Annotated in this window: 215 protein-coding genes and 4 tRNA genes (2 of these 219 cut by a window edge); 110 read left to right on the top strand and 109 right to left on the bottom strand. The window is 62.9% G+C overall.

Annotated elements, in window-relative coordinates:
* From trpC to GLX_RS03915, 9 genes are all read left to right on the top strand, one after another.
* A protein-coding gene (trpC, locus tag GLX_RS03960) for an indole-3-glycerol phosphate synthase TrpC (RefSeq protein ID WP_014104740.1) crosses the window boundary here: on the top strand, nt 1-684 show its 3' portion. Its footprint begins 204 nt before the window's first position; the window shows 684 of its 888 coding nt (coding positions 205-888); the start codon falls outside the window, past its left edge; its stop codon occupies nt 682-684.
* On the top strand, nt 681-1,166 hold the full coding sequence (gene moaC, locus GLX_RS03955; protein WP_014104739.1) for a cyclic pyranopterin monophosphate synthase MoaC: 486 nt from the start codon (nt 681-683) through the stop codon (nt 1,164-1,166). The genes trpC and moaC overlap by 4 nt, the downstream gene beginning before the upstream one ends.
* 150 nt (nt 1,167-1,316) lie before the next feature.
* Nucleotides 1,317-2,276, top strand: a complete 960-nt coding sequence (gene pdhA / locus GLX_RS03950; protein WP_228391502.1) for a pyruvate dehydrogenase (acetyl-transferring) E1 component subunit alpha — start codon at nt 1,317-1,319, stop codon at nt 2,274-2,276.
* 7 nt (nt 2,277-2,283) lie between these two features.
* A complete protein-coding gene (locus GLX_RS03945) occupies nt 2,284-3,642 on the top strand; it encodes a pyruvate dehydrogenase complex E1 component subunit beta (RefSeq protein ID WP_014104737.1) in 1,359 nt (452 codons plus the stop codon).
* Nucleotides 3,643-3,653: 11 nt separating this feature from the next.
* The gene (locus tag GLX_RS03940; protein ID WP_014104736.1) at nt 3,654-4,922 is read left to right on the top strand and encodes a pyruvate dehydrogenase complex dihydrolipoamide acetyltransferase; all 1,269 of its coding nucleotides are present in this window, start codon (nt 3,654-3,656) and stop codon (nt 4,920-4,922) included.
* 14 nt (nt 4,923-4,936) lie between these two features.
* Nucleotides 4,937-6,346 carry a dihydrolipoyl dehydrogenase gene (gene lpdA / locus GLX_RS03935; protein WP_014104735.1) on the top strand — a complete coding sequence of 470 codons (1,410 nt, stop codon included), beginning with the start codon at nt 4,937-4,939 and terminating at the stop codon, nt 6,344-6,346.
* A gap of 254 nt (nt 6,347-6,600) precedes the next feature.
* Nucleotides 6,601-7,593 (top strand): lipoyl synthase, encoded by a 993-nt coding sequence (gene lipA, locus GLX_RS03925; protein WP_014104734.1) that lies wholly within the window; start codon nt 6,601-6,603, stop codon nt 7,591-7,593.
* On the top strand, nt 7,593-8,087 hold the full coding sequence (locus GLX_RS03920) for a type II toxin-antitoxin system RatA family toxin (RefSeq protein ID WP_014104733.1): 495 nt from the start codon (nt 7,593-7,595) through the stop codon (nt 8,085-8,087). Before lipA ends, GLX_RS03920 begins: the two co-directional genes overlap by 1 nt.
* A gap of 33 nt (nt 8,088-8,120) precedes the next feature.
* Entirely contained in the window at nt 8,121-8,489 is a 369-nt protein-coding gene (locus tag GLX_RS03915; RefSeq protein WP_014104732.1) for a hypothetical protein, read from the top strand.
* 170 nt (nt 8,490-8,659) lie between these two features.
* On the opposite strand, the gene GLX_RS03910 is transcribed toward GLX_RS03915, so the two are convergent.
* From GLX_RS03910 to GLX_RS03895, 4 genes are read right to left on the bottom strand one after another with little or no spacing between them, the layout of a single operon-like run.
* Complete coding sequence (locus tag GLX_RS03910) at nt 8,660-9,163, bottom strand: CinA family protein (RefSeq protein ID WP_014104731.1); 504 nt, start codon at nt 9,161-9,163, stop codon at nt 8,660-8,662.
* A 34-nt stretch (nt 9,164-9,197) separates the two neighbouring features.
* The gene (locus GLX_RS03905; RefSeq protein WP_014104730.1) at nt 9,198-9,662 is read right to left on the bottom strand and encodes a phosphatidylglycerophosphatase A family protein; all 465 of its coding nucleotides are present in this window, start codon (nt 9,660-9,662) and stop codon (nt 9,198-9,200) included.
* Nucleotides 9,662-11,638, bottom strand: a complete 1,977-nt coding sequence (locus GLX_RS03900; protein ID WP_014104729.1) for a lytic transglycosylase domain-containing protein — start codon at nt 11,636-11,638, stop codon at nt 9,662-9,664. The genes GLX_RS03905 and GLX_RS03900 overlap by 1 nt, the downstream gene beginning before the upstream one ends.
* Nucleotides 11,638-12,243 carry a YjbE family putative metal transport protein gene (locus GLX_RS03895; protein ID WP_014104728.1) on the bottom strand — a complete coding sequence of 202 codons (606 nt, stop codon included), beginning with the start codon at nt 12,241-12,243 and terminating at the stop codon, nt 11,638-11,640. The genes GLX_RS03900 and GLX_RS03895 overlap by 1 nt, the downstream gene beginning before the upstream one ends.
* 223 nt (nt 12,244-12,466) lie before the next feature.
* Between GLX_RS03895 and purB the strand changes: the two genes are divergently transcribed.
* From purB to GLX_RS03845, 10 genes are all read left to right on the top strand, one after another.
* Nucleotides 12,467-13,819 carry an adenylosuccinate lyase gene (gene purB / locus GLX_RS03890; protein WP_014104727.1) on the top strand — a complete coding sequence of 451 codons (1,353 nt, stop codon included), beginning with the start codon at nt 12,467-12,469 and terminating at the stop codon, nt 13,817-13,819.
* 42 nt (nt 13,820-13,861) lie between these two features.
* Complete coding sequence (locus GLX_RS03885) at nt 13,862-14,605, top strand: NRDE family protein (RefSeq protein ID WP_014104726.1); 744 nt, start codon at nt 13,862-13,864, stop codon at nt 14,603-14,605.
* 130 nt (nt 14,606-14,735) lie between these two features.
* Entirely contained in the window at nt 14,736-15,500 is a 765-nt protein-coding gene (purC, locus tag GLX_RS03880; RefSeq protein WP_014104725.1) for a phosphoribosylaminoimidazolesuccinocarboxamide synthase, read from the top strand.
* Complete coding sequence (purS, locus tag GLX_RS03875; RefSeq protein ID WP_014104724.1) at nt 15,497-15,739, top strand: phosphoribosylformylglycinamidine synthase subunit PurS; 243 nt, start codon at nt 15,497-15,499, stop codon at nt 15,737-15,739. Before purC ends, purS begins: the two co-directional genes overlap by 4 nt.
* Entirely contained in the window at nt 15,736-16,119 is a 384-nt protein-coding gene (locus GLX_RS03870; RefSeq protein WP_014104723.1) for a Rap1a/Tai family immunity protein, read from the top strand. Before purS ends, GLX_RS03870 begins: the two co-directional genes overlap by 4 nt.
* On the top strand, nt 16,116-16,820 hold the full coding sequence (gene purQ / locus GLX_RS03865; RefSeq protein ID WP_014104722.1) for a phosphoribosylformylglycinamidine synthase subunit PurQ: 705 nt from the start codon (nt 16,116-16,118) through the stop codon (nt 16,818-16,820). The genes GLX_RS03870 and purQ overlap by 4 nt, the downstream gene beginning before the upstream one ends.
* The gene (gene purL / locus GLX_RS03860) at nt 16,817-19,027 is read left to right on the top strand and encodes a phosphoribosylformylglycinamidine synthase subunit PurL (protein ID WP_014104721.1); all 2,211 of its coding nucleotides are present in this window, start codon (nt 16,817-16,819) and stop codon (nt 19,025-19,027) included. The genes purQ and purL overlap by 4 nt, the downstream gene beginning before the upstream one ends.
* A 20-nt stretch (nt 19,028-19,047) precedes the next feature.
* Entirely contained in the window at nt 19,048-19,281 is a 234-nt protein-coding gene (locus tag GLX_RS03855) for a BolA family protein (protein ID WP_014104720.1), read from the top strand.
* Between the two features lie 47 nt (nt 19,282-19,328).
* Nucleotides 19,329-19,664, top strand: a complete 336-nt coding sequence (gene grxD / locus GLX_RS03850) for a Grx4 family monothiol glutaredoxin (protein ID WP_014104719.1) — start codon at nt 19,329-19,331, stop codon at nt 19,662-19,664.
* Between the two features lie 138 nt (nt 19,665-19,802).
* Entirely contained in the window at nt 19,803-20,144 is a 342-nt protein-coding gene (locus tag GLX_RS03845; RefSeq protein ID WP_014104718.1) for a hypothetical protein, read from the top strand.
* A 20-nt stretch (nt 20,145-20,164) separates the two neighbouring features.
* Here GLX_RS03845 and GLX_RS03840 read toward each other — a convergent pair whose 3' ends face one another.
* Nucleotides 20,165-20,548: a YraN family protein gene (locus tag GLX_RS03840; protein WP_231850401.1), complete on the bottom strand. Its 384-nt coding sequence runs from the start codon at nt 20,546-20,548 to the stop codon at nt 20,165-20,167.
* A gap of 269 nt (nt 20,549-20,817) precedes the next feature.
* Between GLX_RS03840 and cls the strand changes: the two genes are divergently transcribed.
* A complete protein-coding gene (gene cls, locus GLX_RS03835; protein ID WP_041247609.1) occupies nt 20,818-22,236 on the top strand; it encodes a cardiolipin synthase in 1,419 nt (472 codons plus the stop codon).
* Here the strand turns inward: cls and GLX_RS03830 are convergent.
* Nucleotides 22,227-22,949, bottom strand: coding sequence for an endonuclease/exonuclease/phosphatase family protein (locus tag GLX_RS03830; protein ID WP_014104715.1), 723 nt, complete (start codon nt 22,947-22,949; stop codon nt 22,227-22,229). The genes cls and GLX_RS03830 overlap by 10 nt on opposite strands.
* The gene (locus GLX_RS03825) at nt 22,946-24,022 is read right to left on the bottom strand and encodes an AI-2E family transporter (RefSeq protein WP_014104714.1); all 1,077 of its coding nucleotides are present in this window, start codon (nt 24,020-24,022) and stop codon (nt 22,946-22,948) included. Before GLX_RS03825 ends, GLX_RS03830 begins: the two co-directional genes overlap by 4 nt.
* 118 nt (nt 24,023-24,140) lie before the next feature.
* Here GLX_RS03825 and GLX_RS03820 point away from each other — a divergent pair, with 118 nt between their 5' ends.
* From GLX_RS03820 to GLX_RS03805, 4 genes are all read left to right on the top strand, one after another.
* A complete protein-coding gene (locus GLX_RS03820) occupies nt 24,141-24,992 on the top strand; it encodes a sulfurtransferase (protein ID WP_014104713.1) in 852 nt (283 codons plus the stop codon).
* A 10-nt stretch (nt 24,993-25,002) separates the two neighbouring features.
* Nucleotides 25,003-26,262 carry a cystathionine beta-lyase gene (metC, locus tag GLX_RS03815; RefSeq protein WP_014104712.1) on the top strand — a complete coding sequence of 420 codons (1,260 nt, stop codon included), beginning with the start codon at nt 25,003-25,005 and terminating at the stop codon, nt 26,260-26,262.
* Nucleotides 26,263-26,390: 128 nt separating this feature from the next.
* Entirely contained in the window at nt 26,391-27,425 is a 1,035-nt protein-coding gene (gene adhP / locus GLX_RS03810) for an alcohol dehydrogenase AdhP (RefSeq protein ID WP_014104711.1), read from the top strand.
* A 109-nt stretch (nt 27,426-27,534) separates the two neighbouring features.
* Nucleotides 27,535-27,864, top strand: coding sequence for a hypothetical protein (locus GLX_RS03805; protein WP_014104710.1), 330 nt, complete (start codon nt 27,535-27,537; stop codon nt 27,862-27,864).
* A gap of 144 nt (nt 27,865-28,008) precedes the next feature.
* Here the strand turns inward: GLX_RS03805 and GLX_RS18905 are convergent, their stop codons facing one another.
* Nucleotides 28,009-28,311 (bottom strand): hypothetical protein, encoded by a 303-nt coding sequence (locus tag GLX_RS18905; protein WP_014104709.1) that lies wholly within the window; start codon nt 28,309-28,311, stop codon nt 28,009-28,011.
* Nucleotides 28,312-28,376: 65 nt separating this feature from the next.
* Between GLX_RS18905 and GLX_RS03795 the strand changes: the two genes are divergently transcribed.
* From GLX_RS03795 to GLX_RS03790, 3 genes are all read left to right on the top strand, one after another.
* A complete protein-coding gene (locus GLX_RS03795; RefSeq protein WP_041247608.1) occupies nt 28,377-28,679 on the top strand; it encodes a hypothetical protein in 303 nt (100 codons plus the stop codon).
* A gap of 242 nt (nt 28,680-28,921) precedes the next feature.
* Entirely contained in the window at nt 28,922-29,086 is a 165-nt protein-coding gene (locus GLX_RS18395) for a hypothetical protein (RefSeq protein ID WP_231850400.1), read from the top strand.
* Between the two features lie 121 nt (nt 29,087-29,207).
* A complete protein-coding gene (locus tag GLX_RS03790; RefSeq protein WP_148268536.1) occupies nt 29,208-29,504 on the top strand; it encodes an MDR/zinc-dependent alcohol dehydrogenase-like family protein in 297 nt (98 codons plus the stop codon).
* A gap of 9 nt (nt 29,505-29,513) precedes the next feature.
* On the opposite strand, the gene GLX_RS03785 is transcribed toward GLX_RS03790, so the two are convergent.
* Entirely contained in the window at nt 29,514-30,890 is a 1,377-nt protein-coding gene (locus GLX_RS03785; protein WP_231850399.1) for a DUF6056 family protein, read from the bottom strand.
* Between the two features lie 239 nt (nt 30,891-31,129).
* Between GLX_RS03785 and GLX_RS03780 the strand changes: the two genes are divergently transcribed.
* Nucleotides 31,130-32,551, top strand: a complete 1,422-nt coding sequence (locus GLX_RS03780) for a sugar porter family MFS transporter (RefSeq protein WP_014104705.1) — start codon at nt 31,130-31,132, stop codon at nt 32,549-32,551.
* A 111-nt stretch (nt 32,552-32,662) separates the two neighbouring features.
* On the opposite strand, the gene trhA is transcribed toward GLX_RS03780, so the two are convergent.
* Nucleotides 32,663-33,343, bottom strand: a complete 681-nt coding sequence (trhA, locus tag GLX_RS03775; protein WP_231850398.1) for a PAQR family membrane homeostasis protein TrhA — start codon at nt 33,341-33,343, stop codon at nt 32,663-32,665.
* A gap of 66 nt (nt 33,344-33,409) precedes the next feature.
* On the bottom strand, nt 33,410-33,661 hold the full coding sequence (locus GLX_RS03770; protein ID WP_007400339.1) for a hypothetical protein: 252 nt from the start codon (nt 33,659-33,661) through the stop codon (nt 33,410-33,412).
* 158 nt (nt 33,662-33,819) lie between these two features.
* On the opposite strand from GLX_RS03770, the gene GLX_RS03765 reads away from it, so the two are divergent.
* The gene (locus GLX_RS03765; RefSeq protein ID WP_014104703.1) at nt 33,820-35,058 is read left to right on the top strand and encodes a DUF2075 domain-containing protein; all 1,239 of its coding nucleotides are present in this window, start codon (nt 33,820-33,822) and stop codon (nt 35,056-35,058) included.
* An 80-nt stretch (nt 35,059-35,138) separates the two neighbouring features.
* Here GLX_RS03765 and GLX_RS03760 read toward each other — a convergent pair whose 3' ends face one another.
* On the bottom strand, nt 35,139-35,378 hold the full coding sequence (locus GLX_RS03760; protein ID WP_193360658.1) for a hypothetical protein: 240 nt from the start codon (nt 35,376-35,378) through the stop codon (nt 35,139-35,141).
* 123 nt (nt 35,379-35,501) lie between these two features.
* A complete protein-coding gene (locus GLX_RS03755; protein WP_231850397.1) occupies nt 35,502-35,672 on the bottom strand; it encodes a CsbD family protein in 171 nt (56 codons plus the stop codon).
* Between the two features lie 377 nt (nt 35,673-36,049).
* Here GLX_RS03755 and GLX_RS03750 point away from each other — a divergent pair, with 377 nt between their 5' ends.
* On the top strand, nt 36,050-36,925 hold the full coding sequence (locus GLX_RS03750) for a sulfurtransferase (protein ID WP_231850396.1): 876 nt from the start codon (nt 36,050-36,052) through the stop codon (nt 36,923-36,925).
* Between the two features lie 108 nt (nt 36,926-37,033).
* Nucleotides 37,034-37,561, top strand: a complete 528-nt coding sequence (locus GLX_RS17000; protein WP_014104699.1) for a hypothetical protein — start codon at nt 37,034-37,036, stop codon at nt 37,559-37,561.
* Nucleotides 37,562-37,731: 170 nt separating this feature from the next.
* Here the strand turns inward: GLX_RS17000 and GLX_RS03745 are convergent, their stop codons facing one another.
* On the bottom strand, nt 37,732-38,361 hold the full coding sequence (locus tag GLX_RS03745; RefSeq protein ID WP_014104698.1) for an EcsC family protein: 630 nt from the start codon (nt 38,359-38,361) through the stop codon (nt 37,732-37,734).
* A 276-nt stretch (nt 38,362-38,637) separates the two neighbouring features.
* Nucleotides 38,638-38,712 (bottom strand) — tRNA-Met (locus GLX_RS03740).
* A gap of 176 nt (nt 38,713-38,888) precedes the next feature.
* Between GLX_RS03740 and GLX_RS03735 the strand changes: the two genes are divergently transcribed.
* A complete protein-coding gene (locus tag GLX_RS03735; RefSeq protein WP_014104697.1) occupies nt 38,889-40,118 on the top strand; it encodes a mechanosensitive ion channel family protein in 1,230 nt (409 codons plus the stop codon).
* Nucleotides 40,119-40,139: 21 nt separating this feature from the next.
* On the opposite strand, the gene GLX_RS03730 is transcribed toward GLX_RS03735, so the two are convergent.
* Nucleotides 40,140-40,982: an undecaprenyl-diphosphate phosphatase gene (locus tag GLX_RS03730; RefSeq protein WP_041247156.1), complete on the bottom strand. Its 843-nt coding sequence runs from the start codon at nt 40,980-40,982 to the stop codon at nt 40,140-40,142.
* A gap of 123 nt (nt 40,983-41,105) precedes the next feature.
* Between GLX_RS03730 and GLX_RS03725 the strand changes: the two genes are divergently transcribed.
* A complete protein-coding gene (locus tag GLX_RS03725; RefSeq protein ID WP_041247605.1) occupies nt 41,106-41,561 on the top strand; it encodes an MlaD family protein in 456 nt (151 codons plus the stop codon).
* Nucleotides 41,562-41,689: 128 nt separating this feature from the next.
* On the opposite strand, the gene GLX_RS03720 is transcribed toward GLX_RS03725, so the two are convergent.
* Both GLX_RS03720 and GLX_RS03715 read right to left on the bottom strand, forming a co-directional pair.
* Nucleotides 41,690-42,784 carry an ATP-grasp domain-containing protein gene (locus tag GLX_RS03720; RefSeq protein WP_014104694.1) on the bottom strand — a complete coding sequence of 365 codons (1,095 nt, stop codon included), beginning with the start codon at nt 42,782-42,784 and terminating at the stop codon, nt 41,690-41,692.
* Nucleotides 42,781-43,356, bottom strand: a complete 576-nt coding sequence (locus tag GLX_RS03715; protein ID WP_014104693.1) for a DedA family protein — start codon at nt 43,354-43,356, stop codon at nt 42,781-42,783. The genes GLX_RS03720 and GLX_RS03715 overlap by 4 nt, the downstream gene beginning before the upstream one ends.
* 270 nt (nt 43,357-43,626) lie before the next feature.
* On the opposite strand from GLX_RS03715, the gene GLX_RS03710 reads away from it, so the two are divergent.
* From GLX_RS03710 to GLX_RS03665, 10 genes are all read left to right on the top strand, one after another.
* On the top strand, nt 43,627-44,646 hold the full coding sequence (locus GLX_RS03710) for a lytic murein transglycosylase (RefSeq protein ID WP_041247604.1): 1,020 nt from the start codon (nt 43,627-43,629) through the stop codon (nt 44,644-44,646).
* The gene (locus tag GLX_RS03705; RefSeq protein WP_014104691.1) at nt 44,643-45,929 is read left to right on the top strand and encodes a D-alanyl-D-alanine carboxypeptidase family protein; all 1,287 of its coding nucleotides are present in this window, start codon (nt 44,643-44,645) and stop codon (nt 45,927-45,929) included. Before GLX_RS03710 ends, GLX_RS03705 begins: the two co-directional genes overlap by 4 nt.
* Before the next feature lie 4 nt (nt 45,930-45,933).
* Nucleotides 45,934-46,575 carry a dTMP kinase gene (gene tmk / locus GLX_RS03700; RefSeq protein ID WP_041247155.1) on the top strand — a complete coding sequence of 214 codons (642 nt, stop codon included), beginning with the start codon at nt 45,934-45,936 and terminating at the stop codon, nt 46,573-46,575.
* On the top strand, nt 46,575-47,579 hold the full coding sequence (locus tag GLX_RS03695; protein ID WP_014104689.1) for a DNA polymerase III subunit delta': 1,005 nt from the start codon (nt 46,575-46,577) through the stop codon (nt 47,577-47,579). The genes tmk and GLX_RS03695 overlap by 1 nt, the downstream gene beginning before the upstream one ends.
* Nucleotides 47,576-49,114: a methionine--tRNA ligase gene (metG, locus tag GLX_RS03690; protein WP_014104688.1), complete on the top strand. Its 1,539-nt coding sequence runs from the start codon at nt 47,576-47,578 to the stop codon at nt 49,112-49,114. Before GLX_RS03695 ends, metG begins: the two co-directional genes overlap by 4 nt.
* Nucleotides 49,111-49,908, top strand: a complete 798-nt coding sequence (locus GLX_RS03685) for a TatD family hydrolase (protein WP_014104687.1) — start codon at nt 49,111-49,113, stop codon at nt 49,906-49,908. The genes metG and GLX_RS03685 overlap by 4 nt, the downstream gene beginning before the upstream one ends.
* A gap of 3 nt (nt 49,909-49,911) precedes the next feature.
* On the top strand, nt 49,912-50,697 hold the full coding sequence (locus GLX_RS03680; RefSeq protein ID WP_014104686.1) for an MBL fold metallo-hydrolase: 786 nt from the start codon (nt 49,912-49,914) through the stop codon (nt 50,695-50,697).
* A gap of 423 nt (nt 50,698-51,120) precedes the next feature.
* Complete coding sequence (gene guaB / locus GLX_RS03675) at nt 51,121-52,623, top strand: IMP dehydrogenase (RefSeq protein WP_014104685.1); 1,503 nt, start codon at nt 51,121-51,123, stop codon at nt 52,621-52,623.
* Between the two features lie 37 nt (nt 52,624-52,660).
* Nucleotides 52,661-53,956, top strand: coding sequence for an RsmB/NOP family class I SAM-dependent RNA methyltransferase (locus GLX_RS03670; RefSeq protein ID WP_014104684.1), 1,296 nt, complete (start codon nt 52,661-52,663; stop codon nt 53,954-53,956).
* Nucleotides 53,957-54,059: 103 nt separating this feature from the next.
* Nucleotides 54,060-55,922: a cation:proton antiporter gene (locus GLX_RS03665; RefSeq protein WP_014104683.1), complete on the top strand. Its 1,863-nt coding sequence runs from the start codon at nt 54,060-54,062 to the stop codon at nt 55,920-55,922.
* Here the strand turns inward: GLX_RS03665 and GLX_RS03660 are convergent.
* Nucleotides 55,906-56,364 carry a L,D-transpeptidase family protein gene (locus GLX_RS03660; protein ID WP_041247154.1) on the bottom strand — a complete coding sequence of 153 codons (459 nt, stop codon included), beginning with the start codon at nt 56,362-56,364 and terminating at the stop codon, nt 55,906-55,908. The two genes, GLX_RS03665 and GLX_RS03660, sit on opposite strands and share 17 nt — an antisense overlap.
* Nucleotides 56,365-56,588: 224 nt before the next feature.
* On the opposite strand from GLX_RS03660, the gene GLX_RS03655 reads away from it, so the two are divergent.
* On the top strand, nt 56,589-57,308 hold the full coding sequence (locus tag GLX_RS03655) for a response regulator transcription factor (protein ID WP_014104681.1): 720 nt from the start codon (nt 56,589-56,591) through the stop codon (nt 57,306-57,308).
* A gap of 122 nt (nt 57,309-57,430) precedes the next feature.
* Here GLX_RS03655 and GLX_RS03650 read toward each other — a convergent pair whose 3' ends face one another.
* Nucleotides 57,431-58,225, bottom strand: coding sequence for an exodeoxyribonuclease III (locus GLX_RS03650; RefSeq protein ID WP_014104680.1), 795 nt, complete (start codon nt 58,223-58,225; stop codon nt 57,431-57,433).
* Between the two features lie 380 nt (nt 58,226-58,605).
* On the opposite strand from GLX_RS03650, the gene uvrC reads away from it, so the two are divergent.
* The 7 genes from uvrC to GLX_RS03615 all read left to right on the top strand — a co-directional run bounded on the left by uvrC (nt 58,606) and on the right by GLX_RS03615 (nt 65,860).
* Nucleotides 58,606-60,492, top strand: coding sequence for an excinuclease ABC subunit UvrC (uvrC, locus tag GLX_RS03645; protein WP_014104679.1), 1,887 nt, complete (start codon nt 58,606-58,608; stop codon nt 60,490-60,492).
* Nucleotides 60,493-60,584: 92 nt separating this feature from the next.
* On the top strand, nt 60,585-61,184 hold the full coding sequence (pgsA, locus tag GLX_RS03640) for a CDP-diacylglycerol--glycerol-3-phosphate 3-phosphatidyltransferase (protein ID WP_014104678.1): 600 nt from the start codon (nt 60,585-60,587) through the stop codon (nt 61,182-61,184).
* Nucleotides 61,185-61,278: 94 nt separating this feature from the next.
* Nucleotides 61,279-61,785, top strand: a complete 507-nt coding sequence (locus GLX_RS03635) for a hypothetical protein (RefSeq protein ID WP_231850395.1) — start codon at nt 61,279-61,281, stop codon at nt 61,783-61,785.
* A gap of 53 nt (nt 61,786-61,838) precedes the next feature.
* Entirely contained in the window at nt 61,839-62,093 is a 255-nt protein-coding gene (gene moaD, locus GLX_RS03630; RefSeq protein WP_014104676.1) for a molybdopterin converting factor subunit 1, read from the top strand.
* Between the two features lie 7 nt (nt 62,094-62,100).
* A complete protein-coding gene (locus GLX_RS03625; protein ID WP_014104675.1) occupies nt 62,101-62,565 on the top strand; it encodes a molybdenum cofactor biosynthesis protein MoaE in 465 nt (154 codons plus the stop codon).
* A gap of 330 nt (nt 62,566-62,895) precedes the next feature.
* Nucleotides 62,896-64,749, top strand: coding sequence for a ribonucleoside-diphosphate reductase subunit alpha (locus GLX_RS03620; RefSeq protein ID WP_407927262.1), 1,854 nt, complete (start codon nt 62,896-62,898; stop codon nt 64,747-64,749).
* Between the two features lie 109 nt (nt 64,750-64,858).
* Complete coding sequence (locus tag GLX_RS03615) at nt 64,859-65,860, top strand: ribonucleotide-diphosphate reductase subunit beta (RefSeq protein ID WP_014104673.1); 1,002 nt, start codon at nt 64,859-64,861, stop codon at nt 65,858-65,860.
* Between the two features lie 103 nt (nt 65,861-65,963).
* Here the strand turns inward: GLX_RS03615 and GLX_RS03610 are convergent, their stop codons facing one another.
* Complete coding sequence (locus GLX_RS03610; RefSeq protein WP_331396450.1) at nt 65,964-66,620, bottom strand: tRNA1(Val) (adenine(37)-N6)-methyltransferase; 657 nt, start codon at nt 66,618-66,620, stop codon at nt 65,964-65,966.
* A gap of 298 nt (nt 66,621-66,918) precedes the next feature.
* Between GLX_RS03610 and GLX_RS03605 the strand changes: the two genes are divergently transcribed.
* Nucleotides 66,919-67,923 (top strand): polyprenyl synthetase family protein, encoded by a 1,005-nt coding sequence (locus GLX_RS03605; protein WP_041247153.1) that lies wholly within the window; start codon nt 66,919-66,921, stop codon nt 67,921-67,923.
* Nucleotides 67,924-68,054: 131 nt separating this feature from the next.
* On the opposite strand, the gene murI is transcribed toward GLX_RS03605, so the two are convergent.
* Both murI and GLX_RS03595 read right to left on the bottom strand, forming a co-directional pair.
* Nucleotides 68,055-68,891: a glutamate racemase gene (murI, locus tag GLX_RS03600; RefSeq protein WP_014104670.1), complete on the bottom strand. Its 837-nt coding sequence runs from the start codon at nt 68,889-68,891 to the stop codon at nt 68,055-68,057.
* A 15-nt stretch (nt 68,892-68,906) separates the two neighbouring features.
* Nucleotides 68,907-69,668: an orotate phosphoribosyltransferase gene (locus tag GLX_RS03595; RefSeq protein ID WP_041247152.1), complete on the bottom strand. Its 762-nt coding sequence runs from the start codon at nt 69,666-69,668 to the stop codon at nt 68,907-68,909.
* Between the two features lie 225 nt (nt 69,669-69,893).
* On the opposite strand from GLX_RS03595, the gene GLX_RS03590 reads away from it, so the two are divergent.
* Nucleotides 69,894-70,148 (top strand): hypothetical protein, encoded by a 255-nt coding sequence (locus GLX_RS03590; RefSeq protein WP_014104668.1) that lies wholly within the window; start codon nt 69,894-69,896, stop codon nt 70,146-70,148.
* A 209-nt stretch (nt 70,149-70,357) separates the two neighbouring features.
* Here the strand turns inward: GLX_RS03590 and GLX_RS03585 are convergent, their stop codons facing one another.
* The 4 genes from GLX_RS03585 to GLX_RS03570 form a co-directional block, all read right to left on the bottom strand.
* Nucleotides 70,358-71,656 carry a citrate synthase gene (locus GLX_RS03585; protein WP_014104667.1) on the bottom strand — a complete coding sequence of 433 codons (1,299 nt, stop codon included), beginning with the start codon at nt 71,654-71,656 and terminating at the stop codon, nt 70,358-70,360.
* Between the two features lie 223 nt (nt 71,657-71,879).
* Nucleotides 71,880-72,428 (bottom strand): SixA phosphatase family protein, encoded by a 549-nt coding sequence (locus GLX_RS03580; protein WP_014104666.1) that lies wholly within the window; start codon nt 72,426-72,428, stop codon nt 71,880-71,882.
* 8 nt (nt 72,429-72,436) lie between these two features.
* A complete protein-coding gene (locus tag GLX_RS03575) occupies nt 72,437-72,754 on the bottom strand; it encodes a chorismate mutase (protein ID WP_014104665.1) in 318 nt (105 codons plus the stop codon).
* 45 nt (nt 72,755-72,799) lie between these two features.
* Nucleotides 72,800-73,564, bottom strand: a complete 765-nt coding sequence (locus GLX_RS03570; RefSeq protein WP_014104664.1) for a metallophosphoesterase — start codon at nt 73,562-73,564, stop codon at nt 72,800-72,802.
* A 566-nt stretch (nt 73,565-74,130) separates the two neighbouring features.
* On the opposite strand from GLX_RS03570, the gene GLX_RS03565 reads away from it, so the two are divergent.
* Nucleotides 74,131-75,648: an acetyl-CoA hydrolase/transferase family protein gene (locus GLX_RS03565; protein ID WP_014104663.1), complete on the top strand. Its 1,518-nt coding sequence runs from the start codon at nt 74,131-74,133 to the stop codon at nt 75,646-75,648.
* A gap of 129 nt (nt 75,649-75,777) precedes the next feature.
* Here the strand turns inward: GLX_RS03565 and GLX_RS03560 are convergent, their stop codons facing one another.
* The 6 genes from GLX_RS03560 to miaB all read right to left on the bottom strand — a co-directional run bounded on the left by GLX_RS03560 (nt 75,778) and on the right by miaB (nt 85,128).
* On the bottom strand, nt 75,778-80,313 hold the full coding sequence (locus GLX_RS03560; RefSeq protein WP_014104662.1) for an AAA family ATPase: 4,536 nt from the start codon (nt 80,311-80,313) through the stop codon (nt 75,778-75,780).
* A 16-nt stretch (nt 80,314-80,329) separates the two neighbouring features.
* Nucleotides 80,330-80,953, bottom strand: a complete 624-nt coding sequence (locus GLX_RS03555) for a thioredoxin domain-containing protein (RefSeq protein WP_014104661.1) — start codon at nt 80,951-80,953, stop codon at nt 80,330-80,332.
* Between the two features lie 114 nt (nt 80,954-81,067).
* A complete protein-coding gene (locus tag GLX_RS03550) occupies nt 81,068-82,012 on the bottom strand; it encodes a hemolysin family protein (protein WP_014104660.1) in 945 nt (314 codons plus the stop codon).
* Nucleotides 82,009-82,521, bottom strand: a complete 513-nt coding sequence (gene ybeY / locus GLX_RS03545; protein WP_041247151.1) for an rRNA maturation RNase YbeY — start codon at nt 82,519-82,521, stop codon at nt 82,009-82,011. Before ybeY ends, GLX_RS03550 begins: the two co-directional genes overlap by 4 nt.
* A 52-nt stretch (nt 82,522-82,573) precedes the next feature.
* On the bottom strand, nt 82,574-83,632 hold the full coding sequence (locus GLX_RS03540; RefSeq protein ID WP_041247150.1) for a PhoH family protein: 1,059 nt from the start codon (nt 83,630-83,632) through the stop codon (nt 82,574-82,576).
* Nucleotides 83,633-83,721: 89 nt separating this feature from the next.
* Nucleotides 83,722-85,128: a tRNA (N6-isopentenyl adenosine(37)-C2)-methylthiotransferase MiaB gene (miaB, locus tag GLX_RS03535; RefSeq protein ID WP_014104657.1), complete on the bottom strand. Its 1,407-nt coding sequence runs from the start codon at nt 85,126-85,128 to the stop codon at nt 83,722-83,724.
* A gap of 413 nt (nt 85,129-85,541) precedes the next feature.
* Between miaB and GLX_RS03525 the strand changes: the two genes are divergently transcribed.
* The 3 genes from GLX_RS03525 to GLX_RS03515 all read left to right on the top strand — a co-directional run bounded on the left by GLX_RS03525 (nt 85,542) and on the right by GLX_RS03515 (nt 93,092).
* Nucleotides 85,542-87,500, top strand: coding sequence for an autotransporter assembly complex protein TamA (locus GLX_RS03525; protein ID WP_041247148.1), 1,959 nt, complete (start codon nt 85,542-85,544; stop codon nt 87,498-87,500).
* Nucleotides 87,500-91,699 (top strand): translocation/assembly module TamB domain-containing protein, encoded by a 4,200-nt coding sequence (locus GLX_RS03520; protein ID WP_014104655.1) that lies wholly within the window; start codon nt 87,500-87,502, stop codon nt 91,697-91,699. Before GLX_RS03525 ends, GLX_RS03520 begins: the two co-directional genes overlap by 1 nt.
* A 196-nt stretch (nt 91,700-91,895) precedes the next feature.
* Nucleotides 91,896-93,092, top strand: a complete 1,197-nt coding sequence (locus tag GLX_RS03515; RefSeq protein ID WP_041247600.1) for an MFS transporter — start codon at nt 91,896-91,898, stop codon at nt 93,090-93,092.
* Nucleotides 93,093-93,151: 59 nt separating this feature from the next.
* Here GLX_RS03515 and GLX_RS03510 read toward each other — a convergent pair whose 3' ends face one another.
* Together GLX_RS03510 and GLX_RS03505 are read right to left on the bottom strand one after the other, a co-directional pair.
* Nucleotides 93,152-93,748 (bottom strand): CarD family transcriptional regulator, encoded by a 597-nt coding sequence (locus tag GLX_RS03510; protein WP_041247599.1) that lies wholly within the window; start codon nt 93,746-93,748, stop codon nt 93,152-93,154.
* Nucleotides 93,749-93,805: 57 nt separating this feature from the next.
* Nucleotides 93,806-94,681, bottom strand: a complete 876-nt coding sequence (locus tag GLX_RS03505) for a bestrophin family protein (RefSeq protein ID WP_014104652.1) — start codon at nt 94,679-94,681, stop codon at nt 93,806-93,808.
* Nucleotides 94,682-94,918: 237 nt separating this feature from the next.
* Between GLX_RS03505 and GLX_RS03500 the strand changes: the two genes are divergently transcribed.
* Together GLX_RS03500 and fghA are read left to right on the top strand one after the other, a co-directional pair.
* Entirely contained in the window at nt 94,919-96,034 is a 1,116-nt protein-coding gene (locus GLX_RS03500) for an S-(hydroxymethyl)glutathione dehydrogenase/class III alcohol dehydrogenase (RefSeq protein ID WP_014104651.1), read from the top strand.
* 3 nt (nt 96,035-96,037) lie between these two features.
* Entirely contained in the window at nt 96,038-96,892 is an 855-nt protein-coding gene (gene fghA / locus GLX_RS03495) for an S-formylglutathione hydrolase (protein WP_014104650.1), read from the top strand.
* 105 nt (nt 96,893-96,997) lie between these two features.
* Here the strand turns inward: fghA and GLX_RS03490 are convergent, their stop codons facing one another.
* The 11 genes from GLX_RS03490 to GLX_RS03440 all read right to left on the bottom strand — a co-directional run bounded on the left by GLX_RS03490 (nt 96,998) and on the right by GLX_RS03440 (nt 106,591).
* The gene (locus GLX_RS03490; RefSeq protein ID WP_014104649.1) at nt 96,998-97,417 is read right to left on the bottom strand and encodes a secondary thiamine-phosphate synthase enzyme YjbQ; all 420 of its coding nucleotides are present in this window, start codon (nt 97,415-97,417) and stop codon (nt 96,998-97,000) included.
* 19 nt (nt 97,418-97,436) lie between these two features.
* Nucleotides 97,437-98,432, bottom strand: coding sequence for a tryptophan--tRNA ligase (gene trpS / locus GLX_RS03485; RefSeq protein WP_014104648.1), 996 nt, complete (start codon nt 98,430-98,432; stop codon nt 97,437-97,439).
* A 48-nt stretch (nt 98,433-98,480) separates the two neighbouring features.
* A complete protein-coding gene (locus GLX_RS03480; protein WP_014104647.1) occupies nt 98,481-98,969 on the bottom strand; it encodes a c-type cytochrome in 489 nt (162 codons plus the stop codon).
* A gap of 77 nt (nt 98,970-99,046) precedes the next feature.
* Nucleotides 99,047-99,541 (bottom strand): FKBP-type peptidyl-prolyl cis-trans isomerase, encoded by a 495-nt coding sequence (locus GLX_RS03475; protein WP_041247147.1) that lies wholly within the window; start codon nt 99,539-99,541, stop codon nt 99,047-99,049.
* Nucleotides 99,542-99,590: 49 nt separating this feature from the next.
* Nucleotides 99,591-100,820 carry an argininosuccinate synthase gene (locus GLX_RS03470; protein WP_014104645.1) on the bottom strand — a complete coding sequence of 410 codons (1,230 nt, stop codon included), beginning with the start codon at nt 100,818-100,820 and terminating at the stop codon, nt 99,591-99,593.
* Between the two features lie 115 nt (nt 100,821-100,935).
* Nucleotides 100,936-102,174, bottom strand: a complete 1,239-nt coding sequence (gene rlmN / locus GLX_RS03465) for a 23S rRNA (adenine(2503)-C(2))-methyltransferase RlmN (RefSeq protein WP_014104644.1) — start codon at nt 102,172-102,174, stop codon at nt 100,936-100,938.
* Nucleotides 102,175-102,283: 109 nt separating this feature from the next.
* Entirely contained in the window at nt 102,284-103,027 is a 744-nt protein-coding gene (locus GLX_RS03460) for a TlyA family RNA methyltransferase (RefSeq protein WP_014104643.1), read from the bottom strand.
* Between the two features lie 24 nt (nt 103,028-103,051).
* The gene (dxs, locus tag GLX_RS03455; RefSeq protein ID WP_014104642.1) at nt 103,052-105,043 is read right to left on the bottom strand and encodes a 1-deoxy-D-xylulose-5-phosphate synthase; all 1,992 of its coding nucleotides are present in this window, start codon (nt 105,041-105,043) and stop codon (nt 103,052-103,054) included.
* Nucleotides 105,044-105,048: 5 nt separating this feature from the next.
* On the bottom strand, nt 105,049-105,936 hold the full coding sequence (locus GLX_RS03450) for a polyprenyl synthetase family protein (protein WP_014104641.1): 888 nt from the start codon (nt 105,934-105,936) through the stop codon (nt 105,049-105,051).
* A 56-nt stretch (nt 105,937-105,992) separates the two neighbouring features.
* Entirely contained in the window at nt 105,993-106,223 is a 231-nt protein-coding gene (locus tag GLX_RS03445; RefSeq protein ID WP_014104640.1) for an exodeoxyribonuclease VII small subunit, read from the bottom strand.
* A gap of 101 nt (nt 106,224-106,324) precedes the next feature.
* Nucleotides 106,325-106,591 carry a sulfurtransferase TusA family protein gene (locus GLX_RS03440; protein WP_041247146.1) on the bottom strand — a complete coding sequence of 89 codons (267 nt, stop codon included), beginning with the start codon at nt 106,589-106,591 and terminating at the stop codon, nt 106,325-106,327.
* A 123-nt stretch (nt 106,592-106,714) separates the two neighbouring features.
* Here GLX_RS03440 and GLX_RS03435 point away from each other — a divergent pair, with 123 nt between their 5' ends.
* A complete protein-coding gene (locus tag GLX_RS03435; protein WP_041247145.1) occupies nt 106,715-107,623 on the top strand; it encodes an ROK family protein in 909 nt (302 codons plus the stop codon).
* Between the two features lie 27 nt (nt 107,624-107,650).
* Here GLX_RS03435 and GLX_RS03430 read toward each other — a convergent pair whose 3' ends face one another.
* Nucleotides 107,651-108,415: an RlmE family RNA methyltransferase gene (locus GLX_RS03430; RefSeq protein ID WP_014104637.1), complete on the bottom strand. Its 765-nt coding sequence runs from the start codon at nt 108,413-108,415 to the stop codon at nt 107,651-107,653.
* A 12-nt stretch (nt 108,416-108,427) separates the two neighbouring features.
* Complete coding sequence (locus GLX_RS03425; RefSeq protein ID WP_014104636.1) at nt 108,428-109,552, bottom strand: Ppx/GppA phosphatase family protein; 1,125 nt, start codon at nt 109,550-109,552, stop codon at nt 108,428-108,430.
* A 173-nt stretch (nt 109,553-109,725) separates the two neighbouring features.
* Between GLX_RS03425 and GLX_RS03420 the strand changes: the two genes are divergently transcribed.
* A tRNA-Gln gene (locus GLX_RS03420) sits at nt 109,726-109,799 on the top strand.
* Between the two features lie 673 nt (nt 109,800-110,472).
* Nucleotides 110,473-110,619: a hypothetical protein gene (locus GLX_RS18390; RefSeq protein WP_158309219.1), complete on the top strand. Its 147-nt coding sequence runs from the start codon at nt 110,473-110,475 to the stop codon at nt 110,617-110,619.
* Between the two features lie 360 nt (nt 110,620-110,979).
* Here the strand turns inward: GLX_RS18390 and GLX_RS03415 are convergent, their stop codons facing one another.
* Nucleotides 110,980-111,708 carry an SDR family NAD(P)-dependent oxidoreductase gene (locus GLX_RS03415; protein WP_014104635.1) on the bottom strand — a complete coding sequence of 243 codons (729 nt, stop codon included), beginning with the start codon at nt 111,706-111,708 and terminating at the stop codon, nt 110,980-110,982.
* Nucleotides 111,709-111,932: 224 nt separating this feature from the next.
* Here GLX_RS03415 and rpmI point away from each other — a divergent pair, with 224 nt between their 5' ends.
* The 6 genes from rpmI to lpxB all read left to right on the top strand — a co-directional run bounded on the left by rpmI (nt 111,933) and on the right by lpxB (nt 118,651).
* The gene (gene rpmI / locus GLX_RS03410) at nt 111,933-112,136 is read left to right on the top strand and encodes a 50S ribosomal protein L35 (protein ID WP_007400447.1); all 204 of its coding nucleotides are present in this window, start codon (nt 111,933-111,935) and stop codon (nt 112,134-112,136) included.
* A gap of 14 nt (nt 112,137-112,150) precedes the next feature.
* Nucleotides 112,151-112,507, top strand: a complete 357-nt coding sequence (gene rplT / locus GLX_RS03405; protein WP_014104634.1) for a 50S ribosomal protein L20 — start codon at nt 112,151-112,153, stop codon at nt 112,505-112,507.
* A gap of 188 nt (nt 112,508-112,695) precedes the next feature.
* Nucleotides 112,696-113,766 carry a phenylalanine--tRNA ligase subunit alpha gene (pheS, locus tag GLX_RS03400; protein WP_041247144.1) on the top strand — a complete coding sequence of 357 codons (1,071 nt, stop codon included), beginning with the start codon at nt 112,696-112,698 and terminating at the stop codon, nt 113,764-113,766.
* A gap of 3 nt (nt 113,767-113,769) precedes the next feature.
* Nucleotides 113,770-116,232, top strand: a complete 2,463-nt coding sequence (gene pheT / locus GLX_RS03395; protein WP_014104632.1) for a phenylalanine--tRNA ligase subunit beta — start codon at nt 113,770-113,772, stop codon at nt 116,230-116,232.
* Nucleotides 116,213-117,262, top strand: coding sequence for a phosphate ABC transporter substrate-binding protein PstS (gene pstS / locus GLX_RS03390; protein WP_041247143.1), 1,050 nt, complete (start codon nt 116,213-116,215; stop codon nt 117,260-117,262). The genes pheT and pstS overlap by 20 nt, the downstream gene beginning before the upstream one ends.
* Before the next feature lie 168 nt (nt 117,263-117,430).
* On the top strand, nt 117,431-118,651 hold the full coding sequence (gene lpxB, locus GLX_RS03385) for a lipid-A-disaccharide synthase (RefSeq protein ID WP_193360656.1): 1,221 nt from the start codon (nt 117,431-117,433) through the stop codon (nt 118,649-118,651).
* Here lpxB and GLX_RS03380 read toward each other — a convergent pair.
* Genes GLX_RS03380 through ygfZ form a run of 3 tightly spaced genes read right to left on the bottom strand, consistent with a single transcriptional unit; the run spans nt 118,626 to nt 120,171 of the window.
* Nucleotides 118,626-118,883: a hypothetical protein gene (locus GLX_RS03380; RefSeq protein ID WP_041247142.1), complete on the bottom strand. Its 258-nt coding sequence runs from the start codon at nt 118,881-118,883 to the stop codon at nt 118,626-118,628. The two genes, lpxB and GLX_RS03380, sit on opposite strands and share 26 nt — an antisense overlap.
* A complete protein-coding gene (gene hisI / locus GLX_RS03375; RefSeq protein WP_014104629.1) occupies nt 118,870-119,286 on the bottom strand; it encodes a phosphoribosyl-AMP cyclohydrolase in 417 nt (138 codons plus the stop codon). The genes GLX_RS03380 and hisI overlap by 14 nt, the downstream gene beginning before the upstream one ends.
* 57 nt (nt 119,287-119,343) lie before the next feature.
* On the bottom strand, nt 119,344-120,171 hold the full coding sequence (ygfZ, locus tag GLX_RS03370; protein ID WP_014104628.1) for a CAF17-like 4Fe-4S cluster assembly/insertion protein YgfZ: 828 nt from the start codon (nt 120,169-120,171) through the stop codon (nt 119,344-119,346).
* An 84-nt stretch (nt 120,172-120,255) separates the two neighbouring features.
* Here ygfZ and GLX_RS03365 point away from each other — a divergent pair, with 84 nt between their 5' ends.
* From GLX_RS03365 to GLX_RS03345, 5 genes are all read left to right on the top strand, one after another.
* On the top strand, nt 120,256-121,170 hold the full coding sequence (locus tag GLX_RS03365; protein ID WP_014104627.1) for a glycosyltransferase family 9 protein: 915 nt from the start codon (nt 120,256-120,258) through the stop codon (nt 121,168-121,170).
* Nucleotides 121,171-121,380: 210 nt separating this feature from the next.
* Nucleotides 121,381-122,079, top strand: a complete 699-nt coding sequence (locus GLX_RS03360; protein ID WP_041247141.1) for a hypothetical protein — start codon at nt 121,381-121,383, stop codon at nt 122,077-122,079.
* A 40-nt stretch (nt 122,080-122,119) separates the two neighbouring features.
* Nucleotides 122,120-123,493: an outer membrane protein assembly factor BamB family protein gene (locus GLX_RS03355; protein WP_041247140.1), complete on the top strand. Its 1,374-nt coding sequence runs from the start codon at nt 122,120-122,122 to the stop codon at nt 123,491-123,493.
* 16 nt (nt 123,494-123,509) lie between these two features.
* Complete coding sequence (der, locus tag GLX_RS03350) at nt 123,510-124,940, top strand: ribosome biogenesis GTPase Der (protein ID WP_014104624.1); 1,431 nt, start codon at nt 123,510-123,512, stop codon at nt 124,938-124,940.
* A gap of 78 nt (nt 124,941-125,018) precedes the next feature.
* Nucleotides 125,019-125,612, top strand: coding sequence for a nicotinamidase (locus tag GLX_RS03345; RefSeq protein WP_148268535.1), 594 nt, complete (start codon nt 125,019-125,021; stop codon nt 125,610-125,612).
* Between the two features lie 101 nt (nt 125,613-125,713).
* On the opposite strand, the gene GLX_RS03340 is transcribed toward GLX_RS03345, so the two are convergent.
* Nucleotides 125,714-127,057, bottom strand: coding sequence for a GntT/GntP/DsdX family permease (locus GLX_RS03340; RefSeq protein WP_041247598.1), 1,344 nt, complete (start codon nt 127,055-127,057; stop codon nt 125,714-125,716).
* A gap of 205 nt (nt 127,058-127,262) precedes the next feature.
* On the opposite strand from GLX_RS03340, the gene GLX_RS03335 reads away from it, so the two are divergent.
* The gene (locus GLX_RS03335; RefSeq protein WP_014104621.1) at nt 127,263-128,012 is read left to right on the top strand and encodes a dienelactone hydrolase family protein; all 750 of its coding nucleotides are present in this window, start codon (nt 127,263-127,265) and stop codon (nt 128,010-128,012) included.
* Here GLX_RS03335 and ubiA read toward each other — a convergent pair.
* Nucleotides 128,002-128,919: a 4-hydroxybenzoate octaprenyltransferase gene (gene ubiA, locus GLX_RS03330; protein WP_014104620.1), complete on the bottom strand. Its 918-nt coding sequence runs from the start codon at nt 128,917-128,919 to the stop codon at nt 128,002-128,004. The genes GLX_RS03335 and ubiA overlap by 11 nt on opposite strands.
* Nucleotides 128,920-129,079: 160 nt before the next feature.
* Here ubiA and GLX_RS03325 point away from each other — a divergent pair, with 160 nt between their 5' ends.
* The 4 genes from GLX_RS03325 to GLX_RS03310 all read left to right on the top strand — a co-directional run bounded on the left by GLX_RS03325 (nt 129,080) and on the right by GLX_RS03310 (nt 133,165).
* On the top strand, nt 129,080-129,820 hold the full coding sequence (locus GLX_RS03325) for a 16S rRNA (uracil(1498)-N(3))-methyltransferase (RefSeq protein WP_014104619.1): 741 nt from the start codon (nt 129,080-129,082) through the stop codon (nt 129,818-129,820).
* Nucleotides 129,821-129,907: 87 nt separating this feature from the next.
* A complete protein-coding gene (locus tag GLX_RS03320) occupies nt 129,908-131,320 on the top strand; it encodes a glutamate--cysteine ligase (RefSeq protein WP_014104618.1) in 1,413 nt (470 codons plus the stop codon).
* Between the two features lie 171 nt (nt 131,321-131,491).
* Nucleotides 131,492-132,448: an iron exporter MbfA gene (mbfA, locus tag GLX_RS03315; RefSeq protein ID WP_014104617.1), complete on the top strand. Its 957-nt coding sequence runs from the start codon at nt 131,492-131,494 to the stop codon at nt 132,446-132,448.
* Between the two features lie 75 nt (nt 132,449-132,523).
* Nucleotides 132,524-133,165: a LolA family protein gene (locus tag GLX_RS03310; RefSeq protein WP_014104616.1), complete on the top strand. Its 642-nt coding sequence runs from the start codon at nt 132,524-132,526 to the stop codon at nt 133,163-133,165.
* A 158-nt stretch (nt 133,166-133,323) separates the two neighbouring features.
* Here GLX_RS03310 and rsmI read toward each other — a convergent pair whose 3' ends face one another.
* Complete coding sequence (rsmI, locus tag GLX_RS03305; RefSeq protein WP_014104615.1) at nt 133,324-134,316, bottom strand: 16S rRNA (cytidine(1402)-2'-O)-methyltransferase; 993 nt, start codon at nt 134,314-134,316, stop codon at nt 133,324-133,326.
* Here rsmI and GLX_RS03300 point away from each other — a divergent pair.
* Nucleotides 134,301-135,635, top strand: a complete 1,335-nt coding sequence (locus GLX_RS03300) for a penicillin-binding protein activator (protein ID WP_148268533.1) — start codon at nt 134,301-134,303, stop codon at nt 135,633-135,635. The two genes, rsmI and GLX_RS03300, sit on opposite strands and share 16 nt — an antisense overlap.
* Nucleotides 135,636-135,676: 41 nt before the next feature.
* Here GLX_RS03300 and GLX_RS03295 read toward each other — a convergent pair whose 3' ends face one another.
* The 12 genes from GLX_RS03295 to pdxH form a co-directional block, all read right to left on the bottom strand.
* Nucleotides 135,677-136,021, bottom strand: a complete 345-nt coding sequence (locus GLX_RS03295; protein ID WP_041247138.1) for a hypothetical protein — start codon at nt 136,019-136,021, stop codon at nt 135,677-135,679.
* Between the two features lie 160 nt (nt 136,022-136,181).
* The gene (locus GLX_RS03290; protein ID WP_014104612.1) at nt 136,182-137,117 is read right to left on the bottom strand and encodes an LpxL/LpxP family acyltransferase; all 936 of its coding nucleotides are present in this window, start codon (nt 137,115-137,117) and stop codon (nt 136,182-136,184) included.
* Nucleotides 137,114-138,100: a tetraacyldisaccharide 4'-kinase gene (gene lpxK / locus GLX_RS03285; RefSeq protein ID WP_041247596.1), complete on the bottom strand. Its 987-nt coding sequence runs from the start codon at nt 138,098-138,100 to the stop codon at nt 137,114-137,116. The genes GLX_RS03290 and lpxK overlap by 4 nt, the downstream gene beginning before the upstream one ends.
* Nucleotides 138,100-139,392: a 3-deoxy-D-manno-octulosonic acid transferase gene (locus tag GLX_RS03280; RefSeq protein WP_231850392.1), complete on the bottom strand. Its 1,293-nt coding sequence runs from the start codon at nt 139,390-139,392 to the stop codon at nt 138,100-138,102. The genes lpxK and GLX_RS03280 overlap by 1 nt, the downstream gene beginning before the upstream one ends.
* Nucleotides 139,393-139,505: 113 nt before the next feature.
* On the bottom strand, nt 139,506-139,994 hold the full coding sequence (locus GLX_RS03275; RefSeq protein ID WP_014104609.1) for a DUF934 domain-containing protein: 489 nt from the start codon (nt 139,992-139,994) through the stop codon (nt 139,506-139,508).
* The gene (locus GLX_RS03270; protein ID WP_014104608.1) at nt 139,981-141,669 is read right to left on the bottom strand and encodes a nitrite/sulfite reductase; all 1,689 of its coding nucleotides are present in this window, start codon (nt 141,667-141,669) and stop codon (nt 139,981-139,983) included. The genes GLX_RS03275 and GLX_RS03270 overlap by 14 nt, the downstream gene beginning before the upstream one ends.
* The gene (locus tag GLX_RS03265; protein ID WP_041247137.1) at nt 141,659-141,988 is read right to left on the bottom strand and encodes a DUF2849 domain-containing protein; all 330 of its coding nucleotides are present in this window, start codon (nt 141,986-141,988) and stop codon (nt 141,659-141,661) included. Before GLX_RS03265 ends, GLX_RS03270 begins: the two co-directional genes overlap by 11 nt.
* Before the next feature lie 237 nt (nt 141,989-142,225).
* The gene (gene cysC / locus GLX_RS03260) at nt 142,226-144,112 is read right to left on the bottom strand and encodes an adenylyl-sulfate kinase (protein ID WP_193360655.1); all 1,887 of its coding nucleotides are present in this window, start codon (nt 144,110-144,112) and stop codon (nt 142,226-142,228) included.
* A 25-nt stretch (nt 144,113-144,137) separates the two neighbouring features.
* A complete protein-coding gene (gene cysD, locus GLX_RS03255) occupies nt 144,138-144,932 on the bottom strand; it encodes a sulfate adenylyltransferase subunit CysD (RefSeq protein WP_014104605.1) in 795 nt (264 codons plus the stop codon).
* A 73-nt stretch (nt 144,933-145,005) separates the two neighbouring features.
* Nucleotides 145,006-145,698 carry a phosphoadenylyl-sulfate reductase gene (locus tag GLX_RS03250; RefSeq protein WP_041247595.1) on the bottom strand — a complete coding sequence of 231 codons (693 nt, stop codon included), beginning with the start codon at nt 145,696-145,698 and terminating at the stop codon, nt 145,006-145,008.
* Nucleotides 145,699-145,868: 170 nt separating this feature from the next.
* Nucleotides 145,869-146,714, bottom strand: a complete 846-nt coding sequence (locus tag GLX_RS03245; protein WP_050856089.1) for a universal stress protein — start codon at nt 146,712-146,714, stop codon at nt 145,869-145,871.
* A gap of 115 nt (nt 146,715-146,829) precedes the next feature.
* A complete protein-coding gene (gene pdxH / locus GLX_RS03240; protein WP_014104602.1) occupies nt 146,830-147,435 on the bottom strand; it encodes a pyridoxamine 5'-phosphate oxidase in 606 nt (201 codons plus the stop codon).
* A 213-nt stretch (nt 147,436-147,648) separates the two neighbouring features.
* On the opposite strand from pdxH, the gene fabI reads away from it, so the two are divergent.
* Both fabI and aroC read left to right on the top strand, forming a co-directional pair.
* Nucleotides 147,649-148,488: an enoyl-ACP reductase FabI gene (gene fabI, locus GLX_RS03235; protein ID WP_014104601.1), complete on the top strand. Its 840-nt coding sequence runs from the start codon at nt 147,649-147,651 to the stop codon at nt 148,486-148,488.
* Nucleotides 148,489-148,507: 19 nt separating this feature from the next.
* Nucleotides 148,508-149,599: a chorismate synthase gene (aroC, locus tag GLX_RS03230; protein ID WP_014104600.1), complete on the top strand. Its 1,092-nt coding sequence runs from the start codon at nt 148,508-148,510 to the stop codon at nt 149,597-149,599.
* 121 nt (nt 149,600-149,720) lie between these two features.
* Here the strand turns inward: aroC and GLX_RS03225 are convergent, their stop codons facing one another.
* Nucleotides 149,721-150,152, bottom strand: coding sequence for an OsmC family protein (locus GLX_RS03225; protein WP_014104599.1), 432 nt, complete (start codon nt 150,150-150,152; stop codon nt 149,721-149,723).
* Nucleotides 150,153-150,421: 269 nt separating this feature from the next.
* Here GLX_RS03225 and rpsB point away from each other — a divergent pair, with 269 nt between their 5' ends.
* The 4 genes from rpsB to parC all read left to right on the top strand — a co-directional run bounded on the left by rpsB (nt 150,422) and on the right by parC (nt 155,341).
* Nucleotides 150,422-151,207 (top strand): 30S ribosomal protein S2, encoded by a 786-nt coding sequence (rpsB, locus tag GLX_RS03220; protein ID WP_014104598.1) that lies wholly within the window; start codon nt 150,422-150,424, stop codon nt 151,205-151,207.
* 111 nt (nt 151,208-151,318) lie between these two features.
* Nucleotides 151,319-152,224: a translation elongation factor Ts gene (tsf, locus tag GLX_RS03215; protein ID WP_014104597.1), complete on the top strand. Its 906-nt coding sequence runs from the start codon at nt 151,319-151,321 to the stop codon at nt 152,222-152,224.
* Nucleotides 152,225-152,272: 48 nt separating this feature from the next.
* On the top strand, nt 152,273-153,064 hold the full coding sequence (recO, locus tag GLX_RS03210) for a DNA repair protein RecO (protein WP_014104596.1): 792 nt from the start codon (nt 152,273-152,275) through the stop codon (nt 153,062-153,064).
* 60 nt (nt 153,065-153,124) lie between these two features.
* On the top strand, nt 153,125-155,341 hold the full coding sequence (gene parC / locus GLX_RS03205) for a DNA topoisomerase IV subunit A (RefSeq protein ID WP_014104595.1): 2,217 nt from the start codon (nt 153,125-153,127) through the stop codon (nt 155,339-155,341).
* A gap of 275 nt (nt 155,342-155,616) precedes the next feature.
* Here parC and GLX_RS03200 read toward each other — a convergent pair whose 3' ends face one another.
* The 3 genes from GLX_RS03200 to GLX_RS03190 all read right to left on the bottom strand — a co-directional run bounded on the left by GLX_RS03200 (nt 155,617) and on the right by GLX_RS03190 (nt 159,116).
* On the bottom strand, nt 155,617-156,405 hold the full coding sequence (locus GLX_RS03200; RefSeq protein WP_014104594.1) for an arginyltransferase: 789 nt from the start codon (nt 156,403-156,405) through the stop codon (nt 155,617-155,619).
* Between the two features lie 139 nt (nt 156,406-156,544).
* Nucleotides 156,545-157,537: a porphobilinogen synthase gene (gene hemB, locus GLX_RS03195; RefSeq protein ID WP_041247136.1), complete on the bottom strand. Its 993-nt coding sequence runs from the start codon at nt 157,535-157,537 to the stop codon at nt 156,545-156,547.
* A gap of 85 nt (nt 157,538-157,622) precedes the next feature.
* A complete protein-coding gene (locus tag GLX_RS03190; RefSeq protein WP_014104592.1) occupies nt 157,623-159,116 on the bottom strand; it encodes an amino acid permease in 1,494 nt (497 codons plus the stop codon).
* Nucleotides 159,117-159,304: 188 nt separating this feature from the next.
* On the opposite strand from GLX_RS03190, the gene glyA reads away from it, so the two are divergent.
* Nucleotides 159,305-160,594, top strand: a complete 1,290-nt coding sequence (gene glyA, locus GLX_RS03185; RefSeq protein ID WP_269448820.1) for a serine hydroxymethyltransferase — start codon at nt 159,305-159,307, stop codon at nt 160,592-160,594.
* 148 nt (nt 160,595-160,742) lie between these two features.
* Here glyA and GLX_RS03180 read toward each other — a convergent pair whose 3' ends face one another.
* Together GLX_RS03180 and GLX_RS03175 are read right to left on the bottom strand one after the other, a co-directional pair.
* The gene (locus tag GLX_RS03180) at nt 160,743-161,780 is read right to left on the bottom strand and encodes a M14 family metallopeptidase (protein ID WP_014104590.1); all 1,038 of its coding nucleotides are present in this window, start codon (nt 161,778-161,780) and stop codon (nt 160,743-160,745) included.
* 168 nt (nt 161,781-161,948) lie between these two features.
* Nucleotides 161,949-163,079: a DEAD/DEAH box helicase gene (locus GLX_RS03175; protein WP_014104589.1), complete on the bottom strand. Its 1,131-nt coding sequence runs from the start codon at nt 163,077-163,079 to the stop codon at nt 161,949-161,951.
* An 81-nt stretch (nt 163,080-163,160) separates the two neighbouring features.
* On the opposite strand from GLX_RS03175, the gene GLX_RS03170 reads away from it, so the two are divergent.
* The 3 genes from GLX_RS03170 (at nt 163,161) to GLX_RS03160 (ending at nt 166,543) form a co-directional block, all read left to right on the top strand.
* Nucleotides 163,161-164,111, top strand: coding sequence for a mitochondrial fission ELM1 family protein (locus GLX_RS03170; protein ID WP_041247135.1), 951 nt, complete (start codon nt 163,161-163,163; stop codon nt 164,109-164,111).
* Nucleotides 164,112-164,155: 44 nt separating this feature from the next.
* A complete protein-coding gene (locus GLX_RS03165; protein WP_014104587.1) occupies nt 164,156-166,045 on the top strand; it encodes a hypothetical protein in 1,890 nt (629 codons plus the stop codon).
* Between the two features lie 117 nt (nt 166,046-166,162).
* The gene (locus tag GLX_RS03160) at nt 166,163-166,543 is read left to right on the top strand and encodes a hypothetical protein (protein WP_041247134.1); all 381 of its coding nucleotides are present in this window, start codon (nt 166,163-166,165) and stop codon (nt 166,541-166,543) included.
* A 177-nt stretch (nt 166,544-166,720) separates the two neighbouring features.
* Here the strand turns inward: GLX_RS03160 and GLX_RS03155 are convergent.
* From GLX_RS03155 to GLX_RS03140, 4 genes are all read right to left on the bottom strand, one after another.
* Nucleotides 166,721-166,795, bottom strand: a tRNA-Val gene (locus GLX_RS03155).
* A gap of 69 nt (nt 166,796-166,864) precedes the next feature.
* The gene (locus GLX_RS03150) at nt 166,865-168,376 is read right to left on the bottom strand and encodes a YifB family Mg chelatase-like AAA ATPase (RefSeq protein WP_014104585.1); all 1,512 of its coding nucleotides are present in this window, start codon (nt 168,374-168,376) and stop codon (nt 166,865-166,867) included.
* Between the two features lie 313 nt (nt 168,377-168,689).
* Nucleotides 168,690-170,207 (bottom strand): replicative DNA helicase, encoded by a 1,518-nt coding sequence (locus GLX_RS03145; protein ID WP_014104584.1) that lies wholly within the window; start codon nt 170,205-170,207, stop codon nt 168,690-168,692.
* 49 nt (nt 170,208-170,256) lie between these two features.
* Nucleotides 170,257-171,375 carry a glycosyltransferase family 4 protein gene (locus tag GLX_RS03140; RefSeq protein WP_014104583.1) on the bottom strand — a complete coding sequence of 373 codons (1,119 nt, stop codon included), beginning with the start codon at nt 171,373-171,375 and terminating at the stop codon, nt 170,257-170,259.
* A gap of 238 nt (nt 171,376-171,613) precedes the next feature.
* Here GLX_RS03140 and GLX_RS03135 point away from each other — a divergent pair, with 238 nt between their 5' ends.
* From GLX_RS03135 to GLX_RS03115, 5 genes are all read left to right on the top strand, one after another.
* Entirely contained in the window at nt 171,614-173,095 is a 1,482-nt protein-coding gene (locus GLX_RS03135; protein WP_148268532.1) for a mannitol dehydrogenase family protein, read from the top strand.
* A 140-nt stretch (nt 173,096-173,235) separates the two neighbouring features.
* Nucleotides 173,236-175,620, top strand: a complete 2,385-nt coding sequence (locus GLX_RS03130; RefSeq protein ID WP_014104581.1) for a glucose/quinate/shikimate family membrane-bound PQQ-dependent dehydrogenase — start codon at nt 173,236-173,238, stop codon at nt 175,618-175,620.
* 381 nt (nt 175,621-176,001) lie between these two features.
* Nucleotides 176,002-177,330, top strand: coding sequence for a cytochrome c (locus GLX_RS03125; RefSeq protein ID WP_014104580.1), 1,329 nt, complete (start codon nt 176,002-176,004; stop codon nt 177,328-177,330).
* 21 nt (nt 177,331-177,351) lie between these two features.
* Nucleotides 177,352-177,825, top strand: coding sequence for a (2Fe-2S)-binding protein (locus GLX_RS03120; RefSeq protein WP_014104579.1), 474 nt, complete (start codon nt 177,352-177,354; stop codon nt 177,823-177,825).
* Nucleotides 177,818-180,139, top strand: a complete 2,322-nt coding sequence (locus tag GLX_RS03115) for a xanthine dehydrogenase family protein molybdopterin-binding subunit (protein WP_014104578.1) — start codon at nt 177,818-177,820, stop codon at nt 180,137-180,139. Before GLX_RS03120 ends, GLX_RS03115 begins: the two co-directional genes overlap by 8 nt.
* Before the next feature lie 220 nt (nt 180,140-180,359).
* On the opposite strand, the gene GLX_RS03110 is transcribed toward GLX_RS03115, so the two are convergent.
* Nucleotides 180,360-180,845: a DUF3429 domain-containing protein gene (locus GLX_RS03110; RefSeq protein WP_041247133.1), complete on the bottom strand. Its 486-nt coding sequence runs from the start codon at nt 180,843-180,845 to the stop codon at nt 180,360-180,362.
* Between the two features lie 138 nt (nt 180,846-180,983).
* Between GLX_RS03110 and eno the strand changes: the two genes are divergently transcribed.
* Together eno and GLX_RS03100 are read left to right on the top strand one after the other, a co-directional pair.
* A complete protein-coding gene (gene eno / locus GLX_RS03105) occupies nt 180,984-182,264 on the top strand; it encodes a phosphopyruvate hydratase (RefSeq protein WP_014104576.1) in 1,281 nt (426 codons plus the stop codon).
* Nucleotides 182,265-182,322: 58 nt separating this feature from the next.
* A complete protein-coding gene (locus tag GLX_RS03100) occupies nt 182,323-182,652 on the top strand; it encodes an FtsB family cell division protein (protein WP_014104575.1) in 330 nt (109 codons plus the stop codon).
* Nucleotides 182,653-182,730: 78 nt separating this feature from the next.
* Here the strand turns inward: GLX_RS03100 and rpmG are convergent, their stop codons facing one another.
* A complete protein-coding gene (gene rpmG, locus GLX_RS03095) occupies nt 182,731-182,898 on the bottom strand; it encodes a 50S ribosomal protein L33 (RefSeq protein ID WP_007400522.1) in 168 nt (55 codons plus the stop codon).
* A gap of 159 nt (nt 182,899-183,057) precedes the next feature.
* On the opposite strand from rpmG, the gene GLX_RS03090 reads away from it, so the two are divergent.
* Both GLX_RS03090 and lexA read left to right on the top strand, forming a co-directional pair.
* On the top strand, nt 183,058-184,266 hold the full coding sequence (locus GLX_RS03090) for a molybdopterin molybdotransferase MoeA (RefSeq protein ID WP_014104574.1): 1,209 nt from the start codon (nt 183,058-183,060) through the stop codon (nt 184,264-184,266).
* 123 nt (nt 184,267-184,389) lie between these two features.
* Nucleotides 184,390-185,061 (top strand): transcriptional repressor LexA, encoded by a 672-nt coding sequence (gene lexA / locus GLX_RS03085; RefSeq protein ID WP_014104573.1) that lies wholly within the window; start codon nt 184,390-184,392, stop codon nt 185,059-185,061.
* Here lexA and bioD read toward each other — a convergent pair.
* From bioD to GLX_RS03070, 3 genes are read right to left on the bottom strand one after another with little or no spacing between them, the layout of a single operon-like run.
* On the bottom strand, nt 185,055-186,464 hold the full coding sequence (bioD, locus tag GLX_RS03080) for a dethiobiotin synthase (protein WP_014104572.1): 1,410 nt from the start codon (nt 186,462-186,464) through the stop codon (nt 185,055-185,057). The two genes, lexA and bioD, sit on opposite strands and share 7 nt — an antisense overlap.
* Complete coding sequence (locus tag GLX_RS03075) at nt 186,461-187,120, bottom strand: alpha/beta fold hydrolase (protein WP_014104571.1); 660 nt, start codon at nt 187,118-187,120, stop codon at nt 186,461-186,463. Before GLX_RS03075 ends, bioD begins: the two co-directional genes overlap by 4 nt.
* Nucleotides 187,121-188,317 (bottom strand): aminotransferase class I/II-fold pyridoxal phosphate-dependent enzyme, encoded by a 1,197-nt coding sequence (locus tag GLX_RS03070; RefSeq protein ID WP_041247132.1) that lies wholly within the window; start codon nt 188,315-188,317, stop codon nt 187,121-187,123.
* Nucleotides 188,318-188,380: 63 nt separating this feature from the next.
* Here GLX_RS03070 and GLX_RS03065 point away from each other — a divergent pair, with 63 nt between their 5' ends.
* Together GLX_RS03065 and GLX_RS03060 are read left to right on the top strand one after the other, a co-directional pair.
* Nucleotides 188,381-189,652, top strand: coding sequence for an adenosylmethionine--8-amino-7-oxononanoate transaminase (locus GLX_RS03065; RefSeq protein WP_014104569.1), 1,272 nt, complete (start codon nt 188,381-188,383; stop codon nt 189,650-189,652).
* Between the two features lie 47 nt (nt 189,653-189,699).
* Nucleotides 189,700-189,948 carry a hypothetical protein gene (locus GLX_RS03060; RefSeq protein WP_014104568.1) on the top strand — a complete coding sequence of 83 codons (249 nt, stop codon included), beginning with the start codon at nt 189,700-189,702 and terminating at the stop codon, nt 189,946-189,948.
* Between the two features lie 64 nt (nt 189,949-190,012).
* Here the strand turns inward: GLX_RS03060 and GLX_RS03055 are convergent, their stop codons facing one another.
* Nucleotides 190,013-190,570 (bottom strand): DUF4167 domain-containing protein, encoded by a 558-nt coding sequence (locus GLX_RS03055; RefSeq protein WP_014104567.1) that lies wholly within the window; start codon nt 190,568-190,570, stop codon nt 190,013-190,015.
* Between the two features lie 265 nt (nt 190,571-190,835).
* Nucleotides 190,836-191,699 (bottom strand): peptide chain release factor N(5)-glutamine methyltransferase, encoded by an 864-nt coding sequence (gene prmC, locus GLX_RS03050; RefSeq protein WP_081477917.1) that lies wholly within the window; start codon nt 191,697-191,699, stop codon nt 190,836-190,838.
* A gap of 30 nt (nt 191,700-191,729) precedes the next feature.
* On the opposite strand from prmC, the gene GLX_RS03045 reads away from it, so the two are divergent.
* Nucleotides 191,730-192,194, top strand: coding sequence for a hypothetical protein (locus tag GLX_RS03045; protein WP_014104565.1), 465 nt, complete (start codon nt 191,730-191,732; stop codon nt 192,192-192,194).
* A 12-nt stretch (nt 192,195-192,206) separates the two neighbouring features.
* Here the strand turns inward: GLX_RS03045 and prfA are convergent, their stop codons facing one another.
* The 6 genes from prfA to GLX_RS03015 all read right to left on the bottom strand — a co-directional run bounded on the left by prfA (nt 192,207) and on the right by GLX_RS03015 (nt 199,343).
* On the bottom strand, nt 192,207-193,268 hold the full coding sequence (gene prfA, locus GLX_RS03040; protein WP_014104564.1) for a peptide chain release factor 1: 1,062 nt from the start codon (nt 193,266-193,268) through the stop codon (nt 192,207-192,209).
* A 4-nt stretch (nt 193,269-193,272) separates the two neighbouring features.
* Nucleotides 193,273-194,529, bottom strand: coding sequence for a histidine--tRNA ligase (gene hisS / locus GLX_RS03035; RefSeq protein ID WP_041247594.1), 1,257 nt, complete (start codon nt 194,527-194,529; stop codon nt 193,273-193,275).
* Between the two features lie 82 nt (nt 194,530-194,611).
* Nucleotides 194,612-195,772: a flavodoxin-dependent (E)-4-hydroxy-3-methylbut-2-enyl-diphosphate synthase gene (gene ispG, locus GLX_RS03030; protein ID WP_014104562.1), complete on the bottom strand. Its 1,161-nt coding sequence runs from the start codon at nt 195,770-195,772 to the stop codon at nt 194,612-194,614.
* 132 nt (nt 195,773-195,904) lie between these two features.
* Nucleotides 195,905-197,008 (bottom strand): helix-turn-helix domain-containing protein, encoded by a 1,104-nt coding sequence (locus GLX_RS03025; RefSeq protein ID WP_014104561.1) that lies wholly within the window; start codon nt 197,006-197,008, stop codon nt 195,905-195,907.
* Nucleotides 197,005-198,078, bottom strand: coding sequence for an NAD(P)H-dependent flavin oxidoreductase (locus GLX_RS03020; protein WP_014104560.1), 1,074 nt, complete (start codon nt 198,076-198,078; stop codon nt 197,005-197,007). Before GLX_RS03020 ends, GLX_RS03025 begins: the two co-directional genes overlap by 4 nt.
* A gap of 11 nt (nt 198,079-198,089) precedes the next feature.
* On the bottom strand, nt 198,090-199,343 hold the full coding sequence (locus GLX_RS03015; protein WP_014104559.1) for an aspartate kinase: 1,254 nt from the start codon (nt 199,341-199,343) through the stop codon (nt 198,090-198,092).
* A gap of 160 nt (nt 199,344-199,503) precedes the next feature.
* On the opposite strand from GLX_RS03015, the gene ubiG reads away from it, so the two are divergent.
* Nucleotides 199,504-200,253, top strand: coding sequence for a bifunctional 2-polyprenyl-6-hydroxyphenol methylase/3-demethylubiquinol 3-O-methyltransferase UbiG (gene ubiG / locus GLX_RS03010; RefSeq protein ID WP_041247131.1), 750 nt, complete (start codon nt 199,504-199,506; stop codon nt 200,251-200,253).
* Nucleotides 200,254-200,277: 24 nt separating this feature from the next.
* Here the strand turns inward: ubiG and GLX_RS03005 are convergent, their stop codons facing one another.
* The 5 genes from GLX_RS03005 to GLX_RS02985 all read right to left on the bottom strand — a co-directional run bounded on the left by GLX_RS03005 (nt 200,278) and on the right by GLX_RS02985 (nt 203,716).
* Nucleotides 200,278-201,507, bottom strand: a complete 1,230-nt coding sequence (locus GLX_RS03005; RefSeq protein ID WP_014104557.1) for a lactonase family protein — start codon at nt 201,505-201,507, stop codon at nt 200,278-200,280.
* A gap of 46 nt (nt 201,508-201,553) precedes the next feature.
* Nucleotides 201,554-202,075, bottom strand: coding sequence for a DUF2147 domain-containing protein (locus tag GLX_RS03000; RefSeq protein WP_014104556.1), 522 nt, complete (start codon nt 202,073-202,075; stop codon nt 201,554-201,556).
* 65 nt (nt 202,076-202,140) lie between these two features.
* The gene (locus GLX_RS02995; protein ID WP_014104555.1) at nt 202,141-202,602 is read right to left on the bottom strand and encodes a DUF1178 family protein; all 462 of its coding nucleotides are present in this window, start codon (nt 202,600-202,602) and stop codon (nt 202,141-202,143) included.
* A gap of 28 nt (nt 202,603-202,630) precedes the next feature.
* Entirely contained in the window at nt 202,631-202,894 is a 264-nt protein-coding gene (gene grxC, locus GLX_RS02990) for a glutaredoxin 3 (protein WP_014104554.1), read from the bottom strand.
* 54 nt (nt 202,895-202,948) lie between these two features.
* Nucleotides 202,949-203,716: a ComF family protein gene (locus GLX_RS02985; RefSeq protein ID WP_014104553.1), complete on the bottom strand. Its 768-nt coding sequence runs from the start codon at nt 203,714-203,716 to the stop codon at nt 202,949-202,951.
* Between GLX_RS02985 and GLX_RS02980 the strand changes: the two genes are divergently transcribed.
* Nucleotides 203,715-204,635, top strand: coding sequence for a class I SAM-dependent methyltransferase (locus tag GLX_RS02980; protein ID WP_041247130.1), 921 nt, complete (start codon nt 203,715-203,717; stop codon nt 204,633-204,635). The two genes, GLX_RS02985 and GLX_RS02980, sit on opposite strands and share 2 nt — an antisense overlap.
* Before the next feature lie 14 nt (nt 204,636-204,649).
* On the opposite strand, the gene moaA is transcribed toward GLX_RS02980, so the two are convergent.
* The 5 genes from moaA to GLX_RS02955 all read right to left on the bottom strand — a co-directional run bounded on the left by moaA (nt 204,650) and on the right by GLX_RS02955 (nt 208,931).
* The gene (gene moaA / locus GLX_RS02975) at nt 204,650-205,669 is read right to left on the bottom strand and encodes a GTP 3',8-cyclase MoaA (protein WP_014104551.1); all 1,020 of its coding nucleotides are present in this window, start codon (nt 205,667-205,669) and stop codon (nt 204,650-204,652) included.
* Nucleotides 205,670-205,679: 10 nt separating this feature from the next.
* Entirely contained in the window at nt 205,680-205,862 is a 183-nt protein-coding gene (locus GLX_RS02970; protein WP_041247129.1) for a DUF3553 domain-containing protein, read from the bottom strand.
* A 284-nt stretch (nt 205,863-206,146) separates the two neighbouring features.
* On the bottom strand, nt 206,147-207,553 hold the full coding sequence (gene pgmG / locus GLX_RS02965; RefSeq protein ID WP_014104549.1) for a phosphoglucomutase/phosphomannomutase PgmG: 1,407 nt from the start codon (nt 207,551-207,553) through the stop codon (nt 206,147-206,149).
* Complete coding sequence (gene galU / locus GLX_RS02960; RefSeq protein WP_193360668.1) at nt 207,550-208,443, bottom strand: UTP--glucose-1-phosphate uridylyltransferase GalU; 894 nt, start codon at nt 208,441-208,443, stop codon at nt 207,550-207,552. The genes pgmG and galU overlap by 4 nt, the downstream gene beginning before the upstream one ends.
* Before the next feature lie 402 nt (nt 208,444-208,845).
* Nucleotides 208,846-208,931, bottom strand: a tRNA-Leu gene (locus GLX_RS02955).
* 60 nt (nt 208,932-208,991) lie between these two features.
* Here GLX_RS02955 and lipB point away from each other — a divergent pair.
* Nucleotides 208,992-209,684, top strand: a complete 693-nt coding sequence (gene lipB / locus GLX_RS02950) for a lipoyl(octanoyl) transferase LipB (RefSeq protein WP_014104547.1) — start codon at nt 208,992-208,994, stop codon at nt 209,682-209,684.
* 21 nt (nt 209,685-209,705) lie between these two features.
* On the opposite strand, the gene GLX_RS02945 is transcribed toward lipB, so the two are convergent.
* Both GLX_RS02945 and GLX_RS02940 read right to left on the bottom strand, forming a co-directional pair.
* Nucleotides 209,706-210,329, bottom strand: a complete 624-nt coding sequence (locus GLX_RS02945; RefSeq protein WP_014104546.1) for a LolA family protein — start codon at nt 210,327-210,329, stop codon at nt 209,706-209,708.
* The gene (locus GLX_RS02940; protein ID WP_041247128.1) at nt 210,326-210,640 is read right to left on the bottom strand and encodes a BolA family protein; all 315 of its coding nucleotides are present in this window, start codon (nt 210,638-210,640) and stop codon (nt 210,326-210,328) included. The genes GLX_RS02945 and GLX_RS02940 overlap by 4 nt, the downstream gene beginning before the upstream one ends.
* 79 nt (nt 210,641-210,719) lie before the next feature.
* Between GLX_RS02940 and GLX_RS02935 the strand changes: the two genes are divergently transcribed.
* The 3 genes from GLX_RS02935 to GLX_RS02925 all read left to right on the top strand — a co-directional run bounded on the left by GLX_RS02935 (nt 210,720) and on the right by GLX_RS02925 (nt 214,432).
* Entirely contained in the window at nt 210,720-211,346 is a 627-nt protein-coding gene (locus GLX_RS02935; RefSeq protein WP_014104544.1) for a J domain-containing protein, read from the top strand.
* Nucleotides 211,347-211,489: 143 nt separating this feature from the next.
* Complete coding sequence (gene cobS / locus GLX_RS02930; protein ID WP_014104543.1) at nt 211,490-212,515, top strand: cobaltochelatase subunit CobS; 1,026 nt, start codon at nt 211,490-211,492, stop codon at nt 212,513-212,515.
* A gap of 18 nt (nt 212,516-212,533) precedes the next feature.
* Nucleotides 212,534-214,432, top strand: coding sequence for a cobaltochelatase CobT-related protein (locus GLX_RS02925; protein WP_014104542.1), 1,899 nt, complete (start codon nt 212,534-212,536; stop codon nt 214,430-214,432).
* A gap of 59 nt (nt 214,433-214,491) precedes the next feature.
* Here GLX_RS02925 and GLX_RS02920 read toward each other — a convergent pair whose 3' ends face one another.
* Together GLX_RS02920 and GLX_RS02915 are read right to left on the bottom strand one after the other, a co-directional pair.
* Nucleotides 214,492-215,925, bottom strand: coding sequence for a pyridoxal phosphate-dependent decarboxylase family protein (locus GLX_RS02920; protein ID WP_014104541.1), 1,434 nt, complete (start codon nt 215,923-215,925; stop codon nt 214,492-214,494).
* 74 nt (nt 215,926-215,999) lie between these two features.
* Entirely contained in the window at nt 216,000-216,962 is a 963-nt protein-coding gene (locus GLX_RS02915) for a bile acid:sodium symporter family protein (RefSeq protein WP_041247592.1), read from the bottom strand.
* A gap of 89 nt (nt 216,963-217,051) precedes the next feature.
* Here GLX_RS02915 and GLX_RS02910 point away from each other — a divergent pair, with 89 nt between their 5' ends.
* Complete coding sequence (locus GLX_RS02910) at nt 217,052-217,984, top strand: hypothetical protein (protein WP_014104539.1); 933 nt, start codon at nt 217,052-217,054, stop codon at nt 217,982-217,984.
* 108 nt (nt 217,985-218,092) lie between these two features.
* Here the strand turns inward: GLX_RS02910 and mfd are convergent, their stop codons facing one another.
* Both mfd and GLX_RS02900 read right to left on the bottom strand, forming a co-directional pair.
* Nucleotides 218,093-221,575 (bottom strand): transcription-repair coupling factor, encoded by a 3,483-nt coding sequence (mfd, locus tag GLX_RS02905; RefSeq protein WP_014104538.1) that lies wholly within the window; start codon nt 221,573-221,575, stop codon nt 218,093-218,095.
* On the bottom strand, nt 221,572-221,883 hold the full coding sequence (locus GLX_RS02900; protein WP_041247127.1) for a succinate dehydrogenase assembly factor 2: 312 nt from the start codon (nt 221,881-221,883) through the stop codon (nt 221,572-221,574). Before GLX_RS02900 ends, mfd begins: the two co-directional genes overlap by 4 nt.
* 110 nt (nt 221,884-221,993) lie before the next feature.
* On the opposite strand from GLX_RS02900, the gene recG reads away from it, so the two are divergent.
* A complete protein-coding gene (gene recG, locus GLX_RS02895) occupies nt 221,994-224,141 on the top strand; it encodes an ATP-dependent DNA helicase RecG (protein ID WP_041247126.1) in 2,148 nt (715 codons plus the stop codon).
* Here recG and acuR read toward each other — a convergent pair.
* On the bottom strand, nt 224,080-224,811 hold the full coding sequence (gene acuR, locus GLX_RS02890) for an acrylate utilization transcriptional regulator AcuR (RefSeq protein WP_041247125.1): 732 nt from the start codon (nt 224,809-224,811) through the stop codon (nt 224,080-224,082). The two genes, recG and acuR, sit on opposite strands and share 62 nt — an antisense overlap.
* Before the next feature lie 382 nt (nt 224,812-225,193).
* On the opposite strand from acuR, the gene GLX_RS19185 reads away from it, so the two are divergent.
* On the top strand, nt 225,194-225,886 hold the full coding sequence (locus tag GLX_RS19185; RefSeq protein ID WP_014104534.1) for a cold-shock protein: 693 nt from the start codon (nt 225,194-225,196) through the stop codon (nt 225,884-225,886).
* A 372-nt stretch (nt 225,887-226,258) separates the two neighbouring features.
* Here the strand turns inward: GLX_RS19185 and smpB are convergent, their stop codons facing one another.
* Together smpB and dapA are read right to left on the bottom strand one after the other, a co-directional pair.
* Nucleotides 226,259-226,753 (bottom strand): SsrA-binding protein SmpB, encoded by a 495-nt coding sequence (smpB, locus tag GLX_RS02880; protein ID WP_014104533.1) that lies wholly within the window; start codon nt 226,751-226,753, stop codon nt 226,259-226,261.
* A gap of 4 nt (nt 226,754-226,757) precedes the next feature.
* On the bottom strand, nt 226,758-227,184 hold the 3' end of the coding sequence (gene dapA, locus GLX_RS02875; RefSeq protein ID WP_041247591.1) for a 4-hydroxy-tetrahydrodipicolinate synthase. It continues 452 nt past the right edge of the window; the window shows 427 of its 879 coding nt (coding positions 453-879); its start codon lies off the right edge, out of view; its stop codon occupies nt 226,758-226,760.

Genomic DNA, 227,184 nt, shown 5'->3' with positions numbered 1-227,184 from the left:
CAGAAGACGGCCGACCATCAGGTGGGCCTGATCGCGGAAATCAAGAAGGCGTCGCCTTCCGCCGGTATCCTGCGGCCCGATTACGAACCCACCGAGATCGCGCAGGAATACGAAAAGGCGGGGGCCGCGTGCCTGTCCGTCCTGACCGAGGGCTCGTGCTTCCATGGCTGCGCGGAAGACCTGACCCGCGTGCGTGAGGCCTGCCGCCTGCCGCTGTTGCGCAAGGACTTCATCATTGATCCGTGGCAGGTGCATGAAAGCCGCCTGATCGGCGCGGACTGCATCCTGCTCATCATGGCCATCCTGACCGATGCGGAAGCGGCCGAACTGCTGGATATTGCACGTGGGCTGGACATGGACGTGCTGGTGGAAGTGCATGACGAGACCGAACTCAACCGCGCGCTGGCGCTTGATACCTCGCTGATCGGTATCAACAACCGTAACCTGAAAACACTCCAGACCGATATCGAGACCACCTGCCGGCTGGCCCCTCTGGTGCCGCCGGACCGGATTATCGTGTCTGAAAGCGGCATCCGCACCCATGCCGACGTAATGAAGCTCAACGCTATTGGCGCTTCGGGCTTCCTGGTGGGGGAAAGTCTGCTGCGGCAGGAGGATGTGGGGGCAGCGGTACATGCGCTGCTGGGCACCACGCCGGGTGCCCCGGCTCCCGCCGCGCCATGACGGAGCCGCGTCTGTCACATCTGGATGGCGCGGGACATGCGGTGATGGTCGATGTCTCGGCCAAGCCCGATACGCGGCGCGAAGCAGTGGCGCACGGGCATATCAGCATGCGGGCCGAAACGCTGGCCCTGATCATGGCGGGGGAAATGCCCAAGGGCGACGTGCTGGCCACCGCCCGCATCGCGGGCATCATGGCGGCCAAGAAAACCGCTGACCTGATCCCGCTTTGCCACCCGCTGGCAATTTCATCGGTCAAGGTGGACCTGGTGCCCGATGCGGACCAGCGCGGCATCACCATTACCGCGCGCGTGCGCACCACCGGCCCCACGGGGGTGGAAATGGAGGCGCTGACCGCCGCATCGGTTGCGGCGCTGACGCTGTATGACATGTGCAAGGCGGTGGAGCGGGACATGGAAATCGGTCAGATTCATGTGATCCACAAATCCGGCGGGGCATCAGGCGCGTATAACCGTAATGCATGAACGTAATGGAAGGGTCATGAACCGGTCCTTCAAGCGTTAACGGTCGTGCCCGCCGCCCGGCACGGGGCAGGGTAAAGCAACATGAACCAAGGATGTTCGATGAGTAACGAGACAGATCCCGGCCTGTCCGGTGGCCATAACAGCCGGACCATGACCGAAGCCGACCTGAAGGAAGCCTATTACCAGATGGTCCTGATCCGCCGGTTCGAGGAACGCGCGGGCCAGCTTTACGGCATGGGGCTGATCGGTGGTTTCTGTCACCTGTATATCGGGCAGGAAGCGGTTGTGGTCGGGATCCAGATGGAACTCAAGCAGGGGGACAAGATCATCACCTCCTACCGTGACCATGGGCAGATGCTGGCCGCTGGCATGAGTGCCCGCGGTGTCATGGCCGAACTGACCGGGCGCGAGGGCGGGTATTCCCACGGCAAGGGGGGGTCGATGCACATGTTCTCCTCTGAAAAGCATTTCTATGGCGGGCACGGCATTGTAGGCGCGCAGGTCTCGCTGGGCATCGGGCTGGCATTCGCCAACAAATACCGTGGCACGGATGAGGTCTCGGTCACGTATTATGGCGAGGGCGCATCCAATCAGGGGCAGGTATACGAAAGCTTCAACCTGGCCGCCCTGCACAACCTACCCTGCCTGTTTGTGCTCGAAAACAACCGCTATGGCATGGGCACCAGCGTGGAGCGGGCCTCGGCTTCAAAGGCGCTGTGGCGCAATGGCGAGCCGTGGGGCATCCCCGGCCTGTATGTCGATGGCATGGATGTCGAGGCCGTGCGCGCCGCCGCAGCCGAAGCCGTGGCTCACTGCCGCGCGGGCAAGGGCCCGGTGCTGATGGAGGTGGACACCTACCGCTACCGTGGCCACTCCATGTCCGACCCGGCAAAATACCGCCAGCGCGCGGAAGTGGACGAGATCCGCAAGAACCATGACCCGATCGACCGCGTGCGTCGTGAACTGCTCGAACGCGGCGTGGCGGAAAGCGACCTGAAGGCGATGGATGACAAGGTGAAGGCTGTTGTCGTTGACGCGGCCGAGTTTGCCCAGACCAGTCCAGAGCCTGACCCTTCGGAGCTGTGGACGGACATTCTGGTAGAAAGCTGATTTAGAAATGGCAACAGAAATACTCATGCCTGCCCTGTCCCCCACCATGAAAGAGGGGAAGGTGGCGCACTGGCTGCGCAAGCCGGGTGATGCGATTGCAGCGGGCGACGTGATCGCGGAAATCGAGACCGACAAGGCCACGATGGAAGTCGAGGCCGTGGATGAAGGCATCATGGGTCGTATCCTGATCCCCGAGGGGACGGAGAACGTGGCGGTCAACACCCCCATTGCCGTGCTGCTGGCCGAAGGCGAGAGTGCGGATGCAGCCCCCGCAGCCCCCCCCACGGCCCCTGCGGCTGCCCCCCCGGTCGCCCCGCCATCGTGCGGGCCCACGCCCACGGCCCCCAGCACGCCAAAAGCCGCCGCGGCACCGGAAAAGGACTGGGGCGAGACCACCGAGATCACCGTGCGCGAAGCCCTGCGCGATGCCATGGCCGCCGAGCTTGCGCGTGATGAGGACGTGTTCCTGATTGGTGAGGAAGTGGCCGAATATCAGGGGGCCTACAAGGTCTCGCAGGGGTTGCTGGACCAGTTTGGCGCGAAGCGGGTGATTGATACCCCCATTACCGAACAGGGCTTTACCGGCATGGCCATCGGGGCCGCGCTGACCGGGCTTAAGCCGATTGTGGAGTTCATGACCATGAACTTCGCCATGCAGGCCATTGACCAGATCATCAATTCCGCCGCCAAGACGCGCTACATGTCGGGCGGGCAGATGTCGTGCCCCATCGTGTTCCGTGGCCCCAACGGTGCCGCCGCCCGCGTGGGGGCGCAGCATTCGCAGTGCTATGCCAGTTGGTACGGCCATGTGCCGGGGCTAAAGGTGGTGGCCCCATGGTCGGCAGCCGATGCCAAGGGCCTGCTGCGTGCCGCCATCCGTGACCCCAACCCGGTCATCTTCCTTGAAAACGAGATCCTGTACGGCCAGCGCTTTCCCTGCCCGGTGGATGAGGACTTCATCCTGCCGATTGGCAGGGCGAAAGTCGAGCGCGCGGGGGCGGACGTGACCATCGTCGCCTTCTCCATCATGGTGGGTGTAGCGCTGGAAGCGGCCAAGAAACTGGCGGAGCAGGGGGTTGATGTGGAAGTGATCAACCTGCGCACCATCCGCCCGCTGGATACCGAAACAGTGGTGGAAAGCGTGAAGAAGACCAGCCGCGTGGTGGTGGTGGAAGAAGGCTGGCCCTTTGCCGGTATTGGCGCGGAAGTGGCCATGCAGGTGATCGAGCACGCGTTTGACTACCTTGATGCCCCGCCGGTGCGTGTGGCGGGGGCGGACGTGCCCATGCCATTTGCCGCCAATCTTGAAAAGCTTGCCCTGCCCAATGTGGACTGGATCATCAATGCCGTCCGGCAGGTTGTGTGAGGGATTACGCGATGCCGATCAACATCCTGATGCCAGCGCTTTCCCCCACCATGAAGGAAGGCACGCTGGCACGCTGGCTCAAGGCGGAAGGTGACGCCATTGCAGCGGGCGACGTGATTGCGGAAATCGAGACCGACAAGGCCACGATGGAAGTCGAGGCCGTGGATGAAGGCGTGCTGGGCCGTATCCTGATTGGCGAGGGCACGGACGGGATTGCCGTCAACACCCCCATCGCCATACTGGTAGCCGAAGGGGAAAGCGTGCCCGACGCGCCTGCCGCCCCCGCAACCGCCCCGGCCATGGCGGCCCCGGCGCCCGTACCTGCGCAGGCCGTCCCGACCCCGCAGGCCCCTGCCGCATCAGCCGCACCTATGGCAAAGGGCGCACGCGTGTTTGCTTCCCCTCTTGCGCGCCGCATTGCAGCCCAGACGGGCATCGACCTTGCCACGCTCAGGGGCAGCGGCCCCAACGGGCGCATCGTGCGCCGTGATGTGGAGCAGGCGCGGCAGACCCCGGCCGCTACACCCGCTGCCACCGTGGCGCAGGCGGCCCCTGCCGCCGCTCCTGCTGCTCCTGCCGGTGCGGCATATGACAGTGTGCCGCATTCGGGCATGCGCAAGGTGATTGCGCGCCGCCTGACGGAAGCCAAGTCCACCATCCCGCATTTTTATGTGGAAATGGATGTGGAACTGGACGCGCTGCTGGCCCTGCGCAGCCAGCTTAATGCAGCCGCCCCTGATGAAGGGCCGGGTGCGTACAAGATCTCGGTCAATGACATGCTGGTCAAGGCGGCGGCGGTGACCCTGCGCCGCGTGCCGCAGGTCAATGTGTCCTATACCGATGATGCGGTGCTGGCGTATCATGATGTGGATATTTCTGTTGCCGTCTCCATCCCCGACGGGCTGATCACCCCCATCGTGCGCGCGGCCGACACCAAGGGCCTGCGCCAGATCAGCCTTGAGACACGCGACCTTGTGGCGCGCGCGCGGACAGGCAAGCTGAAGCCGGAGGAATTCCAGGGCGGCACCTTCTCCATCTCCAATATGGGGATGTATGGGGTCAAGGCGTTCTCCGCCATCCTCAACCCGCCACAGGCGGCCATCCTGGCCATTGCGGCGGGTGAGCGCAGGGCGGTGGTCAAGGGCAGCGAGATTGTCATTGCCACGGTCATGACGGTCACGCTTTCGGTCGATCACCGGGTGGTGGATGGGGCGCTGGCCGCACAGTGGCTTTCGGCCTTCCGTACGGTTGTTGAAAACCCGATGAGCCTTGTGGTCTGAGGAAACGATCCGAAATGAGCACCACGCAATTTGATGTCATTGTCATTGGTGGCGGCCCCGGCGGGTATGTGGCTGCCATCCGCGCGGCCCAGCTCAGGCTGAAGGTCGCGGTGGTGGAAGCCGCCCAGCTTGGCGGCATCTGCCTTAACTGGGGGTGCATCCCCACCAAGGCGCTGCTGCGCGCGTCCGAAATCAACCACATGCTGCACAACCTGGAGGAATTCGGGTTTGCAGCCGATAACGTGCGCTTTGACTTTGCCAAGGTGGTCAAGCGCTCGCGCAATGTTTCGGCCCAGCTTTCGGCCGGGGTTGCCCATCTGCTCAGGAAGCACAAGGTCACGGTCATCAACGGCTTTGGCAAGCTGGCGGGTACGCAGGGCGGGCAGCGCAAGGTGTCGGTCAGCACGGACGGCAAGGAAACCACGGTTCTCACCGCGCCCAACGTGATTGTGGCCACGGGTGCGCGCGCGCGCGTGCTGCCGGGACTGGAGCCGGACGGGAAGCTGGTCTGGTCCTACCGTGAGGCCATGGTGCCGACCGAACTGCCGCGCAGCCTGCTGGTGGTCGGCTCGGGCGCGATCGGGGTGGAGTTCGCCTCGTTCTACCGCAACATGGGTGCGGACGTGACTATTGTGGAAGTGGCCGAACGCATCCTGCCGGTGGAAGATGCCGAGATCAGCGCCTTCGCCCGCAAGGCGCTGGAAAAGCAGGGCATGAAGATACTGACTGGTGCCAGGCTGGGTACAATAAAGAAGGGCGATGACAGCGTAACCGTGGAGGTGACGGTGGGCGGCAAGGCCCAGCAGGTCACGGTGGCGCGTGTGATCTCGGCGGTGGGTATTGTCGGCAATGTCGAGAATATCGGCCTTGAGGGCACGGCCATCAAAGTGGACCGCACCCATATCACGGTCGATCCCTACTGCCGCACGGCGGAGAAGGGGGTGTTCGCCATTGGTGACATCGCAGCCCCCCCATGGCTTGCCCACAAGGCCAGCCATGAGGGCGTGATGGTGGCGGAACTGATTGTCGGGCGCAGCGTACACCCGATCAGCCCGCTCAACATTCCCGGCTGCACCTATTGCCGCCCGCAGGTGGCCTCGGTCGGCATGACGGAGGAAAAGGCGAAGGCCGCAGGCTACAAGCTGCGCGTCGGGCGCTTCCCCTTTATTGGCAACGGCAAGGCCATTGCGATGGGCGAGCCTGAGGGCATGGTCAAGACCATCTTCGATGACGCCACGGGTGAACTGCTGGGTGCGCATATGGTTGGCCCCGAAGTGACCGAGATGATCCAGGGCTACGTCATTGCCCGCACGGGGGAACTGACCGATGCGGAACTGAAGGAAACCGTGTTCCCGCACCCCACCATATCGGAAACCATGCATGAAGCCGTGCTGGCGGCATATGACGGTGCCCTGCATATCTGATTGATAAAAAAGGATAAAAGTTTTTGGTGAAGCTTTTTTCAAAGAGCTTCGAATAACACTGCCTTTTTGCAAAAAAACGGCATCCAGAAACTTTTTTCACCCTGCCGCCGCATTTTGCGGGTGGGGCAGGCGATCACGGCGCTGATCGTGCGCTTGTGATCGTCTGCTGCCCCATAGCCCGCAAGAATGCTTGACGTTGTGGGGCAGGCGTTACACTTCTGGTCCACCAGCCTGCCAGATGGGATGTTCATGCTATGTCCGTGCGTTTGACGATCGACCACCGCAAAAAGACGGATGCCGCCCTGCGGCACCCCGAAAAGGCGCACCGGCCCGACAACCCCATTGCCCGCAAGCCCGAGTGGATCCGCGTGCGCGCCCCCAATCACCCCACCTATCACGAGACGCGCAAGCTCATGCGCGACAACAACCTGGTAACGGTGTGCGAGGAAGCGGCCTGCCCCAATATTGGCGAATGCTGGTCCCAGCGCCACGCCACCATGATGATCATGGGCGAGATCTGTACCCGCGCCTGCGCGTTCTGCAATGTCACCACCGGCATGCCGCATGCGCTCGATGCGGATGAACCGGGACGCGTGGCCGATGCGGTGGCGCGGCTGGGGCTGCGGCATGTGGTCATTACCTCGGTGGACCGCGACGACCTGCCCGATGGCGGGGCGCACCACTTCGCGCGCGTGATCGGGGCGATCCGTAACAGCGCGCCCGATACCACGATCGAGATCCTGACCCCAGACTTCCTGCGCAAGCCCGGCGCGCTGGAAGTGGTGGTGCGCGCGCGCCCCGATGTGTTCAATCATAACCTTGAAACCGTGCCCCGGCTGTACACCACCATCCGTCCCGGCGCGCGGTATTACCAGTCCATGCGGCTGCTGGATGATGTGAAAAGGCTGGATCCCTCCATCTTCACGAAATCGGGATTGATGCTTGGACTGGGCGAGGAACGGCCCGAAATACAGCAGGTCATGGATGACCTGCGGATTGCGGATGTTGATTTCATCACGCTGGGGCAATATCTCCAGCCCACGGTCAAGCATGCTGCGGTGGCCCGGTTCGTGACACCGGAGGAATTTGCCGATTACGCGGGCATGGCCCGGGTAAAAGGGTTCCTGCAGGTCAGTTCCTCGCCGCTTACGCGGTCATCGTACCATGCGGATTCTGATTTTGCGGAGCTGCGCGCCGCACGCGAACAACGCCTGCAAGCTGAGCGTGGCGCAATGGAGATTATGTGATGCCCACCCATGCCGAACGTCGGCTTATCGCCTATTCCCCCAGCCAGCTTTTTGAGCTGGTGGCCGACGTTGGGAAATACCCCCAGTTCCTGCCGTGGTGCACGGCTGCGCGCGTGCGCACGCGCACGGCGACCGAACTGGTAGCGGATCTGACCATCGGCTTTGGCCCCTTCCGCGAGACATTCACCAGCCGCGTGCTGCTTGAAGCGCCAGCCACAATCCGGGTCAGTTATGAAAAGGGACCGTTCCGCTACCTGAACAACGTCTGGACCTTCACGCCCGAACCGCGTGGGTGCCAGGTTGATTTCTTTGTGGATTTCGAGTTCCGCTCCCGCCTGCTGCAGGCCGCGATCGGGGTGGTGTTTAACGAGGCGGTGCGCCTTATGGTTTCCGCCTTCATCCGCCGCGCGCGTGACATATACGGCCCCCCTCCCACGCCTGCCGCCCCCGTGCCGCCGTCCGTGGGCAGCACGGCCAAGGCCGGCAGCGTCTGAGCGCCGCATCAAACCGGACAGAAGGATTCCGTCATGACCAAACGCCTGCTTTCCACCATGCTGGGCGGTGCCCTGCTGTGCACCACACTGCCCGCCATGGCGGCTCCCGCACCCCATCACGCGGCCCGTGCCCACAAGGCGGAATCCAGCACCGATACCCAGACGGATGATCTGAACGCGCAGAGCCTGCGGAAAGCGCGGGCGGCACTACCAGCCTCCACCACGGCTACACAGAGCAGCCCGGTGGCACCCGCATCCGCTGCCCCGGTCGCTGCGGGCGGGGCAGGGCTGGGGGGCGCCGGTCGCGCCGCGCGCCATGCCGTACAGGCATCTGGTACGGGTGAGACGGCCGGCACCATACCCGTGCCGCGTACGCCGTCTGCTGATGGTGCAGGTTACTAAGAGAGTGTTTGAAAACAAATCATTGATAAGAAATAAGAAAAGTTCCTGGGTGCCGCCTTTTTTCAAAAAGGCGGCGTCTTCTGAAGCTTTTTGGAAAAAGCCTCACCAAAAAATTTTATAATTTCAGGATATTATTGAGCCTGACTTTCAAACAGCCTCCAAGAGCATTTTCATTCCGCCGCCAGCCGTCCCGCGTAATCGAGCAGTAGCGTCAGCGCGGTGCGCACGGCCTGGGTGCGGACATCCCACCGCTCCCCCGCAAAGATGTGGGAGACCGTCTCCACATTGCCGCCACCGGCCACGGCAAACCATACCAGCCCTACTGGCTTGCCCGCCACCGCGCCGCCGGGGCCGGCTATGCCGGTAATGGCAACGGCCAGGTTGGCATCGGGCGCACGCCCCAGCGCGCCCTGCGCCATGGAGGCCGCCACTTCCCGGCTGACCGCGCCATGACGCTCCAGAAGCATTGCGGGCACGCCCAGCGCGTTGGCTTTCATGGCGTTGGAATAGGTGACAAAGCCGCCCGTCACCACATCGGATGCCCCCGAGGCTTCGGTCAGGGCGGCGGCCAGCAGGCCACCGGTGCAGCTTTCCGCGGTGACAATACGGCACCCCGCCGCGCGGAAGCGGGCCAGTGCATCGGGTATGCGGGCAAGAAGAGTATGTGGCAGCATGTGACGGGTCTCCGTTTCAGGCGGTCATAACGCTTCAGGCAAGGGCATGGATGCCTGCCAGTATGGCACCAGCCATCAGCCCCGCCACAATATCATCTCCCATTATGCCCAGCGCATCATGCCTGCGGTCAAACCAGCCCACCGGACCGGGTTTGGTAATATCGAACAGGCGGAACAGGACAAAGGCCAGCAACAGCCACAGTCCATCCGCCCAGCGCAGGGCGTGCAGCGGCAGGGGGGCAAGTGGGAACATGGCCAGCCACATGCCCGCCACCTCATCAATCACGATCCAGCCGTGGTCATCCCCGTCCGAGACGACGGTCGTGGCCTGATACCCCACGGTAGTGCACACCAGAATGGCCATCGCCATCCAGATCCAGTGCCCCAGCAGCGGCACCCCCACCACTAGGGCGGCAAGCGAGCCCATCGTGCCCGGCGCGTACGGGGCCAGTCCACAGCCGCCAAAGGTCGCGACCAGCCGGGCGGTGTCGCGCCGCATCAGCCCTGTCCCAGCGCGGGGTCGGTGGCCTGGTAGATGGCCATGTTCTCCTCCACCCGTTCAACGTAATTGCGGGTCTCGCCATAAGGAATGCTCTCGATCCAGTCCAGCATGGCATCGGGGACGGGGGTGTCGCGCGCGGGGTTGCCCAGAGTCTGCAACCATGTGTCGGTACGGTGCGGCCCGGCATTGTAGGCGGCGGCCACATAGGGCACGCTACCGCCCATGCGCTGGGCTATGTCAGCCAGAAAGGCAGCACCCAGCCGCATGTTCAACTGCGGGTCGGTCAGGGACTGGGCGTTGACCTGTGTTGCGGGCAGCCCGGCCTTGCGCGCCACCTCGCGCGCGGTGGGCACCAGCAGTTGCATCAGCCCCACCGCATGGGCGGGACTGACAACGGAGGCGTCAAACCCGCTTTCCTGCCGGGCTACCGCCAGTTCCACATCGGCCGGCAGGGTGGATGTGGGGGGCGTATAGGTGCGCGGCCAGCCTTCATGCACCAGTGTCAGCCCGTCGCGCCCGGCCAGGCGGGCGATCATCACGGCGGCATCGGGTATGTCCAGCCGCGTGGCCATGCGGGCGGCGAGTACATGGTCAATGGTGCTGGTGCCCTGTGCATCGAGTGCCATGATGAAGTCACGCGCATGCCGCCGGTCGCCCCACGCAACCAGGATTTCGGCCGCGCGCGCCAGGTCGGTGGTGTCAAAGCGCACGGAATCGGCAACGCTGGGGGTGGGTTCGCTCTGGCGTAGCAGGTAGGCACGGATATGGCGGCCCGCCTGATCGGGCACCAGAAGCTGGTTCGTGGTATTGCCGCCCAGCCATGCGATGGCCATCTGGCCATAGAAGGTATTGGCAAGGTCCGCGGCCTGCTCCCACTGCGCGTGGGCGGCGCCGTGGTGGCCTGTGGCCTCCAGCGCGCGACCGGCCCAGAATAACCCCCGGCTGCGGGTAATGACCGGCACCGCCTGCGCCAGCGGGGTGAAATCGGCCAGCGCGTGCGCCCCGTCATGCAGGTATTCCAGCCGGATCCAGCCGGTCAGGAACAGGGCATCGTAATGGTTGGCGGCACCGATGTCCGCGCTGTCATTGGCCACGAACAGGGCATCGGCCGTGCGGTGGGCCAGCAGCAGGTCGCGTGCCAGCCCGTCACGCTCGCGCCAGAACTGGGCGGCAATGGCGGGGGCCTGCTGGCGCTCCGTCTGCGCCCCGCCCGTGCGCCACAGGGCCAGTGCATCATCCAGCCGCTGCGCGTGGTGCAGCCAGCGCAGGTGGTCCAGCACAAGGGCCGCATCGGCCTGCTGTTCGGGCGGCACGGCGGCCAGCAGCATTTCCGCCTGCGCGTCGTTGCGGCGCAGCGCCAGCCGTGCACGGGCCACGACCTGCTGGGCGGGCGAGAGCAGGGGCACCTGGCGGGTTGCCGCATCGACCCTGCCCGCGCGTTCCTGCCGGTCAAAGCGCTGCCAGTGGTCCTGTGGTGTCAGGATCGTGCCAAAGCCCGCCAGCAGGGCCTGGGATTCGGCTGGGGTGTCGGCGCGCCCGATCCATGCCGCGCGCGCCTGCCCGTCCAGCCCAGGGGGGCGCGGGGTGGAGGTGGCGCAGCGCAGCAGGGCGTGCACGTCGGTCAGGGGTAGGGCAGGGGTGTTGCACAGGCGGGTCGCCGCCGTGCTGTCCGGTTCGGTCGCAAGGGCTTGCTGGAAGCGGGCGAGCAGGAGCGCACGCTGCGGCCAGGACGGGTTTTCGCCCAGGAAGGTCGCGTATTCATCCGTACTGCCCCCGGCGGGCGAGAGCAGGCGCAGGTACACCAGCAGCCGGGCGGCAACCGGGTCATCATCGGCATTGCCTGTTGCGGCCTGCCGGGGGGTGGGCCAGCCCGCATCCACGGGGGTGGCGGGCGGCTGTGCCGGGGCAGGGCGGGCAACCAGTGCTGTCAGCGCCACGGCGGCCACCATGGCGGGGCGCGCGAAGGGAGACATCAGGCTCCCCCCCCAACATGGGTCCAGACCTCGCCCCCGCCCTTGACGATCAGTTCGATCGCAACCGCCAGCACCACTAGTAGCCCGACCCATGAAATCCAGCGATACCGTTCCAGCAGCCGCGCAATGAGCGAGGCCGCCACCGCCATCAGCACCACCGAGACCGCAAGCCCCGCCACCAGCACGCCAATATGCTCGCCCGCCGCCCCCGCCACGGCCAGCACGTTATCAAGGCTCATGGACAGGTCGGCCACGATAATGCGGATGATGGCGTTGCGTAGCGAACCCGGCGCGGGTGTGCCCTCCGCATCCGGCGCGCTGCCGCGCAGTTCACGGTACATCCGCCAGCAGACCCACAAAAGCAGCAGCCCGCCCGCCAGCGTCAGCCCGATGATGGCCAGCAGCCTGACCGCCACCAGCGCCAGGCAGATGCGGATGACCGCCGCCCCCAGCACGCCGCACAGGATTGCGACTCGTCGCGGCTTGGGCGGCAGGTTGCGCACTGCCATGCCCACCACAATGGCGTTGTCACCCGCCAGGGTCACGTCGATCAGCACGACCTGGGCCAGGGCGTACAGGGCTGAAGGGGAAAGGAAGGCGGACATGGGCGGGGCGGGCTCCTGGCTTGCGGCCCGGATGGGGCTACGGTTTCACAACCGTTTATGGGGCCGGTGGCATAAAACATGCAATCACCCCAGTTATGACAGATGATGTATGCAGGATTGGGCGCGCGTGCGCGAATATACAGGGAGACGCCGCCACCAGAATTGGCTAGGAAGGCGGCCACACATCTGATCTTACGTCATTGCCGCAAGGAAATCCCATACCATGGTACCGCGCTATACCCGCCCTGTCATGGCCGCCATCTGGTCGCCCGAGAACCGTTACCGCATCTGGTTCGAGATCGAGGCGCTGGCCTGCGAGGCCATGGCGGAATATGGCGCGATTCCCAAGGACGCGGCAAAGACCATCCGCGAGAAGGGCGATGCCGCGATGGCCGCCTTCTCGCAGGCCGACCTTGACCGCATTGACGAGATCGAGGCCGAAACCCGCCACGACGTGATCGCCTTCCTGACGTGGCTTGCCGAAAAGGTCGGCCCCGACAGCCGTTTCGTACACCTGGGCATGACCTCGTCCGATGTGCTGGACACCTGCCTGTCGGTGCAGATGGTGCAGGCGACCGATCTGCTGCTGGAAGACCTTGATGCCGTGCTGGCCGCACTCAGGCGCCGCGCGTTCGAGCACAAGCACACCCTGACCATCGGCCGCAGCCACGCGATCCATGCCGAGCCGACCTCGTTTGGCCTGAAAATCGCAGGGCATTATGCCGAGTTCGCCCGCAACCGCGCGCGCCTGCTCCGCGCGCGTGAGGAGATTGCGGTCTGCGCCATCTCGGGCGCCGTGGGCACCTATGCCCATATCGACCCGCGCGTTGAGGAATACGTGGCGGCGAAGCTGGGCCTCAAGCCAGAGGATGTCTCGACCCAGGTCATTCCGCGTGACCGGCATGCGGCGTATTTCTGTGCGCTGGCGGTGATTGCCAGCGGCATCGAGCGGCTGGCCACCGAAGTGCGCCACCTGCAGCGTTCAGAAGTGCGTGAGGCGGAGGAGTTCTTCCACAAGGGGCAGAAAGGCTCCTCGGCCATGCCGCACAAGCGCAACCCCGTGCTGTCGGAAAACCTGACGGGCCTTGCCCGCCTTGTCCGCTCGCACGTCATCCCCGCGCTGGAAAACGTGGCGCTGTGGCACGAGCGCGACATCAGCCATTCCTCTGTCGAGCGCAATATCTGCCCCGATGGCACCATCGGTCTGGACTTCGCGCTCATGCGCCTTGCGGGTATGATGGAAAAGCTGGTGGTCTATCCCGAGCAGATGCAGGCCAATATCGAGAGCCTGGGCGGTGTCGTGCATTCGGGCGAGGTGCTGCTGGCCCTTGCGCGCGCGGGCATCCTGCGGGAGGATGCGTACCGTATCGTCCAGCGCAACGCCATGGCCACATGGACCCGGCTGGGCAAGCCCGACGGGAAGACCTTCCGCGAGAACCTGGAGGCCGACCCCGAAGTGGCGGGCCGGGTGCCGCCCGAGGTGCTGGACGCCGCCATGGACAGCGCATCCCACCTGCGGATGCTCGACCACACATTCACCCGCGTGTTTGGTGAGGCCGGCCCCGCACGCGGTTGACCGGGCACCGTCGCGGTACGGACAACAGCAGGATATCAAGGCGTGTGTACAGTCGTCATCTCCCACGATCCGGCTCAGGACTGGCCGCTGCTCATGGCGGCCAACCGTGACGAGCGCCTTGACCGCCCCTGGTTGCCGCCGGGGCGACACTGGAGTGCCCATCCCGGCATTGTAGGCGGGCAGGACCAGGTGGCCGGTGGTTCGTGGCTTACGCTGAACGATGCGGGCGTGGTCGCGGGCATCATGAACCGCGTGGGCAGCCTTGGTCCCATGCCGGGCAAGAACTCACGCGGGGCGCTGCCGCTGCTGGCGGGGCAGTTTGATACCGCGCGGGCGGCGGTGGATCATATCGCCACTATTGATGCGGGTGCGTGGCGGTCGTTCAATATGATCGTGGCCGACCGGGTGGATGCCTTCTTCATCCGTGGCCCCGGCTACGGCCAGCCGCAGGTCGAGGCGCTGCCGCCCGGCGTGCACATGATCGCCACCACCGACCCCGATGACATGGCCATGCCGCGCATCCACCGCCACCTGCCGCGCTTCCGTGCGGCCGCGCGCCCCGTGCCGCCGCAATGGGCGGCATGGACCATGCTTCTGGCCGACCGGTCGCTGCCCGCGGGCAGCGAGATCAACATCCCGCCGCGCTCGGGCTTTGGCACATGCAGTTCATCGGCTATCGGGGTGGCGGGCGATAACCGCCATTCATGGTTTTTTGCCGCCGGTGCGCCGGACCGGGTGGGCTACCAGCCCATCGACCTGAATGCTTCCGCCGCGCAGGCAGGGTAAAATGGTATCTTCCCGCCGGGAACGCTGCTATGGCATGCGCATCATCCGGGATCATGCCAGCAGCATATCCTACAGATCAGGGGAGGGGCCGCTCCCGGCCCGTTCCCGCAGCGTTATGTGAAGGACGAGTATGGGCCGCCGCCGCCAGCTTTACGAAGGAAAAGCCAAGATCCTTTTCGAGGGGCCCGAGCCGGGCACCCTCGTGCAGTATTTCAAGGATGACGCCAGCGCCGGCAACGGCGCGAAAAAGGGCATCATCACCGGCAAGGGGGTGCTGAACAACCGTATCAGCGAACACCTGATGCTGCGGCTGCACGATATTGGGATTCCCACCCATTTCATCCGCCGGCTCAACATGCGTGAGCAGCTGATCCGCGAAGTGGAGATCATCCCGCTTGAAGTCGTGGTGCGCAACGTGGCGGCAGGCAGCCTGTCCAAGCGGCTGGGCATCCAGGAAGGCACGCGCCTGCCGCGCCCGATCATCGAGTTCTATTACAAGAATGACGCCCTGAATGACCCGATGGTAAGCGAGGAGCACATCACCGCTTTCGGCTGGGCCTGCCCGCATGACATGGAAGACATCGTGGCGCTGAGCATGCGCATCAACGATTTCCTGTGCGGCCTGTTCATGGGCATCGGCATCATTCTTGTCGATTTCAAGCTGGAATTCGGCCGCCTGTTCGAGGGCGACAACATGCGCATCGTTCTGGCTGATGAAATCTCTCCCGATAACTGCCGCCTGTGGGATGCCAAGACCAGCGAGAAGCTGGACAAGGACCGTTTCCGCAAGGACATGGGCAGGGTTGAAGAAGCATACCAGGAAGTCGCGATGCGTCTGGGCATCCTGCCCGAGGCCACGAATTCCGACATGAAGGGACCGGAGGTAATGCAATGAAGGTGCGTGTGACCGTCATGCTGAAGGAAGGCGTGCTCGACCCGCAGGGAAAGGCGGTGGAACACGCCCTGCATGTTCTGGATTTCAAAAACGTGGGCGAAGTCCGCATCGGGCGTGTGATCGAGCTTGAGGTGAACGAGACCGACCGCGAACGCGCCCGCGCGCAGGCCGATGCCATGGCGCGCGCGCTGCTGGCCAACCTTGTGATCGAGGACTTCGTGACGGAGGTCGTTGGATGAAGATCGCCCGCCTTCTTGCCCTTGGCTGCGTGCTGGCCGCGGGCCTGCCCGCAACCCATGCCTCCGCCCAGCGCGTCTCGCGCATGACGGGCGAACAGCTTGGCACGCTGTGCACCAAGCCTGCTGGCACCGGTATTTGTGATTCCTATATCTCCGGCGTGGCCGATGCCGGTGCGCTCGACCACCTGTTCGTGCGCAATGCGGAGAAGGATGCCAAGGATGTCGCGGCCTTCTGCATAACCCCGGAAACCCCCACGGCGGACATGCGCACCAAGGTGGTTGGCTGGATGAAGGCCCACCGTGAAGGGCTGTCCCGCCCGGCGGGCGAGGTCGTGTTTACCGCACTGCATGAATCCTATCCCTGCGGCGGCGGCAAATGAAGGCGGCGATTGTAGTTTTCCCCGGTACCAACCGCGAGCGTGACATGGCCATCGCCCTGCGTGGCGTGACCGGCCACGCCCCCGCCATGGTCTGGCACCGCGAGGACGCACTGCCCGCGGGCACCGACCTTGTGGTGCTGCCCGGCGGCTTCAGCTATGGCGATTACCTGCGTTGTGGCGCGATGGCCGCCCATGCGCCGATCATGGCGGCAATCCGTGAATTTGCCGCGCAGGGCGGGTATATCCTTGGCGTGTGCAATGGCTTTCAGATCCTGACCGAAGCACAGCTTCTGCCCGGTGCACTCCTGCGCAACGCATCGCTGCGCTTCCTGTCACAGGACTGCTTTTTGCGCGTGGAACGTGATGGCACCGCCTTTACGCGGCACTGGGCGAAGGGCGACGTGTTCCGCACCCCCATGGCGCATGGCGATGGCAACTACATTGCGGCGGCCGAGACCATCCGCATGCTTGAAGATACCGGCCGCGTGGCCTTCCGCTACGTGTCGGAATCGGGGCATCTGGATGCGGGGGATGCGCGGCTCAACCCCAATGGGTCGATGAATGCCATTGCCGGTGTGTTCAGCGAGAACCTGCGTATATGCGGGATGATGCCCCACCCGGAGGATCTGGTTGATCCGCTGATGGGGGGTGAGGATGGCAAACCCCTGTTTACGGGGCTGGTGGAGGCTGTGGTCGGATGAGTGCAAAGTTATCCCGCCCCGTTGACGCGGAACTGGCGCGCGAATTCGGCCTGACGGCGGAAGAATACGGCAATGTCCTGTCGATTATGGGCCGCACGCCCACGTTTACGGAACTGGGTATCTTCTCGGTCATGTGGTCGGAGCACTGCTCGTACAAATCATCGCGCGCGTATCTGAAAACCCTGCCCACCACCGCCTCATGGGTGATCCATGGCCCCGGCGAGAACGCGGGCGTGGTCGATATCGGGCAGGGGCTGGCCGCCATCTTCAAGATGGAAAGCCATAACCACCCGTCCTTCATCGAACCCTATCAGGGTGCGGCGACCGGTGTGGGCGGCATCCTGCGCGATGTGTTTACCATGGGGGCGCGGCCTGTCGCCAACCTCAACGCCCTGCGTTTTGGCGACCCCAACAACCCGCAGACGCGCCGCATCGTTGATGGCGTGGTGCGCGGCGTGGGTGGCTACGGCAACTGTGTGGGCGTGCCCACCGTGGGGGGCGAGGTCAATTTCCACCCCGCCTATGATGGTAACCCGCTGGTCAACGCCATGACGGTGGGCGTGGCACGGCAGGACCGCATCTTCCTGTCTGCTGCCGCGGGTATTGGCAATCCGGTGATCTATGTCGGCTCCAAGACCGGGCGTGACGGCATTCACGGGGCCACCATGTCCTCGGCGGAGTTTGATGAAGATGCACTGGCCAAGCGCCCGACCGTGCAGGTCGGAGACCCGTTTGTTGAAAAGCTGCTGATCGAGGCCTGCCTGGAACTGATGGCAACCGATGCCATCGTAGCCATTCAGGACATGGGGGCGGCGGGGCTTACGTCTTCTTCCGTTGAAATGGCGGGCAAGGGCGGTGTTGGCATCGACCTTGACCTTGATAACGTGCCCCAGCGCGAACGCGGCATGACGGCGTATGAAATGATGCTGTCCGAAAGCCAGGAGCGCATGCTGATCGTGCTGCGCCCCGACCGCACCGAGCAGGCGCGCGCCATCTTTGAAAAATGGGAACTGGATTTTGCCGTGATCGGGCATCTGACCGATACCGGCAACATCGTGATCCGCCACAGGGGCGAAGTCGAGGCCGACATCCCGCTTGCGCCGCTGGCTGACCAGGCCCCGGTCTATCACCGCCCCACGGCTCCGGCACGCAAGCCGCAGCCGATGGAGCCGATCATTGACCCGGTGGGCACCGAACAGGCGCTGCTGCGGCTGATCGGCTGCCCGGACCTTGCTTCCCGCGCATGGGTGTACAACCAGTACGACAGCACGGTGGGCGGCCAGACGGTGCGCCGACCGGGCGCGGCCGATGCTGCGATCGTAAAGGTTGAGGATACGCAGATCGGCCTGGCGCTGACCACTGACTGCACGCCGCGCTACTGCCGCGCGGATGCGAAGCTGGGTGGCGCGCAGGCCGTGGCGGAAGCATGGCGCAATATTACCGCAACCGGCGCCCGCCCGCTGGCGGTAACGGACAACCTGAACTTCGGCTCGCCTGAAAAGCCGGAAGTGATGGGCCAGTTCGTCGATGCCATCGCCGGTATGGGGGAGGCGTGTCGTGCGCTCGACTTCCCGGTCGTAAGCGGGAATGTCTCGCTGTATAACGAAACGCGCGCACCCGATGGCACGTCGCAGTCCATCCTGCCCACACCCGCCATTGGCGGGCTGGGTGTGCTGGAGGACGTGAATAAGGCAGTCGGGCTGGAAATGCCCGAAGGCTGTGATGTCATGCTGCTGGGCGAGACGAAGGGCCAGCTTGGCCAGTCGATCTGGCTGCGTGAGATCCTTGGCGGGCAGGACGGCGCGCCGCCTGAACTCGACCTTGCCGCCGAGCGGCGCAATGGCGATTTCGTGCGCGGGCTGATCCTTGATGGTACGGTCATTGCCTGCCACGACGTGGCTGATGGCGGCGTGCTGGTGGCGGTGGCCGAGATGGTCATGGCAGGGCAGGCGGGCTGCGTGCTGGACGCACCGCAGTCCGGCATGCGGCCTGAAGCCTTCTGGTTTGGCGAGGACCAGTCGCGTTACATCGTGGCGGTGCGTGATGGCGCGGGCCTTGCCACGCTGGCGCAAAAAGCTGGTGTGCCATGCCGCAGGCTGGGCCATTCGGGGGGCGGGGGTTTGACATTGCCCAACGGGTCCACAATATCCAAGGCACGTCTGTGCGCGGTGCATTCCGAATTCTTTCCGCGACTGATGGACCGATAGGGCAGGAGCTTCAGACCAAAATGGCAATGACGGCACAGGAAATCGAAACCTACATCCGCGAAGCCCTGCCGGATGCGAAGATCGAGATCGACGATCTGGCGGGCGATGGCGACCACTATGCCTGCCGCGTGGTGAGCGAGGCCTTCCGGGGCCTGCCGCGCGTAAGGCAGCACCAGATGGTCTACAACGCGCTGCAGGGGCATATGGGCGGCAAGCTGCACGCCCTTGCGCTCCAGACCCAGACGCCCGACTGATCCCGCGCAGGCCGCGACCCTTACCCCCAGAGCAGGAAACACAATCCATGGCTGAAACAGTTGCACAGCGCATCCAGGCGCAGATCGATTCCAACCCCGTCATGCTGTATATGAAGGGTGATGCAAACTTCCCGCAGTGCGGCTTCTCCGCGCGCGTGGTGCAGGTGCTCAAGCACCTTGGCGTGCCGTTTGCGACCGACAACGTGCTGGCTGATCCCGAGATTCGTCAGGGTATCAAGGACTTCTCGAACTGGCCTACGGTGCCCCAGCTTTACATCAAGGGCGAGTTCATTGGCGGCTGCGATATCGTGACCGAAATGTACCAGACCGGCGAGTTGCAGAAGCTGCTGTCAGAAAAAGGCATCGTGACCGCAGACGCCTGATATTACAGGCCCGTCATGACGTAACGGAGCGGGTGGAACAGGTATGTTCCGCCCGTTTTCCGTTTTGCATGCAACATCACTTGCGCGCGCGTTATAGTTTGGCCTAGTTTGCTGTAGCTTTTGAAAACAGGGGGCCTGATGCGCTACAGTGACTTGCGTTTTGCTACGATAATGCTGCTTGGCGCAGGTCTTGCAGGAAGCATGGCAACCCCCGCCCATGCCCGTACCCACCCCGTGACCGACATGGAAGCCGACCGTCTGACACTGAGCGCGCTGACGGCAGTGCCGCCGCCGCCGGTCCGCCATGCCAGCTACCAGCGCCGTACGGTGGGCCATGGCCGTGCGGTTCCGGTGGTGCTGGCATCAAGCCACGGTTCCGCCGCCCATACCCGGCATACAATGGTGCATACCATTGTCTATCACCCCCATGGCACGGCCGTTCACCACATTCATCCCGTATCCAGTCGTCACCGTACCTGAGCAGGCACCCGACCTGCTTTTCAGTTCTGTCTGAAGGCGTCGGGTATCCACCGGATTACATTGCCCGGCAGCACCACGCATACATCCATCCGCATGCGGTCATGAACCCAGTGCGGGTTGGTCGCGCACAGATATGCTGCGGCATTCATGATGCGGCTGGCCTGTAGCGGTCGGATGGCCTCGCCCGCTGCCAGCAGGGATGGGCGGGCCTTGACTTCTACAAAGATCAGACAGCCTTCCTTCAGCGCCACCACATCTACTTCGCCCCAGCGCGTGCGCGCCCGGTGAGCGAGCACCTGCCACCCCTGTATCCGCAGCCGTGCCATGGCCGCCTGTTCGGCCGCCATGCCGATGGCATGGGCGCGCCCGCCACGGCGGGATCGGCTGCGATCGGGAGCCGTCAACAGGGTTGTCCTGCGAAAATACTGTGTAGCCAGGCCAAAGGCTGCTCCAGAATAATTACCTGATTGAAAAGAATTAAAGTTTCCGGGTGCTGCCTTTTTCCCAAAAGGCGGCGCTGGCTGAAGCTTTTTTGAAAAAGCCTTACCAAAAACGTCTTTATGCTTTGCCGCATGTTTCGCGCAATGCAAGGGGTGAGATATAGGGAGGCACCCCCCGGCAGGACCGCCGGGTGGTGACTGGCCCCATGTTGCGCGTGGGCAGGATAGACATCATGCCGTTTCATGCCCTGACCATATGGGATCTTTCCATACTGCTGGTGCGTATCGCCATTATCGCGGTGGTGGTGGTGCATGTGCTGCTGACCAAGCGCGATGTGGGGGCGTCGATCGGGTGGATCGGGGTGACGGTGCTCATGCCGCTTACGGGGGGCGCGCTGTATGCCATGTTCGGCATCAACCGCGTGCACCGGCGGGCGCGGCGCATGGTGGGCCAGCACCCGTGGCGCAGCCGGACCATGAATTCGCAGTGGCAGCGCGAGGCCGTCGGCGCGTTTGCCCCGCTGGCCGCCATGGGGGGCAAGCTGACCGGGCGCCCGCTGCTGGGCGGCAACGCCGTAAGCGTGCTGCATGATGGCGACAGCGCCTATCCACGCATGATCGCGGCCATAAAGGGCGCACGTAACAGCGTACTGATGTGTTCCTACATCTTCCGCCCCGACCATAGTGGCCGCCAGTTCTGCAATGCCCTGATCGCGGCCCATCGGCGCGGGGTGCAGGTGCGCGTGCTGGTTGATGGCGTGGGCTCAGGCTATTTTGGCTGCGGGGTGGGGCGTATCCTGCACCGCGCGGGCGTGCCGGTGGGGCGGTTCATGCACTCTATGCTGCCGTGGCGTATGCCCTTCATCAACATGCGCGACCACAAGAAAATTCTGGTGGTGGACGGGCTGACAGGCTTCATGGGCGGACTGAACATAGGCGACGAGAATGTCGCCGCCTCCCGTCCCGCTCATCCGGTATCGGACACGCATTTCGAACTGGCGGGGCCGGTTGTCCACCAGTTGAGCGAGGCTTTCGCCCGCGACTGGGCCTTTACTACGGGCGAGGAACTGACGGCAGACATCTTCTTCCCCCCCCAGGCGAGCCATGGTCCGGTGCTTGGCCGTATCGTGACCGCAGGCCCGGACCTGGACCTGGAGAAGGTGGAATACACCATGCTGCAGGCCTTTACGCTGGCGCGGCGCAGCATACGGATCATGACGCCCTATTTCCTGCCCGATGACCGGTTCCTGACCGAACTTGCACTGGCCGCGCTGCGCGGGATCGAGGTGGATATCGTGGTGCCGTGGCATAGCAACCATACCCTGCTGGACTGGGCGCGTTCGGCCAACCTGCCACGCTTCCTGGATTCGGGGTGTCGCATCTGGCTGGCGCGGCCACCGTTCAACCATTCCAAACTGATGGTGGTGGACGGGCACTGGTCATGCGTGGGTAGTTCCAACCTGGATGTGCGCAGCCTGCGGCTGAACTTCGAGATCAACCTTGAAACCTATGACGATGCGCTGGCAGCGCGGATCGATGCCTTCATCGCCACCCATCGCCATGTGCGCCTGACCCATCACGACCTTGACCGCAGGCCGCTGTGGCTCAAGCTGCGCGATGCGGCGGCGCGGCTGCTGCTGCCCTATCTGTAGGCCTGTTCATGGGTTGGGGCGGACGGGCGCAGCATGACCGAGATGGGGCGGTGGTCGGAGGCATAATTCTCGATCACATGGCGCTCAAGGCAGTCCAGCCCGCGCACAAGGCAGCGGTCGAGACGGATGGGCAGCATGTCGGCCATGCGGTGGGTGGGCGCGCGTGGCCCCACATCATGGAAATGGCGGACCAGGGCGGGGCCGACCTGGTTGAAATCCCCCAGTATGGCGGCTTGATGTGGTAGAATCTGCACAAGGCGGCGCAACTGGCGGCGGTTAAGTAGCTGCCCGTGAGATAGGTGGACATTGGCCACCACCAGCGGCCCGCATGCCACCACCTGCGCCACGCGGCGGATCAGCGTGCCTGCGGGCAGGGTGCAGGTCAGCGGCGGGCGGTGGTAGGGGTGCGGACTCCAGCATGCCAGCCCGTGGATACGGCCGGGCAGGGGGGAGCGTGCGTAATGCCCCCCTACCAGCGTGGGCAGCGTGTCGATATCCACCGTGGCTTCCTGCATCAGCAGCAGGTCGGGTTGCTCGGCATGGATCAGTTCGATCACATCGCGCACCGTGGCCCCGATGCGGCGTAGCAGGTTCCAGCTGACAACCTTGAGCGCACCATCGGCACGCGCGGGCGGGGCCAGGTCGGGCCGGGGCGGCATGCCGGGCCGGGGCTGGATGGAGGGCAGGCGGAGATAGGGGCGGGCTAGGGTCATGGTTCGATAAAGGGCTCGCGCATGTCATCAGGTACGGGATTTTTGGAGCGGGGGTCGCCTGCGGCGAATTCGGCAGTCAGGGTATAACCTACCCCGATCAGCACGGGACCAAGGAAAATGCCAAGCCCGCCAAAGGTCAGCACGCCCCCCAGCACGCCCAGCACCGTCAGCAGGTAAGGCATCTGTGCGCCACGGGCAATGAACATGGGGCGGATGATGTGGTCGGCCCCCGATACGATGATCGTGCCATACAGCAGCAGAAAGATGCCCCAGCCCGGATGGTGTGTCAGCAGCAGAAACACCGCCGCCGGGATCCAGATCAGGGGCGCCCCGATGGGCAGCACGGCCACGAAGGCGGTGATCGCCCCCAGCAGCACCGGGCTGGAAATGCCGGCAATGGCAAAGCCTATGCCGGTCAGGATGCCCTGTATGATGGCGGTGCCCAGTATGCCGTACACCGTGCCGCGTATGGTGCGGCCCACAATGCCCAGTATCCGGTCGGCATACACGCCGGCAATCCGCCGCACCACGGCGACGAAGGTAGTGCCCAGCCCGTCCCCCCCCAGCCAGAAGAAGAACGAGATGAACAGCGCCATGGTCAGGTGCGCCATGCCGCTGGCCAGTTGCATCATGGCCGCCAGCACCGACTGCCCGATACGCCCGGCATAGGGGCGGATCACCTGGTCTATGCTGCCCACGTCTTCCGACCATTTCTGCCATTTATCGGCAATCTCGGGGCCGAAATGCGGGATATGGGCAAGGCGCGGCGGCAGAGGCGGCAGGTGCAGCGTGCCCACCGCATCGACAATGTACTGCAACGTGGCCGGGACATCGGCAATGCTGTTGGACACTACGATAACCAGCGGCACCACCAGCACCAGCGCGCATAGCAGGGTCATGACCATGGCGGCGGGCAGCAGCGACATGTGGCGCCGCAGCCGCATGAACACCGGCCATGTGGCAAATGTCAGGATTGCCGCCCACAGCAGCGCGGTCATGAACGGATACAGGATCAGGACGCAGCCGAATGCGATCCCCCCCAGCATCAGCCCCATCATGATACGTTCGACCATAGTGATGGCGTATCCCCTCCCGCCATGAAACGAAAGACAAATGTTCAGGACTTTCACTCCCGCATCATATGCTGCACCCTGTGCGCCAACACGCAATTCCAAATGACCGGGAGACGGTATGCATCCGCTGATCTCAGCCAGTGACCTGTCACAGGCCCTACAACAGGACGATATCCTTGTGCTGGATGCCTCCATGGCGCTGCCGGGGCAGGCTTTCGACCCGCAGCAGCGTTTTGCCAATGCGCATGTCGGTGGTGCGGTCCGGTTTGATATCGATACGTTCTCCGACCCGGATTCTCCCTTGCCACATACCATTCCCGGCCAGACCCGCTTTGCACGGCTGGCGAGCGAACGCGGCATGGGTAACGGGCGGCGGCTGGTGTTCTACGATCAGGATGGCATGGCGTGTGCCGCCCGCGCGTGGTGGCTTGCCCGCCTGTTCGGCCATGAGCGGGTGCAGGTGCTCGAGGGCGGGCTTGCGGCATGGAAAAGTGCCGGCCTGCCACTGGAAAGCGGGCCGGACCTTGCCGCACCCGCGCCCTTCGTGGCCCGCCCGCGCTATGCGCGCGTGCACGGGCTGGGTGATGTGCTGGACATCGTGCACGGCAACCGGCCGGGGCTGATACTCGATGCCCGCAGCCGTGGCCGTTTTGAAGGCACCGACCCCGAACCGCGCGCGGGGCTGCAATCGGGCCACATGCCCGGCGCGCGCAGCCTGCCCTATGGCGAACTGCTCGATGCCAGTGGCCGCTTCCTGCCCGCTGAAAAGCTGAAAGAGATGTTCGCCCAGCTTGGAGTTACGGATGGCACCACCGTCACCTGCACATGCGGCAGCGGCATGACGGCATGCATGATCGCGCTGGCGCTGGTCAGTGTGGGGGCGGGCGCGGGAGAACCCGTGGTGTATGATGGGTCATGGGCGGAATGGGCGTCCACGCCGGATTCCCCCATTGTCAGCGGCGCGGCGTAAGGGCGCGCACATGGCCGTTTCCATTCCCCCTGTACCCGAAGCCCTGCTTGGGCGCGTCGTGCGCGGCTGGCGCGATCTGTCCACCCGTCTGGTCCAGCTTGGGCGCGATGCGCCGCATGGTGGGCAGGGTCTGTTCGTCAACCCGCCCGTAACGCGCGGCTCCACCGTGCTGTTTTCCAGTCTTGAGGCGATGGAGGCCGCAGGCCGCAACCGCTATGACCATGAACTGATCTATGGCGCGATGGGCACCCCGGTGCAGTACCGCCTGGAGCAGGCCGTGGCCGCGATTGAAGGGGGCACGCATGCGCAGGTCGTGCCTTCGGGGCTGGCGGCGTGCACCCTGCCGCTCATGGCTTATCTGGGGGCGGGGGATCATTGCCTGCTTTCCGATTCCGTCTATGGTCCCACCCGCCGCTTTGCCGAGAAGGTGCTGCGCCGCTTCGGGGTGGAGGTCAGCTATTTCCCCCCCATGGCTGACGAGGCCACGCTGCGCGCGCTCCTGCGCCCCAACACCCGCCTGCTGTTTGCCGAAAGCCCCGGCAGCCATTCGTTCGAGGTGCAGGACGTGGATCTGCTGGGCCGCCTGGCGCGCGGGGTCGGCGCACGGCTGGTGGTGGACAATACATGGGGCATCGGTCTGTTCAGCCCCTTTGCCCACGGCGCGCATGCATCGGTGCAGGCGCTGACCAAATATGCTGCCGGTCACTCCGATGCCATTATCGGCGCGGTAAGTGTGGCAGACCCGCGCGATTGGCAGCCGCTGCGCGATACCGCCATCCAGATGGGCCAACTGGCCGGACCCGATGACTGCTGGCTGACCCTGCGCGGTCTGCGTACCATGGGCGCGCGGCAGGAGCGGCAGGCGGCCAGCGCACTGGCAGTCGCCCTGTGGTTGCAGGGGCGGCCGGAAGTGGCGCGCGTGCTGCACCCGGCCCTGCCATCATGCCCTGGGCATGAATACTGGCTGCGTGATTTCAGTGGCGCGTCCTCGTTGTTCGGCGTGGTGTTCGACCCGGCATTTGGCGAATCCGACCTGACCACCATGATCGATGGCCTGGCGCATTTCGGCATCGGGGCCTCATGGGGGGGATATGAAAGTCTGGTGCTGCCCACCACGGGCGGCATTACGCGCTCAAGCCCGTCCATTACGCATGGCGGCGTTGCGTGCCGGTTGCATATCGGGCTGGAAGCGCCCGAACTGCTGGTGTCCGACCTGGCGCGCGGGCTGGATGGCATGTCTGCCGCGCGCGCGGGGCGGGGAGTAGGGTGATCTGGATCAAGGCCACGCGGCAGCCGGGGTGAAACACTGCCCCATCAGGCTCCGCAGGCCGCGCGCGCGGGGTTTCAGTGCAACGCATGCCCCCCGCGGGCACCATGGCAGTAGAGGGAAGACGCAGGATGGCTGGAAAGATGAAGGCAGCGGTAGTGCGGGAATTCGGCAAGCCGCTGACAATCGAGGAACTGGATATCCCTACGATTCGCCCTGACCAGATCCTGGTCAAGGTGGATGCCTGTGGCGTGTGCCATACCGACCTGCACGCGGCACGCGGCGACTGGCCGACCAAGCCCAATCCCCCCTTCATTCCCGGCCATGAAGGCATTGGCCATGTGGTGGAGGTCGGCTCCGCCGTGAACTGGATCAAGACGGGTGATGTGGTGGGCGTGCCGTGGCTGTATTCCGCCTGCGGGCATTGCGAACACTGCCTGGGCGGGTGGGAGACGCTGTGTGAGAAGCAGGAGGATACCGGCTATTCCGTCAATGGCTGCTTTGCAGAATACGTGGTGGCCGATCCCAATTACGTGGCCCATCTGCCCAAGGATATCGACCCCATCAAAACGGCCCCGGTGCTGTGTGCGGGGCTGACCGTGTACAAGGGCCTGAAGATGACCGATACGCGCGCGGGGGAATGGGTGGCCATTTCGGGCGCGGGCGGCCTTGGGCAGATGGCCATCCAGTACGCCGTGGCCATGGGGCTGAATGTCGCGGCCGTGGATATCAGTGACGAGAAGCTGGAAGAAGCCCGCAAGCTGGGTGCGCGGGTTACGGTCAATGCGCTGAAACACGACCCCGTCGCCTATATCCGTGAACAGACCGGCGGCACGCATGGCGTGCTGGTGACAGCCGTGTCGGACAAGGCATTCAGCCAGGCGGTGGGCTATGCGCGGCGTGGCGGCACGGTGGTACTCAACGGTTTGCCGCCGGGGGATTTCCCGCTTTCCATCTTTGACATGGTGATGAACGGTACCACCGTGCGTGGATCGATTGTCGGCACGCGGCTGGATATGATCGAGGCGATGTCCTTCTTTACCGATGGCAAGGTCACGACGGTTGTCAGCCCGGACAGGCTGGAAAACATCAACACCATTTTCGATAACCTTGAACATGGCCGGGTGGAAGGCCGCATCGTGCTGGACTTCCGCAACGGGGCATAAGGGGCGGCAGGCAACTCCGTGGGTCATGCCACGTTTGGTTTACTGAATGAGCATGGGCGGTGTTGGTGCCCATGCCAGTAGTACAAACTGAAAGAATGGGTAAGGATACATGAAAAAGACGCTGATCCTGGCAGGGCTGTGCGCAACCGGATTGAACGTGGCGACACTGGTCCCGGCGCTGGCTGATTCGTGCGACGGCGTGACCGACCATGCGGAATGTGAAGTGCGCCTTAAATCTCACGAAGTTGGTAGCGAAACCCGTGAAAAGGCGCATGAAGTCGGGCGCGATACCCGTGAAACCGCGCATGCTGCACACGAACGCGCCGCAGAAAAAGCAGATAGCGCCAAGGATTGGGGCCATCGTACCGGCCAGAAGCTGGATAAATGGGGCCATGAGACAAAAGGCGACATGAGCCAGTTCTTCACCGGCCACCGCTGATGGATGGGGAAGGGAAGGTTGGTGGTGACGCCTTTTTTCAAAAGGCGTCATGCTTTCCCAAAGTATTCCTTATGGTTTAGCGACCCGTTCATGAAAAAAGGGGAGGCCCCATCGGGGCCTCCCCTTTTTTTCGTTCATACCCGATCAGGAATGGTGGTGATCGCCTGCTTCATGCTCGCGCCAGCCCTGTTCCAGCGTGTGCAGGAAGGTCTTGAAGTGCTTTTTCACTTCATCAGGGGAAGCCTTTTCCATCACGTCCTTTTTCGCGGCCGTAAGGGTGGCGGCAGCATGGATCAGGGCAGCGTGGATGGTGTCTGTCGGTTCCGTGGCCATGTCTTCATCTCCTGTTCTTGGTAGGGTCAGCATGAAATAGACCCGGCCACGTGGCAACCGGCCCGCCTGCATGACTGCTGCTCCCTGCCGCCCCTTGATTCTCGTCCGTGCCATCACGGGGGGAACTTCCCCGGTAACTGTCCCGTTTCTCCTGCTACACGCAACTGATGGGACAGATCATGATTTTCAGGCACACCGCATTTGCTTTTGTTACCGCAACGCTCCTTGCCCTGCCGCTTGCCGCCCATGCCGAGCCGGGCGGGTGCGTGAAGGGTGCCGTGGCTGGTGCCGTGGCCGGACACATGATCGGCAGCGGCCACGGCAAGGGTGGTGCCGTGGCGGGCTGTGCCGTCGGCATGGAACGCCGCCATCATGCCCGCAAGGAAGCCGAACAGAACCAGCAGGCCCAGCCCCAGAACGAGCCGACTGCCAGCGGCACGCAGACCTCACAGCCCGCACAGGGCAATGGGGAAGCCCGGTAAAGTGTTGAGTAAGTCCATATATTAAAAAATATAAGAATTTTTAAGCGTCGTCTTTTAAAAAGGCGACGCTTTTTTTGAAAAATATCCGCAATTATCCATATTAATTTTATATTAACTTATTTTATTGTATAGTATTGATTAACATTACTATGAATAAGTTTATTCTATCAATTTGTACGTTTTGCGGCTCGGATGTCCTGAAATGCCACGAATAGCCGAACCCGGCCGTTCCTCCGGGCCATGTGCTGGTTGATGTCAGGGTGGCGGGCGTAAACTTTGCCGATATCTACCGGCATCTTGGGCACTATCGGGCGCTGGGTCAGGTGCCCTACATCAATTGCTATGAAGGTGCGGGCGCTATCGTAGCCCTTGCGTTATCGCCGCAAAAGCAGCAGATCGCCCTGTAACTGGGGGGCGCGGTGGCGTTCGGTTGTGGGGAAGACTGGGTTAGTGCCGTGCGTGATACGACCGATGGTGATGCCAGTGTAGTGTATGATTGCTATCGGATCGACGTTGGGCAGGAGCATCGTGGCTACGCGCCCGTGCAGCATGATCGTTACATATGGTATATCCGATGCACCGCCCGCGCCGGTTGGCCCATCGGTCCTGATGCAGGCATCAAAAGGCGCTGCGGGAGCGGAGCTGTGGGACTATCTGAATAGTGCTACCGAGCGCGCACGGCGCAGCAGGGCACTTTTTGCCGCGCTATCAGGCGGTATGTTGCTGGCCCCGCCCATCGGGACCTTTGCACTGACCGATGGGTGGAATACCCACCGCCGTCTGGAAGACCATGGTTTTTCCAGAAAGGTTGTCCTGATCCCCTAACGTCATGCCCTATGGCGCCGAGCGCACGGATGAAGCCCCCATGGCCTGCGCGTAGCATGCCGTGAGCATGTTGTGCGGGTCGGGGTTGATGCCGACAAAGATAATATCCTTGCGCACGTAAAGCAGCTTGTGGCGCGGTCCCCAGGTCACGCGGGGCAGCACCACGGGCAGGTCACGCGCCACCTGCGCGCGCGTTGCCGCATCGCGTTCATGGGCGATCCGGGCCAGCAGGGTCAGGTCTGGCACCACGATTGCCAGATGCAGGACCACAAGCATGCCGCCTCCCACCGCCATGATCCGCCCAAAACCGGGGGTAGCCACGCTACGCGCCAGCAGGCAGGCCAGGTAGCACGCCAGCAGCACGCTGGCGGGAAAGGAGACCCGCGCGGCCAGCGCCTCACGCGGGAACATGAGCAGGCACGCCATGTAGGCCAGCGCCAGCACGCAAGGCACCCACCCCCGTCCCGCGCGCAGGCAGGCAGGGAAAGGGTGCAGCCCTCGGTCCATGAACACCCCCACTGCAAGCAGTGCAACGAAGGGCAGCCAGAAGGGGTCGAACAGGCTGCCAAGGTTGCCCAGCAGCCCGTCCAGCCGGTCGGGTAGCGGGCTGGGGGTCATGGTGTGCATGCGTACGTAATTGCCCGGCGCCACCCCCAGCACCAGCGTGCCCGCCGCATGCGCGCACAAAAGCGCCCATGGTGGCAGCACACCCTGCCGCCACGCCTTTAACGCCACCCCTGCCAGCAGCAGCGTGAGCAGCAGCGACAGCGGTTCAAGGAAAGTCGCGATCAGGAACACCGCGCCATACTGCATGGCGCGCATGTCCGTCCGACCCGTCACGATGCGCGCCAGTACCCACATCTCGCCAGCCACCGGCCACAGGTATCCGATCGCACCGGTCTTCCACAGCGCCACCTCGCCAATGGTGCGCGGCAGCCACCACAGCATAAGAAAGACCATAACGCACTGCATGGCGCCATACCGTGCGCGTGGCAGGGGCGGTTGGCCCGCCAGTTGCCAGCACAGATGCGCCACCACATGGACCAGAAAGGTGAAGATGCCCGCATTCAGCACCGCAAACACAGCAAGCCCGCCATAGGGCCGCAGGTCCAGTACCACGAAGGTGGCCAGCGTGGTGAACCACCGTCCGGTCCAGAAATTGTAGTTGCCCCATACAATATGCACGATGGTGGGCAGGCTGAAGGGCATGGTGCGGCAGTAATCATCCGCCCAGAGCGGGGTGATGGCGTTGGCCCACAGCAAAAAGACAAAACAGGCGGCCAGTCCCGCGCCCTCGCCAGGGAACAGGCGGAGGGAGGGTGGTGTCGATGCTGGTGCATTCACGTGCATGGTGTCATCGGCCCTGTCCGTTGCATCCCTGCCCATACCACATGGCCCGGTTTGCAGAGACTCCCTGAACGAACAGAAGTTTTTGGTGAATCTTTTTTCAAAAAGGCTGCTGCTGAAAAATTGTTCTCCTTTCCTGGCGGTTTCGCCCGGCCGTACCATTCTGGGTCCGCATCTGTCGGGGTTGTGTCATGGATCGAGAGTGTGCCTATCGTTTATGACTCGATACCTGAGTGGCCCCCCGACCTGAAGGGCGCCATAGATCAGGATAGAACGACATGTCGCAGCCCGCAGATTCATCCACGCCTCTTCCTCCCGGTATCACTACCCCGCCCACCGGACCAGGCCGGGCCGGGCGGGCGGCGTTGACCACGGCCTGCGCGGGGCTGCTGGTCGGGCTGGATACCGGGCTGATTGCCGAGGCGCTGGGTTTTATCGGCCGCGACTTCAACGCCGGTGCCCGCATGCAGGAATGGATCGTGTCCGTGCTTATGGTGGGCGCGCTGCTGGGATCGCTGGGGGCTGGCGTGTTCTCGCGCCGCTTCGGGCGGCGGATGGCGCTGGGCACGGCAACATTGCTGATCGGGGTTGGGGCGCTGCTCTGCGCCACCGCCCCCATGATCGGGCAGATTTTGCTGGGGCGGTTCCTGATCGGGGCGGCAATCGGCATCTGCACCTTTACCGCGCCGCTCTATATTTCCGAACTGACCACAGGGCGCATGCGCGGCACCATGGTCACCACGTTTTCCATGCTGCAATCCGCTGGTATCCTGCTGGGATACCTGGCCGGTGGCATCTTCTCGGGTGGGGGGCACTGGCGGCTCATGGTGGGGCTGCCGCTGGTGCCGGCGGCCATTCTGTTCGTGGGCTGCGCATTCCTGCCCTCCAGCCCGTCATGGCTGGCCGCGCGTGGCCGCTTTGAGGAAGCGCGCGGGGTACTGCGTAGCCTGCGCGGCGATGTGGCGGCAGCGGACCGGGAACTGGCCCATATTCGCACCGAACTGACTACCGATACGGGGGAGGGCGGTTTTGCGCTGTTGCGCACGCGGTCGTATTTCCGCCGCTCGGTGGCGCTGGGGGTGGGGTTGCAGGTCATGCAGCAACTGACCGGCATCAATGTGGTGATGTATTACGCGCCCAAGATACTGGAGGGCGCGCATTTCGGCACATCCGCCGCCGCGTGGGCCACGGTCATGGTTGGCGCGGTCAATGCGGTGGTGGGGGTTGCGGCCATCTTCATGGTCTCGCGCTGGGGGCGCAGGCCGCTTCTGGTGACAAGCTGCGTGATTATGGCGGTCGCACTGGGGTGTGCTGCCGTGATCGAGGGGCTGCACCTGCAGGGCATGGGGGCGACGGTTTCGCTCATGGCGGCGCTTCTGGTCTTTGTCGCAGGCTTTGGCATGGGGGCGGGGCCGCTGGTATGGACGCTGTGCTCTGAAATCCAGCCCATCAAGGGGCGTGATTTTGGCGTGGGCTGCTCCACGCTGGCCAACTGGGGCATGGACTGGGCGGTCAGCAACACGTTCCTGAGCATTGTGGCCGCCGTGGGGGCAGGATGGACGTTTGCAGGCTTCAGCGTGCTGAACGTGGTGTTCGTGCTCTTTACCCTGCTGCTGGTGCCCGAGACGCGTGACGTGCCGCTGGACGAGATCGAGGCGCATCTTGAATCCGGCCGTGCGCTGCGCCAGATCGGTCGCTAGGGTATTCCCACCGAAAACGGCTTCGGTGAAAATGCTCTGGTTTGTTGCCTTTACGTGCATTTACCTGCCTGGATGCCCGCATTCAGGCAGGATCTGCCCCTGACCGGGCGCTCAGCCCCGCGCGGGCACGCATTCCAGCAAAAGCGCACCCACGGCCGCCATATGCGTGCCCGCACCCAGCACTACCATCACATGCCACAGCACGTTGGAAAACGGCATGCGCGGACGCATGTAAAACATGACCCCGATGCAGTAGAACACCAGTCCCAGCACCAGCAGCGGGAACGTCATGCCCGGCAGTCGCCATACCAGCGGGTCAGGGCACAGGAAGAAAACCCATGCCACGCACAGGTAGGGCATGACATGGTAGCGCCGCGACCAGGTGAAGAAGCCCATCTTGGCCACAACCCCCGCCAGCGCCATGGTCCATAGCAGCCCGCAGAACCAGCGGCTGGCCATGCCATGCCCGCCCAGCATGATGAAGGGCGTATAGGTTGCGGCAATGGCGATGAAGATGACCGACTGGTCCACCCGCTGCAACCCGCCCTTGAGGCGGCATGACGGGCAGAAATTGTAAGCAGCCGAGGACAGGCAGGTGCCCAGTATGCCACCGCAATAAAGCAGTGTTACCCCTACCTCCAGCCGTATGTGCGAAAGCAGCGCGGTATGAACCAGCCACGTCACGCCATAGCCCAGTACCGCAAGCCCCATGATGTGCACCAGCAGGTCGGCAAGTCGTTCCAGCACGGAATAGACGGGAAAACGCGTGTCGGTCATCATGTGGGGGGGCAACGGGTCCTGTTTTCCGGGGCAGGGAGTACGGCGCGGCGGGGGTTTTTATCCCGCCGCGCCATGGGGTCAGCGGGCCTTGCGCTCACCCGTGATGTGGGCGCACAGGGCCTGGATCTCGGCAGCACTGACGCCTTCGGGGTTGTGCTGGGCCTTTTTGGCAATTTCATGCTCGGTGCCAGTGGCACGGCCATGTTCCTTGCCAACGTGCTCGGCCAGGGCAATGACTTCTTCTTTCTGCAGCAGCTTGGGCTCTTTCAGGCCGCGTTCAGCCAGCTTGTGCAGGTGTTCGCTTGCGGCGGCGGTGGGTTTGTCGGTCATGTCATCATATCCTGTCTGATAGGGCGCGGTATGCGCGTGGGCGCACGTTATAACTTATGGCGCGGCACGAAAACCGATAGGATGCATTGGCTTGCGTCATATTTCACATATCAGGCCTGCCCTGTCCGGCTACATGCCCGGCGGGGAAGGGGAGAGACATGCACCAACCCGTTCCCGTCCGACCCGACAGCGCGCTGTCCCGCCTTGCCCCCACCGTGGCGCTGACTGCTGGCCAGATGGCGCTGAAGGATGAGATACTGGCCTTCTGCCGCGCCCACCGGGCGGATAATCATGCGCTGTTCATCATTGAAGGTGATGCGGGCACCGGCAAGAGTCTGCTGCTCAATACGCTGTTCACCACCATCCAGGACGCGGCGCGTGGGCCGGATGGCGCGGACCCGCTGCATGGCAGCGACAACCGCCTGCTGGTCAACCACCCGGAGATGATCAAGCTTTACCGCAACATTTCCGAAAGCCAGAAAAACCTGCGCAAGAAGGATTTTGAGCGCCCCACCACCTTCATCAACCAGATGGATGGCACCAGCCGACGCGCCGATATCGTGCTGGTGGATGAAGCGCACCTGCTACTGACCCGCGCTGACCCGTATAATCGCTTCCACCACGCCAACCAACTGGCGGAAATCATTCGCCATGCCCATGTAGTGGTGATCGTGTTCGATGCCCGCCAGGTGCTGAAATTCAAGAGCTTGTGGAGCGATGCGGCTCTTGCGCGGTTGGTGGCGGGCTACCCGGTGGTGACCCGCAGGCTGGACCGGCAGTTCCGCATGCACGCTCATGTGGATGTAATGGCGTGGGTCCGTGCGTTCCGCGACGGTATCCTGCGCCCGCTGCCCGCACCGCAGGTGTTCGACTTCCGCATTTTTGATGATGCGCAGGCGATGTACGAAGCCATAAGGCAGCGCAACGCGCAGTACGGCCTGTGCCGCATGCTGGCGACCTATGATTACCCCTATACCCTGAACGGGCAGGACCATTTCATTACCGAAGGGCGCTTCCACCTGCGCTGGGACCGCGCCATGCCGCAGGCCCGCCTGCCATGGGCGGAACGGGCGGATACGATAGACGAGGTGGGGTCGGTCTATACCATACAGGGCTTCGACCTGAATTACGCGGGCATCATCCTTGGCCCATCGGTCACGTATGATCCGGCTATCGACCGGATCGTGATCGATCCCGCGCGGTATGAGGACCGCGCCGCCTTTACCGGGCGTGACGGGGTGGCGCAGCCCGAGGTGGTGATGGCGCGGATCATCCTTAATTCCATCAACGTGCTCATGACGCGAGGCGTCAGGGGGCTGTATATCTACGCCAGCAACCCCGCCCTGCATGCGCGGCTGGCCACGCTGTGGGCGCAGCGCCAGCAGCCACAAACATAGGTGGCTCCGGGGCGCGTCACTTTTTTAAAAAAAGCGGTACCCGGAGGCCGTGTTCATGCAAATGCCGTGGCGGGCAGCCTTCAGCCACGCTGGCCCAGGCGCTGGAGATAAGGCAGGATTTCCGGCCCGGATTCAATGGCGTGCCCCAGCACCGTTTCTACCAGTGTTGCTAGGTGGGTGGCATCCATTCCGGCAAGGGTGACACTCAGGTCGTGTTTCTGGGCATCGGAAAGCTGGGGGGACTGGATGATGCGCCGCTCGATAGCCGACTTCATGGCGTCGGTCGTGAAGGGCATGTCGATGATCTGGTTCTGGGGCATGGCCATGATTCCTGTATCTGTCAGTAACAGGCTCCATGGTACGGGTTTGCCGCATGCCCGGCAAACCACCCTGCACGCGATGCGGTTATGCGTTGGGCCGGGCCGGAGGCAGGGGCGTGGGGGTCAGCCGTGTTCCGCCGGTTCGCCGTCATTCAGGCGGTGCAGCCGTGCGGTTTGGGAAAAGCCACGCATTTCCTGTGCAATGCCCTGGCGTTCCAGCCTGCGCAGGCCCGTGGCATGGCCAATTTCCTGTTTGAGCTGGCCTACCAGCATGTTGGTTCGGCCGCGAAGCATTGTCTTGAAACGGTCCATGTCACATCTCCCACAAGGATGCATGAAGGAAGGTGCGTCATACGCATGACAGATAAAACCATGATGCATAATACCATGCAACACTTAATGCATACCTGCCCAACATTTAATGCATAATTGGGGGTAAAGGCCAGTCTGGCCTGCTGACCCTGCCCATCTGGTCCCGTACAGGGCCTGCACAGGCATACGCGGCGATAGGGAATAGGGTAAAATGTTATGACAGATTTCCCATCACGGGCCGGTTCGGCTGCCGCCCGCCGTGTCCCGCCTGCATCATGGCGGGCGCGTGTAATGCTGCCTCCATCATGCGCGTGATTGCTGGTAGGGTTTCCGTGAGCAGAACCATGCAGGAAGCCGTCATGCCCACAACCGTTCTTTATTCACCCGATGATGTCCGCACGCTTGCCGCCAGCGGGCAGGCTGTCCTGATTGATGTGCGCGACAGGAAGGATTTCGAGGCCGGCCATATTCCCGGCGCGGTCAACATGCCCGACATCTTCACCTACCTGGCGGAAACCACGCATGAAGGGCTGCAGGCCCTGCAGCAGACCTTTGCCACGCTGTTCGGGGATTTTGGGCTGGATGGCAGGAAGACGGCCATTGTGTATGAGGACGCGCTGCACACCCGTTATGGCGGTTCGTGCCGTGGCTACTGGATACTGCGCTATCTTGGCTACCCCAGGGTGGGGATACTTGATGGTGGCCTGAGTGCGTGGCGCCAGCAGGGCGGAGCACTTGTGCGCGAAACCATGCAGCCCGCGCACACCGATTTCCCATTGCAGGTTAACAGCCAGCTTATGGCTACGTACGAAGATGTGCGTGCGGCCCTGACCAATCCCGCCATCCGGCTGCTTGACAATCGTGACCGTGTGGAGTGGCTGGGGGAAAGTTCATCGCCCTACGGCGTGGACTTCGCCCCGCGCAAGGGACGCATTCCCGGTGCGGTGTGGATTGAGTGGTATGACTTCATGACGGTGGAGGACGGGCAGGCAACCTTCCGCACCGCTGATGAAATCCGCAGCCTTGCCGCCAGCCGTGGCCTGAAGCCCGAGGATGACATCATCATCTACTGTTTCAAGGGCGCGCGGGCGGCCAATACCTATGTGGCACTCAGTGCCGCGGGCTTCACGCGGCTGCGCATTTACATGGGGTCGTGGAACGAATGGTCACGCAATGAAGCTCTGCCGATCGAGGCGGGCCTGCCCAAGGCGGCAGCGCCTTATTGCGGGGACTGAGGGTATCGTTCCTGCATTTTGAAATGGCACATGGACTGTCGCCGCCCGCAGGGTTGGCGAACGGTACGTCTGTGCCCGGCAAGATATAAATAAGTAGGATGTTTATCGATGCGTTATGAAGTCTATGGGCCATTCTGCACGCCACGCGTGCAGGCGGAAGCCGATGGTATTGCTCTTCGTTTTTTTTGGAATGAAATCGAAAAAATGCATTCTGGCCTGTCCAGAGCAATCGGTATTTATATTTTTTCTACGCTTCACGGAAATACATACACACCGTGGTATGTTGGTAAAACGAATGCGAAGCAGGGTTTTCGGGGCGAGGTTTTCCAGACCCACAAGTTCAATCATTATATAAATGCCAGTCAATTAAAGAGGGGCGCTCCAACCCTCCATCTCATTGCGAAGCTCGAACCCAACCGGGGCAATTACTGTCGGGCTTCTGCACAGTCCGGTCATGAAATAGATGAATTGGAAACAGTGATGATTGGCATGGCATTGCGCGCCAATCCTCAGGTTCGGAACTCAAAAAAGACATGGTTCAACAAGAACTGTATTGTTCCGGGCATTATGGGGCCGCCACTCGTCGGTTGTCCGTCCAAGGCGGTTTCAACACTGCGTAATGTACTGGCCCTGTAATCGCGGAGTTACCCGTGTCGGGCGGACGCGTTGGCACGGCCGCAGCGGGGCGATGAACAGGGGTAAAGGCCAGAAGTCATTTGACGGGCGTCTGGCATACGATCTGGAACGGGACGGGGGTGCATTCATGCCCGGTGCTGCCGAGCATCGCGGCGGCCCGATCCCTGGCATCAGGCAGCATCGCGCGTTATGAAGTTCCTGATGGCGGCATTGCCAATCTTGTTTGTCGTGATGCCGTCAAAGGTGCCGCCAATTACACCGCCCATGATGGGTACGAACTTCAGTGCCGCCGACAGGACACGCGAACTGCCTGCGCGCACGAAGTGACGGACCAGGTATTTCTTGATATCTAGCAGAATTCTTGTGTTGATATTCTGTATCGCCGTGCTTCTGGCAAGGGAAATGCCGATATTCTTGGCAAATTCCTCCAGTTCTACCCCGGACAGGGCGGACAGACACGCCGCCTTTACCTTCTCGTCACGTATGTCGTGCCCACCCATGGCGGCAATCGCGGTTATCATGCGGATCTGCAGGTAAATCAGGCTGGACATGTTGGCCGGAAGGGCAATGGGCAGGGTGAGCAGCCCCCCCAGGCCACTGATGAAGCCCGATGTCGCGGCTTTGGTGTTCTGCCACCGGATCAGCGCATTCGCGGCCTTGCGCGGGTTCCCGCCATTGCGGGCAAGATAGGTGCGCGCCAGTTCCTCGGATGACCCGAATGCGCCCAGACCATCGATGGATGCCTGGTAAGCCCGGTCAAGGAAAGAGGAAAAGCCGGATTCAGCCTGTTCATCTGCCATTTTGTTTCCGTCAATCTAATCTGCTGGCATGAAATCATGATGCTACGGAAATTGCCATACCAGCACAGGGCATGCACAATTGCGCCTGCAACCCGATTGCCAGGACATAAAATTTTTCAGGAAGAGCAGATCCTGCCAACCATCCGCTTGATACCAAGGGCCGGGTGAGGGGAGTAACTGGCGTTACAGAAAAGGGAGAAATTCCGTGACTAGCAAAGGCGCTTCATAGAAGCGCCAAATCATAGCTAAGTCTCTGGAAATCAATCCTGACGCAGATGGTAGCGGTGGACGGATTTGAACCGCCGACCAAGGGATTATGATTCCCCTGCTCTACCGCTGAGCTACACCGCCATCGCGTCAGGATGTGTGCGAAATACCCGCGCTTTGGGGACAAGTCAACCCGTGTTTTGAACACGCCCATGAAAAGGCACAAAAAACGCCCGTGATTTGTCACGCTCCCCCAAAAGGGGGTACTGTCAGCCGCTCACCATAATACGGCATTAACCGGAAAAGGCTGTGCATCCTTCGTGAAAACCGAATTCCTCGCCCTTCTTACCCATATCAGGCACCTGTTCGGATGGCTGCCAGGACTGCTTTCCTCCATCCTCATGCTCTGTGTGGCGGGGTTGGTGGCGGAACTGTTCAGCCGGTTCATCACCAAGCTGATCCTGCGCATTCCGGGGCAGAAGCGCGGGGCCTTCGTGCGTTCGTTCACCATGGCCATGCAGCGCCCGGTGCGCATTATGCTGGTCATCGTGTTTGTGGGTACCGCACTGCCGGTGTCCGGCCTGCCGTATGACATCATGCAGGCCACCACCCATGCGCTTGTGGTGCTGTTCGTGCTCATGCTGGGCTATGCGGCGGTGGTGGCCACGCGCATCCTGTCTGATGCCTACCTCAGGCGCATCAACGGCAAGGATGACAAGGACGACATCCTGCTGCGCACCCACATGACGCAGGTGCGCGTGCTGCGGCGCACGACCGACCTCATGATCGGGTTGCTGACCATCGGCGCCGCCCTCATGACATTCGAGCCAGTGCGGCAGTATGGCCTCAGCCTGTTTGCTTCCGCTGGTGCGGCGTCACTGGTGGTTGGCCTTGCCGCGCGCCCGCTGCTGACCAACCTGTTCGCAGGCATGCAGATCGCCATGACCCAGCCCATCCGGATGGAAGACCTGATCATCATCAACGGGGACTGGGCGTGGGTGGAGGAAATCACCTCCACCTATGTCGTATTGCGGGTATGGGACTGGCGGCGGCACATCGTGCCGATCTCGTATTTCCTGGAAAACACGTTCCAGAACTGGACCCATAATTCAGCGGCGCTGATTGGCGTTGTGTTCATCCATGTGGATTTCAACGCGCCCATGGACCGCATCCGTGAGCGCTTGCGTGAAATCGTGCATTCGGCCCCGCTGTGGGATGGCAAGGAATTTGCCGTGCAGGTGGCGGACTGCAACGCGCATGTCATGACCATACGTGTTATTGCCAGCGCGCGCTCGGCCATGCAGAGCTGGGACCTGCGCTGCGAGATCCGTGAGCAGATCATCGCCTTTTTACGTGATGAATGCCCCGAGGCCCTGCCGCGTGACCGGCTTTCGCATGTGGCATCTGTGTCCGGGCTGGATGTGATGGGGGAACCGGGGATGATGGTGCCACCGGTCAGGCGCCCCCCGCCGGGTGCTTACATGGGCCCGCGCAATGGCACGGGCGGTGGCGGCATGGGCTCAAGCGATGGTGGCCAGGGGCATGGCTGAGCAGCACCCTGGCCATATGGTTCAGAACAACAGGTAGAGGAACGACAGCGCGCCCGCACCAATGCAGTACCAGCCAAAGGGGCGCAGCGCCCAGTCCTCGTGGTCACGGAAGTAGCGCATCAGGATACCGGTGCACACGAGCGCCACCACAGCAGCCACAACGGCGGCGATGATGGCCATGTGCATCTGTTCAGGCTGCGGGGGCGCGTGGCGCAGCTTGAGCGCTTCTAGCACCGTGGCCGCCAGAATGACCGGCTGCGCCATGAGAAAGGCGAAACGCGCCGAGTTTTCATGCGACAGCCCGCGCAGCAGACCACCCACAATGCACGCACCCGAGCGGGACAGGCCGGGGAAGAACGCCAGGCACTGGAACAGCCCGATCAGCAGCGCCTCGCCAAACCCCAGCGAGGCCAGCGGGCGCGTGGTGGTGGGCAGCAGGCCCGCGCGCATGCGGTCCACCAGCAGCAGCATCACGCCATTGAGTGTCAGGAACACCGCCGCATAGCGTGCCGTGCCGAACAGGCTGCGGATCGCGTGCTCGAACAGTCCGCCAATCAGCACGGCGGGGATGGTGGCCACAACCAGCAGGGCAAGGATGCGGATGCTGTCCATCTGTATGGTTTCACCATGGCGGCCTGCGGCTCCGGTGAACAGCGCCACCCAGTCACGCCAGAAAAAGACCAGCAGCGCCACACACGTACCAAGATGCAGCATGACCAGCAGGGGCAGGAACATCTCCCCGTGCAGGTCCAGCGGCCAGTGCAGGATAGCGGGCACGATGGCCGCATGCCCAAGGCTGCTTATGGGGAACTGTTCGGTCGAACCTTGTATGATTGCAATGATAATGGCCTGAATGAGTGTCATTGTCCCCCCGTCCATGACGCAGTAGAATGAAATGATAAGGCAAGGCAGAGTGCCGCACCCACATGGCCCGGCAATGCGGCGGTTTTCGGGATGGCGCGCGGCGGTATGGGGCAGGGAGCCAGCATGGCAAGGCAGAGAAGTGGCGCAATCATCTCCAGCGGGCTGGTCCTTCTGGTTGCAGGCGGGTTCTGTATTTACGCCCGCGCATCGCAAAGCGGTGGATCACAAGACCGCTACCCCATGACCGCGCGCTTCGTATCCGCCAACGGGCTGAAGGTGGGGGCGGATGTGGATATGGACGGCGTGCCGGTGGGCCGGGTGCTGTCTATCCGGCTCGATCCCAGCACCTACATGGCCAATGTGGGCTTCACGCTTGATCGCGACATCGCGCTGCCTGATGACAGCAGCCTTGCCATCGGCAGTCCCTCCCTGACCGCCGATACCGCCCTTCTGGTGCAGGCGGGCCAGTCATCCGGCAGGCTCGCGCCCGGCGCGGTAGTGACCAATACGCAGGAGCCGCTCAGCCTGGAGCAGCAGATCAGCAACTACATCTTCGGCAATGGCGGCTTGCCGGACTGATTGGCAAACCCTGAAAAGTTTCTGGGTGCCGCTTTTTTCAGAAAGGAAGCGTCTTACGAAGCTTTTTGAAAAAAGCTTCACCAAAAACTTTTATCTTTATTAATCAATATATTAGATTAGCCATCCTCTCAGTCATTCAGCGGGTAGGACGCCATCAGCCTGCGCTGGCGCAGCCACGCGCGCAGCATGGCCATGGCCCCGCTGCTCTTCCAGCCTTCGCGCCGCTTCTTCGCGCCAATGCGGAACGTCTCGCGGTAATGCATGAACTGGGTGGCATAGGCATGGCGCAGCGTGGTGCGTGCATCCCAGATATGGGTAGCCTCCGACCCCACGCCGTTGATCTCGATGATCTCGAAGTCTTCGCCCTTGCGCAGGGTGGCCAGGCTGCGAGCCTTGGCGTCGATGCGGCCAAAATGGAAATCGGGGATGTCGCGCATGATCGCATTCACGCGCGCTTCGAGTTCAGGCGTGATGTCGATGGCGCGGTCATGGAAGATCGAGCCCTTGCAGTGATTGCCCGCAAAAACCAGCGGCAGAGACTGCCCTGCTGGCGGCACTTCGGCCAGGCGGGCGCGCAGGCGGGGGATGTAGATGTGCGGCACCAGCCGGGTGCGGGCATCGGCATGGATCAGTTCTTCCACCGTGGAATGGCCATCGCCGGTCAGGCAGGGTACTTCCTTGTAGGTGAGCGAGGTGATGCGGCCGTTCTTCTGGTCGGGGTGGCGGATGTAGAAGATCCCCACCTCGTGCCCGTAGGGGATCAGGTGCTGGAGCATGACCGGCACTCCGCGCCCAAAGGCGGCCATGCCCTGCGCCAGGCCTTCGGCATCGCGCATGATCCGCACGCCGGTGCCGTTGCAGCCGATATCGGGCTTGAGCACAACGGGAAAGGACAGGCCCGCCCCCTTCATGGCCGCAAGGGCGCGCGCCGTGTCATCCACGCCCGTGGTCAGCACGGCATAGGGGGCGATCCACCGGCGCGCCACATCGCCAGCCATGTCCAGGATCGAGCTCTTGCTTTCCCCGCACAGCCCGCCGGTCTCGATGCGGGGGTTGGCGGCGGTAGGCAGGCTGAAGTCCCGGTACCACAGTCCGAGGATGATCCAGTACAGCACGATGGGCGTATAGAAGATCCAGCCCGGCCAGAACTCGAAAGCGGAAACGGTGGGGGCGGCGCCCGGCGCTGCGGGCCTGCTGTCAACTGCTGTGGAAAGGTCGGTCATCGGGTCTCATTACCTTGCAAGCGGGCGATCATGCGGCTGATCAGGAATATGGTCAGGGCAAAGCCGGCCATGCCCGCCCATTTCCAGGTGCCCAGATGGTCGATCAGGAACTGCCCCACCCGTAGCGAGACAAGAAACAGCAGCGATGTCCAGATCAGTGTGGCCAGCACCGCGGCGATACAGAACAGCCCGAACCGTGCACGGAAGAAACCACACGCCGTATAAAGCGGCAAGCGTGCGCCGGGCACGAAGCGGCTGATGAACACAATGCGGAACACGTTGCGATCGAACCAGTGGCCCTCACGCGCGCCACCGGGCAGCGTGATCCACCGCCGCGCGGGGGGCCACAGTGCGGCCAGCCGGCCCATGCCGTACAGCCCCATATCCCCCACCACGATACCGATATAAAGCGCCACCAGCGCAACACTCAGGGCCACATGGCCGGTACGAACCTGCATGGCGGTCAGGATCGTTGCCGCATCCTCCAGGATGAAGGTGCCGACAATGATCGCAATTCCCTGCATGAAGGGGGAGGCGCCAGCCGCCGCAAGGAAGGCTGTCAGGGATGGCATGCGGCGTGTTTCGGCGCGCCCTGACGGGGCGGAAGGGGAAAACCGTAACTACGCAAGCACACGTCCTTCGCTCGGCCCGGCGCGCGGGCGGAAAAAACCATCGGCCATCAGGGAACAACGCGCCAGCGACCGGTGGCGTTCTTGTGGCATGCTTCGCCTGCACTCACAAATGCGAAATTATGTGGCATACTGTATCAGGCACGGGCAGAGGCGGGGAGTATGGCAAGTCAGTCATTGAAACGCGTGGGTGGCCGTGGCACAGCTTCGGACATGCTCGTACGTCGCCGTCTCCTTCATGCCGCTGCTGCATCCCTGGCTGGGGCGGGTGCCTCATGGCTGCTGCCCGCGCGGGCAGCACATCGCCATCCTGCCGCCGCTGCCGTGCCCCCGGCGGTCGATTACGCCAGTTTCGTGGCCGGTATCCGCAGCGATGCGATTCGGCAGGGGCTGACGGCGGATGCCGTCTCCCGCGCGCTCGACCTGTCTGCGCCGAACATGGATGTCATTGCGAGAGACCGCAACCAGCCCGAATTCCGCCTCACATGGGCCCAGTACCGCAGCCGCGTGCTAACCGGGCGCAAGATAGCGGACGGGCGCGCAGCCTTCGCCGCACAGCGCGCTGTACTGGAGCAGCAGGTCCTGACCCGCTTTGATGTGGCGGCGGGTGCGGTCATGGGCATATGGGGGCTGGAATCGGGCTATGGCGCGACGATGGGCAAATTCGCGGTGGTGGATGCGCTGTGCACGCTGACGTTCGAGGGGCGGCGGGCGCAGTTCTTCCATGATGAACTGTTCCATGCGCTGGCCATCCTCAACGCCGGTGACATCACGCCTGAACGCATGCTCGGCAGCTATGCCGGCGCCATGGGGCAGCCCCAGTTCATGCCTGGCGCCTACCTGAAATACGCAGTCGACATTGATGGCGACGGGCGGCGCGACATCTGGCATTCCATTCCCGATGTATTCGGCTCCATCGCCAGCTACCTTGCCGGTTCGGGCTGGGTCGCGGGCGAGACGTGGGGGCAGGAGATCACCGTACCCGACAGCGTGCCCCAGTCCAGCCTTGGCCGCACGCAGGTGCGTACGCTGGCGGAGTGGATGCACATGGGCATAAGCCAGCCCGGCGGTGTACCTTTTGCCCAGCCCGAGGCGATGGGTGCAGTGCTGCGCCCCGATGGGCCGGGTGGCGATGCCTTTATGGTTTATCGCAATTTTGCCGCGATCCGTCGTTATAATCCATCTGACTATTATGCGCTGGCCGTGGGCCTGCTGGGCAACGCAATCACATGACGGACCACCCCGTCACGCCAGCGGGGCGCGCGTGCCGCGCTGGTATCTACCGGACCAAGGATGCAATGCACACCCGACGTTTCCTTCTGGCTGGGGCGACCAGCCTTCTTGTATCCTCCACCGCCCTTGCGGCGCCTGCGGCCCGCCGTCGTCATCCTGGCCCCGCCGCCGTCGATGCGGCGGCCCCCACCGTGCCGTCATCGCCCGCCAATAGCCTGATCGGCCCGATCGACACCATCGCGCGCTGGGCGTGCATCGTGGATTATACCACGGGTGCCGTGTTGCTGGAAAAGGCGGCCGATGAGCGCATGCCGCCTTCATCCCTGACCAAGATGATGACGGCGTACATCGTGTTCAGCATGCTGCGCGCGGGCAGACTGACACTGGAGCAGACGCTGCCGGTCAGTGAAAAGGCATGGCGGATGCAGGGCTCGAAGATGTTCGTGCCCCTTAATGGTTCGGTGGCCGTGTCTGACCTGATCCAGGGCATGGTGATCCAGTCGGGCAATGATGCCTGTATCGTGCTGGCGGAAGGGATTGCGGGGTCCGAGGACCAGTTCGTGGGGCTGATGAACGCCAAGGCCGCCGAACTGGGCATGAGCAATTCGCATTTCCTCAACGCCACCGGCTGGCCGATGGACGGGCACTACATGTCCGCGCGCGATGTGACGACCATCGCCATGCACCTGATCCACGATTTCCCTGATTACTACCATTTCTTCTCGGAAAAGAGCTTCCGCTACAACAAGATCGCGCAGGAGAACCGCAACGCGCTGGTGGTACGCGGCGTGGCCGATGGCCTCAAGACCGGCCATACCGATGCCGGTGGCTTCGGTCTGTGCGCCAGTGCCGAGCGCAGTGGCAACCGCGTGGTCATGGCGATCAACGGCTTGCCCAGCAGCAACGCCCGCGCGCAGGAAGGCGAGCGGCTGTTTGAATGGTCGTTCGTCAATTTCGAGAACGCAACCCTGATCCATAATGGCACGGTGGTGGACAACGTGCCCGTGTGGTTGGGGCAGGCCGCCACCGTACCGGTGGTTGCAACCCGCGATGTCACCCTCACGCTGCCCCATGGCTGGCAGAACCGCGTGCATGTGAGCATGGAATACAACGCCCCCATACCCGCCCCGGTCGTGGCCGGGCAGCAGGTGGGGGAAATGGTGGTTGCCAATACCGGCCTGGCCGAAATCCGCATCCCGCTCATTGCCGGTGCCGCAGTGCCGCGCCTGGGGCTGGTGGGGCGGGCTTCTGCCGTGCTGGGTCGCAAGCTGGGGCATGCCTGAGCGCATGCGCGGACTGTTCATTACATTTGAAGGGGGTGAGGGGGCGGGCAAGTCCACTCAGGCGCGGCTGCTGGCCGAACACCTGCGTGCATGCGGCCATGATGTGGATCTGACGCGTGAGCCGGGTGGCACGCCGGGAGCGGAAGCCTTGCGCGACTTCCTGCTGTTTGGCGGCCACGACCTGTGTGCCCGGGCCGAGGTGCTGACCCATTTCGCAGCACGCGCCGACCATGTGGAACGCCGCATCCTGCCCGCCCTTGAGCGGGGGCGGATCGTGGTGTGTGACCGCTTTGCCGATTCGACCGAAGCCTATCAGGGCTATGGCCTGAGCCACGGTAATGCGGGGCTGCTGGACATGATCGGCCAGTTGCGCGCCCTCATACCCGCATCTCCCGACCTGACTTTCATGTTGCAGGTCCCGCCCGATATTGCGCATGCCCGCCTGCAACAGCGCGGGTCCACGCGCGCGGACCGTTACGAAGCGGAGGATGCCGCCTTCCACGCTCGTGTCGCCGCAGGGTTTGAGGCGATTGCCCGGCGCGATGGCGCGCGCTGCCACCGCATTGACGCTAGCGGTGAGGCGCAGGGCGTGCAGCAGGCCATCCGTGCCGTGCTGGCCCCCCGGCTGGCGGGGCAGGGTTGTTGATGGCGGAACTGCCGACGGATGACCCGCGCACCTGCCGCCAGCTTGTGGGGCATGACGCGGCATGGGCGCAGTTCCTGTCCGTCATCCGCACTGGCAGGCTGCACCATGCGTGGTTGCTGACCGGGCCGGAAGGGGTGGGCAAGGCCACGATGGCCTTCATGATGGCGCGCGCCCTGCTGGGTGCCATGGACCATGACAGCCCCGTCGGCCGCAGGGTTGCGGCGGGCACCCATGCCGACCTGCTGGTCATTGCGCGCAGCGTGAATGAAAAGAGCCGCAAAAAGACGAAAAAGGGCGCAAGCCCCCCCCTGCGGCGCGAAATCGTGGCCGATGATGTCCGCCCCATCGGCACCTTCCTGCACCGCACGGCGGCCGAGGGGGGCTGGCGCGTGGTGATCGTGGATGGCGCGGATTACATGAACCGCACGGCGGCCAACGCCATCCTGAAAATACTGGAGGAACCGCCCGAACGCGCGATCCTGATCCTGACCGCCGCCATGCCCGGCCGCCTGCTGCCCACCATACGCAGCCGCTGCCGGGTGCTGAGTCTGTCCGCGCTGGACGGGGCGGCCATGCGCACCGTGCTGGCCAGCCTGCCCGACGCACCGCCGACCGAACAGCTTGAGGCCATACTGGCGCTGGCCCACGGCGCGCCGGGGCGGGCGGTGGAACTGCTGCGCGCGGGTGGAGTGGAACTGGCGGCCCTTGTGGCGAATGTCATGGCAGGCGGGGTGGATCAGGAGCGGGCATATGACCTGGCGGCAGGGGTGCTGGCACAGGAAAATGGCTTTTGCGTCTTTTTCGATCTGCTCTGCGATGCCATATCTGACAGGGCATGCGACCTGGCCCGCAACACGGCCACGCCCCATGCCGGTGATCTGCGCCCGGCGCGCATGGCCCTGTTGTGGCAGGACATGGTGCGCCTGCGCGCCGAGACCGAACAATTCAATCTGGATAAACAGCAGGCGCTGCTTACGGCGCTTGCGCGGGTGAGTGAAATATGACACGGCGCTACTACGTCACAACACCGATCTATTACGTGAACGGGGCGCCCCATATCGGCCACGCCTACACCTCCGTCGCAGCCGACGTGATCGCGCGCTTCAAGCGGCTGGCTGGGTTTGATGTCTTCTTCCTGACCGGAACGGACGAGCACGGCCAGAAGGTGGAACAGGCGGCACAGGCAGCCGATATGACCCCCATTGCCTTTGCCGACCGGGTCGCGGCCGATTTCCGTGACATGTACGACACGATGGGCATTTCGTACGATGACTTCATCCGCACCACCGAACCGCGCCACTTACAGGGCGCGCAGGCACTGTGGAAAAAGCTGGAGGAAAACGGCCATATCTACCTTGGCGCCTATGAAGGTTGGTACGCCACACGCGATGAATGCTTCTATGGTGAAGAAGAACTGGTTGACGACCCGAACGGCAAGAAGGTCGCCCCCACCGGCGCCGCCGTTGAATGGGTAAAGGAGCCGTCCTACTTCTTTGACCTGTCCAAATTCGGGGACCGGCTGCTCGAACTGTATGAAACCCGCCCCGGCTTTATCGAACCCGCAAGCCGCCGTAATGAGGTGGCGAGCTTCGTGAGGCAGGGTCTGCGTGACCTGTCGATCAGCCGCACCAGCTTCAACTGGGGCATTCCGGTGCCGGGTGACCCGAAGCATGTGATGTATGTGTGGGTGGATGCGCTGGCCAACTACCTTTCCGCTGTGGGCTATCCCGACGGGAACGCGCCACGCTGGGATTTCTGGCCGCCCAACCTGCATCTGGTGGGCAAGGACATCCTGCGCTTCCATGCCATCTACTGGCCGGCCCTGCTTATGGCGGCGGACCTGCCCTTGCCCGAGCGCGTGTTCTCGCACGGATGGTGGACCATCGAAGGCCAGAAGATGAGCAAGTCGGTGGGCAACGTGGTGGACCCGCGTGATCTGGTGCGCGAATTCGGTCTTGATCCGATCCGCTTTTTCCTGATGCGCGAGATGCCCTTTGGTGGTGATAGCGACCTGAGCCGTCGCGCCATCATCTCGCGCATGAATGTCGAACTGGCCAATGACCTGGGCAACCTGGCCCAGCGCACGCTCTCGCAGATCGCGCGCAACTGCGATGGAAAGCTGCCCCCGCAGGGCACTCACACGCCCGAGGACACGAAGCTGCTCGCCACCGCCAGCCTGTTGCCGCAGATCATGCATGAACAGATCGACCGCCAGGCCCTGACCGATGCGCTGGAAGAGGTGTGGAAGCTCATCCGCGCATGCAACGCCTATATCGACCATCAGGCGCCCTGGAAGCTGAAGAAGACCGATGCCGCCCGTATGGGCGACGTGCTGCGTGTGCTGGCCGATGCGCTGCGCATCATAGCCACCGTGCTCCAGCCCTACATGCCCGGCAGCATGGACAAGATGCTGACCCAGCTCGGTGTTGAGGCGGGCGAGCGCGATTTTGCCGCTCTCGCCACGGCGCTGCCGGCGGGGCGCGTGCTGCCCGCACCGCAGGGCATCTTCCCCCGTTATGTCGAACCGGAGGCTTCATGACCCGTACGGGACTGACCGACTCCCACTGTCACCTCGACCATTTTTCCGACGAGGAAATGCCCGAAATCCTGGCCCGCGCGCAACAGGCCGGGGTGGATGGCATGGTGACCATCGGGACCCGCCTCTCACGTGCTGACCAGCAGAAGAAACTGGCTGCGCTGGATGCGCCGGACCTGCGGGTGTGGTGCACCATCGGTACCCATCCCGACCATGTTGATGAAGAGGCGCTGCCCGCTGTTGCGGAACTGGTGGCCATGACCGATGACCCGCGCGTGGTGGGCATTGGCGAAAGCGGGCTGGACTATTTTCACGGCCGGCCCGAAATCAGGCCGAAGCAGCATGAAAGCTTCCGCGTGCATATCGACGCCGCACGCCGCACCGGCCTGCCGCTGGTGATCCACACGCGTGAGGCGGATGGGGATATGCTGGCCATCCTGCGCGACGAGACGGAAAACAGGGGCGCGTTTCCGTTCCTGATCCACTGCTTCTCATCCGGGCCGGAACTGGCGGCGGGCGCGCTGGAACTGGGGGGGTATATCAGCTTTTCCGGTATTGCCACGTTCAATCGTGCACAGTCGGTGCGCGACGTGGCGAAGGATGTGCCCGATGACCGGCTGCTGATTGAGACGGATTCGCCCTTCCTTGCTCCCGTGCCGCGCCGTGGCAAGCGCAATGAGCCGGGCTATGTGGCCTATACCGCCCGCGTTCTGGCCGAACTGCGCGGGATGGAGGATGCCGCATTCGCGCAGATGACCACGCGCAATTTCAGTCGCCTGTTCAGCAGGGCGGTCTGAGCGATGGAAATGATCATCCTTGGCTGTGCCGGTTCGGCAGGTGTGCCCATGGTGGGCGGGGCGGACGGGGCAGGGGACTGGGGCGAATGCGACCCCGGCGAGCCGCGCAACCGGCGCACCCGCTCATCGGTCATCATTGATGACGGGCCGGGCCGCAGGCTGCTGGTCGATACCGGGCCGGACCTGCGCGACCAGCTGCTGGCCCAGTGCATCGGCACGGTAGATGGGGTGGTCTATACCCATGCCCATGCCGACCATATTGCAGGCTTGGATGAGTTGCGGGCCATCAACCGCATCATAGGCGGTGCGCTGCCGGTTTATGGCACGGCAGAGGTGATGGACGAGATCAGCCTGCGCTTTGACTATGCCTTCCGCCCGTGGACCCCGCCGCGCATTTTCCGCCCGGTGCTCGATGTGCGCCATGTCACGCTGCCATCCACCCATACCATGGCGGGGATGACGGTGCAGGTATTTGCCCAGCGCCATGGCACGACCGAAACGCTGGGCCTGCGCGCCGGCCCCATGGCCTATTGCACCGATGTGGCCGAACTGGATGAGACGGCGCTGGACACGCTGCGCGGGGTGGATACGTGGGTGGTGGGCTGCTTCCAGCGCGAGACCCATCCCTCTCACGGGTGGCTGGCGCAGGTGCTGCGCTGGCGCGAGATTATCCAGCCGCGCCGCACGGTGCTGACCCATATGGGTCCGGACATGGACTGGGGCTGGATGCAGGCCAACCTGCCCGTGGGCGTGGAGGCTGCTTATGATGGGCTGCGGCTGTACGCATAAAGGGATATGACAAAAGTTTTTTGGGTGCCGTCTTTTTTTAGAGATTGTTTGAAAACAAATCATTGATAAAAAATAAGAAAAGTTTTTGGGTGTCGCCTTTTTTCAAAAAGGCGGCGTCTTCTGAAGCTTTTTGGAAAAAGCTTTACCAAAAACTTTTATAATTTCAGGATATTATTGAACCCGACTTTTCAAATAGCCTCTTAAAGAGCGGTATTCCTTGAAGCTTTTTGGCAACCAGATTCACCAAAAACTTTTTTCTGCGTTTCAGACCGCAGGGTATTTTGGCCCTGTTATTTACAATAAAGCGCATGCGGATTGCGTGTAAGGCTTGCCAGCAGGCCCGCAGCCCCCTAAGAGGGAGCGCCAACGGTCGGTGACCCGAGGCGCGGGGAAGCCGCCATCCGCTGACGAGGCCCCTGCATCATGTCTTCCATACCGAAAAACACATCCGTCCCCCGGATCGAGGATCGCATTCGCGAGGCCCTCGCCTTTGATGACGTGCTGGTTGTTCCCGATGAATCGAACGTCCTGCCTTCACAGACATCGACCAAAACCCGGCTGACCCGTACGATCACGCTGAATATTCCACTGATTTCGTCCGCCATGGACACCGTGACCGAGGACGGCATGGCCATCGCCATGGCCCAGAATGGCGGGCTTGGCGTCATCCATAAGAACCTGACCGTCGAACAGCAGGCCGAGCAGGTCAAGCGCGTCAAGCGCTTCGAATCGGGCATGGTTGTCAATCCCGTGACCGTCTATCCCGATCAGACGCTGGCCGAAGTCAACGCCACCATGTCGCGTCACGGGATCAGTGGCCTGCCGGTGGTGGAGCGTGAGACCAACCGGCTGGTCGGCATCCTGACCAACCGCGATGTCCGTTTTGCCACCGACCCTGCCCAGCGCGTGTATGAACTGATGACGCGTGAGAACCTTGTCACCGTGCGCAACAACGCCGACCGTGACCAGGCCCGCCAGCTCCTGCACCGCCACCGGATCGAGAAGCTGCTGGTGGTGGATGACGAGGACCGCTGCATCGGCCTGATCACTGTCAAGGACATGGACCGCGCGGTGCAGTACCCGCAGGCTAACAAGGACAGTATGGGCCGCCTGCTATGCGCCGCCGCCACCGGCGTGGGCGATGATGGCGTGGGCCGTGCGCGTGAACTGATCGCGGCAGGGGTGGATGTGGTGGTGATCGATACCGCCCATGGCCATTCCGCTGGCGTGCTCAAATCCATTGAGCGGGTGCGGGCGCTGAAGTCCGATATCCAGATCATTGCTGGCAACGTGGCAACGCCCGAAGCCGCGCGCGCGCTGATTGCGGCCGGGGCCGACTGCGTGAAGGTGGGCATCGGGCCGGGCTCGATCTGCACCACGCGCATTGTGGCCGGTGTGGGCGTGCCGCAATTCTCCGCCGTGATGGAAACCTCGGCCGCCTGCCATGAACTGGACGTGCCGGCCATTGCCGATGGCGGCGTGCGTACGTCGGGCGATGTGGTCAAGGCGATTGGCGCAGGCGCCGATGTGGTGATGGTCGGCTCGCTGCTGGCCGGCACGGAAGAAGCACCGGGTGAGGTGTTCCTGTATCAGGGCCGGACCTACAAGTCCTACCGTGGCATGGGCAGCCTGGGTGCGATGTCCCGTGGGTCGGCGGACCGCTACTTCCAGCAGGACATCAAGGACACGCACAAGATGGTGCCCGAAGGCATTGAAGGCCGTGTGGCCTACAAGGGGGCCATGGGTGCGGTGGTGCATCAGTTGGTGGGTGGCCTGCGTGCGGGCATGGGCTATACCGGTTCCGCCACCATTGCCGACCTGCAGCAGCGTGCGCGCTTCCGCCGCATAACCGGCGCGGGCCTGCGTGAAAGCCATGTGCATGATGTCTCCATCACGCGTGAAGCCCCCAACTACCAGCAGGACTGATCCTGCCGGTCTTTCCACAGTAACGGTTCCATAATTCATGACACCCAGCGCACGGCTTTCCGCCGCCATTGACCTGCTTGCCGCAATGGAGGCAACGCCGCAGCGGCCCGCCGATGCGCTGGCCAACGCCTTCTTCCGTGAACGGCGCTATATTGGGGGCGGCGACCGCCGCGCCATATCGGCGCGGGTGTGGCGCGTGCTGCGCCACTGGCGCAGGCTGCACTGGTGGATCGGGCGCGTGGGCGGGCAGGTCACGCCGCGCACGCTGGTGCTGGCCATGATGGCGCTGGAACCGGGTACCCACGAAAACCCGCGCGAACTGTTTACCGGCGGGCGGTATGCCCCGCTGGGGCTGATCGGGCATGAAAGCGCGCTGTATGACCATCTGCACGGCCAGGCAATGGTGCATGCGGACATGCCGCGCGCGGTCAGGCTTGAAGTGCCGGACTGGCTGCTGCCCCGGCTTGAACGCACCTTTGGCGACGGGCTGGAATCCGAGCTTGCCGCCATGGATGGCGAGGCCACGCTGGACCTGCGGGTCAACCTGCTCAAATCCGACCGTGCCACCGCGCGCGCGGCACTGGACGGGGATGGTATCCTGGCGGAAGAGACCACGCTTTCGCCATGGGGGCTGCGGGTGGCGGGGCGCCAGCCGGTCACCTCCAGCATGGCCTTCCGCAATGGCCTGATCGAGATACAGGACGAAGGCAGCCAGCTTGTGGTGGCCGCCGTGGGCGCGCGCCCCGGCATGCGCGTGCTGGATTACTGCGCGGGCGCTGCGGGCAAAACGCTGGGCATGGCCATGACCATGGAGAATCGCGGCCATATCGTAGCGTGTGACGTATCCGAACCCCGGCTGGAAGGCGCTGTGCGCCGCCTGCGCCGCGCAGGCGTTCATAATGCCGAGCGCCACCTGCTGGTGGCGGGCGACCGCTGGGCGCGCAGGCGTGCCGGCAGCTTTGACCGTGTTCTGGTCGATGCGCCGTGTACCGGCACCGGCACATGGCGGCGTAACCCCGATGCCCGCCTGCGCCTGCGTGAGCAGGACCTGCTGGAACTGACCGCCAAGCAGGCTGGGATCATTGACCGCGCGGCCACCCTGGTCCGCCCCGGCGGGCGCATGGTGTACGCCACATGCTCCGTGCTGCGGGAGGAAAATGGCGACCAGATCGCGGCTTTCCTTGCGCGCAATCCCGCCTTTTCTCTGGTGGCGCCCGATGCGGCGCAGGATGACCTGCCACCCGGCCTGAGCACGGACGGGCAGGTGAGCCTGACACCCCTCCAGCACCACACGGATGGTTTTTTTGCTGCCATCATGCAGCGCGATAGCTGATATATACGTATCGGTTAAATCAGATACGCCATGATCGCATTCCCTGCCCGCAAGCGCGCAGTTGGCAGGCGGCGGGGCGTTTGCAACAGGGTGGGATACGGGCATGCAGGCAACTAACCTTGCCATAGGAATTCTGTGCGTGCTGGGCGGTGGGATCGCGGCGCAGTGGGTGGCGTGGCGCTTCAAGCTGCCCGCCATCGTGCTGCTGTTCGCGCTGGGTCTGGCCTATGGGCCGGGGCTGGGACTCTTGCACCCGGCGGCGGCGATCGGGCCGTATTTCCACCCGCTGGTGTCCATGGCGGTGGCGTTCATCGTGTTTGAAGGCGGGCTTGCGCTCGACCTGCGGCAATGGCGTGAATCAGGCGAGGGCGTGCTGCGCCTGACGGCGGCGGCCCTGCCCATCAACTGGGTGCTCGGCTCGATGGCCGCGCATTATGTCGGCCACCTGCCATGGGGCACGGCGTGGTTGTTCGGCGCGATCGTGGTGGTGACCGGCCCCACGGTGGTGCTGCCGCTGCTGCGTCATACCAAGCTGCGGCCACGGGTGGCTACCTTCCTGCGGTGGGAGGCGATCGTCAATGACCCGATTGCCGCCATCCTGGCCACACTGGTACTGGAATGCCTGCTGCTGCGCCCCTCAAACACATCGGGGCTATCGCTTGCGGCCATGGAGATTGGGCCGCACCTTCTGTTCGCCACCATGTTCTCGATCGCCTGTGGCGTCTTTCCTGCCATGTTGATCAAGTTCCTCTCGGCGCGTGACCTGCTGCCCGAGATCCTGCGCATTCCCATCATCCTGGCATTTGCCATGGGGGTTGCGGCGTTCTGCAACCTGATCATGCAGGGGGCGGGGCTGATGGCCGCCACCGTGTTCGGCATGGCGCTGGCCAACCTGCATGTGACCGGCATGTCGGAACTCCAGCGCATCAAGGAATCGCTGGGTGTGATCGTGGTGTCGTGTCTGTTCGTGCTGCTGACGGCAGACTTGCAGCGCACACTGCTGACCCAGCTCTCCCTGCCCATCATGGCACTGACATTCACGGTCATGTTCGTGGTCAGGCCACTGGGTATCTTCCTGTCCACCATCGGGGCCAGTATGTCGTGGCAGGAGCGGCTGTTCGTGGGCTGGATCGCGCCGCGCGGCATCGTTGCGGCGGCGGTGGCGGGTGTAGTCGGGCTGCAACTGCGCGATGCAGGCTACCCCGGCGCCAACCTGATCACCCCCGCCGTATTCGCGCTGATCGCATCCACCATGATCCTGCACGGCTTCTCGTTGCGGCCACTGGCACGCGGGCTGCGTCTGACCCTGTCCGATGAACCGGCGCTGGCCATCATGGGGGCCAATGCGTGGTCCACCAACCTGGCCCGCGTGGTGCATGACCAGGGCATACCCGTACTGCTGGTCGATACCTACGCCCCCGCGTTGAACAAGGCGGCCAGGCTGGGGGTACCGATCCTGAGCGCCGAACTGCTGTCGGATGCGGGGCAGGAAAGCCTGGAGGAACGCCCGGCAGACTACCTGATCGCGGCAACACCGGATGCGATCTATAACGGCCTTGTCTGCGCGCGCATGGCGCCTGACCTGGGGCGCCAGCGCGTGTTCCAGGTCAGTCCGGGCATAGCAAGGCTGGACCTGTACCATGGGCTGAGCCGTGATTCGCGCGGCAAGGTGCTGGGAGAGCCGGGGTGGAATTTCTCGCTTATCGATTCGCTGTACGCACAGGGCTGGCGCTTTGCCAGCCACATCATGGGCGCGGAAGCGGGGGAGGAGACGTTGCTCCATGCCCCGGCCATGCTGTTCATGGTCATCCGCAAGGGCACCGCGATCTGGATATGCTCCGCCGAGGACGTGATTCCTGTCGAAGCGGCGGAAGGCGACATCATCATCCGTTTCGTGCCGCCCGACCCGGCGACAAAGGCGGCCAGCCTTCCGTCTGCCACGCGTGATGCTATGCCGGTGGTCTGACCTCGATTGCTTCCAGCCCCGCCGCCAGCAGATGGCGCAGGAGCGGTTCGGCCAGGGCAATGCAGCCTTCGGTCGGTCGGCCGCCGCGTGGCGGCAGGTGGAGGAAGATGGCAGATCCCCGGCCGGATTGGACGGGATCGTCGTTATAACCGAGCACAACCAGAATATCGTAAACGTGATCATCACGCCACAGCCGCTCGTGCCGGGCGGGGTGGGGCAGGATAACGTGGCGGTTGTAGTCGGGATGGGTGGGGTCGTCGCACCATCCATCATGCGGGCACAGCGGCTCCATGGGCAGATGACAAACAGGTGATGCCACCCGGTCGGCACGGTAGAACACGCGCCGCAGGGGCCAGATACCGGCCGGGGTTGCGCAATCTCCCTCAATCTTGCAGGTTTTGACGCCGCCTGCGCCAATAATGGCGGGCATGTTTGCGCCCATGCAATGCAGTTGTGCGTCCAGCCCCGTATTCGTTTGTAAAATAGCGCGTATCATGAATTCCTCTGGATCGGGTCTTGTGTATGTTATCTGCAGCCTGATTCGACTGCACGTGGCATGATGGCCGTCGGTTCATACGCCGGACGGGTTGCATTGCGGGGCATGAACGGCAAGACAGGAACCGACCCGATAATGGGTGGGAACTATAAAGTGATAAAGAGGGTTCGATGGCAGGAGCACGTCCCATACTGATAGCGGACGACGATCAGACTTTACGTCAAATGCTCGTTGAACAGCTACAGATTGATGGTGAATTTGAAGCGATCGAGGCAGGCTCCGTCGCCGAAGCGTGGGAAAAGCTGCAGGTACCGGGGGCGCGCTTCGATGCGATCATCCTTGATGTGTCTCTGCCTGATGGGGACGGTCGTGATTTCTGTGCCGATCTGCGGCGCAAGGGCAAGCGGATCCCGATCATCATCCTGACGGGCTCGGATGACGAGACTGACGTGGTACGCGGGCTGGATGCGGGGGCGAACGATTACGTGGCCAAGCCGTTCCGCATTGCCGAACTGCTGGCCCGCCTGCGCGCGCAGATGCGGATTTTCGAGAACAGCGAGGATGCCGTCTTCGCTATCGGGCCGTATATCTTCCGCCCCTCGGCCAAGCTGTTGCAGGAAACGGCGAAGAACCGCCGCATCCGGTTAACGGAAAAGGAAGCGGCCATCCTGAAGTTTCTGTACCGCGCGGGCACGCGCCCCGTGCCCCGGCAGGTGCTGCTTAACGAGGTCTGGGGCTATAATGCCGCCGTGACCACCCACACGCTCGAGACGCATATCTATCGTCTGCGCCAGAAGATCGAGCCTGATCCCACCAATGCTTCGCTGCTGGTGACCGAAGGCGGCGGCTACCGTCTGGACCCCGAGGGAGGCAAGGCCGCTCTGGCCTGAATGGGCTAGGTTTATGCAGGTTTGTGACGGGCCGCCCGGTTTTGGGTGGCCCGGTCGCGTTTGTGGGTATTATTGGCCCAGGTGTTCCAGGCAGCTCTGTGGGGGTGTGGGGCAGGGGGCGGTCAGGCGTCGATATCGAGTATGACCGGCACGTGGTCGGATGGCTTTTCCCAGTCACGCGCATGGCGGAGCACCTGCATGCCACGCAATGCGTCCTTCAGGTCAGGCGTGACCCAGACATGGTCCAGCCGTCGCCCGCGATTGGATGCGCTCCAGTCACGGTTGCGGTATGACCACCAGGTGTAGAGTTTTTCCGCCGGTGGCACGAAATGGCGCATCGCGTCGATGAAGCCAGTCTGCTGCCAGGCCATGAGGCGCTCGGTTTCGGGCGGGGTGTGGCTGACGATCTTCAGCAGTTGCCTATGGCTCCACACGTCCTGCTCCAGCGGGGCGATGTTCAGGTCCCCTACCAGCACGGTGCGCCGCATGGCGCGGGCAGAAAACCAGCGGCGGGCTTCTTCCACAAAAGCCAGCTTGTGCGCGAATTTGGGATTTTCAACCGGATCGGGAATATCGCCACCAGCGGGCACATAGAAATCATGCACGTCAATTGCCTGTGTGCCGGTGCCATAGCGCACGGCTATGTGACGGCAGTCACCCCTGCTGCACCAGTCGGGCGTGTCTTCCAGCACCTGCATGGGCGCGCGGGAGAGGATGGCAACCCCGTTATATCCCTTCATGCCCCGGAACACGACATGCTCGAACCCCAGCGCGTGGACTGCATCGAGCGGGAACAGGGCGTCGGGTACCTTGGTCTCCTGCAGGCAGACCATGTCGGGGGTGGTATCCGCACAGAGTTGGGCGAGCAGGGGCATCCGCAGGCGGAGGGAATTGATATTCCAGGTTACGATACGCATATCGGGTGCATTGCCGATCCCGACGGGGCTGACAAGAATATTTTTTCAGGCGGTGCAGGCCATGCGGGACAAAAACAGGAACGAATTATAAAAGGCGGCTTATATTTCGTGGAAAAAGGAAACTGGCAACACTCGTCACGGCGATGCCACAATTTGTCCACCTATGGGGTTGACAGGGCTGAATCCGGCCCTTGTGGCGAAGGATTTTTTTTCCGGGCCATGGGTTCCCAAATATAATCGTTATAAAACAACAGGTTACATTTAGTGATGTTTTTTTGGGCAATCCAGTTGCAGGAAAGGAAAACCGCCATCCGCACGTTTTTTTCTGCTGCTGCTCCACAGACTTATCCACACCATCGGTGGATGAACGGCCACCAACCATGACAACAGCCATTTCAGCCCCCCCAACCCGGCCCGTGGGGGTGGACGCGATCCATCACGCCCTGCGCACCATGCCGCAGTCGCCCGGCGTGTACCGCATGCTGGGCGCAAAGGGCGATGTGCTGTATGTGGGCAAGGCGCTGAACCTGAAGAAGCGCGTGACCTCCTACACCCATGTCAGCCGCCTGACCGAGCGGCTGCGGCGCATGGTGTCGGAAACCTGCAGCATGGAAATCGTCACGACCCATACCGAGGCCGAGGCCCTGCTGCTGGAGTCCAACTACATCAAGCGCATGCAGCCGCGGTACAACATCCTGCTGCGCGATGACAAAAGTTATCCATGGATCATGCTGACTGACCGGCACGACTTCCCCCAGATCAGCAAGCACCGGGGCAAGCCGGTGAAGGGGGCAAGCTACTGGGGGCCATTCGCTTCTGCCTGGTCGGTTAACCAGACGCTTAACCTGCTCCAGCGCACTTTCCTGTTACGCTCATGTTCCGACAGCGAGATGCAGGCCCGCACGCGCCCGTGCCTGCTGCACCAGATCCACCGCTGTTCCGCCCCCTGCACGGACCGCATCAGCCGCGAGGACTATGCCGGACTGGCCACGCAGGCGCGTGACTTTCTGGCTGGCCGCAACCCCGACATGCGCGAGCAACTGGGCCGCGAGATGGAGGCGGCGGCGGCGGCGCTGGAGTTCGAGCGCGCGGCGGCCATACGCGACCGCATACGTGGGCTTTCGGCGTTGCAGCAGGATTCCAGCGTCATCAACCCCTCCACCGTCACGGATGCGGATATCATCGCCATCTGGCAGATCGCGGGACAGTCGTGCATCCAGGTGTTCTTCATCCGCGCGGGGCGCAACAACGGCAACCGCGCGTTCTTTCCTAGTCATGCGCGTGACGAGACAGCGCCTGACGTGCTCGCCGCCTTTATCGGGCAGTTCTATGATGACAAGCCCCCCCCGGCCCAGGTCCTGGTTAATCAGGACCTGCCGGAAGTGGCGGTGCTGGGTGCGGCCCTTGGCCTGCGGCGTGGGCGTAAGCTGGAGATTCTCCACCCGCAACGTGGTGAAAAGCGCGGCGTGATCGAACATGCCGAGATCAACGCGCGTGAGGCGCTGGAGCGCAGGCTTGCTGAAAGTGCGGGTCAGGCCCGGCTGCTGCGCGGTGTTGCCGACCTGTTCGGGCTGGCGGAACCCCCGCGCCGGATCGAGACCTACGATAACAGCCATATCCAGGGGGCCAATGCCTATGGTGTGATGGTGGTCGCCGGGCCGGAAGGCTTTGAAAAACGCGCCTACCGCAAGTTCTCCATCAAGGGGCCGGTTACGCCGGGCGATGACTTTGCCATGATGCGCGAGGTGCTTGAGCGCCGCTTTCGCCGTGCGTTGAAGGAGCGTGAGGAAGGCGTGCGGCCGGAGGACTGGCCCGACATCCTGCTGATTGATGGCGGTGCGGGGCAGTACACGGCGGTGCGCGGCGTGCTGGACGGGCTGGGGGTGACGGGCGTGACACTGGTGGCCATTGCCAAGGGGCCGGACAGGGATGCAGGGCGCGAATGGTTCCATATGGAAGGACGCGCGCCCTTCCAGTTGCCGCCGCGCGACCCGGTGCTGTACTACCTCCAACGCCTGCGTGATGAGGCGCACCGCTTTGCCATCACCACCCACCGCGCCGGGCGGTCCAAAACGCTGGTACGCTCGGAACTGGATGATATTCCGGGCGTTGGCCCTGCACGTAAGCGCGCGCTGCTCAAACATTTCGGCTCGGCACGCAGCGTGCGGCAGGCGGGCCTGGGGGAATTGGAAAATGCACCGGGTATCAACCGCGACATGGCGCGCGCCATATACGGATATTTCCATCCCGACTGGACAGGGGACTGATCGGCTGTCATGCAGATGTGAGCGTAGAACCTGCCTGACAGGCATTATCAGTATTTCGGCTTTGTCCCATCCTTGGCTATAGCAGTACCAACATGCTTACCGACCTGCCCAACCTCCTGACCCTGTCCCGCATCATTGTGGTTCCCCTTGTTGTCGGGCTGGTTGTCCTCCATACGCCCCAGACCGATTGCGCGGCCTGCGTGCTGTTCATTCTGGCGGGCATTACCGATTATCTGGATGGCAAGCTGGCGCGGGCATGGAACCAGAACTCTGATCTGGGCCGCATGCTGGACCCGATTGCCGACAAGCTGCTGGTTGGCGCCTCCCTCATGGTCATGGCGGGGCTGGGGCGGCTGCCGTTTGGCTGCCTGTACCCGGCCATTATCATCCTCTCGCGTGAGATTCTGGTCAGCGGCCTGCGCGAGTACCTGGCCGCGACCCGCGTGGGCCTGCCGGTGACCAGACTCGCCAAATGGAAAACCGGGTTCCAGATGACTGCCATCGGCTTCTTGCTGGCAGGCGACAGCACGGCCTGGCTGCTGCACATCAGCTGGCTGCCGGTTAATGCGCTGGGTGCCATCATGATGTGGATTGCCGCCGTGCTGACCCTGATTACCGGGTGGGACTACCTCTCCACCGGGTTGCGCCATCTCAGCGGTGGCAGCACCAGGGCCACAAAATTATCGTCTTGATTACATGAAAAATTAACGCGCGGCGTGGTTGCTCTCTCCTGTGGGCTGATCGGTCCATCTTGTGCCGGACAGGCAGGGAAAAGGGGAGAACGCGGTGCGCAACGCCATTGTGCTGTCATTGCTGCTATGTCTGGCCGGATGTGGCGGGTTTGGCAAAATCCTGTCCGATAATACGGAACTGCCGGGCAGCCTGCCCAATACTCCGCACGCGGATGTGGAAAACCTGCGCCGGGTGGCGGGCCACGCACCGCAGATGCTGCCCATCATGCAGCAGGAACACAACATCTGGCCCATGCTTCCTTCTGGCCAGGCGGCGCTGGCGGCCATCGGCGCCGGGCCGGATGGCCCCCGCAGTGCGGTCGAGCGTTCCCGCCTGGTGGAGCGCGAGGTGGACCTGCCCGTGGGGGGCGAGATGCAGATCGGCAACGATCCGGCCCCCGATGGCATGCAGGCGGAAGGGCTGCCCGTTTCTGCATTGCCCTCAGTAGGGGAGGCAACGCATAAGGACGTATCGGATTCCGCCATCATCGTGCCGAATGGCGATGGCACCAGCACCGTGGTCGGCGCTGATGGCACGGTTCACGAACAGCAGGCCCCCTGAAGGCGGCCTATGGCCATCCGCCATGGCCAGTAGACTAGGGAGATGAGACCGGAATGCTGCGCATTCTCTATTTTGCATGGCTGCGCGACCGGCTGGGCCGCTCCGGTGAGACTGTGTCACTATCGGCGGGTGTGGATTCGGTGGCGGACCTGATCAGCCAGTTACGCGCGCGTGGCGGCGCGTATGCCGAAGTGTTTGCACGGCCGGAACTGATCCGTGTTGCCGTAAACCAGAGTTTCGCCACAAATGCGGCCACCATTGCCGCCAATGACGAGATTGCCTTTTTCCCCCCTGTTACCGGAGGCTGAGTCCACCATGCCCCGCGTTACGATCCGCGTTCAGGCGGAGGTGTTCGATTCCACTCATGAGACCACGGCCCTGCTGGCCGGGCAGGCGGAAGTGGGGGGGGTTGGTGCGTTTACGGGTTTTGTCCGTGGCGGTGGCAGCCTGGTGGCGCTGGAACTGGAACATTACCCCGGCATGACCGAGACGATGATGCGCCAGATTGCCGAATCCGCCTGCGCGCGATTCGGACTGGCGGGCTGCACCATCATCCATCGGGTGGGCCGGCTGAAGGTGGGCGCGCCCATTGTGCTGGTGCTGTGTGCTTCGGCCCACCGGGCGGCGGCGCTGGAGGCGACGGAGTTTATGATGGACTGGCTCAAGACCCATGCGCCCTTCTGGAAACGCGAGGAATTTGCCGATGGCCACAGCGCCTGGGTCGAGCCGCGCGCCTGTGATGACGCGGCGACCACGCGCTGGGGTACGCTGGGGGCATAGAAGTGACAGGGGCGAAATTTAAAAAAATAAAAGTCGTCCCGCAAACTCTTGACCCTAGCTTGTCCGCTGATTCGGACCATCGCTCCACATTTTGTCCACACACATTATATGGTGCAATCGGTCGCTGTTTGATCCATATATGGGGTCATATTGAAATTGACGCCCAGCCTGCACACAGGACCCGACCGGCCCTGCGCATGGCTGCGGCCGGTTTATCGGAGAAAATGAATGGTCCTGGATGGTGTATCCGGCGGCATGGTCGATGGTTCTGCCAGCGGGGATGGAACCGTCCAGGGAAAGGACAGTGCCACGATGCCTGAAATGTCTGAAATGACCGACATGCTGGACAACGTGGTCCAGCTGCCCGGCCACCATCCGGTGCGCGTGGACCGCAGCCGTGACGCGCTGCTGACCGCGTTTGGCAAGGCCACGCTCGATAACCGCTACCTCATGCCCGGTGAAAGCTACCAGGACCTGTTCGGTCGCGTGGCATCTTATTACGGCGCGGACGCCGCCCACGCGCAGCGGCTGTATGATTACATCTCGCGCCACTGGTTCATGCCGGCAACGCCCGTGCTGTCCAATGGCGGCACCACGCGCGGGCTGCCCATTTCGTGCTTCCTGAACGAGGCGAATGACAGCCTGCGCGGCATCGTGGACCTGTGGAACGAGAATGTCTGGCTGGCATCCAAGGGTGGTGGCATCGGTTCATACTGGGGCAACCTGCGCTCGATTGGCGAGAATGTGGGCCGCAATGGCAAGACATCGGGCGTGATCCCGTTCATCCGCGTGATGGACAGCCTGACGCTGGCCATCAGCCAGGGTTCGCTGCGGCGCGGCTCGGCTGCGGTCTACCTGCCGGTCTGGCACCCCGAGATTGAGGAATTCATCGAACTGCGCCGCCCTACCGGCGGTGACCCCAACCGCAAGGCGCTGAACCTGCACCACGGCGTACTGGTGTCCGACGCCTTCATGCGCGCAGTGGCGGATGATGATGAATGGGCGCTGCTTTCTCCCAAGGATAACACGGTTATCCGCAAGGTCTCGGCGCGCGGGCTGTGGATTCGCATCCTGACCGCGCGCATGGAGCAGGGCGAGCCGTACATCATCTTCTCCGACCATGTGAACAACGCCCGCCCCGAGCATCACAAGCTGGCGGGGCTGGAGGTCAAGACCTCCAACCTGTGCGCGGAAATCACGCTGCCTACCGGCATGGACCAGCACGGGCGCGAGCGTACGGCGGTATGCTGTCTGTCCTCGCTCAACCTGGAAACGTGGGAGGAGTGGAAGGACAACCCGCAGTTCATCGAGGACGTGATGCTGTTCCTCGACAACGTGCTGCAGGACTTCATCGACCGTGCACCCGACGATATGGAGCGCGCCCGTTACGCCGCCATGCGCGAGCGTTCGGTGGGGCTGGGGGTAATGGGGTTCCATTCCTTCCTGCAGGCCAATAACGTGCCGTTTGAAAGTGTTGTGGCCAAGAGTTGGAACCGCAAGATCTTCAAGCATATCCGCGCGCAGGCGGATGCGGCATCGCGCAAGCTGGCCGAGGTGCGCGGGCCATGCCCGGATGCGGCGGATTATGGGGTGATGGAGCGTTTCTCCAACAAAATGGCGATCGCGCCCACAGCCTCGATCTCGATCATCGCGGGCAATGCCAGCCCCGGTATCGAGCCGATTGCCGCCAACGTATTCCTGCAGAAAACCCTGTCGGGCTCGTTCACGGTGCGTAACCGCCACCTTGACCGGTTGCTGACCGAGCGCGGGCAGAACACGAGCGAGGTCTGGTCCTCCATCACGCTGAACAAGGGCAGTGTGCAGCACCTCGATTTCCTGACACAGCAGGAGAAGGACGTGTTCAAGACCGCGTTTGAGCTGGACCAGCGCTGGGTGATCGAACATGCGGCCGACCGCGCGCCCTTCATCTGCCAGGCGCAGTCGATCAACATCTTCCTGCCTGCCAACGTACACAAGCGCGACCTGCACCAGATCCATTACATGGCGTGGAAGCGGGGGGTAAAGTCGCTTTACTACTGTCGCTCGCTATCCATCCAGCGTGCCGATGCAGTCAGTGACGGGCAGGAAAAGCGCGATATGTCACACAGGGAAGGCAGTGGCCCCGCTGACAAGGCAGGCCCCGCGACCACCACCGATTACGAGGAATGCCTGGCCTGCCAGTAACAGGCCAGCCTACCACATACTTTCGCGGTTTTACGCGATAGGTTCCGATTATGCCCCCGCTGCCGGGTTCACGCCCGGCGGCGTCATTTCTGTACAGGACAGCACGGCCATGACCGATACAGCCCCCGCCGCAGAGGCCCACGTGGAACAGAGCCTGCTGACGGCCAACCCCGTCTACAAGCCGTTCCGCTACCCGTGGGCCTATGATGCATGGCTGACCCAGCAGCGCGTACACTGGCTGCCCGAGGAAGTGCCGCTGGCCGATGACGTAAAGGACTGGCACCGCACGCTTACCGAAAGCGAACGGCATCTGGTGACCCAGATCTTCCGCTTCTTCACCCAGTCGGATGTGGAAGTGAACAACTGCTACATGAAGCACTACAGTCAGGTGTTCAAACCGACTGAAGTGCTGATGATGCTCTCAGCGTTTTCCAACATCGAGACCATCCATATCGCCGCTTACAGTCATCTGCTCGATACCATCGGCATGCCAGAGACCGAGTATTCTGCTTTCCTTAAATATAAGGAAATGAAGGATAAATATGACTACATGCAGCAGTTCTCGGTCAGTGATAACTACCAGATCGCCCGCACGCTGGCAGCCTTTGGCGCGTTTACCGAAGGGCTGCAGTTGTTTGCATCCTTCGCCATCCTGCTGAACTTCCCTCGCCACAACAAGCTCAAGGGCATGGGGCAGATCGTGTCGTGGTCGGTGCGTGACGAATCGCTGCACTGTGATTCGATGGCCCGGCTGTTCCGCGTGTTCGTGCAGGAAAACCCGGAAATCTGGACCGATACCCTGCGCGATGACATCCGTCAGATCTGCCGCGACATTGTCGAGCACGAGGACGCGTTCATCGACCTGTCTTTCGAGATGGGTGCCGTGGAAGGGCTGGATGCCGAACAGGTCAAGCGCTACATCCGCTTCGTGGCCAACCGCCGCCTGGGCCAGTTGGGCCTGGATGGGATATACGACATCGCCACCAACCCGCTGCCTTGGGTGGACGAGATGGTCAACGCGGTCGAGCACGCCAATTTCTTTGAAAACCGGGCAACCGAATACAGCCGCGCGTCCACCACGGGTACATGGGATGAAGCCTTTGGAGACTGAACGCTGAGGGAATGAAAGTTTTTGGGTGCCGCCTTTTTTCAAAAGGCGGCATTCCCTGAAACTTTTTGCAAAAAGTTTCACCAAAAACTTTTTCTGCTTTTTTTCAGGCGGGCAGGGCTGCGCCATCCTCCAGCACCGCACGGGCTGCCGGGGTAAAGCGGCCATCGGCTTCATGCAGGACCAGGCCGGGTAGCATCTCGCTGCCCGCGCGGGTATTCGCGCGCCCCTGCACCAGCACGATGCGCGCGGCCTGACCCGCATGGGGCCAGAATGGAAAGACCCTGATCCCCCCCAGTCGTGCCGTCTCCATCGCACTTACACCTCCCGCCAGCAGGCTGGCGGGCAGGGCCAGCGTCAGCGTGCCATGGTGGCGCAACTGGGCCGTCAGCACGCGCACCCAGCCCGCCAGCCCGCTTTCGGGCAGGCGACGGGCCAGATCGCGCTGCATATGGCCCGAGGCCGAGGAATCATGTCCATGCCATGGCGGGTTGGCGAAGGCGTGGTCGATGCGGCGCAGGCCGGGACCACTCAGCAGCGGGTCATCGGGCAGGGCGGGCAGGGTAGTGGTGCGCACACGCAGGCAGTCACGGGCATTGAGGCTGAAGTTATGGGCGGCAAGGCAGGCGGTGGCGCTGTCCTGCTCCAGCCCGATTCCGGTCAGGTGATGCACCCGATTCGCAAGGCAAAGCAGTCCTGCACCAGCTCCGCAACCGGCTTCCACCACCACCTGTCCGGGGCGCGCGGGCACAAAAGCAGCCATCAGAACCGGTTCCAATCCGGTCCGGTTTCCGGTCGGAAACTGGCGATAGAGCACCTTTCCGCCCAGCAAAGTGCCGGTTGTGACCGGGTCGATACCCGCTGGTGGGAGGGGCAGACCATCTACTACAGCGCACCCCCTGCCTGCGTGCTCCGGCTTGACCGTTATTCCAGCGCCGCCCATATACTCGTATCCATGTTGATACATTCGGAACCGGGAGAGTAACCTTTTGGCCCTAGCAGTTAGTCTGCCGGAATCCGACCAAACGGCAAGTCAGAAAGACAAAGGGGCCAGCCGCCCGATGGCAGATGGATCAGAGGTTGCCCTGCGCGACCTGGCGGAATATCTCGCAGATGACATGGCAGCGTGCAATCGCGCCATTGTCGAGCGGATGGACAGCCCGGTAGCGCTTATTCCCCAGCTTGCGGCCCATCTGGTGGCAGCCGGCGGCAAGCGGCTGCGCCCGCTGCTGACCCTGGCATCCGCCCGGCTGTGCGGCTACAGGCCTGATGCCACGCATCAGCGCCACGTTGGCCTGGCTGCGTGCGTGGAGTTCATTCACACCGCCACCCTGCTGCATGATGACGTGGTGGATGAAAGTTCCCTGCGCCGGGGCATGGCCAGCGCCAACGCGGTGTTCGGCAACAAGGCATCGGTGCTGGTAGGGGACTTCCTGTTCGCGCGCTCGTTCCAGCTCATGACGGATGATGGCTCGCTCAAGGTCATGAATATCCTCTCATCCGCTTCCGCTACCATTGCGGAAGGGGAAGTGCTGCAGATGTCCACGCAGAATGACCTTTCCACGCGCATTGATCAGTATTTGGAAGTGATTCATGGCAAAACTGCGGCACTTTTTGCTGCGGCCTGCCGTGTGGGCGCTGTCGTGGCCGAACGTGACGAGACGGTGGAGCGCGCGCTCGAATCCTACGGCACCAATCTTGGCATGGCCTTCCAACTGGTGGATGACGCGCTGGATTACGCTGCCGACCAGGCCCATCTGGGCAAGACGGTGGGCGATGACTTCCGTGAAGGCAAGATCACCCTGCCGGTACTGGCAGCCTACGCAGCTGGCAGCGAGGAGGACCGGGCATTCTGGCAGCGTGTGATCGAGCGCAGCGAGCAGCAGCCCGAGGATCTGGACCATGCCCTGCAACTGATTGCCCGCACGGATGCCATCCACATTACCCTGGATCGGGCCACCGAATATGCTGATGCCGCACGGGATGCCCTGTCCATCTTCCCGCCAAGCCATCTGCGCCAGCTGTTGCAGGATACGGCAAGCTACACCGTCAGCCGCCTGCGCTAGGCGCGGAGGCTGGCGTTATCCGTCTGCCCCGGCATTGATCGGGGAATGAAAGTTTTTTTGGGCACCGCCTTTTTTCTAAAAGGCGGTGTTCTTTTGAAGCTTTTTGAAAAAAGCTTCACCAAAAAATTCTTTCAGTTTTCTATAGGGTGTGCGGCAAGGTTTACCCCTGCTGCGAACAGAGATATGGCATCCGCTCCATAGCCCAATCTGCCCAAGCCGGGCAGCAGGGCAGGGAAGTCGGGCGGCAATGCGGTAAAACAGACCCGTTCTGCCCCTGGAGCACGTGATATGGCGGGCGTTTGCGCCAGTACCCGTGCGGTCTGTCTTGCCACAGCGGAGGCTGGGTCCAGCCATGCTACACCGACCGGCCCGCTTTCGCGCAGGGCCTCAAGCAGGAAGGTGTAGTGCGTGCAGCCAATCCCCACCACATCAATCGCCGCACCGCCGGGTTGACCGAATAGCCCGGCAAGTTCGATGGCAAGCTGCGTGCGGTCAGGGGGTTCGCCACGGAAGGCACGCTCCGCCATATCCGCAAGCCCCCGCGCACCATGGGCGAGCAGGGTGCAGTGTGGGGCAAAGCGGATGTGCAGTTCCTGCAGGTAGGGCCTCCGTACCGTAGCGCGTGTGGCCAGCAGCCCGATGGTGCCGGTACGGGTCCGGTCCGCCGCCCATTTGATGGGCGGCACGCAGCCGACAAAGGGCACGTCGTAGGTCGCGCGCAAGCTATCCAGCGCAAGGGTGCTGGCGGTATTGCACGCAATCACCACAACACTGGGACACAGGCGGGCAATCGCCTGGCCCAGCAGGCTGACAATCCGCTGCCGAAGTGTGCTGTCAGGCTGCTCGCCATAGGGAAAGATGGCGGTATCCGCCAGATAGTCGATCGGCACGCCCGGCAGCAGGAGGCGGAGCTGGGCAACAACCCCCAGCCCGCCAATGCCGGAATCAAAGACGAGGATACGCGCCATCAACCGGCCTGCCGGTCAGCTGCCGGCATCACGCTTGGCCTTGAGGGCCAGGGCTTCCTCTGCGCTGCCCACGCCGCCATGCCGGGCTGACCAGGCACAGGGGTCTTCAAGGAATCGGCGGACTTCGGCAGCATCCTTTTCTGCGAAGTAGGGCTTGCCCGCGCAGGCTTCAAGCACATCCCACCAGGTACACAGCGCATGCAGGCTGATGTTCATGTCCGCCAGCGTGCGGTAAGCACCGGGGAACACGCCGTAGAAGAACACGACAAAGGTATGGTCCACGATCGCACCCGCATTGCGCAGCGCGTTGGCGAACTGCACCTTGGATGAACCATCGGTGGTCAGGTCCTCCACCAGCAGGGTGCGCATGCCTTCGGGTACATCGCCCTCGATCTGGGCATTGCGGCCAAAGCCCTTGGGCTTCTTGCGCACATAGGCCATGGGCGCCATCATGCGATCGGCAATCCAGGCGGCAAACGGAATGCCTGCGGTCTCGCCGCCCACAACGGCGTCAATGCTTTCATAGCCGACGTGGCGGCCGATCTTTTCCACCGCCAGTTCCATGATCTTCTGCCGCGCGCGAGGGAAGAAGATGATGCGGCGGCAATCGATGTAGACCGGGGATTTCCAGCCCGAGGTCAGGGTGTAGGGATCATCGGGGCGGAAGTTGACGGCCTTGATTTCCAGCAGCAGGCGCGCCGTCATCAGTGCGGCATCGCGGTCCCATGCGGTTGACCCTGTTGAAAGTCCGGCCCCGTTCCCCGTGGCGTCGTGCATACCCTGTCTCCGGCGAAATATGTCGTCTGTCGTGAATGACATACAAACGATTAACCGCAACAGAGGCGAAAATCCATCGGTCAGCGCGGAATGCTGCCCCGATTGCCAAAAAAAGCCGGTGTTGGAAATATAACGTGACCTGATCAGCGGAGTGTGACGCCATACGTCCCTTGCCCCCGAGGGGTATTCAATCTAATATCCCAATACTGATAATCATTCTCATTAATGGATCATCGCATCGTGTCTGTTGAAAACAGTCGCATCTCTCGCAAGTGCGAGCGTGCCGTCATCACCGCCTATCAGGAACTGCGTGGCGTCGGAACCAGCGATGTATCGGCGTTTCATGCCTGTACCACGCTGTACCGGATCCATCATCCCGAATCCTCGCTCAACGAGGCACGGCGTCTGGTATCGGAATGGATCGACCATCACGTGATCCAGAAGCGCCCCGGTCCCACGAATGGCTGCGAGTGTGATTGACCCAACAAACCGGATTTTAGGGACTGACGTTAAGAATCCCTGCCGGAGGGTTGCGTCATCGCGGGGTGCCTTACGCCGGGTTCAGGTAACTACCTGAAGCATGGTCCTGAATATGAAAGGGGCAGGCTGCATAGGCGGCCTGCCCCTTTTGTGCGTACCTAATGGATGACCCTACCCGGTGGCACGGGGCTGCCGGGTGGGCATGGCAGTCAGCCCCGCTTGTCAAACGGTGTGAAGTCGCGTTCCGGCGCGCCGGTATACAGCTGGCGGGGGCGACCGATGCGCTGGCCCGGCTCTTCGATCATTTCTTTCCACTGGCTGATCCAGCCGGTGGTGCGGGCTACGGCAAACAGCACGGTGAACATGCTGGTGGGAATGCCCATGGCCTTGAGTATGATGCCCGAATAGAAATCGACATTCGGGTACAGGCTGCGCTTGACGAAATATTCGTCGTGGATGGCGATCTTTTCCAGTTCGATCGCAAGGTCAAGCAGCGGATCGTCCTTGATCCCCAGTTCGCTCAGCACCTCATGGCAGGTGGCCTGCATGATCTTGGCACGCGGGTCAAAGTTCTTGTACACCCGGTGGCCAAAGCCCATCAGGCGCACGCCGCTGTTCTTGTCCTTCACCTTGGCGATGAATTCAGGAATGTTGTCCTTGTGTCCGATCTCGGCCAGCATCTTCAGCACGGCCTCGTTGGCGCCACCATGGGCGGGGCCCCACAGGGCCGCGATGCCTGCGGAAATACATGCGAACGGATTGGCACCGGTGGAACCGGCCAGCCGTACGGTGGAGGTGGAGGCGTTCTGCTCATGGTCGGCATGCAGGATCAGGATGCGGTCCATGGCGCGTGCCAGCACCGGGTTGACCTTGTAAGGCTCGCTGGGCACCGCGAACATCATGGACAGGAAGTTTTCCGCGTAAGACAGGTCATTGCGCGGATACACGAAGGTCTCGCCCTGGGTGTATTTATAGGCCCATGCGGCAATGGTCGGGATCTTGGCGATGATGCGCAGCGCCGACTGGTAGCGGGTTGCCGCGTTCGAGACATCCAGCCCTTCATGGTAGAAGGAGGACAGCGCGCCCACCGTGCCGCACAGGATGGCCATGGGGTGGGCATCGCGGCGGAAGCCGTTGAAGAAGTTGCGGATCTGCTCGTGCAGCAGGGTGTGATGCTTGATGGAATGTACGAACGTGTCGTATTCCGCCTTTGCTGGCAGTTCCCCATTCAGCAGCAGGTACGCCACTTCCATGAAGGTTGCCTGCTCGGCCAACTGGGCAATGGGGTAGCCGCGATGCAGCAGGATGCCCTTTTCACCATCAATGAAGGTGATCTTGCTGGAGCATGAAGCCGTTTCGCCATAACCCGGATCATAGGTGAATACCCCGGCCTGTGCGGGCAGCTTGCGGATATCGATCACATCCGGGCCAAGCGTGCCGGACAGCACGGGCAGGGCAACATCCTTGCCATTTAGCGAGATTGTGGCGGTTTTTTCGGACTCGCTCATCTACAACACTCCTCTTGGGTACCACCGCGGCGTGCACATTGACACGCGGGTGGCACATGTCTCCAACCTCCGGGCCATCTGCCGTTCGTGCGGCAGTTTGTCAGTATGCCCAAATTTTTTACCCGGCGGCCTTCATGGCCTGGCGCGCTTCGGGTCTCGGCACAGACGATAGGAACGAAACCGGTTCCATGGCAATCCACCCAGCCTGTCTTGGGCAATGACATTATCGGCAAGACAGATCCTGCAGGTGGATTTCGCTGTCCGTGGCGGTATTCCATGCTTTGTCGGCACTAAACCAGGCCATGGCGGCGGGTGGGAAGCCGTGTTGCAGCATGTTCTCATGTTCTGGGCCACATCGCCCGCATGCCCAGTGCCAGACCAGTGCGGATAACCCCGGATTGTGCCCTAATATCATGATATTGCTGCACTTTTCTGGGGTTTCATAAAGCAGGCCCCGAATGGTTGCAGGGGTGGCCTCGTACAACGTGTTCACATGTCGGATAGCAGGTTGCCGATCTCCATAAAATGATCCGAGCGCCTCAAGGGTCTGCACCGTGCGTAGCGCGGGGCTGACCAGCACCAGTTCGGGGGCGAAACGACGCTGGCGCAGTATATCGCCATTGCGGGCCGCCATGGTCCGGCCCTGGGGGGTAAGGGGGCGGCGCATGTCTGCATCCTGTCCCATTTCGCCAAAGGGGGCGGGGGCTGCATGGGCATGGCGCATCAGGAGCAGCTGGCGGGCAGGTGGGGCGGAGGGTGCTGCGCCGGTCATGGGGGCGTTCAGGCCTCTGTGCCTGCTGCAATGGCCTCATGGTGGCGGATGACTTCGCGGATGATGAAGGCGAGGAATTTTTCCGCAAAGTCCGGGTCGAGCCGGGCGGCGGTGGCAAGCTCACGCAGGCGGGCGACCTGTCGCGCCTCACGCGCGGGGTCGGCGGGGGGCATGTCATTGGCGGCCTTGAGCCGACCCACCGCCTGGGTGTGGCGGAAGCGCTCGGCCAGCATGTAGATCAGGGCCGCATCGATATTGTCGATGCTGCGGCGCAGGTCTTCAAGTTTGTGCTGCGCTGCTTCATGCTTGGCCTGGGTGCTGTTCATCTAAGTCGGCTTTCCTTTGTAAAATCGGGGGAAGGGGGCTGGGGGTTACAGGAGCGGCGGCAGGTCGATCCATGCCAGATGCCCGCCCTTGCCCGCACCCGTATCGGTAAAGATGGCCCGCCCGCCCATGCGCCCGTGGCGGACCCATGGCCGCCCGTCGGTGGAGCGGCGGTCATGCCCGCAATAAACCGTGTAGCCCGCGGGGATGTGGTCTACCCAGTTCAGCCTGCGTTCGGGGTAGCCATCCTTCTGCATCCGCCCCGTGGTCTCGCCAAACAGGGCGCGCGACAGCAGCGGCGTGACCGTGCCCAGCCCCGGCGGTGGCGCTTCGCCCAGCATGCGGATATGAAAGCCCCCGTGCACGAAAACCGACTGCCCGATCACGACCCATGGCGGGGCCTGCGCCAGGTCGGCCAGCGCGCGCTGGTGCACGTCGGCATTTTCCTCGGCCATGAACTGGGCCAGTGTTTCCATAAGTGGCGGATCACGACGCATTTTGCGGCCCTGCAGGGCGCGGGCCAGCTTGCGGTCATGGTTGCCCAGTATGAACAGGCCGCGCCGTTCGTCCATCAACTGCTGCATCAGCCGGAAGGTGCCTGCGCTGTCCGGTCCGTAATCGATCAGGTCGCCCAACTGTATGACAAAACGGTCCGTGGCGGCCGCGTGGCGGAAGGCATGCAGGTCGCCATGCACGTCTCCCACAACGCGCAGCTTCCTGCCCGCCAGCAGGCCCGCCAGCGGGTGCGCGGGGGCCGTGGGCGCGCGTTGTGTGTGCTCGCTATCAGCGGCGGCCAGCCCGGCCTGTGCCATGACGGGGCGGGGGAGGGAAAATCGACGTCTCAAGCGAAAATTCTCTCCTGTTCCTGCTGGCCGTGCCGTGTGTGCCGTTGCCCCCTGGCTGGGTCTGGTTTCCTATTATTCACGACATTGGCTGTCATGCACTAGGGGGTATAGGCAAGAATGTAGCCCTGATGGCACAAAACGGTTGCATCCGGGTAACGACATCGTACCCCTGCGGCACGCATGTTGCCAAAAATACATACCTAAAATACCCCATTCACATGACCAGGGTGTGATGGAGCAAACGTGAAAGCACCAGTGTGGAGTCAGACCCGCGGGTCACACTCTTTTGTTGTGACGTAAACTGCGGGAGGGAGAACAGATGATGGCGTCATGCCACAGTGGAACGCAGGGTCACGGTCGCGGGTGCAATGGGAATACCCACATCCGGCGCCGGGGCACCGGCAGGGCGGGCAGGCCCGGATTATGATAAGGGGAGACGCGCCCCGCCCAGTCTACCGCAGCTAAGGCATACGACATATCCGGCGCAGGTTACGCTGGCTGGACATAACGATAAGAATTTTGAGGGAAAGTTCATGATCGACCACACCCGAATCCGGAATGCGGCGCTCCGGGCCAAGATTACCACCGCCGAGCAGGCGGCCGCCCTTGTCCGCCCCGGCAGCACGGTCGGCACCAGCGGCTTTACGGGCGCAGGCTACCCCAAGGCGGTGCCGCAGGCGCTGGCGGAACTGATGGAGCGCGAGCACGCCAAGGGCAACGAGTACCGCATCCGGCTGCTGACCGGCGCTTCCACCGGGCCGGAACTTGATGGCGCGCTGGCCAAGGTCAACGGCATCTCTTTCCGCATGCCCTACAATTCCGACCCTGGCCTGCGCGCGCGCATCAACAAGGGCGAGACGGAATACCTGGACATGCATCTCAGCCACGTGGCCCCCATGGCATGGGCTGGCTTCTTTGGTGAGATCGACACCGCCATCATCGAGGCCACCGCCATCCGCGAGGACGGCAGCATTGTCCCGTCGTCTTCCGTCGGCAATTCCAAGACATGGCTCGATACCGCCAAACAGGTGATCATCGAGGTCAATAGCTGGCAGGACGCGGCACTCGAGGGCATGCACGACATCTGGTACGGCGCGGCACTTCCCCCGCACCGCCAGCCCATCCCGCTACTACGTCCCGATGACCGTATTGGCGGCACCTCGTTGAAGGTGGACCCGGCCAAGATCGTGGCGATTGTCGAAACCAACGCGCCCGACCGTAACGCCCCGTTCTCCCCGCCGGACGAGACCGCGCGCGGTATTGCAGGCCACCTGATGGAATTCTTCCGCCATGAAGTGAAGATGGGCCGCCTGCCGCCCTCGCTGCTGCCGCTGCAGTCCGGTGTGGGCAACGTGGCCAATGCCGTGATGGGTGGGCTGGAGGAGGGGCCGTTCAACGACCTGACCGCCTACACCGAAGTCATTCAGGATGGCATGCTGGGCATGCTGGAAACGGGCAAGATGCGGGTTGCATCGGCCACCGCTTTCTCCCTCAGCCCCGAAGCCGCGGAATCGCTCAATGCCCGCATGCGGGAGTTCCAGAAGAAGATCATCCTGCGCCCGCAGGACATCAGCAACCATCCCGGCCTGATCCGCCGCCTTGGCTGTATCGCCATGAATGGCCTGATCGAATCGGATATCTACGGCAATGTTAACTCCACCCAGATCATGGGCTCGAAAATCCAGAACGGGATTGGCGGTTCGGGAGATTTCGCGCGTAATGCCTATATTTCCGTGTTCATGACGCCATCCACCGCCAAGGGTGGCAAAATTTCCGCCATCGTGCCCATGGCGTCGCATGTCGATCACATCACGCAGGACTCGCAGGTGCTGGTGACCGAGCAGGGCCTGGCTGACCTGCGTGGCCTCTCACCCAAGCAGCGCGCGGAAGTGATCATTGCCAACTGCGCCCACCCCGACTATCGCCCCATGCTGCAGGATTACTACAAGCGTGCCCGTGCGGGTTCGTTCGGCCAGCAGTCGCCGCATCTGCTGACTGAAGCGCTGTCGTGGCATCAGCGCTTCGTCGAGACCGGTAGCATGATGCCGTAAGGGCAGGGATTTCCTTGCCCAAAAGGCCTGCGGAGCTTGTGTATCCGCAGGCCTGATACATAAAGAAGTTTTTGGTGAAGCTTTTTTAAAAAAGGCGGCGCCCGGAAACGTCTGTTTCTTATTGCTATTTCAGCGGGCGGGTTCGCTGTCCACCATCTCGGTGGCGCGTTCCAGATCCACCGACAGTACCCGGCTTACGCCACGTTCCTGCATGGTCACGCCATATAGCCGGTCCATGTGCGCCATGGTCAACTGATGGTGCGTTACCACCAGAAAGCGCGTGCCTGCTTCAGCCACCATATCGCCCAGCAGCGAGCAGAAGCGGCCCACATTGGCGTCATCCAGCGGGGCGTCCACTTCGTCCAGCACGCATACAGGGGCGGGGTTGCAGCGGAACACGGCGAAGATGAGCGAAAGCGCCGTCAGGGCCTGTTCCCCGCCGGAAAGCAGCGACAGCGTAGCCAGCTTCTTGCCCGGCGGCTGGGCATAGATTTCAAGCCCGGCCTGTAGCGGGTCATCATTGCCCACCATGCCCAGATGCGCGCGGCCGCCATTGAACATGCGCGCGAACAGCGCCTGAAAATGCTGGTCAATGCGTGAGAACACGGCCATGAGCCGCTCGCGCCCCTCGCGGTTGAGCTGCCCGATCATGCCGCGCAGACGGGCAATGGCGGATTGCAGTTCATCGCGTTCGTGCAGGATGGTGTCGATCTTGCCCGAAGCGTCCTGTGCCTCGATCTCCGCGCGCAGGTTGACCGGGCCAAGTTCCTCGCGTTGGCGTTCAAGGCGGCCGACCTTGCGGCGCAGGCTCGTTTCCGCCCCTACGCTCAGGTCGGTTGGCACAATACCCGGTGGTGGTTCAGATTCCGCCATCAGTTGGGCCATCAGGACCTGGGCCTGCTCACGCCGACCTTCGGCACGCAGTAGCGCTTCGCGCGCCGCCGTTAGGGTATCCTGCGCCACGCCACGCGTCTGCTGCAGTTCGGCCACGCGGGCCTGTGCCTGCTGCAGGGCCTGTGCTGCCGCATCGTGGCGTTCGGCATGATCTTCCAGTTCGGTGGCGATGGCATCGCGTCGCGTGCGCACAGCCACGGGTAGGGGGGCCGCGCGGTCATGTTCGGCCCGTGCATTGTCCAGCCGCGCCTGTGCGGCTTCGGCCTCCAGCCCGGCAGCTTCCACGCGGGCGGCCCACTGGGTCATGTCCTGGCCTGATGCTTCAAAACGCTGGCGCAGGGCCGTCTCTTCCGCATGGAGCGCGCTCAGGGCTTCACGCAGTTCCTCTTCGCGCACCCGGGTTTCTGCCGCCTGTGCGCGCAGGACGCCAAGGGCGCGTTCCAGTTCCGTGATGTCGGGCAGTGCCGCCAGATGAGACCGGGCTGCCTCTTCGTCCACCATGGCCTGCTCCAGCGCCTGCGCAAGGTCGGCCATGCGGGCGCGGCGGGCTTCAAGCTGGCTGCCAGTCTCGCGCATTTTCTGCTCAAGGGCTGTACGGGTGGCGCGCTCGTGTTCCAGTCCAGCCGTGGTGGTTGCAACCGCTTCCCGCGCCTGTTTCAGGGCCTGTTCCGCTGCCGTTGCGGTGCTGGCGGCCTGCGTGGCGGCATCCTGCGCCATGGCGGGGGCGGGCAGGCTGGCCAGATGCGCCTGCCTTGTAGCCAGTTCCGTAACCAGTGCCTCGCGGTCAGTCCGCAGCCGCTCCAGTTCGGGCATCATGGCGTGCAGACGGGTTTCGGCCTCGTTATGGCTGGTCTGGGTGGCCTGCACTGTCTGGCGGGCACGTTCTACAGTTGTTTCAGCCTGCTGGCGCGCCGTGCGCAGGCGCTTTTCCTCATCCATGGCGCGCGTGGCCTGCTGCGCTGCCGCCTGCCGGGCCTGTTCCAGGACCGCGGCATCGGGCAGGGCAGCTTCCTGCGCGCGGGCACGCGCCAAAGCGGCTTCGGCCTCGGTCCGCGCTGCCTGTGCTGTTTCGTGCTGCACGGACAGGGTATGAAGCTGTGCGGCAATGGTGGCATGCTGGCGGGATAGTTCGGCTTCTTCCGTACGGGCGGTCTGCAGGGCATTCTCGGCGCTGCTGCGGGCTTCGCGCGCGGTGTCCAGCATGCTGGCGGCGTGCTGGCGGGTTGTGGTTGCCGCCTGTGCGGCTTCCTCCAGTGCCGGGATCTCGGTGCGGACCTGTTTCAGTTCCGCCCGCAATTCGCGCAGGCGGCCTAACTGCTTCAGCCGCAGGGCGGCCCGTCCCGGCAGGTTGGGAGCCTGCACGTAGCCATCCCACCGCCACAGCGCGCCTTCGCGCGTGACAAGGCACTGCCCCGGCGCAAGGCCCGCCTGAAGGCTATCGCCCGCCATGCCTTCGGGCAGAAGGCCCGCAGCGCCCAGTGCACGTGACAGGGCAGGCGGGGCTTCCATCAGGGTGGAGAGCGGGCAGATGCCCGTGGCCGGGAACGGGGCAGGGGATGCGGGCGGCAGGTCATGCCACTGGCGCGGGGCATCGCCTTTTACCGCAGCATCCAGCCCGTCGGCCAGCACCACGGCCAGCGCGGTTTCAAGCCCGGCGGGCACATGCAGGCTTTCCGCCAGCGTGACGCCGCTGGTGGCGGTCTGCTCCGTATCGCTGTGCAGAGCGCGGGCCAGGCCATCGGCTTCTGCCTCAAGGCCGGACAGGGTGGCGCGGATCTGTGCCAGTCGGGCGGTCTGGGCTTCATCCGCGCGGGTTGCGGCCAGCAGGGCGGATTCTGCGGTGTCCATGCGGGTGTGTGCGGCTTGCAGCGCCTGCTCGGCTTCCGTGCGTCGGGCTGTCAGGGCATGGAGCGCGGAATCGGGCACGGCCTGCCCGCGTAGCGTTTGCATGCCGGTGGCAAGGGTCTCGGCCTCGCTGGCGGTACGGTCATGCGCCGCCTGTGCCGCGCGCAGGGCTTCTGTTGCGGCCTGCCGGGTGGCATGAGCTTCCTTCAGCCGGGCATTGGCCAGTATTTCGGCCTGCGTGGCCTGTGCGCGGGCTTCTTCCGCCCCACCCAGATCCGTGCGGATTGTGGCCAGGGTGGCATCCGCCTCGTGCAGCACTGTTTCCAGCCGGGTACGTTCGGCCTCGGGCACAAGGGCGGCGCGGGCCTGCTCCACCCGTGTAGCAAGACCCGTCACGTCGCGTTCCAGCGCATCCAGCCGGGTCTTGACAGCATTGGCATCCTGCGTGGCCTGTGCATGCACGCGCGCACTTTCGGTGGCGGCATTGCGGGCCAGACCGGCCTGCAGCACGGCATCGGAATGGGCGCGGGTAACGTCCTCGCGCGCATGCAGTGCCGTGGTGGCGGCGACCTGGGCCTCGGCAATGCGGGCATCGCTCTGTGTAATCGCGGCTTCGGTCGGCATGTCGGCTTCAAGGGCCGCGATTTCGGCGGCCAGTTCGGCATGCCGGGCAGCAAGGCCGGTATGGGCGGCGGTGGCGGTTTCCAGCACCGCGCGGGCCTGCGTGGTCTGGAGCTGGGCTTCACGCAATGTGGTGGTAGCCTGCTCCACGCGTACGGCCAGGTCGGACACGTTGTGCGCCAGCGTGGTGCGTTCTGCCTGCATGGTATCTTGCAGGGCGGGCAGGGCGGCCAGCCGTTCTTCCATCTGCGCGCGTTCGGCTTCAAGCTGGGTCAGCATGCGACTTGCGTCATCGCGCCGGGCAAGGGCGGATTCCTGCACGCCCTCGCATTCGGCCAGACGGGCCTGTGCCGTGGCCAGTGTGGCCTCGGCGCTGGCCAGTTCATCGGCAATGGTTTCGGCACGGACCTTGAAGCGTTCCAGTGCGGTGCGGCGGGTATCGAGTGCCTCACGCAGGGCGGGTAGCGTCCGGGTCATCTCAAAATCGGCAACAACTGCGTTTTCGGCCAGTTCTTCCGCCGTTTTCAGGTCGGCGCGGGCGGTGTGCAGCGCAGCTTCGCTCTCGGCCACGTTATGGTGGGCGCGGGCATGCAGCAGGGCAAGCAGGGCGGTTTCCGCCTCACGCAACCCCTGAGAGAGTTCGCGATAACGCCCCGCCTGCTCGGACTGCTCCTGCAAGTCACCCAGGCGCGCTTCAAGCTGCAGGCGCAGGTCTTCGGCACGGGCCAGATTGGCCTCGGTCGCGCGCAGTTTCAGTTCCGCCTCGTGCCGGCGGCCATGCAGGCCGGTTATGCCGGCGGCTTCTTCCAGTATGGTGCGCCGTTCCTCGGGCCGGGCATTGACCAGGGCTGAGACCCGGCCCTGGCTGACCATGGCCGATGAGCGCGCGCCCGATGCCAGGTCGGCAAACAGGGTCTGCACGTCACGCCCGCGTGTGGTGCGGCCGTTGATGCGGTAGCCACTGCCTGCCCCCCGGTCGGCCCGCCGGCACACCTGCAGTTCGTCCTGTCCCGTAAAGGGGGCGGGGGCGACTTCGGCCGCGCCCTCCAGCGTCAGGGTTACTTCCGCCATGTTGCGCGCGGCGCGCGCGGTAGTGCCGGCAAAGATCAGGTCATCCATCTCGCCGCCGCGAAGGGAGCGGGCATTGGTCTCCCCCATCACCCAGCGGAGGGCTTCGACCACATTGGACTTACCACAGCCATTGGGACCGACAATGCCGGTAAGCCCGGGCAGGATATCAACGGAAACCGGGTCGGCGAAGCTCTTGAAGCCTGCGATGCGCAGCCGGACGAAACGGGCGGTCATGATAAGGTGGTTCCGATCAGTGGCTTGCCGCCTCGACCTTTTTGGCGAACTCATCATAAGTGAGTTCCTGCGCCACCTGTTCCTTGCCATTGAAGCGGAAGGTAGGGGTGCCATCAATCTTGTACAGCGCCTGCGCGCGGTCTTCCTCGTCCATTATGGCGTGGCGCAGCTTGTCGTCATGGATGGTCTGCTGGAACAGGTCGGTCGACATGCCGGCAAGGGCGGCCATTTTCTGGATTTCCTGCTCGGGGTTCACATCCTTGCCAAAAGCCCAGCGGTCCTGGCTGGACAGCAGGGCAAGCACGAAGGGTTCATAGCGCTCGGGCGGCAGGCTGCGCGCGACCATGGAGGCGGTGAGTGCCACCTGATCGAGCGGGAAGTCGCGGAAGATGTAGTATACCTTGCCCGTGTCGATCAGCTTGCTGCGCACTTCGGGAAAGATCTCGGCGGCAAAGCGCGCGCAATGCGTGCAGGTAAGCGAGAACCATTCCTCCACCTGTACCTTGGCCTGCGGGTTGCCCGCCGCGCGGATGGTCAGGCGCGGATCGGTGGCCTGTGCCATAGCCCTGCCCGAAAGCAGGCTGCCGCCGGTGATCAGGGCGGGGACAAGGGTAAGCAGGGTGCGGCGTTTGATGGGCATTACGGGTAACTCTCCGTCAGGGGCTGGGGGGCATATGCCCCGGTCATGGCAATGAGTGTAGAGAGGCGGAGGGCGGGCGTAAATCCACCCCCCGCCTGGCGGCCTGCACCAGCGTTAGGGGCGGCCGGCCTGCCCTTCGGGCTGGGAATGGGTGGCATCATGTGGTGGCAGGCGCACGCGCACGCGGCGGATGTGGCGGGCATCCGAATCAAGGATACGGAAGACCGTGCCGCTTTCATGCGCCACGATCTCGCCGCGCGTGGGCACATGCCCCGCCAGACGGAACACCAGCCCGCCCACGGTCTCGATCTCGGCCTCGCGCTCGTCACGGGTCAGCACGGGGCCGACCTTTTCCTCGAACGTCGCCACGGGGGTGCGGGCATCCACGTCCAGCGTGCCGTCGGGGCGTTCACGGATCATGTTGACGGTGGGTTCGTCATGCTCGTCCGAGATGTCGCCCACAATCGTCTCGATCAGATCTTCGATGGTGACAAGCCCGTCGATGCCGCCATATTCATCAATAACCAGTGCAAGATGGACATGGCGCACGCGCATCTGTAGCAGCAGGTCCAGCACGGGCAACTGGGGTGCGACCATCAGCGGTTGGCGCAGCAGGGGTTCCATGCGGAAGGCCTCTGAGGTGCCGACATAGGCGATCAGGTCCTTTACGTGGATCATGCCTACGATATCGTCCAGCTGCTCGCGGTAGACCGGCATGCGGGAATGGTTTTCCCGCCGCATCATGGCCAGTGCCTCATCCAGGCTGATATCAACCGGCATCGCCACGATATCCGCGCGCGGGATCATCACGTCATCAGCCGTGATCCCACGCAGGCGCAGCACGTTGGCCAGCAGGGCGCGTTCCTGCCGGTCCAGTTCGGAGGGGCCGGGCTCCCCCTCGCTGCCCGCCGCATCATCGGCTTCCTTGACCAGCGCGGCAATGGAATGGCGCAGTCCCTGTTCAGCGCGCCTGCGGCTGAACAATGACAGGAATCCCTTGCCGCGCGACCCGGATGGAGGTTCGCCGCCCCCGGTGCCATCATGTCCCGGTCTGCTCATGAGCGTGCTCCCCGCGCCGTGGCCATGCGGCCCGGCTTCCACGGATTGGCGAAGCCCAGCGTGGACAGGAGCCGGGCCTCTTCCATTTCCATTTCCCGTGCTTCTCCGGGATGGTGGTGGTCGTACTGCGCCAGGTGCAGCACGCCATGGATGACCAGATGCGCCAGATGGGCCGCCATGCTGCGGCCTGCGGCACGGGCTTCGCGCGCGAGCGTTTCAAACGCGATGATGATGTCACCGCCCCATATCGCGCCGGGAGTGTGGGCAGGGGCGTATTCAAATGTCAGGACATTGGTGGGCTTATTACGCCCGCGATGCCGCCAGTTCATGCGCCTGACCGTAAGGTCATCGGCCAGCACGACCGTAACCGGACCCTGGTTGCCCGTGGCGTCCAGTGCGGCGTTCACCGCGCGTGTGACAAGGCGGACCGGGTGGCGGATGGCGCGGTTCCAGCGCCTGTCCACCACGGTGATGTCGGGCCCGACCGGCATGGCCGTTGGGGCGGGCATGCCAGCCCCACCCGGTGCATCCGCGACCCCGCCCCCATGGGCGGGGCCAGTGCTACTTCGAGGTTTCATTGTTCTCCTGCTGCGACCGGGCGCGGTGGGGGCGTCTGTCCGCCTCCGTGCGCTGGTCGTATGCCTCCACTATACGCGCCACCAGCGGGTGGCGCACCACGTCACGCGATTCAAATCGCATCATGCCGATCCCGGGCAGGCCGTCGAGAGTCTCGACCGCCTCACGCAGGCCGGATGTCACGCCACGCGGCAGGTCAACCTGGCTCAGATCGCCGGTAATGACCATGCGCGTGCCTTCACCCATGCGGGTCAGGAACATCTTCATCTGGGCGGGGGTCGTGTTCTGCGCCTCGTCCAGAATGACAAAACAGTGCGCCAGCGTCCGCCCGCGCATGAACGCAAGCGGCGCCACCTCGATCTCCCCCGTGCCCATGCGGCGGATTACCTGGTCTCCCGGCATCATGTCATGCAGCGCATCATAGAGCGGGCGCAGGTAGGGATCGATCTTTTCCTTCATGTCCCCTGGCAGGAAGCCCAGCCGTTCCCCTGCCTCCACCGCAGGACGCGAAAGCACGATGCGGTCTACCTGTCCCGCCTGCAGCATGGCTACGGCCTGAGCCACGGCCAGGTAGGTCTTGCCGGTGCCAGCGGGGCCAAGGCCAAACACCATTTCCTGCCGGGCGAGCATGTCCATGTACTGGCCCTGGCCGACCGAGCGGGGGGCAATGGGGCCGCGCCGGGTCATGATGGTGGGCAGGTCCGCCAGCGACGGGCGGGGCGGGGCGATAGGTGTGCGGGTGTCCTGCATGGTGGTCAGGTCCCTTGCTGCTGCGGCGGCGGGGGCAGAGAAGGCATGCGCCGCCATGCGGATGGCGGTATCGACGGCGGCGGTATCCACCACCTGGCCCGCGCGGGCGCGGCGGTAGAGTTCGGTCAGCGTGCCCTGGGTCAGCGCGACGCGCTGGGCACCACCCGTAATGGCGATGCGGTTGCCCCGGCATGCCAGTCGTACATCAAATCCACGTTCAAGATGCAACAGGTGGCGGTCATGGTCGCCCACAAGCTGCGCCAGCAGCGCGTTGTCCTCGAACTGCAGGGTCACGGTGCGGTCATTTGCCGCAGCCGTGTCTGGGGGGGGAAGGCGCCTGCCGCCACGGCGGGGGGCGTGGAGCGTGGATTGTGTCTGTTCTCTCAAGCCCTGTCTGTCTCCTCTGTCAGGACACCACCAAGGGAATTGGTGTATCTGTGGCGGATATCCACACTGGCAATACGGCCGATCAGGCTTTCGGGGCCTTCCACGTTCACGGCCTGCAGCCACGGGCTCTTGCCGGAAATCTGTCCCGGCTTGCGTCCGCGCCCGGTAAACAGGACGGGCGCGCGCAGGCCGATGGTTGCATCGTTAAAGTCATCTTGCTGTACGCGCAGCAGGGCCTGGAGTTCCTGCAGGCGGGCATCCTTCACGTCTTCCGCCACCTGCTGGCCCGCACCGGCCGCAGGCGTGCCGGGGCGGGAGGAATACTTGAAGGAATAGGCCTGCGCAAAGCCGACATCGCGGATCAGGCGCATGGTATCGGCAAAGTCGGCGTCCGTCTCGCCGGGATGGCCCACGATGAAGTCGGATGAAAGGGCAAGGTCGGGCCGCGCGTTGCGCAGGCGGTCCACCAGCACACGGTATTCATCGGCCGTGTGGCCGCGGTTCATGGCCGCCAGCACCCGGTCGGCGCCGGACTGCACCGGCAGGTGCAAAAACGGCATGAGCTGCGGCAGGTCGCGGTGGGCCGTGATCAGGTCATCTTCCATGTCGCGAGGGTGCGACGTGGTGTAGCGGATGCGCGCGACCCCCACCTCATCGGCCAGCACGCGGGCAAGGCGCGCCAGCCCCCATGGGCCGCCATCCGGCCCTTCGCCGTGATAGGCGTTGACGTTCTGGCCCAGAAGCGTGATCTCGCGCGCGCCAGCGGCCACCAGCCGGCGGGCTTCAGCCAGCACGGCGGCGACCGGTCGGCTGCTTTCGGCCCCACGTGTGTAGGGCACCACGCAGAAGGAGCAGAATTTGTCACACCCTTCCTGAATGGTCAGGAAGGCCGCCCCGCCAGCAGGGGCGACGCGGTCGGCGGGCAGGAAGTCGAATTTCTGTTCGACGGGGAAGTCGGTCTCGATCACGGCGCCTGCCGCACGTGCAGCGCGCGCCACCATCTCGGGCAGGCGGTGGTAGGTCTGGGGACCAAGCACGATATCGACATAGGGCGCGCGTGCCAGAATCTCGCGCCCTTCGGCCTGCGCCACGCATCCGGCCACGGCCAGCACCGTGCCAGCACCCCGTTCCGCACGCGCTTCCTTGACCTTGCGCAGGCGCCCCAGTTCGGAGAACACCTTCTCCGCCGCGCGGTCGCGAATATGGCAGGTGTTGAGGATGATCATGTCCGCATCATCGGGTGTGTTCACGGCCCGATAGCCCAGCGGACGCAGCACGTCGGTCATGCGCTCGCTGTCATACACGTTCATCTGGCAGCCCCACGTTATGACATGCAGCCCCCGCGCGGATGATGTGCGGGGGAGTGGCTGCGCCACGCCGGTAGGGGGGAACAGGCTGTTCACGGGTCAGGTATCCTCAGGCAGCAGGGCGGGACGATGTCCGCGCGACGGGCGCAACACATCGTGGTTCGCTTGCGCGCGGTCAAGTACCTTGCGATCGATATGCCTGGGAACACAGGGTCCGGCCATCAACGCTCCCGGTCTGTCATGATGGGCTGCCGGGCGCGGCAACCCTTCCTGCCTGGCCCGATCATGCCCGGCGGAATCGGGGTGCTGTCAAGCCAAGAACGTAGCGGTGGTGACAGTTTGCAACACGATATCGCAATTACGGGCACCGATATGACATATTCGGAACTTATTAAGGCACGGACGTTAATATCGGTTTGATCATGCATGCCGGGAATGGCAGATATCACACAGTGTTAGAAAAATAACAGCGCGCGAGACAGGAACAGGGGCGGCACGGTTTGACACGATTGCGTCATTTCCGCCTGGCCCGCCCCGTGGGGGTGCGGGTCAGGCGCAGTGCCGGTTATGCAACTCTGTGCGCGCTCCTGACCGCCTTTGTGCCGCAGGCTGCGGTGCAGGCAGCCGACCCGCAGGATTATGTCACCACGCTTCGACCCACCGGCAATGCGGACCTTGATGCCGCGCTGCGTGCCTCATCCGACCTGATTTCGCTACAGAAAACCCAGGCCGTCAGCCCCTTTGCCCTGACCGGGCGCATCCATAACGACTATTCCCGCCTGATCAGCGCGCTGGAAAGCTATGGTTACTATGCGGGCACCATCACCATCACGGTCAGCGATGTGGATGTAAAGGCCGCGAAGGGGACAGAGGGGGCTGGCCATGACGGGCGCGATCCCGACCTGCCGGAGTGGCTGCAGGCCATTCCCGCCGGCCGCAAGGCGCAGGTGACCATCAGCGCCACGCCGGGCAGCGTCTTCCGCATTGGCGTCGTGACCCTGCAGCCGGACAAGGGCGACCCGCCGGTTCACCTGGATGCGGAGGAGCAGAAGGCGTTCGGCATGAAACCGGGCGTGCCCGCGCAGGCCGAAAGCGTGCTGGCGGCAGGTGCCGCTCTGCAGGTAGCGCTGACGGAGGAAGGCTATGCGCTGGCCCATGTCGGCACGCCACAGGCATGGCTGCGGCCCGACACCCATACGCTTGACCTGACCTATACCGTGCACCGTGGCCCGGTGGTCAATCTTGGTGCGTTCGACTTTGCCGGGCTGCAGCGTACGCATCCGGCCTACATCGCCCGCCGTATGACCATTGCGCCGGGTGAGCTGTACCAACCCTCGCGCATCGAGCGCGCGCGGCAGGACATTGCCTCCACCGGCCTGTTTTCCGATGTGCAGGTCAATCACGACGAGACGCTGGCAACCGACGGCACGATGCCGCTGGGCTTCTCCTTCCGTGAAGGCAAGCGCCATAGCGTGGGGGCGGAAGGCGGGTATTCAACCGACCTTGGTGGCCGGGCGGGTGTGACATGGACCCATAACAACCTGTTCGGCAATGCCGAGCGGCTGCGGCTGACGGCGCTGATCACCGGGCTTGGCGGTTCGGCGGAGCAGGGGCTGGGCTACGATTTCTATGCCGATCTGATGAAGCCCGATTTCGGGTCGCGCGCGCAGAACCTCAGCGCCCGGCTTGAAGGCATCAAGCAGGAACTCTATTCCTATCGCCAGACAGCATTGCTGGCGCGCGTTGGCGTTGTGCGCCACGTCAACCGGCTGTGGAACGTATCCTTTGGCGGTCAGATCGAGCAGGAACAGATCCAGCAGATGCGCGCCACCAACAGCTATTTCATCGTCGCCCTGCCTTTGACCGCCAATTACGACGGCACGGGGGTGGACAATCCCATCACTCCCGCCACCCACGGCGTACGGGTGGGTGCGAGCATCACGCCGTCCGCCTCGCTGACTGACGGAACATCGTTTTTCGCCATCATGCAGGCCACCGTCTCGACCTATTTTGACCTCAAGCACTTTGGCCTGTCGCGTCCCGGCCGCAGCGTGCTGGCCCTGCGTGGGACCATAGGCAATGTGGAAGGTGCTTCCACTTTCGCCATCCCGCCTGACCAGCGGCTTTATGCCGGCGGCTCGGCTACGGTGCGTGGTTTTCGCTATCAGGGGGTGGGGCCGCAGTTCGCCAACACGCGCTACGCCGTGGGTGGCACGTCGATGGATGCGGGGTCGTTCGAATACCGCCAACGCATATTGCAGAAGTTCGGGGCCGTGGGCTTCATTGATGCGGGCCAGGTCACGGGCAACCATACGCCGTTCGAGGGTACGCTGCGCGTAGGCGCCGGGGCGGGCGCGCGCTACTATACGCCCATCGGCCCGGTGCGGCTGGACGTGGCGGTACCGCTCAACCGCCCGGCCAGGGGTGACAAGTGGGAACTGTACGTGGGGCTGGGGGAGACATTCTGATGCCTGAACACGCTCCCCCCACACCCCCGCGCGGTCGGCGCATCCTGCGCGGTGTGGCCTTCGCCCTTGGCATTCCGGCAGGGTTGGTGGCCGTAGCACTTGGTATGGTGCTGGTCGCAGCCAATACGGGTGCGGGCCAGCGCGCGATCGAACGCCGCCTGCCGGGGCTTACGGGGGGCAGCGTCCACCTGTCGGGGCTGGGGGGGCGCTTTCCCGATGCGCTGCATGTGGCCCATCTGGAACTGGATGACTACAGGGGCGCGTGGCTTTCGATCGACGGACTGCAACTGGACTGGTCGCCGCTGCGGCTGCTGGGACGGCGTGCGGTCATCAGCAACCTGTCTATGGAGCGGCTGTCCATTCCCCGCCTGAGCGAGGACGATCCGGCCCATCCCGCCAAGAAAACGCCAGAGCAGTCATCGGGCAGCATCCACATGGGCATCGACATCCGCGCGGTGCATGTGGCGCGGATCGAGGTGGGGGCGGCCCTTGCGCGCATACCCGCCGCCTTCCGTCTGGAAGGGCATGCGCGCCTGGCCGATATCGCCCCGGTGCTGGACAATTTTTCCATAGCTACCCTGCCGCCGGCCGATATCACGCTGGCCCTGACCCGGCTTGACCACCCCGGCACGCTGGCGTTGACCACCCGGCTGGACCGGCGCAATGTGGCTCTGGATCTGCATGCGCACGAGGGGGCCGATGGTTTTGTGGCCACGCTGGGCCAGATCCCGGCACTGGCCCCGCTGGACCTGTCGCTCAGTCTGAACGGCCCGCGCGATGACACGCAACTGGCCCTTGCGCTGGCCACGGGGGCGGTGCAGGCCAGTGCGAAAGGGCGGGTGGGGCTGCTCAGTCACCATATGGCGCTGGATGTGGCGGCCACCAGTCCGGCCATGGTGCTCGATGGCACTACCGGCTGGCAGGGTGCGCACCTGGCTGCCCATGTGGGCGGCACGCTGGAGCGCCCGACCGGCAACGGTATGCTGGATGTGGACCGCCTGACCAGCAATGGCGCGGGCTTTGGCGCGCTGCACCTTGTGGCCGATGGCCTGAGCGGGCAGGGGGCGGGTCAGCCGGAACATGCCGCTATCCATGCCACCATTACCGGCCTGCTGGTTCCGGGCAGCCAGCCCGCGCTGTTCGCGGCCGATCCGCTCAGGCTGGATGTGCTGTGGCACCCCGATGACCGGGGTGGCCCGGTTGACCTTTCGCTCACCCACCCGCTGGTGCGGCTGACTGGACAGGTGCTGACCGCAGGTCCCATAGCCACCACCTTCCATGCCGAACTGCCGACCCTGGCTCCGCTTGCCGCCGTGGGTGGCACGAACCTGCATGGCCATGCGGCACTTGATGGTAGCGCCACGCTGCCCACGGCGGGGCAGGATGGGCATTTCGGGCTGGACAGCCATATCGCGCTTGATGGCGGCCTGCCCATAGCCGTGGGGCTGGTTGGCGATGCGGGCCACCTGAACGTGGCGGGTACCGTCACGCCCGCTGTCCATGGCGCGCGCACGCTCACCTTCACCACGCTGCTGGCGGAGGGGAAGGCCCTGCATCTTGAGGCAACCCCCACACGGATCGTGACCGGCACCCCGCTTGCGGTGGATGTCACGGCACATCTGGCCCTGTCGGACCTGCATGTGCTGGCGTCCACATTGAAGGGACACATGCAGGCTGACCTGCATGCATCAGGTCCGGTGAATGACCTTGCCGCCAGCCTGACCACGCAGGCCAGCATCGCGGCCAGCAACACGGCGGCGGGGGACGTGCAGGCCAGCCTGGAAATGCAGCACCTGCCGCAGGTCAGTCAGGGGGCGCTGAGCGTTTCGGGCACCGTGGACCGTGCGCCCGTTCAGGTTGCCCTTCACATGGACAGCAATGCCGACAGCGCCCGCCACATTATTCTTGAGCATCTGAGTTGGAAAACCCTGACCGGGCAGGCGGACATGACGCTGCCTGCGGGCCACCTTGTGCCATCAGGCACGCTGGACCTGCACATGACCCGTCTGGCCGACCTGCGTGACCTGACCGGGCAGGACATTGGCGGCCACCTGTCCGCCACCCTGCACAGCACCAGCGCCACGGCGGATGCCCCCGCGGCACTGGCGGTGAATGTGGATAGCGCGCTTGCTGCTCCCATCGCGCGCATTGACCGGCTGGTGCTCAAGGGCAGGCTGCTCGACCCGGTGGGTGCGATCCCCACCAGCGACCTTGACCTTGTGGTGGACAATGCCCGTTTCCGTGACATGAGCGGCCATGCCCATGTTACCGCAAAGGGGCCGACATCGGCACTGAACGTGACCGCACAGTCCGGGCTTGATACGCCATGGACCGGTGCCGCCACCCTTGATACCGCGCTGCAGGCCAACATTCCCGCCAGTACCATCGCCGTGCACACTCTGGTGGCGCAGGCCCGGCGCGAACAGGTTCGCCTTGATGGCCCGGTCAGCCTGACCTATGGCAAGGAGATCGCTCTTGACCACCTGCGTCTGGGCGTGATCCCACCCAGCGGGCAGCCGGGCAGCGTGGAAGTGGCGGGCAAGGTCCGCCCCGCACTGGACCTGCATGCAACGCTGGCCCATCTCTCACCCGATCTGGTCGTGCCCTTCATGCCGTCGCTGCACGCGCAGGGCCAGCTCTCGGCCGAGGCCCGGCTGACCGGAACGCTCGACCGCCCCTCGGGTCAGGTCAAGGTGACGGGTACGGGGCTGAAATACCATACGGATTATACCGCAGCCCTTGCCCCCGCATCGCTGGACGCCACTGCTACCCTTAATGCGGGCATGGCGCGGGTGGATGCGCAACTGCAGGCGGGTACGCAGGTCAACCTTGGTCTGCATGGCACGGCCCCCGTCAACAAAGCCGGGCAGATCACGCTGCAGGCGGATGGTAATGTGGACCTTGCGGTAGCCAACGCCTATCTGGGGGCGCAGGGCATGCAGGCGGGCGGCATGTTGCAGATGAACGTGGGCGTGCGCGGCACCCCCGCCCAGCCCCGCCTTGGCGGCACGCTGACACTTGCAAACGGCCTGTTCCATGATTTCGGGCAGGGCATACAGCTTTCCGCCATTCATGGCACGGTCAACGCGCAGGGGGACCGGCTGGTCATTACCGACCTTGTGGCTCAGGCGGGCAAGGGCAGCCTCAATGCATCGGGCAGCTATGGCGTGCTGGAACCCGGCCAGCCGATCGACTTGCATGTGCATGCCGATAATGCCCGCCCGCTGGCCAGTGACCTGATTACCGCAACCCTCAATGGCGATCTGGACGTAAAGGGGCAACTGGCCAGCCGCATCGACGCCACGGGCAATCTCACGCTCAAGCGTGTGGACATCAACATCCCCGACTCCCTGCCAACTTCGGTTGCGCATCTGGATGTGATCCGCCCCGGTGATGAGGCCACACGTGAAAAGGCGGCTCCTGTTTCGCCGCTGGTGGTGGGGCTGGGGCTGGATGTGAGTTCGCCGGGGCAGTTCTATGTGCGTGGACATGGGCTGAATACCGAGATGCATGGCAAGATCCATGTGGGCGGTACGGCCACGGCGCCGCTGGTGACAGGTGGGTTCTCGCTGGTCAAGGGCGGGTTTTCTCTGGGCGGCATTTCGCTTGATTTCAGCAAGGGACAGGTCGGCTTCAACGGCACGGGTGTAACCCACAAGATCGACCCGACGCTGGACTTCGTGGCCGAGCGCAGCACGAATGACGGCACGGCGCGGCTGAACGTGGGCGGCTATGCCAGCGCGCCCAAGATTACGTTCTCCTCCACGCCACCACTGTCACAGGACCAGATCCTTGCCATCCTGTTGTTCGGTACGGATACGCAGTCGCTCTCGCCCACGCAGATGGCTTCCATCGCCGCAGCCGTGGCTACACTGAGCGGTGGCTCCGCCTTTGACCCGCTGGGCATGGTGCGCAAGACGCTGCATCTGGACCGGTTGCAGATGAGCAGTTCCTCCAACGGTTCGGGCGGCAACGATACGGGGGCGATCGAGGCGGGAAAATACGTTATGCGGCGCGTGTATGTGGGGGCCAAGCAGGCGACGTCCGGCTCGGGCACGCAGGCGCAGGTGCAGGTAGACCTGACCAAGAGGCTCAAGCTCAACACCACGGTTGGTACTGGTGGCAACGTGACGGGCTTTACCACGCCGGAGAACGATCCCGGCAGTAGTATTGGCCTGCTGTACCAGTTCAAGTACTGATGGAGTAAAAAAACGGTTCGTTGATAGGAAAGGCAGAGGTATCCGGCTGCCGCCTTTTTTCAGGAATGCGACGTTCCGCCGGGCCTTGTGGGAAAAATTTGCCGCAAACATGTCTCATGACGGTCTTCGGGCAGGCATGTGTAGCGGGCTGCCCCGCAGCCTGTTCAGCGTGTGGAAAATGCATTACGTTCCCGTCATGAGTGTTCATGTTATGGCGCGCGGCAGCCTTGTGCCCATCATGCTGGCCATTGCCAGCGGCATGCTGGCCATGGGGCTGGCGTTACCGGCCCTGCCGCTGGAACTGCAGGCCCGATTCGGGTGTGGTACCACCATGATTGGTCTGATTATGGGCCTGCAGTCAGGGGCGACGCTGCTGTCGCGCCCGTGGGCAGGGCGGATGGCGGACCGGCGCAGCGGGCGTGATACCCTGCTGGCGGGGCTGGGATGGACCGCATGTTCGGGGTTGGCCTACATGCTTGCGCTCCTGCCCGTGCTTGCGCCCGCCATGCAGCAGGCCATGATCGTGCTGGGGCGCATGTCCATGGGGCTGGGTGAAGGGCTGATCGTGACGGGTGGCGGCATATGGGCGGTTACCCTTGCAGCAGGCAGCGGGCGGACGGGGTCTGCCATGTCATGGGTCGGGCTTGCGATCTTTGCCGGGCTGGGCGTGGGCACGGCAATTGGCGGCATGATCCAGGCGCAGGCCGGTTTCTTCTACCTCTGCCTTGTTGCCGTTGCCTTGCCTGCATCGGGTATGGTGCTGACACTATGCCTGCCACCGGTGCGGCTGCATGATGGCAGCCATGCCGGCGTGCAGTGGAAAGATCTGATTGGCCATACATGGACGTGGGGCATGACACTGGGCCTGTCTGCCGTGGGGTTTGCCGCCATCTCATCGTTTCTGGTCATTTTCTATGCCGCCCGCGGGTGGCAGGGGGGTGGCTGGGCGCTGGCGATGTTCGGCGTGGGTCATGTCAGTGCCCGGTTGGCCGGAAACCACCTTGTTGACCGCCCCGACGTGCGGCCCATGGTAGCAACAATCATGCTGACGGAGGCAGCGGGCCTTGCCCTGATCTGGCTGGCACCGGGGCCTGCATGGGGCATTGCGGGTAGCTTCCTGACCGGACTGGGCTTTTCACTTACCTATCCGCTGCTGGCCCTGCCGGTGCTACGGCAGGTGCCGCCTGCGGCCGCAGGTTCGGCTATCGGGCTGTTTGACGTGTTTTTTGATATTGCGTCGGGGGCGGGTTCGGTGCTGTCGGGCCTGCTGGCTGGCGTGGCGGGGCCGGGCAGCCCATTTGCCATGGCCATGCTGGCGGCACTTACGGGCAGTATGATGATGCTGGTGCTGTACAACCGGCAGGCGGTCGGGGCGAAAACACCCGCCCCCTAGCAGAACCGCCGGCACGGGGCCGGCGGGTTGGAGTGAAAAAACCGGGAAAAGGGATGTGGTCAGGCCGCTTTCATCACTTCGGTCAGCTTTTCCAGCACTTCGGTGGGTTCCTTGCCTTCCAGCACGGCCACTTCGGCCACGAAACGCTCCTGTGCCGCTTCAAACAGCTTGCGCTCGCTGAAGCTGCCGTCCAGGCTGTCCACATTGCGGCGCAGGTCGCGCAGCACTTCGGCAATCTGTACCAGGTCGCCCGAATTGATCTTTTCCTGGTAGGCCACGGCACGGCGGGCCCACATGCCACGGCTGACATGCGGCTTTCCCTTGATGATGGCCATGGCCTTGTCCACGATCTCGCGTGAGACGATCTTGCGCAGGCCCGACTTGCGCGCCTTGGACAGGGGGATGCGCAGCGTCATCTGGTTGCCAGGGAAGGAGATCTGGATCATTTCCAGCTTGGTTCCGGCAATCTCGTCAACGCCAATCCGGTCAACACGGCCAACGCCATGAGCCGCGTAGACAATGGCGTCACCCTCGCGGAAGGGGTCTTCATCCTTTATGGCCTTGCCGGACTTTGCCTCGGCTGCCGTGGTCGCTGCGGCCGTGCGCGCCATCGCATCGGTCACGGTGCCTTTCTGGGTGGTTCTGAACATGCTCATGCCACCCATATAGCACGAATTCCGCCTGCTGTCTTGGCCCCTTGCGGCGGGGTGGGGTCAGTTCTGTACGCCCTTTACGGGGAGCAGCGGCGGGGGGGCGGGCAGGTTACAGGACTGAAGCAGGTCGATCTCGATCGTGCGCGAGATGGTCAGCATGGGCATGCCATGCGCCGTGTTGCCAAACGGGTCCTGCAGGTCACTGCCGATCTTGTCCAGCGCCACGAACAGAAGCCCCACCAGCGATGACCCCAACGGCGTGATCCATCCCAGCGTCTGCACCATTGATAGCGGCAGGATAATGCAGAACACGGCCGCCACCACCTTTGGCAGGACCGAGAACTGGATGGCCAGCGGCGTGTTGCGTATGCGCTCAAGGCCGCCCTGTGCGTTGCTCATGTCAGACAGGATGCGGTCGATCTGGCCCTGCAGCGCACCATCTATGCCCAGCCTGCGCGATTCCGCATCCACCCGCAGCCCGATCTGGAACAGGATGGCGGCGGGAATATTGGCCTTGCCTTCCACGCCTGCCTTCATGGAATCAGGCAGGAGGCGGTTGATGTCCTCGCTTGCATCCAGCCGCCCCAGTGCGCCGCGCAGGGCGTAAGGATAGGCCGCCATGGCGCGCGTAAGGTCAGGACAGCCGCGCAGGATCGTGCCCGCCTGGCGTGCGAAGGAGCGGCTGTTGTTGGTCACGGCCCCCCACAGGGTGCGTCCCTCCCACCAGCGGTTATAGGCGGTATTGTTGCGGAAACTCATGAACAGCACGAGCGCCGAACCGATAAGCGAGATGGGCAGGGTGGGCTGTTCCATCCATTCCTGGTGGAAGATCTGGAACATGACCACCACCACGATATCCCACGCGCACAGCAGTAGCAGCGACAGCAGGCTTTCGCGCATCAGGATCCACAGACCAATTTTGCGATTGATGACCATATGGTTTTTCCGGCGAGGTTAAAACGGCGGGGGCCAATGCGCGGCCCCACTGGTGGCGCTTAACACATGCGGAGCCAACTGCGGCACTGGCCAGTGGCGCGTGGCATCATTTGTCATCGAAATGTTCCTAAAGTGTAAAGCCCCGCAACATTGACGGCGCGGCCAATGATGCTCTTAATCGTTTCCAATCTGATGCGGGCTTTCAGGTTCGCCATACATGTAAGGGAAAGACGGATCATGGATGTAAGGGCAGCCGTTGCCTTCGAGGCAGGCAAACCGCTGGAAATCGAGACCGTGCAACTCGAAGGCCCGCGCGCGGGTGAGGTGCTGGTCGAAATCAAGGCGACCGGCCTGTGCCATACGGACAAGTTCACCCTGTCCGGCGCTGATCCCGAGGGCCTGTTCCCCGCCATCCTGGGCCACGAGGGCGCGGGTGTGGTGGTAGAAGTGGGCGCGGGTGTGAAGCACCTAAAGCCCGGTGACCACGTGATCCCGCTCTACACGCCGGAATGCCGGGAATGTAAATCCTGCCTGTCACGCAAGACCAACCTGTGCACTGCCATCCGTTCCACGCAGGGCAGGGGACTGATGCCCGATGGTACGTCGCGCTTCTCGTTCAAAGGCCAGCCGATCCACCACTACATGGGCTGTTCCACCTTCGCCAACTATACGGTCCTGCCAGAAATCGCGCTGGCCAAAATCCGGCCTGATGCCCCGTTTGACAAGGTGTTCTACATTGGCTGCGGCGTGACAACGGGCATTGGCGCGGTGCTGTTTACTGCCAAGGTCGAGGCGGGCAGCACGGTAGCCGTGTTCGGTCTGGGCGGCATCGGTCTCAATGTGATCCAGGGTGCAAAAATGGTTGGGGCCGACCGGATCATCGGCATCGATATCAACCCCGCGCGCGAGGCCATTGGCCGCCAGTTCGGCATGACCGATTTCGTTAACCCCAGGGATCTTGGCCCCGATGGCGACCTGGTCGGTCATCTTGTGGAAATGACGGATGGCGGCGTGGACTATTCGTTTGAATGCGTGGGCAACTCCACGCTGATGCGCCAGGCACTGGAATGCGCGCATCGTGGCTGGGGCGTTTCCACCATCATCGGTGTTGCGGGGGCCGGGCAGGAAATCAGCACGCGCCCGTTCCAGCTTGTGACCGGGCGGCGATGGATCGGCTCGGCCTTTGGTGGCGCGCGCGGGCGCACGGACGTACCGCGTATTGTGGACTGGTTCATGGAAAACCGCATCGATATCGACAGCCTGATTACCCACAAGCTGCCGCTTGAGCGCATTAATGAAGGTTTTGACATGATGGCGAAGGGCGAAAGCATCCGTACGGTTGTCGAGTTCTGATGCATGACCACGATCAAGACGCTTGAGGAACACGCGGCCTGTGGCGGCCGCCTGGGCTTTTACAGCCACCTTTCCGACAGCCTGGGGCTGGAGGCGCGTTTTGGCGTATTCCTGCCGCCGCGCGCACTGGCGGGCGAACGCGTGCCGGTGCTGCATGTGCTGGCGGGTCTGACCTGCACGCACGAGACTTTCCTGATCAAGTCGAACGCCGTGCGGTTTGCCGCGCGCAATGGCATTGCGCTGGTCGCCCCCGACACCTCGCCCCGTGGGGCAGGTGTTGCGGGGGAAGGCGATGCCTATGATCTGGGTACCGGGGCCAGCTTCTATCTGGACGCCACAACCCCCGCCTGGCGCAAGCATTACCGGATGGGCACCTATGTCGGTCAGGAACTGCCGGAACTGACCCAGGCGCATTTTGCTCTTGATGGTGCGCGGCGGGGAATCATGGGCCATTCCATGGGGGGGCATGGCGCGCTGGTCCATGCTCTGCGCGCGCCGCAGGCATGGAAGTCGGTTTCGGCATTCGCGCCCATCTGCCATCCCGCTACCGTGCCGTGGGGGGAGAAGGCGTTTGCTGCCTATCTGGGGGCCGATCGCGCCACATGGGCGCGGCATGACGCAACATTGCTGCTGGAAGCGGGGCATACCCATCCCACTGAAATCCTGGTGGATCAGGGGGAGGCCGACCAGTTCCTGTACAGCCAGCTCAAGCCCGAGTTGCTGGCAGCGGCGGCAGGACGGACAGGGCAGGCGTTACGCCTGCGCCTGCACCCGCGCTATGATCACTCCTACTGGTTTATCCAGTCGTTCATTGCCGACCATATCGACCATCATGCGACCGTGCTTAACGCGCTGTAAGGGAAGGAAAAGTTTTTGGTGAAGCGTTTTTAAAAGCTTCAGAAAATGCAGCTTGTTTGAAAAAAGGCAGCACCCCAAAAACTTTCCTCGCTTTTTATCAGTCGGTCAGGTGCCGATAAGATGCAGCACAATCTCGCGCCGGTGGGGGCGGGCGCGGTGTTCAAACAGGTAAAGCCCCTGCCACATACCCAGTACCGGACGCCCGTCTGCTACCGGGATTGAAAGCTGGGTATTGGTGAGCATGGTACGCAGGTGGGCGGGCATGTCATCCGGGCCTTCATCTTCATGGATGTAGCGGCCAGGCTGCTCGGGTACCAGCGTTTCAAAATAGCGTTCTATGTCGGCCCGCACTGTGGGGTCGGCATTTTCCTGTACGGTCAGGGATGCGGAGGTGTGGCGGCACCATAGGGTCAGCAGGCCGGTTTCGATCCCGCTCTGCGCTACCCAGTCCAGTACCGGCCGGTCGATCGGTACCAGCCCCTTGCCCCGGGTACTGACATGAAGACTGTGCAGTTCCTGGCGCATGAGGCTGGTCCTTTCAGGGTTATTTCAGGAATCCGATCAGGGATTCCGCTTCCGATACAATAGGCTCGGCAATGGCGCGGGCGCGGTTCGCACCGGCGCGCAGCGTGTCACACAGGAAACCGGGCTCACGCAGCAGGCGCCCGGTCTCGGCGGCAATCGGGGCGACAGCGCCCACCAGCACCTCTGTCAGTGCCTCCTTGAACGGGCCGAAACCCTGCCCGCCAAACTCTGCCAGTACATCGGCCACACTCTTGCCTGATAGCGTGGCATATATGGTTACAAGGTTGCGGGCCTCGGGCCGATTTTCAAGCCCTGCCTCTTCGGAAGGCAGGGGTTCGGAATCGGTCTTGGCACGCTTGATCTTGTTCGCAATGGTGTCGGCATCATCCGTCATCTCAATCCGGCTTTGGGCAGAGGGATCGGATTTGGACATCTTCTTGCTGCCATCGCGCAGGCTCATGATGCGCGCGCCCTGTGGCGGGATGAGAGGCTGGACCTGCGGGAAGAACGCGATCCCGTAATCATGGTTGAATTTCTGGGCGATGTCATTGGTCAGTTCAAGATGCTGCTTCTGGTCATCGCCCACCGGCACGACGGTGGCCTTGTAGGCCATGATGTCGGCTGCCATCAGGTCGGGATAGACATACAGGCCGGCGGAGTGCTTTTCGCGGTCCTTGCCCGCCTTGTCCTTGAACTGTGTCATGCGGTTGAGCCAGCCGATACGGGCAACACAGTTGAAGATCCATCCCAGCCGCGCATGGGCGCTCACGGCGGACTGGTTGAACAGGATATGCTGCTCCGCATCAATGCCCGATGCCAGCAGTACGGCGGTCTGCGCCAAAGTCTGCTGGCGCAGGGTGGCAGGTTCCTGCCATGTGGTGATGGCGTGCATGTCCACCAGGCAGAAGATACAGTCATGATCACGCTGCAGCGCGACCCAGTTGCGTATTGCACCCAGGTAGTTGCCAAGCTGCGGGATACCGGTCGGCTGGATGCCGGAAAACAGGCGTTGCATAAAGGTATTGTCCGTTTCTTTGCCCCGGCAGGTCAAGCCGCCGGGCGGTCAGGGCAGGGGGTGGAGCGCATCAAGGCGGCGGCGTTCTTCCGCCACCATGGAGGTCGTCATCGGGTGGGCGCGTTCGGCCGCGACATCCGCTGCACTGAACACCGGGACGGGTTGCGTATCGCCCCGCGTGGCCAGATAGCTCAGGATGGAGGCGATTTCCTCATCCGACAGGTGGGTGCGGAAGGGCGGCATGGAAAAATTGTAGTGCACGCCATCAATGTCCAGCGGGCCGTTCAGTCCGTTGAGCAGCACATGCATCAGGTATTGCTTGCCTTCGGTTGTGGCCGCAATCCGGTCCACCCGGCCCGATATGGGGGGGATCTCGCCCTTCATGCCTTCGCCGCCATGGTGGCAGATGCCGCAATTGGTGCGGTAGCGTGCATAGCCATGTTGCCCGTAGCGCGTGCAGCCAGCCAGCAGGACCACGGTGCTGGTCATGCAGGCCAGACGCAGTGCGGACGCCATGCGCCCGGTCACAATCTTCATGTCCGTTTTTCGTTTTTCATATGCCTGAATGGTAAAAAAGCCATTCACCCGGCAGATGAATGGCTTTTTTCCAGGTTCTAGTGGCCGCTGGGGGAAACACCCAGCAACTGTATCTTGAAAATGAGCGGGCTGTCGGGCTGGATGATACCCATGGATTTGTGCCCGTAACCCAGTTCGGGCGGTACGTACAGCATCCAGGTATCGCCTACATGCATCTTGGGCAGGGCTTCCTGCCAGCCCTTGATCACCATTTCCAGCGGCATCTGCATATACGCGCCGTGACCATGCTGCTCGGAACTGTCAAAGATGCCGCCATCGGGCAGGCGACCTTCATAGATTACCATCACGCTGTCATTGATGGTGGGCTGCGCGCCATCCTTGGGGCCGGATTTCAGCACCTTGTAGGCCAGCCCGTCGGGCAGCGTCTGGACACCGGGCTGCTTGCGCACGTTGTCCATGAACTGTGCCGGGGTCAGTTCCGGCTGGTCATCCTTGTTGCCCCCGCATGCTGCCAGTGGCAGCGCTACCGCAACTGCGGCAAGAAGGGGAATGACACGGGAAAAGCGTTTCATGACACCTCGGCAGATTGTTGGCAAAGCATGAAGGGGCATGGGCGTAAGATCAGAGCGCGCCGCCGCGTCGGCCGATCTTGGCCCCCAGCCGCAGGCGCAGCGCGTTAAGGTTGATGAAGCCCTGCGCATCGGCCTGGTTGTAGGCTCCCTCGTCATCCTCGAAGGTTACGACACGGGTATCATACAGGCTATGGGGGCTTTCACGGCCAACGCAGATCACGTTGCCCTTGTACAGCTTCAGCCGCACGCGACCGGTCACCGAATGCTGGCTCTGGTCGATCAGGGCCTGCAGCATGCGGCGCTCGGGCGAGAACCACAGGCCATTATAGATGATCTCGGCATAGCGTGGCATCAGGCTGTCCTTGAGGTGCATGGCCTCGCGGTCAAGGGTGATGCTTTCGATGCTGCGATGCGCGGTCAGCAGGATCGTGCCGCCCGGTGTCTCGTAAATGCCGCGTGACTTCATGCCCACAAAGCGGTTTTCCACCAGGTCAAGACGACCGATACCGTTGTCACGGCCCAGTTCGTTCAGGCGCGTCAGCAGCGTTGCAGGTGACATGGTCACGCCATTGATCGCAACCGGGTCGCCCGAGACGAAATCGATGGTGATTTCGGTGGCCTTGTCCGGTGCGGCTTCGGGGGAAATGGTGCGCTGGAACACGATTTCCTCGGGGCCAACTGCCGGATCTTCCAGCAGTTTGCCTTCAGAAGAGGAGTGCAGCAGGTTCGCATCGACCGAGAACGGCGCTTCCCCGCGCTTGTCCTTCGCGATGGGGATCTGGTGTTCCTCGGCAAAGGCCAGCAGTCGGGTGCGCGATGTCAGGTCCCATTCGCGCCAGGGCGCGATGACCGTGATGTCGGGCTTGAGCGCATAATAGGCCAGTTCAAAACGGACCTGGTCATTGCCCTTGCCGGTTGCGCCATGGGCTACCGCGTCGGCGCCGACCTGTTCGGCAATCTCGATCTGGCGCTGGGCGATCAGCGGGCGGGCAATGGATGTACCCAGCAGGTACTGCCCCTCATACAGCGCGTTGGCGCGGAACATGGGGAAGACGAAGTCCTTGACGAAGGTTTCGCGCAGGTCCTCGACAAAGATTTCCTTCACGCCAAACATCTCGGCCTTGCGGCGGGCGGGTTCCAGTTCCTCGCCTTGGCCCAGATCAGCCGTGAACGTCACGACCTCGCAGTTGTAGGTGGTCTGCAACCAGCGCAGAATCACGGAAGTATCAAGACCGCCCGAATAGGCGAGAACGACCTTTTTGACATCCCTGGCGGCCATGGGAGAACGCTCCTGTCCACAAAACTTTTAACACGACTTTGCCGGGTAAACCGGCGGCCTGTCCTCCTAGCACCCCACGGCGCGGGCGACCAGAAGTGAAGGGCGGATTTTTAGGTTATTGCGCGGCATCAGTCCCGTCATCGGGGCGGGCCACGCGGCGCAGGCGCTGGCTCTCGGTGCGCAGTTGCCCGCAGGCGGCTAGGATATCGCGGCCGCGCGGCATGCGGATGGGGGAAGCAAAGCCCGCATCCATCACGATATTCGCAAATTTTTCAAGCTGTTCGCGCGTCGATGGTCGGTAACTGCTGCCCGGCCACGGGTTGAACGGGATCAGGTTGACCTTGGCCGGTATGCCCGAGATCAGGCGTACCAGTTCGCGCGCATCGGCCTCGCTATCGTTAATGCCGCGCAGCATGATGTATTCAAACGTGATACGACGTGCATTGCTGGCGGCGGGGTAGCGGCGGCAGGCAGCGATGACTTCCTTGATGGGATATTTGCGGTTGAGCGGTACGATCTCGTCACGCAGGTCATCACGCACGGCATGTAGCGACACGGCCAGATTGATGCCAAGTTCCGCCCCGCACTGGTCCATCATCGGCACCACGCCCGATGTGGACAGCGTGATGCGCCTGCGCGAAAGCCCGATGCCTTCGCCATCCATGATGATCCGCATGGCCTTGGCCACGTTGTCATAATTGTACAGCGGCTCCCCCATGCCCATCAGCACGATGGTGGACAGCAGGCGCGGCGTATCGCCCTTGGGGCTGGGCCATTCGCCATAGCTGTCGCGGGCTGCCATGAACTGGCCCACGATCTCGGCAGCCCCAAGGTTACGCACCAGCGCCTGCGTGCCGGTATGGCAGAAGGTGCATGACAGCGTGCATCCTACTTGCGATGAAATGCATACCGCTCCCCGGTCTTCCTGTCGGTCGGGGATGTACACGGTCTCGGCTTCCTGCCCGTCACGGAAACGGAAGAGGAATTTGCGCGTGGAATCCTGCGATGTCTGTTCGGTCACCACACCAGGGCGGCCCACAACGAAACGCTCGGCCAGCTTTTCCTGCAGCGGGCGGGCGATCGAACTCATGCGCGAGAAATCGGTGGCGCCCTGATGGTAGATCCAGTGCCATAGCTGCTTGGTGCGGAAAGGCTTTTCGCCAATCTCGACCATGATGTCCGTCAGTTCCTCGCGCGATAGGCCCACTAGGTCACGCCTGCCATCGGGCATTGCCGCCGTGGGCGGGGCGAACTGGGCGGACTTGGCACGGATGCGCGCGCGTTCCTCGTCATTCAGGAGGGAGGCCGCCGTCCCGTCACGTGAGCGGGTCGGGGTGGGGGCTACGGAGGACATACCGGTGCTGCCTGTGTTCTACATGTCATTAAATAAAAGGGGAGGGAGCGTTTCCAGCTACTCCACTGTGCCTGTGTATCACAGCGCAGGCAGGCGATGCGACCGCCGATTACCCGTTCTTGCGGGCGGCGATCAGGAATTCCCGGTTGCCTTCCGGCCCGGTGATGGGGCTGGGGTCGATGCCCAGTACGGTCCATCCCGGCAGGTCTGACCACCACTGGCGGATCATCTGGCATACGGTCTCATGCACCGCCGGGTCGCGTACCACGCCTTTGGCGCCCACGGCCTCACGCCCGGCCTCGAACTGCGGCTTGATAAGCGCAATGGCCCATGCGCCCGGCATGCACAGTTCCAGCCCGGCGGGCAGGACAGTACGCAGGCCGATGAAACTGGCATCACACACCAGCGCGCCGATCGGGTCGGGGATGATGGTGGTATCCAGTGCGCGGGCATTGCATTTTTCCAGCACCACCACCTGTTCGGTATTGCTGCGCAGCTTCCATGCAAGCTGGCCATGGCCTACATCCACCGCATAAACCTTCGCGGCCCCTTCATGCAGCAGCACGTCGGTGAACCCACCGGTGGAGGCACCCACATCAAGGCAGGTCAGGCCTGCGGGCGAGAGACAGAAATGGTCCAGCCCATGCGCCAGCTTTATCCCCCCGCGGGAGACCCACGGATGGTCCTGCCCCTTGAGTGTCAGGGGTGTGTCCTCGGGTATCTGCTCGCCTGCCTTGGCTATGCGCCGGTCAGGGGTATGGACCAGACCGGCCATGATGAGCGCCTGCGCCCGGGTGCGGGTTTCCACCAGCCCCCGGTCCACCAGCATCTGGTCAACGCGACGTTTTGCCATGAACGGTTCTGATCCCGTACGGGCTCAGGCCATCTGCCGCGATTGCGGCAGGCCAAGGGCGGACAGCGCCGTATCTACAATGGCCGCCGCATCCAGCCCTGCCTCGATATACTGGGCATCCTGGGTGTTATGGTCGATGAAGCGGTCGGGCAGTGTCATGGGGCGGAAGCGCACGCGGTCCAGCAGGCCGGTTTTGGCCAGATGGGTCATGACAAAGCTTGCAAACCCGCCAACCGACCCTTCCTCGATGGTGATCAGCACGGCATGGTTGCGCGCCAGCTGTTCGACCAGTGCGGTGTCGATCGGCTTGGCGAAGCGGGCGTCGGCCACGGTGGGGGACAGGCCGTGGGCGGCCAGCATGTCGGCGGCTTTCAGCGCATGTTCCAGCCTGGGACCAAGCGAGAGGATGGCAATGCCACCCTGTTCCGGCCCGGACTGGCGCGCCATCTCGCGCACGATTCGTCCGCGCCCGATCTCCAGCACCTCGCCCGCTGCCGGCAGCGCCAGCCCCAGCCCGGCGCCACGCGGGTAACGCAGGCCGATCGGGCCTTCGTCAAACGCGATGGCGGTGGCGGTCATGTGCATCAGTTCCACCTCGGTGCTCGGCGCCATCAGCGTGATGCCGGGCAGGCAGCCAAGGTAGGCGATATCGAAGGAACCCGCATGCGTTGCGCCATCGGCCCCCACCAGGCCCGCGCGGTCGATGGCGAAGCGCACCGGCAGTTTCTGCAGCACCACGTCATGCATCACCTGATCATAGGCGCGCTGGAGGAAGGAGGAATAGATGGCGCAGAACGGGCGCAGCCCCTCGGTCGCCATACCGGCGGCAAAGGTCACGGCGTGCTGTTCGGCAATGCCCACATCAAAAAAGCGATCGGGATAGGCTTTGGCGAACTTGTCCAGCCCCGTGCCCGACGGCATGGCGGCGGTGATCGTGACGATCCTGTCGTCCGTCGCGGCCTGGCGCACCAGTTCCTTGGCAAAGACCGAGGTGTAGCTGGGCGGGCCGGACGGACCCTTCTTCTGCTCACCGGTCACGACATTGAATTTGGAGACGGCGTGATACTTGTCACCTGCCGACTCGGCCGGGGTGTAGCCATGGCCTTTTTCGGTAATCACATGCAGCAGCACGGGGCCGACATCCTCGGCATCGCGCAGGTTGCGCAGGATGTGGACCAGCTGGTTCATGTCGTGGCCGTCAACGGGGCCGACATAATAGAAGCCCAGTTCCTCGAACAGCGTGCCGCCGGTCATGATGCCGCGTGCGTATTCATCCGCCTTCTTCGCCGTGCGTTCCAGCCGGCCGGGCAGGCGCTTGGCCATCTTGGCGGCGAGTTCGCGCAAGGAAAGGAACTTGCGCGAGGACATGAGCCGCGAAAGGTAGTTCGACATCGCGCCCACCGGGGGGGCGATCGACATTTCGTTGTCGTTGAGCACCACGATCAGGCGCTCGGCCCCCGGACCGCAATGCGACGCGTTGTTCATCGCCTCATACGCCATGCCTGCCGAGATCGAGCCATCGCCGATCACGGCAATCACATTGCGTTCGCGGTAGGCGGGGTCTTCTTCCGCGCGCAGGTGATGGGCCACGGCCATGCCGAGACCGGCGGAAATGGAGGTCGAGGAATGGGCCGCGCCAAACGGGTCGTATTCGCTCTCGCTACGGCGGGTGAAGCCCGAAAGGCCGCCCGGCTGGCGCAGGGTACGGATGCGCTCGCGCCGCCCGGTCAGGATCTTGTGCGGATAGGCCTGGTGGCCCACATCCCAGATCACCCGGTCATCGGGCGTGTCGAACACGGCATGGAGCGCGACCGTCAGTTCCACCACGCCCAGCGACGCGCCAAGATGCCCGCCGGTGGTGGAGACGGCATCAATCGTCTCGGCGCGCAGTTCGTCCGCCAGCTGCTTCAGCTGCTCCACCGAAAGGTTGCGCATGTCATGGGGGGCCCGGACCCGGTCAAGCTGCGGGTAGCGACCAAGGGTGGGAATCGCGTTGGGCGTCTTGCTGTCGGTCATGTCACTCAGTTCCTGCGCTCGACCACGTAGTGGACCAGATCGCGCAGGCGATCAGCCTCGGGGCCAAAGATGTCGATATGGGATAAAGCCTGTTCCGCTACGCGGCGGGCCTCCTTCGCGGCCCCTTCCACGCCCAGCAGGGCGACATAGGTGGACTTGCCCGCCGCTTCGTCCTTGCCTGCCGTCTTACCCAGTTCCTCGGCGCTGGCTGTCGCGTCCAGCACGTCATCGGCAATCTGGAACGCCGCGCCCAGGTCGCGGCCATAGGCGGATATACGGCTGCGTACATCCTCGCTGGCCTGACCGAGGATCGCGCCAGCCTCGGCCGAATAGCGGATCAGGCAGCCGGTTTTCAGCGCATGCAGGCGCGCGACTTCTTCGAGCGACAGCGCGCGGCCTTCGCCTTCCATGTCAATCATCTGGCCACCGACCATGCCCGCAGCCCCCGAGGCATCAGCCAGCGCGCGGACAAGGTTGATGCGCACCTCCGCGCTGCCATGTGTCAGCGGGTTGGCGAGGATGTCGAATGACATGGTCTGAAGCGCGTCACCAGCGAGAATGGCGGTTGCTTCGTCGAATTTTTTATGGGTGGAAGGCTGGCCACGGCGCAGGTCATCATCATCCATGGCAGGCAGGTCGTCATGCACCAGCGAATAGGCATGCAGCATCTCGACGGATGCCGCGACACGGTCCGCCCCACCAGCAGCCACCTTGAACAGGCTGGCGACTTCGGCCACCAGATAGCCGCGCAGGCGCTTGCCGCCACCCAGCGTTGCATAGCGCATGGCGTCGATCAGTCGGGCCTCGCCCCCTTCAACGCGGGGTATAAGGCGGTCGATCATGCCTTCGATGGCCTTGGCGCGCGCAGACATGGATGCACGCAGACGGGCCATGCGATCCGCACTGTCGGTTCGGGACGAGGGGGCTGTTGTTTGGCTCATCTGGTGCATCAATCCATTGGTTTTGCATCCAGCGCGCCATCGGCACGCTGGACAATCGCCTGGACGCGGGCCTCGGCCTCGTCCAGTTTTTTCTGGCAGTACTGTCGCAGGGCGGCGCCACGCTCATAGGACGTGATGGCATCTTCCAGCCTGAGTTGGCCAACCTCGAGCTGGCGCACGATGGTCTCCAGTTCGGCCAGTGCGTCCTCGAACGAAAGGTGGGTCAGGTCCTGGGTCATATGTACGTGGCATTTCCTGAAAATGACTTGGTTGGCGCAGGGCTTACATCCATGTGGGGCATCCTGCCAAGGGTACAACGTGTTTTGCGCGGTTCTGGCACTTATGCGGGCATGGACACCGTGGCGGGACCGGCTGCCGCATCCGGCCTGCGCCGGATGACGAAGGAGAGCGTGCCGCCTTCCTCCCCGAATGCAATCAGCGCATGGCCGGTCTCGCGGCAGAATGCCTGAAAATCCGCGACTGATGCGCGGTCGGTTGCAATCACGCGCAGCCGTGCGCCGGGCTGCAGGCCGCGCAGCATGCGGTTGGCCTTGAGCACGGGCAGGGGGCAGCTCAGTCCGCGGGCGTCCAGCACTATCTCGCTCATGGGAGCCATGTCTCCGTGGTGGGGGCAATCATGCCCGTGCATACTAGGGTTTGATGTTCCATACAGGTATGACCATAAAAGAAAACGCGCCGTTGATAAAACATGATGAAAGAAAGACTCTGCATGGGCTCCTATCGCATTGGAATTGATTTTGGTGGCACCAAGATCGAAATAGCCGCCCTTGCCATGGATGGAGCCGAGCGTGTGCGCCGGCGCATTACCAATCCTGGCAATTATCCCGCCGCCATTCAGGCCATGTGCGAACTGATCCATGGAGTGGACAGGGAACTGGGTGGAACGGGCACGGTGGGAATCGGCATTCCCGGTTCAATCAGCCCCGATACGGGCGTGATCAAGAATGCCAATGCTACATGGCTCAACAACCAGCCGCTGGTTCGTGACATGACGGCAGCCCTTGGCCGTGAGGTGCGCATCGAGAATGACGCGAACTGCTTTGCCCTGTCCGAGGCGATCGACGGCGCGGGTGCGGGGCATCATAGCGTGTTTGGCGTGATTATCGGCACGGGCATGGGGGCTGGAATCGTGATCGACAGGAAGCTGCTGATCGGCCGTAACCATATTGCAGGGGAGTGGGGGCATGTGCCGCTGCCGTGGCCACGGCTTGAAGAATTCCCGATGCCCAAGTGCTTCTGCGGCAATGAAGGGTGCATGGAACGCTTCCTGAGCGGTTCGGCGCTGGCGCAGGACTGGAAAGGGCCAGGTCACCGCAGTGCCGCCCATATCGAGCAGGAAGCCGAAGCGGGCGACCTGACCGCGATTGGCGCGCTGGACCGTTACATGGATCGCATGGCCCGCGCCTGTGCCATGGCCATCAACTTTATGGATCCCGACGTGATCGTGCTGGGGGGCGGCGTGTCCAACCTTGAATCGATTTATGAGCGCGTGCCCCGCCTGATGCGCCGTTACGCCATTACCCCCAACTGCACCACGCCGATCGTGCGCAACCGCCATGGTGACAGTTCTGGTGTGCGTGGTGCAGCGTGGCTGTGGGACGACCATCACGCGGCCTGATCCCATCAGGCATGATCGTGGCCCGGATCAGTCCTGTATTGCGTCCAGGCCACGAAAGCCGGTTGCCACCACGTAAAGCTCGCTCGATTCCTTGCGGCTGGCTGGTGGCTTGGCGTGGCGGACCTGCGTGAACAGGCGCTTGAGTTCCGCCAGCATCTGTTTTTCCGAACCGCCCTGGAACACCTTGGCCACGAATGCCCCATCTTGGGCAAGGATGCGTGTGGCGAAATCCAGCGCCAGTTCCGCCAGCCCGATAATGCGCAGGTGATCGGTCGGTGCATGGCCCGTGGTGTTGGGTGCCATATCCGACATGACCAGGTCGGCCTTGCCGCCCAGCAGGTCAGTCAGGCGGCCGGGCATGGCAGGGTCATTGAAATCACCCTCGATCACCGTGGCACCCGGCACTGGGTCAACCGGCAGCAGGTCAACGCCCACCACTTCGGCAGCGCCACGCTTGACCGCAACCTGCGTCCACCCGCCAGGTGCGGCCCCCAGGTCGACCACGCGCGTGCCGGGCTGGATAAGGTGGAAGCGGTCATCAAGCTCGATCAGCTTGAAGGCGGCGCGTGAGCGCCAGCCCTGCTTCTGGGCTGCCTGCACATAGGGATCATTGAGTTGGCGCTGCAGCCAGCGATGCTGGGCGGTGGTGCGGCCGCGCGCTTTCTTTACGGTTACGGTCTTGGTCCGGTTGGTCTGCGCGGCCCGTCCATCGGTGCTGCTGTCGCCTGTGCCGGGGGTCAGACTGCTGGTGCGGGCCTTGCCCGGTACGCGGGTGGAAGAACGCTGTTTCATGACGGGACGCGGTCAGGTACTGACCCGGTGCTCCATATGATGATGCAGGGAAAGGGAAAAGGGCAGGGGGGCGAGGCCGCCGTGCTGCCTGCGGTCCCCGATCATGCGTAAAAGCAGCCCGTCACGCAATCCCCTGTCCGCCACCGTAACATTCGCCATGGGCCATGTAGTGGCAATGGCCTCGAATATGGCGCAACCGGGCAGCAGGTAGCGCGCCCGGTCCGGGCCGATAACGGGGTTGCGCACAAGTCCGGCCATGCCCCCGCGGCGCAGGTTGCCGATCATGTCCAGCGCCTGCGGTATGGACAGGCTGGAGCCGTCAATCCCCGCGCGTTCGTAGCGCCCCTGTCCCTGTGCCAGGCTGGCCAGTGTCGTGACCGTACCGCTGGTGCCCAGCAGCATGACATTACCCCGCGCAATCTCGCGGGTGATGCAGTGCACATCATCAAAGCCGCGCAGCACGCTGCCGATTTCCTCTACCGCCGTATGGTAGCCGGCATCCGTAAAGATATTGCTGCCGTAGCGTTCGCCCAGCGTCATGATGCCCACCGGCAGGCTGACATAGCCCGACAGGTCATGGCGGCGGGCATTGCGGTCGATTCGTGCCCATGCAATTTCGGTCGATCCGCCGCCGATATCGAACAGCAGGTCCCGCCCTGTAGTGCCGCCGTGGCCGTGCAGCAGCGAATTGCAGGCCGCCAGCGCCAGTTCGGCTTCCTCCCGCGCGGAAATGACGGATATGTTCAGCCCCGTCTCGTGCATGACGCGGGCAATGAAATCCATGCCGTTGGCCGCCCTGCGGCAGGCCTCGGTCGCGATGGCGCGGTGGCTGTGCAGTTCGTACAGTCCCATGCGGGCAACACAGGCGCGCAGTGCCGTGATGGTGCGCTCCATGGCGGCTTCGGCCAGCTTGCCGGAATGGTGCAGCCCTTCGCCAAGACGCACGGCACGGCTGAAGCTGTCGATCACGCGCAGGCCACTCTCCCCCGCGCGGGCCACCAGCAGGCGGCAGTTATGGGTGCCCAGGTCAATAGCGGCATAGAGTGGCACGCGCGCCCTGTGCCGGTTCGTGACAGGTGCGAACGAGGGAAGTGTTTCCTGCTGATGTCTTGCGGCGTTGAGCCTGTGCTGGACCATTGTTCATCCAATACCCGTTAACGGCCAAGGTATTACCTATTGTGTTGAGTGTTCTGCATAAAACGCAAGCCAAAAGAGAAAGTTTGTGAAAAAGCCATTGCAGGGGTTGCGTCCCCCGCGGCAGGCGGCTATATGCCACATCACCGCAGCGCATCGCGCCGCTTTCTCCTTGCTGGGGGATAGTTTAGCGGTAGAACTACCGGCTCTGACCCGGTCAGCCCTGGTTCGAATCCAGGTCCCCCAGCCACTTTATCCCTAAATTATTGATTGAATTGTCTCGCTGGTCAGGTTTCTGTGCAAGATATTTGCATAAGGCACTGCACAGGCGGGCTTTTGCATGTCCATTCTGATGGTGGGGTCGTGGCCAAACTCTGCCATCCCGATACCGGACAGTATCAGGACATGATGGAGGGGTGTGCACTCATGCGGTCATGAAAAGGGCGGTCGGATGGGATGTCGGGCCGGTCATGGTTCGTGCTGGCTCTGTGTTACATGGCAGCATGGTTTACCGCTGATCTGCATTTCGGTCATGAAAGCATTAATCTGGTAATGTAACCGCCCGTTTGCGAGTGTGGCGGAAATGGATGCTATTCTGGCCTTTTCAGTTGGAATGCCCGCATGTCAGGCAGCGGGAGCAGGGCATCCTGCACGCTGCCGTGGCGCCCATTCTTGGGGGCTTGTCCACTTGATCAAGGATGATTCACGCATTGGCCACGCCTGTCATGACCAGACATTCCACGATGGCGCAGAGTTCGGCATCGCCAAAGATATGGTGAGTGCCGGTCAGGGATAGTGAATTCGGACATGACGCTCACATTGATGGTCATGACCGCGTAACCCGGCGTCTGGTAGTGAAGTCGGGTGGCGGTGGATTTGCTCGAACCCGGTACCCCACCAATAGCGCAGGTTGTGCGCCATCCGTGATGTCTCATTCCAGTCGTTTCAGGTCGGCCATGCGCCGTGGCCTCGATGGTGTGGCGGCCCTGTTCGACTGGATGGATGTGGGCGCGGATGTCCTTGGACATATGCAGGAGGAGGGTGGCTCCAGCCTGCGCACGGACGCATAAGGGTCCGGCATGCTGCTGCGCTTGTGTTCGGGCAGCCTGTAATGTTCCGGGAATACGTTAACCCGAACGAAGTCGTCGCGCGGAGGCGATTCTCCGATTTCTTCATCTTCTTAATCGAAATAAGTATCCTCATCATCAAAGATGACGGGTTCATATGCCTGAAGCAGTGCCTTCAAATCTTCCAGCTCTGGCATCTGCTACCTTATGCCTTATACGGTTCATGTTCTGGGGATTTGGACTAAACGGTCGTGTGAGCAGGTTCAGGTGCGTCATGCCGCCTTTGTGGTTGAGTGGACAGTCTTCTCAAGCATGATCTGCCATTGTTGCGCGGGTAGCGTGCCGCCACCCGCGCGCCAGGCATCAGGCTGCAAGGCCACCATCGGTGGTCAGTGCCGACCCGGTGATGAAGCTGGCCTGTGGGCTGGCCAGGAATGACACCACGGATGCGATGTCGCTCACCTTGCCGTATTCCTTGTGGCACATGAAGCTGCGTAGCATGTCGGCGGCAGCGCCGGTGGCGGGGTTCATGTCGGTATCGATCGGGCCGGGCTGGACCACGTTGATGGTGATGCCGCGCGGGCCAAGGTCACGTGCTGCACCCCGTGCAAAGCCGTTGAGCGCCGATTTGGACGCCGAATACAGTGAAATGCCGGGAAAGGGGGAGCGGTCTGCAAAGGTCGATCCGATCAGGATGATGCGCCCCCCCTGCGTCATGTGGCGCGTGGCCTCGATGGTTTCGATCATGACGGCGCGCACGTTCAGGCCCAGCACCGCATCGACCTGCGTGTCCGTCATCTCGGTCACGTCGCCATAGGGATAGATGCCGGCGTTGCAGACCAGGGCGTCGATGCGCCCCATCCCGGCCACCACGCGCTGGATGGCGGCACGGTTGCCGCTGCCTTCGCCATCACAGCGGATGGCCATGGCCCGGCGGCCCAGTGCCTTGACCTCATCAACCGTTTTCTGTGCCGCCTGTTCGTTGCGGGCATAGGAAATGGCGATGTCGTAGCCATCCTGAGCCAGTGATTTCGCAATGGCGGCGCCAATGCCGCGGCTACCGCCGGTAACGTAGGCTACGCGTTGTGTCATTGTATTCTCTCCTGTTTTCAACCTGCCTTTCCCCCTATAGCAGCACGCCGGTGGGGGAAAGCGCATGCATGCGTGCGAAGGGACTTGATCGCAGGGTGCGGGTTGTCTATAGCCTGCCTGTTCGCGCGTCCGGGCCTGTAGGGCATGCCCGGCCGCAATGGAGTGTTTACGTCTGCCCCAAACGGCAGGCAGAAACACGGGCACCAGATATTCAGGAGAAGAAAATGCCCAAGATGAAGACCAAGTCATCGGTCAAGAAGCGGTTCAAGATCACCGCCACTGGCAAGGTGCTGGCAGGTCCCGGCAACAAGCGCCACGGCCTGATCAACCGCTCGCAGAAGATGAAGCGCACGAACCGTGGTTCGCAGGTGCTGACGGAAATGGACGGTCGCACTGTAAAACAGTGGGCCCCCTACGGTCTGGCATAAGGAGCACCTGAGATATGGCACGTGTGAAACGCGGCGTAACGACGCTTGCCCGCCACAAGAAAGTTCTCGCAGCCTCCAAGGGTTTCCGGGGCCGTTCCTCCACCAACTACCGCATTGCGCTGGAACGTCTGGAAAAGTCGCTTCAGTATGCCTACCGTGACCGCCGGAACAAGAAGCGCGAATTCCGCGCCCTGTGGATCCAGCGTATCAACGCGGCAGTGCGTGAACATGGCCTGACCTACAGCCGTTTCATCAACGGTCTGGACAAGGCTGGCATCGAGATCGACCGCAAGGTCCTCGCCGCCATTGCCTATGACGATGCAGCAACCTTTGCTGAAATCGTGAAGAAGGCGCAGGCCGCTCTGGCCTGACCCCTGTCCCGCGCCCGCGTGGCGACAGGTCCACGAAACGGGTCGTCCCTTCGGGCGGCCCGTTTTGTTTTTAATGCAATGCCCGTGCCGCACCGATTGCCGGTGGCGGCCACTATTCCATGCGCCGGGTCTGGCCCGCCGGTAGATACCTCTTGCCAGCCGCCCGACGTGAGCCTGTGCGAGGTGCTATGAGTGACGATCTCGAAACCCTGAGGGAACAGACAGTTCAGGCACTCGCTGCCGCGACCGACCAGCGCGCGTGGGATGCAGTGCGCGTGGGCACGCTGGGTAAGTCGGGCAGTCTGACCGCACTCCTCAAGCAGCTTGGCCGCATGACGCCAGATGAGCGGCGTACGCGGGGCGCGGCGCTGAACCGCCTGCGTGACGAGTTGACCCGCCTGATCGAGGCGCGTGGACAGGAACTTGAGGCGGCTGCCCTGAACGCCCGTCTGACAGCCGAGCGCGTGGACGTGACACTGCCCTGTGCGCCGGAAGCGGATGGCGCCCTGCACCCCATTACCCGTACGATCGAGGAAATGGCCGCCATTTTCGGTGCAATGGGGTTTCAGATCGCCGAAGGCCCGGATATCGAGAGCGACTGGCACAACTTCTCGGCCCTGAATACGCCCGCGCACCATCCCGCCCGCACGGATCAGGACACGTTCTACCTGCCGGCCGAGGCCGAGGGCCAGCCCGAACGCGTGTTGCGCACCCAGACATCGGGTGTGCAGATCCGCACCATGCTGGGGCATGAGCCGCCCATCCGCATCATCGCCCCCGGCCGTACCTATCGCGCCGACCATGATGCCACCCATTCGCCCATGTTCCATCAGTGCGAGGGACTGGTGATCGAGAAGGGCATTACGCTGGGCCACCTGAAGGGGTGCCTGTCGGACTTCCTGCGCGCTTTTTTCCAGATGCCGGACCTGCCGGTGCGCTTCCGCGCATCCTATTTTCCCTTTACCGAGCCATCCATGGAAATTGATATCGGCTGGTCGCGCAGGACCGGGCAGATCGGCGCGGGCGATGACTGGCTGGAAGTGCTGGGTGCCGGCATGGTTCACCCCCGTGTGCTGGCCAATTGCGGCCTGGATGCGCGGGAATGGCAGGGCTTTGCCTTTGGCATGGGGATCGAGCGCCTGACCATGCTGCGCCACGGTATTCCCGACCTGCGGTCGTTTTATGAAAGCGATGTCCGCTGGCTGCGCCATTACGGCACAAATCCCCTGTCTCCCGCCCTGTTGCACGAAGGTCTGTGATCGATGAAGTTCTCCCTGTCATGGCTGCGCGCGCATCTCGAAACCACGGCGACGGTGGAAGAAATCTGCGCCACACTGAACACCATCGGGCTGGAAGTCGAGGGCGTTGAAGACCCCGGCGCATCCCTTGCATCCTTCCGCACAGCCCGCATCATCGAAGCGGTCCAGCACCCCAATGCCGACCGCCTGCGCGTATGCCAGGTCGATGCGGGTGAGGGGTTCGAGCGTGTGCAGGTCGTGTGCGGCGCACCCAACGCGCGTGCGGGCCTGCATGTGATCTTTGCCCCGCCCGGCACCTATATTCCCGCCAGTGGCATCACCATCAAGGCTGGCAAGCTGCGTGGCGAGGCCAGTGGCGGCATGCTGTGCTCGCTGCGTGAACTGGGACTGGGCGAGGAAAGTGAAGGCATTGCCGAACTGCCCGAAGGCACCGCGCCAGGCCAGTCCTATCCCCTGTTTGCCAAACTGGATGACCCGGTCATCGATATTGCAATCACCCCCAACCGTGGCGACGCGCTGGCGGTGCGGGGTGTGGCGCGTGACCTTGCGGCGGCGGGGCTTGGCAAGCTCAGGCCGTGGCGAGCGGAAACGGTGGAAGGGCATTTTGACACCCCCATCAACTGGCGCATCACCTTCCCTGAAGCCTGCCCGTGGGTGCTGGGGCGTGTCATTCGTGGCGTGAAGAACGGCCCCAGCCCGGAATGGCTGAAGCAGAGGCTGGAATCCGTGGGCATGCGCCCGGTTTCGGCCCTGGTGGACATCACCAATTTCTTTGCCTTCGATCTTGGCCGTCCGCTGCACGTGTTCGACGTGGGCAAACTGATGGGTTCGGAACTGACCATCTGCCGCGGGGCGGGCGAGACCTTTACCGCTCTGGATGGTAGCGAGCACGTCATGACGCCCGATGACTGCGTGATTGCCGACGGGCGCGGCGTGCAGTCGCTGGCTGGTATCATGGGCGGGGCGGAAAGCGGTGTCAGCGATGACACCACGGATGTATTCGTGGAATGCGCGCTGTTCGATCCGGTGATCATTGCCCTGTCGGGGCGGCGGCACAACCTGCATTCCGATGCCCGCCAGCGCTTCGAGCGCGGTGTGGATCAGGCCCTGCCGCCTGCGGCGCTGGAAGCCGCTACGCGCATGATCCTTGACCTGTGTGGCGGGGAAGCGGGCAGCGTGGTTTCCGCCGGGGCTGAACCGGCATGGCAGCGGCAGGCGCATCTGGAATTCGCCCGTCTGGAAACGCTGGGCGGACTGGTGGAAGAACCCGACCATGCCGTGCACCTGCTGGAAGGTCTGGGTTTCAAGATACGCGAGTGCGATGCGCGGCATGTTGTGGTGGATGTGCCCTCATGGCGCAATGACATTGCAACGCCCATGCTGCTGGACCAGAAGCCTGATCTGCCAGCCGCCCGCGCGCAGGCCGCAGCCGAAGGGGCGGTGGCGATTGATCCCGAAGTGGACCTGATCGAGGAAGTGCTGCGCCTACGGGGGCTGGACAGCGTGCCTGCGGTGTCCTTGCCGGTAAGTAATGCCGTGCCGGTGCCAGCCTTCACTCTGCGGCAGAGCCGTGTCGCCAGCCTGCGCCGCCAGCTTGCCGCGCGTGGGCTACTGGAAACGGTAGGCTTTTCGTTTGTAGCACAGGAGCAGGCTGCCGAATTTGGTGAAACGCCCACGGACCTGCACCTGCTCAATCCCATTGCGGCTGACCTGGACCAGATGCGGCCTACGCCGCTGGTCAATCTGCTGGCAGCGGTAAAGAGCAACGCGGCGCGTGGCTATCCCGATCTTGGCCTGTTTGAAGTCGGGCCCGGTTTTGGCCCCGATGGGCAGAAGCTGGTGGCCGCCGGGATACGCAGTGGCCATTCGCCGCGCATGCCGGGGCAGTCTGCCCATCCGGTTGACCTGTGGCAGGTCAAGGCCGATGCGCTGGCAGGACTGGCCGCCATGGGGGCTGCGATGGAGGGGCTGGGCATTACCACGGATGCCCCGTCCTATTACCATCCCGGCCGCTCTGGCGTGATCCGGCAGGGGCCGAAGCTGGTGCTGGGTCATTTTGGCCAGTTGCATCCCGCCCTGTTGGCCGCGCGCGGCATTGATGTGTCGGTGTGTGCATTCACGTTGTATCCTGACATGGTGCCCGAACCCAAGCGCAAGCGCAGGGGGCCGCCGGCACTTTCCACGTTCCAGCCACTGCGGCGTGATTTCGCCTTTGTGGTGGAAGCGGACGTTCCGGCAGAAAAGTTGTTGCGCGCCGTGAAGGGGGCCGAGCGCAACCTGATTGTCGCGGTCAGCCTGTTTGATGCTTATGAAGGCGACAAGATCCCGGCGGGCCACAAGTCGCTGGGTGTGGAGATAACCCTTCAGCCAATGGACAGGACCCTGACCGATGCGGAAATCGAAGCTGTCTGTGAACGGGTGCTCGCAGCGGCGCAGAAAAGCTGCAATGCCGCCCTGCGTAACTAACCGCCCCGCCACCCGCCTGCGGGTATGGCGTGGCATGAGCGGTGTGCTGGCGATGCTGCTGGGCACGGCGGGTCTGCCGTCGCTGGCCCATGCCACCGAAATTACGGGGGCAGGGTCCAGCTTTGGCGCGCCGATCTATGGGGCGTGGGGGGCGGCGGTTGCGCATGCGACGGATATCCGCCTGAATTACCAGACCATAGGCTCTGGCGCCGGACAGAACCAGGTCAAGGCCCGCACGGTTGATTTTGGGGCATCGGATGCTCCGATGGGTGCGGCCCAACTGGCGCAGAACAACCTGCTCCAGTTCCCTACCGTGCTGGGTGCCATTGTGGTGGTGGTAAACCTGCCGGGTGTGGATGCGGCCCATCTGTGCCTGACGGGTGAACTGCTGGCACGGCTGTATTCCGGTGACATCACGATGTGGAATGACCCCGCCATCATGGCCGAAAACCCCGGCATGGACCTGCCTGCCATACCGGTCGCCCCCGTACGGCGTGCGGATGGCTCCGGCACCACGTTCGTGTTTACCTCCTATCTTGCCCGCGTCTGGCCACGATGGGCAAAGGAGCAGGGTAGTGGCACCTCCATCGAATGGCCGGTGGGCGAAGGCGCACGGGGCAATGATGGCATTGCTGCCGCCGTACGTAATACCGAAGGCAGCATAGGCTATGTGGAATATGCCTATGCGGCAGGTAACCACATGCCAGTCGTCGAACTACGCAACCGCCATGGGGACCGGGTCATGGCCGACCAGGACAGTTTCAGCCGGGCCGTAGCGACGGCCCGCTGGGCGCAGGATGCAACCCACGCTGCCGATGTGCTTGATGGTGATGGTGCCGGTGCATGGCCGATCATGGCCGCCACCTACGCCCTGCTGCCGCAGGACAGGGCCGACACGCCGCAGGGCCATGCCGTGCGGGCCTTCTTTGACTGGAGCATGCGCAATGGGGGAGAAGCAGCGCTTTCCCTGCATTACGTGCTGTTGCCTGATGACATCCGTGCAACCATACGCGACATGCTGGCGCATTAATGGGACACGGAAAGTAATAAAAGTTTCTTGATGCCGTCTTTCTTCAAAAAGACAGCGTTCCATGGAGCTTTCTGAAACAAGCTTCACCAGAAACTTTTCTATGTTTTGCAGGTATGCGGTTCAGCCAGTATTTGCGCTTGCCGCACCGACACGATAAGCCGGTCAGGCATGATCGAACCTTCCTCCAGTCCTCCGCCTGCCGTAACCGGCATGTCCTGCGCTGCCCCGACCATATGGATCATGGCCGGTGAGGCCAGTGGCGATGTTCTGGGTGCGCGCCTTATGGCAGCCCTGCGTGTACGCAGTCCGGGCGTGCGGTTTGTCGGGATCGGGGGGGAGCGCATGCAGGGGCAGGGGTTGCGCTCGCTGTTTCCGCTGCGTGACCTTGCTGTCATGGGACTGATGGAAGTACTGCCCCGCCTGCGCCATCTCTCGCGCCGACTGGACCAGGCAGTTACCGATATTACGGCATGCAGGCCCGATATGGTCATTACCATCGACAGTCCGGGCTTTACCCTGCGCCTGCTGCGGCGGATTGCACCGCTTTCCATTCCGCGCCTGCATTATGTGGCCCCGCAGGTCTGGGCATGGCGTGAGCACCGGGTACGTGAATTTCCCGGCCTGTGGGAACGGATGCTGTGCCTATTGCCCTTCGAGCCGGAATTCTTTGCCCGCCACGGGCTGGAGGCGCGCTTTGTCGGCCACCCTGTGCTCCAGTCCGGTGCGGATACGGGGTCGGGCGCGGCCTTCCGCGCACGGCACGGCATTGGGCCGGGTGCGCCGGTGCTGGTGCTCATGCCCGGTAGCCGCCGGTCCGAAGCGCCGCGCCTGCTGCCGGTCTTTGGTCAGATGCTGGCCATCGTAAAACAGGGTATGCCAGATATTGTACCGGTCGTGCCCGTTGCCCCTGTCATTGCCGATATCGTACGCGCAGGTGTCGCGAAATGGCCGGTCCAGCCCATTATCGTGACGGATGTGCATGACAAGCACGATGCCTTTGCCGCGGCCGATGCGGCGCTGACCAAATCGGGCACGTCTACGCTGGAACTGGCCATGGCGGGGGTGCCTATGGCGGTGACCTACCGGGTCAACCCACTGACGGCGGCCATGGCGCGGCGTCTGATCCGGGTGCCGTACGTGGCCATGGTCAACCTGCTGTGCGGGCACAGGCTGGTGCCCGAACTGCTGCAGGAACGCTGCACGCCCGCCCTGCTGGCCACCACTGTGGTGCGCCTTCTACGCGATCCTGCCAGCCGTGCCCTGCAACGCACGGGTTTTGAACATATCCGCACGCTGCTGCGCGGACCGGGGGTAGACCCGGCCAGCGCGGCAGCGGACGAGATCATGGACCTGCTGGCCGCAACTACTGTGCGGACCCGTTCGGCGTAGCCCTTACTGCGGGGGAGACCGGGGTGCTCTGGTCATCGCCCGGTATGGCGGGGGCGGATGCGCCAGGCGGCAGGGGTTCGTTTTCCGATATCAGGGCATGCAGTTCCGTGCGCAGCATGAAGATGCCCATGATCACCGTGCCCAAAACGGTAATCCCGATCCAGACCAGCTTGCCGATCTGTTCGTCACGCTCTTCCTTGCTACCGGGGGCCGGTTTGTCAGGCTGTGCCATAAAGATCCTCCGCCGAAACTTCGGGTTGTGTGATTTCCACGATCCCTTCGGGCCGCAGGGCGTTATAGAAACAGCTGCGCCGACCCGTGTGGCAGGCAACGCCCTTCTGGTTCACCAGCAGCAGCACGGAATCGCGGTCACAGTCCAGTCGGGCATCGACCAGCGTCTGAACCTGGCCTGATGTCTCGCCCTTGCGCCACAGAGCATGGCGGCTGCGCGAGTAGTAACAGACACGGCCCGTGTGCAGGGTCTCGTCCAGCGCTTCGCGGTTCATCCAAGCCAGCATCAGCACCTCGCCGGTGTCGTACTGCTGGGCGATGGCGGTAATCAGGCCGTCGGCGTTGAAGCGGATCCTGTCCAGCATGGTGGCGCGGACGGACGGGTCTGGGGGCGTATAGGGCATCTGTCTTGTTTCTCTGTCTTGTGCAAACCGGGCCGAGTGTAAGAAAACGGTCGTCAATCAAGCCTTGTCGGGCAGGGCGAACCAGTGCGGTACCTTTACATGCAGCGCGTGACCCCCTGCCGCCAAAGTCTTATCATGGATGTACTCGTTGCGAATCATGGCCATGCCAATGCTGTCGCGTGAGGAGCGCATTTCCCCCACAACCGTCTCGTCCACCATGACGGGCGTACCCGGTGGCGGCAGTTCCCGGTCGGCTGCCACGGGCAGCAGGTGGCGGCGCACCAGCCCGCGATAGCGGGTGCGCGCGGTCAGCTCCTGCCCCATGTAGCAGCCCTTGGTCCATGATATGCCATTAAGCTGGTCGAAATTGGCTTCCAGTAGCAGGGTCTTGCCACTTTCACAGTCGCGTACGCCATCGGGCAGGCCCAGCGCCAGGCGGTGACGGTCATAATCCACGTCATCCACCGTTGCTTCGGGGGCACGGTGGCCCAGCAGCATGCGCCACCCCGCCTGCGGCAGGCGGGGGTCGGGGGCTGTGGGGTAGCCTGCGGGCGGGATGAACTCATCGCCCCATGCGGCGTGCACGGCGTAGCCCGTCTCGCCAATCTCGACCTGTGCGCGCAGGCGGTAGCGTGACAGGTGCTGGCGCAGCATGTCGGCCTGGGTGCGGTCACAGTCCACCAGCAGGCGCACGCCCTCCGGGTCGGCAAAGACAAAGAAATCGGCCAGCCACTTGCCCTGTGCGGACAGGAAGGCCGTCCATACGGCATGGCCGGGGGCAACGGTGGTCATGTCATTCGACACCAGCCCCTGCAGGAAGGAGACACGGTCCGCCCCCGAAATACCGAGTACGGCGCGATCAGGAAGATGAGCAATTCTGGCCATACCCGCAATCTGGCCATGCTGGTGCCCGCAGGCAAGGGTAAAGAGAGGTTGGCACACAGGCAAAATCTGACTAGCACCGCGTGCATGCACATCCTGTTCATCACATCCACCCGGCTGGGGGATGCCATCCTTTCCACCGGGCTGCTCGATACCCTGCTGCGCCGTTACCCGCAGGCTGATTTTACCATTGCCTGCGGACCGGTGGCTGCGGGGTTGTTCGCGCATATGCCACGCCGCGTGCGCACCATCGAGATGGTCAAGCGCCCGTATGACAGGCACTGGGTGGATCTGTGGCGGCAGTGTCGGGGCACGCGATGGGATATGTGTGTGGACCTGCGTGGCTCGGTCGTCAGTTTTTTCCTGCGTGTGGGCAGGCGGTATGTCATGCGTGGCGGGCGCAGGGAAGGGCGGCGCATTACCCATATCGGCAACCTGCTGGGGCTTGATCCGGCTCCCATGCCGGTGGTGTGGACCAATGCGGAAGAACGTGCCCGCGCCGTCAGTATGTTACCCGGCGGGCCGCACTGGGTCGCCCTTGGCCCGACCGCCAACTGGGATGGCAAGATCTGGCCGGCGGAGCGTTTTGCAGCCGTATTCAACGCCCTGCGTGAGGCGGACCCGGCCATGCGCCCTGTCATCCTGTACGGTCCGGGGGAGGGTGAACGCGTGCGGGCGCAGCGCGTGCTCGCACAACTGCCCGATGCGCTGGATACGGGGGGGCGCCTGAGTGTGACGCAGGTGGCGGCCCTGCTGGGGCGGTGTACGCTGTTCATTGGCAATGATTCCGGGCTGATGCATCTTGCCGCCGCCACGGGTATCCCGACCGTAGGGCTGTTTGGGCGCAGCAAGGCATCGGAATATGCTCCCGCCGGTCCATGGGCGCGCGTGGTCATGGCGCCCGGCCCGGTCGGTAATGCTCCGATGGAGGGGTTGAGTGTGGTCAATGTCATAACCACCGCGCGCAGCCTGCTGGCGGACCGGGACAGGTGGAAACACTGAAACCGCCGAACTTTTTGCATTTCCGTACCGCTTGCGGCTGGCGGCGGGAAACGGGCCGGTCTATGTGATCGGGCTGTATCTGGAACATAAAGGTATGGCCATCCGCATATGGCGGTTTGCCGTGCCGCTCGGGGCCGGATATGCTGGGGCCGACAATCACGACGCGCGGAGTATAAAGCACCGTGCAAGCGAGCAGGGAACGACACGAACGTGGCTGACGACATCTTCACGGAAGTCGATGAGGAAATCCGTGCCGAACGCATAAGGGCACTGGCGCGGCGCTATCTTGTTGTCGCCGGTGTCGTGGTGGCGGGTATCTGTATCGGGGCCGGGGGGTGGCAGTATTCCGTCTCCCGTGCGCATAAGGCGGATGCGGCGGTCTCGGCGGCGTATTTCACCGCCATGGCCGACGCCGCGCGCGCACCGGATGCGGCGGATAGCGGTGTTGCACCGCTGACCACAAGGCAGAAGGCCGGTCTTGCCGAACTGCAGGCGCTCGATACAAAGGCGCGCCCGCCGTTGCGCATCCTCGCACGGATGGAGCGCGCGGCCCTGCTGGCAGGTAGTGGCGATGTGCCTGCGGCCCTTGCCCTGTGGGAAGGCGTGGCGCAGGAAAAGACGGTGGACCCGATCATTGCCGCCCTGGCCAGCCTGCTGTGGGTCCAGCACCAGATTGACAGCGGGAATCCTGCTACCCTGCGCTCGCGGCTTGCGGTGCTTGATGGCGCGGGCCAGCCGTGGCGCGGACAGGCGATTGAAGCTGAGGCTCTGCTTGACCTGCGCACCGGCAACACCGCCGATGCCCGCGCCCGCTTTACCCGTCTGGCCATGGACATGACCGTGAATGATGGCGTGCGCAACCGCGCCGAAGCCATGCTCCAGACCATGGGGGGCGACGCAGGTGGCTAGCCCGACCCCCGCTACCCCCATGCCCGCAGACAGGAAAACCATGAAACCAGCCCTGAGCCGCCGCCATGCGCTCCTTGGCGCGGGGGCGGCGCTGCTGCCGGCCCTGGTTGCCTGTTCATCCGGCCCGAAGAAGAAACCGCTGCTGATCGGCCACCGTTCTGACGTTCTGCATACCACTGCGGGTCTTACGGTGGATTCGGACGAGACACAGGCCGTAACCCTGCCTGCCCCTACGGCTGTAAGCGCATGGCCGCAATCGGGCATCACGCCCGACCATAGGGCGGTGGACATTGCCTGGCGCGGCACCATGAACCATATGTGGACGCATGATATCGGCGCCGGTAATTCCGAGCCCGAACTCCTGTTCTACGTCGCACTGGGTGATAGTGGCCGGGGCGTGATCCAGGCCACGCCCGTGGTGCAGAACGGGCGCATTTTCGTGGCCGATGCACAGGGCGTGATCCGGGGCTACCGCTGGCCTACCATGCACAAGCTTTGGGAATATAATCCCAAGCCGCGCAAGATGAAGTCCAGTAACCTTGGCGGTGGCATCAGCGTGGACGGGGATACGCTTTATGTGGTGGATGGGGTTGGTCAGGCACTGGCGCTCGATACCGCCACCGGCAAGCTGAAATGGCGCGTCAATATCCAGACCCCCGGCCGCTCGGCGCCAACCATTGCCAATGGCCGCCTGTTCTTTGGCACCATTGATGAGCATTTCTACTGCCTTGATGCCGAAAACGGCAACCTGCTGTGGACCTATGCCGCGACCAATGCTGATACCGTAATCTATGGCCAGCCCGCTCCGGCCGTGGCCGATGGTGTGGTGCTGGCGGGCTTTGGCTCGGGTGATCTGGTCGCCCTGCGCGCTGAAGGCGGCGAGGTGGTGTGGGCCGACACGCTGGGCAGTACTAACGGCCAGCAGGCGCTGATCGACTTTTCCTGTGTGCATGGCATGCCGGTCATTGCCGATGGCACGGCCTATGCCATTAGCACGGGTTCGGTACTGGTTGCGATTGACATGCGCTCGGGCCGCAGGTTGTGGGAGCGCGGGATTTCGGGCCAGAATACGCCGCTGGTGATCGGGGACTGGATTTTCCTGCTGTCCATGGATGAGCAACTGGCTTGTCTTGACCGGCTTTCGGGTCATGTGCGCTGGATCACGCAGTTGCGCCAGTACGAGAATTCCGACAAGCAGAAGCGGGGTGTCGTGTGGAACGGACCCATCCTGGCAGGTGGCAAGCTGGTATGTATTTCCAGCTTCAAGGATAACGGCGTGGTCATTGTCGATCCTGCACAGGGGCATATCGAATCCCTGCATACCCTGCCATCGGAAGTGACGACAGCGCCGATCGTGGTCGATAATACGCTGTTGCTCATGGATAATAATGGCTATCTTCTGGCCTATAGTTAAAAAGAAAGTTGCCGCAGTGAGTTCATCTTTTCCATCCGCGCCAGTGGATGCGCTGCCGGTTGTCGTGATCGCAGGCAGGCCGAATGTCGGCAAGTCGACCATTTTCAACCGGCTTGTCGGGCGCAGGCAGGCGCTGGTGGCCGATACGCCCGGCGTGACCCGTGACCGCAAGGAAGGCCAGGCCACGGTGCGTGGCCGCAATATCCGCATAATCGATACGGCGGGGCTGGAAGAAGCAGCCCCCGATACGCTGTACGGGCGGATGCGTGCATCCTCCGAATCGGCGGTGGCGGATGCGGACCTTGTGCTGTTCTGCATTGATGCGCGCAGCGGAATCACGCCCGCCGACCAGCATTTCGCCAACTGGCTACGCAGGCAGGGCCGCCCGGTCCTGCTGATCGCCAATAAGGCGGAAGGGCGGCAGGGAGCCGCGGCTGCGATGGAGGCGTTCTCGCTGGGGCTTGGCGCGCCGCTTGCCATCTCGGCCGAGCATGGGGAAGGCATTGCGGACCTGATGGCCGAGATCGTGGACCGTCTGCCACCCACCGACGCGCCACCAGTACAGAAGAATACCCGCCGCCTGCGCCGTGAGCAGGCCGAATCGGCGGACGGTGAGGTGGAAGATGTCCGGCCTCCCGGCCCACTGCGTCTGGCCATTGTGGGACGGCCCAATGCAGGCAAGTCCACGCTGCTCAACCGCCTGCTGGGCGAGGAGCGGATGATTACCGGCCCCGAGCCGGGCCTTACGCGCGATTCCATTGCCGTCATGCTTAGCGATGACGAAGGCCCGATCCAGCTTGTCGATACGGCCGGTCTGCGCCGGAAGGCCCGCATTGACGAGACGCTGGAGAAGATGTCCGTCTCCGCCTCGATCGAGGCGCTGAAAATGGCGGAGGTCGTTATTCTGGTGCTGGACGCGACACTGGGCGTGCATGAGCAGGACCTGCAGATCGCCCGTCTGATCGAGCGTGAGGGCCGATGCTGCGTGCTGGCGCTGAACAAATGGGATGCGGTGGAGGACCGGGCCGAGACACGGCAGGCCATCAAGGACCGTATCGAGATGTCGCTTGCCCAGATGCGTGGCATTCCGGTTGTGGCGTTCTCGGCCATGACCGGGGCGGGCATCAACAAGTTGCTGCCCACCGTGCGGCGCGCGTATGAGGTCTGGAACCGCCGCGTTGCCACCGGTGCGCTCAACCGCTGGTTCGAGATGATGATCGAGCGGCATCCGCCACCGCTGGTCGATGGCCGCAGGCTCAAGCTACGCTACATCACACAGGCCAAGTCCCGGCCGCCCACCTTCATCGTGTTTGGCACGCGTACCGACCAGTTGCCCGAGGACTATCAGCGTTACCTGGTCAACGGTCTGCGTGAGACGTTCGATCTGCCGGGTACGCCGATCCGCCTGCTGCTGCGTGCCTCCAGCAACCCGTACGCAAAAAGCTGAGGGCAACCGGCCAATGCGCCCTGCTGCCCACAGTGCTACCAGCAGCAAGGCGGCATGGCTGATGCACGGACAGGGCGCATGAATCCTGTCACCTGCACCGATGCCCTGCTGGTCATTGACATGCAGGTTGATTTCCTGCCCGGCGGTGCACTGGCCGTGGCGGGGGCGGATGGACTGGTCCCGCTTATTAACCGGTTGAGCCATCTGCCCTTTGGTGTGGTGGTGGCCAGTCAGGACTGGCACCCGGCTGATCATGTCTCCTTTGAAACGTGTGGTGGCCCGTGGCCGGTCCACTGCGTGGCTGGCACCCGAGGCGCGGCACTTGCGCCCGGCCTTGATCAGGCCGCGATGGGCGTGCTGCTGCGCAAGGGTCTGGACCCCGATACTGACAGCTATTCCGCCTTTGCCGACAATGCCCACCAACACCGTACCGGGCTGGAAGGATTGCTGCGGGAGCGGGGGATTAGCCGCGTTTTTGTGGCAGGTGTGGCGCTGGATTACTGCGTAGCCCATACCGCGCGGGATGCGCGGCAGGCAGGGTTCGGGACCGTGGTGCTACACGATGCCTGCCGTGCCGTGGCGCAGGATACCCAAGCCGTTCTGGCGGCCCTGGATGCGCAGGGTATTAACCATGCCGCCAGCGTGGAACTGCTGGTGCAGCACACCACCTGAAAAAACAGGAAAGCAGTTTTTGGTGAAGCTTTTTTCGAAAAGATTCAAAGAATGCCCTCTTTTTGAAAAAAGGCGGCACTCAAAAACTTCTATTCCTTTATCTACCCGACAAATAGCGACAGCAGCAGCGAGAAGCCCAGCCCCAGCACTGCAATCAGCGTTTCAATCACCGACCATGTCTTGATTGTCTGACCGACGGACAGGCCAAGATATTCCTTGATCTGCCAGAAGCCCGCATCATTAAGTGGCCCCAGCGCTACTGAACCGGCCCCCGTCACGATCACCATCAGTTCGGGCGATGCCCCATGCGTGCGTAACAGGATCGGCCCCACAATGCCCGCGGCCGTACTCATGGCCACCGTGGCCGATCCGGTGGCCACGCGCACCACTACCGCCAGTAGCCATGCCAGTACCAGCAGCGGCACATGCGCGCTCACGGCCAGGTCGGTAATGGCGGAAGACACGCCACTATCCACCAGTTCTTGCCCAAAGCCGCCACCAGCGCCCACCAACAGCATGATCAGCGCGGTGGGGGCCAGGCAGTCATTGGTGAATTTGAGGATCGTCTCCCGGCTGAACCCCCGTGCCGTGCCAAAAACCTGGAATGACAGCACGGTAGCCAGCGCCAGCGCGATATCGGTATTGCCAATGAAGTGCAGCGTGCTGTTGAGCGGCGTATGCGCGGCCGCCACCACATCCGCCATGGAGCCTACCAGCATCAGCACGACGGGAGAGAGGATGGTCAGCACCGTAATGGTAAAGCCGGGCATGCTTTCGGGCTGGGCGTGGCCAATAAACTGCGCTTCCAGCGCCGAAGGCTGTACTGTCCCGATCCGCCCCGCGATGAAGCGCGCGTAAACCGGTCCGGCCAGCGCCGCCACCGGCGTGCCGATTACGACACCCCACAGGATCGTACGCCCGATATCGGCATGATAAGCCGAGAGGGCGAGCAGGGTGGCCGGATGCGGCGGGATCATGGCGTGTGTCACCGACAGCGCGGCCCCCATGGGTAGCGCCAGCAGCAGGAGCGGTGTGTTGGTCCGCCGCGCCAGCGTAAACGCCAGAGGAATCAGCAGCACGAACCCGACTTCAAAGAAGACCGGCAGCCCCACCAGCAGCCCGATCACCATCATGGCCCAACTGATGCGCTTTTTGCCCGCAAGGGATGTGATGGTCAGTGCAATCCGGTCGGCCCCGCCCGATTCTGCCAGCATCTTGCCCAGCATGGTGCCCAGTGCGATGACGGTGGCGACATGCCCCAGCACCCGGCCCGCACCCGCTTCAAACGAGGTAATGGCCTTCTGCGGTGGCATGCCGGCCCCCAGCGCAAGCGCCAGCGACACCATGAACAGCACGATGAATGGGTTGATTCGGAAACGGGCAATCAGCACCACAACGGATACGATAGCCAGTGAGGCAAGGGAGAGGGCGAACAGGGATGACATCACGGTTTCTGTAATAAATTCATAACCCATACAGGCCGCCGACAAGGGGAGATGTCAACGCACGAAGCTCTTTTTTGCGTAATATCCGAACAAAAAAACGACATTTATAGTTACGATATTACAAAAAAACCTATCTCATCCGCCCTCGCTGGGCCATGCTCTATGCTGTTATCATGGCTTTTTTTACGCATGCAGGAGCCGCTTCGTGATCATCCACACGCATGAAACCGCCGATATTCCCACACCATCAGGCATGATGCGGGTGCATGTTTTCCGCCCGGCGGTGGCGGGGTGCTTTCCCGGTCTCGTACTTTTTTCCGAGATCTACCAGGTCACTGCCCCCATCCGCCGGCTTGCGGCCATGATGGCTGGGCAGGGCCATGTGGTATGCGTGCCGGAAGTCTATCATGAATATGAACCAGCGGGCACCGTGCTGGCCTATGACAGGCCCGGCACGGACCGGGGTAATTTCCTGAAATTCGAAAAGCCGCTGCAGGGTTACGATGGTGATGCCCGTGCGGTGCTGGACTGGCTGGAGGCAAGTCCCTACTGCACCGGCGCTCTGGCCACGATGGGGGTATGCCTGGGCGGGCACCTGGCTTTCCGCGCCGCACTGGACCCGCGGGTCAGGGCTACGGTGTGTTTCTATGCCACCGACATCCATTCCCATACGCTGGGGCACGGGAAAAAGGATGATACGCTGACCCGTGTGGGCGAATTGCGGGGAGAGGCGCTGATGGTCTGGGGGCGGCAGGACCCACATGTGCCTTTTGCCGGGCGGCAGATGATCCGTGAGGCGCTGGAGGTAGCGCAGTGCACTTACGAATGGCATGAATTCAATGCCCAGCACGCCTTCTTGCGTGATGAGGGACATCGGTTCGATGCTGCCCTGTTTTTGCAGTGCATGGATATGGCCCGCAATTTCCTGGGCCGGGTGCTGCACGTCAGCGCGTAAGGGTGCCCGCTAGTACGGTGAGCGCTATGGCCAGTCCTGTTTCGCGATTGAAGCGGAACAGGCGCAGACAGGTGGCTGGATCGTGCTCGTCAAGCTGGCGCACCTGCAGGCCCAGCAGCGCGGCGGGCAAGGGCAGCAGATACCAGAACCCGGCACCTGCATGTGCAAGATAGGCCGCAAACCCCAGCCCGGTCAGGGTCAGTATGTAGCACGTCCCCACGAACAGCCGCGCATGTCCCGACATGAGGCGTGAGGTCGAGCGCACGCCAATGCGGGCATCATCTTCCATGTCCTGGAAGCCGTAGATCGTATCGAATCCCAGTTGCCAGACAATGGTGGCGCCGTACAGTGCGCAAAGCGCCGCATCGACACGGTCGGCCGCCGCCGCATAACCCAGCGGGGCGCCAAAGCCGAAGGTGAACCCCATGACCAGTTGCGGCCACCACGTGACCCGCTTGGCCAGCGGGTACAGCCCCACCAGTATCAGTGAGGATGCTCCCAGTATCTGCGACAGGGAGTTGAGGCTCATCAGGATGTTGAACCCGATCAGCAGCAGCGCGGCCAGGAACAGCGCCGCCTCCCGCATGGACAGCGCACCCGAGGCCAGCGGGCGACCTGCCGTGCGCGTCACCTGGCGGTCGATATCGCGGTCCCACATGTCATTGACCACGCAGCCCGCCGCCCGCATCACCACGCTGCCGATACCGAATAGCACGACCAGGAAAATGCGCTGGCGTACCAGCACATGGTCGGGCAGCAGTATGCCCCACACACCGGGCAGGAACAGAAGCCACGTACCAATGGGCCGATCCAGCCGCGCCAGCAGCGCATAGGGCCGCAGGCGGACGGGCAGGCGGCCGATCCAGCCATCGGCCCGGATGTCCGTATGGGGTACAGGCTGGTCCATGCCGCAACTCCTTGGCGTGAATGAACAGCGACCGCCGGGCCGCCTTTGCCGGTGACGGCACGCCCCGTGGCTGCTAATGGCGAACAGATGGGCCGGAAGGTCCCGCCGGGTCAAGACCGGCCATGACCATAGCATGACAAGCAAGAGGGTACCGCCAGGCATGAAGGACTGCCCGCGACTGTTCATTTCCCCCGATACCATCCCCCCCATGGTGGCAGGCGGCATGCTCGAACTGGGACCGGCGCAGGCCCACTACCTGGGCACGGTGCTGCGCCAGCAGGTTGGGGGAGCGGTGGCCGTGTTCAATGCGCGTGATGGGCAATGGCATGGTGTGATCGACCACCTGCGCCGTGACCGCTGCCATGTCCGGCTGGTAGAACAGAATCGTGCGCCCGCGGCCACAGCGGGGCTGTGCCTGCTGTTTGCGCCCCTCAAGCGCGATGCGACGGAGGCGGTCATCCGCATGGGCACCGAACTGGGGGTAACGCGTTTCCGCCCCGTGGTGACCGAGCGTACGAATACCCACCGCTTGAATGCCGCACGCCTGGAAAGCATTGCCTGTGAGGCCGCCGAGCAGTGCGAGCGGCTGGACGTTCCCGAAATCGACCCGCTGGTGCCGCTGGTTGACCTGTTGGCGCAATGGCCCGAAGGGATCAGCCTGTTCGCCGCCCTTGAGCGCAGCCCACCTGGCCCCGTAGTTGTCCCCGCACAAGTGGGGGACAGCGTGCTGATCGGGCCGGAAGGCGGCTTTAGCGTGCGTGAGCACGACAGGCTGCGGGGGTGCGCGTTCGTGCGGCCGCTCTCGCTGGGCTCACTTGTGCTGCGGGCAGATACGGCTGCGGTGGCGGCGCTGGCTCTTGTCGGGGCTGGCCTCAAGGCCGTATGTGATACAGGTTCGTAAATTAGGTCTGTCCTTTTCCGGCATGCGCGCTCCGCCTGTCGCCAGTAGCAATCCGAATCTGACTGTCACGAGGAAATTGCCCCCGCCATGTCGAATCCCGGCGCGCATAATTCAAACGTCATCGAATCATTTGACCAGATGGTCGGCCTGCTGGCCGCGGGTGCCCGCCCGCGCGCGCAATGGCGGATCGGCACAGAACATGAAAAATTCGGCTTCGTAAAACCCGATGCCGCAGGCTCCGGGCACAAGCCATGGTCATCCCCCCCCTACGCCCCGCGCGGGATCGAGGCGCTGCTGCGCGACCTGGCGGTGGAGCAGGGCGGCACGCAGTGGCAAGAGATTATCGACCGCGGTGCGCTGATCGGGCTGAAGGGCCAGGCAGGGGCGAAAGGCAGTTCCATATCGCTTGAGCCGGGGGGGCAGTTTGAACTCTCTGGCGCGCCGCTGGTCAGCCTGCACCAGACGGAAGCTGAAATGGCGCGCCATTTCAGCGCCATCCGTCCCGCCTGTGCCGAACTGGGGTTGGGCTTTGCCCCGCTGGGTTTCCACCCCACCGCAACCCGCGCCGATATTCCATGGATGCCCAAGAGCCGCTACGCCATCATGCGCAACTATATGCCCAAGGTGGGCGCGCTGGGGCTGGACATGATGCTGCGTACCTGCACCGTGCAGGTGAACCTCGATTTCGGGTCGGAGACAGACATGGCGCGCAAGATGCGCGTCTCCCTGGCATTGCAGCCTGTAGCGACGGCGCTGTTCGCGTCCTCTCCGTTCTATGAGGGAAAGCCCAACGGCTACCTGTCCAACCGCGCGCGCGTGTGGACCGATACTGACAATGCGCGCGCGGGCATGCCGCTGCTGTTCATGCGCGATGGCTTCAGCTTTGCGCGTTATGTGGACTGGCTGCTTGATGTGCCGATGTATTTCATCATGCATGATGGCGAGATGGTGGACGTGGCGGGCTGCTCTTTCCGTGCATGGCTGGATGGGGCAGACCTGCCCGGCCTGCCAGGCGTGCGCCCGACCATGGGGGATTTCGAGGACCACCTGACTACGGCTTTCCCTGACGTACGCCTCAAGCAGTTCCTTGAAATGCGCGGTGCCGATGCGGGTTCGCCCGCCATGATGCTGGCCCAGTCGGCATTGTGGACCGGCCTCCTGTATGATGACGCAACGCTCCATGCCGCCGAGACACTGGTGTGCGAACATGCGTGGGAAGACTATGTCGCCCTGCGTGCCGACGTGCCCCGGGCTGGACTGGATGCGCCCTGGGCGGGCGGCAGTCTGCGCCCGCTTGCCGCGCGCATGATCGAACTGGCGACCGACGGCCTGCGCGCCCGTGGCCTGACCGATGCGCAGGGGCGTGATGAGACCCGCTATCTGGCTCCGTTGCATGAAATTGCCGCAGGCGGCCCGACCCAGGCTGAAGCGTGGCTTGCCGCCTATCATGGGCGCTGGCAGGGCGATGTAACCCGTATCTTTACCGAAGCAGCAGTCTGAGGCGCGGGGCAGGGGCGTCATGATCCCTTCTCCCGATGCGGATGTTTTTTAAGAAATGTAATCGAGAAGCATAATCATTTCCGACTGATTACTTCTCGAATACAATTAAGAATTATTTGTAGTTATACAATACTCTTGAGGTCCAGAAAGAATTTATGCATAGACTGGGTAATGCGTAAATTCTCTTCCCTGTCCGATCAGGAAATACTCGCGCTCGCCATCTCCAATGAGGAGGAGGACGGTCGCATCTATTCCGATTTCGCTTATGCACTGCGTGAAAATTACCCTGATACATCAAAGATATTCACGGATATGTCGGTGGAGGAAGACGGTCATCGCCGTGACCTGATCGACCTGTATGCCCAGCGTTTTGGCCCCCATATCCCGCTTATCCGCCGGCAGGACATTGCCGATTTCATTGTGCGCAAGCCGGCATGGCAGGTGCAGACACAGGGAATCGAAGCCGTGCGCCAGCACGCCCGGCATATGGAGATGGATGCCGCCCGCTTCTACCGCCAGGCCGCCCTGCGCACGACTGATGCCGCCACCCGCAAACTTCTGGGTGACCTGGCTCATGCCGAGGACCAGCACGAGCAGGCGGCCAATGCGATACAGGATAACCGCCTGCCCGCCAGCAAGCGTGAAGGCGAGGACGAGGACGCCCGCCGTCGCTTCGTACTGCAGGTGATCCAGCCCGGTCTGGTGGGGCTTATGGATGGGTCGGTCTCCACGCTGGCGCCGGTGTTTGCGGCAGCGTTTGCCACCCACCTGCCGTGGAATGCCTTTCTGGTCGGCATGGCGGCCTCGGTCGGAGCCGGAATTTCCATGGGATTTGCCGAGGCACTGTCTGATGATGGCAAGCTGTCGGGCCGTGGGGCGCCGCTGCTGCGCGGAGTGATCTGCGGACTCATGACCACGGCGGGTGGGATCGGGCATACGCTGCCGTTCCTGATCAGCGATTTTACCGCCGCCATGGTGGCGGCGATGGTGGTGGTGGTGATCGAACTGTTCGTGATTTCGTGGATACGCTGGCGCTATCAGGACACGCCATTCGGTTCGGCTGTGGTGCAGATCGTGCTGGGTGGGCTGCTGGTGTTTGCAGCGGGGGTGCTGATTGGCAGTTCGTAAGCCGTCTGCCTTGATATTGGCGGCATGATGGGGCACCAGTGGGGCCGGTACTGTTAGCAGGAAACGCCCCGTATCATGAGATTTCGCCCCATGTTTGCCATCTGTGGCCTGTCCTGCCTGCTGGCTGGTGGTGCGCTGCCGCCCGTGGCCTGTGCGCAGGAGCAGATGGCCGTTGGCGCCTCCGACCACGATCATGCGCTGCTGGAACAGGTGGAACGCCACCTTGATGCGATCAGCCAGCTCAAGGCCCGCTTCCGCCAGACCGCGCCAGATGGCAAGGAGAGCACCGGAACCGCCTGGATCGACCGGACGAATCGGCGCATGCGTTTCCAGTATGATCCGCCCAGTCCGCTTCTGCTGGTGGCCAACCATGATCAGGTCGTATTCAACGACAGCCAGCTTGACCAGACCACCACCATGCCCATGGACAAGACGCCCCTTGGCCTGCTGCTGCGCCCGCGCCTGCAGCTTTCAGGCGACGTGACGGTGACTGGGCTGTTGCATGATGGCCACATGCTCAATGTCACACTCGTGCGCACTGACAGCCCAGGTGATGGCAGCATGACGCTGCTCTTCCATGACAGCCCGCTGCGGCTACGTGGCTGGATCATTCAGGATGCCCAGCAGGAAACCACCCGCGTTGACCTGCTCGACATCACCACCAGCGGCGGTGTGCCACCGGATTCGCTGTTCAGTACCGACCTGCCTGAACATTAAGGAGGCTGTAGCAGGCAGCCTGCTCCTAAAACGTCCTGTGCACATCAGCAGGACGTTTCCGGGGGCGTTTTTTTCAGGAAGGTGATGGTCCCTGAAGCTTTTTGGGAAAAAGCTTCACCAAAAAACTTTTCTTCTTTTTATCAAGGGGCGTGGGCCAGTCAGGATGCCCCGCGCGCCAGTTCCAGCGCGCGGGCATAGACGGTACGGCGCGGCAGGCTGGTAATGCCCGCTACCAGTGCTGCTGCATCCTTGACCGACAGGGTGCGCAGTGCGGCCCGGAGTTGGCTGTCCAGGTCGTCGGTCGTGCTGTCACTGGCCAGCGGCGGGCCGACCACAACGGTAATCTCGCCGCGTGCCGCGTGTTCGCCGTAATGGGCGGCAAGGTCGGCCAGTGTGCCCCGGCGCACTTCCTCAAAGCGTTTGGTTAGTTCGCGTGCCACAGCCGCCGGGCGGGCTGGGCCCAGCACATCGGCCAGCGTTGCCAGCATTTCCGCCAGTCGGTGCGGGGCTTCGTGCCAGATCAGGGTCGCGGCAAGCCCCGCGCATTCTGCTGCGTGCAGTTGCGCCAGCACCTCCCTGCGTGCGGCCTCACGCGGGGGCAGGAATCCTGAAAACATGAATGGGTGCGGTGGCAGGCCGGAAAGTGTCAGCGCCATGATGGCAGCGTTTGGCCCCGGCACGGCGCTGACCCGTACTCCTTCGGCCACGACCGCGCGCACCAGGCGGTAACCGGGGTCCGACATGAGTGGCGTGCCCGCATCCGATATCACGGCAATGCGCTGTCCCGCCCCAAGGGCATGGAGCAGGGCAGGGATCTGGCGGTCCTCGTTATGATCATGCAGCGGGCGGGTTCTGGTATGAATGCCGTATTCGCGCAGCAGGCGCGCGCTGGTGCGCGTGTCCTCGCACAGGATCAGGTCGCTGGCCTGCAGGGTCTCGATCGCGCGGCGGCTTATGTCACCCAGATTGCCAATGGGTGTTGCGACAAGGACAAGCTCGCCATCATGATGCATGACCGAAACAGTATCTGGCGCGTTCGCATCATGACGGAGGGAAGATTCTCCGCTATGAACCGGATCATGGGAAGTAGCCGCCGGATGTTCCGTGGCATGTTGAGATTTTGAAGGCGAGGAAGATGAGGCGTCAGACATTCGGAACCCAGATGCAAGGACAGGATGCTGATTCTGCCTCTCCGCGCGCCGCATGCAAGCGCTTATTGCTGGCCGGGCTGGCCGTATCGGCCCTGACCGCCTGCGCCAGCGGTGGCGGCTCCCACCACGCACCGCGTGCCGGGCGCAACGTGGGCGTGTTGCTGCCACTGAGCGGAAGCAATGCGCGCCTGGGCCAGGAAATGCTAACCGCCACCCGCATGGCCATGGATACCCCGACTGCCCCCACGCTGGACGTGCATGACACGGCTGCCCCCGGCAGCAGTGCAGGAGCCGCCGCACAGGCCGCCATTGCGGCAGGGGACGGTCTGATCCTTGGCCCGCTCACCGCAGACGAGACCATCCAGACCGCGAAGGTGAGCGTGCCCGCCAGCATCCCGGTACTGGCCTTTACCAGCGATATTTCAGTTGTCCAGCCCGGCGTATGGGCACTGGGCATAGCGCCCGAACAGCAGGTGCGGCGCATGGTCCTGGCGGCACATCAACAGGGGCGGCAGCATTTCGCGGCCTTCCTGCCCAATAACCGTCTGGGTCAGGCGCTAGGTCAGGCATTGCAGCGGGTCTGTGATGAAAACGGCATCCAGTCCCCCCGGATCATGTTCCACGACAGCACGCAGGATGCCATTACGGCCAACCTGAAAACCCTGTCAGCCTATGACAGCCGTGCCGCCGCTGCGCCCCCCCAGCCCGCTCCTGACGCCCCGGCCCAGACCGATGCCACCGCCGCCATTGATCCCGCCAATCCTGATGGGGCGCCGCCCCCATCGCCACCCGTGGCACAGGATGCGCCTGTGGCCGCCCTGCCACCGCCGCCCTTCGATGCGTTGCTGCTGGGGGATACGGGGCTGCAACTGGGGCAGGTTATCAACGCCCTGGCGCTGGCGCATGTTGACAGCACGCAGGTGCAGATCATGGGGCCCGGCCTGTGGGCGGCATTTGCCAGCAAGTTGGGCGCGTTGCAGGGAGCCTGGTATGCAGCCCCAGATCCGGCCAGCAGGCAGGCCTTCGTGCAGCAGTTCATGGCGCGCTACCACCACATGCCAACCCCGCTGGCAGACCTGACCTATGATTCGGCCGCACTGGTCAAGGCATTGGACCAGAGCCGTCCGGCCGGTAGCCCCAATGGTTATTCCGTACAGGCCCTGACCCGGCCAGATGGCTTTGGCGGGGTGGATGGTGCGTTCGGTTTTCTGGAAAATGGCCGCACAAGGCGTGATCTGGCCATATTCCAGATTGTGCCGAATGGCGGTGGCAGGATGGTCATTCCCCCCGCAGGCAGGCTGCGCCGCAGTGCCAACTAGGGGTGAAGACCCGGTCTGCGTATAACCGCTGTCGTGGCCTTTCAGGCCGCGACGGTAGCCCCGTTTGAAAGCACGGGACGGATTGCGTGCAGTGCGGCTTCAAACGTGCGGTATGTGGCAATGGGGCGCTCGCGGATCTGGTCGATCAGAACCCAGCCCATGCCTTCAGGGCGAACCATGTAGGCCGGGTTGGCGTTCTCACGTACCCAGACCAGTACGTGTTCGATGTCGGCTTCGTCATATTCATTGCGGTCCAGCACATCCGCGTCGCACAGGCCCATGCAGGATCCTGCCTGTAGCCAGCGCATAAGGTATTCGCGGTGACGCGGCAGCAATCCCTGCCGCAGGGAAACCACATTGGTGGAAGAAAATTGCTGATCCATCATGTGCATTTCGGTGGCCCTCTGACTGGTCTTGTCGTGACAACGTATTAATACGCTATTCACGCATGGCTGCTTTGCCAAACTGAATTTAGGTATCAAAGCCGCAGAAACAGGCAGAAGGTTATTTCTGTGATAAAAAAGCAATGATTCGATATATATATGTTTAAATTTTAGGCATATTATTAGGCAATTGCACATTCCATCGGCGGTGTAGCCATAGCCAGCTTCCCGGATGCTGCCGTATGGTGCCTTCCAGCCAGTCATTTACGCGTTGCGTCAGGTTCATCTGGTCCTGAATCCGGTTGCCGCCATCGGGGAGGTCAAGCGGGGGCAACACATGGATGCGCAGGCGGGCCGGGCCAAGGCGTTCGACATAACCGGGAATGACCGGGCAGCGCAGCTTCAGCGCCATGGCCGCCATGGCACCTGCGGTCATGGCGGGCTGGTCAAAGAATCGGGCTTCTACGCCGTCATTCATTTTCTGGTCCACCAGCATACCAAGATGCCCCCCGCGCAGGATATGCCCTAGCGCGCCGCGTGCTCCCCGTGCGCCTTTGGCAAACAGGGGTACGGGTTGACCCATGGCTTCGTCACGCAGGTCGCACAGAACCCGGTCAACCAGCGGGTTGTTCGGTGCGCGGTAGAATGAGGAAAATGGCAGGCCGTAACGCGCTACCACAGGTGGCAGCATTTCCCAGTTGCCGATATGGCCAGACACGAAAATGGTCGGCCCCCCGCGTGCCGCCTGCGCCACAAGGTGTTCTTCCCCCACCACGTCCCAGCCGGGGCCGGGACCACTGTTGCGGGGCAGGGTGGCCAGATGCGGGAATTCCCCTGCATTGCGGCCGATATTGTCCCACATGTCGTATATGACCGCGCGGCGCATGGAGCCATCAAGTTCGGGCATGGACCGGCGCAGGTTGGCGTCAGCCACGCGTGAGACCGGCAGGCGTGGCCCCACCGTGCGGCATAGCCATCCCCCCAGATTGGAGGCGCGGACCGGGCCGATCCGGCGGAACAGGGCCAGCAATACGCGTACGAAAGCGGCCTCAAGACGCATCTGCAGGGTAATGGGGCGGGAGGGTGCTGTTCGGGTCATCCATCTTTCCTGTCCAGCCACAGGTCCAGTATGTGCGTGGGCATGGTGGGGGCGGTCCATGACAGGGTCAGTCCAACCGTGTGGACCTGCTGCTGCCAGAGGGCAGGCAGGCGCACGGCATCCTTTGGGGTGGTTACAAGACAGGCATCATGCCGCATGGCCAGCGCCTGTAAGCGCTGCCAGTCCGCCTGGCTGTAGGCATGGTGGTCGGCAAAGCCGATACAGCGCAGGGGGGAAATGCCCATGCGGGCCAGTCCGTTAAAAAATTTGGCGGGTCGGCCGATACCGGCAAAGGCGATGATCGGCCGCCCATGTGGCACGTTGCACACATCCTGTTGCAGTGTGGCTGTAAAACAGGGGTAGCCCGGTTTCAGCCAGCGCGTCACGCCGTATTCATCCGTTCCGATGATGACGGTACCCTGTGCGCGTGCAAGCCCGGTCCGCACGGGTTCACGCAGTGGTCCGGCTGGCAGTAACCGTCCGTTGCCGAACCCTGCCTGCCCGTCCACCACCACCAGGGCTACATCAGGGTGCAGGGTGGGATTCTGCAATCCATCATCCATGATCAGGCAGTCCGCACCTTCCGCAATGGCCCGGCGTGCGGTCTGCGCCCGGTCGGTACCCACGTAGCAGGGGGCGACCCGGGCTAGCAGGAGTGGTTCATCGCCTACATCGCGCGCGGTGTGGCGTGTGGTGTCCACCCGCGTGCTCTGTGCGGCCCGGCCGCCATAGCCGCGCGACAGGAAAGCCGGCCTGCGCCCGCGCGCAATGGCACGCTGCGCCAGGTCAAGCCCCAGCGGTGTCTTGCCCGCACCACCTGCACCAATATTACCGCAGCACAGGACCGGCACAGGTGCGCTCCAGCCCGCGCCGCGTAACCGGTACGCGGTAGCTGCCCCGTAAAGCCATCCCAGCGGGGTAAGTAGGCGCGCGGCCCACCCGGGATGTGAAGGGGGGTGCCACCAGAAGGCCGGCGCCCGCATCATTCGTTCCCCAGGGCAACAAGCGCACGGGCGACCTGGTCTGCAATTTCAGGATCAGGTGCGGCAAGGGCGCGGGTCCGTGCGCCCAGTGCACGCGCGGAAGCGGGTTGTTGCAGGAGGGGGATGACCCATCTCGCGATATCGGCTGCGGTGTTCACGCACCGCACGCTGTTGCCCAGCCGGGTGTAGGCTACGCGAAAATTGCCGGTCTGTGGCCCGTGGGCTATGGGGCAGCCCATACGGGCAGGCTCATTCGGGTTGTGGCCGCCGCCTGCGCAGCCGGGCAGGCTGTTACCCAGCACAACCGGGGCGGAAAGGCTGTAGAACAGGCCGGTTTCACCTAACGTATCCACGATCCATAGGCTATCATGAGCGGCAGGCCATTGCTCCAGAGTCCGGCGTGGTGGGGCTGGTGCGCTCATGGCCGCGATTTCGGTGCCGCGTTCGGGGTGGCGGGGGATCAGGATGCCCAGTGCATCGGGCACGGCATGGCGCACCAGCTCCGCCGCCGCCATGATGATCACGTCCTCACCGGGATGGGTTGACGCTGCGATCCAGACCGGGCGGCCTGCAAGCCGGTGGCGTAGCAGGGCCAGTTCCGCAGGATTGCAGGGCAGGGCGGGGGCCGCGTCCTTCAGGTCGGCCACAAGGGCAATGCGTGATGCGCCGCTATGTATGAGCCGCTCGGCATCTTCAGTGCTACGGGCCATGACCCATGCAAAGGCGGATAGCATGCGACGTAGAAGGCAGTGTGCCCTGCGCCACCCGGCAAGCGACCGGTCGGACATCCGCCCGTTGACCAGCGCCAGCGCAATGCGGCGGTGCTGACAGGCATTGATCAGGTTGGGCCACAGTTCGCTTTCCACCAGTGCAGCCACATCAGGCTGCCAGTGGGCCAGAAAGCGGTCAATCCAGCGCGGAACGTCCAGCGGGGCGAACTGGTGGATCACGCGCTCATGCCCCGGCATGTCGGCCAGACGGGTCATCAGCACGTCCGCCCCGGTTACGGTGCCGGTGGTGACAAGGACATGAAGCTGGGGGTGAGAGACCACCAGACGCCCGATGACCGGTACGATGGCCACGTTTTCCCCCACGCTGGCGGCATGCAGCCATATGATCCGGCCTGTTGGCCTTTTCTGGCTTGCAATGCCTCGCCGCTGAGGCAGGCAGGCTACGATTTCCCTGCCACGTCGTGCCCGCCTGCGCAGATTCACGCGCAGGAGCGGGGCCAGAAGGGCGGCCACCGCCCACCACCCCGCGCCCAGAAGGGCACCACATGGATTCTCCGTCATATGCGCGCGGGTCATGGCTGAAGCAGCGGGAAAACGCGGTTGTGCATATAGGTGCGGTAACACGCCGCGCGCCAGCGGGAAAGCATGCGGGCTTTTCCGCTTGCCCGGTCCGGTCAGTTCAGGAAGCGGCGTAGCCCCAGCCCCTGCGGGCGCTCATGCAGGGTAGAAGGCTGATAGGCGATGGTAATGATCTCATGCGCCTGCTGCCACACACTGATATCTTCCGCCCGTTCGGTCTGCACGGTGGTTACGCCGCAACGTAGCAGGAACTCGTACTGGTCTGGCAGCGGCTTGCCGGTTGCGCGGATTTCGCCCGTAAAGCCCAGGTGCTCACGCAGGGCGCGCGCCTGCGTAAAGGCCCGTCCATCACGGAAAGAGGGGAAGGTCACCGCCACCAGTGCCAGACGCGGCAGGGCCGTGCGTAGCACCGCCACATCCACATCCGGCGCAATGGCCACGCCCAGTGGGGCATTACCCGCGCGGGCAAGCCCCTCTTCCAGTCGTTCGAGGGGCACGATCACCGGGCCTTCGGGCAGGGCCTCGCCTTCCGCCGTCATGTGCCAGCGGTCCTGCGTGACATGGCCGTTCTCAAGCAGAGGCATAGACGGCATCCTTGAAGCTGGTGGCGCCAAGGCGCCGGTAGGTGTCGAGAAACTGCTCATTGTCATGGCGCAGTACCAGGTAGGTATCGATCAGCCGGGCAATGGCATCCACGGTTTCATCTTCCGGCAGGGCCGGGCCGATGATCTGGCCGATGGCAACATCCCCCCCGGCCGAGCCGCCAAGGGTAAGCTGGAAGAATTCCTGCCCGCGCTTGTCTACGCCCAGAATGCCGATATGCCCTGCATGGTGGTGGCCGCAGGCGTTGATGCAGCCCGAGATGTTGATGTTGAGCGGCCCGATGCGCTCCTGTAGTTCGGGATTGGCGAAGCGTGCGCTCAGCTTCTGTGCAATGGGGATGGAGCGCGCATTGGCCAGCGCGCAGTAATCCAGCCCCGGACAGGCGATGATATCGCCCACCAGCCCGATATTGGGGGTAGCCAGGTTGGCTGCCGCCAGCTTGCGCCACAGGTCGTGCAACTGGTCCTTGCGCACATGGCCCAGCACCACGTTCTGCATGTGGGTTACGCGGATTTCGCCAAAGGAGTGGCTGTCCGCCAGATCAGCCACAAGGTCCATCTGGTCGGCCGTGATGTCACCGGGAATGCCGCCATCGGGCTTGACCGAGATTACCGCGCAGATGAAGCCTTCATGCCGGTGGGGATGGGTGTTGGTGCGTACCCAGCGGTCAAAGGCCGGGTCGGCCTTGCGGCTGGCTGCCAGTGCCTGTTCCGCATCCGCCGGGGCAGTAAGCGGCGGGATGCCAAAGCGTGCCCGGATGCCCTCCACAATGGCAGGTTCAAGCCGGTAGTCCGCGCGGTTCATCAGCATGAATTCCGCATCCACCTTTTCCCGGAATGCCTCGATCCCGAGGGCCTGCATCAGGATCTTGATGCGGGCCTTATACATGTTGTCGCGGCGGCCATAGCCATTGTACACGCGCACGATTGCCTCAAGGTAGGCCAGCAGGTCTTCTTCGGGCAGGCTGTCGCGCAGCTTGACGCCAATGACCGGCGTACGGCCAAGCCCGCCACCCACGAATACATCAAACACCGGCCGCCCCTGCGGTCCGGGATGCGCCACCAGCCCGATATCGTGGAAGCGCGCGGCTACCCGGTCATGCGGGCTGCCGCTGATTGCGATCTTGAACTTGCGCGGCAGGAAGGTGAATTCCGGGTGCAGCGTGGACCACTGGCGCAGGATCTCGGCATGGATGCGCGGGTCGAGCAGTTCATCGGCGGCAGCGCCTGCAAACTCATCGCACGTCACGTTACGGATGCAGTTGCCGCTGGTCTGGATGGCATGCATATCCACGCGGGCCAGATGTTCAAGGATATCGGGCGTATCCTCCAGCCGGATCCAGTTGAACTGCATGTTCTGGCGGGTGGTGAAGTGCCCGTAATCCCGGTCATACGTGCGGGCGATATGAGCCAGCGCGCGCATCTGGTCGGCACCCATCATGCCATAGGGCACGGCCACGCGCAGCATGTAGGCGTGCAGTTGCAGATACAGCCCGTTCATCAGGCGCAGCGGCTTGAACTCGTCCTCGCTCAGGTCGCCTGCCACGCGGCGGGCGACCTGTTCGCGGAACTGGGCCACGCGCTGGGAAAGGAAGGTGCGGTCCACCTGGTCATAGGCGTACCGCCCCACCGGCAGGGTCGTGGTGTCAGTGGACATCTTGCATCTCCACGGGCGCGAAATCAGGGTGGACACTCGGCCCGAACGCCCGGATGCGTTCACGGACCGTAAGGGGGGTAATGCCAGCGGCATCAGGATCGATCTGAACGCCATAGATGCCAACAACCGTGCGGGCTTCTGGCATGGCCTTGGCCTGCTTTATGGCATCCTCGATTTCCGTGTTGTCGAACACGCGGGCATGGGCGACCAGTTCCGACCAGCCCCTTGCGGCAAGCCAGACAATCCGCCCATCAAGCAGGCGGTTGGCGGTAATGACGCTTGCACCGGTGCTGTCCCGGCGATTGTTCCTGACATCCACTTGTAAACTGATCCTTTTCAGGCAACAGGCTTCATTATTTCCATATGTAACTGGTAGGAAACGGTGCACGCATTTACAAGCGTGCGCCTCATCTTTGGAGACTGTTTCAAAAGAAAGAAGTTTCTGGTTCCGCGTTTTTTAAACATTGGAAAAAGCGGAACCCAAAACTTTTTTCCATTTCATCATCATGCCACGCGGTTATGACCCACCCGGTATGGTGTGGGTGGGCCATCGCGTTCAGGACTGCTGGCGCCTGAGCGTATCGTCCAGCCGGATCGCATCACCGATATAGGTGGCAAGGGTTGCTGCCGTCTCATCACTTGTGGCGCCTGCCGTCTCCAGCCGCAGGGCCGGGTTGGCGGGTGCCTCATACGGAGCGTCGATGCCGGTAAAGCCTTCGATCTTGCCCGCGCGCGCAGCAGCATACAGGCCCTTGGGGTCGCGCTGCTCACAGGTGGCCTGCGGCGTATCGATGAAGATTTCGTGGAAACCTTCCCCCACGATCTGGCGGGCCAGTTCGCGGTCCGCCACGGTGGGCGAGATCAGGGCCACGATCACCACCTGACCGCTTTCCGCCAGGATGCGGGCTACGGCGGCGGCGCGGCGCACGTTCTCGCGACGGTCCGCTTCCGAGAAGCCAAGATCGGAGCACAGCCCCGCGCGCAGTGTGTCACCATCAAGCACCGATACGTCAATGCCACGGGCGAACAGTCGGTTTTCCGCCCCGCGCGCCAGCGTGCTCTTGCCCGCGCCCGGCAGGCCGGTCATCCAGAACACGCCGCCCTGGTGGCCCTTGGCACGTGCCCGGTCCCACGGCGAGACGGCGCTACCCGTGGGATGGATGGCATTGCGGCCGGTAACACTTTCGGCAATCCCGATCAGCGGCGCGCCGCCCACGATCTGCTGGTTGCGGTCCACCAGCACGCCACGCCCATCCGCCGTGCCGGGCATGAAGGGGTCGAACAGCATGGTTTCGGATACAGCCAGCGTGATTTCGGCAAAGCCTTCGGGCGGTACTTCCTCGGCCGGGTGTTCGGTCAGATCTTCCAGCCGCACGACCGAATCAATGGCTGCTACGGTGACCTGATGTTCGGCTGTGGCGAGGCGCAGCCTGAAGCTCTCACCCACGCGCAGCGGTTCCTGGCGCAGCCAGAACAGGCGGGTGCGGATGCGCGCGGCCCGCAGCGGTGCATGGTCGGCAGGGAACAGGAAGTCGCCCCGGTCGGGGATCACGTCCGGCTCCAGTGTAACCGCGACCGACTGGCCAGCAACGGCTGCAACCTGCGGGGCGGTATGCCAGCTTTCGATGGTGGCGATGCGGGCACGCGCGCCATGCGTGCCGATCACGACTTCATCGCCCACGCGAATGCGCCCACGTTCGATCCGCCCCACAACCACGCGCTTGGTGTCAAAGCGGTAGACATCCTGCACCGGCAGGCGCAGCGGCAGGTCCGCGCGTGAGGACGGCGCGGGAACGGCGGCCAGTGCCTCGATCAGGGTTGGCCCCTTGTACCACGGCATCTTGTCGGAGCGGGCGGCCATGTTGTCGCCTTCACGTGCGGAGGCGGGGACGAATACGGTCGGCTCGATTTCAAGCTGGCGCAGAAGCGTGGTGATGTCGCGCTCGGCCGCTTCGATCTTCTTCTGGTCGTAGTTGAAGATATCGACCTTGTTCATCAGCACGATGACATGGCGGATACCGATCAGGCGCAGCAGCATGGCGTGGCGGCGGGTCTGTTCCTGGGCACCTTCGTTTGCGTCCACCACCAGCACGGCGGCTTCAGCATCGGCCGCACCGGTAATCATGTTGCGCAGGAACTGGCGGTGGCCCGGCGCATCCACGATCACGAACTGGCGCGTGCCCAGCTTGAAGGGAATGCGCGTGGAATCAACTGTCACTCCCTGGTCACGCTCGATCTGGAGGCTGTCGAGCAGGAAGCTCCATTCAACCGCCAGGCCACGCTTCTTGCTGGATTCGATGATCTGCGCGACACGCCCGTCAGGCAGGCTGTCGGTATCATACAGCAGGCGGCCGATCAGGGTGGACTTGCCATGATCGACATGGCCAACGATCACGATGGGGGTAGCAGCTTCCTGCGGGGCAGGGGTCGGGATGGTACTCATTGTCATATAACTCCGTCCTGTCCGCTCAGAGGTAGCCGGCCACGCGCAGGCGCTCGAACGCATCTTCCGATTCATGGTCCATCGCGCGGCCCGAGCGTTCGGAGGTGCGTGAGGTTTCGAGTTCGGCAATCACTTCCGCCACGGTCGAGGCATTGCTTTCCACCGGGCTGGTGATGTCCTGATCACCCAGCGAGCGGTAGCGCTTGCCGTCTTTTGCAAAATACAGGTCAACCAGCGGAATGCCCTCGCGCTCGATGTAGCGCCAGATGTCGATCTCGCGCCATGACAGCAGGGGATGGACGCGCACATGCATCCCGGCCTCATGCGGGGTGGCATACTGGTCCCAGAATTCGGGGGGCTGGTTGCGCACGTCCCATTTGTGGCCCGAGCCGCGGGGGCTGAACACGCGCTCCTTCGCGCGGGTGGCCTGCTCGTCACGGCGGATGCCTGCGATCACGCCCGCCAGCTTGTACCTGTCGATCATGGCGGCAAGGCCTGCCGTCTTGCGCGCGGCGGAACGGGCGGCGGGCGGCAGGGTGGGGTCGATTTCCTCTACCGGCGGGCAGTCGCCCAACAGCAGTTCCAGATCCCACTTCTTGGTGTATTCATCGCGGAACCTGTACATTTCCGGGAATTTCTTGCCCGTATCGACATGCATCACGGGAAAGGGCACGCGACCAAGGAAAGCCTTGCGTGCAAGCCACACCATGACATTGGAGTCCTTGCCCAGCGACCATAGCATCGCCAGTGGCTTGAGCTTCCGGTAGGCTTCACGCAGGATGAAGATACTCTGCGCCTCGAGTTGGTCGAGATCGTCCATGGAATTAAAACCTTCCGTTACGGGAAAGAAAAGCTGATGGCCGTTCCGGCCGGCGAAAGAGGGAATCCAACCCTTATGAAGGGGTAGGGAGATGAATGCCGCATTCTGTCTTGGCTTGCCCGGCCCAGCGGCCCTGGCGCGGATCCTCGCCTTCCGTTACCGGGCGGGTGCATGGCGCGCACCCGATGGAGGGATAGCCCCGCAGCGTAAGCGGATGGCGCGGCAGGTTGCGGCGCGTGATTTCGGCATCGAGTTCGCGCGGGGTCCAGGCAATCAGTGGGTTGATCTTGATCTTGCCGCCCGGAGCCTCCTCCACCACCGGCAGCCCCTGCCGGGTCGCGGCCTGGGAGCGCTTGCGCCCGGTAATCCACGCATCGAACGGGATCATTGCCTCATCTAGCGGTTCGACCTTGCGCAGTGCACAGCAGGCATCGGGGTCGAACGCCCAGAGTTGTCCCTGCGGGTCGCGCTTTTCGATCTGTTTTTCGGCCGGCTGCAGGTCACGCACATCGCGCAGGCCCAGCATGCGGGCCAGTTCCTGCCGGTAGGCCAGTGTTTCGGGGAAATGCTGGCCGGTCTGCAGGAACAGCACCGGTACCGCCGGATCAATCTCGGATGCAAGGGCAAGCATGACCGCCGATTCCGCCCCGAAGGAAGAAACCAGAGCAATGCGCCCGCGCAGCCGTGTCAGGGCGACGCGCAGGACTTCGGGCGCGTTCTCGCCCGCTTCCTGCAGTTCCGCCATAATGTCCGCATCGATACGCATAATGTTCTCCATGCCGGTTTTTTTGCACTAGAGCAGGGCGTTTTTTTCTCGCCACACCTAACCTGCACGGGTCGTAAAATCAAGAGAGAGGAACTTATTTACACATATTTTTTTGCAAAATTATCCAAACTCCGGCCTTGCGTGCGGGCAGACGGCCGGACATCTCGCTTTCAGCGGCTCATCAGCACGGTAATATCACTGTTTTCCAGCATGTGTCGGGTCACGCCGCCCAGAATCATCTGGCGTAGGCGGGAATGGGAATAGGCCCCCATGACAAGCATGTCCGCGTTGAAGGCATGAGCCGCAGCCAGCATGTCCTCGCCGACGGGGCGTGAATCACTACCAAATTCGTGAATATGGGCGGTAATGCCATGGAGCGAGAGGAATGATCTGACATGGCGCGCCTCCGGGCCAGGGCGCTGGTAGGCGGGGCTGTACAGGATGCAGACCGCCTGCGCGCGACGCAGCAGCGGCAGGGCGTGGTGGATGGCCGATGCTGCCTCCGACGTGCCGTTCCAGCCAATGCAGATGCGCTGGCCTACTGTTGGCGGGGCCACGGGGGGCACGATGATGACACCCTGCCCACTTTCAAACAGGACCGCGTGCAGCGTATCGGAAGAAGAGACATCCCCTTCCGGGTTGGGCTGGCGCAGCACCACCAGGTCCGACAGTCGCGCCTGAAAGGCGACCACGCTGCGGGTATGGCCGCTATGGGCAATGAAGCTGGCGGACAGGGTATGCATGCCAACGGGCGAGAAGGGGGAGTCGACGGCTACGACCGGAATCTTTTCACGCACGATGAACGCATCGAACACGGCGCGCACGCCATGCAGGCGGTCAGCACTTTCCTTGAGCGCGCTTGTGATCATGTCCTGCACCATCACGCTGGACAGGCCTTCCCCCACCAGAGGGCCGACCTCCTGCATGTCGGTGCCGACATGGAGTACGGCCAGATGTGCGTCGAACATGCGGGCAATGGCGCCGCCAACCTGTAGCGCGCTTTCCGCGTGACTCATCCCCCCCAGAGGTAGCAATATCCTGCGCACACACATCCGGTCTCTCCTGCTCCGCTGACGCCGCGCGGCGGCGCCTTCACGGGAGAGAACGATTGATTCGTCCTTAAGTTCAGGGTCAGGGGTACAGACGTTCGCTGTGCCATGCAGTACCCGTACGGTCCCACACCACCCGGTCATGCAGGCGGTAGGGGCGGTCCTGCCAGAACTCGAAATGCTGCGGCACGAGGCGGAAGCCACTCCAGTTGGCAGGGCGGGGAATGACCGCATCGGGGCCGGGATAGCGGGCTTCCAGTTCCGCAACAGCGGCCTCGAATGCCGCGCGGTCAGCCAGCGGGTGAGACTGGTTGGATGCAATCGCCCCCAGACGTGAGATGCGGCTGCGGCTGGCGAAGTAGGCATCGGCCTCGGCCGGGGTGACTGGCTCCACCGGGCCTTCGATGCGGATCTGGCGACGGATGCTCTTCCAGTGGAACAGCAGGGCTGCGTGCGGGTTGGCCGCAAGTTCGCCCGCCTTGCGGCTGTTGAGGTTGGTATAGAATACGAAGCCACGCCGGTCCGCTCCCTTGAGCAGGATCATGCGCACCGAGGGCCGCCCGTCCGATGTTGCGGTGGCAAGCGCCATGGCGTTGGGGTCATTGGGTTCGTGGGCGGTGGCATCCGCCATCCACGCATCGAAAAGGGTGAACGGATCGGCATTGAGGGCAATGAGGGGAAGGGTCATGAATGGGCAATTCCGCGGTGCTGGCTGCCCCGCAGGTCCGGTTCCGGGCGTGGCGGAACAGGGGATGCGGAAACATATGGAAACATAAGGTAAGTTACCGTGCGATGAATATTAGCTACAATTACGCCACTCGGCATCTTGTCCGAAACGGCAGCTTGTGCAACCACGAGGCCGAAATTTCATCCGTCATTTACCAGTCAAGGATATACGAGCATGTCAGACGGCGCGCCCAAAATCTCCATCAAGGGAGCATTGATGAAAGGGAAGCGGGGGCTTGTCATGGGGGTGGCGAATGACCGCTCCATCGCCTGGGGCATTGCGCGCGCCGTGGCGGAGCAGGGCGGGGAGCTGGCCTTCACCTATCAGGGCGAGGCACTGGGCAAGCGCGTGCGCCCGCTGGCCGAAAGTGTCGGCTCGACGCTGGTGCTGCCGTGCGATGTGAGCGATGACGCCGCGATTGATGCAACCTTTGCCGCGATCGAGAAGGAATGGGGCAAGATCGACTTCCTGGTCCATGCCATTGGCTGGGCGGACAAGCAGTTCCTGCGCGGGCGGTATGTCGATACTCCGCGCGATGCCTTCCTCAAGGCGCTGGATATCTCGTGCTATTCGTTTACCGCAGTGGCGCGCCGTGCGGCGGCCATCATGAACCCGAACGGCTCGCTGCTCACGCTCACCTATCTGGGGGCCGAGCGCGTCATGCCCCATTATAACGTGATGGGCGTGGCCAAGGCAGCACTTGAGGCTTCCGTGCGCTATATGGCGGTGGATCTTGGTGGCGAAGGTATCCGTGTTAACGGTATCTCGGCCGGTCCGGTCATGACGCTGGCGGCCAATGGCATCGGCGATTTCCGCTATATCCTGAAGTGGAACCAGTATAACTCCCCGCTGGAGCGCAACGTGTCACTGGAGGAAGTGGGCGGTGCGGGCCTGTACATGCTCTCCGACCTGTCGGGTGGTGTGACGGGTGAAATCCACCACGTTGATTCCGGCTACCATATTGTCGGCATGAAGAACCCCACCGCGCCGGACATTACGGTCGCGGGCAACTGATTGCTGGAAGCCTGTCTGTATGTCTTATAATACCTTCGGCCACCTGTTCCGTGTCACGACATGGGGTGAAAGCCATGGTTCCGCCATTGGCTGCGTGATTGATGGCTGCCCGCCGGGTCTTGTTCTTGATGTGGCGGATATCCAGCCCTGGCTGGACCGCCGCAGGCCAGGCCAGTCAAGGTTCACCACCCAGCGGCAGGAAGCCGATCAGGTCGAGATCCTGTCCGGTGTGTTCGAAGGTAGGACGACAGGCACCCCCATCTCGCTGGTCATCCGCAATACCGACCAGCGTTCACGCGATTATGGCGATATCGCCACCCGCTACCGTCCCGGCCATGCCGATGTCGCCTATGACATGAAATACGGTATCCGTGATTATCGTGGTGGCGGGCGTTCTTCCGCGCGGGAGACGGCCATGCGGGTCGCGGCGGGCGCTGTCGCGCGCAAGGTGCTGGGGGATATGGTCAGCATCCGTGGCGCGCTGGTGCAGGTCGGGCCGCATGCGGTTGACCGCGCCCGGATGGACTGGGGCATGGTGAACGAGAATTCCCTGTTCTGCCCGGATGTCGCGATCCTGCCGGTATGGGAAGAATACCTTGCCGATATCCGCAAGAAGGGATCGTCCATCGGTGCCGTGATCGAGGTCGTGGCCGAAGGCGTGCCGCCGGGACTGGGCGCGCCGATCTATGGCAAGCTGGATTCCGACCTTGCCATGGCTTTGATGAGCATCAATGCCGTTAAGGGTGTTGAGATTGGGGAAGGGTTTGCCTCTGCCTGCCTGACGGGGGAGGAAAACGCCGATCCCATGCGCATGGAAAATGGAATGCTGCATTTCGCCTCCAACCATGCTGGCGGCGTGCTGGGCGGCATTTCAACCGGCCAACCGGTTGTTGCGCGCTTTGCGGTCAAGCCCACCAGTTCGATCCTGACCCCCGTGCCGTCGGTTACGCGCGAAAGGGAGAATGTGGACGTGATGACAAAGGGGCGGCATGACCCCTGTGTCGGCATCCGCGCCGTTCCGGTGGGGGAGGCGATGATGGCCTGCGTTCTGGCCGATCACCTGCTGCGCCACCGGGGGCAGGTGGGTGACTACAAACCGGTCGTGCTATAAAATTCCGGGCTGTATCTACCGTCCTGACATAAGGGGGCGGGCAGCCAGCCTTACGGCCACGGCCTGTGTTCATCGGCGGGATTGGCGCGGGAATCCAACGCCGCCCGCGCCATGCATGGGATCAGGCTTTCAGCTTTGCATCCAGCGTGATGGTGGCGTTGAACAGCTTGGAGACGGGGCAGCCCGCTTTGGCCTTTTCCGCCAGTTCGCGGAACTGGGATTCGGTCGCATTCGGGATGTCGGCTTCCAGTGTCAGTTTCGCAGCCGTAATGGTAAAGCCTTCGCCCTGTTTTTCCAGTACGATCTCGGATTTTGTATCAAGCGATGTCGCGGTCAGTCCCGCCCCGCCCAGAATGCCCGACAGCGCCATGGCAAAGCACGCGGCATGGGCCGCCCCCAGCAGTTCCTCGGGGTTGGTGCCGGGCCTGTCCTCGAAACGGGTGTTGAAACCGTAGGGCTGGTTTTTGAGTGAGCCGCTCTGGGTCGAGATCTCGCCCTTGCCGTCTTTCAGTCCGCCTGACCAGTGTGCTGTCGCGTATTTGGTGATCGCCATGGGGATCGGTCCTTATGTCCGTGATCGAAGTGAGCGCGCATGGTGCCCGGTGGATGCAGGGCATCCGTACGCAGGCTAACCCGGCCTTGTACTAAAAGTTGCATCAGGACTGCCCCGACGCCCGTGCAGGTCTTGCAATATGCGTCTAAAACAGTCATATCCCGCACGGCCCCAGATGGGGGCCAATTCGCACGTGAAGCCAAAACCTCTGGTGTCCTGCAAAGGGCGTGCTTCACGGAGGATAAACCAGACACAAGGATTTAGCCGATATGGCGATGCCTGAATTCACAATGCGCCAGCTGCTCGAAGCCGGTGTTCACTTCGGTCACCATACCCGCCGCTGGAACCCGCGCATGGCGCCGTACCTGTTCGGTGTGCGCAATCAGGTCCACATCATCGACCTGCAGCAGACCGTTCCCATGCTGGACCGTGCGCTCAAGGCAATTCGTGACACCGTGGCCGGTGGTGGCCGCGTGCTGTTCGTTGGCACCAAGCGCGCCGCTGCTGACCAGATTGCTGACGCAGCCAAGCGCTGCGGCCAGTATTACGTCAACCACCGCTGGTTGGGCGGCATGCTGACGAACTGGAAGACCATCACCGGTTCGATCAAGCGTCTGCGCAGCATTGACGAAATGCTGGAAAATGGCACCCAGGGCCTGACCAAGAAGGAAGTTCTGGACATCACCCGTGACCGTGAGAAGCTTGAGCGTTCGCTCGGCGGTATCAAGGAAATGGGCGGCCTGCCGGACATCCTGTTCGTGATCGACACGAACAAGGAAAAGCTGGCGGTTGAAGAAGCCAACAAGCTGGGTATCCCGGTTGTGGCGGTGCTGGACAGCAACTCCGACCCGCGTGGCGTGACCTTCCCGATCCCGGGCAACGATGACGCCATCCGCGCTATCGCTCTGTATTGCGAGCTTGTTTCCTCTGCTGTGCTCGATGGCATCTCCGCCGAGCTGGGCGCTTCGGGCGAAGATTTCGGTGCGTCCGAGGAACTGCCGGTTGACCCGGCTGTGGAAACGGCCGTGACGGAAGCCGCAGCGAGCGCTGAATAAGAAAAAACCGGCACCAGCGCGGCATGACGGCCGCATGGTGCAACTGAACGGACGGGCGCACGCTCCGCAAATAGTGCGGGGCGTGCGCCTGTCGTAAGGAGTATCAGGATAATGGCGGAAATTACTGCAGCACTCGTAAAGGAACTTCGTGAGAAGACCGGCGCGGGCATGATGGACTGCAAGAAGGCCCTTAAGGAAGCCGAAGGCGACATTGAAGGCGCGATCGACTGGCTGCGCAAGAAGGGCCTCTCGGCCGCCGCCAAGAAGTCCGGCCGTGTTACGGCGGAAGGTCTGGTGGGTGTTGCCCAGACGGACCTGAAGGCCGCCATGGTCGAGATCAACGCCGAGACCGATTTCGTGGCGCGTAACGAGCATTTCCAGAACTTCGTCTCGGAAGTGGCGCATGCCGCCCTGAGCGTTGGCGACGATCTGGAAAAGCTGAAGGTCGCCGTGCTGAAAAGCGGTCGCACCGTTGCCGATGAACTGACGCACCTGATCGCTACCATTGGCGAGAACATGTCCATCCGCCGTGCGCGCGTGCTGAGCGTGCCTTCGGGCGTGGTTGCGACCTACGTGCATGGTGCGGTCAGCCCCGGCCTTGGCAAGATTGGCGTTCTGGCTGCCGTTGAGGCACCTTCCGCCAGCGAGGCACTGGAAGACCTGGGCCGCCGTATCGGCATGCATGTCGCCGCCACCCGTCCGGCAGCGCTGGACGTGGACAGCGTTGACCCCCAGGCGCTTGAGCGTGAGCGCGCGGTGCTGGTGGAACAGGCCAAGGCTTCGGGCAAGCCCGATGCGATCATCGAGAAGATGGTCGATGGCCGTATCCGCAAGTTCTATGAGGAAGTGGTGCTGCTGGAACAGGTCTGGGTGCATGATGGCGAGAGCCGCGTGCGCAAGATCGTTGAGAAGGCTGGCGCCAAGCTGACCGGTTTCGATCGCTTCCAGCTTGGTGAAGGCATCGAGAAAGAAGAAAACGACTTTGCCGCTGAAGTGGCGAAGGCCGCAGGCCAGTAAAATCTTGCCGGTTTCCGGCTCCCTGCGTGTAAGGGCGGGTGTCTCCTGATGGAATGGGAGGCACCCGCCCTTGTGCTTTCCGCCACCCCTTATGGGGAAGGCAGCGCGATTGTGCATGTCCTGACCGGTGAGCACGGTCTGTACCATGGCCTGGCTCGTGGCGGTTCCGCCAGCCGGGGGCGCGCCATATGGCAGACTGGCAACCTGGTGCGTGCGCGCTGGCTCGCGCGCCTGCCCGAGCAACTGGGTAACATTACAGCCGAGACGGTCCATGCTTCGGCTGCGCGCATACTCGACTATCCGCTTCCTCTGGCCATGCTGGCGTCACTGTGCGCACTGGCTGATGGCTGCCTGCCTGAGCGTGAGCCGCATCCGGCCATATTCCAGGGGCTGACCAGCCTGCTGGCGCGCATCAGCCTCGATCCGCAATGGGCGGAAGCCGAAGCCATGCCCGAGATCGTGCGATGGGAGCTTCTGCTGTTGTCGGAGCTGGGGTTTGGGCTGGACCTTGGCGGGTGCGCCCTTGGCGGTAGCCGGGATGACCTGCGCTGGGTCTCGCCACGCACTGGTCGCGCCGTATCGGATGAGAAAGCGGGTGCGTGGCGCGACCGGCTACTGCCGCTGCCCGGCTTCGTGCTGCATCCGCAGCAGATCGGTACGCCACGGGACTGGTATGACGCGCTGCGGCTTTCAGGCCATTTCCTGCGACGCGATGCCTTTGGCCAGCGTCACTGCCCGGTGCCAGAGGCACGGGAAAGGCTTGCGGACATGATTGCCCGCAAGGCCGATATTTCCCCCGCCGGGGCGCAGGCCGAAGCCACGGTTGAGCCGCCTGACTGACAGAACCATTGGACAAACCTCAAAGTTTCGCTATCTGTTCACCTGCGGGAGGAAGATCGCATGCCTGTGGATACAACAGCCGGCCATATTGAAGATACCAAGCTGGCCGATGCGCTAAGCGAGCGCTATCTGGCCTATGCCATGTCAACCATCATGTCACGCTCGCTGCCCGATGTGCGCGACGGGCTAAAGCCGGTGCACCGGCGCATGGTCTATGCCATGCAGCAGCTCAAGCTGGACCCTTCCGCCGGGTTCAAGAAATGTGCCCGCGTGGTGGGTGACGTGATTGGTAAGTATCATCCGCACGGCGATGCCTCTGTCTATGAGGCACTGGTGCGGCTGGCGCAGGATTTTGCCGTGCGCTACCCGCTGGTGGAAGGGCAGGGTAATTTCGGCTCGATCGATGGCGATAACGCCGCTGCCATGCGGTACACCGAATCCCGCCTGACGGCCGTGGCCAAAGCCCTGCTGGAAGGGATTGACGAGGATAGCGTCGATTTTCGCCCCACTTATGATGGGGAGGAACACGAACCCGTCGTGCTGCCAGCAGCCTTCCCGAACCTGCTGGCCAACGGGGCGGCTGGCATTGCCGTGGGCATGGCCACCTCCATCCCGCCGCATAATGTAGGGGAAATCTGTGCGGCGGCACTGGCGCTGATCCGCAAGCCCGCTACCACCACGGCGGAACTGCTGGCCCACATGCCCGGTCCCGACTTTCCCACCGGCGGCAGTATTGTGGAGGATCGTGACGCCATTATCCGTGCGTACGAGACGGGGCGTGGTTCCTTCCGCATCCGCTCGAAATGGGAAGTCGAGCAGGGGCGTTTTGGCACATGGCAGATCGTGGTGACCGAAATCCCGTACCAGGTGCAGAAATCCCGCCTGATCGAGCAGGTCGCCGACCTGATGGAGCAGAAGAAGCTTCCGCTGCTGGCCGATATCCGTGATGAAAGCACGACCGACATCAGGCTGGTGCTGGAGCCCAAGTCGCGCGGGATCGAGCCTGCGGTGCTGATGGAAACGCTGTTCCGCGCAACGCAGCTTGAAAGCCGTTTCGGCCTGAACATGAACGTGCTGGGCGCCGATCAGGTGCCCGGTGTGCGTAGCCTGAAGGATGTGCTGCAGGCATGGCTGGATCACCGCCACGATGTGCTGCTGCGCCGCAGTGCCAACCGACTGCAGGCGGTGGACCGGCGACTGGAAATCCTGGATGGCTTCCTTGCGGTCTACCTCAACCTTGATGAGGTGATCCGTATCGTGCGTGAGGAAGATGATGCGAAGGCCGCGCTGATCGCGGCATTCGACCTGACCGAACTGCAGGCGGACTCCGTGCTCAACATGCGCCTGCGCAGCCTGCGGCGGCTGGAGGAAATGGAAATCCGCAACGAGCATGCCAAGCTCAGCGCGGAGAAACAGGCGCTGCATGACCTGCTGGAGAACGAAGGCCAACGCTGGAAGCGCATTGCCAGCGAGATCAGGGATATCCAGAAAACCTTTGGGAGCGGCGCACTTGGCGCGCGGCGCAGCCTGCTGGCCGATGCGCCGGTTGAGATTGATGTGGAAGCCGTCCTGCCGGTCGAGCGCGACCCGCTGACCGTCATCCTGTCACAGAAGGGCTGGATCCGCACCGTGCGCGGCCACGGGCAGGATCTGCAGGCGCTCAAATTCAAGGAAGGGGACGGCCCCGGCAGGGCGGTCGAATGCTACAGCAATGATCGGCTGTGCGTATTTGCCACCGATGGTCGTGCCTTTACCTTGCGCGTGGCCGACCTGCCGCGCGGGCGCGGTGACGGTCAGCCACTGCGGCTGGCTATCGATCTGTCCAATGATGAGGACATCATCGCCATGTTCCCGATGGATGATGGACGCAGGCGCCTGCTTGCCTCCAGCACAGGGCGCGGCATGATCGTGGCGGAATCGGCCATGACAGCGGAAAAGCGCACTGGCAAACAGGTGCTTAACCTGAAAGAGGGGGAAAGCGCGCTGATCTGCACCTCGGCGGAAGGCGATCATGTGTTGGTACTGGGGCAGAACCGGCGCATGCTGGTCTTCCCGCTGGACCAGTTGCCCGAAATGGCGCGCGGTCTTGGCGTGATCTTGCAGAAATACAAGGATGGCGGCCTGAAGGATGCCGTGGTGTTTGCCGCCGATGCAGGTCTGGCATGGCCCGACGCCGCACGTACGCGCAACTTTGCCGACCTGAAGGAGTATGTGGGCAAGCGTGCCGAGATGGGCAAGACAGCACCAGCATGGGCAACCCGAAAACTGCGTGGCTGAGTATTGGGGCCTGTTTGGAATTGGGTTTTCTAAAGGGCCGTGATGTGTTCCAAAGTTGATATGGACCGCTTCATACTGACGGATGCCCAATGGGCGAAAATGGAACCGCTATGTCTTGGCAAGAAGACGGATCGGAGAGGATAACCGCCTCTTTCTTATGGATAGCGCGGGGCGGAACCTACCGTCGGGTGTCGGACATTTTTTGAAAAAAGCTTCACCAGACATTTCTTATAATGAGAAAGACCTTTCAGACGCAGGTTTAATGCAGCCGTCCGTTACGCCGGGCGGAACATCCCATTTGGTAGGAAGGCGCTTTCATGGACCTGTTGGTTGTTATAGGTGGTCAGGTCCAGATCGTGCCACATGCCGCGTGTCATGATCTGCGCGGGCCGGAAGCGGGCTTTGTAGGCCATCTTCCGGCTCTCATTTATCCAGTAGCCAAGATACAGGTAGGGCAGGCCAAGCAGGCGTGCATGCTCGATCAGGTGCAGCACCGCAAATGTGCCCAGTGAGTTATGCTGCTGTTCGGGATCGTAAAAATCATAAACGGCGGAAAGCCCGTCATCAAGTTTGTCCACCAGCGCCACGCAGGCAAGCCTGCCTTCCGTATTGCGGAATTCGATCATGAAGGTCTCGACCGTGGTATCCTCGATCATCGCCCGGTAATCGGGGAAGGTCATCGAAGCCATGTCTCCGCCTACATGCCGGATGCTCTGGTAAGCGCTAAACAGGGCGTACTGTTCCGGCGTTGCATGGGGTGGGACGGTTGTCGTATGCAGGCCCGCGTTGCGCCGTCTGATACGGGTTTGCGTACGGCTGGGGGTAAAGCGCTCGACCGGCACGCGTATGGGCGTGCAGGCGGTGCAGCTTGCACAGACCGGGGCATAAGCAATGGTATGGCTGCGGCGGAAACCTGCGCGCGACAGCCGGTTATGGAAAGCAACGGCTTCTGCGCCGCCAATTTCGGTTACCACCTTGCGCTCCATCCGTCCCGGCAGGTAGGGGCAGGGCAGGGGGGCCGTGGTGTAGAACAGTTGCGGATGCCGTGGCGATGTATAGGTCATGCGCTCTCACCAGCCGGGAAACAGGAACTGGCAGCCCCGTAAATGGAAAAAACGGACTGCCCATGTCCTATACGGTTATCATATTCCTCTGGTTGCAGGCATCAACTATCCAGTCGCATCCATGTGCTTTTGCACGGCCTTAGGCCTGCAGCAGGCGGGCGGCATCAAGCGCGAAATAGGTCAGTACCCCATTCGCACCCGCACGACGGAAGGACATGAGGCTTTCAAGGATCACGCGGTCACGGTCCAGCCAGCCATTCTGGATCGCGGCCATGAGCATCGCGTATTCCCCCGAGACCTGGTAGGCGAAGGTTGGTACCGAGAATTCCTGTCGCACGCGCTGGATCACATCCAGATACGGCATGCCAGGCTTGACCATGACCATGTCGGCCCCTTCCAGCAGGTCCTGGCCAACTTCACGCAGTGCCTCGTCGCTATTGGCGGGGTCCATCTGGTAGGTTTTCTTGTCCCCCTTCAGCAGGCCGCCTGAACCTAGCGCATCGCGGAAGGGACCGTAGAAGGCGCTGGCGTATTTGGCGGCGTAGGACATGATGCGGGTATTGACCAGACCGCCCGCATCAAGGGCTGTGCGGATGGCGCCAATGCGTCCGTCCATCATGTCCGATGGGGCGATGATGTCGATCCCGGCAGCAGCCTGGTTCACTGCCTGTGTGGACAGGATGGCAACGGACGGGTCATTGACCACGTAATCACCCTCGATCAGTCCGTCATGGCCGTGGCTGGTATAGGGATCCAGCGCCACGTCGCCAATCAGGCCAATTTCTGGGAATTCCTTCTTGAGCAGCCTTGCCGCGCGGCACATCAGGTTGTCGGGGTTGGTGGCTTCGGTTCCGGCTTCATCACGTAGTCCGGGGGGCGTGATGGGAAACAGGGCCACGGCCGGGATATCAAGCCGTGCTGCCGGTTCCACATGGGCTGCTAGCCGGTCAAGGCTGACACGCTGCACGCCGGGCATGGAGGCCACATCGGTGACCGAGCCGGTTCCCTCTGTTACAAAAATCGGCCAGATCAGGTTATCGGTCGAAAGTGTGTTTTCGCATACGAGGCGGCGCGTAAAGCGGTCACGGCGGTTGCGCCGTAGCCTTACGTGGGGAAATTGACCGATACTCATCCAATCCAACTCCATACAGGGTAAGGGGCGACTATGATTGCGCAGGCACCCTATGCCAAATTATGATCCGGTAACCCGCCCTTCATCAGGGCGTGGGCCGCATGGCAGGCATGTCCTGTCCCTGTCTTGTCGCCAGCCGACTGTGATGCATGCCATATTTTGCGTAAATTACCATGCCGATGGCAAGCCAGCCTACCAGTCGCAGCCAGGTCAGCCCGTCCAGCGAGACCATCATGACCAGGCAGCTTGCAATTCCGGCCAGCGGGATGAAGGCTCCCCCCGGCACACGAAACACGCGCGGCCGCTCAGGCTCGCGCTGGCGTAGCACGATGACGCCCACGCACACGATAACAAAGGCCAGCAATGTGCCGATCGATGTCATGTGCGCCAGCTGTTCAATGGGCAGGAACGCGGCCAGCACGCCCGTTACCACCATGAAGAACAGGTGACAGCCCACGGGGGTACCCCATCCGGCATGGGTGCGACAGAACAGGGGCGGCAACAGCCCGTCACGCGCCATGGCGAAGAAGATCCGGCTTTGCCCCAGTAGCATGACCAGTATGACCGAGAGGAACCCGCATATGATGCCCAGCTTGACTGCGGCCTTCAGCCAGCCAAAGGGTGTCTGGTCGATGGCGGTGGCCACAGGGGCGGCATCGCCAATCATGGCGTGGTAATTGACCAGACCCGTCAGCACGAAGGAGAACGTGATATACACCGCCGTGCAGATGGCCAGGCTGGCCATGAGGCCGATGGGCATGTTACGGCCGGGATTGCGGGTCTCCTGTGCGACGGTAGAGATCGCGTCAAACCCCAGATAGGCGAAGAACACCGTGCCCGCCGCGCGCAGGATGCCAGACAGGCCATACTGTCCGAACGTGCCGGTATTGGGCGGGATGAAGGGCGTGTAGTTCGCGACCTTTATATATGGCAGGCCAAAGCCGATCACGGCGGCGATGACCGTAAGCTTGATGATGACGACCAGCATGTTCATGCGCGCCGAACCCGCGATGCCGCGCATGAGCAGCATCGAGATCGCCACGATGATGAACACGGCGGGCAGGTTGGCGATGCCATGCACGGGTCTGCCATCAATCATGCCCACCACCTCGAACGGGGAGGCCATGAGTCGGGGAGCAAGGTGGATGCCCCACTCATCGAGCAGGGAGCGCATATACCGTGCCCAACTGACCGATACGGCCGATGCGCCTACAGTGTATTCCAGCACCAGGTCCCACCCGATCACCCAGCCCGCAAGTTCGCCCAGCGCGGCATAGGCATACACATACGCGCTGCCCGCAGTCGGGATCATGCCCGCCAGTTCGCCATAGCACAGCCCGGCAAACGCGCAGGCCACCGCCGCCAGCGCGAAGGAAATGATAACGGCAGGCCCCGCGTTGCTGCCCGCGGCAATGCCGGTAAGCGAGAACAGTCCTGCCCCGATCGTGGCCCCCACGCCCAGGGCAATCAGGCTACCGAGGCCAAGCACGCGTTTCAGTCCGGCATTATCCGCAGGGGCGTTGGCAGGCAGCCTGCGCAGCAGGGCATGCGCTAGGCCGTGCCTGGTCAGTACGTTCATTGGGTATCCTGCGTTGGATGGAGAGTTGCCATAACAGTCAAATCAGTCCGGTTCCGTCATTTTGGCGTTGTCTAACCGCCACGATATGGCGCACATAGCAGGCCTGTCCCCTATGTGTCATATCCGCCTTCCTACCCGGAAATGACAGCCGATCCAATGAATGGAGAAACATGACGGTGCCGGATCCTATCAGCCAGACTGACCTCAAGCAGTTTTTCCGCGCTCCTCTGGCCGAAGTCGACCCCGATGTGGCCGCCATCATCAATGCGGAAAAGGTCCGCCAGTGTGACGGCATCGAACTGATCGCCAGCGAAAACATGGTGTCCGCCGCCGTGATGGCAGCTCAGGGTAGCGTGCTGACCAACAAGTATGCCGAAGGCTATCCCGGTCGTCGCTACTATGGCGGCTGCGTGGAAGTGGACAAGGTCGAGACCCTGGCCATTGAGCGTGTGAAGCAGATGTTTGGTGCCGGATTCGCCAACGTGCAGCCTCATTCGGGCGCCAATGCCAACCAGGCGGCCTTCATGGCCATGGTGAAGCCGGGCGATACCGTGATGGGCATGAGTCTGGCCGCCGGTGGCCACCTGACCCATGGTGCCGCCCCCAACTATTCGGGCAAGTGGTTCAATGCGGTGCAGTACGGCGTGCGCGCGCAGGACGGCCTGCTGGATTATGAGGAAATGGAACGCCTTGCGCGTGCCGAGAAGCCGAAGCTGATCGTGGCCGGTGGTTCCGCTTATCCGCGTATCATCGACTTCAAGCGCTTCCGTGCCATTGCCGATGAGGTCGGTGCCTACCTGATGGTGGACATGGCGCATTTCGCGGGGCTTGTGGCGGCTGGCCTTTACCCCTCTCCCGTGCCGCATGCGCATGTGGTTACCTCCACCACCCACAAGACCCTGCGCGGGCCGCGTGGCGGGCTGATCCTGACCAATGACGCGGACCTGGCCAAGAAGATCAACTCCGCCGTGTTCCCCGGCCTGCAGGGCGGTCCGCTCATGCATGTGATTGTCGCCAAGGCCGTGGCGTTTGGCGAGGCGCTGCGCCCCGACTTCCGCACCTATCAGGAAGCGGTGGCGAACAATGCCCGCGTTCTGGCCGAAACGCTGGTCAATAGTGGCTTTGACATTGTGACCGGTGGCACCGATTGCCACCTGCTACTGGTTGACCTGCGCCCCAAGGGCGTGACCGGCCGCGCGGCCGAGCGGGCACTGGAGCGTGCGGGCATTACCGCCAACAAGAACGCCATTCCTTTCGATCCCGAAAAACCGGCTGTGACGTCGGGCATCCGCCTGGGCAGCCCGGCGGCGACGGCACGTGGCTTTGGTGAAGCAGAGTTCCGCGAAGTGGGCCTGATGATTGACGAAGTGCTGACTGCCCTTGCCAAAAGCGAAGGCCAGGAAGGTTGCACAAAGACGGAGCAGGCCGTGCATGCGCGCGTCAAGGCGCTGTGTGCCCGCTTCCCCATCTATGCCTGAACGCATGTGCCAGAATAACGTGCTTATAAACAGAAACTAAGGTTTCTGGGTGCCGCCTTTTAAAAAGGCGGCATTTTTTTACGGCTGTTTTTTCATCACAGTTTCCGCTGTCGTGCAGGCTGATTCAAAAGCAGTTTCCGCGTTCTGATCACGATGCCGGGATAAGGCCGCCAGTGCCCGCATCTGCGCGCGCAAAGCGCACGGCGGTATGGCCGCGTGCCGGGCGCAGGTTTGGCATCACCAGCATGCACCGCGCGTAGGGCGTGCGGATCTCGTCACCTCCGTCATGCGCCACTACGGTTCCGGCCAGCGGCAGGATTTCCCCCCCATGAAAGGGGCGGACAAAGCGGAACTGCCCCGTGCGTGCGGTCACGACGTTGGTGACTACCATATTGTGGCATGGTAGCGGTCCCTCATTACCCTCCGGCAGTCCACAGCACGGCCCGATTACGGACAGCACAGCCTGCATGGTGCGGGTTACGGTTGCCTGCTGCCAGTGCTGCCCCGCTTCCAGCAGGCAGGCCGCCGCCGTATCACCGGTAAAGCGCGGGTGGTCGATCAGTCGGCACCCGCTCCTGTGACCCCGGTCGGCCACGCATATGTCCACCCCGCGTACGCGCCGCGCCATGCGCCGCCCGGCAGGTGACAGGCCGGACAGCAGCAGCGGGTCGCCCGGCCACAACATGGAATGCAGGTCCAGCAGCCTGTCCGCCGTCAGGATGACTGGCAGCAGTTCGCGTGCGCGGGCGAGTTCGTGTGAATGCTGACTACTCTCCAGCATATCGGGTGACCAGACGCGGTTCATGTCCTCATCCACGCAGCGCGCCCGGACCGGATCGTCGGGATTGAACAGTGTCAGGGCGGCAGGGTTGGCAAAGACAAAAGACAGCCGCCCCGCACGCGGGCGGATGCGCGCGCGCAACAGGTGGTCGAGCACGATGGCACCGGAAAATTCGTTGCCGTGGATCAGGCTGACACAGACCACATGCGGCCCCGGCCTGCGCCCTTCGTAATGCATGACACCGGGAATGCCACAATTCCCGTCCAGCCAGGGGGAAAGATCGGGGGGCGTAATACCGATGTCCCACCGTGGCAGGCTGCAGGGCGGAGGGGGCAGGCGGTCAAGAAAGGTGGTGGGCCGCGCAACACGCACTGGCAGCGGCGTATTGTCCGGCCCTTCTGTCATGTCGCGTGCGGCACGGCGCGGGGGGTGCCGCGTCTGTCATGCCGGGGGGCATGAGGGTGCAGGGCGTGGCGTGTGATCATGCAATGCAGTTTAGCCAGCCTTCACCCCACGGCAAGGCCAGCGGAGCGGCGCGGGCATGACAAATCCACGACCGTGTCTGTCCAGCCTCTATTCCGGCAGGCTGGCAATGCGGATGCGCTGGCCCGTCAGGCGTTCGATTTCCTTGAGCGCCAGGCGTTCCTCTGGCGCGCACAGCGCCACCGCCATGCCCCTGCGCCCCGCGCGCGCGGTGCGGCCAATGCGGTGTACATAGGATTCGGGCAAGGGGGGGATGTCGTGATTGATGACCAGGGCTACATCATCAATATCGATGCCACGCGCCATCACATCAGTCGCCACCAGAACGCCCACGCGCCCCTGGCGGAAGTCACGCAGCATGCGTTCGCGTTTTGCCTGTGAATGCTCGCCATGAATGGCAATGGCAGGGGTCAGGGCTGAGATGGCGCGCGCCACGCTGTCAGCTTCCTGCCGGGTACGGACAAACACCATCACGCGTTGCATGCCGTACTGTCGCAGACAGGCCAGCGTGGCCTCCGCCTTGTGCCGCATGGGCACGAAAATGGCGTATTGTGCGATGCGGGGCGTGGGCGCGTCTTCCACCTGCATGCTGATACGCTCAGGGCGGTGCAGCAGGCGGGTAGCCAGTTCCGCCATGGCGGGCGGTATGGTGGCGGAGAACAGCAGGGTCTGGTGTTTTGGCGGCAGGACTGCAGCAAGGGTCAGCATTTCTTCGGCAAAGCCGGGGTCGAGCATGCGGTCGGCCTCATCGAGTACGAAGGAGCCAATGGCCGACACACCCAGTTCACCGCCATGGACAAGATCGCTTACCCGCCCCGGCGTGCCGACGACGATGGCAACCCCGTCCGCCAGTGTGCGGGCCTGTGCCACGCGCGCGGTGCCGCCGGTAGCCTGCAGTACCCGTAGTCCGGTACCCCGCGCAAGGCCACGCAGTACACCTGCGATCTGCCCCGCCAGTTCTCGCGTGGGGGACAGGACCAGACAGCGCACGCGGCTGTTATCGGCTGCCTGCGCCGCCAGCGTGGAGATGATGGGGGCCGCGAAGGCCACGGTCTTGCCGCTGCCCGTGCCCGCGCGGGCCTCCACGTCCCGCCCTGCCATGACAGGAGGGATGACCGCGCTCTGGATGGCGGAGGGGGTCTGCAACCCCATCCGGGCCAGGGCGGCTACCACATGGCCATCCAGCCCCATGGCGGAAAATGTCGGTTCTGTCTCGCTCATTGCTGTCCCTTAGCGCGCCTGATGGCAGGACAAAAGAGGCAGGGCATTGACGCCCCTGTTCCCATCCCGCCACATGGGGGCATGACAGCACCGCCATGCCCCGCCTCCATCATTGCAGCAGACCTCGCCGGCATGCGTTCGCAGACATTTGGCCTGGCACGGCGTGTGGGGCTGGAGCCGCACCTGTACGCCCTGGTTCCGCGCGGCCTGTGGCGGCATGTCCCGGCTGCGTGGTGGCCCAGCCCCCTGCGCGCCATCCAGCCGCTGGGGCTGGACAGCCTGGCACACCCTGTCATCAGCATAGGCGGCAGCGGGGGGGCGGTGGGGGCGGCGCTGCGCCGGAAAGGGGCTACGGTCATACAGGTGCAGAACCCGCGCCTGCCGCCGGGGCGGTTCGATCTGGTCATTGCCAACCGCCATGACCGGATCGCGGGGCCGAACGTGATCCTGACCCGTACGGCCTTACATGGCGTAACCCCGGAGTTGCTGGCGCAGGCGCAGGTGGAATGGGGGCCGCGTCTGGCCCATCTGCCACGCCCGCTGGTGGCGGTACTGGTGGGGGGGGGGAACGGGCGTTTCCGGCTGGGCAGGCCGGAGGGGGCTGCACTGGCGGTCAGCCTTGCCACCATGATGCGCCGCGACCAGGTTGGCATTGCCCTGACCCCTTCGCGCCGCACCGCGCCGGAGGTCTGCCGTGAATTGCACGATGCGCTGGCAGGCCCGGATTCGTGGATATGGGACCAGTCCGGCCCCAACCCCTATCTTGGGCTGCTGGCATGCGCGGATGCGATTGTGGTGACGATGGACAGCGTTTCCATGGTGTCGGAAGCCGTGGCAACGGCTGCCCCGGTCATGGTGGCTGCCCTGCCGGGGCGTTCGCGCCGCATCGGACTGTTCTTACGGGAGCTGGAGCAGGTGGGGCGCATCCGTCCCTTCGCCGGGCGGTTGGAAACATGGCCGGTCACGCCGCTTGATGATACGCTTATGGCGGCCGAAGCGGTACGTGCGCACCTTGGCCTTGTAGCTCCTTGAAGATAACCTTCCCGCTGACATCGAGAGTGGAATAAGACAGGTTCATGCTTGGCATCCGTACCTTTGACCCGCGTTCAGGTGGCAACACCGCCTACAAGGCGCTGACACATCCGCTGGCGGCGCAGAAGCTGGCTGGACTGGCCCATCAACTGGCCAGCGTCGGGCCTGTGGCGCTGTATGACCCGCATGGCATGGCCGATACACTGCTGGCGCTGTTGCCCTGTCCCCTCACGGTGGCGGGGATCTATACGCATGATACGCTGCGTGTTGGGCATGACTGCGCGGGACATGTGCTGCAGCCCGTGGCGGATTTGGACCAAAGCACGGTACGCGCGGTCTGGGCGCTTGATTTCAGCCAGATAGCCATGGGCTCGCGCCTGTCCACGCTCCTGCCGCGCACAGCCACGCTGTACACGCTGGAACCGGTACGCCTGCCTGCCCACATGCTTTCGGTCGGGCATGCGTATCTGGACCGGCTGAACTTTGCCACCAATCTGGCCTTTTTCCGTGAAAGCGCCGATTTTTCCACCCGTCTGGTCACGGCCAATTACTGGGCGCGTTACGGTGCGCAGGCGGTCAGGCTGTGGCTGCGGCTGTTCGATGCGAACGGGCAGGTGCTCCATACATGGGAGCAGGACATGCCGGGAGAAGGTCAGGCGATCATCATTGACAGCGCCGAGATCCGCCAGTGCTTTGATCTGCCGCATTTTACCGGCCAACTGTTTATCCACGCGCAGGGCGTTGCAGGCCACGATGTGGTCAAATACGCGCTGGAGACGCGCGGTAAGGGAGACAATACCAGCCTTTCCGTAACCCATGATGCCAATGCATGGCCCGCCAACCGCTATGCCAACCTGCCCGCACCCGCCGGGGGAGAGGACGTGGTGCTATGGGTCCAGAACAGCCATGCCCTGCCCATACCGGCGGGCAGCATGCACCTCAACCGCATGGGGCATGACACACTGGTGCCTATTGAGCGTGATCTTGCGCCGTACCAGACCCTGGCCGTGCACGTGCGCGATATGCTGCCGGGCCTGACCTGGCCCGAACAGATTGAATTCCGTGCCGGTGGCCATGTTGTCCGTCCGCGCTACGAAGTCACGCGCAGCGGCCGCACACGTATCGCCCACCTGAACGTGCAGCGTGCCGACCTTAGGCCCGACCCGCATATTGAAAAGCTGGACCCGCGTTTTTTCGGGCGTGGCTACCTGTTGCCTTTTCCCGTTCCCGACCCGGCGCGCTACCGCACGCTGCTGCTGCCATCGCCCATGGCGGAAGGTCTCTCCACGCTGCCGGTCAGGGTGGACAGTTTCGATACGGAGGGCAGGGGCACCGGGTCGCATTTCGTGGGCTGCCTTGCGCGTGACCATGCCACGGTGATGGATGTGGGCGAACTGGCCGGGCAGGGTGGCCATGCCGAACTGCTCTATGATTTCCGTGATGGCGGCAGTGCCGATGGCTGGCTGCATGCCCTGATCCGCTATGAGGACCGCAAGAGCGGCCATGTGGCTGAAACCAGTTTCGGTTCGCACATCTTCAATACCGTCATGACCTATCGGGGGGAGCCGCAATCCTATGCCGGCTCCCCGCCGGGATTGAGCACGCGGCTGTTCCTGACCGCGGCCTGCACGGAGCCGTACAGCTTCTGCACGCTCATCTATCCCGTTTCCAATCGCTGGCATCGGGTGTCGGATACGTCGCTGCACCTGCACGGTGCCAATGGGGAGGTGATTGCGCGTGAGAAGATCGCCATCCCCATGTCAGGTTCGCGCCTGATCCAGCCCGAGCGTATTTTTGGCCAGGCTGCCCTGCAGCGCGCGGGTGTTGGGGGGTATGTGATCATCCGTGATACGACATGCCGCCTGTTTGGCTACCATGGGCGGCATGACGAAGGCGAAGGCCGCTTTTCACTCGATCACATGTTCGGTTTCTGACCCCCTGCAAAACTGCCGTACAATGTCCATATGGGGGTAGGACATGTGGATCATGCGCTGAATGCGGCCTGTGTGCAGGCCAGCTATGGTGTAAGCGGGAGGGGACCGGAGCTTTTAATGATTGTTCAGGACACCAATTTCTTCTGTGATATGCCCGAGGACATGAAATACCTGCGCGATCGCAACCCACCGCAGAATTTTCTTGAACAGAACCTGATCTTTGTCCTGCCCGAGCGCCTGCGCAAGTTCCGACGTAATCTGTTCCATGTCCGCCGCACGGATTCGGATGCCACCGTTTACGCCCCGCTGTTCCGCGTGCGTTGCATCAGCGCGCGCGACCCGGTGCCGGAGGGGTATGATGGGCCGTTCGACGTGTTTCCGTTCTATACCAACCCCACCCGCAAGCGGCGCCGGACGCTGGATTATTACGTGCTGTTCCTGTTTCAGGACAAGCTATCCTACGTGAAGTGCCGCGATGCCCTTGGGGCTACGTCCTGAGTGCTGCCTTTTTTAAAAGAGGCATTCCCTGAAGCTTTTTGAAAAATGCTTCACCAAAAACGTCTTTACGATTTACAGACCGTGTTGATGGCAGGTTCTGGCACCAGAAGCCAAGGGCAGGGCACCTTCAGGCTTTTTACGCTCTGCGTGTCACATCTATTTTAAGAGGAGACCGGATGGTGGGTGCGACAGGGATTGAACCTGTGACCCCCGCCGTGTGAAGGCGATGCTCTACCGCTGAGCTACGCACCCATCCGCTTCGGTGGGGCCTTATTAGTCCAGCAGCGGCAGGGACGCAAGGGGGAAAACAGGTCGGTTGCGCTATTTTCGGCCCGGACGGCGAATACGGTAGATCAGGGCCTCGGCAATGTGGGCGCGCTCCACGTCCGCGCTGGCCGCAAGGTCGGCTATAGTGCGACTGACGCGCAGCAGACGGACAAACCCACGGGCGGAAAGCGGAATTTTCTCGGCGGCCTGAACCGCAAAATCACGCGCGGGGGCGGTAATGCGGAAATCATCAATCGGGGCCTCGGCATTGCGGGCTTCACCCTGGCGGGCACGCTGGCGCAGCACGGCTTCCATCACACGCGCGGCCACGATGGCGCTGGATTCACCGCCCTGTGGTTCGGCAATGCGGGCGAGTGGCATAGGTTCGACATGCACGGCCATGTCCAGTCGGTCCAGAAGCGGGCCGGACAGGCGGGCCTGATAATCCTCGCCACAGCGTGGCGCCTTGCGGCATTCCTGTGCTGCATCGCCCAGATAGCCGCATTTGCACGGGTTCATGGCCGCCACAAGCTGGAAGCGGGCAGGGTAGGTGACATGGGCCGCCGCACGGGCAATGGAGATGGACCCCGTTTCCATCGGCTGGCGCAGGATTTCCAGTGCGGAGCGGGCAAACTCCGGCAGTTCGTCCAGAAACAGCACGCCACGATGCGCCAGACTGACCTCACCAGGCCGCGCGCGGGCCCCGCCGCCGCTTAGTGCCGCCGGGCTTGCGGAATGGTGCGGGTCACGAAAGGGCGGACGCGAGACAGGCTGCCCATCCTTGAGCAGACCGCCAATACTGTGGATACGGCTGATCTCCAGCATTTCCGCCGTGGTCAGGTCGGGCAGGATGCCGGGCAGGCGGGCCGCCAGCATGGATTTGCCAGCCCCCGGCGGGCCGACCATAAGCAGCGAATGACGACCGGCCGCCGCGATTTCCAGCGCGCGGCGACCGGTTTCCATGCCGCGTATGTCAGCCAGGTCGGGTAGGGCGGTCAGGTCCGTATCCAGCCGGGTAGGAAGTTCAACGGGATCGATCACCTGCTGGCCACGGAAATGGTTGAGCAGTTCGGGCAGGGAGCGGATGGCAAGGATATCCATCCTGTCACTGGCCCAGCGGGCTTCCACGCCCTGAGCCGCCGGGCAGATCAGGCCCAGCGACAGGGCGCATGCCGTCATGGCAGCGGGCAGCACGCCACAGACCGGGTTTACGCCGCCATCAAGCGACAGTTCGCCCAGTGCGGCGTAACGCTGCGCCATATCGCCAGAAAGCAGCCCCATGACCACAAGCAGAGCCAATGCGATGGGCAGGTCGAAATGCGAGCCTTCCTTCATCAGGTTGGCAGGTACCATGTTGACCACGATACGCTTGGCCGGCAGCGCAAGTCCCATGGCAGACAGTGCCGCGCGCACGCGTTCGCGCGATTCATTGATGGCCTTGTCGGGCAGCCCAACGATCAGGAAGGATGGAAGGCCGACGGAAAGCTGGACCTCGACCTTGACCGGAATGGCCTCGATACCGGAAAAAGCAAAACCGCAGATGGATGCGAGCGCCGTGTCAGTCATGGCGACGATGATGGCGGAAATGGACCGGATTGACCATTGAGGAACGTGGCGAAATGGATCGGATTGTATCGCATTCCATCCTCCCACGTAATTTTGTTGGCATAATATTTCTTATAAAACTTTTGATGGTACGGGGGAGAGGAGTGATGTTCCAGTCATCCGGCTTCCCTGCGCCGCATTGTCCCATATTTCTGTGCAGCTTTATGCACGCTGGCCATCCCATCTGGCGTATGGTGGGATGGACCACATGCTGTGGCTATAATATCACACACGGTGCGCCGACTGCCGACCGCACCGTGTTTACAGATTTTTGTTAAACGTCGTGAACCATGTCCAGGTCGGCAAAACGCGTGAACTCGCCTTCAAAGAACAGATGCACCGTCCCTGTCGGTCCGTGACGCTGCTTTTCCAGGATCAGTTCCGCGCGGTTGTGCGCCAGGTCCATCTTGCGCTGCCACTCCTCCATCGCGGTCTGGTACTTGTCCTGTGAATCATAGGACGTTTCCTTGGGCTGGCGCTGCTGGAGGTAATACTGGTCACGATAGACGAACATCACCGCATCGGCGTCCTGCTCGATCGATCCCGATTCACGCAGGTCCGACAGCATGGGGCGCTTGTCTTCCCTGCTCTCCACCTGGCGCGATAGCTGTGACAGCGCGATGACCGGTACCGACAGTTCCTTGGCCAGCGCCTTGAGCCCCTGCGTGATCATGGAGATTTCCAGCACGCGGTTTTCCGCCCTGCTCCCCACTGATGGCCGCATCAGTTGCAGGTAATCGACCACGACCAGGCTCAGCCCCTTGGTGCGTGCCAGCCTGCGGCAGCGTGTGCGCATGGCGGACAGGCTGATGGCGGGTGTATCATCAATATGCAACGGCAGCTGGGCCAGTTCGCGGCTGACCTGCACAAAACGGTCGAATTCCTTCTGCCCCAGATCACCACGACGGATTTTTTCACCCGATACGCTGGCCTGTTCGGACAGGATACGGGTTGCCAACTGCTCGGCTGACATTTCGAGCGAGAAGACGGCGACCGACCCTTTTGGCTTGGCATCCGGCGGGGCATCACGCGCTTCTTCCATGATGGCGCGCGCGGCGGAAAAGGCGATCTTGGTGGCCAGCGCCGTCTTGCCCATGGCCGGGCGGCCGGCCAGGATCAGCAGGTCAGACGGGTGCAGGCCGCCTGTCTTCTTGTCCAGGTCGCGCAGGCCAGTGGTCAGGCCCACCACGTCACCGCTACGGCTGAAAGCCTGCTGGGCAATTTCCAGCGCATCGGCCAGCGCGCGGTCAAACGACATGAACCCGCCATCCTGTCCCTTTTCGGTGGCAAGGCGGAAAAGTGCTTCCTCGCTGGCGGCGATCTGGTTGGGGCCATCCAGTTCCGGGCGGGCGCCAAAGGCGTTGTTGACCACATCCTGCCCGATATCGATCAACTGCCGACGGATCCATGCATCATGGATCACGCGGCCATAATCGGCGGCGTTGATGATCCCGACCATTGATGTCAGCAGCTTGGCCAGGTAGGCCGTGCCGCCCACGGAATCCAGTACGCCGGTATTTTCGAATTCGGCGCGCAGTGTTACGGGGTCAGCCAGTTGGCCGCCCTCGATGCGGCGCGAGATGGCATCATAGATGCGACCGTTGACCTCATTGGCGAAATGCGCGCCGGTCAGGAAGTCCGAAACCCGGTCATAGGCCCGGTTATTGGTCAGCAATGCACCCAGTAGTGCCTGCTCCGCCTGCACGTTGGCAGGCGGCAGGCGCTGCGAGACACCAAGAAGCGAGTCCTTTTGCCGGGACTCTGCGGAGGGAGGATTCTGGATCGTATTCACCCAGCCCTTCTACCTGATCTTCCATACCCACCGGAAGGGAGATGATGTGTCATCCCCCCCGTGCAGGGGAATGGTGCCATGCTTGCACCAGCCTTTCCGCGCGGTGGATGACGGTGCGGGCCATCGTCTCGATCCTGTCTTTCGCGTAGCGCTCCAGTATTTCGGCGCGGGCCTGCTGGCCGGTACGCGCACACAGTCCGGGGTTGGTGTAAAGATGGAGGATCCGTTCGGCCAGGGCTTCCGGTGTGGGAGGCGCAAGCAGGAAGCCGCTCTGCCCGTCACGGATGATGTCGGGAATGGCGCCCACGGGTGTTGCGATGACCGGCAGCCCGGCCTGCATGGCTTCATGCACGGCAATGCACAGCCCCTCGAAATGCGAGGGCTGCACATACACATGCAGCCTGCGACAGAAGGCCAGCGGGTCGGGCTGAAAGCCCTCAAAGTTTATGTCCGCCCCGCCCTGCCCCGCCGCGAGCGCCTTGAGATGCGCCATCTGTGAACCACTACCGCACAGGGAAAGGCGGATGCGGGCTTCAGGCATGCGTTCGCGTATGACCGCCATGGCGCGTATGGGCAGTTCCATGTTTTTCTCAGGCTCCAGCCTCCCCAGGGAGCCGATATGGAAAACCGCATCTTTCTTCCCCTGCCAGGGGGTGGCGACAGGTGCGGCCGCGTTCGCTTCGAACAGGGGCCATGTGCAGATACGCTCAGGCGGTACGGCCAGTTGCCTTTGGGTAACACGGGCCACAAAGTCGGAATCGGCAACCCAGAAGGCGCTCATGTTGCGCGTACGGCGCAGCAGGAAGCGGTTGGCGGGCTTGAGAAAGGCGCTGTGCTGCCAGCTTGCCACCGGTATGCCCAAAGCCCTGCCGATCAGTTGGCCAAACAGGGTCGCGCGTGTGAGTGATGTCCACAGCAGGTCAGGCCGGTTTGCGCGGACATAGGCCATGGTCTGCCACAGGGAGGCAAAGCGTTCGGGGTCCCGGTCATCCACGATGTGGTAGTCGATGCCCGCCGCCTCCAGCCATGCGATCGCGTTGCCCGCTTTGCGTGCCAGCGCCACCACCCGCACGCTATGGCCGCAGGCCCGCATCAGCCCGATCACGGCGGGCAGCGGCCGTTCCGCCCCGCCACCATTGAGGCTGTTAATCAGATAGAGGATACGCATTCGCTACCAACAACAGGTCCGGCCAGGAACTGGTCCTGCGCCTGGATTTTTCAAACCGGCACATCGGATATGCAACGGTGGGAAGGCTTAATAGGCCAGTTTTGCATATTTGGAAAACAGACACCTCTGCGCGCCTGCCCGCCCGCCCGTTGCATGTAGGAGGGGCTGCATCTATGCGGGTTGTCTCATCGTGCGTTTCTTATTAGGCGTCGACAATACTTTCCCGTGGAAAATGGTAATGACCAAACTCAACGCAGCATCCCTGTCCCATCTGCCGCCCACGATCATGGCGCCAGCCTATGACCGGAGCAGGGTCACACCCGGAATCGCGCATATCAGCGTGGGCAATTTCCATCGTGCCCATCAGGCGGTCTATATCGACCGTGTGCTGGGCCGCCCCGCGCAGTCCGGCTGGGGAATCCTGGGTATCGGTCTCATGGAAAACCCGCATGAGGCTGCCAAGGCCCAGGATATGGCTGCCCAGGACTGCCTGTATTCCCTGACTGAATGCGCGCCAGATGCGCCCAACGTCGTACGTGTGATCGGCTCCATCACGGAATACATGTATGCCCCGGCCGACCGTGCCGCCACGATCGCGCGCCTGGCCGATCCCGCGATCCGCATCGTCAGCATGACCGTGACGGAGGGCGGGTATTACGTGGATGAAAACGGCACCTTCCCCATCGACCACCCGGTCATTGCCGAGGATCTGGCGCGCGACGTGCCCCATACCGTGTTCGGCCTGCTGACCGAGGCCCTGCGCCTGCGGCGCGAAAGTGGTGCTGGACCCTTCACCATCCTTTCATGCGACAACCTGCCCCATAATGGCCATGTGGCCCGCATTGCCTTTCTGGGCTGGGCGCGTGCGAAGGATGCGGGGCTGGCGCAGTGGATCGAGGAAAACGTCACCTTCCCCTGCACCATGGTCGACCGCATAACCCCCGCCGTACTGTCTGAGGATATTCGCCGTCTTGATGGCGAAAGCGGGCTGGATGACCTTATCCCTGTGTTCTGCGAGGATTTCATCCAGTGGGTGGTGGAAGACAGGTTTTGCGCCGGACGCCCGGAACTGGAGGCGGTGGGCGTGCAGTTTACCGACAACGTCCAGCCGTATGAGGAGGTGAAGCTGCACATGCTCAATGCCTCCCATTCCCTGCTGGGCCTGTCTGGCGTGCTGTCGGGCTATCGTGTGGTCAGCGAGATCATGGAGGATATGAACGAGGTGGCGCTGGTCGAGCAGTATCTCGGCCATGATGCCGAGCCCCTGCTCAAGGCGCCGCCGGGCATGGCGCTGAGCGAATATGGCCGCCGCCTGCTGCATCGCTTCCGCAACCGCGCCATCAGCGACCAGTTGCTGCGTATCGCGTCCGACAGCACTTCCAAGCTGGCCATGTTCGTCAGGAGTACCGCAATGGGCGTGCTTGCCCACCATCGGCCCGTGACGCGTATCGCCTTTGTCGTGGCCTGTTATGCCGAATACCTGCGGGGGCATGATGACAGGGGGCAGGTCTATGCCATCGTTGAGCCGCATCTGACGGATGATGACCGCACCCTTGCCGCTTCCCCCCGACTGGAGGACGCGTTGGGCATGAGTGCCTTTGCAGGGTGGGAACTGGCGGACAGCCCTGCCTTCGTGCAGGCTTATGTTGCCCTGCGCCAGTCCATCCGCGCGCATGGTACGCGCGCGACGCTGGCAACGGTTATAGCCGAGGGGAAATAATAAAATTCGGCGGTAAATTGCGAACTGCAAGGGTGTTTCACACGTTTTATTCATTAGTTTGGCCTTGACCTGCCTGCATCTCCTAATGCTTTTCATGGGAGAATGTTCGTACTGACGTATCACGGTAATCAGGAAAACTTATGAATACCCCCTTGCGTTCGGCTCCCCTTCTTGCTGCGGCCATTGCCGTCTGTGCCCTGACAGGTCTCTACCTGCTGGGCGGTGGCCTATGGCTCTGCGCCATTGGCGGTTCCTTTTATTATGTAGTGGCAGGTGTCGTGCTGCTGGTTACGGCGTTTTTGCTGTTCCGGCGGCAGGCGGCTGCCCTTACGGTCTATGCGGTCCTGCTGCTGGGCACCATGGCATGGGCCGTTGGTGAAGCGGGACTGGACTTCTGGGCGCTGGCGCCGCGGGGGGACATTCTGGTGCCCATTGGCATCGTGCTGCTGCTGCCGTGGGTGACGCGGAACCTGCAACCTGCGGGTCTGGGCGCGCGCCTGCCCTTGCTGGGTGCGATCGGCGCGGCCGTGGTGGTGATCGGTGCGGCACTGATGGGTGACCCGCAGGATATTGCGGGCAACCTGCCCCCCGTGGCACAGAATGCGCCCGAACCCGGTGATGCCCACCAGATGCCCGATGAAGACTGGCAGGCCTATGGCCGTACCCAGTTCGGGGACCGTTTCTCCCCGCTCAAGCAGATCAATACCGGTAACGTCAGCAAACTGAAGGTGGCCTGGACCTTCCGCACCGGTGACATGCGCGGACCGAACGATCCGGGCGAGATTACCGATGAAGTCACCCCCATCAAGGTGCGTGATACGCTCTACCTGTGCACCCCGCACCAGATCCTGTTCGCGCTGGATGCGAAGACGGGCAAGGAGCGGTGGAAGTTCGACCCCAAGCTGCAGTACAACCGGACTTTCCAGCACCTGACCTGCCGTGGCGTGTCCTATCATGAGGACAAGGTGGACGCGCAGGCAGATACCGCCGCAGCCCCCGTGGAATGCGCGCGCCGCATTTTCCTGCCCACCAATGATGGCCAGCTTTTCGCCCTCGATGCGGAAAGCGGCGCGCGCTGCGCCTCTTTTGGCAACAATGGTGTGGTGGACCTGCGCGATGGCATGCCGGTCAAGACGCTGGGCTTCTACGAACCCACATCTCCCCCGGTTGTGACCGACACCACCGTGATCGTGTCTGGCGCGGTGACGGATAATTATTCTACGCATGAACCATCAGGTGTGACGCGTGGGTTCGATGTGCATACCGGCGCGCTGCAATGGGCGTTCGACCCCGGCAATCCCGACCCGAACGAAATGCCGTCCGAACACCATACCTTCGTACCCAATTCCCCCAATTCGTGGATCACGTCGTCCTATGATGCGAAGCTGGACCTGGTCTATATCCCCATGGGTGTGCAGACGCCCGATATCTGGGGTGGCAACCGTGGGGCCGATGCTGAGCGTTACGCCAGTTCCATCGTGGCGCTGAACGCCACCACCGGCAAGCTGGTGTGGAGCTACCAGACCGTGCACCATGACCTGTGGGACATGGACATCCCCGCCCAGCCCAGTCTGGTCGATATCCGCACCGCTAGCGGCGAGATCGTGCCCACGCTGTATGCCCCGGCCAAGACCGGCAATATCTTCGTAATCGACCGCCGCAATGGCCAGCTTGTGGTCCCCGCCCCCGAGCAGCCTGTGCCGCAGGGAGCCGCCCCCGGCGATCATCTCTCGCCCACGCAGCCCTTCTCGCAGTTGACCTTCCGCCCCAGCAAGAAGCTGACGGATGCCGACATGTGGGGCGGTACGATGTTTGATCAACTGGTCTGCCGCATCATGTTCCACCGCCTGCGCTATGACGGTACGTTCACGCCGCCTTCGCTGCAGGGCACGCTGGTGTTTCCCGGCAATCTGGGCATGTTTGAATGGGGAGGACTGGCCGTTGACCCCGTGCGCCAGATCGCCATTGCCAACCCCATCGCCATTCCGTTCGTCTCCACCCTGATCCCTCGCGGACCGAACAACCCGGCCTCGCCGGACAAGTCCCTGCCCTCGGGCAGCGAAAGTGGCGTACAGCCGCAGTTTGGCGTGCCCTATGGCGTGGACCTGCACCCGTTCCTCTCGCCGTTTGGTCTGCCATGCAAGCAGCCAGCATGGGGCTATATGTCCGGTATTGATCTGCGCACCAACAAGATCGTGTGGAAGCACCGTAACGGCACCATCCGTGACAGCGCGCCCCTGCCGCTGCCCATCAAGATGGGCGTACCCAGCCTGGGTGGCCCGCTGACCACGGCGGGCGGGGTCGCGTTCCTGACCTCCACGCTGGACTACTACATCCGCGCTTATGATGTGACGACCGGTCGTGTGCTGTGGCAGGACCGCCTGCCCGCCGGTGGCCAGTCCACACCCATGACCTATGCCGTGGATGGCAAGCAGTATGTCGTGACAGCCGATGGCGGCCATGGCTCGTTTGGCACCAAGCTGGGTGATTATATCGTCGCCTACACCCTGGCCGACCAGAACTGACGCCATGGACCGGGGAAGGATTTTTCCTTCCCCGGATTGACAGTCCCTCTTTCTGTCTATATCCAAACAAATATAGAAAAGTGAACCAGCAGGCCCCCGCAGCCCGGTTATCCAGGGTTTTGTGGTGGCTGTTCTTTATTTATTTTATAAATAAATAAGTCTTATCACCGCTTTGACCTTACGCGCGCCCGGACCGCTTGATTAGGAAACGGTAATACAGAAGTTTCCGCCGTGGCGCCGATGTTCCCGCACATCTGGCAGTTCCGGTGCTTCGGGGGTGGTGCAACGCTGTGCCACCTCATGTGTTTCGCGCCATACCGGCACTGGAACCGGGCGGATGATACGGGGTGATATGATGACTTTCACAACCGCGAGAACATCGTGATTAAACGTATTGCAGCAGCGATTGTGGGGATCGGTGTCGCCGGCGGCGTCGGGTTCCTGGCTTATGCGTGGTATCCGGCCATTGCGCCGGTTGCACCGCCTCCTCCTTCCTCCTTTACCGCAGCGCAGATCGAGCACGGTCGCGTGCTGGCCGCTGGCGGCTACTGTGCCGAGTGCCATACCCGCACCGATGGCGTGCGCGGCGTGGAGCTTGCGGGCGATTACAAGATGGATACGCCCTTTGGCGCCATCTTCTCCTCCAACATCACGCCTGACCCGGAAACGGGCATCGGCCGCTGGTCGGAAGCAGCCTTCCACCGCGCCATGCGCAAGGGTATCTCGCGTGATGGCACGCAGCTCTTCCCCGCTTTCCCGTTCGACCATTTCACGCACATGACGGATCAGGACATCGCGGATGTCTATGCCTTCCTCATGACGCGTGAGCCGGTGCATTCGGTCAAGCGTGACAATACGGTGGGCTTCCCCTTCAACATCCGTCTTGAACAGGCGGGCTGGAAGCTCCTGTTCCTGCATGAAGGTCCGCTCAAGAATGATCCTGCGCATGATGCGCAGTGGAACCGTGGCGCGTACCTGGCCGAAGGCCTGAGCCACTGCTCCGCCTGTCATACCCCGCGTAACCTCATGGGTGCGGAAAAGAGCAGCGCACCGTATGATGGCGCGCCGGTTGACAACTGGATTGCCCCCCCGCTCAATGAACACAACCCGACCCCGGTTGTCTGGACCGAGGACGAGTATTTCAAATACCTGCGCTTTGGTTCCGCCCCGCTGCATGGTAGTGCCGCTGGCCCCATGTCGCCTGTTGTTCATGGCGGCCTGAGCGAAATGCCGGAATCCGATGTGCACGCCATCGCGCATTATCTGGCTGATATCGACCATGCCTCCACCCGCGTAAGCCAGGACCCCAAGGCTCTGAAATGGGCCATGCAGGCTTCCATGAAGGATCTGGTCGGCCCGCAGGTGAACCCGAACGCCAAGCTTTATGCCGGTGCCTGTGCCGCGTGCCATGCCAATTCCGGGCCGCAGCCAGTTGAAGGCCGCCCCGACCTTGCGCTGAACAACGCGCTGTGGCTGGACGAGCCGACCAACCTGTTCCAGGTGATTCTGCGCGGGATCGGTACGACGGAAGGGATCTCCACCGTATCCATGCCCAGTTTCTACCATTCCTTCTCCGATGCGGATCTGGCCCGCCTGGCGACCTACCTGCGTGCGACCCGCACGACACTGCCGCCGTGGACCGATCTGGAAAAGAAGGCGGCCGAGGTGCGCAAGACCCTGCCCGTCTCCCCTGTCGCGTCGTCCCATTGAGCTGAAAGACGGAGCTAGAACATGACGACCTTTCGCCTCAATGGACGGGAAGTAACCGTTGACGTACCGGGTGATACCCCCCTGCTGTGGGTTATCCGTGACGAAGTTGGCCTGACCGGAACGAAATTTGGTTGCGGCATCGGCATGTGTGGTGCGTGCACCATCCATATCGGTGGCCGGGCCACCCGTTCCTGCGTGACCCCCGTCAGCGCCGCCGAAGGGGCTGACATCACCACGATCGAAGGCATTGATCCCGAGGGCAACCACCCGGTCCAGCAGGTCTGGCGTGAAATCCAGGTGCCGCAGTGCGGTTACTGCCAGTCCGGGCAGATCATGCAGGCGATCAGCCTGCTCAAGGATTACCCCTCGCCTACCGATGAGGAAATCGATGCCGTCATGGCTGGCAGCCTGTGCCGGTGCATGACCTATGTTCGCATTCGTGAGGCCATCAAGAAGGCCGCGGCCACCGCACGCGGAGATGCATCAAATGGGTAGATTAGACCGCTTTCGCCTGGGCAGGGACGGCCGCCGTGAACAGCCTTCCCTGTCACGCCGTGGCTTCCTTGTTACCTCGCTTGGCGCCGGTGTCATGTTCGGCTTCGCGCGCCAGGCCTCGGCCAACCAGATTTTCCCGCTCGATAACGCAGGTCCCGGTGATGGTGCGTTCGAGCCCACCATCTGGTGCGCCATCGCACCCGACGGGATCATCACGGTCAACATCATCCGTGCCGAGATGGGCCAGCACATCGGCACCGCCCTTGCCCGCATCATCGCGGACGAGATGGAAGCCGACTGGAGCAAGGTCCGCATCAACTATGTAGATACCGACCCCAAATGGGGCCTGATGGTCACTGGTGGCAGCTGGTCGGTGTGGATGACATGGGATGTCTTCCGCCAGGCCGGTGCGGCAACCCGCACCGCACTGGTGGAGGAAGCGGCCCGCCTGCTCGGCACCACGCCGGACAAGTGCACGGTTGCCAACAGCATTGTCAGCGCTGGCGGCAAGCAGATCAGCTTTGGCGATATCGTAACCAAGGGGCATCCGTCCCATTCCTTCACGCCCGAGGAAATGGCCAAGCTGCCGCTCAAGCCCGCAAGCGAGCGCAGGCTGATCGGCAATGCCGAACTCAAGGCGCTGGACATCCCGGCCAAGACCAACGGCACCGCCATCTACGGTATCGACGCCAAGGTGGAAGGCATGGTCTATGCCCGCCCCAAGATGCCGCCCACCCGCTATGGCTCCAAGGTCCGTTCGGTTGACGATACCGATGCGAAGAAGATCAAGGGTTATGTCCGCTACCTGCTGATTGATGACCCGTCGGAAGTTGTGCAGGGTTGGGTTGTGGTTCTGGCCGAAAGCTACACCGCCGCCATCCGCGCCACCGACGCGCTGAAGGTGGAGTGGACGCCGGGCGAGACGATCCATACGTCCGAACGCGACATTCAGGACCGTGGCCGCCAACTGATCAGCAACAAGGAAGGCGGTGTCTACATCTTCAACGATGATGGTGTGGACAAGGCGTTCTCTGGCGCGCATCTGGTCATGGATCAGGAATATACCTGTGCGTCAGTGCTGCACTACCAGCTGGAGCCGACCAATGCGCTGGCCTTCCAGAAGGATGGGGTGTACGAGATCCACGCCGGTAATCAGTGGCAGAGCCTGATCCTGCCCACGTTGGCCAAGTCACTGCAGGTACCCGAAAGTAAGGTGATCCTGCGCAGCTACCTGCTGGGTGGCGGGTTTGGCCGTCGGCTGAACGGGGATTACATGATCCCGGCTGCCCTCGCCTCCAAGGCGCTGGGGGGCAAGCCGGTCAAGCTGATCCTGACGCGTTCGGACGATATGCAGTTCGATTCCTTCCGCTCGCCGTCCGTCCAGCGTGTCCGCATGGCATTCGATGCCAGCGACAAGATCACCTCCATGGATTACCAGGCGGCCGCGGGCTGGCCCACGGGTGTAATGGCCGAAGCGTTCATGGAAAAAGGCGTGGATGGCAAGCCCTATGACCAGTTCGCTATTGCTGGCGGCGACCATTGGTACGAGGTGGGCGCCTTCCGTGTCCGTGCGCTGCGCAACGATCTGGCGGAAAAGACATTCCGCCCCGGCTGGCTGCGTTCGGTCAGCCCCGGCTGGACCAGTTGGGGGATCGAGTGCTTCCTTGATGAGGTCGCGCACCGCCAGAAGAAGGATCCGGCCCAGTTCCGCCTTGAACTGCTGACAGCACAGGGTCGCAACAAGGGACAGGCGCCTGATTCCGTGGGTGGCGCACTGCGTCAGGCTGCTGTTGTGCGCAGGTTGATGGAGAAGACGAACTGGGGCAAGACCACCCTACCCAAGGACTCAGCCTTTGGTCTTGCCACTACGGCGGGACAGGAACGCGGCATGCCGACATGGATCGGTTGTGTGGCGCAGGTGCATGTGGACCGCAGCACCGGTGTCGTGACCTGCCAGAAGCTGACCATCGTGGTGGATGCGGGCACCGTGGTCGATCCCGATGGTGCGAAAGCCCAGACCGAGGGTGCTGCGCTGTGGGGCTTGAGCATGGTGCTGTTCGAGAACACGGAAATCGTCAACGGCATGCCGGTTGACCGCAACCTGAATACTTACACCCCGCTGCGCCTTGCCGATACGCCGGAAATGGACATCGAGTTCCTGCCCAGCACGGAGAAGCCGATGGGGCTGGGTGAACCGGGCACGACAGTGGTGGGGCCTGCAATCGGCAACGCCATCTTCAATGCCGTGGGCGTGCGCCTGCGCCATATGCCGGTGCGCCCGGCAGATGTGCTGCGCGCCCTACAGAACACCTGATTACAGCCTGACTGACTACGAAAAACCCCGGCACACCCAGTGTGCCGGGGTTTTTTATTATGGGGTGAAGATGGTCTGCCCATAACAACAGACTGATATAGGAAAGAAAATTTTTGGATGCTGTCTTTTTTCAAAAGGCGGCGTTCTTGGTGAAGCTTTTTGAAAAAGCTTCACCAAGAACTTTTACTTGTTTGCTTGACTGTTTATTTTGCCAGATTTCCTACTGTGCCGGGCGCATGCCCATGCAGGCTGCCAGTATGGCCAGAAAGCACAGTTCTGCCAGGCAGATGACAAACCACTGCACAGTCAGGTAACCGCGCGGCATGGCGCCACGCTGCCATGCCATGCGCTGTCCGATACCCACTATCACGAAACCGGCAATCAGGATGAGCAGCCCGGCCAGTTCCCGCACTGTTGCGGCACACAGCCCGGCCCAGCCGATAATGGCGGGAACGCCCCCCAGCGCCAGCCGCATGTTGGTCAGGCGCTGTGTGCCGCCGACAGGAACGATGTCGGGCTGTTCCAGCGCCAGCCCCCAGTGCACGGCACCGAGGAAGGACAGCATGACCGCGCCATACCCCACGGCCGCCGTAAGCAGGCGTGGCGTATGGTCCGGTGTCAGGAACAGGATCGCGCAGGTACAGCCGATCAGTGGCAGCAGACTGGCTATGGCGGTAACGATGGCAAGCAGGGGCAGGCGTTTCATGGCAGGATTCTCCTGAATCTGGTCATTGTGTATAGCCTGCTCTGGCATGATGCGTTGCATCTGTTATCGTAGGGGCAGGATACGTATGCCGGTCGTATGCCGTATCCCCATAATGTCAAATCTGAGGAAACAGATATCATGAGCGCCATTATCGATATCATCGCCCGCGAAATACTCGACAGTCGCGGCAATCCCACCATCGAGGTGGATGTGGAACTGGCATCCGGCGCCAAGGGCCGTGCCGCCGTGCCCTCAGGTGCATCCACCGGCGCGCATGAGGCGGTGGAACTGCGTGATGGCGACCCGAAGCGCTTTGGCGGCAAGGGCGTGCTCAAGGCCGCAGGCCATGTGGAGCATGAAATTCTTGAAGCCCTGCAAGGCGTGGAATCAACCGATCAGGTCGCCATTGATGAGGCGATGATCGATCTTGATGGCACGCCCAACAAGTCCCGCCTGGGGGCCAACGCGATTCTGGGTGTATCGCTTGCGGTGGCCAAGGCTTCGGCAGAGGAACTGCAGGTGCCGCTGTACCGCTATGTAGGCGGTGTGTATGCGCGCACCCTGCCGGTGCCGATGATGAACATCATCAACGGTGGCCAGCATGCCGACAACCCGATCGACATTCAGGAATTCATGATCCAGCCCGTGGGCGCACCGACCGTGACCGATGCGATCCGCATGGGTTCCGAGATCTTCGCCCAGCTTAAAAAAAGCCTCTCGGGTGCTGGCTACAACACCAATGTTGGTGATGAAGGTGGGTTTGCCCCCGCACTCAAATCCGCTGACGAAGCACTGGGCTTCATGATGCGCGCGATCGAGGCGGCAGGCTACCGGCCGGGTGAGGACGTGACCTTCGCGCTCGATTGTGCCGCGACCGAGTTTTACAGGGATGGCCGTTACGTGCTTGCGGGCGAGGACAAGAGCCTTGATGCCGCTGGCATGATCGCCTACCTGGCCGACCTGTCCGCCCGTTACCCCATCATCTCCATCGAGGATGGGCTTGCGGAAGATGACTGGGAAGGCTGGGCCGAACTGACCGAAAATCTTGGTCACAAGCTGCAACTGGTGGGCGATGACCTGTTCGTGACCAACCCGGATCGCCTGCGTCGGGGCATCAAGGATGGTGTGGCCAATTCGCTGCTGGTCAAGGTCAACCAGATCGGCACGTTGAGCGAGACGCTGGAAGCCGTACAGATGGCCCAGCATGCGGGCTATACGGCAGTGATGAGCCACCGCTCGGGCGAGACTGAAGACAGCACGATTGCCGACCTGGCGGTTGCGACCAATTGCGGGCAGATCAAGACCGGTTCGCTCTCGCGTTCGGACCGGACCGCGAAATACAACCAGCTCATCCGTATCGAGAACGAACTGGCCACCGCTGCCCGCTATGCCGGGCGCACCATCCTGAAGAACGGGTGACAGGCTACACCGGACGGGGTAATCCCGTCCGGTATACCAAGGTAGGGGGAAAAGCGTAATGCAACTGGGCAAGATCATCCGGCGTGTGCTGCACGCAACCATTCCCCCTGCCCTGTTTATCGGGCTGACGGCCTATTTTGGCTGGAACGTCATGCGCGGGGAACACGGGCTGCACAGCTATGCAACGCAGCTGCACCTGCTGGCTGAAGCCCGTTCCGCCCAAAAGGATGCCACAGCCGAGCAGGAAGTCTGGCTACGCCGCGTACGCGGCCTGAAAGAGGGCGCGCTGGATACCGACCTGCTGGATGAGCGTGCCCGTTCCATGCAGAACCTTGCCCGCCAGGACGAAATTGTCGTGCCTTATGGTGATCATGACCATCTGTACTGACCGCGCTGGCCGGAACGATGATACAAAAAAACCCCGGTCGTTTCCGCCGGGGTTTTTTGTATCCGCCAGGGCGGAAGGTTATTTGATCTTCGCTTCGCGGAAGGCCACGTGCTTGCGTGCCACGGGGTCATATTTCCGCAGTTCCATCTTGCCGGTCTGGGCGCGGGCGTTCTTCTTGGTCACATAGAAGTAGCCGGTGTCCGCCGTGGAAACGAGTTTGATCTGAATGGTGTTGCTCTTGGCCATGATATCCTCAGCACTGCTCCGCCGCTGCTGGAACACTTAGGTGCAGCAGTGGTTCAAGTGGGCGGAAAATGCGCATACACAAGGCGGAGGTCAAGCACCCCGACCGATATTTCTGCTTAAATTTACCCATAACGGGCAAAAAAAGGAGTGTTCCGCATAATGTTGAGTGTTTCGGAAGCGCGTAGACGGATTCTGGCAGGGGTTTTACCCTTACCTGCCGAGGTTGTGGCTCTGAGCGAAGCCTGCGGGCGTGTCAGTGCGGCACCCGTGGTCGCCCTTGTATCCAACCCGCCTGCCGATGTCTCTTCCATGGATGGTTATGCCGTGCGCGCGGCCGACCTGTCGGCGGGGGGCGTGTCCCTCACCTGCATCGGCCATGCACCGGCGGGCCATCCTTTTGCGGGTGCGGTGGGAGCTGGGGAATGTGTGCGCATCTTTACCGGCAGCCTCATGCCAGCTGGCACCGATGCGGTCCTGATACAGGAAAACGCGCAGGCCGATGGCACTCATGTCGCGACTACCCATACCCTGTCCCCCGGTACCTATGTGCGCCACCGGGGACAGGATTTTTCGGCAGGGGAAGTCGTTATCCCGGCGGGGCGCAGGCTTGCGGCGCAGGATGTGGGCGTAGCTGCCGCCGCCAACCATGCGTGGCTTACAGTCACGCGCCGCCCGCGTGTGGCCATTGCCGCCACGGGTGATGAACTGCTGCTTCCTGGTAGCCCGGTCGGGACCGGGCAGATTGCCAATTCCAATACGCCCATGCTGGCGGCCCTGCTGCGTGCGGCAGGGGCAGAACCGGTCATGCTGCCAGCCCTGCGTGATGACATGGCCGACCTTGCGGCGCTGGAACGCATGGTCGATGGTGTGGACATGCTGGTCACCGCGGGCGGGGCAAGCGTGGGTAGCCATGACCTGGTGCGGCGATGCCTGGAACAGGTCGGCATGACGACCGATTTCTGGAAGATCGCAATGCGGCCGGGCAAGCCGCTCATGTACGGCCATCTGGGGCGCCTGCCCTTTATCGGCCTGCCGGGCAACCCGGTGGCGGCCTTCGTGTGTTCCATTGTGTTCGTGTTGCCCGCCCTGCGGCGCATGGCGGGCATGGCGCAGCCGGTCAAACCGCCGGTACGGGCGGTTCTGGGGGCGGATGTGCCGGCCAATGACCAGCGCATGGACCACCTGCGCGCGACCCTTACCCACAATGAACAGGGTCAGCTTGTGGCCACCCCTTTTTCCATGCAGGACTCGGCCATGCTACATATTCTGGCACAGAGCCAGGCGCTGGTACTGCGCGCGCCCCATGCCCCTGCGGCGCAACGGGGGGATGTGTGCGAGATCATCCGTATCGACCCTGCAATGGCCTGACGCAGGCGTTGAAGCCGGTTGACGGAACGGATGGAACCAATATAGAACACAAAAACAGGTTTTTGGTTTGTTCCGCCGCACTTCCGCGTCGGTACCAGCGCCCCCGGCAAAAGGACATGTGGTATGCTTACGAAAAAACAGCATGAGCTTTTGCTATTCATAGATGGTCATCTGCGCAGGACCGGGTTTTCTCCTTCTTTCGATGAAATGAAGGATGCGCTTGGCCTGCGTTCCAAATCCGGTATCCACCGCCTGATTTCCGCGTTGGAGGAGCGGGGATTCCTGCACCGCAGGCACCACCGTGCCCGTGCGCTGGAAATCCTGCGCCTGCCGGATATCGAGACGATGCCATCCCCTGTGGAACAGCCTGATCCCGCGCCCGGCATGATGCCCGTCGCTGCATTCCAGGTTCCGGTCGTGGAAGTGCCTTTTGTGGGCCGCGTGGCGGCGGGTAACCCGATCGAGGCGATCTCCACTGACACCACCCGCATTGCCGTCCCGGCGGACATGCTGGGCAAGGCCAGCCACTATGCGCTGGAGGTAACGGGGGATTCGATGCAGGATGCCGGCATTCTGGACGGGGACATGGTGATCATTCGCGAGGGCGCACATGCCAGCGATGGCCAGATTGTCGTGGCCCTGATTGATGGCGATGAAGTGACCCTTAAGCGCATCCGCCACGAAGGGGGCGAGATCGCGCTTATTCCGGCCAATATCCGTTACGAAACCCGCCTGCTGCCTGCTGCGCGTGTTAGTGTTCAGGGCACGCTGGCGGGACTGATCCGCCGTTACTGAACGCTCCCATCCATAACCTGCGCCCATGTTGGCAGGCGGCTGGCCAGTTGGGCCACCGCCTGTGGCCCCATGGGGGAAAGGCGCGGAAACTCAGCCAGTATCCGCACCTGTCCGTGCCGTTCTATGGCGCTGCGGGCAAGCGGTTCGGGCTGGCCGTTCAGGATAATCCCTGCCACGTGCAGCCCGCGCGCGCGTAGGGCGGCCAGGCTGAGCAGCGTGTGGTTGATCGTGCCAAGCGCGCTGCGTGCGACCAGAACCACCGGCAGCCCAAGCCTGACCATGAGGTCGATCATCAGATAATTTTCGGCAATGGGCACGAACACGCCCCCTGCCCCTTCTACCACCAGTGGGCCGCGTGCGGCGGTATGGGGTGGCAGGGCAATGGCAGCGGGGTCGATGTGGGTGTGGGCATGGGCGGCCGCGTCCTCGGGCGAGAGGGAGGCGCCGAAGCTTGCGGCAGGGGGATAGAGCCGTGAAGCATCCAGCTCCGCAAGCTGCCGCACGCTCGTGCTGTCCGCCGGTGCATCATCCGTGCCACTTTGCAGCGGCTTCCAGTAAGCTGCGTTCCATGCCTGCACCAGGGCTGCGGACGCCACGGTCTTGCCCACATCCGTATCGGTGCCGGTCACAAACACGCCGGGCCATGCAGCACGGTTAAACTGCCCGTAAGCTACATGGTAGGAGACGACGAAGGGATGATGGGCCTGCGCCGCCGCCAGCACGCGGCGCATCTGGCCTGCCGTGGCGGGTGGGTGCGTGGTATGGGTGGCGCCTATAGCCCTGAGTTCACGCACAAAAGCCAGCGGGGTGGCGGGCGTATCAATAATTTCTGCAACCTGCCATAGTCCTGCGCCCATTGTGGGCCATTCGCCCTGTAGCGTATCGGGTGTGGGATAATGCGGCATGGGGCAGGCCACGCCTGCATGCGCGTAGGCTGCCCGCCATCGGGCAAAGCTTCCGGCCGCCAGCGTGGCCAGAGCCATCTGTCCCCCCGGTAACAACAGGGTAGCAAGGGACAGTAGGGCAGCCCTACGGTTGTGGAACCACTGCATGGCCAGACTGGAGCAGATCAGGTCGAAGGGGCCGGGCAGGTCGGGGGTTTCACCATCCATGACATGCAGGCTCAGGCGTTTGTCACCAGGCATCTGTGCGGCCAGTCGTTCCAGCATGCGTGGGGCGATGTCGGTTGCGGTAATATGGGCATGGGGAAAGAGCCTGCGGAGTTCACGGGTCAGCAGGCCAGTGCCGCAGCCGATTTCCAGAATGCGGACGGGTGCCTCCCGGCCATGCTGGCAACTGATGCGGCGTGCCAGTTCCATTGCGGCAATGCGCTGGATGCGGGCTGCCTGTTCATAGCCATCGGCTGCGTCAAAGCGGGCGGCAATGCGCGCGGTAGGGGTCATGGCGGGGTTATCCGTCGGGTCAGGTCGGCAATCGCATGGGCGCATTGCACCGCATGGGTCAGGGGCAGCAGATGGCGGCCATCGAGCCATCGGGTGGCAATCGGTCCATCGGGGGGGAAGCAGGCCCGTGTCAGGTCCGGGGGGGCTATGGTATCGTGCATACCCGCCATGACCTGTACGGGGCATGTGGCGTGGCGCAGGTCGGGCCTGCAATCCATATCTATCAGGATGCCCAGCCCCTGCTCCAGCCGGTCGCACGCAATATGGGACGGCACGGGTGCGTCGATGCCCGCGCGCATGCGGAAGGTGCGTAGCATGCCCGCCGGTGCGTGCTGAAGTCCCGTCCGCATGCGCCCGATCACGCGCGGGGGAATGCCATGGGCAAAGTCCGGTGCAGCACTGAATCGGCTGAAGCCGTTGATCAGCAGCAGGCCCTGGCACAAGGGACCATGGTGGCGCAGCAGCCACAGCGCACCGAGTGAGTGCCCCACCCCGATATAGGGCTGCGTAGGTAGAGCCATGGCCGGGTGTGACGAGAAAAAACCGAAATCGAGGCATTGCGTCCGGGCAGTCCCAAGCGCGGTGCGGGTCTGGTCCCATACTGTCGGGTCAAACGCCCAGCCATGCACGAAAACGATGGGAAGTGCCGCTGTCATTCAGGTGCCTTCAATCTCACGCAGGGCAGCGGGGATGGCCGTAGCCAACTGGTCGATCATGTCGTCTGTATGGGCCGCGCTGAGCGCAAGTCGGATACGGCTGCCACCGGGCGGTACGGTGGGTGGCCTGATGGCGGTGGCCAGGATGCCACGGGCTTCAAGTGCCGTGGCAAATGCCAGTGCCCGCGCGGCCTCGCCCAGCATGATTGGTATGATCTGGGTGGTGGAAGGTTCGGGGGAAAGGCCACAGTTACGGATCACGCCGCGGATACGTGCCGCATTACGTGCAAGCTGCCCGCGTTCGGCATCCAGCGTGGGCAGCAGTTCAAGGGCGGCGTCCATCGCTCCCAGTACCGCAGGCGGCGGCGCTGTGGTGAACACAAACCCCGAGCAGGCATTGAGCAGCCAGTCGCACATGGCCTGCGTGCCGGTGACAAACGCCCCGAACCCGCCCAGCGCCTTGCTGAACGTGCCCATCACCAGATCGATGTCATGCCCCGCGCACAGCCCGCGCCCCTGCGGGCCAAGCACGCCTGTGGCATGGGCTTCATCCACATAGGTAAATGCGCCATAGGCGCGGCCAATGGCGCTCAGGCGCGCCATGTCGGTCTGGTCACCATCCATGCTGAACACGCTTTCGGTCACGATCACCCGCATGCCGGGCCTGTCCGCATGGTGTGCAAGCAGGTGTTCCAGATGGTTGAGGTCGTTATGGTGAAAGCGGATCTGGCGCATGCCTGCCGCCATGCAGCCCTGATGCAGGCTGGCATGGTTCAGCCGGTCGGCAAAGACCAGAGGTGGCGCGCCCTGCTCCGCCGCCAGCCGCAGTACGGCTGCCAGCACCGAGGCATTGGCCTGCCACCCGCTGGCCAACAGTAACGCCGCCTGCGCGCCCTTGAAGGCTGCAAGCCGAGCCTCGACCGCCATATGCCGTGCAGTTGTGCCGGTTACAAGCCGCGATGCCCCGGCCCCGGTGCCGTCTTCGGACAGCCACTGCGCTGCCCGTGCGCGCAGGGCGGGATGATGGGACAGGCCAAGATAGTCGTTGGCGGAGAAATTGATCAGCCTGCGCCCATCACGCAGGACGGTGGCCGCCCCCACCGGGCGCACGGGGCGCAGCACGCGTCGGGTGTGCCGGGCCGCCATGCGGTCAAGTGCTGTCTGGAAAATTGGATCAAAACCGGCCATGAAGCGCATTCTCCTGCCGGAGCAGGCTGCTCCGGTCAATCCCGCCAACGCAATATCATATGGAGACAGTCCATGCGTGGACCACAATGGCTGGAACGGGGCATGCACCATGTCTGGCTGCCCTACGCCCAGATGCAGACGGCCCCGTCCCCCCTGCCCGTCGTTGCCACACAGGGCCGCACCATAACGCTGGCGGATGGCTCGGAACTGCTGGATGGCATCGCCTCGTGGTGGACCGCCTGCCACGGCTACAATCATCCCCATATCCGCCAGGCGGTGCAGGCGCAGTTGGCATGCATGCCGCATGTCATGTTTGGCGGGCTGGTCAATGAACCTGCCCTGACACTGGCCACACGGCTGGCGGCCCTGCTGCCGGGTGATCTGGAGCGAGTGTTCTTTACCGATTCCGGGTCCGTCGCCGTTGAGGTGGCGATGAAAATGGCAATCCAGTACTGGCTTAACCGTGGGGAGCGGGGACGCACCCGGCTACTGGCGTTCCGGGGCGGTTATCATGGGGATACGATGGCCACCATGGCCGTATGCGATCCTGATGAGGGAATGCACAGCCTGTACGCAGGCGCCCTGCCCGAGCATTTTATGGCCGAGCTGCCGGTGGATGCGGCCAGCACGCAGGCGCTGGACAACCTGCTGGCGCAATCGGCGGGCCAAATTGCCGCGATCATTGTCGAGCCGCTGGTGCAGGGTGCTGGTGGCATGCTGTTCCATTCCCCCGATGTGCTGCTTACCCTGCGCCAGTTGGCTGACCGGCATGGCGTGCTGCTGATCCTTGATGAGATCTTTACCGGTTTTGGCCGTACCGGCACCCTGTTTGCCTGCGAGCAGGCAGGCATCGTGCCCGATATCATCACGCTGTCCAAGGCGCTGACGGGCGGCACTATGGCGCTAGCCGCCACAGTCGCGCGTCGTCATGTATTCGAGGCGTTTCTGTCCGATAACCCGCTGCACGCGCTCATGCATGGGCCGACCTTCATGGCCAATGCTATGGCCTGTGCCTGTGCCAATGCCTCCCTCGACCTGTTCGCGTGTGAACCGCGCCTGACGCAGGTGGCTCAAATTGAGGCGCAGATGCGTAGTGAGTTGGAAGCCTGCCGGCACCTACCCGGTGTTGTGGATGTGCGGGTGATGGGTGCGATCGGTGTGGTGGAGCTTGCGCGCATAGCGGACATGAATGCGCTCAAGGCGGCGCTGGTGGCGCAGGGTGTGTGGGTCCGTCCCTTTCGTACTATCATATACCTGACCCCGGCCTTCACCATCACGCCTGCTGAACTGAGTAGGCTTACAGCCGCCATTCACACGGTTCTGGCCCATCAGGGGCAGGTTTGACCGATGGATGACTAGGCCATTGGGGCGGTATCTGGTATGGGAAGGGTATGACTTTTTTTCAGCATCGATCCTGGCGCATGACAAATCATGACAGCAAACGGCAGATCGTGCTGAAGATCCTGTCTGACGGCAGGGCGCGTTCGGTCAAGGAAATCGGTGACCTGTTTCCCGAACTGGGCACCTACCATGCCCGCCTGGCCCTGCAGGCGCTGCGTAACCAGGGTCTGGTCACAGTGGAAGACGCGCCTGAAGCCGATGACGGTCGCAAGCGTAAGGTCTGGCGACTGGTCGGGTAGGGTTACCAGATCGTATTGGCATGCAAAAAACCCACCCGCAACGCAGGTGGGTTTTTTTGGTGGATCAGGAGGAACTGGATTCCAGTTCTTCCTTCTTTTCCACTGGTGGTTTGGCGCGGCGCGGCGCGCGCGCGGTGCGCGGTGCGCGGGGTGCGGGGGCCGGTTCGGGCACGGCCGCAACGCTGGGCTGAGGGGCCACTTCTTCCGGCATGGCTGCGGTGGCGCTCAGCGCGGGCTGTTCGCCCGTATCTTCGGCACCGGAATCCACAGGCTGGCGGTTGTCGTGTAATGGGCGCTGCTGGCGACCGTTCATGCGCTCCTGCCGTTCCAGCTGGCTCTGCTGGGCGGCCTGGGTCATGGCATTGAGAATGCGGAAATAATGCTCGGCATGCTGGAAATAGGCTTCCGCCATCACACGGTCGCCCGTGCTGCTGGCATCACGGCCCAGTTGCAGGTATTTTTCAAATAATTGCTGTGCCGTGCCGCGCACGCGCAGGTCAGGCCCATTGCTGTCAAAGACATGGTTGCGGTTCAACGGGATCTGGCCATTGTTATGGCGTACGCTTCCGCCACTGCTGCCGCCCGAACGATTATGACGGCCTCGCATGCGTTTCATGTTCATAAGCTGTCGCAGCACTTTCCTGTTGCCGGTCGCTGGCGCTGCCCTGGACCGTGGGGCGGTCTGCCCGTCCCGTCTGTTGCCTTATTGCTTGTCCGGCCCATACCGGACACGGATCCCTGCGCCGGGCGGAACCCAATTGGCTCGCATCACCAGCGTTTCTGTCCTGCAATCGGGATCACCTGCGGGGGAATAGAATAGCGTATGGATGTGCTGTTCGTGTTCCCTGCGCCTATGCAATATACCGTGCGTATTACGCTATGCCAAATTATTTTTTTACTACCAGCGCACGCCCTATCCCGCCCAGATCGGGGCGGGTTTCCACCACTTCCAGCCCGCTGGCCCGCATGAGTGCCGGCACGCTATGGTCCTGGCCAATGCCCAGTTCCAGCACGCTGGTCCCGCCAGGGGCCAGCAGGGTGGGCAGTGCAGCCGCCAGTGCCCGGTAGGCCACCAGCCCGTCCGGGCCACCATCAAGCGCGCGCGCGGGTTCGTGCGCCACCACATCGGGCATGAGGCCGGCCAAATCGGTATGCGGAATGTAAGGGGGATTGCTCAGTACAAGGTCAAATGGGCCGTGTACGGCTTCGGCCCAGTTGCAGCACAGGGTGGCGCAGCGTGCGCCAAGGCCGTTACGGGCTGCATTGTCTGCGGCAAGGCGGGCCGCATGCGGGTTGATGTCGGTGCCAATGCCGGTGGCATGCGGATATTCCGCCAATATGGCCAGCAGCAGGCAGCCCGTACCTGTGCCGATATCCAGCACGCGCAGGGCCTGCGTGCGGTCCGGCAGATGGTGCAGGACAGCTTCGATCAATGTCTCGCTATCGGCACGCGGTATGAGGGTGGCGGGTGATGTGGCTAGATCAAGGGACCAGAAACCGGCCTGTCCGGTAATGTAGGCCATCGGTTCATGGTTCAGGCGCCGGGTCAGGATCTGGCTGAAGGTGGCATGGGCTGCGCCTGTCAACGCGTCGATGCGTAGCAGGCCAGCAAGGTCGGTCCCCGCCGCGTGTGCCGCCAGCAGTCGGGCCTCACGCTGAGGGGCTTCGATCCCGGCCCTGCGTAGTTGGTCCGTGGCGGTTGACAGGAGTATGCGCAAATTTGCGGGGGAAGGCACCATGGTCTCTTTTATCATGACGGCTTTCCGGCATATCTAGATATCATGCAAATCCTGCTCCCTTCACCCCGTCTTGTCCGTGCACTGCTTGCCACCGCGCTATGCACCTTCCTTGCCACCCCTGCCCTTGCCGGGTCGTTCGAGGTGGAGGATGGCTATGGCGAAGGCGAAGTGTCCGAAGTCTCACGCCTGTATGTGGATGAGCAGCTTGTCGCGACCTTTCACCTTGATCATGACCATATCACCCAGACCGCCCATATCGACACGCCTGTCAGCCGCGTGAACCACAGCTACGCCCTGTGTGGCGAGATTACCATCCGCCGTCCGGCGGGGAAGATCGAGATCCACCAGGTCAGTGGCGAAGGCGTGCTGCATGAGCCTGATGGTCACCACCTTGTTGCGCTGGGCGCACGCAATTTTACCGAATTCTACCTGGCCGATCCCGATGATCCCAATGTGGTCGAACGCCATCCCGGCCGCAGTTCGCTGTGTGCTGCCCCCACATCGTAAAAAGCGTCGCTTTCAGCCCTCATCCGCTGCAAGCAGCGCGGCCTGTTCTTCCTGTGTCAGGGCATCAACAAACTCATCAAGTTCACCGGCCATGACACGGTCGATCTTGTAGAGTGTCAGGCCAATGCGGTGGTCGGTCACACGCCCCTGCGGGAAGTTGTAAGTACGGATGCGTTCGGAACGATCGCCTGTCCCCACCTGTGCGCGGCGGTCGGCGGCGCGGGATTCGTGGGCGGCGGCACGGTTGCGTTCATACAGCCGTGCACGCAGGATCTTCATTGCCTTGGCGCGGTTCTTGTGCTGGCTTTTTTCTTCCTGCATCGCCACCACGATGTTGGTGGGCAGATGGGTAATGCGTACAGCGCTTTCGGTCTTGTTGACGTGCTGCCCCCCTGCCCCGGAAGCCCGGTAGACATCAATGCGCAGGTCGCCTTCATTGACCTCCACATCCACTTCTTCCGCCTCGGGCAGGACGGCTACGGTCACGGTGGAGGTATGGATCCGGCCCTGGCTTTCGGTGGCGGGTACGCGCTGGACCCGGTGCACGCCTGATTCATATTTCAGCCGGGCAAACACGCCGCGCCCGGTTATGCTGGCAATGCCTTCACGCAGGCCGCCCAGTTCGGACTGATCGTATTCCAGCACCTCGAAGCGCCAGCCACGCAGGTCGGCATAGCGCTGGTAGGCGCCAAACAGTTCCGATGCGAACAGTCCCGCCTCATCACCGCCAGCGGCGGGGCGGATTTCAAGAATGGCGCTGCGTTCATCCGCCTCGTCACGCGGCAGCATGGCCAGGCGGATATCGTGGCGCAGCGTAGGGATCTGCGTGCGCAGTTCATCAAGCTCGGCCTGTGCCAGTTCCCGCATTTCGGGGTCGGCGAGCATCTGGCTGGCATCGCGTTCCGCCTCTTCCGCCGCACGCAGGGCGTTGACGCGGGTCACGATGGGTTCCAGTTCGGCATATTCACGTGATGCCTGGCTGAAATCGGCACCCGACATCCCTGCGGCCAGCAGAGCCTGCAATTCGTCGCACCGGGCAACGATACGGTCAAGGCGATCATCAAACTTTACCACGGGTTCAGGCCTTTATGGCTGAACCGGCGTGCAGGAAGTCAGCCACCCCATCCATTGCCACCTCGGCCTGCTGCCCGCTGTCCAGGTCTTTGACCTGCACCACGCCGCGCGCGATCTCATCACTGCCGATTACGATGGCATGGGTTGCCTTCATGCGGTTGGCGCGTTCCATCCGGCGTTTCATGTTGCCGCGATAGGACGTCTCGGCCCGGATACCCGCAGCCCGGATGGCCTGTAGCACGGCCAGCGCCGCTGCCTGTGCGTCTGCTCCCATGGGAATGACGGCAACGGGGCGTGGGTCCTCGGGGCTTTCGGCCAGCAGCATGGACAGGCGCTCGATCCCGCCCGCCCAGCCAATGGCGGGCGTGGCCGGGCCACCCATTTCGGCTACCAGACCGTCATAGCGGCCACCAGCCAGCACGGTGCCCTGCGCACCCAGGCGTTCGGTTACGAACTCGAACGCGGTATGGCCGTAATAGTCCAGCCCGCGTACGATGCGCGGATTATGCCGGAACGGCACACCCATCACATCCAGCGTGCGGCGCAGGTCATCCCAGAATTCCTGTGCCTCGGGGGTCAGGAACTGGTCGATTGTGGGAGCGTCGGCCACAAGGGTGCGATCCTGTTGAGCCTTGCTGTCGAGGATGCGCAGCGGGTTGCGTTCCAGCCGGGTCTGGCTGTCGGCCGAAAGTTCATCGCGCCGGTCACTGAAATAGGCGATCAGCGCCGTGCGCCACGCATCGCGGCTTGCGGTATCACCCAGCGTGTTGAGTTCCAGCACCACTTCCGCGCCAATGCCCAGTGCGGCCAGCACGTCACGGCCCATGGCGATGATCTCGGCATCGGCCAGCGGTTCGGCAGCGCCCAGCAGTTCTGCCCCGATCTGGTGGAACTGGCGGTAACGCCCCTTCTGCGGGCGTTCGTAGCGGAACATGGGACCGGCGTAGAACACCTTCTGCGGAAGGGACTGTGTCAGCCCGTTGGTGACCAGCGCGCGGCAGATGGCGGCCGTGCCCTCGGGGCGGAGCGTCAGGGATTCACCGCCCCGGTCCTCGAATGTGTACATTTCCTTCGAGACGACATCCGACGTATCGCCCAGCGAACGTGAGAAAACCCGCGTATCTTCGAATACCGGGGTAGACCATTCATCAAACCCGTACAGGCTGACAATGCGGCGCGCGGTCTCGACCACATGATTGAAACGCCTGCGCTCTTCGCCGATCAGGTCGTGGGTGCCACGAACGGGCTGCAAACTGCTCACTACGCGATATTCCTGCATTGAACCCGGCCTGCCGTTGGGCCGACCGGTGGCCGCGCACCGGGGCGGGCGCGCGGCGTTACCCTCAGTCCGCCGTGGACATGCTGGCCTCACGGGCCATTTCCTCGGCAGGGGTGTTGCTGGCGTCAGCCACCTGCAACTGCTCCACCTTCTTTTCCACCAGTTCGACAATGTGCTCGATCATGTCGCCTGCGGGCATGGTATGGTCCTGCTTGCCGGCGGAATAGACCATGTGGCGGCCCGAGCCGCCGCCGGTCACACCAATATCGGTCATCAGGGCTTCACCGGGACCATTGACCACGCAGCCGATGATGGACAGCGTCATGGGCGTCTTGATGTGCGCCAGGCGGTCTTCGAGCGTCTGCACGGTCTCGATCACATTGAAGCCCTGTCGCGCGCAGGACGGGCAGGAAATGATCTTCACGCCGCGGTGGCGCAGGCCGAGCGACTTGAGGATATCCCAGCCGACCAGCACTTCCTCTTCCGGTTCGGCGGAGAGCGAGACGCGCATGGTATCACCCACGCCCGCCCACAGCAGGTTGCCCAGCCCGATGGAGGACTTGACCGTGCCCGCGCGCTTGCTGCCCGCTTCGGTAATGCCGATATGCAGCGGGTGATCGCATACATCGGCCAGTTGCTGGTAGGCGGCAACGGCCATGAACACGTCGGATGCCTTTACGCTGATCTTGAATTCATGGAAGTCATGGTCTTCAAGGATCTTCGCGTGTTCCAGGGCACTTTCCACCAGTGCGTCGGGGTTGGGCTCGCCATATTTTTCCAGCAGGTGCTTTTCCAGCGAACCGGCGTTCACGCCGATACGGATCGAGCAGTTGTGGTCCTTGGCCGCATTCACGACTTCACGTACGCGCTCGGCGCTGCCGATGTTGCCGGGATTGATGCGCAGGCACGCCGCCCCCGCCTTTGCCGCCTCGATCGCGCGCTTGTAGTGGAAGTGGATGTCGGCCACGACGGGCACGTTCACCTCGCGCACGATCTCGGCCAGCGCCTTCGTGCTCTCCTCATCGGGGCACGAGACGCGCACGATGTCCACGCCGGCCAGTTCGGCGCGGCGGATCTGGGCGATCGTGGCCTCGGCATCGGTGGTCAGCGTGTTGGTCATCGTCTGGACCGATACGGGGGCGTCCCCGCCCACAGGCACCTTGCCGACATGGATCTGCCGCGACTTGCGGCGTTCGATATGCTGATAAGGACGATAGCTGCTCATTGTCTGCCCTCCATATAAGGCGGCGGTTTGTGCTCCGGCCCGCCGTGGCGGGTGCTGCACGGCCCGGGAGTCTGTTACATGCCGGTTTGCGGCATGGGAACCAAAAAAGGGGCCATGCCGTAGAAAACCACCCTACTCCGCATCGAAGTGCTGCGGGAGGGGGGGCGAGAGATTATTGCCACCGGGCGGGGTGGCTGCCGGTGCTGCCGCTGTGCCCGCATGCATGACGGAACCATCCGCAATGGATGCCGGGCTTAACGGGACATTGTGCCTGACTTCCCCGTTGCGGCCCAAGGGCTGTGTCGTTACGCCGCCGCTGCTCAGGGTCAGGCCACCAGCATTGCCAACCGTCATGATCAGATCGGTCTGGTCGGCGGGAGCCTGCCATGTCTCACCGGGATGGAGCACACCGTTATACAGTATGGCTCCACCGGACTTGCGGACCTGCACCCAGGTGGTTGCCGTTGCATTCAGGGTTACCGTATTGGCGGCCCCTGTTGCCGGTTGGGTTGTGGCCTGCTGCTGGGTAAGCACGTTACGGTCTTCGCCCATCTTTTCCAGCGGCTGGGTGGGGGAAGCGGGCATGGGCGCCGGTATGGGCACGTCGGCGGGGGGCGATGATGCCGGAGTGGCAGGCATGCCCGTCAGTGCCTCGCGTTCCTGTGGGGGAAGTGGTTGCGGGGTGGGCCGGTCGTCCGTCGGGGGCAACATGGAGGCCACCTGCGGGGAAGCGGGAATGGTGGACGTGCCGGGCAGTGTCAGTCGTGCTGGCAGGTCATTGCCAGTGCTTTCGGAACTGCTGAACTTGTACCAGCCGACATAGGCCCCAACCAGAATTACGATACCGCACAGCAGCAGAACGCCCGTGGGCAGGCCGCGATCTGGCAGCGGTACGGGAAAGCTCAGTTCGGCCCGGCGGGTGAACGCGCCCCGGCTTTCCACCTTGAAGCGTGCGGCCAGTGGTTCCCCATCAAGCCCCAGCGCCTTGGCGTAGGTGCGCAGAAAGCCGATGGCATAGGCGCTGCCCGGCAGCTCGGAAGCGCGTCCTGCTTCCAGTGCTTCCAGATAAGGCAGGCGGATGCGCAGCCATGCCGCGACATCGGGCAGTTTCCAGCCCAGTTCCTCGCGCCGCGCCCGCAATATGTCCCCCACCGATGCGATGGGCGAGGCGCCTGGCACGGGCGTCGTACCATCGGGTGCGGATTTGGGGCGAAAAACGCGCTTGCCATCACTCATCCGTAGCGTGCCCTCTCCTCCTGGCGGATCAGCGCGTCAATCGCCTGATCGACCAGTTCACCGATGATTTCACGCACCGGCTGCACATCCGTGATCATGCCAACAGACTGCCCGGCCATGACGGAGCCGTGTTCCACATCTCCATCAATTACGGCGCGGCGCAGCGAGCCAGCCCAGAAATGCTCGATATCCAGTTGGGCCGCTTCTTTTGTCAGTTCACCGGACTGGAAACGGCGCAGCGTTTCGGCCTGGTGCTGCAGGAAACTACTTGTGCCCGCATTGTTGAGTCCACGCACCGGAATGACCGGGAAGCGTTCATCAAGCTGAACGGAGGTTACGGCATCACGCGCATTGGCGCGGATGAACGCCTTCTTGAAACGCTCATGCGCGATGCTTTCGCTCGATGCGGCAAAGCGCGTGCCAAGCTGCGCGCCGGCAGCTCCAAGCTCCAGGTAGGACAGGATCGCATCCCCCCGGCCCAGACCACCGGCAACGAACACCGGCACGTCATGCACATGCGGCAGGATTTCCTGCGCCAGTACGGTCAGCGAGACGGGCCCGACATGGCCGCCTGCTTCCGATCCCTCGATCACCAGCGCATCAATGCCTGAGCGGATCAGCCTTTTGGCCAGTACCAGTGCGGGAGCAAAGCCGATCGCCTTTGCCCCGCCATCTTTGATGGCACGGATCACGGGGCTGGAGGGAATGCCGCCCGCCAGCACGATATGGGTCACACCCGCATCAAGGCACACGCGCACCAGATCATCCAGTTGCGGGTGCATGGTAATCAGGTTGACGCCAAAGGGGCGGCTGGTCAGGGCCTGTGTTGCCGCGATTTCCTCGGCCAGACGCGCAGGCTCCATCGCACCGCAGGCCAGTACGCCAAACCCGCCCGCATTGGAAATGGCCGAGACAAGGTTGCGTTCGCTCACCCACGACATCGCACCCCCCAACAGCGCGTATTCGCTGCCAAGGAAACGTGTGCCCCGCCCGCACAGGTGGTCGAGCCGGGCGCGGGCTTCCGCCCGACGGGCCGGATCGGCCAGGGTGGCGGCCAGGGTATCCGTCATGCCTGTCGTGCTCACGCCGCGTCCAGCCCGTAGGCGGTGTGCAGGGCGCGCACGGCCAGTTCGGTATATTCCGAGGCGATCAGTACGGAGACCTTGATCTCGCTGGTGGAAATGACCTGCACGTTGATGTTGCGCTCGGCCAGGGTGCGGAACATGGTGCTGGCCACGCCGGCGTGCGAGCGCATGCCAACACCCACCACGCTGATCTTGACCACGCTGTCATCGGTCTGCAGTTCGGCATACTGGGTGGTGTCGCGGTGGGCTTCCAGCACGGAAATGGCGCGTGCAAGGTCGCTCTTGCCCACTGTGAAGGTCATGTTGGTCATGCCGTCATCGCCCGTGCTCTGGACAATCATGTCCACGTTCACATTGGCATCGGCCAGCGGACCGAACACGCCTGCCGCGATGCCGGGTCGGTCGGGCAACTGGCGCACGGAAATCTTGGCTTCATCCCGGGAGTAGGCGATTCCGGCAACCTGTTCCTGTTCCACGATTTCGTCCTCATCCACAACTATTGAACCGGGCAGGTGCCCTTCGGATGGCGCCGGGCCATCGGCAAAACTGGAAAGCACCTGTACCCGTACGCGCTCCTTCATGGCCAGTTCCACGCTGCGCGTCTGGAGTACCTTGGCCCCTACGGATGCAAGTTCAAGCATCTCCTCATACGTGATCCTGTCGAGCTTGCGCGCCTTGGTAACAATACGGGGATCGGTTGTATATATGCCGTCCACGTCGGTGTAGATATCGCAGCGGTCCGCCTTCAGCGCCGCTGCCAGTGCCACGGCCGAGGTATCGGACCCGCCGCGCCCCAGTGTGGTGATGCGCCCGTCCGGCCCAATTCCCTGAAAGCCTGCCACAACCGGCACTTCACCAGCCTGCATGCTGGCAACCAGGCCTGCGCCGTCAATGGACACGATCCGGGCCTTGCCGTGCGCGTCATCCGTGCGCAGCGGGATCTGCCAACCCAGCCACGAACGCGCGTTTACGCCCAGTTTCTGCAGCGCTATGGCCAGCAGGCCGCTTGTCACCTGCTCTCCCGTGGCAACGACCGTGTCGTATTCGCGTTCATCATGCGTGGGCGAAAGGTCACGGCAGTAGCCGACAAGGCGGTTGGTCACGCCCGACATGGCGGAGACGACAACCGCCACCTCGCATCCGGCCTCGACCTGTTTCCTGACTTTTTCCGCCACGGCGCGAATCCGGTCCAGATCGGCGACGGACGTGCCGCCGAATTTCATCACGATCCGTGGTACGGTAGGGGACATTGGAATAATGGCTCCATAAAGGCTACGGGGCTGCAATGCATCCAAACGTGTGGCGCTGTTGGCCAATCTGGAGCATTGCGGTTATGTGCAAGCCGCGTCACATACATCTCCCCAGCTTCCGCGTCCAGCGGAAGAAAGCCAAATGAAAGGCGGTGCACCCATGCAGAATCACGATTCGCCCGTTGTGTCGGCAGATTCGGTCGCTCCGGAAGAGATCGCCCATTTCAGCAGCCTTGCCGCCCGCTGGTGGGATACTGCTGGCCCCATGCGCCCGCTCCATGCCATGAACGACCTGCGTACCGGCTGGAGTATGCGCCACCTGCCCGCTCCCGTGGGCGCGGACGGCACGCGTCGCACCCTGCTCGACATTGGCTGTGGCGCTGGCCTGGCAAGCGAAGCCTTTGCGCGAGCCGGCTATGATGTAACGGGGCTCGACGCGTCCCAGGCCGCGATCACGGCAGGCCGCCTGCACCTGCGCCAGCACCCGCTTCTCGCCTCGGCAGGTCCGCTTGCCTACCGTTGCGCCAGCGCCGAGACCCTGGTGGCCGAAGGGGCGCGCTTTGATGCGATTTCCGCGCTGGAAGTGATTGAGCATGTGACCGACCCCGCAGCCTTCCTGCGCATGCTGGCGGAGTTGCTGCGTCCGGGGGGTGTGATGGTTGTTTCTACCATGAATCGCACATGGCGCTCCATGGCCATGGCCAAGATCGGGGCGGAATATGTGCTGCGCCTGCTGCCGGTCGGCACGCATGACTGGCGCAAGTTCATAACCCCCGCCGAACTGGGGCAGCATGCGGCCCAGGCAGGGCTGCGGGTGACCGATATTGCGGGCATGGTCCCGACCCTGGGCGGCTGGCGTGAGAGCCGGGACCTTGCCGTCAATTACATTGCGGCCCTTGTGCGCGACTAGGTCGCGCACAGGGCTTGCCCGACTTCAGATCGTGTTCATGAACGCAAACGTGGTCGGGCTGCCCACGGGGGTGAAGTTCCATGTAAAGTCCAGTACCCCGGTCTGGGCGTTCACCTTGAACGAGGTGACGGAATCACTGCGCTGGTTGGCGCAGAACAGGAAGTTGCCGCTGGGGTCGAACATCATCGCGCGCCCATAATCGGCATGCATCCAGATTTCTTCCACCAGGTTCAGTGTGCCATCGTCATTCACATGGAAACTGGCCAGCGAATCACCCAGCCGGTTCGAGACATACAGGTATTTGCCGTTGGGCGAGAGCAGGATGCCCGCAGCCAGCGTGCTGCCACGGAAATGGGGTGTAACCGTGCTGACCGTCTGCTGGGGCACGATCTCGCCTGTCTGGGGGTTGAAGCTTGCGGCGACCACCTTCGAATCCTGTTCGCCCAGGATGTAGATCATCGTGCCCTTCTCGTTGAACGAGAAATGGCGGGGGGCGGAGCCCGGTGTCATGGAAATGAACGGGGTCTTGGCGGGCACGAGGCGCCCGGTATGCAGGTCGAGTGTCCAGACATAGACCCGGTCCAGCCCCGCGTCACATGCAAGCACGTACCGCCCCGACGGATCGGACGCCACCATGTGCACATGCGCGCTGGAATGGTCGCTTATGGCGAAGTTGCCCGGCGGGTTGTCCGCCGCGCGGTCGGGCATGCGCGGTCCGGTGTTGTGCACCACGTCCGTCGGGTCGCCCAGGCCGCCATCGGCGTGGATGGGCAGCACACCCACCGTGCCCCCCATGTAGTTGGCTACCAGCACGTATTTGCCCGATGCATGCACGCTCAGATGCGCGGGCACCGCCCCGCCGGAGCGCACGACATTGAGCTTGGTCAACTCCCCGCTGGAGCGGTTGACGGAAAACGCCGTGACACAACCTTCCCCATTGGCGTTGAAGTCACTGATTTCACTTAGCGCGTAAAGGTGTTTGAAATCGGCCGACATGGTCATGAACGACGGGCTGGCAATATCGACATAGGTCATGAGCGGCGAAAGGCTGCTTGTATCCGGGTTCATCTCGAATACGGAAATTCCCTGTCCGTTACCTGCCCCGCCCGGTGGCCCATGCTGGGTGTAGCCCCCGATATAACAGATGGTGCGGGGCTTGGACGCGCCCTGGGCTACGGCGCGCCGGGACAGGACGGGCACGCCAGATGCCGCAAGTGTTGCGGCAAAGGCGCGGCGGGAGATGGTGCTGCTCATGAAATCAGGGTCATCCTCATTGATGGGGAGTGGTCTTATTGGGCCTTCAGGGTAGCTTGCAGGCCGGGCCGATGCTGCCAGTATAGCGGCTCCATGTTTCCGTTTCACCAAATAAGGGTACGGCCACGAAGCCGCGCAGCTTCAAGTCGCCAGACTGTGAAACCCAAAGCTTGGCATGGTAAACATGCCCCGTATCGGGATCGGTCACACGGCCGTTCCAGTGGCCAGGGGTATCCGTATCGGGCTTAAAGCCGTTTAGCATGGGCAGGTTGCATTCCGCCTCCCCGTGTTTGTCGCGTGGCATCTTGGTTTCATAGCGCAGGCCAACCAGGTGGCCGCACACTTCCTGTCCGCAATGGGAAATCTCGAATACCCCATCGTGGTCCTTGGTCATCCACCGGCCGATGATGTCAGGCTCGGCGGTCTGTGCATGGCTGGTGGCGGGTATGGCAATGGGTGCAAGCATCATTCCCATGGCGCACAGCACGGCGCCCGTGCTGCATGCCAGCCACCGCGCGGCTCGGGTACCGGTCTGGCCCGGGTGGTTGTCCTTGTTGCTGTCATGCATCTCAAATCATTCCCCGACAAGGCGCGGGACCCGGCGGGGTCAGCCCAGGCCGCGCGCGTGTTCGTCTAGCTATCGGCCCGCCTGACCCAGGGTATGGCGTGGACTTCCACCCCTTCCTCATCCAGTTCGGCCTGTTCCTGTACGGTCATACTACCGTATATACCACGGGATTCGCGCGTGCCCCGGTGCATTTCCAGTGCTTCATGCGCAAAGCGGTCGCCCACATCCTCGCAATGCTCTTCCACCGTCTGGCGCATTTTCTGTAACAGGGCGATCATGGCATCAGGCAGCGCTTCTGGCGCATGGCCGGGTGGCGTGGCGATGGGTGGCAACGTTTCTGCCGCCTGCGCGGGGGCTGCTGGCCTTGTGCGGACTGCGGGCGCCATGAGGGCGCGGGCTACAGTGTGCGTGCCACATTGCGGGCAGCACAGCAGGCCATTGGCAGCCTGCCGCTCAAACGCGCTGCTGCCGGGAAACCACCCTTCGAATTCATGCCCTGCGCCGCAGCGCAACTGGTACCGGATCATGCCCTGTTCACCCGTATGCCGTGCCTGGTCAGCCCGCAGCGCCCAGCAGGCCATCAAGCCTGCCTGTGCGTTCCAGCGCCATCAGGTCATCACAGCCCCCCACGGGCGTGCCGTCGATGAAGATCTGCGGCACGGTGGTGCGCCCGCCAGATCGGCGGATGGAGTCCGCCCGCTCGGGCGTGCCATGCGGGGCATTGATCTCGTTGAAAGGGACGCCCTTTTGCGCCAGCAGGCGAACCGCGCGGATGCAGTAAGGGCAGCCGGGCTGGGTATAGATGTCGATCGCGGGCATTGAACCTTCACTTCATTTGTTGTCGTGGCCGGGCGGGTACGCGTGCAGCATATCCTATTGTTGTTCATACTGGCCACAGGCACGCGCCGCAGCAAGCACATCAACGCGGGCCGCTCCGGCACCAAGCAGAGCATGGGCGCAGGCGCCAAGGGTGGCGCCGGTTGTCATCACGTCATCCACCACGATCACATGCCGCCCCTGTATGGCGGCACGGCGGTGGGCACGCACGCCAATCACTCCGCGCATCAGGTCATGGCGCGCCGGGCGGCCCAGCCCCTCAAGCGGGCGGGTGGCGCGGGTGCGTTCCAGCCCATCGGCCATGACCGCTACCCTGGCCTGCCGCCCCAGTGCGCGGGCCAGCAGTAACGCCTGGTTGTAGCGGCGCCCGAACAGCCGGAGCCGGTGCAGTGGGACCGGCATGAGCAGGCTGTCCGGCCTGATCAGGTCCTTTGCCGCCCATGCCATGTAACGGCCAAGCAGGCCCGCGTTTTCCGTAGCATCGGCATATTTCAGCGGCAGGATCAGGCTACGCGGCATGTCGTCATATACCATGGCGGCCCGCCCTTCGTGCCAGGGGGGCGGGTTTTCGGTGCACGATGCACATGTCCGGTCCGGTCCGGCAGCCGCGCGCGATGTGAATGGCAGCGCGCAGCGGCGGCAGAACGGGTCCGTGATCAGGTGCATCCGGCTTACACAGGCACCGCACAGGTGACCTGCCTGCGCCACGTCTTCGCCGCAGCCGGGGCAGCGGGGCGGGAACAGCAGGTCGAGCAGACCCGTCGTGGCGCGTCGCCATGGCAGGGCGGAAAGGATTGAGGGCATGCGTTCACACGATCGTAGGCTTGGCAGCGCCGGGCCACGGGCGCACATCAGAACCATGACGACCGAGGTGCCGCAGATATTTGACCGCCATGCCGTGCGTGTGCATCGAGACCGCGCCGCGACTACAATGGCGACGGTCCGCCCGATCCTGGCGGAAGCAGCCACGCGCCTGCTGGACCGGCTGGATGACGTGACCCGTTCCTTTGGCACGGCGCTGGATATTGGCGGTCGGGGCGTGGTGGCGCCTGCCCTGCGCGCGCGTGGCATTGCAACGGTGGCGGCCGATCTCTCGCCCCGGCTGTGCGCACGCGATGATGGCCCTGCAATATGTATGGATGGGGAGTGGCTGCCTTTTGCTGCCCACAGTTTTGACCTGGTGGTGGCCTGCCTGTCGCTGCACGGGGTGAACGACTTGCCGGGCCTGCTGGCGCAGGTGCGCCGCATATTGGTGCCGGACGGGCTGTTTCTGGCCTGCATGCCGGTGCTGCCCACGCTGGGCGGCCTGCGCCATGCCCTGCTTGAGGCTGAAACCGCGCGCCGTGGCGGGGTATCCCCACGTGTCTCGCCCTTTCCCGGTCTGCGGGAGTGTGCCGGACTGCTCCAGCGCGCGGGCTTTGCCCTGCCGGTGGCGGATGCGGATGTGATCCATCTTTCCTACCGCACGCCCATGGGGCTGCTGACGGACCTGCGCCATGCGGGCGAAACAAACACCCTGCGCCAGCGTGCGCGCGGTCTGACCCATCCCGCCCTGCTGGCCGATGCGCTGGCCCGTTTGCCGCTGGAGGCTGATGACAGCCTGACGCAGGACCTGCATGTGGCGATGATGACCGGCTGGTCCCCTGCCCCCACCCAGCCGCAGCCGCTGCGGCCGGGGCAGTTCAGTATCAGCCTGGAGCAGGCGCTGCGCGGGAAGCCCTAGCATGCCCTCTGCCTTCAGCCGCCGGTTACACTCATATGGCGCGTGACACGGGCCGGGTCATCCGCGCTACGGCCAATCAGGAAGTCATGCCCGCGTGGCTTGCGCAGGATGGCGGCGCGTACGTGCTCCATCATCTCCCCATCATCGGCGCCAGCACGGAGCGGGCCACGCAGGTCGGTCGATCCCTCATGGCCAAGGCAGGTATACAGCCTGCCGGTGCAGGACAGCCGCACCCGGTTGCAGCTTTCACAGAAATTATGGGTCATCGGCGTGATGAAGCCGATCCGGCGCCCGGTCTGCGCAATGCGGGCATAGCGCGCGGGACCGCCTGTGCGATAAGCCAGCGGTTCCAGTGTCCAGCGCTGTTCAAGCCTGCGGCGCACGCCAGATAGCGGCAGATAGTGATCGGTCCGGTCCTCGCCCGTCTCGCCCATGGGCATGGTCTCGATCAGGCACAGGTCGGCGCCGATTTCACCACACCATGCAATCAGACCGTCAAATTCATCTGCGTTCACGCCTGCCATGGCCACGGTATTGATGCGTACGGCCAGCCCTGCCGCGCGTGCGGCGCGTATGCCATCAAGCGTGCGGGCCAGGTTGCCCCGCCGGGTTATGCGCGCAAAGCGGGTGGGCTCCAGCGAATCAAGGCTGACGTTGACGCGCCGCACACCGCAGGCATGAAGGTCATCCGCGAACTCGGCCAGCCTGCTGGCATTGGTGGTCAGGGTCAGTTCATCCAGTCCCGGCTGGCCATCCGCCTGGCCAAGCCATCCGCCCATTTCGCGGAAGAAGGACATCACATCGCGCCGTACCAGCGGCTCGCCCCCCGTCACCCGCAACCGACGCACGCCATGGCGGATGAAGGAGGTGCACAGCCGCTCCAGTTCCGTAAGTGACAGGATTTCGGCCTTGGGCAGGAAGGTCATGTCTTCCGCCATGCAATAGATACAGCGCATGTCGCACCGGTCGGTGACCGATACACGCAGGTAGGTCAGCAGCCGACCGTAGGAATCGGGTAGTGGGGTATGGTCCATCCAGCGCGGCCTATGACAGTTCGGTCAGGTGCACGACCGTAGCGTCAATCACCACTTTTCCTGCATGGGGGAACATGACCGTAACCCGGTGCCCGATGGCGGACTGGACCAGTCCGTCACCCCATTCCGGGTGGTCGGGATGGCTGACGGCCTGCCCGGGCACAAGAAAGGAACGGAAAGGAGGTTGGGCCATTATGCTGCATGGTTCCTGCACGGGGTCATGACCGGCATATCGGACCGGTAAGGGTCTTATTAAACCCCATGAGCAGGCATACAACAAAAAAACGGCATCCGGTGCCCTGTGTCTGTTACCCTGACCGGTGCCACGCATCATTCTGTAAATCGGATAGAAGTTCCGGGTGTCGCCTTTTTCCAAAAAGAGGCATTCTTCTGAAGCTTTTAAAAAAGCTTAACCAAAAACTTTTTTCATTTTCAGGGTATTATGGCGCAGCCTTTCTAAAAGCCCTCTGCCGTCAATCAGTCGCTTCTCGCCCCGGAAAAATCAGGCGCGGCAATGCCCGACAATGCAAGCTGGGCACAGAGTTCCGCCTTGAGCCGTTCCAGCGCGGCCTGCGTGGCTCCTTCCACCCGCGCGACCAGAAGGGCCTGCGTGTTGGAGGCGCGCAGCAGCCACCACCCCTCCCCTGTCGAGACACGCACGCCATCAATGGCGCAGACCGTGGCTCCGGTTTTTTCCAGACGGGAGGCAACTTCCGCAATTACGCCGAATTTGCGTGTTTCGGGGCAGTCAAAACGCAGTTCGGGTGTGGACAGCGTGGCAGGGAGTGCCGCACGTATGGCCGATAGCGGTTGTGACAGGCGCGAGACAATGCCCAGCAGCCGGATGGCGGCATAAAGCCCGTCATCAAATCCGTACCACCTGTCGGCAAAAAAGAAATGGCCCGACATTTCGCCCGCTAACGGGGCGCGCGTCTCGGCCATCTTGGTCTTGATGGGGGAATGGCCAGATTTCCACATGAGCGGCCTGCCGCCTGCGCGTGCAATCTCATCAAACAGGATCTGGCTTGCCTTGACATCGGCAATGACCGTGGCCCCCGGCCGGGCACGCAGCACGTCGCGCGCCACAAGCACCAGCAACTGGTCGGCCCATATCATGGTGCCTGTATCATCCACCACGCCCAGACGGTCGGCATCGCCATCGAACGCCAGGCCAAGGTCTGCCTTTTCCATCCGTACGGCATCGGCCAACTGGCGCATGTTGGCAGGAATGGTGGGATCGGGGTGATGTGCGGGAAAATGGCCGTCGATCGTGCCGTTGAGGATATGGTGCGTGCCGGGAAGTCTTTGCACGACCATGGAAAGGACATCGCCTGCCGCACTGCTGGCATTATCCCACACCACTTTCAGCGGGCGCGGGCCATCATCGTAATCGCGCAGGAGGCGCGCGACATAATCGGGCCTTATGTCCACATCCTGCGTGGTGCCGGGGTTGTGCGGCACGACATCGCCCATGGCGGACAGTCGCCCCAGTTCTCTGACCTGCGGGCCAAAGAAAGGCTGGTTGGCCTGCAGGATCTTGAAGCCATTATGGTCTGGGGGGTTATGGCTACCCGTAACCATGATTGCCCCGTCGGCCCCAAAGGCGACCGAGGCGAAATACAGCATGGGCGTTGGCCCGCAGCCAATACGCTGCACCGCCATGCCAGATGCCACCGCCCCTTCCACAAGCGCTTGCTCAAGGGAAGGAGAAGAAAGCCGCCCGTCACGACCGATGATAAGGCGCTGACCACCCGCCCGTGCCACCATGCTGCCGAAGGTGCGGCCGATGGCATAGGCGTCTTCCGGGCCAAGGGTTGTTCCCACAACCCCGCGGATGTCATATTCCCGCAGGGTGGAGGGATCGAACCGGTGCTGGAAGGTCATTTATACTTTTTCAGGAATTCCCGAACGTCGCCCGCCAGTTCCTCGCGCTCCAGCGCGAAGGCAATCTGGGCTTCAAGGAAGCCGACCTTGCTGCCGCAGTCGAAGCGCTTGCCTTCGTAGCGGAAACCATGGAACGGCACATGCCCGATGGTCTTGGCCATGGCGTCCGTCAACTGGACTTCACCGCCGGCACCCTTCTCGAGCTTGGCAAGGTGCTTGAGCACATCCGCCGTCAGCACGTAACGACCGATCACGGACAGGGTGGAGGGCGCGTCCTTCGGGTCGGGCTTCTCAACCAGGCCCTTGACCTCGACGGTCTTGCCATCGTCATGGCCGACATCAAGAATGCCGTAGCTGCCGGTCTGCTCACGCGGCACTTCGGTCACGGCCAGAACATTGCCACCGGTCTTGTTATAGACCTCGACCAACTGGCCGATGCACGACTTCTTGCTCTGCACCACGTCATCGGGCAGCAGGATAGCGAACGGGTCGTTGCCGATGAACTCACGTGCACACCAGATGGCGTGGCCCAGGCCCAGCGGTTCCTGCTGGCGCACGGACAGCATGGAACCGGGGGTGACACGGGTTGCTTCCAGCGCCTTCAGGGCCGATGCCTTCTTGCGGGCCTTCAGCGTGTCTTCCAGTTCGTAGGAAATATCGAAATAATCGATCAGGGAGTCCTTGCCCCGGCTGGAAACAAGGCAGAATTCCTCGATTCCGGCTTCACGTGCCTCGTCAATCGCATACTGGATGAGCGGGCGGTCAACGACGGTCAGCATTTCCTTGGGCACGCACTTGGTGGCGGGCAGAAAACGCGTTCCAAGACCGGCAACCGGCAATACGGCTTTTTTAAGGGGCTTGATCACTAAAATATTTACCTCAAGATGCATGACAGAAACAGGAAATCGCTCCATCTGGTCTATTTTCATGATGAAAACAGGCAGTTGGGGTGTTTCCAGATGGCAATGATGTAGCGTGCCTTATCAGGACTAAACATGATTTAAATCACGATTCTACCCCGATACCCCCACGCATGATCAATGTTTCAACTTTTTATCACATTTTCATGCATGGCGTGCCATTGCCGCTGTTCCATGCAGACTGGGAACCATACAGGGATTTTGTAGGGAGAGATCATGACTTTTTCAGGGCACATCGTGATGTGTCCGCATGGTAAAAGTATTGACCCGTCTGGTTGCCATGTCAGCGGTGGACAAAGCAGCCTTGGGCAGGGATTGTCCCCTTAAATGTGCAGGGACCCTGCCAGGCAGAATCTGTTTATAAAAACATGTTGGTGCGGCCAAGAAGACTCGAACTTCCACGGGGTTGCCCCCACAAGCACCTCAAGCTTGCGCGTCTACCATTCCGCCATGGCCGCAACGTGACAACGATGATCGACTGGGCGATACCGTCATGACGATGAAGGGGCGTATAACCGATGAAAGGCGCATGGGCAATGACTGAAAACGAGTTTTTATGGCACAGGGCACCGGATCTGGTGCCCTACCCCGCCGCATTGGCGGAAATGGAGGCGCAGGCCCGCGGAATTCGGGAGGGAACGATGCCCGAGCGCGTCTGGCTGCTTGAACATCCCCCCACCTACACCGCTGGTACCTCGGCAAGGGAATCGGACCTGTTCAACCCGCGCGGCTATCCAACCTATCCCGCCGGGCGTGGCGGACAGTGGACCTATCATGGTCCCGGCCAGCGGGTGGCCTATGCTATGCTCGACTTATCCCGGCCGCACGGCATGGTGCCCGCGCGCGACCTGCGGGCCTATGTTCACGCGCTGGAGGAATGGCTGATTCGCACCCTTGCCCACTTCGATGTGGTGGGCGAGCGTCGGGCCGACCGTATTGGCGTGTGGGTGGTCGATCCCGCCACGGGGCGGGAGGAAAAGGTGGCCGCTATCGGGGTGCGCGTCTCGCGCTGGGTCAGTTGGCACGGGGTGGCGCTCAATGTCGCACCCGACCTAAGCGATTTTGGTGGAATCGTGCCCTGCGGCATCAGCGATTACGGCGTGACCAGCCTGGCGAAGCTGGGGCGGCACCCCACAATGGGGGACGTGGATGCGGCACTGACCGCGACCTGGCCTGAATGCTTCGGCCCGATTCCCGGCGCGCAGGGATAGTCCGGCGCGCCGGTCTCACGCTTAATTGCTGGCGGAGAGGGTAAACATCGTATCAGGCCAGGGCTGGCCGCTGGCTGCGGCATTGCTCAGGTCAAGGCGGATGTGCTGGCGTTCCACATCCGTCATCTCGATTACCAGCAGCGACAGCTTGCCCCCCATGTCGGAGAATCCAAGCGTCAGGATTCCCTGTGACGGGCTGTCCGCGCGTGCAAGCGAGACCTGCAGGCTGTTGGCGCCATGCTGTACCGCCGTGACCAGAATCTGGCCCGACAGGTGTACCGGCTGGTCCAGGATCAGCCCGAGCGGCTGGTGACCAAGCGACATGCGGGTAACCGATTCGCGCCGATGGTCCACGAACAGAAGGTGGCCACCTGCCGCCACCAGCTTCATCGCCCCCGGTGTGGTGTAGTCAAGGCGCAGGCGGCCGGGGTCGTAGTGCAGCACCCCCTGCCCCTTGCCGCCATCGGGCCAGGTCTGGACAAAATCGGCCTGCAGCCCGTGCGATGTATTGAGGTAGGTCTCCACGCGGGCAATGTCCGTGCGCTGGTCGGGTGCCTGCTCGGGCACGCCGGCGCAGGCGGCCAGCAGGGTCAGCAGCCCGCCCATCATCAGCCGCCGCGTGGCGAAGGGGAAGGCGGGCTTCATGCCACGTTCATCCGCGCCTGTTCTTCAGGCGTGCGCAGCACGAGCGAAAGCGCGTGCATCCCGCCCGCGAACTCGCCCGCCAGTAGGTCATGCACCATGCGCGAACGCTGCACGCGGCCCACACCATTGAAGGCAGGGCTGATCACCAGCACATTGTAGTGACTTTCGCCCGCCTGCACGCCATTGTCGCGCATGTGGGCGTGATGGGCGTGGCGGGCGCTGTCATCCTTGATCTGCAGTTCCACGGGGGCGAGGTGTTCGCGCAGGATGCGATCGATCCGTCCGGCCCGTCCGGTTGCTTGCTGTTCCATTGGCGGCTCCATGATAGCGGGATCATTCATTGCACAGCTTCGCTCTTGCACGAAGCATGAACAGGCGCACATAACGACAATGATGAAGAGAAGGAACACCCGACACCGCGCCTTTGATCCCGATCCGGATGCGCCGGAGCGCTGCTGTGACATGCATGATTGCGACCAACCCGCGGGATACCGCGCCCCGCGGTCGCGTGATGCGCTGAACAGCTATTTCTGGTTCTGTCTGGAACATGTGCGCGAGTACAATGCGCGCTGGGACTATTACCGTGGCATGAGTCCCGGCCAGATCGAGGCCCATATCCGCGCCGATACGTCATGGAACCGCCCGTCGTGGAAGTTGGGTCAGGGCAAGGCCGCCCACACCTTTAGCGAGGAGGACATGCTCGATCCCCTCGACCTGCTCAAGGGGGCGGCGAAGGCTCGCGCCCGCGCCGCGCGTCGCAAGCATGAGGAAGACCGCCGCGCCGATGCTCCTCAGGCTCTCAAATACCCGCTGGGCGTGCTGGATCTGGGCTGGCCCGTCTCGATGGAGGAACTCAAAACCCGCTACAAGGATCTTGCCCGCCGTCACCACCCTGATGCCAATGGCGGGGACCGCAAGGCGGAGGAACGCTTCAAGGGCATCAACATTGCCTATACGGCCGTGCGTGCCCACCTTGTTGCAAATGCCGGGCGCGAGGGAATGGCCCGCAGCGCCTGATGACGGTTTTTCATGCCCGGGCAGGCGTCAGGCAGCATGCATTGGCAGATCGTTGCAGGTTTGCCTATAATCACGGCCAGATATCAGGCTCCATCCGGCCATGACGGGCCAAAACAGACGAAGTGACGGACGAGAAAAAGCAGATGAACGAACCCGCAGACCTGACAACTGCCGCAGTGGATGCCAACGGCACGCCGCTTCCCGCCATTTCAGCTGTTTCCGCCCCTGATCTACAGGTCACGGCGCGCGATGTGTTCGGCATCGACAGCGACATGAAGGTTCCGGCTTTTTCCGTGCGTACCGAGCATGTTCCTGAAATCGACCCTTCCTACAAATTCGATCACGATACCACGCTGGCCATTCTGGCGGGCTTCGCCTTCAACCGCCGTGTCATGGTCCAGGGCTACCACGGCACGGGCAAGTCATCTCATATCGAACAGGTGGCGGCACGGCTGAACTGGCCTAGCGTGCGTATCAACCTCGACAGCCACATCTCGCGCATCGACCTGATCGGCAAGGATGCGATCGTGCTGAAGGATGGCCAGCAGATCACTGAATTCCGCGAAGGTCTGCTGCCCTGGGGGCTGCAGCACCCCTGCGCGCTGGTATTTGATGAATACGATGCCGGCCGCCCGGATGTGATGTTCGTGATCCAACGCGTGCTGGAGGTGGAAGGCCACCTGACTCTGCTTGACCAGAACCGCGTCATCCGTCCGCACCCCTTCTTCCGCCTGTTCGCCACTGCCAACACCGTGGGGCTGGGTGATACGACGGGGCTGTACCACGGCACCCAGCAGATCAATCAGGGCCAGATGGACCGCTGGAATATTGTGACCACGCTGAACTACCTGCCTCACGCGCAGGAAACCGCCATCGTAATGGCCAAGATGGGCATCGACCCCAAAAAGGACGAGGTCGGGCGCAAGCGGGTGGAAAGCATGGTGGCGTTGGCGGACCTGACGCGCTCGGGGTTCATTGCGGGGGATATCTCCACCGTCATGTCACCGCGAACGGTGATCAGCTGGGCGCAGAATTTCGATATTTTCAAAGATCTTGCCTTTGCCTTCCGCGTTACCTTCCTCAACAAGTGCGACGAGGCGGAACGCCCCACGGTGGCGGAATATTATCAGCGCTGCTTCAACGCCAGCCCGCTGGCGCCCCGGGATTGATGGCAGGGCAGGCAATCCATGCGTGAGAACCGGAAAAACGCCTCTTCCCCCAAGTCCGAGCTTGAAGCCATGCGGGCTGAGCGATTCAAGCGCGCAACGGTAGGCGCCGTGCGCGCCATGGGTGGTAAGGCGCAGGCGGAGGTCTCTTTCCTTAACGGACCTGTTCCCTCGGGCGTATCCGTTACCGGCATGCATGTACGCCTGCCCCATCCCACGCAGCGGATGACGGATGCGGAAATGACCCGCATGCGTGGCGCGGCCGACGCCGCTGCCCTACGCCTGCGCCATCACAACGCGGCCCTGCATGACCACGCCCGCCCCCCGGCAGGTGAAGCGCGTGAAGTGTATGACATACTGGAACAGGCGCGGGTGGAAAGCCTGGGTGCGCGGCACATGGCAGGCGTCGCTGCCAACCTTGATGCGCGCCTTGCACAGGAATGCGCGGATCTGGGCATGGACCGCCTGCCCAGCCATACCAGGCTGCCTACCCCGCTTGCGCTGGGGTTGCTGGCGCGTGCGCGCATGTCCGGCCAGCCGGTGGTGGAGTCCATGCGCGACCTCATGGCGCGCTGGTTTGATGACATGCCGCCCGCCGCCCGCCGTGCACTGGACGAGATGGTATCGCGTCAGGACAGCCAGACCGATTTTGCACAGGCCGCGCGCAGGCTGCTCATGGCCTGTTCGCTGCTGGAACAGGAAACCACGCCCGATGAAGCCGCTGATGACGGTACGGCCGAGGCAGAGGCTGCCAGCACCGAAGATGAAGAACAGGGTGAGGACGTAACCCCCGAGCCGCAGGATGACGGCCCGGAGGAGGACGACAGTTCCCAGCCCATGCAGATGTCGCAGGGCACGGGTACGGGCGATGACGAACCCGAGGATGGTGAACAGGGTGGTACTGCCAGCGGATCGGAAGAAGCCGGTGGCCCCGGTGAGGAAGACGCGCCGCCCGACGACACGCCGCCCGCCTACCGTGCCTTCACCACCGTGTATGACGAGGAAATTGCCGCCGAGGATCTGTGCGACGGGGAGGAACTCTCCCGTCTGCGCCAGACGCTGGACCAGCAGCTTGTCAGCATGCAGGGCGTTGTCTCCAAGCTGGCCAACCGCCTGCAGCGCAAGCTCATGGCGCAGCAGACACGGGCGTGGGAGTTCGATCTGGAAGAAGGCATGCTCGATGCCGGGCGGCTTTCGCGCATTGTGGTCAATCCCATGCTCTCGCTATCTTACAAGCGTGAGCGGGATACGGATTTCCGCGATACGGTCGTGACCCTGCTGATCGACAATTCGGGCTCCATGCGCGGGCGGCCGATCTCGGTTGCCGCCATGTGTGGCGATATCCTTGCCCGCACGCTCGAACGCTGTGCGGTCAAGGTGGAAGTGCTGGGCTTTACCACGCGTGCATGGAAGGGTGGGCGCAGCCGGGAGGCATGGGTCCAGGCGGGCAAGCCCGAAAACCCCGGCAGGCTCAATGACCTGCGCCACATCGTGTACAAGGCCGCCGACATGCCGTGGCGGCGCGCGCGGCGCAATCTTGGCCTGATGCTGCGCGAGGGGCTACTCAAGGAAAACATTGATGGCGAGGCCCTGCTCTGGGCGCAGCGCAGGCTTGCCGCGCGGGCCGAGGCACGGCGGATCCTGATGGTCATATCCGATGGTGCGCCGGTGGATGACAGCACGCTTTCCGCCAATCCCGGTTCCTATCTGGAAAATCACCTGCGTGAGGTGATTGCCCATATCGAGACACGTACCACGACCGAACTGCTTGCCATTGGCATTGGCCATGACGTGACGCGCTATTACCGCCGCGCCGTCACCATTACCGACCCCGAGGAACTGGGCGGCACGATGATGAAGAAGTTGTCTGAACTGTTTGCGGAAGAAGCATTGCGCAGCAGGCCCCGCCGCGGGGGCTGAGTGCGGCTACCCTTCCCCTGTCCCGCCCCGCTCCGGTCATGGAGCGGGGTTTTTCATGTTCAGGCTGCGATGAGCCTGCGGTCGGCCAGTTCCAGCAGGGCATCAAGCATGCGGTCCACGTCGGCCGTGGTGGTGCGGTGGTTGACAATGGCGGCCCGCACCGCCTTGTGGCCGTTGATGACGGTGGTGGACGGTGCCGCGATCCCGCTTTCATGCAGGTCCTTGACCACTTCGCCATTGAAGTGGTCAAGGTCGGCTACCGGGGCGATGATACGGAAGCACACAATATTCAATGTTACCGGCGCCAGGAGTTCCAGCCGTGGGTTGGCTTCGACCCGGTTGGCAAGGTGGCGGGCAATGGCACAGCAGTTGGCGATCATATCGCCCATGCCATCGGCGCCGTAGGTGCCCAGTGTCATCCAGACCTTGAGTGCACGGAACCCGCGAGACAGGTCAGGTCCCAGGTCACAATACCATGGCGCGTTGGTGGCAAGGCCCCGGTCCTCGCGCGCAAGGTAGGCGCGTGACTGGGCGAAGGCTGCCGCCTGCACGCCGGGCCTGCGCACGAGGATACAGCCGGCATCGTACTGGACCTGCGCCCATTTATGGAAGTCGAACGCCACGCTATCGGCGCGTTCCAGCCCGCGTAGGCTGGGCCGCAGCGTATCAGACAGCATGGCCAGCGCACCGAATGCGCCATCGACATGGAACCAGATGTTCTCCCGTGCCGCGATATCGGCTAGGGCGGCAAGGTCATCAATCGCACCCGTATCTACCGTGCCTGCCGTGCCGATCACCATGAACGGCTCGAAACCCGCCGCGCGGTCGCGCGCAATGGCCTGTTCCAGTTCGGGCAGGATCATGCGGTTATCCGCGCCGACCGGGATCACGCGCAGGGCATCGGTACCCAGCCCCGTCAGGTCAAACGCGCGGGCAATGCAGCCATGAGCGGTGGCGGCGGCATAGCCCACAAGTTTGCGCGTGCCCACGCCCCCTGCCCGCATGGCCAGCCCGTCGGGTACGGCACGGCTGGCGGTGATCACGGCAATCATGTTGGCCATGGAAGAACCGGTGACCAGCAGGCCCGTGGTCTCGGTCGGGAAGCCGCACATCTCGGCCGCCCAGCGGATAACCTCGCGCTCGACCTCGATCGGGGCGTGGTCGCGGCCACCACAATTGGCGTTCAGCCCACCTGCCAGCAGTTCGGCCAGCATGCCCATGGCCGTGCCGCCGCCATGCACCCAGCCCATGAAGCCGGGGTGGATGTTGCCGGTAGAATAAGGTTCCACCAGTTCGCGGAAACGGGCATACAGTTCCTGCGGCGGGGTGGGGTCATGCGGCAGGCCGGTACGTAGCTGCGCGCGCAAGGTGGCGGGCATGGGCTGCCAGACCGGGCGCTCGCGCAGGGTGGACAGACGGTTGAACATGTCATCCACCATCTCGTGGCCCAGTGCACGCAGTGCATCCCAGTTATCCGGGTCCAGTCCTGTCATCTTTCCTACCCATCCATGCAGTTGTTTATGGCGTGCTTACATAGGGGGGATTGGGGCGTGCGTGCAATGCAGCGTCAGTCCGCCCCTTCCGCCTGCGCCCCCAGGCGGCGCGCCAGGGTGGCGCAGGCAAAAAGCTGGATCTGGTGATAGATCATGACCGGTAGTACGATCAGCCCTACATCGGCATGGGAAAACAGCACGCTTGCAATCGGCACGCCCGATGCAAGCGACTTCTTGGATCCGCAGAACAGGATCGCAACCCGGTCCGTGCGCTCGAAATTGCCCATACGCCCCACCAGCCGTGTCAGCCCCAGCACGATGGCCAGGATGACGATGTCCACCAACGCCACGCGACCGAGTTGCATGGGAGGCAGCCGGTGCCACAGTCCCTGCACCACCGCCTCGCTGAAGGCGGTATAGACCACGACCAGGATCGAACCCCGGTCGGAGAAGGACAGCAGTTTCTTGTGCCGGTGCGCCCATGCCCCGATCCATGGCTGCGCCACCTGTCCCACGATAAAGGGCACCAGCAGTTCCAGCACGATCGGCCCGATACCCCCGCCGCCGCCCGTTGCCGCATGCCGTGCGAGTACAAGGCCCACCAGCAGCGGGGTCAGAAAAATGCCCAGTATATTTGACAGCGTGGCCGAGCAGATGGCCGCTGCCACATTGCCGCGCGCAATGGAAGTGAACGCGATGGAGGACTGCACCGTGGAAGGCAGGCAGCACAGGAACAAAACCCCTGTCCACATTGGCCCCTCCAGCAGGTCGGGGGCAAGCGTATGCAGTGCCACGCCAAGCAGCGGAAAAAGGGCAAATGTACACAGCCCGATGGCCAGGTGAACCCGCCAGCCTGTAACACCTTCCATCACCGCGCGGCGTGACAGGCGCGCGCCCTGTAGGAAAAACATGTTCGCGATCATGATGATGGCAAGCGTATTGAATATGTTAACCCCTACCCCGCGGCAGGGTACGACGCTGGCCAGCATCACGGTGGCCAGCAGGCACAGGAGAAAGGAATCAAGCTTGCGGAACATGATCGGGAACCTGCCATGGGAAACTGTGATGGCGGGCCATATCATACGGCATTGCATCTGTCGTATAATCACGCCAACTTGTAGCGCAAATGAAGACATTCCTCCTTACCACCGCCATTGCCGCCTTGTCCTGTATCGGGGTGGCGCGGGCAACTGCCCTGCCTGCAACCTGTGCTCATGTGGTGGTGGCCAGCAGCCAGCCACATGGGGCGGGATCATTGGCCGGGCATGGCTATGACCTGTCGCTTGCGGGCGATGCCCAGCGGACGTTCCACGCGGGTGACATTACGGCCACCGGCACGGGGTTGGACCCCCAGGCCCTGCGGGATATGGAGGATGTCGCCTCCCTCGTGCTGCTGGCCACCCTAACCGGCCATCATTCGGAAGGGTGCGCGCAGGATTACTTTGCCGCCGCCGCGACCCCCATCATGGAGGGGCTGCGCGCGGGCCACAGCTATGACCTGATATGGCAGGACGGCCAGTTGACCAGCGGGGCGACAAAACTGTCCTTTCGTCGTGCGCATCTGCATCTGGGCGGTGCCAGAAGCGACGACACGCCCTCAACCCTTACACTTGATACGCAGGGCGTTGGTATAACCGGCACCCACAATATTCTGCTGGCTAGTGCCCTGCCTCAGCAGGCTACGGCCAATGCCTCTGTTCCCGGTTCGGCACTGGTGTCTCTGGCCACTGCCATTACCGGGCACCCGGCGCACAATATCATGGTGCCACTGCATGTCTCCTCGCTGAACGCTCAGCGCGGAAGCATGCAGGTTACCGGTAACGGGGATGCCAACCTGACGGGCAATACCGATGCATCCTCCGCCACGGGACATATACAGGTGCAGAACCTTGACGCCGTGATCGATACCCTGCGCAATGCGGGTCAGACACGGGCCAGTGCCGCGCTGGTGCTGGCCAAGCTGTTCGGGCACAAGGCGGCATCGGGCGGCACATCATGGGATGTCAGCTGGGAGGGTGGGGTCATGACCGTCAATCACATCCCCCTGCCCATTCGTTAAAACGGCAGTGCGAAGCCTGACGGGCCATACTGGCCTGTCAGGCATCTGCCCCAACGCTCCCTTAACCCCTGCCCGTGTGGAACAGGTAATATGGCCCTTCCGCCGGGGTCAGGCTGATACGCCTGCGTCTGCCTGCACCATATGAACCAGTGCGGCAAGCACCTTGCGGGCCTGCGCGATCCGCTGGGCATTGGTCATTTCACGTATGATTGCAAGCTTGTGGTCGGGACGCAGGCGGACATTGGCTTCCTTCTGCTTTGCAATCCACGCCACCAGTCCCGCTGGGTTGGCAAACGTGTTGCCACGGAACTGGATGACCATACCCTTGGGACCTGCTTCAAGCCGTTCCACGCCTGCTTCACGGCACATACGCTTGAGGGTGACGACATCCAGCAGGTTGCGTACTTCGTCCGGTAGCGTGCCGAAGCGGTCCACCAGTTCGGCCTCCATTGCCTCGACCTCCGCATCGTTGGCCAGTGCCGCAATGCGGCGGTACAGGCCAAGGCGCACGGGCAGGTCGGTGACATAGGTGTCCGGGATCAGTACCGGCAGCCCAAGGATGATGTTGGGCGTCCAGTCACGGTCCAACAGCCTGCGCCGCCCTTTTTCCGTGCGCAGGTCGGCCACCGCATCTTCCAGCATCTGCTGGTACAGTTCGATGCCTACTTCACGGATATGGCCCGACTGCTCATCGCCCAGCAGGTTGCCCGCACCACGCAGGTCAAGGTCGTGAGAAGCCAGCGTGAAGCCCGCGCCCAGCGTATCCAGTGTCTGCATGACTTCCAGCCGCTTCTGCGCCGCAGCCGAGAGCACATGTGTCTGCGGCCACGTAAGGTAGGCATAGCCGCGTTGCTTGCCACGGCCCACGCGCCCACGCAGCTGGTACAGCTGTCCCAGCCCGAACATGTCGGCGCGGTGGATGATGAGAGTATTGACCGCAGGCATGTCCAGCCCGCTTTCCACGATGTTGGTGGACAGCAGGATGTCATATTTGCCGTCACTGAACTCGGTCATTACCCGTTCCAGCTCGGTTGGCGTCAGGCGACCATGGGCCTGTACCAGTCGGGCATCAGGCACGATTTCATGCAGGCGCGTGGCCATGCGGTCCAGATCTTCGATACGCGGCACGACACAGAACACCTGCCCGCCACGAAAGCGTTCGCGCTGGATCGCCTCGCGGATCACCACGCTGTCGAATGGCATGATGAAGGTGCGTACCGCCAGCCGGTCGGTAGGCGGCGTGGCGATCAGGCTCATTTCCCGTACACCGGTCAGCGCCAGTTGCAACGTGCGTGGCAGCGGGGTGGCGGAAAGGGTGAGCACATGCACGTCCTCACGCAGCGCCTTGAGCTTTTCCTTGTGGGCCACGCCAAAATGCTGCTCCTCATCGACGATCAGCAGGCCGAGATCGGCGAATTTGACCGTTTTGGCCAGCAGCGCATGTGTGCCGATCACGATATTGACCGTGCCATCGGTCAGCCCCTTGCGCACGGCGGTCGCTTCCTTGGGCGTGACCATGCGCGAAAGCTGTGCCACATTGACCGGCAGCCCGTTAAAGCGGGCGGAGAACGTGCGGTAATGCTGTCGGGCCAGCAGCGTGGTTGGCACCACCACCGCCACCTGTGCACCCGACATGGCGGCGACGAAGGCGGCTCGCAGCGCGACTTCGGTCTTGCCAAAGCCCACATCGCCACAGACCAGCCGGTCCATCGGCCTGCCCGATGCCATGTCATCCAGCACGTCGGCAATGGCGCGGGATTGATCCTCGGTCTCGACAAAGGGGAAGCGGGCGCAGAATTCGTCCCACATCCCGTCTTCTGGTGTAATGGCCGGGGCTTCGCGCAGGGCGCGGGCTGCGGCCGTGCGGATCAGTTCACCCGCCATGTCGCGGATGCGCTGCTTCATCTTCGCCTTGCGCGACTGCCATGACACGCCGCCCAGCTTGTCCAGCGCCACATGGGCCTGATCGGAGCCAAAGCGGCTGAGCAGTTCGATGTTCTCCACCGGCAGGAACAGCTTCTCATTGCCGTCATAGATCAGGCGCAGACAGTCATGGGGCGCTGTGCCCACACCAATCGTCTCCAGCCCGTCATAGCGGCCGATGCCGTAATCCTGATGCACGATCAGGTCGCCTTCGGCAATTTCCGATGCTTCGGATATGAACTGGTCAGCCTTCTTGCGGCGGCGCGGCGGGCGGGAAATCCGCTCACCCAGCAGGTCCTGTTCGGACACAAACGCCACATTGTCCGCAACGAAGCCACGGTCCAGCCCCAGCGTCAGCAGGCCGACGGTGCCGGGCCTGAGCTTCTGCGCTTCTTTCCACGTGGTATAGGTCTGCACCGGCAGGCGGTATTCACGCAGCAGCACGCCAATGCGTTCGCATGAACCCCTGCTCCACGCCGTGACATAGGCGCGCCTGCCGGTCTGCGACCATTCTTCCACCCGTGCATGCAGCATGGGGAAGACGTTTTCACGTCCCTCGGTCACGGTCTTGGCAAACATCTGTCCGGGCCTGCCGCCCGCATCCATGCCCGGTGCGCCGTCAGGCTGGGCAAAGGGCATGAACACTACGGCCTTGCGGCCCGCAATTATCGCATCCCACCCCTTGCGGTCGAGATACATGAGGTGAGGCGGCAGCGGGCGGTAGGGCACCTCGCCTTCGCGCGTGGGCTGCCTGCGGGCATCATAATGGTCGGCAATCATTTCCAGGCGGGTGACCAGCACCTCTTCCGCCTGGTTGGCCAGTGATATGGACACACCGGGCAGGTAGTCCACCAGCGTTTCCATCTGTTCATGGAACAGCGGCAACCAGTGTTCCATCCCCGCATGGCGTCGGCCATCGGATATATGCTGGTAAAGCGGGTCACTGGCGGCGGCAGGCCCGAACAGGTCGCGCCAGCTGGTGCGGAAACGCGAGATACTGGCGGGATCGAGGCTGAAATCCGCTACCGGCCGCATGGTCAGGCTGTCGATCTTCGCGGTCGAGCGCTGGGTTCCGGGGTCGAAGCGGCGGATGTTTTCCACCTCGTCCCCAAACAGGTCAAGACGCACCGGTTCACTGTCGCCTGCGGGGAAAATATCAAAAATGCCGCCGCGGGTGGCAAACTCCCCCTGTTCCATCACCGTGTCGGTGCGGTTGTATCCATGCGCGATCAGCAGTTCCATCAGGAATGGCGCATCCAGGCTTTCGCCTGTTCTGATGGTGATCGACTGCCCGGCAAAGGCGGCGCGCGGGGCCACACGCTGGATCAGCCCCATTACCGTGGTCAGCACGATGCGGGGGGCAGTCGCCTTTTCCAGAAGGCGGGTCAGGGTGGCCACCCGTTCCGCCACAATGGCGGGATTGGGGGAGACACGGTCATACGGCAGGCAGTCCCAGCCGGGAAAACGCAGGATTTCGGCATCCGGCGCCACAAAGGCCAACTGCTCGGCAATACGGGCCAGGCCCGCATCATCACGACAGACATGCAGCACCGGGCCAGGCCCCTCGCGCAGCCTGCGTGCGATCAGGAAAGCGTCATACCCGTCCGGCACGCCCCATACGGGCAGAGGTGCATCGGGTGCCAGCGAAAAGCCTGCCGTCGTGTTCATTTTCCGCCCCGGATCGCGGCCAGACGGGCGGGGTCGGTCGCATCGGCCATGATTTCGCGCATCATGGGGGTATTCAGACTCTCCGGCACGGGGCGGCGACCGCTCAGCCAGTCGGCCAGATCGGCATCGGGCAGGTCCATCACTGCTTCCAGCGCATCAAGCTGGGCTTCGGTCATGCCTTCCAGCCGGGGGGCGACAAAGCCGCCAATCAGCACGTCGGTCTCATGTGTGCCACGATGCGTGGCGCGGTAATAGATCTTCCGGCGTCGTGTATCGAGACGGGAGAGGTCAGGCGTTCTGGCTTCCATTGCGTTCCACCCCTGTAATGTATGGTTGTGTTTTGTTCCGTGGCGCAGGTGTCCTATAGCCCTCATGCGGGCATCTGTCAGCCCGCAAGACCAGCATGCCACCCCGCAGGATGAACCGTCGCGTGTCCGATACCGCCTTCCCGCCCACCAATTCCCTTCTTGCCCCGCTGCTTGCGGGGGTGGAGACGCTGAAGGGGGTAAAGCCCGCCACGGCAAAGCTGCTGGCGCGGGTGGCTGGTGGCGGGCGGGTGATCGACCTTCTGTTTCATCTGCCGGAATCGGTTGTAGATCGGCGGTACCGCCCCAACCTTGGGCAGGCGGAAACGGGACGTGTGTGTACCCTGCATGTCACGGTCACGCGCGTCGTGCCGCCTGCGCCTGGTGGCGGCAGGGGCAAGCGGCCATGGCGGGTGGGCGTGACCGATGGTACGGCGGATGCGGACCTGGTATTCTTTTCCCCCCATCAGGCCCGCAGGCTGGAAGCGGGGCAGGAGATATGCGTATCAGGCACGCTGGAACGTTTTGGTGAACGGCTGAACATGGCCCATCCCGATTATGTCGTACCCGCCGCCCGCATGTCGGAAATTCCGCTGTTGGACCCGGTCTGGCCGCTTACGGCCGGGCTGTTTGCCAGCCAGGTGCGTGCTGCCATCCGCGCAGCGTTCGATATCTTCCCCCCCCTGCCCGAATGGCAGGATACCAGCGTGCTGAAGCAGCGCCGGTGGCCAGGGTTCGAGGATGCGCTGCGCACGTTGCACCGCCCGTGCGATATGCCCGACCTGCTGGAGGGCGATGCGCTGGTAGCCGCATCCGAACGGGCCCGTGCGCGGCTGGCGTGTGATGATCTGCTGGCCCAGCAGGTGGCTATGGCGCAGGCACGCAGGCTTAACCGCCTGCGGCCGGGGCGTGCGGTTGTGGGCGATGGCAGCCTGCGGCGGGTGGTGCTGTCGCGTTTCGGGCATGAGCCGACCACGGCACAGGTACGCGCGCTGGCGGAAATTGATGCCGATCTGGCAGCCCCGCGCCAGATGACGCGCCTGTTGCAGGGGGATGTGGGCGCGGGCAAGACGCTGGTCGCTTTGCAGGCCATGCTGGGTGCGGTGGAAGCTGGTCATCAGGCCGCCCTTATGGCTCCGACCGAAATTCTGGCCCGCCAGCATCTGGCAACTTTTGAGCGCCTGTCCCCCGTGTCCGTGGCCTTTCTGAGCGGCAGCGTGAAGGGTAAGGCCCGGCGGGAGGCGCTGGCGCGGATTGCCGATGGTACGGCGCGACTGGTTATCGGCACACATGCCCTGTTTCAGGAAAGTGTGGTGTTCCATGATCTTGCCCTTGCCGTGATTGACGAGCAGCATCGTTTTGGCGTTGAACAGCGCGCCATGCTGGGCGAAAAAGGCCCCCAGACCGATGTTCTGGTCATGACCGCCACCCCCATTCCGCGCAGCCTGCTGCTGACGCAGTGGGGGGACATGCAGGTCAGCCGGCTGGATGTAAAACCGGCAGGCCGCAAGCCGGTGCGCACGTCGCTGCATGCGCTTTCGGCCATGGGGGAACTGCTGGCGGGCATGGAGCGTGCGCTGGCCCGTGGCGCGCGTATATTCTGGGTCTGCCCGCTGGTGAGCGAGAGCGAGACGACCGACATCGCCGCAGCCGAAGCCCGACACGAAGCCTTGGGCGCGCATTTTGGGACACAGGCCGTGGGGCTTGCCCATGGCCAGCAGGATATTACGCTGCGCGAGCAGGCCATTGCCGATTTTGCACAGGGCCGGACCCGTATCCTAGTTGCTACCACCGTGATCGAGGTGGGAGTGGATATTCCCGATGCCACCGTCATGATCATCGAGCATGCCGAGCGGTTTGGCCTGGCCCAGTTGCATCAGTTGCGTGGCCGCGTGGGCCGTGGGCTGGCGGAATCCTACTGCCTTCTGCTGCATGACAGCGCGCTGGGCCAGACCGCACGCCGCAGGCTGGCGCTATTACGTGAGACGGAGGATGGTTTCTTAATCGCCGATGAGGATTTCCGCCTGCGTGGCGGCGGTGACGTGGCGGGTCGGCGGCAGTCGGGCATGCCGGACCTGCGGCTGGCCAGCCCCCTGCATGTGGACATGCTGCTGACCCTGGCGGCCCAGGATGCACGGCGGCTGGTTGATACCCCGCCCGGTCAGCGCCCCCCTGCCCTGCAGGCCCGTGAGCCTGCCGTCAGCTTGCTGCTTGAATTGTTTTCGCGTGCACGGGCCGTGCGGGCGATACGCGCAGGCTAGGCTTTGCCGCCACCGGCAGGCTGACCCCGAGCTGTTGTGCTGTCTGGGCAAGGTAGAAGCTGGTGAACAGGTCCAGCGGGGTGGCATCATGCGCCATGCGCGCGTGCAATACCGCCCCTTCCCATCCGATCCAGAAATAGCGTGCAAGGCCGGTGCACAGCCGCTTTTGTTCCGGTGTGGGACGGGGGGCGAAAACATCAAGCAGGCAGTCGGCTACCCGCTGTTCCCACCCCTGCATGATGGTAAGGAGCAGGCCATTGAACGAATCGGGAATGATATCGATTTCCTGACCGAGATTGCCGATCAGGCATCCGCGCCGGAAATTGTACTGCTCCATGCCCCCTTTCGCATCGTGCATGAAATTGAGCAGGCGTTGCAGCGGGGGTTCCTTCGCGTCGGTCAGCCACAGGTCCAGCTTGGCATTGAAATAATCGGCATAATATCCGATCAGGGCCTGACCGAATTCTTCCTTGCTGCTGAAGCAGTAATAGAACGACCCTTTTGAAATGCCCGTGGCGTTCAGCACGTCATCCACGCAGGTGGAGGAAAAGCCTTTTTCCGTCAATAACTCCACCCCTGCACGCACCAGCATGGCGCGCGTGCCTTCGGGCGCGCGGGCGGTTTTGGGCGGTCGGCCCCGACCGCGCCGGGGAGGGGTGACATTGGACATGGGGGCGTTCTTACCAGCAGGAATCAAGGGCTCAAGACAGTACCTGCGCCTGATAATGTGCGAGTGAGAATAAAATGCAAGGATGATTGTTGAATTTAATTTGCACCTTTGTGATGACATGTTTTTGCATCCCTGCCCCTCACAAACTGTTCAGAATGAAAATTCGTGTGGCAACCACCATGCGGAATATGCTTTGGTGTTGTTGATGCCGATGCGATTTATGCTAGGGTCACCGCAGGAGTTAGAGACTGTTTTTCTGAACCGGGTCCACCCGCATCTGCGGTTAACGCCAGTCAGGCCAGTTTCTATCCCGCAAACGTGCTTTCATTCGGTGATGTCCCGAAAAGGGACAGCCACCACCTAGACCTCGGGATTACGACCGTTGAGAAGTAACAGGACCGACCGCAGCTCCCGCTCCCCGCGCCGCGGCGGGTTTGACGACGATTTCATGTCGTCGCCTTCATTTGGTGACCGCAGCAGCGCCCCGCCGCCGCGCCGCTCCTTTGGTGGTGGAGGTGGTGGTCCGCAGATCGTCGCTTCCGGGCCGGAAATCAGCGCCACTGTAAAGTGGTTCAACAGCGAGAAGGGCTTCGGCTTTGTCGAGCTGTCCGATGGATCAGGTGACGTGTTCCTGCACGCCAATGCCCTGAATCCCACCGGCCATGCCACGGTAGCCCCCGGTACCACGCTGGTGGTGCAGATCGGTCAGGGCCCCAAGGGTCGCCAGGTTGCCGCTGTCCTTTCCGTTGACGAAAGCACGGCACAGCCCGAGCGCCCGCGTGCCCCGGCAGGATTCGGTGCAGCAGGCGGTGCGCCCCGCGGCGGCTTCTCCCGCTCCGGTCGTCCCACGCCCGACCTGTCCCATGCCCAGGATATGCGTGGTACGGTCAAGTGGTACAACGCTACCAAGGGCTTTGGCTTCATCACGCCGGAAAATGGCGGCAAGGACATTTTTGTCCATGCTTCCGCTCTGGAGCGTTCGGGCCTGTCCGGCCTGACGGAGGGCCAGACGGCAAATGTGCAGGTGGTCGAAGGCCAGAAAGGCCCGGAAGCCGCAGCACTGTCGGTTGACTGATTGCTCCCCTCCCCCTTTCCGCCAATTGTGGAAGGGGATGAAGGGATAAGGAAACAGGGCCATCCCGCACGGGTGGCCCTGTTTTTTATTGTCCGGTTTGTAACGGCAATGCGTTTTGTGCAGGCCCTGCCTGGAATATCGGGTGCCTGACCGTTTTTCCTGTCTGCCTTAATGGCGACGGTAAGGTTGATCGGGCAAACGGTAGGAATGTGTATCCGAAAAGAAGTTTTTCAACCGGAAGCCGCAGCACTGTCGGTTGAAAGATTCAGGGAGCACCGCCCTTTTGAAAGAAGACGGCACCTGAAAACTTTTCTCACAATGGATTATTTTAAAACCATTCCCTGATCTGTAACGAGGCGTCGACCCATGGGCCTAGTCATCGCGCCCCTTGTTACGGATCAGGCGGGCTTTGTCGCGTGCCCAGTCACGATCAGCAATAGCCTGACGCTTGTCGGCCTTTTTGCGGCCTTCACCCACGCCGAGTGTCAGCTTGGCAAGCCCGCGACTGTTGAAGTGGATATCCAGCGGGACAAGGGTTACGCCGTTGCGTGCGGTCTCGCCTAGCAGTTTGTCTACCTGCTTCTTGTGCAGCAGCAGTTTGCGTGGGGCGCGGGGTTCAAAACGCGACAGCACACCGCCCTGATATTCAGGAATGTAGCTGTTAATCAGCCAGATTTCACCATTACGTTCCCCGGCATAGGCTTCGTTTATGGTGGCGCGGCCCATGCGCAGGCTCTTGACCTCGGGCCCCTTCAGCACAAGCCCCGCTTCCACTGTCTCGACAATGGTGTAGTTGAAGCGCCCTTTGCGGTTCTGGGCGGCAATCCCGGTGGAGATCATGCCGCTGCCCTTGCTCTTGGCTGCCATGTGCCTAACCTAGCAGCCCGACGGCATCGAGTGCTGCCTTGACCTGCGTGCGGCCCGCGTCGCTCAGGGGGGCAAGCGGCAGGCGGCAGGTCTCGCCCATCAGGCCCAGCACGCTGGCTGCGAATTTTACGGGTACGGGGTTGCTTTCACAAAATAGGGCATCATGCAGCGGCAACAGACGGTCCTGCAGTTCCATGGCGTTCATCACGTTGCCATCTACCCAACTCTGCTGCGCCTGTGCGCACAGGGCGGGTGCGACATTGGCGGTTACGCTGATGCAGCCATCGCCGCCAGCGGCCAGGAAGGATACGGCTGTCCCGTCCTCGCCCGAGATCTGGTTGAACGGCTTTTTCACTGCCCGGCGAACCTGCAGTGGGCGCATGAGGTTAGTGGTGGAATCCTTTACCCCAATGATGTTGGGATGCTGGGCC

This window comes from Komagataeibacter medellinensis NBRC 3288 (assembly GCF_000182745.2).
Lineage (GTDB): Bacteria > Pseudomonadota > Alphaproteobacteria > Acetobacterales > Acetobacteraceae > Komagataeibacter > Komagataeibacter medellinensis.
Note: the sequence above shows the minus strand (reverse complement) of the source record. Positions and strands in the feature narration are given on the sequence as shown.

What these genes read in the sequence shown, in the direction of transcription:
- rplT (WP_014104634.1), top strand. Translation starts at nt 112,151, where the DNA reads ATGGCACGTGTGAAACGCGGCGTAACGACGCTTGCCCGCCACAAGAAA.
- GLX_RS03180 (WP_014104590.1), bottom strand. Translation starts at nt 161,780, where the DNA reads ATGACAGAAGGGCCGGACAATACGCCGCTGCCAGTGCGTGTTGCGCGG.
- GLX_RS03120 (WP_014104579.1), top strand. Translation starts at nt 177,352, where the DNA reads ATGACGACCTTTCGCCTCAATGGACGGGAAGTAACCGTTGACGTACCG.
- GLX_RS03450 (WP_014104641.1), bottom strand. Translation starts at nt 105,936, where the DNA reads ATGGCCCGTCTGCGTGCATCCATGTCTGCGCGCGCCAAGGCCATCGAA.
- cls (WP_041247609.1), top strand. Translation starts at nt 20,818, where the DNA reads ATGCCGTTTCATGCCCTGACCATATGGGATCTTTCCATACTGCTGGTG.
- aroC (WP_014104600.1), top strand. Translation starts at nt 148,508, where the DNA reads ATGTCTTATAATACCTTCGGCCACCTGTTCCGTGTCACGACATGGGGT.
- mbfA (WP_014104617.1), top strand. Translation starts at nt 131,492, where the DNA reads ATGCGTAAATTCTCTTCCCTGTCCGATCAGGAAATACTCGCGCTCGCC.
- GLX_RS03475 (WP_041247147.1), bottom strand. Translation starts at nt 99,541, where the DNA reads ATGAAACGCTTTTCCCGTGTCATTCCCCTTCTTGCCGCAGTTGCGGTA.
- GLX_RS03115 (WP_014104578.1), top strand. Translation starts at nt 177,818, where the DNA reads ATGGGTAGATTAGACCGCTTTCGCCTGGGCAGGGACGGCCGCCGTGAA.
- trpS (WP_014104648.1), bottom strand. Translation starts at nt 98,432, where the DNA reads ATGCAACGCCTGTTTTCCGGCATCCAGCCGACCGGTATCCCGCAGCTT.
- smpB (WP_014104533.1), bottom strand. Translation starts at nt 226,753, where the DNA reads ATGGCAGCCAAGAGCAAGGGCAGCGGCATGATCTCCACCGGGATTGCC.
- rpsB (WP_014104598.1), top strand. Translation starts at nt 150,422, where the DNA reads ATGGCGATGCCTGAATTCACAATGCGCCAGCTGCTCGAAGCCGGTGTT.
- GLX_RS03500 (WP_014104651.1), top strand. Translation starts at nt 94,919, where the DNA reads ATGGATGTAAGGGCAGCCGTTGCCTTCGAGGCAGGCAAACCGCTGGAA.
- GLX_RS03830 (WP_014104715.1), bottom strand. Translation starts at nt 22,949, where the DNA reads ATGACCCTAGCCCGCCCCTATCTCCGCCTGCCCTCCATCCAGCCCCGG.
- lpxK (WP_041247596.1), bottom strand. Translation starts at nt 138,100, where the DNA reads ATGCGGGCGCCGGCCTTCTGGTGGCACCCCCCTTCACATCCCGGGTGG.
- lexA (WP_014104573.1), top strand. Translation starts at nt 184,390, where the DNA reads ATGCTTACGAAAAAACAGCATGAGCTTTTGCTATTCATAGATGGTCAT.
- GLX_RS03150 (WP_014104585.1), bottom strand. Translation starts at nt 168,376, where the DNA reads ATGACTGACACGGCGCTCGCATCCATCTGCGGTTTTGCTTTTTCCGGT.
- moaD (WP_014104676.1), top strand. Translation starts at nt 61,839, where the DNA reads ATGCTGCGCATTCTCTATTTTGCATGGCTGCGCGACCGGCTGGGCCGC.
- lipB (WP_014104547.1), top strand. Translation starts at nt 208,992, where the DNA reads ATGAAAGGCGCATGGGCAATGACTGAAAACGAGTTTTTATGGCACAGG.
- ybeY (WP_041247151.1), bottom strand. Translation starts at nt 82,521, where the DNA reads ATGCCCGCCCCAACGGCCATGCCGGTCGGGCCCGACATCACCGTGGTG.
- tmk (WP_041247155.1), top strand. Translation starts at nt 45,934, where the DNA reads ATGCGCGGACTGTTCATTACATTTGAAGGGGGTGAGGGGGCGGGCAAG.
- GLX_RS03870 (WP_014104723.1), top strand. Translation starts at nt 15,736, where the DNA reads ATGAAGATCGCCCGCCTTCTTGCCCTTGGCTGCGTGCTGGCCGCGGGC.
- grxD (WP_014104719.1), top strand. Translation starts at nt 19,329, where the DNA reads ATGGCTGAAACAGTTGCACAGCGCATCCAGGCGCAGATCGATTCCAAC.
- GLX_RS03090 (WP_014104574.1), top strand. Translation starts at nt 183,058, where the DNA reads ATGTTGAGTGTTTCGGAAGCGCGTAGACGGATTCTGGCAGGGGTTTTA.
- GLX_RS03340 (WP_041247598.1), bottom strand. Translation starts at nt 127,057, where the DNA reads ATGTCATCCCTGTTCGCCCTCTCCCTTGCCTCACTGGCTATCGTATCC.
- pstS (WP_041247143.1), top strand. Translation starts at nt 116,213, where the DNA reads ATGCCGCCCTGCGTAACTAACCGCCCCGCCACCCGCCTGCGGGTATGG.
- GLX_RS03005 (WP_014104557.1), bottom strand. Translation starts at nt 201,507, where the DNA reads ATGAGCAGCACCATCTCCCGCCGCGCCTTTGCCGCAACACTTGCGGCA.
- pdhA (WP_228391502.1), top strand. Translation starts at nt 1,317, where the DNA reads ATGACCGAAGCCGACCTGAAGGAAGCCTATTACCAGATGGTCCTGATC.
- moaC (WP_014104739.1), top strand. Translation starts at nt 681, where the DNA reads ATGACGGAGCCGCGTCTGTCACATCTGGATGGCGCGGGACATGCGGTG.
- pdxH (WP_014104602.1), bottom strand. Translation starts at nt 147,435, where the DNA reads ATGACCCTTCCCCTCATTGCCCTCAATGCCGATCCGTTCACCCTTTTC.
- GLX_RS02915 (WP_041247592.1), bottom strand. Translation starts at nt 216,962, where the DNA reads ATGTTCCGCAAGCTTGATTCCTTTCTCCTGTGCCTGCTGGCCACCGTG.
- GLX_RS03715 (WP_014104693.1), bottom strand. Translation starts at nt 43,356, where the DNA reads ATGCCATCCCTGACAGCCTTCCTTGCGGCGGCTGGCGCCTCCCCCTTC.
- GLX_RS03190 (WP_014104592.1), bottom strand. Translation starts at nt 159,116, where the DNA reads ATGAACGTACTGACCAGGCACGGCCTAGCGCATGCCCTGCTGCGCAGG.
- GLX_RS03695 (WP_014104689.1), top strand. Translation starts at nt 46,575, where the DNA reads ATGGCGGAACTGCCGACGGATGACCCGCGCACCTGCCGCCAGCTTGTG.
- pheT (WP_014104632.1), top strand. Translation starts at nt 113,770, where the DNA reads ATGAAGTTCTCCCTGTCATGGCTGCGCGCGCATCTCGAAACCACGGCG.
- GLX_RS03110 (WP_041247133.1), bottom strand. Translation starts at nt 180,845, where the DNA reads ATGAAACGCCTGCCCCTGCTTGCCATCGTTACCGCCATAGCCAGTCTG.
- ygfZ (WP_014104628.1), bottom strand. Translation starts at nt 120,171, where the DNA reads ATGGCCAGAATTGCTCATCTTCCTGATCGCGCCGTACTCGGTATTTCG.
- GLX_RS03130 (WP_014104581.1), top strand. Translation starts at nt 173,236, where the DNA reads ATGAATACCCCCTTGCGTTCGGCTCCCCTTCTTGCTGCGGCCATTGCC.
- acuR (WP_041247125.1), bottom strand. Translation starts at nt 224,811, where the DNA reads ATGTCCAATGTCACCCCTCCCCGGCGCGGTCGGGGCCGACCGCCCAAA.
- GLX_RS03940 (WP_014104736.1), top strand. Translation starts at nt 3,654, where the DNA reads ATGCCGATCAACATCCTGATGCCAGCGCTTTCCCCCACCATGAAGGAA.
- GLX_RS03270 (WP_014104608.1), bottom strand. Translation starts at nt 141,669, where the DNA reads ATGTCCACTGACACCACGACCCTGCCGGTGGGGCGGTACGCCTATGAC.
- cobS (WP_014104543.1), top strand. Translation starts at nt 211,490, where the DNA reads ATGAACGAACCCGCAGACCTGACAACTGCCGCAGTGGATGCCAACGGC.
- GLX_RS03585 (WP_014104667.1), bottom strand. Translation starts at nt 71,656, where the DNA reads ATGAGCGAGTCCGAAAAAACCGCCACAATCTCGCTAAATGGCAAGGAT.
- hisI (WP_014104629.1), bottom strand. Translation starts at nt 119,286, where the DNA reads ATGCCCTATACGCCCCCAGACCCGTCCGTCCGCGCCACCATGCTGGAC.
- GLX_RS03440 (WP_041247146.1), bottom strand. Translation starts at nt 106,591, where the DNA reads ATGAGCGAGATAGTGCTGGACGCCCGCGGACTGAGCTGCCCCCTGCCC.
- GLX_RS03175 (WP_014104589.1), bottom strand. Translation starts at nt 163,079, where the DNA reads ATGAGCGAGACAGAACCGACATTTTCCGCCATGGGGCTGGATGGCCAT.
- grxC (WP_014104554.1), bottom strand. Translation starts at nt 202,894, where the DNA reads ATGCCCGCGATCGACATCTATACCCAGCCCGGCTGCCCTTACTGCATC.
- GLX_RS03225 (WP_014104599.1), bottom strand. Translation starts at nt 150,152, where the DNA reads ATGGCGATCACCAAATACGCGACAGCACACTGGTCAGGCGGACTGAAA.
- GLX_RS02940 (WP_041247128.1), bottom strand. Translation starts at nt 210,640, where the DNA reads ATGGAACAGCAAGCAACCGGACGGGCCGGACGGATCGATCGCATCCTG.
- purQ (WP_014104722.1), top strand. Translation starts at nt 16,116, where the DNA reads ATGAAGGCGGCGATTGTAGTTTTCCCCGGTACCAACCGCGAGCGTGAC.
- GLX_RS03720 (WP_014104694.1), bottom strand. Translation starts at nt 42,784, where the DNA reads ATGACCGACCTTTCCACAGCAGTTGACAGCAGGCCCGCAGCGCCGGGC.
- GLX_RS03250 (WP_041247595.1), bottom strand. Translation starts at nt 145,698, where the DNA reads ATGCGTATCGATGCGGACATTATGGCGGAACTGCAGGAAGCGGGCGAG.
- GLX_RS03070 (WP_041247132.1), bottom strand. Translation starts at nt 188,317, where the DNA reads ATGCGCTTCATGGCCGGTTTTGATCCAATTTTCCAGACAGCACTTGAC.
- GLX_RS03505 (WP_014104652.1), bottom strand. Translation starts at nt 94,681, where the DNA reads ATGGTCATCAATCGCAAAATTGGTCTGTGGATCCTGATGCGCGAAAGC.
- GLX_RS03380 (WP_041247142.1), bottom strand. Translation starts at nt 118,883, where the DNA reads ATGGCACAGCCTGACAAACCGGCCCCCGGTAGCAAGGAAGAGCGTGAC.
- GLX_RS03905 (WP_014104730.1), bottom strand. Translation starts at nt 9,662, where the DNA reads ATGCGGCGCGACACCGCCCGGCTGGTCGCGACCTTTGGCGGCTGTGGA.
- GLX_RS03730 (WP_041247156.1), bottom strand. Translation starts at nt 40,982, where the DNA reads ATGACACTCATTCAGGCCATTATCATTGCAATCATACAAGGTTCGACC.
- GLX_RS03560 (WP_014104662.1), bottom strand. Translation starts at nt 80,313, where the DNA reads ATGACCGCCCGTTTCGTCCGGCTGCGCATCGCAGGCTTCAAGAGCTTC.
- parC (WP_014104595.1), top strand. Translation starts at nt 153,125, where the DNA reads ATGCCTGTGGATACAACAGCCGGCCATATTGAAGATACCAAGCTGGCC.
- GLX_RS03910 (WP_014104731.1), bottom strand. Translation starts at nt 9,163, where the DNA reads ATGCTGCCACATACTCTTCTTGCCCGCATACCCGATGCACTGGCCCGC.
- GLX_RS03290 (WP_014104612.1), bottom strand. Translation starts at nt 137,117, where the DNA reads ATGACCCGAACAGCACCCTCCCGCCCCATTACCCTGCAGATGCGTCTT.
- GLX_RS03200 (WP_014104594.1), bottom strand. Translation starts at nt 156,405, where the DNA reads ATGACCTATACATCGCCACGGCATCCGCAACTGTTCTACACCACGGCC.
- GLX_RS03820 (WP_014104713.1), top strand. Translation starts at nt 24,141, where the DNA reads ATGCATCCGCTGATCTCAGCCAGTGACCTGTCACAGGCCCTACAACAG.
- GLX_RS03770 (WP_007400339.1), bottom strand. Translation starts at nt 33,661, where the DNA reads ATGACCGACAAACCCACCGCCGCCGCAAGCGAACACCTGCACAAGCTG.
- GLX_RS03760 (WP_193360658.1), bottom strand. Translation starts at nt 35,378, where the DNA reads ATGCCCCAGAACCAGATCATCGACATGCCCTTCACGACCGACGCCATG.
- GLX_RS03365 (WP_014104627.1), top strand. Translation starts at nt 120,256, where the DNA reads ATGCACATCCTGTTCATCACATCCACCCGGCTGGGGGATGCCATCCTT.
- cysC (WP_193360655.1), bottom strand. Translation starts at nt 144,112, where the DNA reads ATGAGTACCATCCCGACCCCTGCCCCGCAGGAAGCTGCTACCCCCATC.
- GLX_RS03620 (WP_407927262.1), top strand. Translation starts at nt 62,896, where the DNA reads ATGACCGACATGCTGGACAACGTGGTCCAGCTGCCCGGCCACCATCCG.
- mfd (WP_014104538.1), bottom strand. Translation starts at nt 221,575, where the DNA reads ATGAACACGACGGCAGGCTTTTCGCTGGCACCCGATGCACCTCTGCCC.
- recO (WP_014104596.1), top strand. Translation starts at nt 152,273, where the DNA reads ATGGAATGGGAGGCACCCGCCCTTGTGCTTTCCGCCACCCCTTATGGG.
- GLX_RS03710 (WP_041247604.1), top strand. Translation starts at nt 43,627, where the DNA reads ATGCTCGTACGTCGCCGTCTCCTTCATGCCGCTGCTGCATCCCTGGCT.
- GLX_RS02935 (WP_014104544.1), top strand. Translation starts at nt 210,720, where the DNA reads ATGATGAAGAGAAGGAACACCCGACACCGCGCCTTTGATCCCGATCCG.
- GLX_RS02910 (WP_014104539.1), top strand. Translation starts at nt 217,052, where the DNA reads ATGAAGACATTCCTCCTTACCACCGCCATTGCCGCCTTGTCCTGTATC.
- GLX_RS03555 (WP_014104661.1), bottom strand. Translation starts at nt 80,953, where the DNA reads ATGCCCATCAAACGCCGCACCCTGCTTACCCTTGTCCCCGCCCTGATC.
- murI (WP_014104670.1), bottom strand. Translation starts at nt 68,891, where the DNA reads ATGGCGCGTATCCTCGTCTTTGATTCCGGCATTGGCGGGCTGGGGGTT.
- GLX_RS03945 (WP_014104737.1), top strand. Translation starts at nt 2,284, where the DNA reads ATGGCAACAGAAATACTCATGCCTGCCCTGTCCCCCACCATGAAAGAG.
- GLX_RS03515 (WP_041247600.1), top strand. Translation starts at nt 91,896, where the DNA reads ATGAGTGTTCATGTTATGGCGCGCGGCAGCCTTGTGCCCATCATGCTG.
- GLX_RS03805 (WP_014104710.1), top strand. Translation starts at nt 27,535, where the DNA reads ATGAAAAAGACGCTGATCCTGGCAGGGCTGTGCGCAACCGGATTGAAC.
- hemB (WP_041247136.1), bottom strand. Translation starts at nt 157,537, where the DNA reads ATGAGTATCGGTCAATTTCCCCACGTAAGGCTACGGCGCAACCGCCGT.
- GLX_RS03685 (WP_014104687.1), top strand. Translation starts at nt 49,111, where the DNA reads ATGACCCGTACGGGACTGACCGACTCCCACTGTCACCTCGACCATTTT.
- cysD (WP_014104605.1), bottom strand. Translation starts at nt 144,932, where the DNA reads ATGGACGATCTCGACCAACTCGAGGCGCAGAGTATCTTCATCCTGCGT.
- GLX_RS03755 (WP_231850397.1), bottom strand. Translation starts at nt 35,672, where the DNA reads ATGCTTCGCGGCCGAACCAACATGCTGGTAGGCCAGCTCAAACAGGAA.
- GLX_RS03320 (WP_014104618.1), top strand. Translation starts at nt 129,908, where the DNA reads ATGTCGAATCCCGGCGCGCATAATTCAAACGTCATCGAATCATTTGAC.
- GLX_RS03920 (WP_014104733.1), top strand. Translation starts at nt 7,593, where the DNA reads ATGCCCACCCATGCCGAACGTCGGCTTATCGCCTATTCCCCCAGCCAG.
- GLX_RS03660 (WP_041247154.1), bottom strand. Translation starts at nt 56,364, where the DNA reads ATGGGCGCAAACATGCCCGCCATTATTGGCGCAGGCGGCGTCAAAACC.
- guaB (WP_014104685.1), top strand. Translation starts at nt 51,121, where the DNA reads ATGTCTTCCATACCGAAAAACACATCCGTCCCCCGGATCGAGGATCGC.
- GLX_RS18905 (WP_014104709.1), bottom strand. Translation starts at nt 28,311, where the DNA reads ATGGCACGGACGAGAATCAAGGGGCGGCAGGGAGCAGCAGTCATGCAG.
- GLX_RS03075 (WP_014104571.1), bottom strand. Translation starts at nt 187,120, where the DNA reads ATGACAGCGGCACTTCCCATCGTTTTCGTGCATGGCTGGGCGTTTGAC.
- fabI (WP_014104601.1), top strand. Translation starts at nt 147,649, where the DNA reads ATGTCAGACGGCGCGCCCAAAATCTCCATCAAGGGAGCATTGATGAAA.
- GLX_RS03100 (WP_014104575.1), top strand. Translation starts at nt 182,323, where the DNA reads ATGCAACTGGGCAAGATCATCCGGCGTGTGCTGCACGCAACCATTCCC.
- GLX_RS03045 (WP_014104565.1), top strand. Translation starts at nt 191,730, where the DNA reads ATGCAAATCCTGCTCCCTTCACCCCGTCTTGTCCGTGCACTGCTTGCC.
- GLX_RS03595 (WP_041247152.1), bottom strand. Translation starts at nt 69,668, where the DNA reads ATGCACGACGCCACGGGGAACGGGGCCGGACTTTCAACAGGGTCAACC.
- GLX_RS03355 (WP_041247140.1), top strand. Translation starts at nt 122,120, where the DNA reads ATGAAACCAGCCCTGAGCCGCCGCCATGCGCTCCTTGGCGCGGGGGCG.
- GLX_RS03520 (WP_014104655.1), top strand. Translation starts at nt 87,500, where the DNA reads ATGCCTGAACACGCTCCCCCCACACCCCCGCGCGGTCGGCGCATCCTG.
- GLX_RS02925 (WP_014104542.1), top strand. Translation starts at nt 212,534, where the DNA reads ATGCGTGAGAACCGGAAAAACGCCTCTTCCCCCAAGTCCGAGCTTGAA.
- GLX_RS03490 (WP_014104649.1), bottom strand. Translation starts at nt 97,417, where the DNA reads ATGCGCCAGGAACTGCACAGTCTTCATGTCAGTACCCGGGGCAAGGGG.
- GLX_RS03430 (WP_014104637.1), bottom strand. Translation starts at nt 108,415, where the DNA reads ATGAAACAGCGTTCTTCCACCCGCGTACCGGGCAAGGCCCGCACCAGC.
- recG (WP_041247126.1), top strand. Translation starts at nt 221,994, where the DNA reads ATGAACCGTCGCGTGTCCGATACCGCCTTCCCGCCCACCAATTCCCTT.
- rsmI (WP_014104615.1), bottom strand. Translation starts at nt 134,316, where the DNA reads ATGTCTGACGCCTCATCTTCCTCGCCTTCAAAATCTCAACATGCCACG.
- GLX_RS03020 (WP_014104560.1), bottom strand. Translation starts at nt 198,078, where the DNA reads ATGACGGATACCCTGGCCGCCACCCTGGCCGATCCGGCCCGTCGGGCG.
- GLX_RS03655 (WP_014104681.1), top strand. Translation starts at nt 56,589, where the DNA reads ATGGCAGGAGCACGTCCCATACTGATAGCGGACGACGATCAGACTTTA.
- GLX_RS03310 (WP_014104616.1), top strand. Translation starts at nt 132,524, where the DNA reads ATGAGATTTCGCCCCATGTTTGCCATCTGTGGCCTGTCCTGCCTGCTG.
- GLX_RS03610 (WP_331396450.1), bottom strand. Translation starts at nt 66,620, where the DNA reads ATGGCTGCTTTTGTGCCCGCGCGCCCCGGACAGGTGGTGGTGGAAGCC.
- GLX_RS03825 (WP_014104714.1), bottom strand. Translation starts at nt 24,022, where the DNA reads ATGGTCGAACGTATCATGATGGGGCTGATGCTGGGGGGGATCGCATTC.
- GLX_RS03445 (WP_014104640.1), bottom strand. Translation starts at nt 106,223, where the DNA reads ATGACCCAGGACCTGACCCACCTTTCGTTCGAGGACGCACTGGCCGAA.
- GLX_RS03275 (WP_014104609.1), bottom strand. Translation starts at nt 139,994, where the DNA reads ATGCCTCTGCTTGAGAACGGCCATGTCACGCAGGACCGCTGGCACATG.
- GLX_RS03795 (WP_041247608.1), top strand. Translation starts at nt 28,377, where the DNA reads ATGATTTTCAGGCACACCGCATTTGCTTTTGTTACCGCAACGCTCCTT.
- GLX_RS03575 (WP_014104665.1), bottom strand. Translation starts at nt 72,754, where the DNA reads ATGAACAGCACCCAGGCCAAGCATGAAGCAGCGCAGCACAAACTTGAA.
- GLX_RS03855 (WP_014104720.1), top strand. Translation starts at nt 19,048, where the DNA reads ATGGCAATGACGGCACAGGAAATCGAAACCTACATCCGCGAAGCCCTG.
- GLX_RS03165 (WP_014104587.1), top strand. Translation starts at nt 164,156, where the DNA reads ATGCTTGGCATCCGTACCTTTGACCCGCGTTCAGGTGGCAACACCGCC.
- GLX_RS03590 (WP_014104668.1), top strand. Translation starts at nt 69,894, where the DNA reads ATGGATCATCGCATCGTGTCTGTTGAAAACAGTCGCATCTCTCGCAAG.
- GLX_RS02945 (WP_014104546.1), bottom strand. Translation starts at nt 210,329, where the DNA reads ATGAAGCCCGCCTTCCCCTTCGCCACGCGGCGGCTGATGATGGGCGGG.
- pgsA (WP_014104678.1), top strand. Translation starts at nt 60,585, where the DNA reads ATGCTTACCGACCTGCCCAACCTCCTGACCCTGTCCCGCATCATTGTG.
- lpxB (WP_193360656.1), top strand. Translation starts at nt 117,431, where the DNA reads ATGATCGAACCTTCCTCCAGTCCTCCGCCTGCCGTAACCGGCATGTCC.
- GLX_RS03160 (WP_041247134.1), top strand. Translation starts at nt 166,163, where the DNA reads ATGATTGTTCAGGACACCAATTTCTTCTGTGATATGCCCGAGGACATG.
- GLX_RS03625 (WP_014104675.1), top strand. Translation starts at nt 62,101, where the DNA reads ATGCCCCGCGTTACGATCCGCGTTCAGGCGGAGGTGTTCGATTCCACT.
- GLX_RS03015 (WP_014104559.1), bottom strand. Translation starts at nt 199,343, where the DNA reads ATGTCCCCTACCGTACCACGGATCGTGATGAAATTCGGCGGCACGTCC.
- GLX_RS03845 (WP_014104718.1), top strand. Translation starts at nt 19,803, where the DNA reads ATGCGCTACAGTGACTTGCGTTTTGCTACGATAATGCTGCTTGGCGCA.
- GLX_RS03415 (WP_014104635.1), bottom strand. Translation starts at nt 111,708, where the DNA reads ATGACACAACGCGTAGCCTACGTTACCGGCGGTAGCCGCGGCATTGGC.
- ubiA (WP_014104620.1), bottom strand. Translation starts at nt 128,919, where the DNA reads ATGGACCAGCCTGTACCCCATACGGACATCCGGGCCGATGGCTGGATC.
- GLX_RS03780 (WP_014104705.1), top strand. Translation starts at nt 31,130, where the DNA reads ATGTCGCAGCCCGCAGATTCATCCACGCCTCTTCCTCCCGGTATCACT.
- GLX_RS02995 (WP_014104555.1), bottom strand. Translation starts at nt 202,602, where the DNA reads ATGATCCGGTACCAGTTGCGCTGCGGCGCAGGGCATGAATTCGAAGGG.
- adhP (WP_014104711.1), top strand. Translation starts at nt 26,391, where the DNA reads ATGGCTGGAAAGATGAAGGCAGCGGTAGTGCGGGAATTCGGCAAGCCG.
- pheS (WP_041247144.1), top strand. Translation starts at nt 112,696, where the DNA reads ATGAGTGACGATCTCGAAACCCTGAGGGAACAGACAGTTCAGGCACTC.
- GLX_RS03000 (WP_014104556.1), bottom strand. Translation starts at nt 202,075, where the DNA reads ATGCATGACAGCAACAAGGACAACCACCCGGGCCAGACCGGTACCCGA.
- GLX_RS03425 (WP_014104636.1), bottom strand. Translation starts at nt 109,552, where the DNA reads ATGGTCCAGCACAGGCTCAACGCCGCAAGACATCAGCAGGAAACACTT.
- rpmG (WP_007400522.1), bottom strand. Translation starts at nt 182,898, where the DNA reads ATGGCCAAGAGCAACACCATTCAGATCAAACTCGTTTCCACGGCGGAC.
- GLX_RS03665 (WP_014104683.1), top strand. Translation starts at nt 54,060, where the DNA reads ATGCAGGCAACTAACCTTGCCATAGGAATTCTGTGCGTGCTGGGCGGT.
- purC (WP_014104725.1), top strand. Translation starts at nt 14,736, where the DNA reads ATGGGCCGCCGCCGCCAGCTTTACGAAGGAAAAGCCAAGATCCTTTTC.
- purB (WP_014104727.1), top strand. Translation starts at nt 12,467, where the DNA reads ATGGTACCGCGCTATACCCGCCCTGTCATGGCCGCCATCTGGTCGCCC.
- GLX_RS03550 (WP_014104660.1), bottom strand. Translation starts at nt 82,012, where the DNA reads ATGAGCAGACCGGGACATGATGGCACCGGGGGCGGCGAACCTCCATCC.
- GLX_RS03650 (WP_014104680.1), bottom strand. Translation starts at nt 58,225, where the DNA reads ATGCGTATCGTAACCTGGAATATCAATTCCCTCCGCCTGCGGATGCCC.
- GLX_RS03325 (WP_014104619.1), top strand. Translation starts at nt 129,080, where the DNA reads ATGAAGGACTGCCCGCGACTGTTCATTTCCCCCGATACCATCCCCCCC.
- GLX_RS03060 (WP_014104568.1), top strand. Translation starts at nt 189,700, where the DNA reads ATGACTTTTTTTCAGCATCGATCCTGGCGCATGACAAATCATGACAGC.
- rlmN (WP_014104644.1), bottom strand. Translation starts at nt 102,174, where the DNA reads ATGTCCTCCGTAGCCCCCACCCCGACCCGCTCACGTGACGGGACGGCG.
- GLX_RS02970 (WP_041247129.1), bottom strand. Translation starts at nt 205,862, where the DNA reads ATGGCCCAACCTCCTTTCCGTTCCTTTCTTGTGCCCGGGCAGGCCGTC.
- GLX_RS03750 (WP_231850396.1), top strand. Translation starts at nt 36,050, where the DNA reads ATGCCCACAACCGTTCTTTATTCACCCGATGATGTCCGCACGCTTGCC.
- GLX_RS03785 (WP_231850399.1), bottom strand. Translation starts at nt 30,890, where the DNA reads ATGGGCAGGGATGCAACGGACAGGGCCGATGACACCATGCACGTGAAT.
- galU (WP_193360668.1), bottom strand. Translation starts at nt 208,443, where the DNA reads ATGCATCTTGAGGTAAATATTTTAGTGATCAAGCCCCTTAAAAAAGCC.
- GLX_RS03245 (WP_050856089.1), bottom strand. Translation starts at nt 146,714, where the DNA reads ATGAGTCACGCGGAAAGCGCGCTACAGGTTGGCGGCGCCATTGCCCGC.
- GLX_RS03915 (WP_014104732.1), top strand. Translation starts at nt 8,121, where the DNA reads ATGACCAAACGCCTGCTTTCCACCATGCTGGGCGGTGCCCTGCTGTGC.
- GLX_RS03135 (WP_148268532.1), top strand. Translation starts at nt 171,614, where the DNA reads ATGACCAAACTCAACGCAGCATCCCTGTCCCATCTGCCGCCCACGATC.
- GLX_RS02985 (WP_014104553.1), bottom strand. Translation starts at nt 203,716, where the DNA reads ATGCCCTCAATCCTTTCCGCCCTGCCATGGCGACGCGCCACGACGGGT.
- lipA (WP_014104734.1), top strand. Translation starts at nt 6,601, where the DNA reads ATGTCCGTGCGTTTGACGATCGACCACCGCAAAAAGACGGATGCCGCC.
- uvrC (WP_014104679.1), top strand. Translation starts at nt 58,606, where the DNA reads ATGACAACAGCCATTTCAGCCCCCCCAACCCGGCCCGTGGGGGTGGAC.
- metG (WP_014104688.1), top strand. Translation starts at nt 47,576, where the DNA reads ATGACACGGCGCTACTACGTCACAACACCGATCTATTACGTGAACGGG.
- GLX_RS03900 (WP_014104729.1), bottom strand. Translation starts at nt 11,638, where the DNA reads ATGTCTCCCTTCGCGCGCCCCGCCATGGTGGCCGCCGTGGCGCTGACA.
- GLX_RS03065 (WP_014104569.1), top strand. Translation starts at nt 188,381, where the DNA reads ATGCGTGGACCACAATGGCTGGAACGGGGCATGCACCATGTCTGGCTG.
- GLX_RS03470 (WP_014104645.1), bottom strand. Translation starts at nt 100,820, where the DNA reads ATGGCCGCCAGGGATGTCAAAAAGGTCGTTCTCGCCTATTCGGGCGGT.
- GLX_RS03280 (WP_231850392.1), bottom strand. Translation starts at nt 139,392, where the DNA reads ATGACGGAGAATCCATGTGGTGCCCTTCTGGGCGCGGGGTGGTGGGCG.
- GLX_RS02980 (WP_041247130.1), top strand. Translation starts at nt 203,715, where the DNA reads ATGCGTTCACACGATCGTAGGCTTGGCAGCGCCGGGCCACGGGCGCAC.
- lpdA (WP_014104735.1), top strand. Translation starts at nt 4,937, where the DNA reads ATGAGCACCACGCAATTTGATGTCATTGTCATTGGTGGCGGCCCCGGC.
- GLX_RS03460 (WP_014104643.1), bottom strand. Translation starts at nt 103,027, where the DNA reads ATGGCAAAACGTCGCGTTGACCAGATGCTGGTGGACCGGGGGCTGGTG.
- GLX_RS03025 (WP_014104561.1), bottom strand. Translation starts at nt 197,008, where the DNA reads ATGAGTGATGGCAAGCGCGTTTTTCGCCCCAAATCCGCACCCGATGGT.
- GLX_RS03565 (WP_014104663.1), top strand. Translation starts at nt 74,131, where the DNA reads ATGATCGACCACACCCGAATCCGGAATGCGGCGCTCCGGGCCAAGATT.
- GLX_RS03170 (WP_041247135.1), top strand. Translation starts at nt 163,161, where the DNA reads ATGACAGCACCGCCATGCCCCGCCTCCATCATTGCAGCAGACCTCGCC.
- GLX_RS03725 (WP_041247605.1), top strand. Translation starts at nt 41,106, where the DNA reads ATGGCAAGGCAGAGAAGTGGCGCAATCATCTCCAGCGGGCTGGTCCTT.
- purS (WP_014104724.1), top strand. Translation starts at nt 15,497, where the DNA reads ATGAAGGTGCGTGTGACCGTCATGCTGAAGGAAGGCGTGCTCGACCCG.
- ispG (WP_014104562.1), bottom strand. Translation starts at nt 195,772, where the DNA reads ATGAGCAGCTATCGTCCTTATCAGCATATCGAACGCCGCAAGTCGCGG.
- pgmG (WP_014104549.1), bottom strand. Translation starts at nt 207,553, where the DNA reads ATGACCTTCCAGCACCGGTTCGATCCCTCCACCCTGCGGGAATATGAC.
- metC (WP_014104712.1), top strand. Translation starts at nt 25,003, where the DNA reads ATGGCCGTTTCCATTCCCCCTGTACCCGAAGCCCTGCTTGGGCGCGTC.
- GLX_RS02920 (WP_014104541.1), bottom strand. Translation starts at nt 215,925, where the DNA reads ATGACAGGACTGGACCCGGATAACTGGGATGCACTGCGTGCACTGGGC.
- bioD (WP_014104572.1), bottom strand. Translation starts at nt 186,464, where the DNA reads ATGACCCCTACCGCGCGCATTGCCGCCCGCTTTGACGCAGCCGATGGC.
- GLX_RS03300 (WP_148268533.1), top strand. Translation starts at nt 134,301, where the DNA reads ATGAGGCGTCAGACATTCGGAACCCAGATGCAAGGACAGGATGCTGAT.
- moaA (WP_014104551.1), bottom strand. Translation starts at nt 205,669, where the DNA reads ATGGACCATACCCCACTACCCGATTCCTACGGTCGGCTGCTGACCTAC.
- GLX_RS03615 (WP_014104673.1), top strand. Translation starts at nt 64,859, where the DNA reads ATGACCGATACAGCCCCCGCCGCAGAGGCCCACGTGGAACAGAGCCTG.
- GLX_RS03765 (WP_014104703.1), top strand. Translation starts at nt 33,820, where the DNA reads ATGCACCAACCCGTTCCCGTCCGACCCGACAGCGCGCTGTCCCGCCTT.
- GLX_RS03480 (WP_014104647.1), bottom strand. Translation starts at nt 98,969, where the DNA reads ATGAAGATTGTGACCGGGCGCATGGCGTCCGCACTGCGTCTGGCCTGC.
- GLX_RS03895 (WP_014104728.1), bottom strand. Translation starts at nt 12,243, where the DNA reads ATGTCCGCCTTCCTTTCCCCTTCAGCCCTGTACGCCCTGGCCCAGGTC.
- GLX_RS03580 (WP_014104666.1), bottom strand. Translation starts at nt 72,428, where the DNA reads ATGACCGGCGCAGCACCCTCCGCCCCACCTGCCCGCCAGCTGCTCCTG.
- fghA (WP_014104650.1), top strand. Translation starts at nt 96,038, where the DNA reads ATGACCACGATCAAGACGCTTGAGGAACACGCGGCCTGTGGCGGCCGC.
- GLX_RS03435 (WP_041247145.1), top strand. Translation starts at nt 106,715, where the DNA reads ATGGGCTCCTATCGCATTGGAATTGATTTTGGTGGCACCAAGATCGAA.
- GLX_RS03140 (WP_014104583.1), bottom strand. Translation starts at nt 171,375, where the DNA reads ATGCGTATCCTCTATCTGATTAACAGCCTCAATGGTGGCGGGGCGGAA.
- ubiG (WP_041247131.1), top strand. Translation starts at nt 199,504, where the DNA reads ATGCAGAATCACGATTCGCCCGTTGTGTCGGCAGATTCGGTCGCTCCG.
- tsf (WP_014104597.1), top strand. Translation starts at nt 151,319, where the DNA reads ATGGCGGAAATTACTGCAGCACTCGTAAAGGAACTTCGTGAGAAGACC.
- GLX_RS03680 (WP_014104686.1), top strand. Translation starts at nt 49,912, where the DNA reads ATGGAAATGATCATCCTTGGCTGTGCCGGTTCGGCAGGTGTGCCCATG.
- GLX_RS03605 (WP_041247153.1), top strand. Translation starts at nt 66,919, where the DNA reads ATGGCAGATGGATCAGAGGTTGCCCTGCGCGACCTGGCGGAATATCTC.
- eno (WP_014104576.1), top strand. Translation starts at nt 180,984, where the DNA reads ATGAGCGCCATTATCGATATCATCGCCCGCGAAATACTCGACAGTCGC.
- GLX_RS03745 (WP_014104698.1), bottom strand. Translation starts at nt 38,361, where the DNA reads ATGGCAGATGAACAGGCTGAATCCGGCTTTTCCTCTTTCCTTGACCGG.
- dxs (WP_014104642.1), bottom strand. Translation starts at nt 105,043, where the DNA reads ATGACCGACAGCAAGACGCCCAACGCGATTCCCACCCTTGGTCGCTAC.
- GLX_RS03705 (WP_014104691.1), top strand. Translation starts at nt 44,643, where the DNA reads ATGACGGACCACCCCGTCACGCCAGCGGGGCGCGCGTGCCGCGCTGGT.
- purL (WP_014104721.1), top strand. Translation starts at nt 16,817, where the DNA reads ATGAGTGCAAAGTTATCCCGCCCCGTTGACGCGGAACTGGCGCGCGAA.
- GLX_RS03670 (WP_014104684.1), top strand. Translation starts at nt 52,661, where the DNA reads ATGACACCCAGCGCACGGCTTTCCGCCGCCATTGACCTGCTTGCCGCA.
- GLX_RS03510 (WP_041247599.1), bottom strand. Translation starts at nt 93,748, where the DNA reads ATGAGCATGTTCAGAACCACCCAGAAAGGCACCGTGACCGATGCGATG.
- rpmI (WP_007400447.1), top strand. Translation starts at nt 111,933, where the DNA reads ATGCCCAAGATGAAGACCAAGTCATCGGTCAAGAAGCGGTTCAAGATC.
- GLX_RS03295 (WP_041247138.1), bottom strand. Translation starts at nt 136,021, where the DNA reads ATGATGGATCAGCAATTTTCTTCCACCAATGTGGTTTCCCTGCGGCAG.
- GLX_RS03570 (WP_014104664.1), bottom strand. Translation starts at nt 73,564, where the DNA reads ATGGCACAGGCCGGGCTGGCCGCCGCTGATAGCGAGCACACACAACGC.
- GLX_RS17000 (WP_014104699.1), top strand. Translation starts at nt 37,034, where the DNA reads ATGCGTTATGAAGTCTATGGGCCATTCTGCACGCCACGCGTGCAGGCG.
- GLX_RS03345 (WP_148268535.1), top strand. Translation starts at nt 125,019, where the DNA reads ATGAATCCTGTCACCTGCACCGATGCCCTGCTGGTCATTGACATGCAG.
- GLX_RS02900 (WP_041247127.1), bottom strand. Translation starts at nt 221,883, where the DNA reads ATGGAAGCCAGAACGCCTGACCTCTCCCGTCTCGATACACGACGCCGG.
- GLX_RS03055 (WP_014104567.1), bottom strand. Translation starts at nt 190,570, where the DNA reads ATGAACATGAAACGCATGCGAGGCCGTCATAATCGTTCGGGCGGCAGC.